The 170,627-nt window shown below is 50.7% G+C and carries 131 protein-coding genes, 1 tRNA gene and 1 other RNA gene (1 of these 133 running past the window's edge); 74 read left to right on the top strand and 59 right to left on the bottom strand.

Going from position 1 to position 170,627, the window contains the following annotated elements:
* Window positions 1-110: 110 nt before the first annotated feature.
* Entirely contained in the window at window positions 111-638 is a 528-nt protein-coding gene (locus DXV75_RS08950; RefSeq protein WP_147291816.1) for a replication endonuclease, read from the bottom strand.
* A gap of 269 nt (window positions 639-907) precedes the next feature.
* Window positions 908-1,263: a transfer-messenger RNA gene (ssrA, locus tag DXV75_RS08945) on the bottom strand.
* Between the two features lie 382 nt (window positions 1,264-1,645).
* Between ssrA and DXV75_RS08940 the strand changes: the two genes are divergently transcribed.
* Together DXV75_RS08940 and DXV75_RS08935 are read left to right on the top strand one after the other, a co-directional pair.
* Window positions 1,646-2,860 (top strand): right-handed parallel beta-helix repeat-containing protein, encoded by a 1,215-nt coding sequence (locus DXV75_RS08940; protein WP_115593055.1) that lies wholly within the window; start codon window positions 1,646-1,648, stop codon window positions 2,858-2,860.
* A gap of 170 nt (window positions 2,861-3,030) precedes the next feature.
* Window positions 3,031-4,275 (top strand): NADH:flavin oxidoreductase/NADH oxidase family protein, encoded by a 1,245-nt coding sequence (locus DXV75_RS08935; protein ID WP_115593054.1) that lies wholly within the window; start codon window positions 3,031-3,033, stop codon window positions 4,273-4,275.
* Between the two features lie 52 nt (window positions 4,276-4,327).
* On the opposite strand, the gene smpB is transcribed toward DXV75_RS08935, so the two are convergent.
* Entirely contained in the window at window positions 4,328-4,807 is a 480-nt protein-coding gene (gene smpB / locus DXV75_RS08930; RefSeq protein WP_115593079.1) for an SsrA-binding protein SmpB, read from the bottom strand.
* A 157-nt stretch (window positions 4,808-4,964) separates the two neighbouring features.
* Here smpB and DXV75_RS08925 point away from each other — a divergent pair, with 157 nt between their 5' ends.
* Window positions 4,965-5,393, top strand: a complete 429-nt coding sequence (locus DXV75_RS08925) for a type II toxin-antitoxin system RatA family toxin (protein WP_115593053.1) — start codon at window positions 4,965-4,967, stop codon at window positions 5,391-5,393.
* Window positions 5,393-5,740: an RnfH family protein gene (locus DXV75_RS08920; protein WP_115593052.1), complete on the top strand. Its 348-nt coding sequence runs from the start codon at window positions 5,393-5,395 to the stop codon at window positions 5,738-5,740. Before DXV75_RS08925 ends, DXV75_RS08920 begins: the two co-directional genes overlap by 1 nt.
* 15 nt (window positions 5,741-5,755) lie before the next feature.
* Here the strand turns inward: DXV75_RS08920 and DXV75_RS08915 are convergent, their stop codons facing one another.
* From DXV75_RS08915 to ppsR, 3 genes are all read right to left on the bottom strand, one after another.
* Window positions 5,756-6,229: a MarR family winged helix-turn-helix transcriptional regulator gene (locus DXV75_RS08915; protein WP_115593051.1), complete on the bottom strand. Its 474-nt coding sequence runs from the start codon at window positions 6,227-6,229 to the stop codon at window positions 5,756-5,758.
* A gap of 34 nt (window positions 6,230-6,263) precedes the next feature.
* The gene (locus DXV75_RS08910) at window positions 6,264-8,240 is read right to left on the bottom strand and encodes a BCCT family transporter (protein ID WP_181898391.1); all 1,977 of its coding nucleotides are present in this window, start codon (window positions 8,238-8,240) and stop codon (window positions 6,264-6,266) included.
* Window positions 8,241-8,516: 276 nt separating this feature from the next.
* Window positions 8,517-9,329: a posphoenolpyruvate synthetase regulatory kinase/phosphorylase PpsR gene (gene ppsR / locus DXV75_RS08905; RefSeq protein WP_115593049.1), complete on the bottom strand. Its 813-nt coding sequence runs from the start codon at window positions 9,327-9,329 to the stop codon at window positions 8,517-8,519.
* Between the two features lie 191 nt (window positions 9,330-9,520).
* On the opposite strand from ppsR, the gene ppsA reads away from it, so the two are divergent.
* Window positions 9,521-11,893, top strand: a complete 2,373-nt coding sequence (ppsA, locus tag DXV75_RS08900; protein WP_115593048.1) for a phosphoenolpyruvate synthase — start codon at window positions 9,521-9,523, stop codon at window positions 11,891-11,893.
* Between the two features lie 79 nt (window positions 11,894-11,972).
* Here ppsA and DXV75_RS08895 read toward each other — a convergent pair whose 3' ends face one another.
* Window positions 11,973-12,194: a PGPGW domain-containing protein gene (locus DXV75_RS08895; RefSeq protein WP_115593047.1), complete on the bottom strand. Its 222-nt coding sequence runs from the start codon at window positions 12,192-12,194 to the stop codon at window positions 11,973-11,975.
* A 170-nt stretch (window positions 12,195-12,364) separates the two neighbouring features.
* Between DXV75_RS08895 and ydiJ the strand changes: the two genes are divergently transcribed.
* A complete protein-coding gene (gene ydiJ, locus DXV75_RS08890; protein WP_115593078.1) occupies window positions 12,365-15,409 on the top strand; it encodes a D-2-hydroxyglutarate dehydrogenase YdiJ in 3,045 nt (1,014 codons plus the stop codon).
* A gap of 82 nt (window positions 15,410-15,491) precedes the next feature.
* On the opposite strand, the gene DXV75_RS08885 is transcribed toward ydiJ, so the two are convergent.
* The 7 genes from DXV75_RS08885 to DXV75_RS08855 all read right to left on the bottom strand — a co-directional run bounded on the left by DXV75_RS08885 (window position 15,492) and on the right by DXV75_RS08855 (window position 22,362).
* Window positions 15,492-15,950: a GNAT family N-acetyltransferase gene (locus DXV75_RS08885; protein WP_115593046.1), complete on the bottom strand. Its 459-nt coding sequence runs from the start codon at window positions 15,948-15,950 to the stop codon at window positions 15,492-15,494.
* A gap of 65 nt (window positions 15,951-16,015) precedes the next feature.
* Window positions 16,016-17,164, bottom strand: coding sequence for a cupin domain-containing protein (locus tag DXV75_RS08880; protein ID WP_115593045.1), 1,149 nt, complete (start codon window positions 17,162-17,164; stop codon window positions 16,016-16,018).
* Between the two features lie 17 nt (window positions 17,165-17,181).
* The gene (locus DXV75_RS08875) at window positions 17,182-18,399 is read right to left on the bottom strand and encodes an adenylate/guanylate cyclase domain-containing protein (protein ID WP_115593044.1); all 1,218 of its coding nucleotides are present in this window, start codon (window positions 18,397-18,399) and stop codon (window positions 17,182-17,184) included.
* 61 nt (window positions 18,400-18,460) lie between these two features.
* Window positions 18,461-19,837: an adenylosuccinate lyase gene (purB, locus tag DXV75_RS08870; RefSeq protein WP_115593043.1), complete on the bottom strand. Its 1,377-nt coding sequence runs from the start codon at window positions 19,835-19,837 to the stop codon at window positions 18,461-18,463.
* A 14-nt stretch (window positions 19,838-19,851) separates the two neighbouring features.
* The gene (gene hflD / locus DXV75_RS08865; RefSeq protein WP_115593042.1) at window positions 19,852-20,478 is read right to left on the bottom strand and encodes a high frequency lysogenization protein HflD; all 627 of its coding nucleotides are present in this window, start codon (window positions 20,476-20,478) and stop codon (window positions 19,852-19,854) included.
* Window positions 20,478-21,599, bottom strand: a complete 1,122-nt coding sequence (gene mnmA, locus DXV75_RS08860) for a tRNA 2-thiouridine(34) synthase MnmA (protein ID WP_281268911.1) — start codon at window positions 21,597-21,599, stop codon at window positions 20,478-20,480. The genes hflD and mnmA overlap by 1 nt, the downstream gene beginning before the upstream one ends.
* Window positions 21,600-21,810: 211 nt before the next feature.
* Window positions 21,811-22,362 (bottom strand): pseudouridine synthase, encoded by a 552-nt coding sequence (locus DXV75_RS08855; RefSeq protein ID WP_115593040.1) that lies wholly within the window; start codon window positions 22,360-22,362, stop codon window positions 21,811-21,813.
* A 443-nt stretch (window positions 22,363-22,805) separates the two neighbouring features.
* On the opposite strand from DXV75_RS08855, the gene DXV75_RS08850 reads away from it, so the two are divergent.
* Window positions 22,806-25,031 carry an NADP-dependent isocitrate dehydrogenase gene (locus DXV75_RS08850; protein WP_115593039.1) on the top strand — a complete coding sequence of 742 codons (2,226 nt, stop codon included), beginning with the start codon at window positions 22,806-22,808 and terminating at the stop codon, window positions 25,029-25,031.
* Between the two features lie 190 nt (window positions 25,032-25,221).
* Here the strand turns inward: DXV75_RS08850 and cspD are convergent, their stop codons facing one another.
* Window positions 25,222-25,440, bottom strand: a complete 219-nt coding sequence (gene cspD, locus DXV75_RS08845; protein WP_115593038.1) for a cold shock domain-containing protein CspD — start codon at window positions 25,438-25,440, stop codon at window positions 25,222-25,224.
* A gap of 211 nt (window positions 25,441-25,651) precedes the next feature.
* Here cspD and clpS point away from each other — a divergent pair, with 211 nt between their 5' ends.
* Window positions 25,652-25,972 carry an ATP-dependent Clp protease adapter ClpS gene (gene clpS / locus DXV75_RS08840; RefSeq protein ID WP_115593037.1) on the top strand — a complete coding sequence of 107 codons (321 nt, stop codon included), beginning with the start codon at window positions 25,652-25,654 and terminating at the stop codon, window positions 25,970-25,972.
* 26 nt (window positions 25,973-25,998) lie between these two features.
* Window positions 25,999-28,275 carry an ATP-dependent Clp protease ATP-binding subunit ClpA gene (gene clpA / locus DXV75_RS08835; RefSeq protein ID WP_115593036.1) on the top strand — a complete coding sequence of 759 codons (2,277 nt, stop codon included), beginning with the start codon at window positions 25,999-26,001 and terminating at the stop codon, window positions 28,273-28,275.
* 80 nt (window positions 28,276-28,355) lie between these two features.
* On the opposite strand, the gene infA is transcribed toward clpA, so the two are convergent.
* From infA to trxB, 4 genes are all read right to left on the bottom strand, one after another.
* Window positions 28,356-28,574 (bottom strand): translation initiation factor IF-1, encoded by a 219-nt coding sequence (infA, locus tag DXV75_RS08830; RefSeq protein WP_008844395.1) that lies wholly within the window; start codon window positions 28,572-28,574, stop codon window positions 28,356-28,358.
* A 75-nt stretch (window positions 28,575-28,649) separates the two neighbouring features.
* A complete protein-coding gene (locus tag DXV75_RS08825) occupies window positions 28,650-29,363 on the bottom strand; it encodes an arginyltransferase (RefSeq protein WP_115593035.1) in 714 nt (237 codons plus the stop codon).
* Window positions 29,360-30,106, bottom strand: a complete 747-nt coding sequence (gene aat / locus DXV75_RS08820) for a leucyl/phenylalanyl-tRNA--protein transferase (RefSeq protein ID WP_115593034.1) — start codon at window positions 30,104-30,106, stop codon at window positions 29,360-29,362. Before aat ends, DXV75_RS08825 begins: the two co-directional genes overlap by 4 nt.
* A gap of 65 nt (window positions 30,107-30,171) precedes the next feature.
* Entirely contained in the window at window positions 30,172-31,128 is a 957-nt protein-coding gene (gene trxB / locus DXV75_RS08815; RefSeq protein WP_115593033.1) for a thioredoxin-disulfide reductase, read from the bottom strand.
* 396 nt (window positions 31,129-31,524) lie between these two features.
* Between trxB and yfbV the strand changes: the two genes are divergently transcribed.
* Window positions 31,525-31,974 carry a terminus macrodomain insulation protein YfbV gene (gene yfbV / locus DXV75_RS08810; protein WP_115593032.1) on the top strand — a complete coding sequence of 150 codons (450 nt, stop codon included), beginning with the start codon at window positions 31,525-31,527 and terminating at the stop codon, window positions 31,972-31,974.
* Between the two features lie 60 nt (window positions 31,975-32,034).
* Here yfbV and DXV75_RS08805 read toward each other — a convergent pair whose 3' ends face one another.
* Both DXV75_RS08805 and sppA read right to left on the bottom strand, forming a co-directional pair.
* Window positions 32,035-32,520, bottom strand: a complete 486-nt coding sequence (locus DXV75_RS08805; RefSeq protein WP_115593077.1) for a SprT family zinc-dependent metalloprotease — start codon at window positions 32,518-32,520, stop codon at window positions 32,035-32,037.
* 3 nt (window positions 32,521-32,523) lie between these two features.
* Window positions 32,524-34,386 (bottom strand): signal peptide peptidase SppA, encoded by a 1,863-nt coding sequence (sppA, locus tag DXV75_RS08800; RefSeq protein ID WP_115593031.1) that lies wholly within the window; start codon window positions 34,384-34,386, stop codon window positions 32,524-32,526.
* Between the two features lie 228 nt (window positions 34,387-34,614).
* On the opposite strand from sppA, the gene DXV75_RS08795 reads away from it, so the two are divergent.
* On the top strand, window positions 34,615-35,226 hold the full coding sequence (locus DXV75_RS08795) for an HvfX family Cu-binding RiPP maturation protein (RefSeq protein ID WP_115593030.1): 612 nt from the start codon (window positions 34,615-34,617) through the stop codon (window positions 35,224-35,226).
* A gap of 69 nt (window positions 35,227-35,295) precedes the next feature.
* On the top strand, window positions 35,296-35,862 hold the full coding sequence (locus tag DXV75_RS08790; protein WP_115593029.1) for an NAD(P)H nitroreductase: 567 nt from the start codon (window positions 35,296-35,298) through the stop codon (window positions 35,860-35,862).
* Window positions 35,863-35,934: 72 nt separating this feature from the next.
* Here the strand turns inward: DXV75_RS08790 and pyk are convergent, their stop codons facing one another.
* Together pyk and DXV75_RS08780 are read right to left on the bottom strand one after the other, a co-directional pair.
* Complete coding sequence (gene pyk / locus DXV75_RS08785) at window positions 35,935-37,371, bottom strand: pyruvate kinase (RefSeq protein ID WP_115593028.1); 1,437 nt, start codon at window positions 37,369-37,371, stop codon at window positions 35,935-35,937.
* Between the two features lie 248 nt (window positions 37,372-37,619).
* Window positions 37,620-38,471, bottom strand: coding sequence for a MurR/RpiR family transcriptional regulator (locus DXV75_RS08780; protein ID WP_115593027.1), 852 nt, complete (start codon window positions 38,469-38,471; stop codon window positions 37,620-37,622).
* Between the two features lie 278 nt (window positions 38,472-38,749).
* Here DXV75_RS08780 and zwf point away from each other — a divergent pair, with 278 nt between their 5' ends.
* From zwf to DXV75_RS08750, 6 genes are all read left to right on the top strand, one after another.
* Window positions 38,750-40,249, top strand: coding sequence for a glucose-6-phosphate dehydrogenase (gene zwf, locus DXV75_RS08775; RefSeq protein ID WP_115593026.1), 1,500 nt, complete (start codon window positions 38,750-38,752; stop codon window positions 40,247-40,249).
* A gap of 1 nt (window position 40,250) precedes the next feature.
* Window positions 40,251-40,943, top strand: coding sequence for a 6-phosphogluconolactonase (gene pgl / locus DXV75_RS08770; RefSeq protein WP_115593025.1), 693 nt, complete (start codon window positions 40,251-40,253; stop codon window positions 40,941-40,943).
* 9 nt (window positions 40,944-40,952) lie between these two features.
* Window positions 40,953-42,782, top strand: coding sequence for a phosphogluconate dehydratase (gene edd / locus DXV75_RS08765; protein ID WP_115593024.1), 1,830 nt, complete (start codon window positions 40,953-40,955; stop codon window positions 42,780-42,782).
* Window positions 42,779-43,732: a glucokinase gene (locus tag DXV75_RS08760; protein ID WP_115593023.1), complete on the top strand. Its 954-nt coding sequence runs from the start codon at window positions 42,779-42,781 to the stop codon at window positions 43,730-43,732. The genes edd and DXV75_RS08760 overlap by 4 nt, the downstream gene beginning before the upstream one ends.
* A 4-nt stretch (window positions 43,733-43,736) precedes the next feature.
* Window positions 43,737-44,381, top strand: a complete 645-nt coding sequence (locus tag DXV75_RS08755; protein ID WP_115593076.1) for a bifunctional 4-hydroxy-2-oxoglutarate aldolase/2-dehydro-3-deoxy-phosphogluconate aldolase — start codon at window positions 43,737-43,739, stop codon at window positions 44,379-44,381.
* A gap of 206 nt (window positions 44,382-44,587) precedes the next feature.
* Complete coding sequence (locus DXV75_RS08750; RefSeq protein ID WP_245953154.1) at window positions 44,588-46,153, top strand: arylsulfatase; 1,566 nt, start codon at window positions 44,588-44,590, stop codon at window positions 46,151-46,153.
* Window positions 46,154-46,220: 67 nt separating this feature from the next.
* Here the strand turns inward: DXV75_RS08750 and DXV75_RS08745 are convergent, their stop codons facing one another.
* Together DXV75_RS08745 and gap are read right to left on the bottom strand one after the other, a co-directional pair.
* Window positions 46,221-47,066, bottom strand: coding sequence for a D-hexose-6-phosphate mutarotase (locus DXV75_RS08745; protein ID WP_115593022.1), 846 nt, complete (start codon window positions 47,064-47,066; stop codon window positions 46,221-46,223).
* Window positions 47,067-47,425: 359 nt separating this feature from the next.
* Entirely contained in the window at window positions 47,426-48,421 is a 996-nt protein-coding gene (gene gap / locus DXV75_RS08740) for a type I glyceraldehyde-3-phosphate dehydrogenase (RefSeq protein WP_115593021.1), read from the bottom strand.
* Window positions 48,422-48,707: 286 nt separating this feature from the next.
* Here gap and malQ point away from each other — a divergent pair, with 286 nt between their 5' ends.
* The 5 genes from malQ to msrB all read left to right on the top strand — a co-directional run bounded on the left by malQ (window position 48,708) and on the right by msrB (window position 57,377).
* Window positions 48,708-50,918 carry a 4-alpha-glucanotransferase gene (gene malQ / locus DXV75_RS08735; protein ID WP_115593020.1) on the top strand — a complete coding sequence of 737 codons (2,211 nt, stop codon included), beginning with the start codon at window positions 48,708-48,710 and terminating at the stop codon, window positions 50,916-50,918.
* 72 nt (window positions 50,919-50,990) lie between these two features.
* Complete coding sequence (gene glgB / locus DXV75_RS08730; protein ID WP_115593019.1) at window positions 50,991-53,171, top strand: 1,4-alpha-glucan branching protein GlgB; 2,181 nt, start codon at window positions 50,991-50,993, stop codon at window positions 53,169-53,171.
* Window positions 53,172-53,179: 8 nt separating this feature from the next.
* Window positions 53,180-55,267 (top strand): glycogen debranching protein GlgX, encoded by a 2,088-nt coding sequence (gene glgX / locus DXV75_RS08725; protein ID WP_115593018.1) that lies wholly within the window; start codon window positions 53,180-53,182, stop codon window positions 55,265-55,267.
* Between the two features lie 136 nt (window positions 55,268-55,403).
* The gene (gene gndA / locus DXV75_RS08720) at window positions 55,404-56,954 is read left to right on the top strand and encodes an NADP-dependent phosphogluconate dehydrogenase (protein ID WP_115593017.1); all 1,551 of its coding nucleotides are present in this window, start codon (window positions 55,404-55,406) and stop codon (window positions 56,952-56,954) included.
* 21 nt (window positions 56,955-56,975) lie between these two features.
* Window positions 56,976-57,377, top strand: coding sequence for a peptide-methionine (R)-S-oxide reductase MsrB (gene msrB / locus DXV75_RS08715; protein WP_181898390.1), 402 nt, complete (start codon window positions 56,976-56,978; stop codon window positions 57,375-57,377).
* Between the two features lie 149 nt (window positions 57,378-57,526).
* Here the strand turns inward: msrB and DXV75_RS08710 are convergent, their stop codons facing one another.
* Entirely contained in the window at window positions 57,527-58,393 is an 867-nt protein-coding gene (locus DXV75_RS08710) for a DUF2989 domain-containing protein (RefSeq protein ID WP_245953153.1), read from the bottom strand.
* Between the two features lie 155 nt (window positions 58,394-58,548).
* Here DXV75_RS08710 and DXV75_RS08705 point away from each other — a divergent pair, with 155 nt between their 5' ends.
* From DXV75_RS08705 to DXV75_RS08670, 8 genes are all read left to right on the top strand, one after another.
* On the top strand, window positions 58,549-59,994 hold the full coding sequence (locus DXV75_RS08705) for a glyceraldehyde-3-phosphate dehydrogenase (protein ID WP_115593015.1): 1,446 nt from the start codon (window positions 58,549-58,551) through the stop codon (window positions 59,992-59,994).
* Between the two features lie 162 nt (window positions 59,995-60,156).
* Window positions 60,157-60,702: a TlpA family protein disulfide reductase gene (locus DXV75_RS08700; RefSeq protein ID WP_147291815.1), complete on the top strand. Its 546-nt coding sequence runs from the start codon at window positions 60,157-60,159 to the stop codon at window positions 60,700-60,702.
* Between the two features lie 76 nt (window positions 60,703-60,778).
* On the top strand, window positions 60,779-61,906 hold the full coding sequence (locus DXV75_RS08695) for a M14 family metallopeptidase (RefSeq protein WP_115593013.1): 1,128 nt from the start codon (window positions 60,779-60,781) through the stop codon (window positions 61,904-61,906).
* Between the two features lie 42 nt (window positions 61,907-61,948).
* The gene (locus DXV75_RS08690) at window positions 61,949-63,607 is read left to right on the top strand and encodes an alanine/glycine:cation symporter family protein (protein WP_115593012.1); all 1,659 of its coding nucleotides are present in this window, start codon (window positions 61,949-61,951) and stop codon (window positions 63,605-63,607) included.
* A 215-nt stretch (window positions 63,608-63,822) separates the two neighbouring features.
* Window positions 63,823-64,152 carry a zinc ribbon domain-containing protein gene (locus DXV75_RS08685; protein WP_115593011.1) on the top strand — a complete coding sequence of 110 codons (330 nt, stop codon included), beginning with the start codon at window positions 63,823-63,825 and terminating at the stop codon, window positions 64,150-64,152.
* Window positions 64,149-64,439, top strand: coding sequence for a YeaC family protein (locus tag DXV75_RS08680; RefSeq protein WP_115593010.1), 291 nt, complete (start codon window positions 64,149-64,151; stop codon window positions 64,437-64,439). Before DXV75_RS08685 ends, DXV75_RS08680 begins: the two co-directional genes overlap by 4 nt.
* Window positions 64,429-67,221: a DUF349 domain-containing protein gene (locus DXV75_RS08675; RefSeq protein WP_115593009.1), complete on the top strand. Its 2,793-nt coding sequence runs from the start codon at window positions 64,429-64,431 to the stop codon at window positions 67,219-67,221. Before DXV75_RS08680 ends, DXV75_RS08675 begins: the two co-directional genes overlap by 11 nt.
* A gap of 6 nt (window positions 67,222-67,227) precedes the next feature.
* Window positions 67,228-67,446 carry a hypothetical protein gene (locus tag DXV75_RS08670; protein WP_115593008.1) on the top strand — a complete coding sequence of 73 codons (219 nt, stop codon included), beginning with the start codon at window positions 67,228-67,230 and terminating at the stop codon, window positions 67,444-67,446.
* Between the two features lie 70 nt (window positions 67,447-67,516).
* Here the strand turns inward: DXV75_RS08670 and DXV75_RS08665 are convergent, their stop codons facing one another.
* Window positions 67,517-68,353 carry a DUF2797 domain-containing protein gene (locus tag DXV75_RS08665; protein ID WP_115593007.1) on the bottom strand — a complete coding sequence of 279 codons (837 nt, stop codon included), beginning with the start codon at window positions 68,351-68,353 and terminating at the stop codon, window positions 67,517-67,519.
* Between the two features lie 9 nt (window positions 68,354-68,362).
* Window positions 68,363-69,370: an asparaginase gene (gene ansA, locus DXV75_RS08660; RefSeq protein ID WP_115593073.1), complete on the bottom strand. Its 1,008-nt coding sequence runs from the start codon at window positions 69,368-69,370 to the stop codon at window positions 68,363-68,365.
* Window positions 69,371-69,502: 132 nt separating this feature from the next.
* On the opposite strand from ansA, the gene DXV75_RS08655 reads away from it, so the two are divergent.
* From DXV75_RS08655 to DXV75_RS08640, 4 genes are all read left to right on the top strand, one after another.
* Complete coding sequence (locus DXV75_RS08655; RefSeq protein ID WP_115593006.1) at window positions 69,503-70,831, top strand: M24 family metallopeptidase; 1,329 nt, start codon at window positions 69,503-69,505, stop codon at window positions 70,829-70,831.
* Between the two features lie 127 nt (window positions 70,832-70,958).
* Window positions 70,959-71,744, top strand: a complete 786-nt coding sequence (locus DXV75_RS08650) for an SAM-dependent methyltransferase (RefSeq protein WP_115593005.1) — start codon at window positions 70,959-70,961, stop codon at window positions 71,742-71,744.
* A 21-nt stretch (window positions 71,745-71,765) separates the two neighbouring features.
* Window positions 71,766-71,957 (top strand): hypothetical protein, encoded by a 192-nt coding sequence (locus DXV75_RS08645; RefSeq protein ID WP_115593004.1) that lies wholly within the window; start codon window positions 71,766-71,768, stop codon window positions 71,955-71,957.
* 29 nt (window positions 71,958-71,986) lie between these two features.
* Complete coding sequence (locus tag DXV75_RS08640; protein ID WP_147291814.1) at window positions 71,987-73,702, top strand: GGDEF domain-containing protein; 1,716 nt, start codon at window positions 71,987-71,989, stop codon at window positions 73,700-73,702.
* Between the two features lie 64 nt (window positions 73,703-73,766).
* Here the strand turns inward: DXV75_RS08640 and lipA are convergent, their stop codons facing one another.
* The 14 genes from lipA to DXV75_RS08570 all read right to left on the bottom strand — a co-directional run bounded on the left by lipA (window position 73,767) and on the right by DXV75_RS08570 (window position 87,497).
* Window positions 73,767-74,729 carry a lipoyl synthase gene (gene lipA, locus DXV75_RS08635; protein ID WP_115593002.1) on the bottom strand — a complete coding sequence of 321 codons (963 nt, stop codon included), beginning with the start codon at window positions 74,727-74,729 and terminating at the stop codon, window positions 73,767-73,769.
* Window positions 74,722-75,384: a lipoyl(octanoyl) transferase LipB gene (gene lipB / locus DXV75_RS08630; RefSeq protein ID WP_115593001.1), complete on the bottom strand. Its 663-nt coding sequence runs from the start codon at window positions 75,382-75,384 to the stop codon at window positions 74,722-74,724. The genes lipA and lipB overlap by 8 nt, the downstream gene beginning before the upstream one ends.
* A complete protein-coding gene (ybeD, locus tag DXV75_RS08625) occupies window positions 75,385-75,648 on the bottom strand; it encodes a DUF493 family protein YbeD (RefSeq protein WP_115593000.1) in 264 nt (87 codons plus the stop codon).
* 90 nt (window positions 75,649-75,738) lie between these two features.
* Window positions 75,739-76,935: a D-alanyl-D-alanine carboxypeptidase family protein gene (locus tag DXV75_RS08620; protein ID WP_115592999.1), complete on the bottom strand. Its 1,197-nt coding sequence runs from the start codon at window positions 76,933-76,935 to the stop codon at window positions 75,739-75,741.
* A 260-nt stretch (window positions 76,936-77,195) separates the two neighbouring features.
* Window positions 77,196-78,044 (bottom strand): septal ring lytic transglycosylase RlpA family protein, encoded by an 849-nt coding sequence (locus DXV75_RS08615; protein ID WP_115592998.1) that lies wholly within the window; start codon window positions 78,042-78,044, stop codon window positions 77,196-77,198.
* The gene (gene rodA / locus DXV75_RS08610; RefSeq protein ID WP_115592997.1) at window positions 78,044-79,159 is read right to left on the bottom strand and encodes a rod shape-determining protein RodA; all 1,116 of its coding nucleotides are present in this window, start codon (window positions 79,157-79,159) and stop codon (window positions 78,044-78,046) included. Before rodA ends, DXV75_RS08615 begins: the two co-directional genes overlap by 1 nt.
* Window positions 79,156-81,063, bottom strand: coding sequence for a penicillin-binding protein 2 (gene mrdA / locus DXV75_RS08605; protein ID WP_115592996.1), 1,908 nt, complete (start codon window positions 81,061-81,063; stop codon window positions 79,156-79,158). Before mrdA ends, rodA begins: the two co-directional genes overlap by 4 nt.
* A 5-nt stretch (window positions 81,064-81,068) precedes the next feature.
* The gene (rlmH, locus tag DXV75_RS08600; RefSeq protein ID WP_115592995.1) at window positions 81,069-81,539 is read right to left on the bottom strand and encodes a 23S rRNA (pseudouridine(1915)-N(3))-methyltransferase RlmH; all 471 of its coding nucleotides are present in this window, start codon (window positions 81,537-81,539) and stop codon (window positions 81,069-81,071) included.
* A 135-nt stretch (window positions 81,540-81,674) separates the two neighbouring features.
* Window positions 81,675-81,992: a ribosome silencing factor gene (rsfS, locus tag DXV75_RS08595; protein ID WP_115592994.1), complete on the bottom strand. Its 318-nt coding sequence runs from the start codon at window positions 81,990-81,992 to the stop codon at window positions 81,675-81,677.
* Window positions 81,993-82,018: 26 nt separating this feature from the next.
* A complete protein-coding gene (gene nadD, locus DXV75_RS08590; RefSeq protein ID WP_115592993.1) occupies window positions 82,019-82,672 on the bottom strand; it encodes a nicotinate-nucleotide adenylyltransferase in 654 nt (217 codons plus the stop codon).
* On the bottom strand, window positions 82,669-83,703 hold the full coding sequence (gene holA, locus DXV75_RS08585) for a DNA polymerase III subunit delta (protein WP_115592992.1): 1,035 nt from the start codon (window positions 83,701-83,703) through the stop codon (window positions 82,669-82,671). Before holA ends, nadD begins: the two co-directional genes overlap by 4 nt.
* Window positions 83,704-83,709: 6 nt before the next feature.
* Complete coding sequence (locus DXV75_RS08580) at window positions 83,710-84,231, bottom strand: LPS-assembly lipoprotein LptE (RefSeq protein ID WP_115592991.1); 522 nt, start codon at window positions 84,229-84,231, stop codon at window positions 83,710-83,712.
* Window positions 84,231-86,834 carry a leucine--tRNA ligase gene (gene leuS, locus DXV75_RS08575; protein WP_115592990.1) on the bottom strand — a complete coding sequence of 868 codons (2,604 nt, stop codon included), beginning with the start codon at window positions 86,832-86,834 and terminating at the stop codon, window positions 84,231-84,233. Before leuS ends, DXV75_RS08580 begins: the two co-directional genes overlap by 1 nt.
* Before the next feature lie 126 nt (window positions 86,835-86,960).
* Window positions 86,961-87,497: an SRPBCC domain-containing protein gene (locus tag DXV75_RS08570; RefSeq protein WP_115592989.1), complete on the bottom strand. Its 537-nt coding sequence runs from the start codon at window positions 87,495-87,497 to the stop codon at window positions 86,961-86,963.
* 123 nt (window positions 87,498-87,620) lie between these two features.
* Between DXV75_RS08570 and DXV75_RS08565 the strand changes: the two genes are divergently transcribed.
* The gene (locus tag DXV75_RS08565) at window positions 87,621-90,020 is read left to right on the top strand and encodes a Lon protease family protein (RefSeq protein WP_115592988.1); all 2,400 of its coding nucleotides are present in this window, start codon (window positions 87,621-87,623) and stop codon (window positions 90,018-90,020) included.
* A 28-nt stretch (window positions 90,021-90,048) separates the two neighbouring features.
* On the opposite strand, the gene DXV75_RS08560 is transcribed toward DXV75_RS08565, so the two are convergent.
* Both DXV75_RS08560 and yhbY read right to left on the bottom strand, forming a co-directional pair.
* Window positions 90,049-90,825 carry an SDR family NAD(P)-dependent oxidoreductase gene (locus DXV75_RS08560; RefSeq protein WP_115592987.1) on the bottom strand — a complete coding sequence of 259 codons (777 nt, stop codon included), beginning with the start codon at window positions 90,823-90,825 and terminating at the stop codon, window positions 90,049-90,051.
* Between the two features lie 98 nt (window positions 90,826-90,923).
* Entirely contained in the window at window positions 90,924-91,217 is a 294-nt protein-coding gene (gene yhbY, locus DXV75_RS08555; RefSeq protein ID WP_115592986.1) for a ribosome assembly RNA-binding protein YhbY, read from the bottom strand.
* A 578-nt stretch (window positions 91,218-91,795) separates the two neighbouring features.
* On the opposite strand from yhbY, the gene ftsH reads away from it, so the two are divergent.
* From ftsH to DXV75_RS08515, 8 genes are all read left to right on the top strand, one after another.
* Entirely contained in the window at window positions 91,796-93,745 is a 1,950-nt protein-coding gene (ftsH, locus tag DXV75_RS08550; protein WP_115592985.1) for an ATP-dependent zinc metalloprotease FtsH, read from the top strand.
* A gap of 125 nt (window positions 93,746-93,870) precedes the next feature.
* A complete protein-coding gene (gene folP, locus DXV75_RS08545) occupies window positions 93,871-94,695 on the top strand; it encodes a dihydropteroate synthase (RefSeq protein WP_115593072.1) in 825 nt (274 codons plus the stop codon).
* Window positions 94,696-94,716: 21 nt separating this feature from the next.
* The gene (gene glmM, locus DXV75_RS08540) at window positions 94,717-96,060 is read left to right on the top strand and encodes a phosphoglucosamine mutase (protein WP_115592984.1); all 1,344 of its coding nucleotides are present in this window, start codon (window positions 94,717-94,719) and stop codon (window positions 96,058-96,060) included.
* Window positions 96,061-96,157: 97 nt separating this feature from the next.
* Window positions 96,158-96,898 carry a triose-phosphate isomerase gene (gene tpiA / locus DXV75_RS08535; RefSeq protein WP_115592983.1) on the top strand — a complete coding sequence of 247 codons (741 nt, stop codon included), beginning with the start codon at window positions 96,158-96,160 and terminating at the stop codon, window positions 96,896-96,898.
* 10 nt (window positions 96,899-96,908) lie between these two features.
* Entirely contained in the window at window positions 96,909-97,316 is a 408-nt protein-coding gene (secG, locus tag DXV75_RS08530; protein WP_115592982.1) for a preprotein translocase subunit SecG, read from the top strand.
* Window positions 97,317-97,327: 11 nt separating this feature from the next.
* A tRNA-Leu gene (locus DXV75_RS08525) sits at window positions 97,328-97,413 on the top strand.
* 185 nt (window positions 97,414-97,598) lie between these two features.
* Entirely contained in the window at window positions 97,599-98,351 is a 753-nt protein-coding gene (locus DXV75_RS08520) for a hypothetical protein (RefSeq protein ID WP_115592981.1), read from the top strand.
* A gap of 93 nt (window positions 98,352-98,444) precedes the next feature.
* Entirely contained in the window at window positions 98,445-98,603 is a 159-nt protein-coding gene (locus tag DXV75_RS08515) for a YqaE/Pmp3 family membrane protein (protein ID WP_115592980.1), read from the top strand.
* A gap of 6 nt (window positions 98,604-98,609) precedes the next feature.
* Here DXV75_RS08515 and DXV75_RS08510 read toward each other — a convergent pair whose 3' ends face one another.
* Both DXV75_RS08510 and DXV75_RS08505 read right to left on the bottom strand, forming a co-directional pair.
* The gene (locus DXV75_RS08510; protein WP_115592979.1) at window positions 98,610-99,950 is read right to left on the bottom strand and encodes a DUF2254 domain-containing protein; all 1,341 of its coding nucleotides are present in this window, start codon (window positions 99,948-99,950) and stop codon (window positions 98,610-98,612) included.
* Between the two features lie 180 nt (window positions 99,951-100,130).
* Entirely contained in the window at window positions 100,131-101,753 is a 1,623-nt protein-coding gene (locus tag DXV75_RS08505) for a diacylglycerol kinase family protein (protein WP_115592978.1), read from the bottom strand.
* Window positions 101,754-101,892: 139 nt separating this feature from the next.
* Between DXV75_RS08505 and DXV75_RS08500 the strand changes: the two genes are divergently transcribed.
* The 5 genes from DXV75_RS08500 to DXV75_RS08480 all read left to right on the top strand — a co-directional run bounded on the left by DXV75_RS08500 (window position 101,893) and on the right by DXV75_RS08480 (window position 108,008).
* Window positions 101,893-102,453, top strand: coding sequence for a DUF2878 domain-containing protein (locus DXV75_RS08500; protein ID WP_115592977.1), 561 nt, complete (start codon window positions 101,893-101,895; stop codon window positions 102,451-102,453).
* 650 nt (window positions 102,454-103,103) lie between these two features.
* Window positions 103,104-104,603, top strand: a complete 1,500-nt coding sequence (gene putP / locus DXV75_RS08495; protein ID WP_115592976.1) for a sodium/proline symporter PutP — start codon at window positions 103,104-103,106, stop codon at window positions 104,601-104,603.
* 13 nt (window positions 104,604-104,616) lie between these two features.
* Window positions 104,617-105,726 carry a glutamate 5-kinase gene (gene proB, locus DXV75_RS08490; protein WP_115593071.1) on the top strand — a complete coding sequence of 370 codons (1,110 nt, stop codon included), beginning with the start codon at window positions 104,617-104,619 and terminating at the stop codon, window positions 105,724-105,726.
* A complete protein-coding gene (locus tag DXV75_RS08485; RefSeq protein ID WP_115592975.1) occupies window positions 105,723-106,970 on the top strand; it encodes a glutamate-5-semialdehyde dehydrogenase in 1,248 nt (415 codons plus the stop codon). Before proB ends, DXV75_RS08485 begins: the two co-directional genes overlap by 4 nt.
* A gap of 135 nt (window positions 106,971-107,105) precedes the next feature.
* Window positions 107,106-108,008, top strand: coding sequence for a mechanosensitive ion channel family protein (locus tag DXV75_RS08480; RefSeq protein ID WP_425451691.1), 903 nt, complete (start codon window positions 107,106-107,108; stop codon window positions 108,006-108,008).
* Window positions 108,009-108,016: 8 nt separating this feature from the next.
* Here DXV75_RS08480 and DXV75_RS08475 read toward each other — a convergent pair whose 3' ends face one another.
* Window positions 108,017-108,562 carry an HNH endonuclease gene (locus DXV75_RS08475; protein WP_115592974.1) on the bottom strand — a complete coding sequence of 182 codons (546 nt, stop codon included), beginning with the start codon at window positions 108,560-108,562 and terminating at the stop codon, window positions 108,017-108,019.
* A 286-nt stretch (window positions 108,563-108,848) separates the two neighbouring features.
* On the opposite strand from DXV75_RS08475, the gene pnp reads away from it, so the two are divergent.
* From pnp to DXV75_RS08455, 4 genes are all read left to right on the top strand, one after another.
* Window positions 108,849-110,960 carry a polyribonucleotide nucleotidyltransferase gene (gene pnp / locus DXV75_RS08470; RefSeq protein WP_115592973.1) on the top strand — a complete coding sequence of 704 codons (2,112 nt, stop codon included), beginning with the start codon at window positions 108,849-108,851 and terminating at the stop codon, window positions 110,958-110,960.
* A gap of 96 nt (window positions 110,961-111,056) precedes the next feature.
* Complete coding sequence (locus tag DXV75_RS08465; protein WP_115593069.1) at window positions 111,057-111,350, top strand: DUF1244 domain-containing protein; 294 nt, start codon at window positions 111,057-111,059, stop codon at window positions 111,348-111,350.
* 252 nt (window positions 111,351-111,602) lie between these two features.
* Entirely contained in the window at window positions 111,603-112,493 is an 891-nt protein-coding gene (gene nlpI, locus DXV75_RS08460) for a lipoprotein NlpI (RefSeq protein ID WP_115592972.1), read from the top strand.
* Window positions 112,494-112,505: 12 nt separating this feature from the next.
* Complete coding sequence (locus tag DXV75_RS08455) at window positions 112,506-113,975, top strand: SEL1-like repeat protein (protein WP_147291813.1); 1,470 nt, start codon at window positions 112,506-112,508, stop codon at window positions 113,973-113,975.
* Here DXV75_RS08455 and DXV75_RS08450 read toward each other — a convergent pair.
* Window positions 113,969-116,464: a putative bifunctional diguanylate cyclase/phosphodiesterase gene (locus tag DXV75_RS08450; RefSeq protein WP_181898389.1), complete on the bottom strand. Its 2,496-nt coding sequence runs from the start codon at window positions 116,462-116,464 to the stop codon at window positions 113,969-113,971. The genes DXV75_RS08455 and DXV75_RS08450 overlap by 7 nt on opposite strands.
* Before the next feature lie 133 nt (window positions 116,465-116,597).
* Window positions 116,598-117,359: a sulfate transporter CysZ gene (gene cysZ / locus DXV75_RS08445; protein WP_115592969.1), complete on the bottom strand. Its 762-nt coding sequence runs from the start codon at window positions 117,357-117,359 to the stop codon at window positions 116,598-116,600.
* A 228-nt stretch (window positions 117,360-117,587) separates the two neighbouring features.
* Between cysZ and smc the strand changes: the two genes are divergently transcribed.
* From smc to ligA, 3 genes are read left to right on the top strand one after another with little or no spacing between them, the layout of a single operon-like run.
* Window positions 117,588-121,055 carry a chromosome segregation protein SMC gene (gene smc / locus DXV75_RS08440; protein ID WP_115592968.1) on the top strand — a complete coding sequence of 1,156 codons (3,468 nt, stop codon included), beginning with the start codon at window positions 117,588-117,590 and terminating at the stop codon, window positions 121,053-121,055.
* Window positions 121,056-121,075: 20 nt separating this feature from the next.
* Window positions 121,076-122,398: a cell division protein ZipA gene (gene zipA / locus DXV75_RS08435; RefSeq protein WP_115592967.1), complete on the top strand. Its 1,323-nt coding sequence runs from the start codon at window positions 121,076-121,078 to the stop codon at window positions 122,396-122,398.
* Between the two features lie 50 nt (window positions 122,399-122,448).
* On the top strand, window positions 122,449-124,491 hold the full coding sequence (gene ligA / locus DXV75_RS08430; RefSeq protein WP_115592966.1) for an NAD-dependent DNA ligase LigA: 2,043 nt from the start codon (window positions 122,449-122,451) through the stop codon (window positions 124,489-124,491).
* A gap of 84 nt (window positions 124,492-124,575) precedes the next feature.
* Here ligA and DXV75_RS08425 read toward each other — a convergent pair whose 3' ends face one another.
* Window positions 124,576-125,109: a DUF2062 domain-containing protein gene (locus DXV75_RS08425; protein WP_115592965.1), complete on the bottom strand. Its 534-nt coding sequence runs from the start codon at window positions 125,107-125,109 to the stop codon at window positions 124,576-124,578.
* Between the two features lie 39 nt (window positions 125,110-125,148).
* Between DXV75_RS08425 and DXV75_RS08420 the strand changes: the two genes are divergently transcribed.
* The 7 genes from DXV75_RS08420 to DXV75_RS08390 all read left to right on the top strand — a co-directional run bounded on the left by DXV75_RS08420 (window position 125,149) and on the right by DXV75_RS08390 (window position 132,297).
* Window positions 125,149-127,521, top strand: coding sequence for a DNA internalization-related competence protein ComEC/Rec2 (locus DXV75_RS08420; RefSeq protein ID WP_115592964.1), 2,373 nt, complete (start codon window positions 125,149-125,151; stop codon window positions 127,519-127,521).
* A gap of 108 nt (window positions 127,522-127,629) precedes the next feature.
* The gene (msbA, locus tag DXV75_RS08415; RefSeq protein WP_115592963.1) at window positions 127,630-129,378 is read left to right on the top strand and encodes a lipid A export permease/ATP-binding protein MsbA; all 1,749 of its coding nucleotides are present in this window, start codon (window positions 127,630-127,632) and stop codon (window positions 129,376-129,378) included.
* On the top strand, window positions 129,375-130,406 hold the full coding sequence (gene lpxK / locus DXV75_RS08410) for a tetraacyldisaccharide 4'-kinase (protein WP_115592962.1): 1,032 nt from the start codon (window positions 129,375-129,377) through the stop codon (window positions 130,404-130,406). The genes msbA and lpxK overlap by 4 nt, the downstream gene beginning before the upstream one ends.
* A complete protein-coding gene (locus DXV75_RS08405) occupies window positions 130,396-130,590 on the top strand; it encodes a Trm112 family protein (protein ID WP_115592961.1) in 195 nt (64 codons plus the stop codon). The genes lpxK and DXV75_RS08405 overlap by 11 nt, the downstream gene beginning before the upstream one ends.
* A gap of 8 nt (window positions 130,591-130,598) precedes the next feature.
* Entirely contained in the window at window positions 130,599-131,363 is a 765-nt protein-coding gene (kdsB, locus tag DXV75_RS08400; protein WP_115592960.1) for a 3-deoxy-manno-octulosonate cytidylyltransferase, read from the top strand.
* 5 nt (window positions 131,364-131,368) lie between these two features.
* Window positions 131,369-132,028, top strand: a complete 660-nt coding sequence (locus DXV75_RS08395; RefSeq protein WP_115592959.1) for an SDR family oxidoreductase — start codon at window positions 131,369-131,371, stop codon at window positions 132,026-132,028.
* Complete coding sequence (locus DXV75_RS08390; protein WP_115592958.1) at window positions 132,022-132,297, top strand: hypothetical protein; 276 nt, start codon at window positions 132,022-132,024, stop codon at window positions 132,295-132,297. The genes DXV75_RS08395 and DXV75_RS08390 overlap by 7 nt, the downstream gene beginning before the upstream one ends.
* A gap of 77 nt (window positions 132,298-132,374) precedes the next feature.
* Here DXV75_RS08390 and rimO read toward each other — a convergent pair whose 3' ends face one another.
* The 3 genes from rimO to DXV75_RS08375 all read right to left on the bottom strand — a co-directional run bounded on the left by rimO (window position 132,375) and on the right by DXV75_RS08375 (window position 142,425).
* Window positions 132,375-133,805 (bottom strand): 30S ribosomal protein S12 methylthiotransferase RimO, encoded by a 1,431-nt coding sequence (gene rimO, locus DXV75_RS08385; RefSeq protein WP_115592957.1) that lies wholly within the window; start codon window positions 133,803-133,805, stop codon window positions 132,375-132,377.
* 241 nt (window positions 133,806-134,046) lie between these two features.
* A complete protein-coding gene (locus DXV75_RS08380; protein WP_181898388.1) occupies window positions 134,047-138,057 on the bottom strand; it encodes a carbohydrate-binding protein in 4,011 nt (1,336 codons plus the stop codon).
* A gap of 378 nt (window positions 138,058-138,435) precedes the next feature.
* Entirely contained in the window at window positions 138,436-142,425 is a 3,990-nt protein-coding gene (locus DXV75_RS08375; RefSeq protein WP_181898387.1) for a helix-turn-helix domain-containing protein, read from the bottom strand.
* A 569-nt stretch (window positions 142,426-142,994) separates the two neighbouring features.
* Between DXV75_RS08375 and DXV75_RS08370 the strand changes: the two genes are divergently transcribed.
* The 4 genes from DXV75_RS08370 to DXV75_RS08355 are packed head-to-tail and all read left to right on the top strand — an operon-like array spanning window position 142,995 to window position 156,973.
* Complete coding sequence (locus tag DXV75_RS08370) at window positions 142,995-146,282, top strand: TonB-dependent receptor (protein ID WP_115592954.1); 3,288 nt, start codon at window positions 142,995-142,997, stop codon at window positions 146,280-146,282.
* A gap of 35 nt (window positions 146,283-146,317) precedes the next feature.
* The gene (locus DXV75_RS08365; RefSeq protein ID WP_147291811.1) at window positions 146,318-149,110 is read left to right on the top strand and encodes a hypothetical protein; all 2,793 of its coding nucleotides are present in this window, start codon (window positions 146,318-146,320) and stop codon (window positions 149,108-149,110) included.
* A gap of 50 nt (window positions 149,111-149,160) precedes the next feature.
* Window positions 149,161-152,049 carry a hypothetical protein gene (locus DXV75_RS08360; protein ID WP_115592952.1) on the top strand — a complete coding sequence of 963 codons (2,889 nt, stop codon included), beginning with the start codon at window positions 149,161-149,163 and terminating at the stop codon, window positions 152,047-152,049.
* A 43-nt stretch (window positions 152,050-152,092) separates the two neighbouring features.
* Window positions 152,093-156,973 carry an Ig-like domain-containing protein gene (locus DXV75_RS08355; protein WP_115592951.1) on the top strand — a complete coding sequence of 1,627 codons (4,881 nt, stop codon included), beginning with the start codon at window positions 152,093-152,095 and terminating at the stop codon, window positions 156,971-156,973.
* Between the two features lie 217 nt (window positions 156,974-157,190).
* Here DXV75_RS08355 and DXV75_RS08350 read toward each other — a convergent pair whose 3' ends face one another.
* Window positions 157,191-158,675 (bottom strand): family 43 glycosylhydrolase, encoded by a 1,485-nt coding sequence (locus DXV75_RS08350; protein ID WP_115592950.1) that lies wholly within the window; start codon window positions 158,673-158,675, stop codon window positions 157,191-157,193.
* Between the two features lie 236 nt (window positions 158,676-158,911).
* Window positions 158,912-159,547, bottom strand: coding sequence for a PEP-CTERM sorting domain-containing protein (locus DXV75_RS08345; protein ID WP_115592949.1), 636 nt, complete (start codon window positions 159,545-159,547; stop codon window positions 158,912-158,914).
* A gap of 245 nt (window positions 159,548-159,792) precedes the next feature.
* Here DXV75_RS08345 and DXV75_RS08340 point away from each other — a divergent pair, with 245 nt between their 5' ends.
* Entirely contained in the window at window positions 159,793-160,266 is a 474-nt protein-coding gene (locus tag DXV75_RS08340) for a DUF2919 family protein (protein ID WP_181898386.1), read from the top strand.
* Window positions 160,267-160,301: 35 nt separating this feature from the next.
* Here the strand turns inward: DXV75_RS08340 and DXV75_RS08335 are convergent, their stop codons facing one another.
* Both DXV75_RS08335 and tcdA read right to left on the bottom strand, forming a co-directional pair.
* A complete protein-coding gene (locus DXV75_RS08335) occupies window positions 160,302-160,709 on the bottom strand; it encodes a hypothetical protein (protein ID WP_115592947.1) in 408 nt (135 codons plus the stop codon).
* Window positions 160,710-160,755: 46 nt separating this feature from the next.
* Window positions 160,756-161,532 (bottom strand): tRNA cyclic N6-threonylcarbamoyladenosine(37) synthase TcdA, encoded by a 777-nt coding sequence (gene tcdA / locus DXV75_RS08330; protein ID WP_115592946.1) that lies wholly within the window; start codon window positions 161,530-161,532, stop codon window positions 160,756-160,758.
* A 105-nt stretch (window positions 161,533-161,637) separates the two neighbouring features.
* Between tcdA and lhgO the strand changes: the two genes are divergently transcribed.
* From lhgO to DXV75_RS08305, 5 genes are all read left to right on the top strand, one after another.
* On the top strand, window positions 161,638-162,885 hold the full coding sequence (gene lhgO, locus DXV75_RS08325; protein WP_115592945.1) for an L-2-hydroxyglutarate oxidase: 1,248 nt from the start codon (window positions 161,638-161,640) through the stop codon (window positions 162,883-162,885).
* Window positions 162,886-162,973: 88 nt separating this feature from the next.
* Window positions 162,974-163,936 carry a glutathione S-transferase family protein gene (locus DXV75_RS08320; RefSeq protein ID WP_115592944.1) on the top strand — a complete coding sequence of 321 codons (963 nt, stop codon included), beginning with the start codon at window positions 162,974-162,976 and terminating at the stop codon, window positions 163,934-163,936.
* Complete coding sequence (locus DXV75_RS08315) at window positions 163,929-164,768, top strand: pirin family protein (RefSeq protein WP_115592943.1); 840 nt, start codon at window positions 163,929-163,931, stop codon at window positions 164,766-164,768. The genes DXV75_RS08320 and DXV75_RS08315 overlap by 8 nt, the downstream gene beginning before the upstream one ends.
* Window positions 164,769-164,937: 169 nt before the next feature.
* Complete coding sequence (locus DXV75_RS08310) at window positions 164,938-166,362, top strand: mannose-1-phosphate guanylyltransferase/mannose-6-phosphate isomerase (RefSeq protein ID WP_115592942.1); 1,425 nt, start codon at window positions 164,938-164,940, stop codon at window positions 166,360-166,362.
* On the top strand, window positions 166,359-167,819 hold the full coding sequence (locus DXV75_RS08305; protein WP_115592941.1) for a phosphohexomutase domain-containing protein: 1,461 nt from the start codon (window positions 166,359-166,361) through the stop codon (window positions 167,817-167,819). The genes DXV75_RS08310 and DXV75_RS08305 overlap by 4 nt, the downstream gene beginning before the upstream one ends.
* 35 nt (window positions 167,820-167,854) lie before the next feature.
* Here the strand turns inward: DXV75_RS08305 and DXV75_RS08300 are convergent, their stop codons facing one another.
* Both DXV75_RS08300 and DXV75_RS08295 read right to left on the bottom strand, forming a co-directional pair.
* Complete coding sequence (locus DXV75_RS08300; protein ID WP_115592940.1) at window positions 167,855-168,277, bottom strand: DUF3429 domain-containing protein; 423 nt, start codon at window positions 168,275-168,277, stop codon at window positions 167,855-167,857.
* 62 nt (window positions 168,278-168,339) lie between these two features.
* Complete coding sequence (locus DXV75_RS08295; protein ID WP_115592939.1) at window positions 168,340-169,620, bottom strand: citrate synthase; 1,281 nt, start codon at window positions 169,618-169,620, stop codon at window positions 168,340-168,342.
* A 679-nt stretch (window positions 169,621-170,299) separates the two neighbouring features.
* On the opposite strand from DXV75_RS08295, the gene sdhC reads away from it, so the two are divergent.
* On the top strand, window positions 170,300-170,627 hold the 5' portion of the coding sequence (sdhC, locus tag DXV75_RS08290) for a succinate dehydrogenase, cytochrome b556 subunit (RefSeq protein ID WP_115592938.1). The gene runs 47 nt beyond the window's last position; 328 of the gene's 375 nt are visible here — the first part of the coding sequence; it begins with the start codon at window positions 170,300-170,302; the stop codon falls past the right edge of the window.

The following is a 170,627-nucleotide window of genomic DNA, read 5'->3' as shown; positions in this document are numbered from 1 at the left end:
TTATATTCATGGCTATTACAGCCGACTGAGACCGCATTCATACAACGGTGGTTTAACACCGAATGAATCGGAGAAACGTTACTGGAATAGCTACAACGATGTGGCCAAAATTACTTGACCACTACACTGCGAACTCTTGGGTTAGAGACATTAGAGTTGTAGGCATCGAGCATTGAAATGTATTCACCATCGGCACTGCAGAACCATTTATTTTCCATGTAGCTCAGTGACTGCTCTTTTTCCCACTGGTGCTGTGACAATCTTTCGCTACTGCAATATGTGCTTTTCTCTTGGTGAACCAGGTCTAGTTGGCGCCGAACTTCTTCCATCTGTTGTGCTGCTAACTGCTTTAACCTTTTAAACCAAAACTTTTCAGAGCGAAGTTGAGTTAATGCTTCGGCGATTGAATGGTCATCGGGCAATACAAAGCCGTATCGTGAGAACTTACTTTTGCAAAAGGAGAGGGCTTGCTCTTTAGCCATGTGGGCGGTGTCACGCATACATTCATTGGCTTTTGTTTTGGCAAAACGCTTGAGTTCTGGTAGGTCAGTAGTCAGGTTTAGATCGGCAACCTGGAGTTGCTTATCTAAATTAGATAGGAATCGGTTGGCGGTTACGTAATCACTGAGGCGCGTCAATTTTATATATTTATGAGCAACGTCATAAGCGATGGGGCTTAACTTATCGAATATCCGAGAACGAAACTTGTGGCATTCACGAGTACCAATACCCTCAGTAAGTGCTAAGGGGGAGGTGACAGATTCGCGACATCCGAGTACAGATTCAGGACATTCTGAGGCCCTTTGTAGACCGTCCGAGACCTGTTGAGTATTTCGGTGAGCTTCGCTGGAGTCAGCGTTTTTAGTGGGATAAAGCGGTCTAGAGTGGTCTAGACCGCTTTGGCATTTGGTGGAGCTGGCGGGATTTGAACCCGCGTCCAGAAAATGTCTACTTTTGGTACTACATGCTTAGTTTGTCTTTTATTTAACTACTTTGGACTCCGGCAAACAGGATTCCTGGTAGCTGTCCTGATACTGTTTCGCGGTTCAACCTCAGGAGAGTTTCCCTCGCTAGTTTGCTTATATGACCTTCCGAACCCACGCTAGCAAACAAAGCTGTGGTGGAAGGGCCTATGCCGGGTATTAAGCGGCTAGTGCGTAAGTTTCGTCGTTTGCGACTATTTAATGCGGCTTTTTAAGAGGCAAACCGCTCCTCTGCATGCACCTCCAGCTTCCTAGATCCTGTCGAATCCTAATCAGCCCCGGAGATCTCCTGTTACCAGGATTTTCACACCCTTGAAACAAACAGTTTCGACGGTGGAACTTATTCGGAGTTTACCTACTTTCGTACGCCAGTACAACCTGCATTTAATACGCTACATAAGCCCTCAAACCCCATTCAGAGCCCTTAGTTAGATGAGGAGCGCGTCTGGTGACGCTCGATTTACAAAACTATGCAACGTTGCTCAATGTGACAAGTGTAAATATTTTGTTGAAATTGGTTTAATTTGATCAATAATGTGTTTGTTTTGTGTTTATTTTTGGTTGAAGTTGACCTTTTTTGGCCTATATGGAAACCAGTAACCGGAAGACGCATGTGTCTCCACTCAAATAACGCTCGATACAAACACCCGGGTACCCTAAATATGATTAAGAATATCAAAAAAAAGATTTGTCTATCTACGCTGGGCTTTTTGGCAATACCTGTCGTTAATGCTGCAAATTGTACCAGTACGCCTGTAAACCCCAATGGCAACGTCAGTCAGCTGAAGGATGCGTTACAGCAGGCTACCAACACGGGTTTGCCGCTAACCATTACCGGTACTTACTACATAAGTTCAGACATAAAAGTGACGTTGCGAAAAGATCTGGTTGTCGATGCAACCGGGGCCAATTTTATTGCTACCTCAAGTCTTGATGGCGATATGTTCAGTTTCGATACTGTGAATGGCGACAACGTTTGCAACAATGAAAACGCACTTGCCGATTTTCATTGGGACGGTGGCAGTTTCAATATGGCCAACGCCTATGTGTCGAAGGTTGTACCCTATACCCAGTTGACTCCTTCAGGTCGCGAAGGTACACAGAATACTGGTGACGCATTGTCTATTCGCGGTGTGGTAAACAGCACCAATTATCACAAGCTCGATGAACTAATTATTGAAAACATCACCTACACTGGCACAGCATCCAGCAGTGATCCTTTCTATTTAGCCGGTGGTGACAGTGCAATTTTAATGACCGGAGCGTTAAAAGCGACAATTCGTTACAACAACTTCTATGGTGTGCGTGATGCTGCGGTCTATCTGAGTGCGGGCGGTGATTCCGGCCAGTTTGGCGACCACTTTACTATTCACAACAACTATGTAGAACGCGCATTTGACGGGTTTACCTCAAAGCGTGGCGCAGACAATATTGTCATGCGGGACAATGATCTGGTTGATGTTGCAGTGGGTTTGAGTGTCAAGAGCGTTAATCAGGGCTGGCAGGCCACTAATATCACGATAAAACGCAACACTATAGACAAAGCCATGCGGGCCATCAGTCTTGAAACTGCAAACAACGTTACAGTTGATGACAATACAATTGATAACCTGGGCGATGTGGTGGCAAACCAAAGTAGCACGGTGGCAAATTTCAATTCGTTCAGTGATGCCTTCGAAGGCATCTCGCTTATTGGTGTTCAGGGAACCAATGTCGTGAGTAACAATTCGATTAACGGCATTACTGGTTCAAGCCGTGAGGGGGCTACCACAACCTGGGGTATAGTCACCCGTTCATATGAAGGGCGTTCGACTACAGGAGTGACCAAAACAACGAACTCCTTTTACAAACTGGATAAGTGGTCAATGGATTTGTGATTAGAGGCCAATAAAGCGCGTTCAGGGCACACTGCTTTGAATTGCGCTTTGCACGTTGAAGGTAAAGTTGCTAATTCTTTGGGTGAAAAGGCAGTAAAACAGGTTCTAAAGGGTGCAATCTGCTGCGATCTTGATTAAAGTACCCCAGCTTTTAATATCAGATTAGCAGTATGAAAACTGATTCCATTGTCAATACCCCGTTCTCCCTGCCATGTGGGCAAGTTGTTCCAAACCGGATAGTGAAAGCCGCAATGGAAGAAAATATGGCTGGGCCGGGAAGGCTGCCCGGTTATGCTCTGTTAGCTTTGTATCGCTATTGGGCTCACGGTGGTGCAGGTATGATCATTACCGGAAATGTTATGGTTGACAGTGCTGCCATGACCGGGCCGGGTGGGGTAGTGCTCGAAAGTTCCTCTCCGTCAGACCCCTTCGAGCGCTGGGCGTCAGTTATCAAATCGGGTGGTGCGCTGGCGATAATGCAAATCAACCACCCAGGCAGGCAATCTTTTGTCAAACTCAAAGGCAAGGCTCTGGCACCCTCGGCGGTCCCGCTGAATATGGGACGCTTTTCCAAACAGTTTGTTCAGCCAAAAGCTATGAGCTGTGAAGAGATCAGAGATGTTTGCCAGCGTTTCGTGAGTACCGCAAAATGTGCTCAGAATGCCGGTTTTGACGGTGTGGAAGTACACGCTGCGCATGGGTATTTGTTGAGTCAGTTTTTGTCCCCGTTAACCAACCATCGCCAGGATGAGTATGGCGGGTGTCTGGAAAATCGCGCTCGTTTATTGCTGAATATTGTCAGCCAGATCCGGGCTACCTGCGGAAAACACTTTGCCATTCTTATAAAGCTTAATTCTGCGGATTTTCAAAGGGGCGGCTTTACCATAAAAGATGCCCGGCGTGTCATTGCCATGTTGGAGCGGCTGGATGTGGATGTGATCGAGCTAAGTGGCGGCAGCTATGAAGTGCCAGCGATGCAGGGGCAATCACGGGATCATAATACCCTTGCCAGAGAAGCGTATTTTCTGAAATTTGCCCGGGAAATACTGGTTGATACCCGTGTCCCAATAATGACCACGGGTGGGGTGAAGCAACTTGCCGTGGCAGAACAGGTTATTGAACATGGGTGTGCTTTTGTGGGCATGGCCAGCGCGTTCGCAGTTACTCCTGATTTACCCTTAAAATGGCAAAGTAAACCGGACTATCAGGGAGTACTCCCCTATTGTAGCTGGCAGAACAAAGTTTTGGTAAGCCTGGCTAAAATGGCCATGGTGCGGCGGAATTTACGCCGCTTGGGTAACAATCTCTCAACTGTGCGGGACCCGTCACCTTTATGGAGCCTGGTCCAGGACATGTGGCACAAAAGACGGGCCACCCAACGTTACCTCAGAGAAAGGGCCAGAATACCAGGGTAAAAGCAGTTTCCAGCCAGTTACAACGAGAAATTTCAGGAGCTGGTAAACACTGCTATGAGCTGTGCTTCATCACCCGTTCTTTCTGACGTTGCCAGTCACGATCTTTAACCGCATCCCTCTTATCGTGGGTGTGTTTACCTTTGGCCAAGTAGATTTCCAGTTTTACCCAGCATTTTTTCCAGTACATTGCGGTGGCAACAATAGAGTAGCCCTGCCTGTCCCGGGCACCCATGAGACGGTCGAGTTCACGCTTTTTTAGCAACAGTTTTCTGGCCCGCTCGGGTTCGCATACCACGTGAGTTGAAGCCTGGTTGAGCGGGGAAATACGGGCACCTACCAGATAGGCCTCGCCGTTCTGGATGATGACGTAATTGTCAGTAATGTTCACCTTGCCGGCCCGGATGCTCTTGATTTCCCAACCCTGTAAAGCCAAGCCGGCTTCAAATTTGTCTTCAAGGTGGTAGTCGTGGCGCGCCTTTTTATTCAGGGCGATGGTACCGGAAGTGGATTTATTGGCTTTATTCTTTTTCATGGCGGCTATTATACTGATTGCGGGTTTAATGTCTTGTATTTCAGTGGCTGGCATCACATTTTGTTCATCGGCTGGTTTGCCTTGTTTTCAGCGCTAGTTGGGGCCCCCAACTCATGCTAGACTGGCCGCTTTTGTTAGCGATGTAAGTTTTAATTTTATGCCGAGTATTCAACGCAGTGCATTGGTGGCATACAGTGCTCAAGCCATGTTTGATTTGGTGAATGATGTGGAATCTTATCCGGAATTTCTTCCTGGTTGCGCAGACAGCAAAGTCATCGACCATCAGGATAGCGTAATGAAGGCGTCTCTGCTGGTTACCAAAGCTGGTATGCAGCAGTGGTTTACTACCAGCAATGTGCTTGAGCCAGCCCGACGAATTGAAATGACCCTTGTTGAGGGGCCATTTAAACACCTGCGTGGCGGATGGACGTTTTCCGCCCTGTCTGAGTCTGCGTGTAAAATTGAATTTAGTCTGGAGTTTGAATTCAGCAACAAACTGGCTGAACTGGCGTTCGGAAAGATTTTTAATGGCCTCGCCGCCAATATGGTGAACGCTTTTACGCAACGGGCGAGGGCGGTGTACTGATGGCCGCTGTGGTTAATGTTGAGGTGGTTTATGGTTTGCCCGACAGGCAGACGCTGGTGGAACTTGCTATTCGGGAAGGGGCCACCGTTGAAGAGGTGATCCAGGCATCCCGTTTGTCTGAACTTTATCCGGAGATAGACCTTGCCAGCAATAAGGTTGGTATATGGAGCCGGGTTGTAAAACTGACCGATACGGTGCGGGAAGGCGACAGGGTGGAAATCTACCGGCCGCTGATTGCAGACCCCAAAGAGGTCAGAAAACGCCGCGCTGAAAAAGCCATTCAGGAAGGGCGGGCCGACAAAGTTACCGGTGGGCGCCCGAATCCGTTGAAAGCGAAATCAGACTGAGATTTCGGTCTGGTTTCAGGTATCGGAAAGCTCGCCCACTTCCAGTAAGGGCGACGCATCCAAATCCTCGGCGTCCATCATGGTGGCGATGCGTTGCATTGTGGCTACCATCTGGCTTTGTTCCCATTCTTTTAGCTGATGGAACCTCTCAATAAAGTGTTCCTGCAATGGGCGGGGGGCATCTTTTATCGCTTCCTGACCTAACTCCGTAAGATAAACGCCAACTTTGCGCTTGTCCGTGGTGCTGCGAATTCGATTGGCCAGATTGCGGGCTTCAAGCCTGTCGAGTATGTTGGTAATAGTGGCGGGGCTCAGGTTAATGTTTTCTGCAATTTCCCTGACCATGATCCCAGGGCTGAGCTGAATGTTCTGCATCACCATAAGCTGCGGGCCGGTTAGCCCAACCGATTTACTGAGGTGTTTGCTGCGTAAATCCACAGCCCGCATTACCCGCCTCAGCGCGACAAGCAATTCTTCTTCTTTCCGCATTCAATTCCTTCCTGCAACAACAGGGTAATTATTATTATTCAGTGAGCAGGTGCAAAAAATGCTGGTGTTTGTAAAACTGCTCAATAACATCGTTAATAATGCCCAGCCGGGACCAGCCCATAATATCGTAGTTTTGGCCACCTTCTGAAAGGTGGACTTCCGCGCGATAGTACGTTTGGTTTTCACTACTGTCTACAGTTTCTTGTTCAGTTGGCAGAATTTCAGGATGGCTGGATTCTGTCAGGTACACCCCGTAAACAAAATTCAGCTCTACCCCCAGAATCACTTTCAGTTCAATGTGCTGGTGTGATTCGTCAATAACAGTATCAAAGTTCTGATTTTCAAACTCTTTTGTAACTTCTTTTAGCGCTGGTTTGATGGTGTTTTCGAGGTGATTGCTGACCGCCGGTTTGTGTGGGCGGTGCAGGATGGCGTGCAGGCGTTCCTGCCAGTCTTCCTTATGACGGGAAGCGGGCAAAGGTACAATTGTGGTCTGCAAACTTTCCCGTTTATAGGTCTCCACTTTTAGTGCTTTAAACAGCCCGTACATGGATATCAGCAGGATGATCCCGAAAGGCAATGCAGCCGCAATCGTCATGGTTTGCAAAGCTTGTAACCCACCGGCATACAGCAGTACCGAGGCGACAATCCCTACGCCCAGTGCCCAGTAAATTCGTTGCCAGACCGGAGTGTTGTTGTTTCCGTGGGAACACAGCATATCTACTACCATGGCACCGGAATCGCAGGAGGTAACAAAAAATACCATCACCATCAGCAATGCAAGCACAATCAGAACACTGGAGAACGGAAAGTGTTGCAAAAACACAAATAACGCCACCGACGTATCCTGTTCAACCATGGTGGCAAGTTCAGTAAAGCCCTGGTTGAACACCATATCAATAGCACTATTGCCGAATACGGTCATCCAGAGCAGCGTGAACGCCGTGGGAATGCACAATACACCCACCACAAACTCCCGGATAGTGCGACCATAGGATATCCGTGCGATAAACAGGCCGACAAACGGCGCCCAGGCCAGCCACCAACCCCAGTAAAAAATGGTCCACCCTCCAATCCATTCCGTGCGCTCATAGGCAAACAAATACAGGGTTTTTCTAACGATTTCAGAAAGATATGCACCGGTATTTTGCAGGTAGGCCTGCACCAAAAACACGGTCGGTCCTAGGGCGATAATAAACACAAGCAGTGCGATAGCCAGCACCATATTGGTTTCGGACAGTCGGCGAATGCCTTTGTCCAGCCCTGTGACCACGGAAATTATGGCGAGACCGACGACTACAGCCATTATGACGATCTGAACCCCGGTGGTGCTTGGTACACCCATCAGGTAGTTAAGCCCGGCATTGATTTGAGAAGCACCGAACCCCAACGAGGTAGACACGCCGAATATCGTCGAGGTTACCGCAAAGATGTCTACTACGTGGCCAGGCCACCCGTGTATACGTTCTCCTATCATTGGGTACAGGGCCGAACGCAGGGTTAATGGCAACTGATAGCGAAATGAAAAGTAGGCCAGAATCAGAGCGACAATGGCATATATTGCCCAGGCGTGGACGCCCCAGTGAAAAAAAGTGGTTGCCATTGCTTCGCGCACCGCTTCCACGGTTTGGGGTGAGGCGGTTGGTGGTGCGACAAAATGCATGATGGGCTCGGCAACGCCGAAAAACATCAGGCCAATCCCCATGCCGGCGGCGAAAAGCATCGAGATCCAGCTTGGCATTGAGAATTCCGGTCTGGCATGTTCCGGGCCAAGGCGAATATCACCGTACCTGGAGACTCCGAGAAAAACCACTGCAAACAGGATCAGCGCTACGGTCAGAACGTAGAACCAGCCGCCATTATCAATGATTGAGTCCTGTATTTGCTGAAACAGGCTTTCCGCTAATTCGGGTGCTGTAACGGCGAACAGCATCAAAACCACGATGAGCACTGAAGAGGTGGCAAACACCACTTTATTCAAACTCTGGGATTTTGCTTTGGAATTTACCAAGGGGCCTGGTCCTCCTAATTTCATTCAAAAGGCGATAGCTGCATTCAAACAGGCCAGTACCTGAGTGAGCTGGAACACACAACAGCTTCTATTGCACAGTGTCCGAAGCCCGTAACAAATAACTGAACCTAACAATTAATAACTTTAGCACTAATTATTTGATTTCGATTTATTGGTTGGGGTTGGTACGCGTGAGGCGGGCGATAGGCTCAAAGCTTTGCCAGATTCTGTTGGAATACGCTAACCCGCTATCGGTGGCCGAGGCCGGGTAAAGAGTTAGTACTTGCGCCGCTGCAATCCGGTTTCTGCCAGAATTTTTGCTGAGATTTCCTCAATCGAATAGCGGGTTGAGTTCAAAAAAGGGATTTTTTCTTTTCTGTACAAATTTTCTACTTCCCGCAGTTCCATGCGGCATTGCTGCAATGAAGCATAGCGACTGTTGGCCCTGCGCTCGGACCGGATTTGATGCAGCCTTTGTGCTTCAATGGTAAGCCCGAACAATTTGTCCTTAAAGCGGCGTAATCCTGGCGGTAATCGGAGCATGTCGCCCATGTCTTCTTCGGTAAACGGGTAATTGGCAGCCTTAATACCATACTGAAGTGCAAGATAAAGGCTGGTGGGGGTTTTACCCGAGCGGGATACACCCACCAGAATGATGTCGGCCTCTGCGTAGTCTTTGAGATTGGCACCATCGTCGTTGGCCAGGGCGTAGTTCACCGCTTCAATGCGTATGTCATAAGTGGTTTCATGAATACTGTGGGTTCGATGCTTTTCAGGTTTGGAAGGTATACCGAGTACTTTTTCCAGCGGAGCCACAAATTGATCAAGAAAATTGTAATTGATACCTACTGAGCGGGCGATGATTTTACGGATTTCAACATTCACAATTGTATAAAAAACGAGCGGGCGCTCTCCACTGTCTTGAAAACTTTCAGAAATTTGCTCGAGTACTTTGTAAGCGTGCTCTTCAGTTTCAACAAACGGAATGGTCTTGTGATTGAACTGAACGGGGAACAGGGAAAGCAGGGCGTGGCCAAACACTTCTGAGGTGATGGCCGTACCGTCGGATATGTAAAAAGCTGTGCGCACAACATTTCCTTAACGTTGTTGTAAATTAATTACAAAATTAAAAAAATTTTTACTTTCAAAATTTCCCCATTCTAAGATGGTTTTGTCGAAAAGCCAGTCAGGTGGGAAAACTATGCTGATGAGAAGTTCGGCACCAGCCAGCTCAAACAGTTTGGGCAACACAGATAAAGTTAAGCGGGAGGCTTAGGGCAGTGCAAGAATACGTACTTTGGTATCAAGAATTGGGCATGCAGGATGTCGGACGCGTGGGAGGCAAAAACGCATCACTCGGAGAAATGATCTCGAATCTGGCAAACGCCGGGGTTCAGGTTCCCGGTGGTTTTGCTACCACCGCCGATGCGTTTAACGAATTTCTGGAGCAAAGCGGCTTGGAGGCCAGGATACACGAAGTACTGGATTCCCTCGATGTGGATGATGTCAGCGCTTTGGCGCAGGCGGGTAAGGACATTCGAAGCTGGATTGTCGAAACGCCGTTTCAGCCTGCACTGGAAGACGCTATAAAAGAGGCGTTTGAAACCCTGCAGGGGGATCTGGGTGAGACCGCCTCATTTGCGGTACGTTCTTCGGCTACGGCAGAAGACATGCCAGATGCTTCGTTCGCCGGGCAGCAGGAAACCTTTCTTAATGTGAAAGGTTACGATGCGGTGATGGTTGCGATTAAACACGTTTTTGCATCTCTGTTTAACGATCGGGCCATTTCCTACCGTGTCCATCAGGGCTACGACCACAAGGGCGTGGCATTATCGGCCGGTGTGCAGAGAATGGTGCGCAGCGACATAGCTTCTTCCGGGGTCATGTTCTCGATTGACACCGAATCCGGGTTTGAGGATGTGGTATTCATTACCAGCTCACTGGGTTTGGGCGAAATGGTGGTTCAGGGGGCGGTGAATCCGGACGAATTCTACGTCCACAAGCCGACGCTGAACAAAGGCCTGCCCGCTATTGTGCGACGTAATCTGGGCAGCAAACTGACCAAAATGGTGTATTCAGAAGACAGTGCTCACGGCAAGCAGGTTGCAATAGTTGATGTCGAGCCAGAGCAATCCAAACGGTTTTCACTCAGCGATGATGAGGTGATGGAGCTGGCCAAACAGGCTTTGATCATAGAGCAGCATTACAACCGCCCGATGGACATCGAGTGGGCGAAAGACGGCACAGACGGCAAACTCTATATTGTTCAGGCCCGCCCGGAGACCGTGCGCAGCCGCGAAGACAGCCAGAGTATCGAGCGTTTTCATCTAAAGGGTGAGGGCAGTGTGATATGTGAAGGGCGTGCTATCGGGCACAAAATAGGGGCCGGTACTGCCAAGGTGCTCGCTTCCATTGAGGAAATGGACAAGATCCAGGTTGGTGATGTTCTGGTTACCGACATGACCGATCCTGACTGGGAACCCATCATGAAAAAGGCCTCAGCGATTGTAACCAACCGCGGCGGGCGAACCTGCCACGCGGCCATTATCGCCCGGGAACTGGGGATCCCGGCCGTGGTTGGCTGTGGAAACGCCACTGACAGCCTGAAAACCGGCGACCAGGTCACAGTTTCCTGTGCCGAAGGTGACACCGGGTACATCTATTCCAAACAGCTTGAATTTGATGTGGTGACGTCACGCATCGATGCAATGCCGGATTTACCGCTTAAGGTCATGATGAATGTGGGTAACCCGGATCGGGCGTTTGACTTTGCACGTTTACCCCACAAAGGCGTGGGGCTGGCCAGGCTGGAATTTATCATCAACCGCATGATTGGGGTTCACCCCAAAGCGCTGCTCAATTTTGACAGCCAGCCAGAAGAATTGCAGGAAGAAATCCGCGACATGATGGCCGGTTATGCTTCCCCAACCGAATATTACATTGAGAAACTGGTTGAAGGGATCTCTACCATCGGGGCGGCCTTTGCACCGGAAAAGGTCATTGTGCGCATGTCCGACTTCAAATCCAACGAGTATTTCAATCTGGTTGGCGGTTATCAGTACGAGCCTGATGAGGAAAACCCCATGCTGGGCTTCCGCGGAGCGAGCCGCTACGTTTCGGAGGATTTCCGGGATTGTTTTGCGCTTGAATGCGAAGCGATAAAGCGTGTGCGCAATAAAATGGGCCTTGCCAATGTGGAAATTATGATCCCGTTTGTACGCACCGTTGAAGAAGGCAAAAAGGTTATTGAACTGCTGGCTGAGCAGGGGCTGATTAAAGGCGAAAACGGGTTGCGCATTATCATGATGTGCGAATTACCGTCTAATGCGTTATTGGCTGACCAGTTTCTGGATATATTTGACGGGTTTTCAATTGGCTCGAATGATCTCACCCAGTTAACCCTCGGCCTGGATCGGGATTCTGGCCTTATTGCCCATTTGTTTGATGAACGAAATGATGCCGTGAAAGCCTTGCTGTCGATGGCCATTCAGGCAGCGAAAAAGCGCGGCAAATACGTTGGCATATGTGGTCAGGGGCCCTCCGATCACGAAGACTTCGCTGCCTGGCTGGTTGATGAGGGAATAGACTCTGTTTCGCTAAATCCGGATACCGTGGTTGAAACCTGGTTGTATCTTGCAGAGAAACATGGTTAATATAATGTTAATGATGAGGCCGAACCCAACCTGGCCTCACCATCACCGGAAGCCGCGTAAAGCGGCTTTTTTTTGCCCGTTAACCGCGCAGCTTGCGTGCCAGTAACCAACGGTCTGCCTGCTGTGCACCCCGGCTCATGGTTTTCTGTACCTTCTTCAACCAGCCTCGTGCCTTGGGCCAGTCGTAGCTCAGCAGAACCAGACCTGCCAGCACTAACAGTATGGATCCGGGCAGAAGGGTGAGAACAATGCCTGCAATCAACAGCAAGCTTCCGGCAGATAGGCGTAAGATTTTCTTCATGTCTGTGGTTCATTTAAATTAGTAAGCCTAGCTTAAACGAAGTGACAAACTAATTTCCAACCGCGAAATGTAAACAGGTTTTTCTGTACTGGAAGTGGTCAAAAAACCGTAGAGACCCGGCGTTGGGATGGGTATACTTGGCGGCACATTATTCCTGGGAGGAAGTATTGTTGAGTTTACCCCGCGTAGCACCACAGAGTAGTCCATCGGAACACTATCAAGCCTATTTAACTGCACTCGCCGCATCTGCCTTTGCGGGGGATATCGAATACAGTTATGGCAGCCGACTGGCCGTGGCAACCGATAATTCGGTGTATCAAAAACTTCCCCAGGCAGTACTATTCCCTAAATCAGTGAGTGATTTACGGTGCCTTGGTGAACTGGCAAATCAGCATCCGCTGGTGAAATTCTCGGCCAGGGGCGGTGGTACCGGGACCAACGGGCAAAGTCTGACCGACGGAATTGTGGTAGACCTATCCCGGCACATGAACCAAATCCTTGAAATCAATGTTGAAGAACAATGGGTCCGTGTCCAGGCGGGTGTGGTCAAAGATGCACTCAATGATTTTCTTCGTCCCTACGGATTCTTTTTCTCTCCCGATCTTTCGACCAGTAACCGAGCCACCATAGGCGGCATGATTAACACAGATGCGTCCGGGCAGGGCTCGCTGGTGTATGGGAAAACCAGCGACCATGTGTTGGAACTGACCTCGGTTCTGGCCAACGGAGAATGCCTTGTGACCGCTCCTATGACGCTGGCCGATGCGCAGAACAGCGCCCGGCAGAGCGATACACTGGGGCGGATTACCCGTCAGGTATTGGCAACCTGTGTCGACAAACGCGCTGCAATTCTGGCTAAGTTTCCTCGCCTGAACCGTTTCCTGACCGGCTACGATTTGGAGCATGCGTACAACGCCGACGAGCAGCTTATCGATATCAGCAGGCTGATAACCGGTTCTGAAGGCTCCCTGGTGATGGTTGCAGAGGCTAAGTTATCGTTAACACCGATTGCCCGTCACAAGGCGCTGGTTAACGTGAAGTACGACAGTTTCGAATCTGCCCTGCGTCATGCGCCACGCATGATTGCCGCCAACGCGACCTCTGTGGAAACCGTAGACAGTAAAGTTCTTAACCTCGCCAGGACCGACATTATCTGGCATTCCATTGAACACTTGATCACCAGCGTGCCGGACAAAGACATGCTTGGTCTGAACATGGTTGAGTACAACAGTAATGACGAAGTGGAAATCCAGTCCCGTATAGCGGCGCTGGAAGCCGAATTGACCGCGGCTGCGAAAGACGGAGATCACGGTGTCATCGGTTATCAGGTTACCTATGACAAAGCGGACATCAGCAAAATATATGCGATGCGAAAAAAAGCCGTTGGGCTTTTGGGTAAAACCGAGGGCAGCCAGAAGCCGCTTGCGTTTGCTGAAGATACGGCGGTACCGCCAGAGAATCTGGCTGATTTTATTCTGGAATTCAGAGCCCTGCTCGATAGCCATGGGTTACAGTACGGCATGTTCGGGCATGTGGATGCCGGCGTGTTGCACGTTCGCCCGGCACTGGACCTGTGCGATCCTGAACAGGAAAAGCTGATGCATCTGATCTCCGATCAGGTGGTCGCGCTGGTGGCAAAATACGGTGGCTTGATGTGGGGTGAGCACGGAAAAGGCTACAGAAGCGAGTATGGCCCGGCATTTTTTGGTGAAGAACTGTTTACCGAATTGCGGCGCATTAAAGCGGCCTTTGATCCCCATAATAAAATGAATCCGGGTAAAATCTGTACACCAGTGAACAGCAGTGATGAACTGGTCAGAGTGAGTGACACCAAACGTGCCACGTATGACAGAACCATTCCAGCGGTATTTAAAGAGGCGTTTGCTCCGGCTATGGAATGTAACGGCAACGGCTTGTGTTTCAACTACGACGTTACATCGCCCATGTGCCCTTCGAGCAAAATCACCCGTGATCGCCGTCACTCTCCCAAAGGCCGGGCCGGGTTGATTCGGGAGTGGTTGCGCCTGATGGCAAAGGAAGGGCTGGATTTGGCCAAGCTGGAATCAGGTAAACTCAAAGCCAACTGGTGGCTGCGCTGGCAGAATTCACGGTCAGGCGAGGAAGATTTTTCTCATGAAGTGCTGGACGCCATGAACGGCTGTCTTGCGTGTAAATCGTGCTCCAGCCAGTGCCCTGTGAAAGTGGATGTACCCGAGTTTCGTGCCAGATTTTTAGCCATTTATTACCAGCGTTATATGCGCCCGTTTAAGGATTACATGGTAGCCAACATTGAAAGAATGGCGCCTTTGATGGCCAAAATGCCCCTTCTGGTTAACAGTATTCTTAAACTCGGACTGGTGCAAAAAGGTATCGAAAAAGGCTTGGGCTACGTAGATACCCCTCTGTTGTCGGTTCCGACTCTTGAAAAGCGTATTGCAGGGGAGGCCGTTCCATTTGACCTGGATACTCTGGAGCAGCTTGAGCCTGACCAGCGTTGTCAATATGTGCTGGTTGTACAGGATCCGTTTACCAGTTTTTATGATGCGCAGGTTGTTGCTGATCTCATTTCGTTGATCCGTCGCCTGGGGTTGAAGCCGGTTTTGTTACCGTTCAAACCCAATGGTAAGCCGGAACATGTAAAAGGCTTTTTGCAGCGTTTCGCCAATACTGCGCGCTCTTCCGCTGATTTTCTGAATCAGCTTCATGAACTGGGAATGCCGATGGTGGGCGTCGATGCTTCGCTGGTGTTGTGCTACCGCGATGAATACTCCAAGGTGCTGGGGGACAAGCGTGGCAATTTCCATGTTCAGATGGTTCACGAATGGCTGCTGTCACTGCCCGATAGCGCGTGGGCACCATTTGAGCACGTTACGCCGGTAGAGCAACGAAAACCGTTCGCCTTGTTCAGCCATTGTACGGAAAAAACCGCCTTACCTAAATCAGAACAGCAGTGGCAGTCATTGTTTGCTCGTTTGAACCAACCTGTGGAGATAGTTGCTGTGGGCTGCTGCGGGATGGCCGGAACTTACGGCCATGAAGCGGACCAGAAGGAAAAATCGCTGGGTATTTATGGCTTGAGCTGGCAACAGGCGGTAAACCGGTTTGAACCGCAACAGATACTCGCCAGTGGCTATTCGTGCCGCAGCCAGGTGAAGCGGCAGGAAAATTTTCAGCCGCAGCACCCACTGCAGGGACTACTCAGCTTGCTGGATTGATTTCATATTCTGGATAAGTGAATGTTTTGGGAAAAAGTCGGGCCGGGCAAATCCGCCCGGCCGGCTTTTAATTCAAATGCATCTAATGCATGTGTAACACATCAGGAACGATAAACTGAGTCACCGGACACGCCATTCGTTGTCTGGGAATTCCGGCTTCCATAAAAACTGGCCCTGCCGGTGTAAAGCCAAGTTTGGAATGGTAATCTACGCTATCAAGATCACAATTCACCTGAACTACGGCAATTCCTTTGAACTTCGCAATTCCGACCAGAGCACTGAACAGCATTTGATACAAATGTGAGCTCCGGTAGGCCCTTCGAACAGCTATCCGACCTATTTCTCCGTCCTGAGTTAAACGACCCGTTGCGATGGGTTCGTTGTGTTCATTACTGATGAGAACGTGAAATGCGCTGACATCGTGTTCGTCGAATTCCGCTTCCCTTGGAAGTCGCCACTCCAGCACAAAGACCCGCTCTCTAAGCTGAGTCAGTCGATTTTTACCTCTCATCCAATCGACGTTTTCTACCTGAAACGCCATGATGATAATGCCACCTGTTTGATTCTTCCTGCCGGTGTTATCCGGCAATCAAAGTTACAGTTCTGCTATTCATCCGTAAAAAACCACAATCCCTTGTTTGTTAGTTTACACAATAGCTGCAAAAAATCTAACTTATCCACAGTTTGTTCAAGGGTGTGAGTCGACACTGGAGCCCCTTCCAGTACAGGGATGGCGGTAGATTTCAGTATGGCAGGTATCGAAAAAGACTCTCCGTCAACGTAGAAGGTAAAACGCTCCGTATCCTCCAGCTTGCTTTCAGCATACAGTGGTCGGCAGCCTGGCAAACGCTGCAAATGAGCGCCGTCTTCCAAAAGTTGAAGAATCTGTTGTTCAGTATAAAGACGCTCTGGAACATCAATGGTGAGGTTTTGCTCACTGAGGCAACGAAGTAATTCATTGGGCCAGTTCCGACTTTCCATACTGCTTTTGAGCAGGGCGGTCAGGGCGCTGAGATGCTGACTGGTTACCGCGCCTGGGGAGGCCGCCACACAGAGATCCGGGTCCGTGTAACGAAGATTATGACTCGGACTGGCAAGAACATGATCGAGCAGGTACTGCAACAGTTGGCTTTGGTCCGGTGCTCTGAAGCCTACTGAGTAGGTCATGCAATCCGAAACAGCGGTGCCGTTGTGAGGCCATCCGGGGGGAACATAGAGTACGTCGCCGGGGTGAAGTTCAACATCTATGATGGGCTCGAAAGGAGCAATCTGGCACAAATCCGGGTGTGGTTGCAGGCTTGGGTAATTTCCCGGAGCCCCCACTTGCCAGCGGCGTGAGCCTTTGCCCTGGACAAGAAATACGTCGTACTGATCAGTATGGGGGCCAACACCTGCACCGGCCACAGCAAAACTGACCATTAAGTCGTCCATCCGCCAGTAGGGAATAAAGCCAAAGCAATCCATAAGCGAGCTGCCTTCCTCCAAGAAGTGGTCGACGGCCTGAACCAGCAACGTCCATTTGCCCTGGCAGGGTTCTGAAAAGTCGTCAAACGGACCGTGGTGAACGCTCCATTGGCCGTTGTGGTGCTGAATAATACGGCTGTCTGCGTCGGGATCCTGCGCGAGGCCTGCCAAGTCATTTTCATCAAGAGGGTCTTCAAATCCGGGGAATACCTGGCGGAATACCGCAGGTTTCTTTTGCCAATAGGACTTGAGAAATTGTTGCGGGCTGAAATTGGCCAATCGGTAGCTCATAACAGGTAACTTGTGCTTCAGGTTTGTTGAACAGTATACGAAGCATTGGCTCTGCACTCAAAAATAGCCGCATTTTTACCGGATTCGACACAAACAAATGTCATATGAGCGGCAGCTTTATCGCGTAATACCGCAGCGTGGGTGCGGGCACAGCACCGGATATTACCCGGCCCGGAAGATTGCTCAAGCCGTGCAGCCAGGTTGACCGTTTTACCCCAGATGTCGTAGCTGGGTTTGTGCTTGCCTATAATGCCTGCGGTTACTGAGCCACTGGCGATACCAATCCGCAATTGGCAGGGCAGGGTAAACGTGAGGCAGAAGGCATTGAAGGATTGTTGCATGCGCAGGGCGAATCGACACATTTGGGTAGCGGGATGGCTGTGATGCTGGACGTGGATGGTATGCTTGCTTGCCACCGCCATGTATTCATCGCCATTGGTTTTTATTTTCTCTATGCCCAGTTGGGTAGCAAGGCTGTCGAATTCCCGGTATAGCGCATCCAGCATTTCGACTATCTGGTCGTCATCAAAGTAGTCACTCAGGCTGGTGTATCCGACAAAATCTGCGAACAGCACGGTCGCAAAGTCAATGCGCTGGGTTTCGCCGGGTTGCCACAGTTGGCCGGGGCGCGCTGGATGACTGGGGATTATTTTGGTGAGCAGTTCGCGGGATTGTTGATTTACCATTTTCAGGTAATGCCAGCGACGCTGGGTGTTATGGATAATGGAGCCTGATAATATAGTTGCCCCGGCCGCCAGTGTAAGCGCGTTGCAGAATCTGACAATCTGGTGCCAGTTGTTAAGAGGCCAGCACATGTATGCTTCAACTAAAACAAATCCAGTGGCAAAACTGATGGAAAGTGTGATTTGCTGCCTGATTTCACGGGAGGAATACAGCATTGCACAGGTAACCACACCCAGTAACAAAAAGTGCTGAACAAAAAGTTCTCCACCCCAAATTGATACCGCTATGAGAATGTAAGACCCAAAACTCAGATTCAGACAGATTCTTGCCTGTAGCAGCTTACCCCTGTTACACAGAAGTAGCACAAGCAGTAACGCAATAGTGTGTAATGCCAGGTTTAACAGTGCCAGCCCTGAGACATATGGAGCTAGCCAGATTGCAAAAGGCAGTTGCCCAAGCAGGCAGAACATCAGCAGTTTCGCTGAATGTCTTACCAGGTATAAACAGTGAGCCTGGTTGGAATTTTCTGAGAAGGGGGAAGTGGTATTCACTTTGCGGCTCTTTTTGTATGAGGGGGCGGTTGCCCCCTCTCAGAGCCAGAGTAGCGATTGCTTAGTTTGAAAGTAACTGATCTACCATACGGATTGCCTGGCCGATGTACGAAGCCGGGCTCAGGGATTTGAGTTCGGATTTCGCATTTTCGGGCAATTCGAGATTATCAATAAATTCGGCAATTACCTGGGCATTGACTTTCTTGCCGCGGGTCAGCTCTTTGAGTTTTTCGTAGGGTTTTTCAATCCCGTAACGGCGCATTACAGTTTGAATTGGCTCTGCAAGCAATTCCCAGTTGTTGTCGAGTTCGGCCAACAGGCTGGATTCATTGACTTCCAGCTTACTGATCCCCTTAAGCGTAGCCTGATAGGCGATAACGGCATACCCGACACCAACGCCCAGGTTCCTCAGCACTGTCGAATCGGTCAGGTCACGCTGCCAGCGGGAAACTGGTAGCTTTGCTGCCAGGTGGTCGAAGATGGCGTTAGCCAGCCCTAAATTCCCTTCCGAATTTTCAAAGTCAATTGGATTGACTTTATGAGGCATGGTTGAAGAGCCAATTTCACCCGCTATGGTTTTCTGCTTAAAGTGACCCAGGGCAATATAACCCCAGACATCCCGGTCAAAATCAAGCAGGATGGTGTTGAATCGCGCTACCGCATCAAACAGTTCAGCAATGTAGTCGTGCGGTTCGATTTGGGTGGTAAATGCATTCCAGCTCAATCCCAGGCTGGTCACAAATTTTTCAGAGGCAGCGTGCCAGTCAACATCCGGATATGCTGAAAGGTGCGCGTTGTAGTTCCCTACTGCACCATTGATTTTACCCAGCAGGCTGACTGCGGCGATCTGTTCGCGCTGGCGCTTGAGGCGTACCGCAACGTTTGCCATTTCCTTACCCATTGTTGTAGGGGAGGCTGGCTGTCCGTGGGTCCGCGCCATCATGGGTACACTGCGGTATTCTTTGGCAAGACGGGTCAGTTCAGAAATTAACTTGTCACAGTATGGCAGCAACACTTCTTCGCGAGCCGCTTTGAGCATCAACCCATGGGAAAGATTGTTGATGTCTTCTGAGGTGCAGGCAAAGTGAATGAATTCGCTGATAGCGTTGAGTTCACTGTTGTGCGAGACTTTTTCTTTTAAAAAGTATTCAACCGCTTTAACATCGTGGTTGGTGGTGCGCTCTATTTCCTTGATACGCAGGGCATCGTCAACGCTGAACTCTTTTACGATGCTGTCCAGCAACTGGTTGGATGGGGCGCTGAATGCAGGCACTTCTGTAATTTGCGGGTGAGCTGACAGCATTTGCAGCCAGCGAACTTCCACTTCTACCCGATACTTGAGTAACCCGTACTCACTAAAAATGCTGCGTAACTCGGTGCTTTTGCCCGCATAGCGGCCATCGACAGGGGAAATAGCCGTTAACTGAGTCAGTTCCACCTTTTGCTCCTCAATCAGTTTATAAATCTGAGTGCCTGTTTGGCACTGTGTAAAATTTGTTTGCGACGAAACAGAATATGACGGCGTTTGCCTCCCATTTGGCGCCACATCACCGCAGCACGCACCCCAGCCAGCAACAGGGCCCGAACTTTGTGCTGGTTGAGCGGCTGGCCAAGGTAGTCCGGATTGCCGGCCACCTGGATACGAGGGGCAAGAGGGCTGACGATATCGCTGTAAATGCTTGCCAACGCCGCGACAATCTGAGCGTTATCAAAATCCACATGAGCCAGTTGGCGTTGAACATGGGAAATGCGTTCAGCAAGTTCATTCAAAGCGGCAGGCTTGCTGGAAAGCTTGCGTTCAAGGCCCAGAATGCTGGCAATATAGCGAGTCAGTTCCGTATCTTTTGTTTTGCTTTTGTCAGACAGCTGGCCTACCAGGGTTTGGTAACCCACTTCCAGATTACTCAGTTTGCCAAACACGTGCTGTGGCGTTTCCGGGTCGGTTACCAGGATGCTTGACAGGCTCGCCTCAAACGCCTGTTTGTCTGTCTGGCCGCGGCGGGCAAGCTGCTGCACCAGTGCGGCAGCCTGACATACTCCGGCCAGAGCCAGATGTTGTTCGATTTCAGGTTCTAACATTAACGAATGTAGCTCTCTATAATGCCGCCACCAAGGCAGACTTCCTGTTGATAGAAAACCGCCGACTGGCCGGGCGTGACAGCTTTTTGCGGCTCGTCAAACTTAACTTCTACGCTGTCTGTGCCCATAGGGATGAGAGTGCAGGGAATGTCTGCCTGCCGGTAGCGCGTTTTCACAACTGCTCGCATCGGTTGCGAGAGTGGTTGGCGGCTTACCCAGTGTAATTGCTCGGCGACAAGGCCTTTCGAGTACAGGCGGGGGTGATCGGCACCCTGTCCAACAATCAAAACGTTGCGCTGAACATCTTTGTCGACTACGTACCAAGGGTCATCGCCGTGGTCTTTCAGGCCTCCAATATGGAGCCCTTTGCGCTGCCCGAGGGTGTGATACATCAAACCCTCATGCTCACCGATGGTTTCACCTTCGGCGGTTTCAATCACGCCTGGCTGGGCAGGAAGATAACGTGCCAGAAAGTCTTTGAACTTGCGTTCACCAATAAAGCAGATGCCGGTAGAGTCTTTTTTGTCGTGGGTGATAAGGCCCTGTTGCTCAGCAATTTCGCGAACTTTAGGCTTCTCCAGGTGGCCTACTGGGAACAGGGTTTTGGCAATGTGCTGCTCTCCCAGTGTATACAGGAAGTAGCTTTGATCCTTGTTGTGATCCAGACCACGCAGCATTTGCCAGTGTCCGTTCTCATAGCGTCGCTGAACATAGTGACCGGTTGCAATGTAATCTGCGCTCAGATCTTCGGCGGCGAATTCCAGAAAGGCTTTGAACTTGATTTCCTTGTTGCACATGATGTCCGGATTGGGCGTGCGGCCTGCCTTGTATTCAGCGAGGAAATATTCAAATACGTTGTCCCAGTATTCGGCAGCAAAGTTTATGGTGTGCAGTTCTATACCCAGTTTGTCGGCAACCGCCTGGGCGTCGGCCAGATCATCTGCAGCGGCACAGTATTCGTCGTTGTCGTCTTCTTCCCAGTTTTTCATAAACAGGCCTTCGACCTGGTATCCCTGTTGTTGCAACAAATAGGCGGATACAGACGAATCCACGCCGCCGGACATTCCTACGATGACTTTTTTCTCGGATGGTGATTCAGGGAAATGGGTTGAATTGGACACCTTGGTTTAAACACTCACTCTGGCACAAAAATAAAGGTGGCGGATTTTACCAGAATAATTCACCAAAGGCACGATTCAGGGCGGGTTAAATGCCGCGCAAAGGGTTATAAATTATTGCCTTTTGTTGCAGGCAGGAACCGATGTGCAACAACCGGTTATTATTTTGGTGTGCAGGTACCAGGCTCGCGGCAGACCACAAAACCTGCCTTTTTCAGGACATGGGAAGGATCAGGTACTCACCATTGGGTATTCCGTCCAGTGTCCAGCTTCCCACCCGGTAACGAACCAGTCTGAGGGTAGGGTAACCCACGTTCGCTGTCATGCGTCGTACCTGGCGATTCCTTCCTTCGCTGATGGTGATGGCCAGCCAGCTGGTAGGGATGTCGCGGCGGTAACGCACCGGTGGTGTGCGGGGCCAGAGGTTAGGTTCTTCTATGGCCTGTATTTTGGCAGGTCGGGTCAGACCGTCTTTTAGCTCTACACCCTTGCGCAGAGCCTCTATAGCTGCGTTGTCCGGAATTCCTTCAACCTGCACCCAATAGGTTTTGCTGGTTTTGGCTCTGGGATGGGCAAGTTTGTGTTGCAGCTTGCCCTGATTGGTTAGTACCAGAAGACCTTCCGAGTCTCTGTCGAGTCGGCCGGCGGGATAAACATCCGGCACCGGAATGTAATCTTTCAGGGTACGGCGCCCCTCCTGATCCGTAAATTGGGATAACACGTCGTAGGGTTTATTGAACAGAACTACGCAGGGGGGATGAGCCATGGAATACCTTTGATGAGTGAAAGACCAGTGAGCATCTTTCGGAACCGGAAGTGCCGTTTCAGCTGGAATAAAATAACCAAAAAGAAAGAATTGTATCAATATTTTAGCTGACTTTGCGCAGATTTGAATCGTTAAGACAAAGGTATGACTTGTAACTGGCATAATCGTCCCTATACTAGTGGACGCGGCAGTTCAAGTGCCAGTCAACACTGATAAAAATGAACTGACCCGAATCTTCAGTGGTTTATCCGCTTTTCACACCATGTAAATTTATTACAACTGGTGTACGGATTCATGAAGCTGTTTCGTATCTACACAATGTCCCGCCCCAAGCCTGCAGAGGACGCAGAGTGGTTTGGCAATGAGGCGTGATGGGTTGTACGGAACAGAGCTGGAATGGACTAACATACGGTACACGGTTACCGACAACTTTGAGGTATATAATGACCAAAGCCAAGTCGACTATCATCTATACCAAAACAGATGAAGCGCCTATGTTGGCGACGTATTCGTTGCTTCCTATCATCCAACGTTTTGCCAGTGCTGCAGACATTGAAATTGAACTGAGCGACATATCTCTGGCGGGGCGTATCCTGGCGAGCTTCCCTGATTATCTGACGGAAGAGCAAAAGGTACCGGATGCGTTAGCGGAACTTGGTGCAATGACCCAGGACGCGAACGCGAATATCATCAAGTTGCCGAATATCAGTGCGTCCATTCCCCAGCTTCGCGCCGCCATCAAAGAGTTGAATGCAAAAGGTTTTGGCGTTCCGGCGTTCCCGGAGTCGCCAAAAACGGAAGAAGAAAAGAACATTCGTGAACGTTACGGCAAGATTCTCGGCAGTGCCGTTAACCCTGTGTTGCGCGAAGGTAACTCAGATCGTCGTGCTCCTACGGCAGTAAAAAATTATGCCCGCAAGCATCCGCATTCAATGGGAGCATGGAGCCAGGCTTCGCGTTCCCACGTGGCACATATGCGTGGTGGTGATTTTTACTCCAGCGAGAAGTCTACAACCGTCACAAAAGACGGGCATGTCAGCATTGAATTCACCGATAAGCAGGGCAACAGGAAAACCCTGAAGCCACGAGTAGACTTGTTGGCCGGCGAAGTGATTGACGGCATGTTCATGAGCAAAAAATCTCTGTGCAAATTTTTTGAAGAGCAAATCGAAGACGCCAAAAATACCGGCGTGTTGTTCTCATTGCACGTAAAAGCGACCATGATGAAGGTGTCTCACCCTATCGTGTTTGGTCACTGCGTCAAAGTATTCTATAAGGCGCTGTTTGATAAGTACGCCGACCTGTTCAAAGAGCTGGGTGTCAACCCTAACAACGGTCTGGGCAGTGTTTATGACAAAATAGCCAGCCTGCCGGAGTCCCAGCGCTCTGAAATTCAGCGTGACATTAATGCGTGTTATGAAGACCGCCCACCGATTGCAATGGTGAACTCCGACAAGGGGATCTCTAACCTGCACGTACCCAGTGACGTGATTGTCGACGCCTCCATGCCGGCCATGATCCGTAACTCAGGCCAGATGTGGGGACCGGACGGCAAGGCCCATGACACCAAAGCAGTGATCCCTGAAAGTACTTACGCAACCATCTATCAGGAAGTGATCAACTTCTGTAAAACCCACGGTGCATTTGACCCGACTACAATGGGTACCGTGCCTAACGTAGGTTTGATGGCACAGAAAGCGGAAGAGTACGGTTCACACGACAAAACCTTTGAAATCGAAGCCGATGGTAAGGTTCAGATCATTGACCAGGATGGTACGGTTCTGATTGAGCATGAAGTTGAAGAAGGCGATATCTGGCGTATGTGTCAGACCAAAGATGCGCCTATTCAGGACTGGGTGAAACTGGCAGTAACCCGTGCACGCCAATCCGGCATGCCAGCCATTTTCTGGTTGGACGACGAACGTGCCCATGATGCCCAGTTGATCAATAAAGTAAATCTGTACCTGCAAGAGCATGATCTTGAAGGGCTGCACATTGAGATCATGTCACCTGTCCGTGCCATACGTTACAGCATGGAACGTGCAATCCGTGGTCTGGATACCATTTCCGTTACCGGTAACGTACTGCGCGACTACCTGACTGACCTGTTCCCAATTTTGGAGTTGGGTACCAGTGCCAAGATGCTGTCTATCGTACCTCTGATGGCTGGTGGTGGCCTTTATGAGACTGGTGCTGGTGGTTCTGCACCCAAGCACGTGCAACAGTTCGTTGAAGAAGGCCACCTGCGTTGGGATTCCCTAGGTGAATTCCTGGCACTGGCGGTTTCCTTGGAAGATGTAGCCATCAAGCATGACAACACCAAAGCGAAAATTTTGGCCGCAACGCTGGACAAGGCTACTGAGTCGTTGCTGAACAACGGTAAGTCACCACTGCGCAAAGCTGGGCAACTGGATAACCGTGGCAGCCACGTATATCTTGGATTGTACTGGGCGCAGGAACTGGCCAATCAAAGCGAAGATGCTGAACTGGCACAGCAATTCAAGCCGGTTTATGAGCAACTGTCGGCCAATCTGGACAAAATCATCGCTGAGATAGATGAAACCCAAGCAAAACCGCAGGATATTGGTGGTTACTACTATCCTGAAGAGGCTAAAGTGTCAAAAGCTATGTCACCCAGCGAAACCTTACTGAGTGCTTTGCAAGCCTGATTCAGGTTTAAATCAGAAAAGCCCGGCTAGCTAGCCGGGCTTTTTTTTACACATCAGCAATAACCATCAGTTTGCGCTGAGTCTTCGACCAAGCGGCTTAACGCTTGATTGACAGACATAAAAAAGGCCCTCTACTGACCGCTAAAACAGCAGAGGGCCCTTCGCTTATTCGACTCGCTGTGAGCTTAAATTACCGCTCAGGTTCGTCTACAAGGCCAATGTTTTCAGCGTGCAGCCCTTTAGGACCCTGCTGAATGTCAAAAGTTACCTCCTGACCAGCCTTAAGTGAACGATAACCTTCCATTTGGATGGTAGAGTAGTGGGCAAAAATGTCCTCACCACCATCTTCCGGAACGATAAACCCAAAACCCTTAGCGTTGTTAAACCATTTAACTTTACCAACCGCCATACTTCAACTTCCTCTTATCCTGATCCTTGAACTAACACACGGAAGCCCCCACAATAGATAACACCTAGGGGCTTATGGCTATGCGCGTCACTACACATAACCATATCGAAACTGTAGATATTTTGACCGTCATATGTCAAGCCTTTAATGGATATTTAATTAAATTCAAAATTTACTGCGATTTTGACCGCACAAGCACTATGATTATTTTATGAGTAAAGACAACATATTCGGGATAGAAAAGGAAAAGCAAATAGAGGCCGTGCGCAGGAAAACGCAGCCGCCTCCTATGTATAAAGTGTTGTTAAACAACGACGACTATACCCCTATGGATTTTGTTGTCGAAGTGCTGATGCAGTTTTTTAATATGGATGCAGACAAAGCCAACCAGTTAATGCTCACTGTGCACTATCAGGGCAAGGCTGTGTGTGGCATATTTACAGCAGAGATTGCAGAAACCAAAGTGATGCAGGTCAACCAATACGCGCGAAAGCATCAGCATCCGCTTATGTGCACCATGGAGCAGGCGTAAGTCAACGAATAAAGAGGGCGAGCCATATGTTGAATAAAGAGTTAGAGCAGACGCTTAACGAAGCTTTTGTGTTTGCCAGAGAGCATCGTCATGAATTTATGACGGTGGAGCATTTGTTGTTGGCATTGCTGGACAATTCGGCTGCTCGCGAAGCTCTTAAAGCTTGCGGTGCAAACATTGATTCCATTAAGTCCGAACTGATTGAATTTGTAAAAGACACCACCCCCCTGATTCTTGAAGAGCAAGCCAACGAGCGGGAAACGCAGCCTACATTAGGGTTCCAGCGTGTACTTCAACGTGCCGTATTTCATGTTCAGTCTTCCGGCAAGGACGAAGTGACCGGCGCCAATGTTCTGGTAGCTATATTCAGTGAACAGGAATCCCAGGCAGTTTACATTCTCAAAAAATCCGATGTAACCCGGCTCGATGTGGTGAATTTTATCAGCCACGGAGTCAGCAAAATGGACGAAGACGCGCCAGGCACTCCCGAGAGCCAGGAAGAAGCATCGGATTCGGATGAAAACGGATCTGCGCTGAGTAAATATGCCACAGACTTGAACAAACAGGCCAAAGACGGAAAAATCGACCCCTTAATCGGTCGCGATCTGGAATTGGAACGAACCATACAGATACTTTGTCGTCGGCGAAAAAACAACCCGCTTCTGGTCGGTGAAGCCGGTGTCGGTAAAACCGCCATCGCTGAAGGCCTTGCGTATCGAATTGTTAACGACGAAGTTCCTGAAGTTATAGCTGAAAGTACAGTGTACTCCCTTGATTTGGGAGGGTTGCTGGCTGGAACCAAATATCGTGGTGATTTTGAGAAACGGCTAAAAGCCATTCTGCGTGAGCTCGGTAAAGATCCGAATGCCATCCTGTTTATTGATGAAATTCACACCATTATTGGAGCCGGAGCCGCATCGGGTGGGGTAATGGATGCGTCAAACTTGCTCAAGCCCAAACTGAGCAGTGGTGAATTGCGCTGCATTGGTTCAACCACCTATCAGGAGTATCAGGGCATATTCGAGAAAGACAGAGCCTTGGCAAGACGATTCCAAAAGGTGGATGTAATCGAGCCCAGTGTCAGCGATACCACCAAGATCCTGCAGGGATTAAAGTCACGCTATGAAGAACACCACAGCGTGCGATTCACGCAAAAGGCGTTGCAGGCTGCTGCAGAGTTGTCGGCCAAATACATTAATGAACGTCATTTGCCGGATAAAGCTATAGACGTTATGGACGAAGCCGGAGCGAGTCAGCGTTTGTTACCGGTATCAAAGCGTAAGAAAACCATTAATGTATCGGATATCGAACACATTATTTCCAAGATGGCACGCATACCGGAGAAATCAGTATCGGCTTCTGATAAGGAAGTACTCAAAAACCTTGGTCGGGATCTGAAAATGGTGGTATTTGGCCAGGACAAGGCAATTGAGACCCTGACTGATGCCATTCATCTTTCCCGAGCCGGTCTGGGTAACGAGAAGAAGCCCATTGGCAGTTTCCTGTTTGCCGGCCCAACAGGGGTAGGGAAAACCGAAGTTACTCAGCAACTGGCTAAAATCATGGGTGTAGAGCTGATCCGGTTTGATATGTCTGAGTACATGGAACGGCATGCGGTTAGCCGGCTAATTGGTGCACCTCCAGGCTATGTGGGTTTCGACCAGGGTGGCCTGCTGACGGATGCGGTGATTAAAAACCCTTACTCAGTGGTACTGCTGGATGAGATAGAAAAGGCACACAGTGACATTTACAACATTCTTCTGCAGGTAATGGACCACGGTACATTAACCGACAATAATGGCCGTAAGGTCGATTTCCGGAATGTCGTGGTAGTGATGACGACCAATGCTGGTGTGCAGGAAACCGTGCGCAAGTCCATCGGGTTCAAGCAACAGGATCACAGCCACGATGCCCTGACGGAAATAAATAAAGTCTTCTCGCCTGAATTTCGCAACCGACTGGACGGCATCATCTGGTTTAATCATCTTGATAGCGAGATTATTCTTCAGGTTGTTGATAAATTTATCATCGAATTGCAGGCACAGTTGGACACCAAAGGAGTGTCACTTGAGGTAACTGCTGCAGCCCGGGCTTACCTGGCTGAAAAAGGTTATGACAAGTCTATGGGCGCAAGACCGATGGCCCGACTTATTAAGGAAGAAATTAAAAAGGAACTGGCTAACGAACTGTTGTTTGGTGAGTTGAGCAAGGGCGGGAATGTCAGGGTTGACCTTGGAGAAGATAAACTGGTATTCGAGTTCACCGGCATTAAAGCACAAAATGCCGAAGAGGAATCCAGTTAACGCCTGAAATAATCTTCATACGCGAAAAAGCCCGGCATTGTCCGGGCTTTTTTGAACGAAGATTACCGCTTGATGATGTATTATCTGGCGCGATAGATGATACGACCTTTTGTGAGATCGTACGGAGTCATTTCCACGGTGACTTTGTCGCCAGTTAATATACGAATATAGTTTTTACGCATCTTTCCGGAAATATGCGCTGTGACCACGTGGCCATTTTCAAGTTCAACGCGGAACATGGTGTTGGGCAGGGTGTCCAGAACCGTGCCTTCCATTTCAATACAATCTTCTTTTGCCATTTAAAGCAGCTACCTCAGTAAGTCAAAATTTTTGCCGCGCAGACATTAACCAATTAGTGCCGTGCTGTAAAGGGATCACGGGACTTTTTTGGCGTTTCTCTGCCATTTGTTGTCGCTGAATCGTTCGTGGGGGATGAAGTTCTGTTTATAATCCATTTTTCGGCATCCTGCCACATGATATCCCAAATACAGGTATTTGCGTCCCAGCTGGCGGGCAAAACTGATTTGCTGCAAAATCATCCAGGTACCAATGGAATCTTTTTCCCGGTTGGGGTCGAAAAAGGTGTAAAGCGCTGAAAGTGCCTGTTGGTCTGATCCGGCGTTGATGTCATCGGTTACGGCTACTGCAATCAGGTCATTTTGGTCATAGGCTTCGATAAAAACAGGCGGCTTCCAGCGACATTGAATAAAACTGTCGAATTGCTCCCGGCTGGGTGGGAACATTGTTCCGTCTGCGTGGCGGCAATTTATGTACTTTTCATATAAGCGATAATACTGTTCAGCAGGTGTCCTGCTGAAGCGAGATTCAAAAGATTTATTTTTTTTCAGAATGCGTCGCTGGCTGCGTGAAGGAAGAAAATCATCTACTGGGATACGAATCGACTCACAGGCCTGACAGCGGGGGCAGTGCGGTCGGTAAATTTGGTCACCGCTGCGGCGAAAGCCAACCTGAATTAACTGACCATAGCGCCATGCCTGATTCATGTCTTCGTCAGCATACACCAGCAACTGTTCGTGCTGTTGGGGTAAATAGCTACAGGAAAATGCCTGGGTTATGCCAAATTTCATGGCGTAATTTCCTGGGGACACCAGCAGTGTCGATATTCTGAGAGGATATGGCCACCGCTGTCCAAGGTCAGGTTATTGGCTTTCAGCCGAACAATAAATTCTTCTCTCGGGATAGGCGTTGCCCCCATGCTGGCAAGATGATCGGTAGGCAACTGACAGTCGATGAAAGCCAGGTTATGGGCTTTCATATGGGTAACCAGTGCATACATTGCCAGTTTCGAAGCGTTAGTCCGATGGTGAAACATGGACTCACCACAAAACACTTTCCCTACCGCGACGCCATATAAACCACCTACCAGGGTGCTTTCGTCCCAAACCTCTACCGAATGAGCCAATCCTGCCTGGTGAAGCTCAAAATATGCATGTTGCATGTCTTTGGTGATCCAGGTCTCCTGACTTACCTGCTGAGTGTGAGGGTTGAGCCGGGAAATCGTTGCACATGCACGGATTACTGCGCCGAAGTTCTGATTAAGTGTGACCTGATAGCGCTTTTGGCGGCTTAGCTTTGCCAGACTGCGGGACAGATGAAAACAATCCAAGTCTATTATGGCTCTGGGATCCGGGGACCACCACAAAATAGGCTCCTGCTCGCTGAACCAGGGAAAAATACCGTTGCTGTAGGCATTGAACAGACGATTGATATCCAGTGTGCCACCAAACGCAAGCAGTCCATTTGGCTCGCTTAGCGCCTCGGATACGCTGGGAAAAGGAGCGTGTTCGGTAAGGTAGGGCAGTTCGATCATCAGTTGCCGTCTGCGGTAGTCGATGAGGGGATTTAAACTTAAATCCCCTCTGTTTTGGATTGCTATTACGCTTTTAAGCCATCGAGGTATTTTTCAGCGTCCAGGGCTGCCATACAACCGGTACCTGCGGAGGTAATAGCCTGGCGATATACGTGATCACTGACATCACCTGCAGCAAATACACCTTCTACACTGGTTTGTGTTGCATTGCCATTCAGGCCACTGTTGACGACCAGATAGCCGTCTTTCATCTCAAGCTGACCTTCAAAAATGCCGGTGTTGGGCTGGTGACCAATCGCAATAAACAGACCCATGATATCCAGTTCTTCAGTAAGGTCGGACTGGGCATCTTTGATACGAATTTTGGTTACACCCATCTCGTCCCCAATCACTTCATCCAAAGTGCGATTGAGGTGCAAAACAACATTGCCGTTTTCGGCTTTGTCACGCAATCTTTGCTCAAGAATCTTCTCGCTGCGGAATTCTTCTCGACGATGAATAACATGTACTTCCGAAGCAATGTTCGAGAGATACAGGGCTTCTTCAACCGCTGTGTTTCCACCACCTACTACGGCTACTTTCTGGTTGCGATAGAAGAAGCCATCACAGGTTGCACAGGCCGATACACCTTTGCCCATGAAGGCTTGTTCACTTTCAAGGCCCAGATATTTAGCCGATGCGCCGGTAGCAATGATCAGAGCGTCACAAGTGTACACCCCATTATCACCATACAGGGTAAACGGACGTTTGCTCAGGTCGGTTTTATTAATGTGGTCGAAAATAATTTCAGTATTAAACTTTTCTGCATGCTTTTGCATTCTGACCATCAGATCCGGACCGGTCAGTCCTTCCGGATCGCCTGGCCAGTTTTCGACTTCGGTGGTGGTGGTCAGTTGTCCGCCTTGCTGAATACCGGTTAGTAACACCGGTTCAAGGTTGGCTCGGGCTGCGTAAACCGCAGCTGAATAGCCCGCCGGGCCGGAGCCAAGAATAAGTAGACGAACGTGTCTGCTTTCTGCCATTTTACTCTCCAATAGGTTCCCTCAACGGGAAAAATTTATTTGCTAGTTTGATTATATCAACCCACTAAAAATATGTGATCGCCTGAATGATAATATTCGCCAGTATTGCCCTATAGCGGGCGCCAATTTACATCCAGCGGCATCTAACTGCCTGATTTCGTTCGAATGGCGTTGATTTCTGCCAGTATTGATTTCTATAAGTTGGGGCGTTTTTACCGCATTCAATGGTTCTGTCTGTGTGCAGCGGCAGATATTATTACAATATTGTCACTTATCATGCCTTCTGCGCTATAATCAAAAAACTTATCAGTTATGGGTAATCGTTATTATCCATTCAGCGCCATTAATTGATACGGTTAACGGTGGTTTTACTAACGCGCTGCTGCGAGGTGAACAATGGCACATTCTGTGGTTTCCATGTTCAAAGATGGCCAGGACTACCTGAATACCTGGCCGGTCAAAAAAGAGTTGTATCCTTATTTCCCGGAATGTCGTGTTATCGCTGCGACCAAGCTGGCGCTGACGGTAATGCCTCCTTTGGCCATCCTGGTCTGCGCCGTGATGGTTAACATTCAGGGGTTAGCTTATCTGCCTCAGGCGCTGGCGATTGGTGCCTTTTTCCTCAGTCTGCCGTTACAGGGGTTGTTATGGCTTGGGCATCGTTCAAACCAGGTATTGCCACCTCAGCTTAAACACTGGTATCAGGATATTCATCGCAAGATGCAAGCAGAGGGCTGTGAAATCAGTTCAATGAAAACTCGCCCGCAGTTTAAAGAGCTGGCCAGTTTGCTCAAGGTTGCATTTGACGAGCTCGATCGCATCTTTACCCAAAAGTGGTTTCAGTAAATTCCTTCTAATCACAGCATATCCGCTGACTTCGGGTGGTTATCCTTACTGCCTGAAGTGTTAAACTTGTGTCAGAACGGCCTGACAACGGCGACATTTGTATTGCTGCCCGCGTAATATGTTGTTGTGGCGCCGGACGCCCAGGCTCAACACGCCGCAGTTACAGGAGTAATGAAAGCTTTTAAGTTCCAGGCTGGAAAGATCAAAATTGTGTGTCGTCTGGGGCGGTACATTAAACACATTCAGCATCAGATATTTCCATTCAGCCCCATGGGGTTTTACCCGTCCATACAATTGATAGGCCAGAAGGTGGCTGACCTCATGCGGGATCACTTCGTTGAAGTACGCTTGCAGATTTTCCTGGAGTAAAGTGGGATGAAAATTAATCCGGTTTTGCTGCAGAAACGCGGTCCCCGCATTTTTACCGGAGCGTCTGAAAGTTACGGCTGGGCGGGGAAATTCACGATTAAAATACTGTCGGGCGAGGTGATACAAGTCATCAATTGCTTGTATCACCCTGTTTTTGTCAGCTGTGGTGAGTGACACCAATTATCCGGCCTGACACTGCAGGCACAACACATAAACCCCTCTTGGATCATTGAGTTGCTGATACCAGTCAAATTTCGAAATTACCTGTTTGACCATGTCCATGAGTGCGCTGTTTGAGTCAGAGAACTGCATTTTAGCTGCCTGCACGAAGGCCTGGCCGAAAAACTCTTTCCAGAACAGTTCCTGTGGAGATAAAGTACGCTCAACATAGAAGGTTTCGTAATGCTCCAACCCGGCAAATTCAGCTGCCGAGGCGATGGCATCATCCAATTCCCCCAACTCATCTACCAGGCCCAATTGCTTGGCCGTTTCTCCTATCCAAACCCGGCCTTGTGCAATTTTGTCGACGTCTTCAACACTCAACCCCCGATTGCTGGACACCAGGTCAAGGAATTGCTGGTAACTGTGTTCGACGCTGGTTTGCAGTATTTGACCTACTCTTGGGTCCAGCGGACGTAAAGGAGACAAACCAGCGAGTTCTGTTGATCCTACACCGTCGGTATTAACGCCGATGTAATCAAGAGATTTTTCGTAGGTCATAAACAGCCCGAACACTCCTATTGAACCTGTAATAGTGCTGGGAGATGCATAAATCCTGTCGGCGCTGGCGGAAATCCAGTAACCACCGGACGCGGCGTAAGTGCTCATTGAGACAACCACCGGTTTGCCGACAGCCTTAAGTTCCAGAATTTCCTGACGGATCACCTCGGAAGCAAACGCGCTTCCTCCCGGCGAATCAACCTGAAGAACAACCGCTTTCACCTTGTCGTCCAAACGGGCCTTGCGCAGTAACCTTGCCGTGCTGTCGCCACCAATGGCACCTGCTTTTTGCTCACCATTCAGAATTGTTCCTTTGGCGACTACAATAGCAACTTTGTCAGCATTGGTCTCAATGTGTGGCAAGGGCGGGTTAATGACTTTCAGATAGGTGTCCAGCGTGGTGTAATTGATGCCGGTACCTTTTTCGTCTGTACCGACCAATGCGACCAGTTCAGTGCGCACTTCTTCACGGGTTTTCAGTGCATCTACCCAATTGTTCTTGAGCGCATACTGGGCAAAGTCACCGCCCACGGCGCCAAATTTTTCAACCAGTACGTCGAGTTTTTCGTCAAAATTGGTGGGGTCGAGATTTCTCGCGCTGGCGACATCCGCTTTGTACTGGGACCAGTAGGTGTCAAGCCACTCGCGATTTGCCTCTCGCGCTGCGTCGGACATGTCGTTGCGCATAAAAGGTTCGACGGCAGATTTGTATGTCCCGACCCTGAATATGTGGGTCGAAATTTTAAGCTTTTCCAGCAGATTTTTAAAATAGAGCCCGTACCGTCCGTAGCCTTCCAAAAGCAGGGCTCCCATTGGATTGAGGTACAGATGATCGGCGTGGGCAGCGAGGTAGTACTGATTCTGGCTGTAAAAATCGCCCAGTGCATAGACTGGCTTTTCCGAGGTTTTGAAATCATCTATCGCCCGGGCAATTTCACGCAGTTTGTCGAGACCGCCGCCGGTTAACCCTTGCAAGTCAAGAACGAGTGCCTTAATGCGTTTGTCCTGCTTAGCATTTTCCAGTGCTTTTACCACGTCTCTGACTAATACTTCCGGGTTATCCGGCTCTTCCCCCAGGGCTTCCTGCATAAACTGCTCAAAAGGATCCACCGATTCCTTTTCTATGACCAGATTACCTTTGAGGTTGAGATACAGAGCGCTGTCAGGATTGACAGAATGGGGTTCCTCACCACCGCTAACTGCTATGATGATCACCACTACCAGGAAGATGAAAATCAGATTGAAAAACAGTTTTCTACAAAAATTCAAGACCGTCCATAGGCCCACAAAAAGTGATTTGGTCCAGCTTCCGTTGACTGCCATATTTGCTAGATACCTCGTTGTTGTTTACTCCGTTATGTTATCGAAATTACCCAGGATCGCGAGTGAAAATTGTAAACTTTTGTAATCGTTAACTGCGGTGTGGGGCCGGCGTCGTGCGTTGCAGGTGGCAAAGCAGGAAAACGTAACTCTGAATGAAAGATTTTTGATGCCAAGCGGTTCTTTATACTTACAACTTCTACTTACAACATTGTTGACAGGAATTAACTCATGAGTGGCCCAATATTACCCGCATTACAGCAACGATTGCAGAAACTGGATGGCGTGCCGTTATTGATGCTAAGGCTGTATCTGGCTCCTGTTATGCTGCAGGCAGGTTGGAACAAGGTTGTAAATTTTGAGCAGGTGGTTACCTGGTTCGGCAATGTGGAGTGGGGGCTTGGATTGCCGATGCCCGCCCTGCAGGTAACCTTGGCAATTGGCGCGGAACTGTTGGGAGGTATCTTTCTCTTGTTGGGGTTATTCACCCGCCTGAGCAGCATTCCTCTAATTTTCACGATGCTGGTAGCGGCTGTGATGGTGCATTGGGAGAATGGCTGGCTTGCGATTGCTGACCCCCAAAGTTGGCTGGCAAACGGAGTGTTGCTTTACGATGAGTCCGTCGTCACGTCGGCCGAGAAACTTCAACGGGCTAATTCTTTACTGCAGGAATATGGGCACTATGACTGGTTAACCTCCAGCGGAAAGTTGGTGATCCTTAACAATGGGATGGAATTTGCTATCACCTATCTTGTCATGCTATTGGTTTTATTGGCCTACGGAGGCGGCCGATATGTCAGTGCAGATTACTGGCTACGTAGGGCCAGCAGTAATCTGCATTGAGAAGCTATACGATGTTTTCCGTATCTGGCATGCTAGTGGAGTCTATTGCCTGAGTGTAAGGAGTTTTAAGTGGACGCACTGACATTACTTTTAAATCGGCATTCCCAGCCGCGGTTGACCGAGCCGGCTCCCTCAGGTAGTTGTTTGGAAAACATTATGCAGGCAGCTCTGAGAGTACCGGATCATGCCGGTTTGAAGCCATGGCGATTCGTCGTATGTGAAGGGATGGGGCGGCACAGGCTAGGCAGCCTTTTTGAGCAATCTGCGGTTGCTAATGATAAATCGGCAAAGGAAGTTGAGCGGGCAGCCCAACTCCCGATGCGCGCCCCCATGGTTATTGTAGCGATTGCACGCTATACAGAGCATGCGAAGGTGCCATGGGTGGAACAGGTCGCGTCGGCTTCCTGCGCGGTTATGGCTATGCAGATGGCCGCATTTGCGCAGGGTTTCCAAGGTATTTGGAGAACCGGAGATTACGCGCATTGCGATACAGTAAAAACTGGATTGGGATTACAGCCTCAGGACGAAATAGTCGGATACCTTTATCTCGGAACTGCGGTAACAGAGGCGCCTGCAAAACCTCCCGTTGACGCAGGGATGTATTTTGCAAACTGGCGCTCGGTTTTCGAAGATTAACAATAAAAAAGCCGGAGTATCACTCCGGCTGATTTCTTAAAACCTTGTCAGGCCAAAGCAGCCCAGGCTTAGTTAGTCTACTTTCACAATTTTCATTGCGTTGGTCGAGCCGACTTTTTCCATTTCATCACCATAGGTGAGGATGACGCAGTCGCCCGGTTTGACCAGTCCATGCTCTTTTAAAACGTCCATTACGTCAGTTTTAAGCTGGCCTGGTTCACTGTTACGGGAATCAAAAAAGACCGGTTTAACACCGCGAAATAAGGCCATGCTATTGAGCGTTTCTTCGTGTCTGGACATGGCAATAATTGGCAGCGAAGTGGTAATGCGAGACATAAGTTTGGGGGTGTTACCACTTTCCGTCAGCCCAACAATCGCGCGGATACTGGGTAAATGGTTTGCAGCATAAACTGCTGACAGCGCAATAGACTCACTGACAGATGAAAAAATGTCGTCCATGCGGTGCTTGGATATCTTTATGCTAGGGTGGGTCTCGGCACCTTCACAAACCCTGGCCATTGCTTTTACGGTTTCAACCGGATAATCACCTGCTGCGGTTTCTGCAGACAGCATTACTGCATCGGTACCATCCAGCACGGCGTTGGCAACATCCATAACTTCTGCGCGGGTAGGCATGGGGCTGGTGATCATGGATTCCATCATTTGGGTCGCTGTAATCACCACACGGTTAAGCTGGCGGGAGCGAGAAATAAGCTTCTTCTGAACACCTACCAGTTCTGCGTCGCCAATCTCAACACCTAAATCGCCACGGGCTACCATTACGGCGTCAGAGGCGCTGATGATGTCGTCGATCGCTTCCGGGGTGGCAACTGCTTCTGCACGTTCAACCTTGGCGCAAATTTTTGCATGACAACCGGCTGCCTGGGCTAACTCGCGAGCGTAGTTCAGATCAGCACCGCACCGTGGGAACGAAACAGCAAGGTAGTCTACACCTATTTTGGCCGCAGTCTTGATGTCTTCCTTGTCCTTTTCGGTCAGTGCTTCTGCCGACAACCCGCCGCCCTGGCGATTGATGCCCTTGTTATTAGAAAGTTTGCCACCCACAGTTACAGTGGTGTGAACTTTACGGCCTTCAACTGAAGTAACCTGCAGCTGAATACGGCCGTCATCCAACAGCAGAATATCACCACTACTAACGTCGTCGGGCAGGGCCTTGTAGTCAATACCAACCGCCGTTTCCGTGCCGTCGTCCCTGGCCATTTCGGCGTCAAGGGTGAACGCGGCACCCACCTTAAGCTTCACCGAACCTTCCTTGAATCGTGCAACACGAATTTTAGGGCCTTGCAAATCACCCAGAATGGCTACGTACTTACCCAGATTTTTGGCCGCCTGGCGCACTCGTTGGGCACGCTCAATATGGTCTTCAGCCTGGCCGTGAGAGAAATTCATACGAACCACGTTGGCACCGGCCTCAATAATGGCCTGAATCATTTCAAGGGAATCGGTGGCGGGGCCTAAAGTGGCGAGGATTTTGGTTCTTCTAGTCATAGGATTGAGTCGCTATCTCGGTGTCGTTAGTACAGGTTCCGGGTATACACCCCTGGAATCGCCGGCTGAGAAATACAGCTGCTGAAATTGCGTTACGTAATTTAATTACAGAATTGTAGTCGAATTTATTAGAAATGTGAATGCCAGCCAACAATTAGTTAACTCACCATACCAGTATAGACTCAAAACAAAGGCTGGGCAGGCGTAAAAAAGCCGCTTCAACGCGGCTATGGGTTTTAAATCTGATTTTAATCAGATTTCTTTTCGTAACGGGATCCACGCAGCGTATCTTTAACGCGCTTGAGGTTCTCGCGAAATTTGTTGCCCCGTCTTAGCGTGAAGCCTGTCGCCAGTACGTCAATCATGGTCAACTGAGCAATACGGGAAGCCATTGGCATGTACATGTCAGTGTCTTCAGGTACTTCAAGCGACAATACATAGGTACATTCCTGAGCCAGCGGGCTGTCGCCTGAGGTAATTCCTACCACGGTCGCGTCGTTCATTCGGGCTATCTGAGCAATTTCGACCAGGCTCTTGGTGCGGCCAGTGTGAGAAAACAGCACAACCACATCGCCTTCGTCACAGTTCATGCAACTCATGCGCTGCATGAGAATGTCTTCGAAATAAACGACAGGAACATTAAACCGAAAAAATTTATTCAGGGCATCGTGTGCCACAGATGCTGATGCCCCGAGGCCAAAAAAGGAAATTTTCTGTGCCTGGGTGAGCAAATCGACAACCCGGTTTACTGTGTTTACGTCTACCGATTGCCTGGCGACTTCCAGTGAGGCCATGGTGGATTCAAATATTTTGTTGGTGTATTCCTGCGGGCCGTCATTTTCATCTACGTGACGGTTCACATAGGGTGTACCATTGGCCAGACTTTGCGCAAGGTGCAATTTGAAATCAGGGAATCCCTTGGTATCCAGACGCCGGCAGAAGCGATTAACGGTGGGCTCACTGACGTCAGACATTTTAGCCAGGGTTGCTATACTCGAATGAATAGCAGTCTGAGGATTGGCCAGAATGATTTCTGCTACTTTGCGCTCAGACTTACTGAAGGCCGCTTTGTTTTGAGTGATCTTTTCAAGAATATTCATACAGATATAGCGCTTGGTTGAATAATGTTTGAGCCTCTTTCTCTCACTATAGTACTCAAAGTGACCTAAGTAACAAGAAAAATGTAATTTTTTGACAAATGGACCTGAAAATGCCCTCAAGAAGGGCATGAATTATCGCTGAAAATGGCATTTCATGGTTAAGTTGTAATTTTACTACAATTAGTGTTAACTTAATGCTAATAACAGACACGTTCCCTGAAACAAAAATTGGGATGTCGTCTGCTGTTACCGGTTTTATTATTTAAAAGGTCAACAATATGGTAATGGATAATTCCTTTGAACCCTGTGATTTTGTGCTGTTTGGCGCACTGGGGGATCTCTCTCGGCGCAAGTTGCTGCCGTCTCTTTACCAGCTGGAAAAAGCTGAGCTTATCCATCCGGACACCAAAATCATCGGTGTAGCCCGGCAGGAAATGTCGGTTGAAGCATTTGTTGAAGAAGCAAAGGTTAATATCAAGAAATTCAGCTCAGAGTCGCTTTGCGAAGAAACCTGGGCACGCATGCAGGCCCGCCTTGACTACGCCTGCGTTGATATGAAGGAAATGGACAGCTACAAGTCGCTGGAAGAGCACGTCGATGCGGAAAGAACAATGGTGTGCTATCTGGCAACGCCACCGGCCATTTACGGTGACATCTGTCGTGGCCTGCACAGTTGTAACATCATTGACAGCAGTGTACGCCTTGTTCTGGAAAAACCGATTGGTCACGATCTCGAATCTTCCATGGTCATCAACGATCAGGTTGCTGAATTCTTTAAGGAATCGCAGATTTACCGTATCGATCATTACCTGGGTAAGGAAACGGTACTTAACCTGATTGCACTGCGTTTTGCCAATTCAATTTTCACTACCAACTGGGACCACAACTGTATCGATCACGTACAGATCAGTGTTGCGGAGTCCGTAGGGATTGAAGGGCGGTGGGGCTACTTTGATGATGCCGGCCAGATGCGGGATATGGTTCAAAATCACCTGTTGCAGATTTTGTCTCTGGTGGCTATGGAACCGCCTGCAACGCTGGAAGCAAGCAATATTCGTAACGAAAAACTGAAAGTGCTCAAGGCGTTGCGTCCGATAAATTCAACCAATGTAAACGAGAGTACGGTCCGCGGGCAGTACACAGCCGGCTTTGTCAAAGGTGAGGAAGTACCCGGGTACCTCGAAGAAGATGGTGCCAATACGCAAAGCCAGACTGAAACTTTTGTAGCGATAAAAGCGGAAATTGACAACTGGCGCTGGGCCGGGGTTCCGTTTTACTTGCGCACCGGTAAGCGCATGCCCACCAAGGTCAGTGAGGTTGTTATTTACTTCAAGCGCCAACCGCACAACCTGTTCGGCGAAAGCTTCAAAAATCTGCCACCGAACAAATTGGTTATCCGTCTGCAGCCCGATGAAGGGGTAGAGATCACGGTAATGAACAAGGTGCCAGGGCTGACCAGTTCCGGTTCAATGGATTTGCAGAAATCCAAGCTTAACCTGAGCTTCTCGGAAGCGTTTTCGGATGAACGCATTCCTGATGCGTATGAAAAACTGTTGTTGGAAGTAATGTTAGGCAATCAGGCGCTGTTTGTGCGTCGTGATGAAATCGAGCAGGCCTGGACCTGGGTAGACTCCATTCTGGAGGCCTGGAAAAATACCAATGAGCCACCCGAGCCATATCAGGCCGGAACCTGGGGCCCGGTTGAATCGATCGGTCTGCTGGCCAGAGAAAATCGCAGCTGGTATGAAAGTAAACTGACAAAATCAGGTAAAAAGTAACATGGCACTGACAACACAGTCTTTTGAAAGCCCTCAGGCACTTACTGAAGCATTTGCCGCGCAGTTGGTCTCCATTTTGTCTGATGGTATCGCCAAACGCGGTCGCGCCAGTTTGGTAGTGAGTGGGGGCCGAACGCCCCTCGCGTTGTTTCAGACTTTGAGTAACGCAGACCTGGAGTGGGATAAGGTAGATGTAACGCTGGCAGATGAGCGTTGGGTCGATGAGGCCGATGATGCCAGCAACACCCGTTTGGTTAGAGAAAACCTGATTCAGAATAAGGCGTCAGTTGCCAATTTTGTTACCCTGAAAACCGACCACAGCGATGCCAAAGACGGCATTGGTGAGGCTGAATCGCGGGTTGCGAATTTGGCTCAGCCTTTTGATGCCCTGATTCTCGGAATGGGTGAAGATGGCCACACTGCATCTTTGTTTCCCTGCTCAGAACAGGTCGAAGCCGGTCTGGATATGGACAGTGGCCGGGTCTGCATTGCTGTACAGCCAACAACGGCTCCCCATCAGCGCATCTCTTTGACCTTGCCGGCTTTGCTGAACAGCCGAAATATTTTTCTGCACCTGACCGGCGAGAGTAAAAAGGACGTGTTAACCGATGCGCTGTCTGGTGCAACCGAAGTGCAAAAGCCCATTACTGCGGTGGTAAACCGCGCACCTGTTACCTTAATGTGGGCGCCTTAGGAGTTAATTATGAATTCACAGATTGCTGAGGTTACTCAGCGGATTATCGAGCGTAGCCGGGCTACCCGCCAGGCGTACCTGGACAAAATTGAGCAGGCCAGGGAACAAGGGCCACACCGGGGAGTGCTGTCGTGTGGAAACCTTGCTCACGGTTTTGCCGCCTGTGGAGCGAGTGAGAAAGCCGACTTACGCAGTATGACCAAGGCCAACGTGGCGATAGTGTCCTCATACAACGATATGCTTTCTGCCCACCAGCCTTATGAAAGCTATCCGGCAATAATCAAGGAAGCCATTAATTCGGTTGGCAGTGTGGCACAGTTTGCCGGCGGCGTTCCGGCAATGTGTGACGGTGTTACTCAGGGTAACCCGGGGATGGAACTCAGCCTGATGAGCCGCGACATCATCGCCCAGTCAGCGGCGGTTTCGCTTTCACACAATATGTTCGATGCCACTCTGATGCTTGGGATCTGTGACAAGATTGTCCCAGGCCTTTTGATGGGCGCGCTTGCGTTCGGGCACCTGCCAACAGTATTTGTCCCCGCTGGGCCAATGCCGTCAGGCTTGCCGAATAAAGAAAAGGCACGGGTACGTCAGGCTTACGCTGAGGGGAAAGCCGGGCGTGAGGAACTGCTTGAGGCTGAATCCCAGTCTTATCATTCCGCCGGTACCTGTACATTTTACGGTACTGCCAACTCAAATCAGCTGATAGTTGAGATGATGGGCTTGCATTTGCCGGGGTCGTCGTTCGTTAATCCGGGCACGCCATTACGTGACGCCCTCACCAAAGCGGCCGCTGTTCAGGCTACTCGCCTGACGGACCTTGGTGACAACTATACGCCCATCGGGCACATTGTGGATGCCAAGGCGCTGGTGAATGGGCTGGTTGCACTGCTGGCAACCGGTGGTTCAACCAACCATACCATGCACCTGATTGCAGTGGCCCGTGCAGCTGGTTACATCATTAACTGGGATGATTTCTCGGATATTTCCAATGCTGTGCCACTGCTCACCCGAATTTATCCAAACGGTTCTGCAGATATAAACCATTTTACCGCTGCCGGGGGGATGGCTCTGCTCTTCAGGGAACTGTTGGATGCTGGCCTGCTGCATAACGATGTTAAAACCATTTGTGGTGAAGGATTGGAGCAGTACACCAAAGAGCCTGTTTTGCAGGATGGCGAACTGATTTGGCGGGATGGCCCCACTGAATCGTTCGACAAGGAAGTGGTAGCGTCTGTCAAAGCGCCCTTTAAGCCAGACGGTGGTCTGACCGTTCTGACCGGAAATCTGGGGCGTTCAGTAATAAAAACCTCCGCATTGCGCAATCCTCATTTTCATATCAAGGCACCTGCTGTGGTATTTGAAGACCAGTATGAGCTTGATGCAGCTTTCAAAGCCGGCGATCTGGACAAGGACTGTGTGGTAGTGGTGCGTTATCAGGGCCCATCAGCCATCGGCATGCCGGAACTGCACCGTTTAACCCCACCTCTTGGTGTACTGCAGGATCGTGGCTATAAGGTGGCACTGGTAACCGACGGGCGAATGTCCGGCGCCTCCGGTAAGGTTCCGGCAGCAATCCACGTAACCCCCGAGGCTTACCATGGTGGTCTGCTCAGCAAGGTTGAGAGCGGTGACATTATCGAATTGAACACTGCTACCGGTGAACTTACGCTGTGTGTTGATGAAGAAACACTGGCAGGGCGGGAAATCAGGCCGGGAAATGTTGATAAACATCAACAGGGAATGGGCCGTGAACTGTTTGCAGGTGTACGTTCAACACTGAGTGGTGCAGAAGAAGGTGCTTGCTCGCTGTTTGTATCGCAGGAGCAACCGTTATGAGCGCTCGGTTTGTAGCAGATGTTGGCGGCACGAACATTCGTGTTGCCCGGGTTACCGAGTCTGGGGTGACGGACATTCAAAAATACCTCTGTCAGGAATTTGCCAGCATCGACCTGGCAATTTCGCAGTATTTTTCAGAACATCCGGAGCACAAGTTTACCCAGGGGTGTATCGCAATAGCCTGTCCGGTATTGGGTGATCAGGTTGCTATGACCAACCACAGCTGGGCGTTTTCGCAAACCGCGTTAAAACAGCAACTCAAACTGGATGCGTTGTTTGTGATCAACGACTTTACCGCAGTTGCCCATTCTTTGCCGGTGTTGTCCGGTGACCAGGTCATTCAGATTGGTGAAGGCACTGCAGTCAGCGGTGGCAATATTGCAGTGTTTGGCCCCGGGACTGGCCTTGGGGTAGAACATATCACAATGACGTCAACCGGATGGCAAACGCTGGACGGTGAAGGTGGTCATGTGGACTTTGCTCCCGTCGACGAAACCGACGTGGTTATCTGGCGTCATTTATACAAGACGTTCGGCAGGGCCTCAGCTGAAGAGGTTATGTCCGGGCGCGGTATCGTGAACATTTACACGGCGCTGGCGGGGCACCATGAACAGCCTGCGCGTTTCACTGAGCCAGCACAGATTACTGAAAAAGCGCTGGATGGCAGTTGTGACATTTGCGCTGCTGCCCTGACCCAGTTTTGTCGGATTATGGGCAGCTTTGCAGGTAATCTGGCACTTAATATGGCCACTACCGGTGGCGTATTTATTGGTGGTGGCATTGCCACCCGGTTTACCGATTATATCCGCGAAAGTGATTTCAGAGCCCGCTTTGAGGCGAAAGGGCAGATGAAGCACTACGTCAAAGATATACCCACATACCTGATCGCAGAGCCAGATCACGGCTTACTTGGTGCGTCAGCGTATTTACAACAACATACTGCGAGTTGAAACCATGACTACGAATTGGAAAATATCTCCGGCTGAAGTATTTGCTGCCGGACCCGTCGTTCCAGTACTGGTTATCCACGATTTGGATAAAGCAGTGCCTTTGGCGAAAGCATTGATGGCAGGAGGCATTAAAGTACTGGAAGTGACTTTGCGTACGCCAGTGGCCCTCGATGTCATTAAAACTATCGCAGAACAATTGCCTGATGCCCTGATTGGCGCAGGTACTGTGACAAACGCACAGCAACTCAAGGAAGTGGCCGAGGCCGGAGCAAAGTTTGCTATCAGCCCGGGTATGACCAAAGAATTGCTGGAAGCGGGTATTGAGTGTGATATTCCTTTGATCCCGGGAATTTCTTCTATTTCCGACCTGATGAAAGGTAAAGATGCCGGTTATCAATACATGAAATTTTTCCCGGCCGAGGCTTCCGGCGGGATCAAAGCGCTTAAATCTATCGGCGGTCCTTTCCCGGATGTGGTTTTTTGCCCAACTGGCGGCATTGGCCCGGCAAACTACAAAGATTACCTCGCGTTGCCAAACGTGAAATGCGTGGGTGGTTCGTGGGTAGCTCCGGATGACGCCATCGCAGCTGGCGACTGGGACAAAATTACTCAGCTGGCGAAAGAAGCGGTTGCAGGAGCGAGCAGCTAAACTCATCCTTTTGTGACTCCAGAGCCATTCCTGCAAAAGCCAGTCAGACAATTCTGACTGGCTTTTTTGTTGCTGCGCCGGGTAATCTATTGATCAAATTGTGGTGTTAAACGGGTTCGTTGCCAATTCTTTCAAGCCATTTAGTAAGTTGCATATCGGTGTTTTTGGACTAAGGTAATTCTAGGTTCCCGCCACAGCGCTTCCTTATGCAAACCCACCAGTCACAAATAACCCTGATGCAGTTAATTGTTCGCCTTTCCTTCCTGCTGTTGTGCAGTTGGTGGTTGACCGCAACGGCACATGCCGCAGACAAACCCAATATTCTGGTCATCTGGGGAGACGATGTAGGGATGTGGAACATCAGCGCCTATCATCGCGGCATGATGGGAGGAAGTACGCCGAACATCGACCGCATTGCTAATGAGGGCATGATCTTTATGGACCACTATGCGCAAGCATCCTGTACTGCTGGTCGCGCGGCATTCATAACTGGTCAGTACCCGATTCGTATTGGTCTGAGTACGGTGGGGTTGCCCGGTGCCGAACAGGGCTTGCAGGAAAACGTGCCGACGCTGGCGGAGATGCTCAAGGATCATGGCTATGCCACTGGTCAGTTCGGTAAGAATCACCTCGGTGACCGGGACGAGCACCTGCCAACCAACCATGGGTTTGATGAGTTTTACGGTATTCTGTATCACCTCAATGCTGGTGAGTATGCGGAACAATATGATTACCCGAAGGATGAAGAAACTCAGCAAAGCTTCAATCTAACGATGCGGGGCGTCATTCATTCCAAAGCGTTATCCGATGGAAAGCAGGAAATAAAGGATCTCGGCAGCTGGGGAAGGGAGCGCCAGCGCACACTTGACCAGGATGTGCTGCAACAATCTAAACGCTTTATTGCCGAGGCAGCCCAGGCGGATGAGCCATTCTTCGTTTGGCACAATACTACCCGAATGCATTATCGCACTAATCTGACCAAAGAATATGAGGGTAAGAGCGGCTACGGTTTATACGCTGACGGTATGATGGAACTGGATGACGATGTTGGTGAGCTGCTTAACCTGTTAGACGAATTGGGTGTGGCAGACAATACCATTGTGATGTTTTCAACCGATAACGGCGCGGCTTCCAATTCTTGGCCCGACGGTGGCAATCAGCCATTTCACGGTGAAAAAGGCGTAGGGGGCTGGGAAGGGGGCTTCAGAGTACCTATGCTGGTGAAATGGCCTGGCAAAATTGCGCCCGGTACCCACACAGGCGAATTCATGACTATGGAAGACTGGGTGCCCACCCTCATGTCATGGGTAGGGGACAAAACCATTAAGCAAGATTTGCTGGATGGCAAAAAAATCGCGGGCAAAAACCAGAAAGCCCACCTGGACGGCTATGACCAAAGTGAGCTGTTATTGAATCAGGGCGCATCCAGTCGCAAAGAGTTCTACTATTTTACTGAGACTACCTTTCACGGTATGCGTTACGGCGACTGGAAGTTCCTGTTTATTGATCAGCATGAGTGGTTTCGGGCAACCCAGCAACCTATGACAACTCCGTTCATCATCAATTTAAAGCTGGACCCGTTTGAGCGATTTATCCATGCCCGTGGCTATGATGAATGGGCCGAGAATCGTTCCTGGACACTTGGCCCAGCGGGAGCCCAAATTGCTCAGTTCGTAAAAAGTTTCGAGCAGTTTCCGCCTACGCAAGCGAGTTTTTCAGCGCAGGTATCAGACGTGAGCAAGATGATCAATTCTCAGGCGATAAATCGGTAAGCGGCACAGTACGACTGCAAAACAGCGGGTGGGCATTATCAATGAGCTGCCCCCTGTTTTGCACGCCTTAGCCAATGATTTGGGTCAGGCTGTGAGTTTCGCCTGGCTGCAGTTCCTTACCCCCGGTATACGCCGTTTCCACGCAGACCATATGCTTGTATCCAAAGGCATCCATATCGCCAATACTGGCAGCGCCATGCCACGGGTTCCAGACTACAATGGAGTCATGGCCCCTGGATTCAACATCAGTCAGGAACTCGTCGTTATCCAGAATGGAAACCCGCGGGCACGGGCTTAGGTGAATACGGTCCGTTTCACCAGAGAATCGATACGGGGACGGTGTGGGTTTTACTGCCCAGTTGTCGGTTTTATCTTTGTAATCACCGGTCAGGCCCAGAAGTGAAGCCTTATCAATGTTTGGAACATTGAAATAGGTGTGCAGCGCACAATTAAACGTAAACGCCACAACTCCGGTGTTTGAAGTACGCAAAGTAATCGAACAAACGTCCCCCAATACAAATTCAAGTTGCACTGAGCAGTCGTACTCAAAGCCGGTGCCGCGGGTGAATGTTGGAGACAAAACCACGCGCGTACCTTTTTCCGATTCATCAGATTCGGTTACTTTCCAGGTTTGGGTGCGCAAATAGCCGTGAGAGGGTAGTTCTCCCTTTTGCTTGCCGTGGTTATCACTGAACCAGGGCCAGCACACCGGAACGCCTCCACGGATCGGGCGTTCACCATTTAAGTAGGCCATAGGGCTCAGCCAGAGTCGCTCGCGGCCATCGCTTTTGGGAACGTATGACAGCAAGTGGCCACCGTACAGGCTGATTTTTGCGCTGCACAGCGGGTTGTCGATCAGTAAAAAGCTGACCCCGCCGGATTCTTCAATGCTGATAGTATTGGCGATAGGCATGGTTTCTCCAGATATGAACAAGATTGAATTTTGTCATTACACTTACGCATGTAAGCACTGGGCAAGTTGCGTAGCATGTGCAACCAACTCTTTGATGATATTGATTTAATCTATAACATTTGGGCGTGATGCGTCATCATTTGATGCAATAATTTTTATGTTAACTGTTTGAATTGCGGTACAGGGAGCAAACCTCAGCCCATGAACCTGTCATCCAACGGACTATAAAAACTGAATTTCAAATCTCATGAACCAGAATCAAACAAATTAGCGGGCAACAAAAAAGGTGTGATTATGCAATCACACCTTTTTTTTGGCCGGTCAGGTCTGACAGCGGAAATTTTTCCGCGTATACAAGCTTACTGGCTGATGTGTTTAACCAGATCCAGTACCTTGTTGGAGTAGCCCCACTCATTGTCGTACCAGGAAACCACTTTTACAAAGGTATCGGTCAACGCAATACCGGCAGTAGCATCGAAAATTGAGGTATTTGAGTCGCCGAGGAAGTCGTTGGAAACCACCGCGTCTTCGGTGTAGCTCAGAATGCCTTTTAGTTCACCTTCGGCCGCTTCTTTCATAGCAGCGCAAATTGCGTCGTAGCTGGTTGGGGTTGCCAGGTTTACAGTCAGGTCAACCACGGAAACGTTCGGAGTAGGAACACGGAAGGCCATACCGGTCAGTTTTCCGTTCAATGCAGGAATTACCTTACCTACTGCTTTTGCAGCACCGGTCGATGATGGAATGATGTTCTGGCCTGCACCACGGCCACCGCGCCAGTCTTTCTTGGAAGGACCGTCTACGGTTTTCTGGGTTGCAGTGGTGGCGTGAACAGTGGTCATCAGACCGTCCACAATGCCAAATTTGTCGTTCAGAACTTTGGCCAGAGGCGCAAGACAGTTGGTGGTACAGGAAGCGTTGGAGACAATGGCTTCTCCGGCATAACTGTCGTGATTCACACCCATAACAAACATCGGGGTGTCGTCTTTTGAAGGCGCAGACATAACCACTTTTTTGGCTCCTGCCTGAATGTGTTTGGCGGCAGTTTCCTTGGTCAGGAACAAACCGGTGGATTCAACCACCACGTCAACGTCAACTGCATCCCATGCCAGGTTGGCCGGGTCCATTTCGGAAGTGACGCGAATAACAGAACCGTTTACGATAAGCTGGTCGTTTTCGATTTTTACATCGCCATCGAAAATACCGTGGGTAGAATCGTATTTTAACAAATAAGCAATATAATCTGTGTCGAGCAGGTCGTTGATAGCGACGACTTCAATGTCATTTCGAGCTGCTGCAGCGCGCATTACCAGCCGTCCGATGCGTCCAAAACCGTTGATACCGATGCGAATTGTCATGACGTACCTCTAATGTTCGTTCTAAATGAAAAAAAATTACGTAAAGTATGGATCAAAATGTCAAATTTGGCAAAAGAAAAAGCAATACTTGTTACAAAATTACAATTTGCTTTCTTTGCAATCGTATTCAGTTTCGTTGCACTGCGAGTTCTACAATAATGTTAAAATTATGTACGTTGGATAGGGTGTATTTATCTGCGTTCATTATTTAAGAACGCAGATAAATACACCTTACGTGGGCCGAGGGTGGTATCACGCGCAACGATCTATATAGGAATAGCACAAAATGACAAATCACGTTCTGCAAAAGCTCGTTGAGATGCGGGGCATCGAAACCAACTATGTCGATGCGTGGGGGAATCCCGCCACCATTGCTGAGGCCAGTAAAGAAAAATTATTACAGGTTTTGGGGTACGACACCCAGAATGAATCGGTAATGTCCGAGCAGTTCGAAGATGAAATTCGCGCTCTGTGGCTAGCCCCCCTTAATCCGGTACAGGTATGCCGTGAAACCGAGTCGGTACAGATTGAAGTGCGCCTGCCCATCGAACTGGTGAACGACGCGTATACGATCGAAGTCACTACCGAGGAAGGTAAGGTGATTGCTCATCCGTTCACACCGGTTGAAGCCAATCTGGTTAATGCAACGGAACTGGAAGATATAGAATATCAGGCGTATCTGGTTGAGTTTCCTGAGATCTTACCTTTGGGCTATCACAGTCTGGTACTCAGGCCTTCGAAAGATGCAGACAGCGTCGCGCAAATGCGCCTGATTATCGCACCCGCTGCCTGTTACATTCCTGAAACCATTGAAAAGGGCAAGAAAATCTGGGGCCTGAGCGTTCAGTTGTATTGTGTGCGAAGTGAAAATAACTGGGGGATAGGGGATTTTTCTGATCTCGCCAGGCTGGTTTGTCAGTCAGCTGAAGTTGGGGCCGATTTTATTGGTCTCAACCCCATTCATGCATTGTATCCGGCGAATCCGGATGCCTGCAGTCCCTACGGCCCGTCCTCCCGCAAGTGGCTAAATTATCTTTACCTGGACGTAACGGCGCTGGAAGGGTACGAGGATGATTCTGTCCAGCAACTGGTGCAATCCAACGATTTTCAGGCTCGTCTGCAGCAGGCAAGAGCGGCGGAATACGTGGATTATGCCGCCGTATCTGATCTGAAGTTGTCTGCTTTGTCGGCGGTGTTTGATGTTTATTACGACAAATACCTGACCAAAAACACCCGCCAGAACCGCAGTTTCAAAGCGTTTGTAAAAGAAGGTGGCGAGAGCCTGGATATGCTGGCGGTGTATGACGCCCTGCAGGAATCGCTTAAAAATGACGGTAAAGAGTTTTGGGGCTGGCCGGTATTTCCTGAAAAATTCAAGGAGTATCACAAGGCGGATGTGGCCAAGTTCAAAAAGGCCAATCTTAAACGCGTACGTTTCTATCAGTTCCTGCAATGGCAGGCGGCCGAACAACTGGAGCAGGCCAGCCAGGCCGCGCAGAATGCCGGCATGGAAATCGGTTTGTACCGGGATCTTGCGGTAGGTGTCAGTGAGGGCAGTGCAGAAATTTGGGGGAACAAAGATTTGTATTGTGTGGGTGCCAGTGTTGGTGCTCCGCCAGATATTCTTGGCCCATTGGGGCAGAATTGGGGCTTGCCACCCATGGATCCCAAAATACTTTATCAGCAACAGTATCAGCCTATTATCGATTTGTTTTCGTCCAATATGGCTTCCTCCGGTGCGCTGCGTATCGACCACGTAATGGCATTGCTGCGTTTGTGGTGGGTTACCAAAGGGGATCATGCCCGCGATGGCGGATACGTCTACTACCCAGTCGACGATTTACTTGGGATTCTGGCGCTGGAAAGTCATCGCCATCAGAGCCTGGTAATCGGTGAAGACCTGGGCACCGTTCCCGAAGAAATTCGAAGTAAGCTGGCGGACAACGGGGTACATTCCTATCGGGTATTTTTCTTTGAACAGGCTGAAGACGGTGGTTTTTATTCACCGGCGCATTACCCCATTCAGTCTATGTCTACTCTGACCACTCATGATATGCCGACTTTAATTGGTTTTTGGCATTGTCTTGATTTGGAATTGGGTAAAGAATTAGGCTTGTACCCAACAGAGGAAATTCTGTCGACCCTGTACGCTGATCGTCATACCAACAAACAGGCCATTCTGGACACACTGCATGGGCATCTGTCTGTTGACGGTTCCGTCGGCAGGGACGTCAATTCCACCGGCATGAGCCGGGCTTTGAATTATGGCATGCAAACGCATATGGCGGGCGGGTCCAGTTCTCTGCTAAGTTTGCAGTTGGAAGATTGGCTGGAAATGGACAAACCGGTCAATATACCGGGGACGTTCAATGAGTATCCGAACTGGCGGCGTAAGCTGAGTGCGGATCTTGAGAGCATTTTTGCCACTTCCCACATTCGGGAGTTGGCAGGCCGTCTCACTGACGCTCGAAAAAGAGCCAGTAATAACAATGAGTAACCAAAGCGGTACCAAGCAGTAGCGGAATGTTCGCAGTCCGAAGGTCACTGCGAACATTTAAAGGAGTAGAGCATGCAAGTAGAGCAGCAGATGGCATGGAACAAATGTGCCCATCCGTTCGAGGTCCTGGGGCCCAAGAAGTCAGCCGGGGGCACAGCCATCACCGCCTGGATACCTGGTGCGACCAAGGTCGGGGTCACAGTTCTCGGGCAGGAAAAAGCCCTGATGGAACTCACAGCAGCAAAGGGGTCCAGTCTTTTTACCGGCCAGACGTCGGCTCTTTCAGACGGCCAGATCTACCAGCTCGATGTAGAAAATGCTGACGGGAAATACAGTTATGTTGATCCCTATCAGTTCCAGCAACAGGCTTATCATGCGGTGCATTTCATCGACCACGCGCCGCAAAATCTATATCGTCAGGGCGGGGCGCAGTTAATAGAGCTTGATGGCCCCAGTGGTGGCATTGCTGCCACCCGTTTTGCTGTATATGCACCTAACGCCAGTGCAGTTTCATTAATCGGCGACTTTAATCGCTGGGACAGTCGTCTTCACCCAATGCAGAAGACCGATTTGGGGTTCTGGGTACTGGTTGTGCCTGGCATCGTTGCCGGTGAACGATACAAATACCACATTAAAGACGCTCACGGGCACGATCTGCCGCACAAGGCAGACCCGCTGGGTTTTCACGCTGAACAGTTTCCTTCACATGCATCAAGGGTGTTCGACCACAGCCAGTATCAGTGGCAGGACGAAGTGTGGATGGAATCGCGCAAGCAGGACAAGTACCGCAGTCCGATGAGCATTTATGAAGTGCATCTGGGCTCCTGGAAACGGCCGCAATCAAAATCGAAGAAGCGTTACCTCAGCTACCGTGAACTGGCGGAAGATTTAATCCCCTACGTAAAGGAAATGGGCTATACCCATCTTGAACTTTTGCCGGTGTCGGAATACCCGTTTGACGGGTCCTGGGGCTATCAGCCGGTTGGTATGTTCGCGCCGACCAGCCGATTTGGTGATCCGGATGACTTTAAGTTTTTTGTTGATCAGTGCCATCAACAGCAGATTGGTGTGATCATCGACTGGGTACCTGCTCACTTCCCGGAAGACGGCCATGGGCTTGCACGCTTCGACGGTAGCCATGTATACGAATACGAAGACCCTCGCCGAGGATGGCATCCGGACTGGAACTCCTGCATTTACGATTTCGGCAAAGATACCGTTCGTCAGTTTCTTGTAGCCAATGCCCTGTTCTGGCTGGATAAATTTCACGTTGACGGCTTGCGCGTTGATGCCGTTGCTTCCATGTTGTATCTGGACTATTCCCGTAATGAAGGGGAATGGGTACCCAATGTGGACGGTGGCAATGAGAATTACGAGGCCATCAGCCTGTTGCGCTGGATGAATGAAGAAGTTTACCGCCACTTCCCTGATGCGGTAACCATTGCCGAGGAGTCAACGTCATTTCCCAAGGTCTCACGACCGGTGTTTGACGGTGGGCTGGGGTTCGGTTTTAAGTGGAATATGGGCTGGATGCACGATTCCTTGCATTACATCAGTAAAGATCCGGCCTATCGCTGTTACCATCATGGCGACATTACCTTCAGCATGGTTTACGCGTACCACGAAAACTTCATATTGCCCATATCGCATGATGAAGTGGTGCATGGCAAGGGCAGCATGCTAGGGAAAATGCCTGGGGATGAGTGGCAGCAGGCTGCAAATCTGCGCAGCTACGCGGCCTTTATGTTTGGTCACCCGGGTAAAAAACTCAATTTTATGGGTAATGAGATTGGCCAGGCCAGGGAGTGGAATCATGACGGTGAGCTTCAATGGGATTTGCTGGCATTCGACAAACACCAAGGCCTGCAAACACTCTACAAAACCCTTAATCGTCTTTACACCAGCGAACCGGCGTTGTACGAATGCGATCATCAGCCGGAAGGTTTTGCCTGGATTGATCATGAAAACGGTGAACAAAGTGTTCTGTCATTTGTGCGCAAGGATGCCAGCGACAGCCAGCATCTTTATGTGGTGAGTAACTTCACGCCCGTACCGCGCCCCAGTTTCCGCATCGGCGTCATGCGCCCAGGTAAATATAAGCTTGTACTGAATACCGATAGTCAGGTATTTTGGGGGAGCGAATACCCGGTCAGTGAGGTTGTGGAGGCAGTAGCAAAGCCTTGGAATCATCAGCCTTACTCGATTGAAATATCCATTCCCCCGCTGGCAACTTTGTATTTAATTCATGACTAGGAGATGGCGTGGACGCCCAAGCCCGTACCTCACAGCAATTGTTGGTGGAAGAGGGCAGCCCTTTTCCGCTTGGCGCTTGCCTGACTGAGACCGGATGCAATTTTTCAGTTTACTGCCCGGATGCGCGGGCGGTTATTCTGTGCTTGTATCATTCAGACACGGAAGAACCCAGTAATGAGATTCTGATGCCAGCCAAGACAGGTGACTACTGGCATTGTCACCTGTCGTCAATTCGTGAGAATCAGCATTATGCGTATCGGGTTGACCGCGGTGACGGAGAGCTGCACAGTGCTCCGGCAGACAAGTTGCTGATTGATCCGTATGCGAAAAAGCTTAATCGTCCGATACACTGGAATGCGCGGCATTATCAGCACGATTCCCAGTTTATGATCCCCAAAGGGGTTGTGGTTGACCTTCATCCCTATGAGCAAAAACCGGTAGAGCGCCCTGAGTACGATGCCCATCAGCGCATTGTTTACGAAGCGCATGTTAAAGGTATGACCCAGCGTCACCCTGATGTGCCAAAGCCTATGCGTGGAAAGTATCTTGGGGCTTGTCATCCTTCGGTGCTGGCACATCTGAAAAATCTTGGCGTTACCACCGTACAGTTTATGCCGCTGGCGTCGTTCATGCCGGAACCCTATATCACTGAAAAAGGGCTGACCAACTACTGGGGGTATAACCCGGTAAACTTTTTTGCGCCTGAACCGCGCTATGCGCAAAAAGATGCGCTGGCGGAAGTGCGCAAAATGGTTGATGCCTATCATGAAGCCGGACTGGAAGTGATTGTGGATGTGGTGTTTAACCATACAGCAGAAGGTGGCCATGGTGGCCCCATATTGTCATTTAAAGGTTTCTGCCCGTATAAGGCCTATCTGCTTGAGCAATCCCAGGGCGGCGATTTGGTGTTCAGTAACCATTCCGGTTGTGGCAATACAGTACACACTTCCCAGCCGGTGATGATGACGCTAATCATGGACGCCATGCGTTTCTGGTATGAAATTATCGGCGTTGATGGCTTTCGTTTTGACCTTGCTGTGTGCCTGGGGCGCGACCCTCAGCACTTCACACCCTACTCGGGTTTACTGAGAGCCATTGGGCAGGACCCGGTATTAAAACGGGCAGTGCTGTTGGCTGAACCCTGGGACATTGGGCCAGGCGGTTATCAGGTCGGCGCCTTTCCTCCGGCCTGGCTGGAGGTGAACGATAAGTTTCGCGATACCGTCAGAGCATACTGGCGCGGAGATAAAGGCCTTACGGCCGATTTTGCTACCCGTCTGATGGGGTCCCGTGACATATTTGTCAAAGGCCGGCGCCACATCAACACTTCGGTAAATAACGTAACTTACCACGACGGATTCACATTGCAGGATCTCGTCAGTTATGAACAAAGGCATAATTTAGCCAATGGTGAAGAGAACCGTGATGGCCACGGCCACAACCTTTCTGCCAATTATGGTGTTGAAGGTGAAACCACGGAGCCTCGAATTCTGGCGCTGCGGGAACGTCAGAAGCGCAACCTGTTTGCCAGTCTGATCCTGTCGCAGGGCACTCCCCACATTCTGGGGGGAGATGAGTTGAGCCGCACCCAGCAGGGGAACAACAATGCCTACTGCCAGGACAATGAACTTAACTGGTATGACTGGGAACTCAATAAGCGAAAGCAGGATTTTCTGGAGTTCTGTCAGTATGTGATTGAGTTGCGGCAATCCAGTCGATTGCTCTCGCAATTGCTGCTTGAAGACGACCATTTTCATCTGGCCACCAATGTCGCAAGCATTCACTGGTATAAGCCGGACGGTTCCGATAAATTGTCGGCAGACTGGCAGGCACCACATAACCAGGCGTTCGGAGTCGAAATCCGGGGTGTAGCGGGAGACGCAGGTCAGACTGAACACTGGTTTTTGGGTTTTAACGCCAGCGACAATGACGTGCGTTTTAATTTGCCTCATTTGTCACCCATAGGGGGGTGGACACTGGAGCTCGACACCCGTTACTGTTCGCTTTCTGAGCAACCCAGGATCTGCATCCAGCGGGTTTTCCTGCAGGCTGGCCGAAGCCTGGCAGTGTTCCGCTATTCTGAAGCATTACGCTAAACAGTGTGCAGGCCCGAAAATGGCCTGCATACATTCTGTTTGTCTCTGTCAGATAACAAAAAAGCTGTAATTATTACTGTTCAACTGTTTAACAGATGGTAATATTCGCAGCCATCTGAATTGTGAGGTGAGATCAATGCAAAAAGAGGGTGGCAGTTCGCAACCTGCGGGCGAGTGTGATATTGGCTTTATTGGTTTAGGCGTAATGGGCAGTAACCTGACCCTGAATCTGGCCGACCATGGCTATCGTATTGCCTGTTTTGATTTGGACCCGTCTAAAGTGGATGCCATTATCGCTCAGGACGCTAACGAGCGCGGCGACAGGGAAGCCCGGGTTGTAGGGTGTAATTCCTTTACTGAATTGCTCAAAAATCTCAAGTCCCCTCATATGATTATTCTGTCCGTTCCCGCCGGGGAGCCGGTTGATCATGTCTGTAATCACCTTATTGACGCTGGTATTGAAGCCGACGATATCGTTGTCGACACCGGAAACAGTCTGTGGACTGATTCGGTAGAACGTGAAGCACGGTTCAAAGGTAAATTTCTGTTTTTCTCAACTGCCGTATCGGGTGGTGAGGTTGGGGCAAGATTCGGCCCTTCACTGATGCCTTCAGGTGATCGTTACGCCTGGACCCGGCTTGAGCCGGTGCTTAAAGCCATCGCTGCGAAAGTTGATGCCAAAACCGGTAAACCCATTGAGTCCTTTACTCCGGGTAAGCCGGTTACCGAAGGCGAGCCTTGTGCTACCTATATAGGCCCTCAGGGCGCAGGGCATTACGTGAAAATGGTGCACAATGGCATTGAATACGCCGATATGCAGCTGATTTGCGAAACCTACCACATTATGCGTGATGCTTTGGATATGACTCCGGCTGAGATTGCTGCGGTTTTTCGCCGCTGGAATGAAGGCAAACTCAACAGTTATCTGATGGAAATCAGTGCGGAAGTGCTGGAACAACTTGATCCGGAAACCCAGCAGCCATTGGTAGATGTGATCCTCGATAAGGCGGGTCAAAAAGGCACCGGTTTGTGGACAGCGGTCAGTGCTCTGCAACTGGGAAGCCCGGCACAAACGATTACCTCTGCGGTATTCGCCCGCAGTATTTCGGCCCTCAAAGATGAACGTTTGCTGGCCAGCAAAAAACTTCAGGGGCCTGCTCCGCTTAATCTTGAGAGTAGCCAGAAGCTTGCCATGATCGAGCAACTTGAGCAGGCTCTCTACTGCTCTAAAATCTGTGCCTATGCACAGGGGTTCCAACTGATGGCAACCGCAGCCAAAGAGCATGGCTGGGAACTGGAATTTGGTGAAATTGCCAAAATCTGGCGGGCCGGTTGTATTATCCGGGCCGTGTTTCTGCAATCCATCGCCCAGGCTTACGAACAGGATGAACATCTCGATAACCTCTTGATGGCCCCATATTTTGCTGAACAAATCACCGAATTCCAGTCTGACTGGCGCTCAGCGATTGCCCAGGCCACACTCGCGGGTATTCCCTGCCCAGGTATGATGTCTGCCCTCAGCTACTACGATGCGTATCGCTCGGCAGTGCTGCCTGCCAATTTGTTGCAGGGGCAGCGTGACTACTTCGGCGCGCATACCTATCAGCGTACCGATAAACCTGCCGGCAAGAAGTTTCACATTGCCTGGAGTGATCCACAGCGCCCACAAATTGCTATTAAACGGTAATTTATAACGAGCGAGAAAATTATGGCCACCGACGACCACTGGAAATCTCAACTCTCCGACGAAGAGTACCGTGTGTGTCGTCAGGCCGGTACAGAAAGACCTTTTACCGGCGTATTGCTTGACGAGTCGCGCCCCGGCAGTTACGTGTGCAAGTGCTGTGGTGCAGAACTGTTCACAGGGCAGACCAAATTTGATTCCGGATGCGGTTGGCCTTCTTTCTATGCACAGTCTGAACAGGGGAATGTGGGATACCGTGACGATAACAGCCACGGTATGCGGCGAACCGAAATCTATTGCACCCAATGTCAGGCCCACCTGGGCCATGTGTTTCCGGATGGGCCAAATCCTACAGGCCAGCGCTATTGCGTTAATTCCGTCTCACTGACGTTTTGCTCCGAAGACAATCAGCAGATAAAGGGCTGACCCTGGCCCATTGTCAAACCCCAATGCAGTCTTTACTGCTGGCCAAATTTCAATCTTTCTGGCGCAGAAAACCGGTCAATTCCATTAAAATGGCCGGTTTTTAACTGGAGTAAGATTTTTTGTGATGAAAGTTTATTTCAGCCAGCCCATTAAAGTCGATCCAGTCCCAACTGATGGGCATCGAAATCGCGGCCTTCTATGGCATTTGTGATTTCGTCTGCCACATCGTCCAGGGAATCTGCGGACAGCTGGTGCTTGTTCGCCAACATGGCCAGCTGTTCATCGTTCACCCGTTTGCTGAAATGACTGGCGACCCGCGACCACACATATGCCATATGGTACCTTTCCTGATCCAGGGCAATGGTTACCAGGGTGTCAAAGATTTCGTCGTCAATCACCTGATCGTCGCTGTACAGACTCAGCGCCCGGTAAAGGGACCCCTTGGTCTTATCCAGGTCGGTTTTAACCTGTATGGATGCCAGCGCGATTTGCAGGTCAGGGGTGGTTAGCTGGTCTTTTTCGGCGTAATCGAGGAACAGTTTCAAGGCGTCCTCATGGCCGTAACGGGACCATTGGTAATACACCAGATGGGGTTCCTGGGAATGACGGGTTTCGCGGGACAGACGCTTGATTTCCCGTTGCGCTGTCAACAGGCCTTTCATCCGGCCGGTTTCTTTTTCGCGGTATTTGATGTGCTGAATTTGAGCCGCCTTTCCGATACAGACTTTGTAATCTTCAAAAATCATAAGCAGCTGATATTTATCAAATTCGGTTTCATCCTCCCGGTGGCGGTAGCGATGGCGAATGATTTCTGCTTTTTCGGCCCGACACCAGCCATCCGGATTGAGATCATCGCAAAAACCACTGTCCTGACGACAGATTTCCGCAATCGATGGTTCGAACATGCCCTCGCAACCACTGATGAGGGCAACGCCGAGCATCGGTACGATAAACCGGTGTTTTTTGTAAGTTGTGGGAAATTTACTAAACAAATTGCTAAAAAACGGCTTTTTCATTGAATACTTGAAACTTATCAACAATTTGGCGTTCCTTGTCGGTTTACTTAAAATACTGCCCGTAAGCACCAGACGACATAAATCACCTCAGTGTACCCTAAAAATTCGGTCTGTCGTGCAAACCCACCATAAATTTTACTTTATAAGGCAAATGCATGAATCAACAGTTTGAACAGGAGTTACAGACCAGCTGGCAGGAACGGCAGGAATTCGCCGAACGGATGTTGCCGCTGATTGGCAAACTATATCGTAACCATGCGGTTGAAATTTCGGTGTATGGGCGTTCTTTGTTAAATGCCAGTGCCATCGATATCATAAAAGCACACCGAACTGTGCGGCTGCACGAAGGCATAAAGCTGCGTTTGCGGGAAAGCTGGCCAATCCTTGAGGCGTTGAGCACCATGAAGCTGGCTCCGGCGGAAATTGACATCGGTAAACTGGCGTTTGACTTTCACTATGGCACCGGTGTGGAACAGAATGATTTGCATCGTTATCTGGAAGGTCAGCTTTCCGGTGTTTACAACACCGACGACAATCAGGCACCCCGCGATGTGGTCTTGTACGGGTTTGGCCGCATTGGCAGGCTTTTGGCCCGATTGCTCATAGAGCGTCAGGGTAAAAACAACAAACTACGGCTTCGCGCAATCGTGGTTCGCGGCGGCAAAGAGGGCGATCTTGAAAAACGCGCCAGCCTGTTACGTCGTGATTCTGTTCACGGGCCATTTAACGGCAGCATCACGGTAGATACTGAAAGGAACGCCATTAAGGCGAACGGTTCTTTCATTCAGGTAATTTACGCCAACAGCCCGGCAGAAGTGGATTACACCCGTTATGGAATTGACAACGCCATTGTGGTCGATAACACCGGGATGTGGCGGGATCGTGACGGGCTCGGCCTGCACCTTAAAGCCAAAGGTGCCGCCAAGGTGTTGCTGACTGCACCGGGCAAGGGTGACATTAAAAATATTGTGCACGGTGTCAACCACGGCGACATTGCCGAAAACGACACCATTATGTCCGCCGCCAGTTGTACTACCAATGCGATCACGCCAGTGCTGAAGGCATTGGATGAGGAATTTGGTATTGTCAGTGGCCATGTTGAAACTGTGCATTCGTACACCAACGACCAGAATCTTATCGACAATTTCCATAAAGCGGATCGCAGGGGGCGCAGCGCACCGCTGAATATGGTGCTGACGGAAACCGGTGCAGCAAAAGCTGTGGCCAAGGCGTACCCAAAACTGGAAGGAAAGCTTACCGGGAATGCCATACGTGTGCCCACCCCGAATGTTTCGCTGGCGATCCTGAATCTGAATCTTGCGGCTGAAACCGATAAGCTGAGTGTGAATGAATTTTTGCGCAATACGTCGCTGTTTTCGTCTCTTCAGCACCAGATTGATTACACCGCCAGCACTGAAATTGTGTCCACCGATCTGGTGGGGACCCAGGCAGCATCCGTGGTAGATTCACAGGCAACTATCGTGGCCGGAAACCGGGTCACCCTGTACCTCTGGTACGATAATGAGTTTGGTTACAGTTGCCAGGTTATGCGTGTAATCCGTGATATGGCGCAATTAACGGTGCCAACCATTCCGATTTAAAAAAATACTCATAATATGTTGCCGGTGCTGTAGATCCTGCGCCGGTTTTTTTGTACCTTGTGTGTACAAAATGCAATGTCATGATGTGTTAGAAAATCATAATTAAGCCAAAACACTCGAATTCGACAGTTCTTATAATCCAATTAGTAGATAGGCAAGACCGTGACTGAAAAATCAGCATGGCCGTGGTTCCGTCAACGCTGGATGCGCTGGGTCCGAGATGGGGTATTTTTGTGTCTGGTTTTGTACACCGTTCAATGGTGGCAAACCAAAGGCATGCTCCCAACCAATGGCGAAACGAACATTGTACCCATAACATTACCAACATTATCGGGTAACACACATACCATCGCACCGGTCGCCAGCAAGCGAACCCTGGTGTACTTTTTTGCGCCCTGGTGTCAGATATGCCGTGTCAGCATTGGCAATCTCGACTACGTTGACCGGGGTGAGTACCGGGTAGTGCGTATTGCGCTGGACTATAACAATCCGGCTGAGGTCGAGGAGTTTATGGAACGCGCCGATGTGAAAGGGCGGGTGTACCTTGGGACGGAACAGACCCGGGAAATTTTTCAGGTCACCGGTTACCCGACCTACTATTTGCTGGATGAGAACTTTACCGTAATAGACAAGTCTCTCGGTTACAGTTCGGCGATTGGTCTAAAATTGCGCACATGGCTTGCCACGCCGCCTTCGGACACGGAATAGGCCGAGTAAAGCGTGGTATTTGGGTGGTTGAGTATGCTAAATTAGCCGGCAAAATTATAAGGGCCACGACAGAAAAATGCATATATCCAGTCAGTTTGATTCCGGCAACATCCAGGTGGTGAGTGCGGAGTCAGCGGGCGATATCGTCCTGCGTATTCAAAAAGACAATCAATCTGAATTCTACCAATGGTTCCATTTTCGCTTGTTCGGCGAGCCGTTTGAATTGCATCGCATTCGCTTGTGCGACCTGGCGAAGTCCGCTTACCCAAAGGGGTGGGAAGATTACCGGGTGCTGGCTTCCTACGACAGACAAACCTGGTTTCGGGTTGATACCGAATTTGACGGTGACAACCTCACCTTCGCTTTCACACCCGAGCAACCCAGCGTTTACTTCGCGTACTTTATTCCCTACAGCTATGAGCGCCACCTGGACTTGATCCATGACGCGCAAATGTCGCTCCATTGTGAACACCGTCTGCTGGGGCAAACCCTGGACGGTCGGGATATGTCGGTACTGGTGATTGGTGATGAAGAGCCGGGCAAAAAGAAAATCTGGGTCACCGCCCGCCAGCATCCTGGAGAAACCATGGCTGAATGGTGCGCAGAGGGCTTGATTTACCGCCTTCTGGACGAGCAGGATGGATTAGCCAGAAGCCTGCTGGATCAGGCGGTTTTCTATGTGGTACCGAATATGAACCCGGACGGCGCAGTGCGCGGGCATCTGCGTACCAATGCGGCAGGGGTGAATCTGAACCGCGAGTGGGCCACTCCTTCTTTGGAAAAGAGCCCGGAAGTGTATTACGTACTTCAGGCCATGCAGCACAGTGGGGTAGACCTGTATCTTGACCTGCACGGTGATGAAGCGCTGCCTTACAATTTTGTCGCCGGCAGTGAGGGGATCCCGAATTATTCCGAGCGTCTCAAGCAACTGGAAGACAATTTCAAAGCTGCACTTTTGAATACCACGCCTGAGTTCCAGGATGAATATGGCTATCCGAAGGATGAACCGGGTAAGGCCAATCTTACCGTTGCGTCGAATGCCGTCGGGCATCAGTTTGATTGCCTGTCCTACACATTTGAAATGCCGTTTAAGGACAATATTAACCTTCCGGACAGCGAATTCGGCTGGTCGGTTCAACGCTGCCGACAGCTGGGTGAAGATTTGCTCGTTGCGGTGCGTGCAGTGGTTTCACAATTACGATAATAATAATCAGGCACTAAAAACAATTACAACAAGGGGAAGAAGTTGGAAGCTTTATATAATTTTCTCGTGTCTTTGGATGGCATGCTCGGAGGGGCCCCGTGGTTTCCTTTCGTTTTGCTCGGTGTGGGCTTGTTTTTCACTATTTACCTTAAATTTCCGCAAATCCGGTATTTCAAGCATGCGTGGCAGGTGGTTACCGGTAAATTTGATCACAAGGGCGACCCTGGCGATACCACCCATTTCCGTGCACTGACCACCGCGTTGTCCGGCACTGTGGGTACGGGTAATATCAGTGGTGTGGCATTTGCGATTTTCCTCGGCGGCCCGGCAGCGCTATTCTGGATGTGGGCAACGGCTTTTTTGGGTATGACCACCAAGTTTGTGGAAGTAACCCTGTCGCATAAATACCGGGTGCAAACCGAGGATGGCACAATGGCGGGTGGCCCCATGTATTACATGGATCGTCGCCTGAACATGAAATGGCTGGCCGTAGCCTTTGCCGTTGCCACTGTTATCAGTTCGTTTGGTACCGGAAACCTGCCGCAGAGTAATGGCATTGCTACCAGTATCGAAGCCACCTTCGGCTTTGACCCGCTGATTGTCGGCAGCGTACTGGGTATTCTGCTGGCCCTGGTTATTTTGGGTGGCATTCAGCGTATTGCAGCCTTTACGGCGAAGGTAGTGCCTTTGATGGCGGTGATTTACCTGATAGGCGCGTTGGGCGTTATCTTTGCCAACCTAGAAAATATCGGCCCGTCTTTCGCCGCGGTGATTGGCGATGCGTTCAGTGGTTCAGCGGCAGCCGGAGGCTTCCTTGGTGCGTCACTGGCGTATGCGTTCAACCGTGGGGTAAACCGTGGTCTGTTTTCCAACGAAGCCGGGCAAGGGTCTGCTCCCATCGCCCACGCGGCAGCGAAAACCAAAGAGCCGGCATCAGAAGGTATGGTTTCTCTGCTTGAGCCGTTTATCGACACCATTTTGATTTGTACCGTAACCGGGTTGGTGATCCTGTCTTCCGGCGTCTGGAAAGAGAAGCACCAGAACGTCTTTGACCGTTCCGATATGCTGTTTGTCAGCGGCCATTACGATGACAGCAAACAGCAGGACGTAGAAAACCTGTACAAGTACATCAATGATATTGACGATTCGGGCATTACCCCCTTCAGCGGCACAATCCAGGTGGTCAACGGCACTGCTGTGAGCGATGGATTCACCCTGATCAATGCCCGTTCAGTAGCCGAAGACGTAACGTATTCTTTAGGCAACGAAGACCCCTTTACTGGAACACTGAAGATAGAAAAGGGCAAGCCGGTTAAAGAAAACCTGGAAATCAGTGGAAAATCGCTGGTTCATTCGGCAGCACTGACCACCATCGCCTTCACCCGCGGGTTCTTTGGTGATTTTGGCCAGTACATTGTATCTATTGGCCTGATGCTGTTTGCGTTTTCCACAGCCATTGCCTGGTCCTATTACGGTGACCGTGCCATGACCTATCTGCTCGGCCCCCGTTCGGTAATGCCTTACCGGGTAATTTACGTAGCCGGATTCGTGTGGGCATCGTTTTCAGACACCACTCTGGTGTGGGCTTTGTCTGCAGTGGCCATTGTGGTTATGACTCTGCCGAACCTGTTTGGTATAGTGTTGCTGAGCAAGGAAATGAAGCAGACGGTCAATGATTACTGGGCAAAAGTGAACAAATAAGTTTATTACTGTCAAAAAGCGTGAAGGTGTAAACAAGGTAGCCTTGGTGTTTATGCTTTCGCGCTTTTGGTTTTTTAGGCGGAGCCTATGGGTTACGCCAGCAGGCCAAGCCAGCAGGCCCAGCCGGCAGGCAAGGCCCAATTTCTAATCTTTCGAATTGCTTTTACTGACCATTGCTGCCCTGGTTGTGAACGTAAACTAAACAGGAGCATTGTATGGCACTGACAGAATGTCCTTCATGTGGCAAAAAAATTTCCGACAAAGCGGCAGAATGTCACCATTGCGAGTTTAAAGTGGGCGATGCGTCTGCCGACGATTTGCTGCGCAAACAGAACCTGACCCGATTCAAAAAGCTGCACAGCCTGCAAAATCAGTCGATGCTGGCCATGCTGATGTTTATTGCCGGCTTTGGCTTTATGTACTGGGGCGGTACCAAGCCCGGTGATTTGCAGCACAACCTTGCCATTCTTGCCTCAGTAGTGGGCTTTGTGTGGTATATCGTCAACCGGGTCCGCATTGTGATCATCAAACGGTTTTCATCATGAACATTGAACAACTTCTCGCGGCCATGACACCTGAGGTGTACGAGCGACTCAAACTCGCAGTAGAAACCGGTAAATGGCTGGACGGTTCACCACTGTCCGAAGAACAAAAGGCCCACTGCCTGCAGGCGGTGTTTTTGTATCAGTCAAAAATAGCCAAGTCGACAGAACACATGACGGTGGGTGAAGACGGCCAGATAGTACATAAAAGTAAACGTGAACTGAAAGCTGAACTCAACCCTACGGGATCCCAATCCACTATTGCACGGTTTAAGCAGGATGATTTTTAATCGCTTTTTTGTTCCATCCTATCGTAATGACGACCCGCAGGTCCGCAAGGGCTCAGTAGCCAAACTGTCGGTTGAAAAGCCGGCGGAAAAATCGATTTTGCATGAACTGGCGTTCAATGATGACAGCGCACAAGTGGTGCTGGCCGCGTTGAAAAAGCTCAATGACTTTGCGCTGTGGCAAAAGGCCGCCCAAACCAGCCATAACGAAGTGGTTGCGCGCAATGCGGCGCGGTGGGTTGAAGAAGCGGTGTTCAAAAACAATGCATTGCCGCTGAGTGAATCAGAGCGCAAAGCCTATCTGCTGGAATCGGCACCGACCGACCTGATCATCAAAGTCCTGATGGAAGACGATGACATTGCCGCCAACCATGGTTTGGCAAAGCGTTTACTCGCTCGGGTTGATAGACCTTCGGTGTTGCAGGCGTTCTTCCTTAAACGAGCAGGTAAAGCACTGCAACTGGAAATGCTGGAAGGCATGCAGGACGCTGATTTGCTGCAGAAATTGCAGCGCAAAGTCTCAGATCCCGACGTTAAGGCTCGCCTGAGCGAGCTAATTGATTCCCGGCTTGCAGCTCAACAACGCCCTATTCAACTGGAGCGTGACACCACGCTGGTGCTGTCCAAACTGCAGGCGTTGATGGATAAGAGCGATTATGAGACGGTCTGCAGCAAAATGGTGAAGTTGCAGCAGGAGTATCAGCTACTGTGTGCGGATTTCGCGTGTTTAAGCCCGGAAATCCGGCAACAGCTTGAGCACAAACACACCCGGATAACGGAACAACTGGCCCGGCATTCTGAACGCCTGAAAACCCATTGGCTGGCGAAGCAGGCTGAGCGGGAAGCACAGGCCAGCCTGCAGGCGATGCAGCAGGTAGCCGCAGAGGTTGAGCAGGCCCTGGCCGAAAGTTACCGGCAGCCGGGTAAGATTGATGCGGTTCGTCAGACAGAGCTGACCGCGCAGGTACAGAAGCTTGCTGAGTTGGTGTCAGCCCAGACGGCACTGGACAAGGCTGGCCTTGAAAAGTGGCACAAACAGCTTGCCAGACTGGAGCAGGAAGTGCAGGCACTGCCAGAACTGCAGGCGCTGGCGCAACAGGCCATTGCTGCACTTGACCGTGCGCAGGCGCTTGAGCCTGGAACCGAAGACAATGCGCAAAGCTGGCAGCAGGTGCGCACTGAGTGGCAAAGCCTGAAAGGGCAGTTTCCGCGCATTCCGGCAGACTGGGCCGAGCGCTGGTCAAAGTACAGCAAACGTTGGCAGGCTCATTTCAAACAGCAAAAAGCCGCCAGTGAAGAAGGGCTGAAACAGTGCCGTAAGCACATCAGCAGTATTTCAGGCTTAATCGACGCAGGTCGATTCCGGGCGGCGATGTCCCGTTTCGGTAAATTGAGCTGCGATTACCACTCGCTATCAGGGGATGCGAAAGCCCGGATTGAGCGGCGTTTCGAGCAACTGCAGCAACAGATTGAGCGGCTGGAAGGCTGGCAAAGCTATCTGGCCAAACCGCGCAAGCCGGCATTACTCGAACAGGCGAAGGGCCTGTTGAATGAAAATATCGATGACGTTCATCATCGTGTCAGCACCATCCGAACCCTGCGCAATCAATGGAACAGCCTGGGCAGCACTGGTGAGCAGGAAGACGATGAGCTAAACACCAGGTTTGATGCGATTCTGGAGCAGGCATTTTTACCCTGCCGGGAATATTTCGAGCAGCTTGAACAGCAGCGTAAGCAGGCACTGGGCGTGCGTCAGGATCTGATTAATGCCGTATCCGCACTCGATCCCGAGTTATCTGCAGATGCTCTGGCGTCTGAGCTGGAAGGGTTAAAAGCCCGCTGGCGTGAAGCCGGGCCGGTGAGCAAAGAAGAATACGGCTCACTAAAGCAGGGCTGGGAGGCGGCGCTTCAACCGTTGGCAGAAAAGGTAGCCCAGTGGCATCAGCAAAATCGCCAGCAGAAGCAGGCTTTGGTGGAGCAGACCCTGCTACTGGTGGAAGACGAAGATGTGGGTGCGGCATGCCAAAAAGCGCAACAGCTGCAACAGCAATGGAAGCAGATTGGCCCGTCTGGCCGTCGCTTTGATAACCGCCTTTGGCAGGCGTTTCGCCGCGCCAACGATGAGCTGTTTGGCAACGCCAAAAAACTGCGCCAGCAAACTGAAAAGCAGAACCAGACCCAGGTTGAGGCACTTAAGCAGCAGTTGTCTGCGCTGGCAGCGGGCGTGACGCTGGACAGCATTGATGCAACCCGTTCAGCACTGGCTGAGGCTGAAGCTGCCATTGCCGGCTTGCCTGCAAAGGCGGCAGGGCAGTTACGCCGTGAAATCAGCGCCGTGCACGAGCAAATTGCCACTGTTAGCCTGCAGCGTCAGCAGCAGGCTTTACATAAGCAGCACCAGGATTTGGTTAGGGCGTTGGGGCAGTGGCGCACAGCCGAGTCCGTTCCAGAGGAGCAGATTGATTCAACAATCTGGCAGGCGCTGGACAAACGCTGGCAATCCCGTTTCAGTCAAAGCAGCAAACCGCACTTTTCGCGCCTGTGGCTGACCATCATGCTGGAGGTTACTTTTGGTATGAGCACACCCGACGACAGCGACAATGTTCGCCAGGATGTGCAGCTTGCCATGATGACTGCCAAGCTGGAGCAGGGCAGCTTTCTGTCGGTAGAGGAACTGATTGAGGCGTGGATATCCCACGGGCCACTGAGCGAGGAGGAAATTCCTTTGTTAGCTCGCCTGAAGACCTGCCTGGACAACTATCGACAAACTCTGGCAGAGGCGTGAGCAGCAATGGAAAACCAGATTGAATATCAGTTTCCCAGCGAGCCGCAGGCCTATCGGTTTCTCAATACCGTAAGCCATTTCGACTGTGAAGGGCTGGTGGTCAAATACGGCCAGTCCAGTCGGCATGTAAAGGTAAAGTACCGTTACGCGGTAGGCGAGTTTGACGGTACCCTGTCGAAACTCGACGATTTGGCCCGGGAACTGGCAGGCGAAGAGGTCAGCTGACTTCTAAAGCCGCAGTTTCGCGCGCACTAGTTTGTCATCAGGCTGAGGGGCCGTGGGCCCCTTTTACGTTCTATACTGATAAGGTCACTTTATAACCCGCGTATTTACGGATGTTGATGACCCGGTCGCCATCCAGAAGCCAGTACTGGCCCTTGATGCCCACCAGTTCCCCTTCAAACGCCGGCGTTTTGTCCAGGTTGATGGATTTGATTTTGTCCGGGTAGTGCTGCACAGGGTAGTGAATGGCATGGCCACTGTGCTCTACCGGCTGAATTGCCTGCAGGCCCTGCTGTGCTGAGAGCTGTTCAAGCTGCGGCGCAATTTCCTTCAGTAAAGCCTGCATGCTGGCGTGTAAATCCTGTTCGGCCGGAGCACCCTTTAACATGGTGCGCCAATTCGTTTTGTCGGCAATGTGCTGTTTGAATGCGGTTTCCACCAGGCCACTGGTGAGGCGGTCTTTCACTCTGAGCATAACCAGCGCCTGAGTCGCGCCCTGATCCATCCAGCGGCTGGAAATGCCGTCGGTCACGTGGCGGGTAATGCCTACTTTTAATGTACCTGTATTGGCCAGGTACACAAAGTGGTCAGTAAGGCAGTGGGCCTCGCCCCATTGAGGTTCCCGGCAAGTGCCCTGATGATAATGGCACAGCTCCGGCTTTATGATGCAGGTGTCGCACTGGGCAAGGCTTATAAGGCAACGATAACAGTAGCCTTGGTTAAAACTTTTTTTGGTTTTGCTGCCGCAGTGTACGCATGCGATCTGGCCTTCGAAACTGAGGACAATTTTCTGGCCTATCAGCGGGTTCATGGCTACCAGTTCGTCACCTACCGGCAGGGTATAGTGAACCAGGTTGTCTTCATCGGCTGCCGTGTGCATTTTGCGCAGTGTGCCTTGATGTTGTGTCATCGCTATTCCTTATTCACTCAGTTCACCACGCAGATTCAGTTTTAGCTGTGCTTTGAGCTGTTCAAAAGTCAGTGATTTGCTGAGCAGGTAATGCAATTTGGCCAGTGCGGCTTCGGGGGTCATGTCGCTGCCGGAAATTACCCCTGCGTCACGCAGGCTCTGGCCGGTGGCGTAGCCTTCCATATTCACCCGCCCGCGCAGGCACTGGGTACAGTTGAGTACCACAATCTCACTTTCTTCGGCGTATTGCAGTTGCTCAAGCAACGCCGGGTTTTGCGGCGCATTGCCCACCCCGTAGCTCAAAAGTATCAGGGCGTTTACCGGCTGTTGCAGGGTATTTTTGATTACTTCTGCCGAAATGCCGGGGTACAGGCTCACCAGGCCAATTGGCTGGGCTTTTACAGCGCTGATGGTCAGGGAAGTAGAGGGTTTAGCCGCCAGCGTGCCGGCGTTCAGGCGAATATTGATGCCCGCTTCCAGTAGTGGCGGAAAGTTGGGCGAGTCAAAGGCGTTAAAACCATCGGCGTCGACCTTTCGGCTGCGGTTTCCACGCAGCAACCGGTTATTGAAAAACAGACTGACTTCGGCAATGGGGTAGTTGGCGGCTATGTACAGGGCGTTGAGCAGGTTTACCTGGCCGTCGGAGCGCAGCTCTGCCAGCGGAATTTGCGAGCCGGTCACAATAACGGGTTTGCTCAGGTCTTCAAGCATGAAACTCAGTGCCGAAGCGGTGTAGGCCATGGTGTCGGTGCCGTGAAGAATAATGAAGCCGTCGTACTCGTGGTAATGGGCGGCAATGTCGTCGGCGATGCGTTGCCAGTCTGCCGGGTTCATGTCGGAGGAATCGATGAGGTGTGTGTATTCCTTAAGCGTGAATCTGGGCATTTCCTGGCGGTGAAATTCCGGCATGGCTTCCAGTGTGCGGCCGAGAAATCCTGCAGCCGGCACATAGCCGTGAGAAGAGGGTTTCATACCGATGGTGCCACCGGTATAGGCGATGTAAATGTGTTTACGCATGCGGGCTCCGGTTTTTGCGCGCCATTGTAGCAGGCTGCTGCCGCTTGTCATCCCAGCGCGGGTTATCGGTTGGCTTGATTCGAGGCTAAATTCGCGCAATAGTGCGCTAAAAACCAATAATGAGAATAGCTTATGAAATTTGCCTCGTCGTTAGCGACCTTGGCCGTGCTGATGTTTTCCGGTGCCACCAATGCCGAGACTGGCTTGCTTTCCATGCAGGAGCGCGCGGCATGGGTCGACAGTAACACAGAGTTTCGCTTTAGCCATGTGTTACCGGACATCATGCGCCGAGAGGGCATTGATATGTGGGTGCTCATTTCCCGCGAATACAACGAAGACCCGGTACTGGAAACCATGTTACCGGCGGATTGGCTGTCGGCCCGACGCCGCACCATACTGGTGATTTTTGACCCCGGCGCAGGTAAGCCGCTTGAGCGCTGGGCCATTGCCCGCTACGACGTAGGGAATCTGTTCAAAAAGGCCTGGGACCCACAAAAGCAGCCACATCAGTTCGCGGCGCTGGCACAACTTATTGCCACTAAACAACCGAACAGGATAGGCATCAACAAGTCGGTGTATTTCAACCATGCCGATGGGCTTGCCGCCACGGATCATGAGTTGCTGGTGCAGGCTCTGTCAGATCCATATCGTAACCGCCTGGTGAGTGCCGAATACCTGGCCGTGGGCTGGCTGGAAACCCGCTCGGAAGCGGAAATGGCAGTTTATCCTGCTCTGGTGGCGCTGGGCCACCAACTGATTGCCCGCGCGTTTTCCCGCGAGGTGATCACACCGGGTGTAACCACCACCGAGCAGGTAGAGTGGTGGCTGCGGGAACAAACCCGTGCCCACAAGCTCACCAACTGGTTTCACCCCAGTGTTTCCATTCAGCGCAGTAGCCAAACCAAAAATAATGATTTCAGTAGCCACGCGGCCGCCGGTGTAATCCAGCCAGGCGACCTGTTGCACGTGGATTTTGGTATGACGTACTTGCGGTTAAATTCAGATCAGCAGCAGCACGCCTACGTACTCAGGCCCGGCGAAACCCAGGCCCCTGATTATTTGCAGCAGGCACTGGCTAACGCCAACCGCCTGCAGGACATTTTTACCAGCCAGTTTTTACTGGGGCGCAGTGGCAACCAGGTGTTAAAGGCCTCCCGTGAGCAGGCCATCAGTGAAGGAATCACCCCGAGCATTTACACTCACCCGATAGGTTTTCACGGCCATGCGGCGGGTACCACGCTGGGTATGTGGGATGCCCAGGGTGGGGTACCGGTAGAGGGCGACTACCCGCTGCACGCCAACACCGCCTATTCGATAGAACTGAATGCCGCTACCGACGCTCCCCAGTGGGGTGGGGCGGTGCGCATTATGCTGGAAGAGCAGGCCTGGTTTGACGGTAAAAGCGTGCACTATTTAAACGGCCGGCAAACTCAACTTTTATTGATAGAGTACAGCCAATAAGCGCTGCAGAGCGGGTGTTACATTAGCGTTAATTTTTGCTTGCCTGACGGACATCGTTTGGCATAATGGTTTTGAATAACAACAGGGTATGTTGAGCAATACGCAGAGCAGTACGCGGAGCAGTAGTATGAATAATAACAAGGGCAGTTTGGTGTGTGTAGGCCCGGGAATGACATTAGGCGCACACATTTCCCAGCGGTGCCGCCATCATATTGAAAGTGCCGATGTGGTTTTCACCAGTTGCCACCCGATAATGGAAGACTGGATAGCCACCATGAACCCGGATGTGCGTTCGTTGCAGGGTATGTACGGTGAAAACAAGGACCGCCGCATTACCTACCAGGAAATGCACGAAGCCATAATGGCGGAAATTCGCGCCGGCAAGCGTGTGGTGGGGGCGTTTTACGGCCACCCCGGAGTGTTTGCCAAAGTACCTCACCAGGCCATAGCCCAGGCCAGAAAAGAAGGCTTTAACGCCCACATGGAGCCGGGCATATCCGCCGAAGACTGCCTGTATGCCGATATGGGCATAGACCCGGGCACCTACGGCTGCCAGCATTTTGAAGCCAGCCAGTACATGTTTTACAACCACATTATTAACCCTTATTCCTATGTGATCCTTTGGCAAATTGCGCTGGCCGGCGATTTGAGCATTTCCAAACGGGTCAGCAGCGCCGCCGAGCGCCAGGTGCTGGTAGACATGCTATTGGAGCACTATACCCCTGAGCACAAGGTTGGCCTGTACGAGTGCCCTTCGCTGATCACCGACGCCGTGCGCATGGACTGGATTGAATTGAAAGACCTGGCCACCGCCGAGTTAAACCCGGTTACAACTATGGTGATACCGCCGGGCAAGAAATTGCTAAAGAACGAACAGATTGTTGCCCAGCTAGCGGCAATCAACCAGATTTAACCACCCACAAGGAAAGAGAGTATGTCTGCAGTAGAAACGTTAGAAAAACTCGCCATTGATGTGAATGCCACCTGGGAAGATTTGACTGAAAAGCAACGACAAGAAATTGAAATGTTGAAAGCCAGTGCTAAAGTCATGAACCTATTTATGACCGTAACGGATCCCGACAGTCCAGAAGAAGAGCCAGTTGACGCGCCAGATAAGGAATCTTGAGGGGTATAATAGTTCGCGGTATTAAATTTTTGAAAAAGCAATCAATAGCAATATTTTTTTTAGCAATATTTGTTGCCTGCCCATGCTGGGCGGGCAACGCTCTACTAAAAAAAATTGATTCCATAAGGCTTACGGATACTGAAAAAGCTGCTGCTTTGATGGAACAAGTTGAGATAAGTAGCCTGTCGGAACAAGAGCGTTTTTTCTTTGAATATCTTCAGGCTTACTTTTCTACGTTCTCAGGAGATTTAGCCCATACATTGAATCTATACAGTGATTTGTTGCCCAATTTGGCTCCAGGTGAGCTCAAAATTCGTACTCTCGGATCAATGTTAAACATTGCTACATCTATGAGTAAATGGCAGCAAAGTTTTGAATTAGGTAGTATTTTAGAGAGTGAGCTGCAGGGGCCCTACAGTCTAGAATCTAAATTCAATGCTTATCATAATTTGGCTAAAGCAAAATTATTTGCAGAGCAATATTCTTTAGCAAAATATTATGTAGAAAGAATGCTTGATGGAGTATTTGACAAAGCTAGTCACCGGTGTATCGCTTACACTACTCAAAACGAATTTTTAGATCGGATTGATGAATATCCATTAGATTTTGAAAGCAGAGCAAATCATGCAATTTCTGAGTGTAGGGCTGCGTCACAATCATTTTACGAAATCCTAAATCAGCATTTGCTTTTTCGATATTACATAAGTAACAGCCAGTTGAATATTGCGGACTCTTTAATTGTTAAAATCAAGCATGGTATTGAACAATTTGGTTTCGTCTACGCCGATTCCGCTATCCGCAGCGCCTTTGCCGAATATTATCTGTTGAAGCAGGATTTACCCACCGCCCGTGAGCAGGCGTTAAAAGTTATCGATGCCGACCCTAATGAGCAGTATGCCGAGACCTTAATTACTGCCTACACAACCCTTGCGGAAGTGGCGAAACGGGAGGGCAATTTTGAGCAGGCCTACCAGTATCTGAACAAAAAAACAGAGCTTCGGGATTCGTTTCACAAGCAAAGTGTGGCCAAATCCCTGGCCATCCAGCAGGCCAAATTCAATCTGGCCGAAAAAGAAAGCGAGCTGGCCCTGATGAGCGAGCGCTACAAGCTGGCCAAGGCTGAATCGGAACTGTCGGTGGTGCAACTAAGAAACAACCGTTTGTTACTGGGGCTGGTGTGTGTGTTGCTGGCAGGGCTGTGTTTGTGGTCGTTCCGCAACCGTACCGTACAGCAGCGTTTGCGCGTGTTAGCCACCACCGACCCCCTAACCGGCCTATACAACCGTGCTCACTTTACCGACATTGCCGATGGCTTTTTGCAGTCGGCGAAACTCAATAATCAAACGGTTTCTTTGATGCTGTTGGATTTAGATCATTTTAAACGGGTGAATGACGATTTCGGCCATAAGGTGGGAGACTGGGTGCTTCGCGAAGTGGTGCGTTACCTGCACGAACTGGCACCAAAATCCGCCACGCTGGCCCGCATGGGCGGCGAAGAGTTTGCAGTGCTGCTGAGGGAAACGTGTTCCGATGAAGCGATGAAACTGGCCGAAGTGTGCCGCACCGCAGTGGAAACCCTGGAAACCCATATGACCGGAAAAAAATTCAATCTGTCTGCCAGCTTCGGGGTGTGCGATACCAATCAAACCGGCTACAAGCTGGATACCTTACTGTCTGCCGCTGATCTGGCGTTGCATCAGTCTAAAAAATACGGCCGCAACCACGTTTATCAGCACGCCAGTTAATTCGGCGCATGATTTCTGGGTACAAAAAAACCACCGGCGCCGGTGGTTTTTTTGTATTGAAGGCTTACTTTACTTCTTTTCCCGCCGCCTGCTGGTCGGCGTGGTAGCTGGAACGCACCATGGGGCCACAGGCCGCATGGGTAAAGCCAATTGACTTGGCGTAGTCGCCCAGCTGATCAAACTCGGTAGGGTGCACGTAGCGCTTCACCGGGTAATGGTGGCGGCTGGGTTGCAGGTACTGGCCCAGAGTCAGCATGTCGACATTGTGGGCGCGCAAATCGTCCAGTACGCCTTGAATTTCTTCGTTGGTTTCACCCATACCCATCATCAGGCCGGATTTGGTCAGAATTTCAGGGTGCTGCTGTTTGAACTTTTTGAGTAAGTCGAGTGACCACTGATAGTTAGCCCCCGGACGGCATTCACGGTACAGGCGAGGAATGGTTTCCAGATTGTGGTTGAACACATCGGGAACGCCGCTCTTGAATATCTCCAGCGCCCGGTCCATACGGCCACGAAAATCCGGTACGAGCACTTCAATGGTGGTAGAAGGGCTGTGTTCTCGAATGGCGTTAATGCAGTCAACAAAATGCTGGGCACCACCGTCACGCAAATCGTCGCGGTCTACCGAGGTGATCACCACATAACGCAGTTTCATTTCTGCAATGGTTCTGGCCAGCTTTTCCGGCTCCTCGGCACTGGGGGGCAGGGGCTTGCCGTGGGCAACGTCGCAGAACGGGCAACGGCGGGTACAGATGTCACCCAAAATCATAAAGGTGGCGGTACCATGGTTGAAACATTCCGCCAGGTTCGGGCAGCTGGCCTCTTCACACACCGAATGCAGATTATTCTTGCGCAGGGTTTGCTTAATGTGATCAATGCGGTCTGTGGTGCGGGGCAGCTTGATTTTGATCCACTCTGGCTTACGCAACATCTCTTCTTTCTCGGTGGGGATGATGGTCACCGGGATGTGTTTGACTTTTTGATCATCGCGGAGCTTAACTCCGGCCTTGGGACGTGCGTTACTCATCAAAACCTTCTTTGTGTTGGGTGTGGCTTATGTTCAGTTCTGCCAGCAAATGTTTTACCAGTGCCGGGCCGGCTTCAGAAAGGGCCTTCGGGCCTCCCAGGCGGCTGGTGTCGATCATTTCCATACCCGCATACCCGCAAGGGTTAATGCGGTTAAACGGAGCCAGATCCATATTTACGTTCAGTGCCAGGCCGTGAAACGAACAGCCCTTGCGAATTCTTAAGCCCAGCGAGCAAACCTTGCGCTCGTCAACGTACACGCCGGGCGCTTCCTTTTTGGCGTACGCTTCTACCTGATAATCGGCAAGCAGGGCAACCACCGCATTTTCCATCGCCGTAACCAAGTGGCGCACACCCAGTTTACGGCGTTTGATATCCAGCATCAAATACAGTACCTGCTGGCCCGGGCCGTGGTAGGTAACCTGGCCGCCTCTGTCTACCTGGACCACCGGAATGTCACCGGGCATCAGAATGTGCTCAGCTTTACCGGCCTGGCCCTGGGTAAATACCGGCGGGTGTTCTACCAGCCAGATTTCGTCCTGTGTGCTGGTGTCACGGGTGTCAGTAAGTTGCTGCATGGCCTGCCACACAGGCTGGTAGGGCTGGCAACCGAGCTGGCGTATCACCAGAGCCGGTGGTAATTCCTGTGTGGTCACTTACAGAACAACCCTCACCAGTTCGATTTTCGCCAGTTCAGTGTAAATCAGTTCCATGTGTTCCTTGCTGGTGACGCGTACGCTCACCGATACCGAATGGTAATTCCCTTTACTGCTGGGTTTTACGGTGGGGGAATAATCGCCCGGTGCGTGCTGTTGCAGGCACGCAATCACCTGGGTGGGTAAATCTTCGTGTGCCACGCCCATGACTTTGAAAGTTTGATGGGTGGGGAACTCGAGCAGTTCATCGAAACGGGTATCCATGAGATATCCTTGACTTCAAGCAGTAAAAACAAAAACGGCCGGATTGTATCAAATCAGGCCGCTCTAGAATAGCTGGATTCGCTGATGATGTTATTCGTCGTCCCAGCCAATTTGCAGCATGATGTAGTCTTTCATGCGGCTGAAAAAGCCCCCTTCATTTACTTCCTGAAGGGTAACCAGCGGGTATTGGGCCACATCTTCGCCATCCAGCTGAATGTAGAGCGTACCGACAACCTGGCCTTTGGCGAGCGGCGCTTCGAGCTTGTCGTTAAGCTCAAAGTTGGCCTGCAGGTTTTCGGTTTGTCCTCGGGGGATGGTTATGGGGGTAGATTGGTTAATTCCAAGGTCTACGGTTTCACGATCGCCCATGTAAATGCGGTGCGCTACAAAGCTTTCACCGGCTTTGTAGGGGGTTACGGTTTCATAGAAACGGAAGCCGTAGCGCAGCAGCTTTTTGTTTTCTACCTTGCGGGCGCGTTCGCTGTCGGTGCCCATTACCACAGAAATCAAACGCATACCGCCTTGTTCAGCCGACGTGATCAGGCTGTAACCGGCATCGGAGGTGTGGCCGGTTTTAATGCCATCTACGTTCATGCTTTGGTCCCACAGCAGGCTGTTGCGGTTGTACTGCTTAATGCCGTTGTAGGTAAATTCCTTTTCACTGTAGATTTTGTACATTTGTGGCGTTTCGTTGATCAGTGCCTTGGACAAAATCGCCATATCACGAGGGCTGGTGTAATGGTCCGGGTCGTGCAGGCCGTGGCTGTTAACGAAGTTGGAAGCGTTCATGCCAAGCTCTGCCGCGTGAGCGTTCATCATGCTGGCAAAGGCGCTTTCCGAACCGGCAATGTGTTCGGCCATGGCCACACAGGCGTCGTTACCCGATTGCACAACAATACCGCGCAATAAATCGTGTACAGAAACCTTGGTGCCCACTTCAATGAACATTTTTGACGAGTCAGGGAATTTTTTCGCCCAGGCATTTTCCGATACAGTCACTTCGTCATCCATGCTGATGTTGCCTGCCAGCAGTTCCTTGCCAATTACGTACACTGTCATGATTTTGGTCAGGCTGGCCGGAGCAAGTTGCATATCGGCGTTCTGTTCGGCAATAACGTGCCCGGTCTGATGGTCCATCAGTACAAAGCCTTTGGCCGCCACGCTGGGGGCGGGTGGGATCACCACGGCGCTGACGGCCTGAACACTGGTCAGGGTCAGCAACAAACCGAGCAGGCTCAGGAAAGCGAAAACAGGATAGGATCGAGCGCGATTTATTTTTTGGTGCATGATTCAACTATTACTTTTTAAAAAATTTATACGATTATCACGGTGCGGGCACAATAGAATTTGATCAGGTTCGGGTTAGCGAACAAACATTCTCATGGTAATCAGTACCCCTGGTCAGGGAATTCTAACGTAAGCCCTGAACTAGGACTAGGCTTTGGCGGAAAAGTTTAGCGAATTATCGCAAATACTTGTAATTTAAGCCGGATTGCCAGATTGTTGGCCGTTTTACGCCAGTTTTGGTACAGCTGTGGCGCTGAACATTACAGCCTGGCTTCGACTGTGTAGGCCTCGGGGTAGCCGTTACGTTTGAGTTCTTCAAGTAACATTTTTACCTGAAAGCGGTCGGAAAGCGGGCCAAGCAGCAATTTGTACATGTTGTCGACCTGGGCCATTTGTGCCGGAACCTGATACAGTGATGACAACACCGATGATACCGATTCTGCCCGCTTAACATCGCTCAAAGCCGCCACCTGAATGTACCATTCCGGTGCGCCGGTCAATTCGGCCTCGGCGGGCTTTTTGGGTTCGACCAGACCGGCGTATTCGGCGTACGTCACCGTGGGCTGGCTGCCAACCGTCACGTTGTCGTTTTCATCAAAATAAATCACTTCCAGTTTAACTTTTGCCGTGCCTTTGGCCTGGTAGCCGAGCTTTTTGGCGGCCGCGTAAGAGAGGTCGATGATTCGGTCAGAGTGGAATGGGCCGCGATCATTTACGCGAACAATTGCCTGGGTGCCGTTTTCCAGGTTGGTTACCCGCACATACGAAGGAAGGGGCAGGGTTTTGTGGGCGGCGGTCATGGCGAACATGTTGTAGGTTTCGCCGTTGGATGTCAGATGGCCATGAAACTTCTGCCCGTACCAGGAAGCGAAGCCGGTCTGCTCAAACCCTTTGCCGGATTGCATGGGCTCGTAGCGCTTGCCCAGCACTTCATAGGGACGGCTGTTGAACTGGCGGTAAGGCTCATATTTGGGAATGGCATCCTGAAACGAAGGTTCTTCGTAGGCAAAAGTTGGTGCGGAATCCTGCTGCTGGTGGTAACGCCCGGCAGACTGACACCCGGCCAGAGCCAGCAATCCCAACACAGAAAGATAGCGTAACGTGCGCATCAGCGTGACAAAAACCGTTTTTGAGTGCCAATGGCCATCAGAATGCCAAATCCTGCCATCAATGTCACCATGGATGTGCCGCCATAACTCACCAGCGGCAGGGGAACACCTACTACCGGCAGCAGGCCGGATACCATGCCCATATTCACAAATACGTACACAAAGAAGGTCAGGGTGATGCTGCCCGCCAGCAGTTTGCTGTAAGCGTCCTGTGCACGGTTGGCAATGATCAGCCCGCGAACAATGATGAACACGTAAATAGCCAGCAAGCCCAGCACACCTAAAAAGCCAAATTCTTCACTGAAGACGGAAAAGATAAAATCGGTGTGGCGTTCAGGCAAAAATTCCAGCTGCGACTGGGTGCCCTGCAGCCAGCCTTTGCCCTCAAACCCGCCTGAACCGATGGCAATTTTGGACTGGATGATGTGGTACCCCGAACCTAAGGGGTCGCTTTCGGGGTTCAGAAAGGTGAGTACCCGTTGTTTTTGGTATTCTTTCATGAGGAAGAACCACAAAATGGGCAGGAACGCACTGCCAAGCAGGGTAACAAAGCCGATAAGCCGCCAGCTCATACCGGCCAGAAAAATGGCGAAAATACCTGAACTGGCAATCAGCAATGAGGTGCCCAAATCCGGCTGTTTGGCAATCAGAATGGTAGGGGCCACCACCAGAACAAAACCAAAAAATACCGGCAGGGTTTTTGGTGGCAGGGTAAATTTGCTGATGTACCAGGCCACCATCATGGGTACCGCAAGCTTCATAAGCTCAGAAGGCTGAAAGCGGATCACGCCCAAATCCAGCCAGCGCTGGGCGCCTTTACCCATATCACCAAACAGCAAAACGGCCAGCAACATCAGTAACCCGGCGGCATACGCGTAAACTGAAAGCCTGCGATAGGCCATGGGGGGGATTTGTGCCATAACCAGCATAACCAGCAAAGCCAGCCCCAGGCGGGCTATCTGGCGTTTTATCTGGCCAAAATCCTGTCCGGATGCCGAGTAGAGCACGAACATACCCACGCCCATCAGGGTGAGCAGACCCAGCAACAACACAGCGTCGATGTGGATACGCTGCAGAAAGTTGCTCTGGTTGGCTTTCAGGGTTGATTTTTTCATTCGGCGCCCTCCGATCTTGTCGCAGAGATGGCTTGCCGGTTTGGAAATTCGTGGTGACGGAAATAGAAATCCATGATTTCCCTGGCTATTGGTGCGGCATTGGAGCTGCCGCCGCCGGCGTTTTCCACCACCAGCGATACGGTGACCTGAGGGTCTGAGTATGGCGCGAATCCAACGTACATGGCATTGTCACGCAGCCTTTCCGACACATCCTCGGCTTCGTATTCTTCATCCTGACCAACGGTGAACAACTGGGCGGTGCCGGTTTTTCCTGCCGATATATAAGGCGTATCGGAGAAGGCATGCCTGGCGGTACCGTCTTTGCCGTTAACCACTTCATACATTGCCTTCAGCACCAAATCCCAGTTTTTGTGTTCGGAAACCATGATGGGGCGCAGGGTTTTGAGTGGCTCCAGACTGATCTCACCGTTGTCGTGCATAAAGCCGCGCAGAATTTGGGGTACAAAGCGTTCGCCATGGTTGATTAAGGCATTAATCGACTGGTTCAGCTGAATTGGGGTGGCGGTCCAGTAACTTTGGCCAATGCCTACCGGAATGGTATCACCAATGTACCAGGGCTGGTTAAAGCGGGCACGCTTCCAGCCCCGGCTGGGCATATTCGCGTCTGATTCCTCGTACAGGTCGATGCCGGTGTAGTCTCCAAAGCCGAATTCAGACATGGCTTCGCTAATTCGGTCAATACCAAGCTGGTAGGCCAGATCGTAGTAGAAGGTGTCGCAGGAAACCTCAATGGCTTTGGTAACATCCACTTTGCCGTGGCCCCATTTTTTCCAGTCCCGCCACACGTGATCAACATTGGGTAACTGGTAGCGCCCGCGATCATTGATGGTGGTTTTGGCATCTATCACTTTCTGTTCCAGCCCTAACACCGCCAGATGGGGCTTAATGGTGGAGGCCGGAGGATACTGGCCCTGGGTAGCACGGTTTATGAGCGGGCGGTCAGGCGAATTCAGCAGGGCAGAGTAATTGGTTCGGCTGATTCCATGAACAAACAGGTTGGGGTCGTAGCTTGGGCTGGAATACATGGCCAGAACGCCGCCGGTTTTCGGTGACGTTACCACAATGGTGCCACGCTTTCCTTCCAGTGCCTGTTGTGCCGCCAGTTGCAGTTCGATATCGATATTCAGCACAATATCCCGGCCCGGGACTGGCGGGTCTACGTTCAGCGTGCGGATTATCCGGCCCTGATTGTTCACTTCCACCTGCTGATAGCCCACAGTACCGTGCAGGACTTCTTCGTGAAATTTTTCTATCCCCAGTTTGCCGATGTCGTAAGTGGCGGCGTAATTGGCTTCCTGGCCGGCCTCAACGATTTTCTGCAGGTCTTTTTTGTTGATTTTGGCCACATAGCCCAGTACATGAGTCAGGGCATCGCCATAGGGGTAAAAACGTGACAGGCGGGCTTCAATTCCAACACCGGGAAACTGGTGCTGATGGGCAGAAAAACGTGCCACTTCCAGCTCGGTAAGCTGGGTTCGCAATGCCACTGGCTTAAACCGGCGCTGGCCTCTCAGGTTACTGAAAAAGTTTTCTTTCTCTTCTTCGGTTATACCCATGAGCTCGGTGAGCTGGGTGATGGTTCCTTCGAGATCATCGATTTGTTCCGGTATCAGCTCAAGGCTGAAAACCGGCCGGTTCTCAGCCAGCAAAACGCCGTTGCGGTCGTAGATCAGACCGCGATTGGGAGCGATAGGCAGTACTTTTATGCGGTTGCCGTTTGAACGGGTCTGGTAATCCTCGTGCTGGCGGATTTGAAGTACATAAAGGTTGCTGATCACGATGCTTATCAGCAGTAGCACTATCAGCATGGCAATCATTGCCCGGCGGGCAAACAAATTGGCTTCAGCGGTGTGGTCGCGAATGGTCTGGCGTTTGCGCGGCACTGCGATTACTCCCGGTGGTACGGGTGATTTTGGGTGACAGACCAGGCCCGGTAAAGACTCTCTGTGATCAGAATGCGTACCAGCGGATGGGGCAGAGTAAGTGGCGACAGCGACCAGCGCTGTTCCGAAATTTCGGTGCATTGCGGGGCCAGGCCTTCCGGCCCGCCTATGAGCAAACTGACGTCGCGGCCGTCCATTTTCCAGCTGTCCAGTTGGCGGGCCAACTGAGGGGTATCCCAGGGTTTACCGGTTACCTCAAGTGTGACAATGCGGTTGCCTTTCGGGATTGCGGCGAGCATGGCGTCGCCCTCTTTACTCAGGATGCGGGGAATGTCGGCGTTTTTGCCCCGCTTGCCGGCTGGAATTTCGGTGAACGAGACCGGCATGTCAGCCGGGAATCGGCGCAGAAATTCATCCACGCCCGCATTCACCCAGTTTGGCATTTTTGTTCCAACAGCAACTATCTGAATACGCACTGCTTCAGTACTTCCTTACAGTAATTAAAGATAACGACACCGACCTGAGGAATGGTTTCACACGCTACTATGCCACGCACCCACTAAAAAAGCAGCCCGGTTTGAATTCGAGGGCTGTACCGACCTGTTCCTGTGCTAGGACCAGAGCTTTTCCAGCTGGTAGAAGTCGCGGGTTTCGTCCTGCATCACGTGGACAATGATTTCACCCAAATCCACCAGTACCCATTCGCCAGTGTCTTTGCCTTCTACATTCAGCGGTGCCAGGCCTGCGTGCTTTGCTTCCAGCATCAGGTTTTCAGCTATGGCAATCACATGTCGCTTCGAATTACCGGAACACACAATCATGGTATCGGTAATACTCGACTTGCCTTTGACATCCAGTTCAATAACGTCGCGGGCTTTCATGTCGTCAATCTTGTCGATTACGAATTGTTTGAGTTGTTGACTCTCCAAAAGTACTCCTCGCTTACTGACCTGCTTTAACGATACAGGCCGTGTTGTTTAATATAGTTTAATACAGGCGGATATAACCACTTCTGCCATTCCTGTGTCAGGCACTCGGTTGCCCGGTTTCGCAACCAGCTTGAAGAAACCGGAACATCGTCAGTCTGGGCAATGTATATTTTGCCCGCGGGTGATTTCATCAGGCTCTGCGGCTCACTGGTGCCGTGCTCTGCCAGAAGGTTGCTGACGGCGCTTTCTGGCTGGGAATGAAACGATTTCCTTTGCAAGATCACCAGATGGCACAACTGCGTAAGTTGCTGCCATTCATACCAGCTCGGAAGGCTGATGAACGAATCCCAGCCCATAAAAAAGCATACGGGCTGTTCGCTGTCCAGGCGGTCTCTGAGTGCGCGGAGCGTTTTAACCGAATAGGACGGTTCTGGCAAGGTTAATTCAATCAGTTCCGGGTACAATCTGGGGTCGGCCTGGCAAGCCAGCTTTACCATGCTGACTCTGTGTTCCTCACTGATACCATTGGTACTCTTGTGCGGAGGCAGCTTGCAGGGCATCAGGCCGAGCTTGCCCAGACCAATGGATTGCAGTGCCTGCAACGCAGGCTGAATATGACCGAGGTGGGGGGGGTTAAACGTCCCTCCGAGCAATGCTACGGGTGTTACGGGTGACGTCATTGCTCAGTCTCGAGTACCGGGAAATGGTCCAGCGGAATACCCATAAACAGCATGCACAGGTGGCAAAGTTTGATATAGGGCCGTTCGATAACGCTTTGTTTAAAAGCCAGGTCAGCGGCCTGCAAATGTTGCTGCAGGCGTTTGAGTTTAGCCAGCGGCAAGCGGGACAGGGCGGACTCGTAGGCCGCCTGGCGGTTGCGCCAGATCCCGAATTTTTGCCATTGAACCGGCTGCCCCGATTGTCGTACAACCTGCAGCGACCAGAGGGTTTGCCATTCACGGACCAGCGCCCATATCAGTATATTGGGCTCGATGCCTTCGCTCTCCAGCCGGTATAACATCTTGACGCAACGTTGTTGCTCGCCACTGAGCATGACATCCACAAGCTGAAATACGTTAAACCGTGACTGGTCGACCATGGCCTGCTCCAGGTCTTTTTCCGATATGGCGCGGTTTTCAAACAGCAGCGAAAGCTTGTCGATTTCCTGTTTGGCTGCCATCAGGTTACCTTCGCAGTAATCGGCGATGAACTTGATGCCGGGCGGCGTCAGATTAAGGCCCGCTTCTGCAACCTTTTGCTGCAGCCAGCCATGCAGTGATTTTCCCTCTAACGGATAGCACAGGGAGTGTACGCCAATGTCGTCGAGCACCTTGAACCATTTGGCTTTCTGTACGTCCTTGCCAATGCGGGGGCCATGCACAATGAGCAGGGTATCCGGCCCGAGCATAGGAGCCACTTCCTGCAATATTTTTGAGCCCTCGGTCCCCGGTTTTCCGCTGGGCAGTTCCAGTTCAATTAATTGTTGCGAAGCGAACAGCGACAGGGTCTGGGTAGCTTCAATCAGAGCGCCCCAGTTGAAATCCTTGTCGGCCACCAGTACGGTACGTTCGGTAAAACCGGCGTTACGGGCTTGTTCCCGCAACTGCTGGATGATTTCAAATTTTTGCTGGGGTTCGTCGCCGAATATCAGATAGCAGGGTTTTAGGCCCTGTTTGAGTTCATTGGCGAAACGGTTAGGGTAGACCTGCATGCGGAATTACTGAACCGGCACGGTTTGAGTTGCCTGGCTGGGCAGGCGGCGAATGATGCGGTCGGCGGCTTCGCGACGCATTTCATCGAGGACCAGATCCAGTTCCCGGCTTTTGGCCAGCACCTGATCCGGATCATCCTGATAATCCCTCAGTATTTCAAAATAGGCAGGTATTGGCTGCTGGCCCGGGAAGGTTACTTTGTAGCGCACACCGAAAATCAGTTCGTATTCCGCTACCTGCCCGGTGGAAAACACGGAAAGCAGCCGGCGTTCCAGTTGTTCAGGTAAGAGTTCAATAACCACAAACGACTGCTGTGCCTCAGTAGGGTAGTTACTGCCACCTTCAATGTCGTAGACCTCCAGCCGCTTGTCCAGGCTGCGGGCAAGCGGTGCATGGGGTTCCACCGAACGGATGACCACATAGTTGGCGTCTTCCGGCAGCGACTGAGTCCCGCGCAGATGAAAGCCGCACCCGGCCAGGAGAATGCTGACCAGTAACGCTGTCATTAACAGGCGGGCAGCACTCATCAGTTTGCCACAATGTTGACCAGCTTACCGGGCACCACAATCACTTTGCGGATGGTTTTGCCTTCGGTGAACTGCTGTACGTTGGGGTGTGCTTCAGCCTGTGCCTGAACCTGTTCTTTGCTGGCATCGGCGGCAACAGTGATCTTGGCTCGCACTTTACCGTTTACCTGCACAATGATCAGCTTCTCGTCTTCAACCAGAGCATCTTTGTCGGCAACTGGCCAGGGCTGGGTTTCAACGTCATTGGTATGCCCCAGTGCTTTCCACAGGGTGTGGCTCAGGTGCGGCGTAATGGGGTTGAGCAGCAGCAAGACAGATTCGATGGCCTCACGCATGACAGCGCGATCCTGATCGCTGTCCTGAGGCGCTTTCTGCAAGTGGTTCAGCAACTCCATAACCGCAGCAACGGCGGTGTTGAAAGTCTGGCGGCGGCCAAGGTCGTCAGTGACTTTTTCGATGGTGCGATGCACTTCACGGCGCAGTGCCTGCTGATCTTTGTTGAGCTGCGATTTGTCCAGTGCTGCCGGTGCTTCAAGCTCCAGATGTTCGCTGACCAGTTTCCAGATGCGGCGCAGGAACCGGTGTGCACCTTCCACACCCGAGTCGACCCATTCCAGAGTCTGTTCTGGCGGCGCGGCAAACATGGTAAACAGGCGAACGGTGTCGGCGCCGTACTGGTCGATAACCTGTTGCGGGTCGATGCCGTTGTTCTTCGACTTGGACATCTTGGTCATACCGCCGTGTTGTACCGGCGTACCGTCTGCAGTCAGCCAGGCTTTGGTGATGCGACCTTTGTCGTCTTTCTCGGTGCTTACCTCGGTAGGCGAATACCAGGTTTTCTTGCCATTGCTGTCTTCACAGTAGTAGGAATCGGCCAGCACCATGCCCTGGCACAGCAGGCGTTTGTATGGCTCATCCGATTTTACCAGGCCTTCGTCACGCAGCAGTTTGTGGTAAAAGCGTGAATAAAGCAGGTGCAGGATGGCGTGTTCGATACCACCAATGTACTGGTCTACCGGTAGCCAGTAATTGGCCTGGCTTGGATCGAGCATGCCGGTGTCATTTTGCGCGCACGCATAACGGGCGTAATACCAGGAAGACTCCATAAAGGTGTCGAAGGTATCGGTTTCACGCAGGGCAGGCTGGCCGTTGTATTCGGTTTTGGCCCACTCCGGGTCGGCCTTAATGGGCGAAGTAACACCGTCCATTTCCACATCTTCGGGCAGGACTACGGGTAGCGACTGAGCTGGTACCGGAACCGATTCACCGTTTTCAAGGTTCAGCATCGGGATGGGGGCACCCCAGTAGCGCTGACGGCTTACACCCCAGTCGCGCAGGCGGAAATTGACTTTGCGTTTGCCGTGGCCGAGTTGCTCCAGCTTGGTGGCGATGGCATCGAACGCGGATTGGAAATCCAAACCATCAAATTCACCGGAATGCACCAGACTGCCTTTTTCAGTATAAGCGGCAGTGGTTAAATCGCAGTTTTCCTGCGCGCTGCTGCCCGGTTCAATAACCTGCCTGATGGCCAGCTTGTATTTGGTGGCAAATTCCCAGTCGCGCTGGTCGTGGCCCGGTACGGCCATCACAGCGCCAGAGCCGTAATCCATCAGCACAAAGTTGGCGACCCACACCGGCACCTGTTCGCCGGTAAGCGGGTGAATGGCATAGATTCCGGTAGCACAGCCCTTTTTCTCCATGGTAGCCAGCTCAGCCTCGGCAACCTTGGTGTTTTTGCATTCATCGATAAAAGCCGCCAGTTCAGGGTTGCTCTGCGCGGCGAATTCGGCAATCGGGTGCTGGGCAGCAACAGCCACATAAGTTACGCCATATACCGTATCCGGGCGTGTGGTGTAGACCGTTAAGTCGCTGACCTCACCAACCGATTCGGCCAAATCAAAGGTGATTTCGACCCCTTCAGAGCGGCCAATCCAGTTGGCCTGCATGGCTTTAACCTGATCCGGCCATTCTTCCAGCTGGTCCAAATCACTGAGCAACTCTTCGGCGTAGTCAGTAATTTTGATAAACCACTGAGGAATTTCTTTTTGTTCCACCAGTGCACCGGAACGCCAGCCGCGGCCGTCGATGACCTGTTCATTGGCCAGTACGGTCTGGTCTACCGGGTCCCAGTTAACGGTTGAGTTTTTCTTGTACACCAGGCCTTTTTCATACAGGCGGGTGAAGAACCACTGTTCCCAGCGGTAGTAATCGGATTTACAGGTGGTGACTTCGCGATCCCAGTCGTAGCCAAAGCCCAGTGACTTAAGCTGGCCTTTCATGTAGTCGATGTTGGCGTAAGTCCACTTGGCCGGGGCGGTGTTGTTATTGATTGCTGCGTTTTCAGCAGGCAGGCCGAATGCGTCCCAGCCCATGGGCTGCAGAACGTTTTTGCCCTGCATGCGCTGGAAACGGCTGATTACGTCGCCGATGGTGTAGTTGCGTACGTGACCCATGTGCAGGCGCCCACTGGGGTAGGGGAACATGGACAGGCAGTAAAATTTTTCTTTACCTTCCTGTTCTGTCGCTTTGAATGACTGATTTTCTTCCCAGTATTGCTGGACGGCTTGTTCGATGTGTTTCGGGTTGTACTGTTTATCGGCCATGAAACTTAGGCTTCCGCATATAAATAAGTGACTTCTTGATAAGCGGCATAGAATACCCCAGCGGCTAGGGGGGGAACAATACCATGGGCCGGTTTGCAGGCAATAAATTGTTCAGGTGGTGAGTTTTTATTCAGGTGCGGCAGGTGTTGAACTTTGCAGAAAGTGTTTGAGTGCTGATAACTGCTGATGCTGAACTTTATCGACGACCGGAGCCAGTTGCTCAAAACCCTGAGGAGAATAGCCGTGCACCTGATAGGTCAGAGTAACTTCTGACCCTTCCACCAAGGGAATGATTTGCCAGTTCAGAGCACCGTATATGCCCATGCCCTGCAACGGTCCCAGTCCTCCGGTCATTAACAGGCGCTGGTGGGGCTCTACAAAGCTGATGCGCATGTGTTCGGCACTTCTGTTGTCGCTCAGCTCGCAAAAGCAGCCACCGGCAACGGCATCAATGGAAAATGTACCCTGCCACCAGCTGTGATCTTTTGGCCACCACTGATCAATGTCATTAACCAGCGCTGCCCAGATTGCTTCGGCAGAGTGGGTGGTCTCAAAACGATTTTTGATAATGAACCCCGACGGGGATACCGCAACCAGTTCGGACCATGCCGGGCCTGCCAGCAACATCATACAGGACAATACAAAGGGCTTGATTTTGTTCATTTTGCAGCAGTAGTGGCGGGATTTTGCACAGATTAGCCCTGTGTTTGGCCAAACTCAAGGATAAGCGTTTGACAGCGGGGGTGAATCACGTTTCACTTAACAAAAAATCAGAATGTGTAGACTATGCCCGGTGTAGAGTTCGTACCGCCGCTATCCCCCAAAAGCTTAACTCCAAGCCTGAATCGGCGGATCATCAATAAGGCGCTCAATGATGAAGAAGCGCTCAATACCACCTTTATTGGCCAGGAACGCGCCCGCGAAGCCCTGATGTTCGGTTTGGGTATCGATGCCAAAGGCTACAACCTGTACGTTATGGGCGAACAGGCCACCGGCCGCTTTACCCTGGTTAAAGACTACATTGAACGCCATGTCAGTGCTTTGAGCACGCCGGACGACTGGATTTACATCAATAATCTGGAAGAAGAGCGTGAGCCTGTGGTGCTGAGAATGGCGCCCGGCGGCGGGCGACAACTGGCGAAAGACATCAGTGCCTTGATAGACGATTTGCTCGATACCTTTCCGGCGGCGTTCGATAACCCGGGCTATCAGCGCCGTAAAGCGGCCATCGGGCGCGAGTTCGACCAGAAGTACGACAAAGCCATTGATGCGGTGGAGCGTTACGCCCAGGCCAATCAGGTTGCGCTGTATGAAGAGGGCGGCACCATCAGCTTTTCGCCGATAGTGGATGGCAAGCCCATCAGCGATACGGAATTTGCCAATTTGTCCGACGATCAGCGCCAGTATTTTTATGATCTTATTGACGAACTGGAAAACCGCTTAAGTGAAAGTCTGCTGAGCCTGCCGATCTGGAAACGGGAAAACTCCGAGCGTATTCGTGAACTGAACCGGAATACTGTTGAGCAGGGCATCAAGCCTTTGCTCAAAGCCCTGGAGCACAAGTATGCTTCCGATCTCGGTGTTCTCAAGTATCTGCGCCAGTTGCGTTCGAGCCTGATTGACGCCATTGTTGAATTGCTGGCGGAAGACAGCAAGGAAGACAAACTGGATGAAATGGACCGGCGTTTGCACCTGGAGGAATCGTTTTTGCCCAATGTGCTGATTGGGCATAAAATTGATGATGGTGCTCCGGTGGTGTACGAACCCAACCCGACCTACCAGAATCTGTTTGGCAAAATAGAATACACCAACATCCACGGCAGTGTGTTTACCAACTACCGTATGATTCGCCCCGGCGCTTTGCACAAGGCGAATGGGGGTTACCTTCTACTTGATGTTGATCAGCTCATTGAGCAGCCCTACGTTTGGGATACCCTCAAGCTGGCGATAAAATCGGGTTTCATAAAGATGGACCTGCCCCAGCAGGATGTGGGCATGGTCAACGCCATTACTCTTAATCCCCAGCCTATCGAACTCAATATCAAAGTTATTTTGATGGGATCCCGCGAGCTTTACTATACGCTGCAGGATTATGATGATGAGTTTGACGAGCTGTTTCGGGTGCTGGTGGACTTCGACCTTGAAATTCCAGTTAATCGTCAGTCGCTGTTTGATTTTGTCGGGCGGGTGCGCATGCATCTGATTTCCTCTGGCCTGCAGGGCGTCAGCGCAGAAGCCATGCATCGGCTGGTGGAATTTTCCCTGCGTATGGCCGAGCATCAGTCCAAGCTGTCGGCCCATTTTGCCGAAGTCATCGAGCTTATCAATGAAGCGCATTACTACTGTCGAAAGGCTGGCGACACTCAACTTCAGCTGCAGCATCTCAATACCGCACTTAGGGGCAAGAAACACCGTACAGGCAGGGTGAGCCAGACATTACTTAACGATATTAAGGAAGGCCATGTTCTGATTGCCACTGAAGGAACTGCAGTAGGTAAAGTGAACGGGCTCACGGTGCTGGAAATTGGTGATACGGCGTTTGGCACGCCGGCGAGAATTACCTCTACCGTGTACGCCGGGGCCAGTGGCGTAGTGGATATTGAACGGGAAGTGGAACTGGGTCAGCCCATTCATTCCAAAGGGGTTATGTTGCTCACCGGCTACCTGGGCCACAAGTACGCGCAGCATTTCCCGCTCACTTTGTCGGCCAACATTGCTCTTGAACAGTCCTACGGGCATATCGATGGTGACAGTGCGTCACTGGGTGAACTGATTGCCCTGATATCAGCGTTAACTGAAATACCTGCTACCCAGGCTCTGGCAGTTACCGGCTCCATAAACCAGTACGGAGAAGTTCAGGCTGTGGGCGGAGTAAACGAAAAAATCGAAGGCTTTTTTGACCTTTGCCAGCATCGTGGATTAACCGGAAACCAGGGGGTAGTGATCCCCAAATCCAATGCCGTGAATCTGGTGCTCGACAAAGTGGTGATCGATGCGGTTAAAAAAGGGCTGTTTCATGTTTACGCGGTGGAAACCGTGGATGAAGCGCTGGCACTGCTAATGGGGCGTGAAGCGGGCACTCTTTCCGGTCGCGGCCGCTATCCAAAAAACACCATCAACTACCATGCGGTTAACCGTTTGTATAACATTTCACTTATTGTAAACGGCGGCGAAGAAGACCACTGACAAATCGCAGCGGTCTTTGCAGGGATTGTTATTTCGGGCCCATCCGAAGGGCTCCGTCGAGGCGAATGGTTTCACCGTTCAGATAGGCATTTTCGGTCAGGTGGATGACCAGACGGGCGAATTCTTCAGGCAGCCCCAGCCGTTTGGGGAAGGGTATGCTCGCTGTCAGCGCATCCTGAACAGTTTCTGGCATTGCCAGCAACATTGGGGTGCCCATTACGCCGGGCGCGATGGTATTCACTCTTATTCCCAGGCCAGCCAGGTCACGGGCCATTGGCAGGGTCATACCAATAATGCCGGCTTTACTGGCAGCGTAAGCAGTCTGGCCGATTTGGCCTTCATAGCCCGCAATGGAAGCGGTGTTGATAAGAATACCGCGCTCACCATGTTCATTGCATGGGTGTTGTGAAGCCATGGCCGCCGCGACCAGACGATTGACGTTGAAGGTTCCGACCAGATTAATATCCAGCGTGGACTGAAATTGTGCCAGCGGAGCAGGATGATTGTCTCTGTTGAGTGTACGCTGTGCAGGAGCGACTCCGGCGCAGTTGACACACACCCGTATCTCTCCAAATCGGGATTGAACTTCAGCAATGGCCTGTGAGACAGACGCCTCATCCCGAACATCGGTGGCACAGAATAAGGTATCCGTTTTGCCCAGTTCATCGGTGCGCTGAGCGCCCAGTTCTGTATTGACGTCGAACAGCGCGACCTGCATGCCTGCGTTACGCAGGGCAATGGCAGTGGCCAGGCCCAAGCCAGAACAGCCACCGGTGACGATGGCAGTAGATTGGGATAATTGCATGATTATTCCTGTTATTTTTATGTAGGGTCAACGCCAGTGTACTGATGGCTTGAGTGGAAAACCATGTTGGCAAACAGGAATCAGAGAAATAACGGGTGTTACTTTGGCAACTGAATTTTACGCTCTTCGCTGGGGCGGAACAGCACCAGTGTGTGGCCAATTACCTGGACTTTTTCAGCACTGGTTTCACGTGCGATGGCATCCATAATCAGCGCTTTTTCCTCACGATCATCAGAAGGCACCTTTACCTTAATCAGTTCGTGATGACCCAGTGCCAGATCTATTTCTGCCACAACCCCTTCTGTCAGGCCATTGGCGCCCAGTTGAACTACGGGCTTCAGAGAATGGGCCAACCCCTTCAGGTACTGCTTTTGTTTGGTTGATAATTTCATTAATGATGAATTCTTACAATTAAACGGTCGGTTAAGAGTTGAAAAACCGTATTCTAACGCCATCTTGCTAACAATCCTATCGGCAATACGATGGAATGATAAAAATAAACCAGTACGGGTGGTAATTAGAAGTTACGTTTTACCGTGTCGCCCCGGGTTGGATGCACCAGCATTTTTATTTTTCAGGATGAACAGTTTTAGCTGATGTGGCGTATTTTAAGGGAACACAGGCAAAGGTGTGTTGTCAGAAACGAAAGTGTTTCTGGTTTTACCTCCGGGTTGAGGCAGGTGGAACCCAAGCTAACGTGAACTCTGCAAAACGGAAGGTGGCCTGACCGTTTTTTTACGTTGTAACGTGGCTGCATTTCGTGTTGGCTCAAACTGGAAGGAAACACCGCCCAGGTGGGCTTGTAGTGAGGCAGGTATTGGGTGGCTAGCGGGTACAAAGTGTAGTACCCTTCAGATAGACAGCGAATTTCGTGACGGGATGCGTTAAGTTCGGAAAATTAACATATTTTTGGTAAGAATATTGCTTAGTTTTCGCTTGAGGTTTCCGGTTTTTATTGAGGTTAGTAGCATTGAGCGATATGGCAAAAAATTTAATCTTATGGTTGGTCATCGCCGTTGTGTTGATGTCCGTTTTCCAGAGCTTTTCACCCAGTGAATCGTCCCGGGCGCAAACCGACTACACAACATTCCTGAAAGAAGCGAGTCAGGGCAACATTCGGGAAGTCCGAATAGACAGTGACGCCCGCGAGATTCGTGGTACCAAGCGTTCTGGTGAGTCCTTCGTTACCTACATTCCTTATTTCGACGATCAATTGATTTCAGACCTGGTCAAAAAGGATGTACGAATTCTGGGTGAACCACCGGAAAAGCCTTCTATATTAACTTCCATTTTCATCAGTTGGTTCCCCATGCTGCTCTTGATTGCAGTGTGGATTTTCTTCATGCGCCAAATGCAGGGTGGCGGTGGCCGTGGGGCTATGTCCTTCGGCAAAAGCAAAGCCCGGTTGTTGGGTGAAGATCAAATCAAGACCACGTTTGCCGATGTGGCAGGCTGTGATGAAGCCAAGGAAGACGTTGCCGAATTGGTTGATTTCCTGCGCGACCCTTCCAAGTTCCAGAAACTGGGCGGTAAAATTCCAAAAGGCGTACTGATGGTTGGCCCTCCGGGTACCGGTAAAACCCTCCTGGCCAAAGCCATTGCCGGGGAAGCAAAGGTACCGTTTTTCACCATCTCAGGTTCTGATTTCGTTGAAATGTTTGTTGGTGTCGGTGCCAGCAGGGTACGCGATATGTTTGAGCAGGCCAAAAAGGCTGCGCCCTGCATTATCTTCATTGATGAGATTGATGCAGTCGGTCGTCAGCGTGGCGCTGGTTTGGGCGGTGGTCACGACGAACGCGAACAAACTCTCAACCAGATGCTGGTGGAAATGGATGGTTTTGAAGGGCATGAAGGTATAATTGTAATTGCCGCTACCAACCGTCCGGATGTTCTGGACCCTGCGCTTTTGCGTCCGGGTCGTTTTGACCGCCAGGTAGTGGTTGGGCTGCCGGACATCCGCGGGCGTGAACAAATTCTTAAAGTTCACATCCGCAAGGTACCGGTTGCTGACAACGTTGAACCTTCCGTTATTGCCCGAGGTACACCCGGATTTTCGGGTGCCGATTTGGCTAACCTGGTAAATGAGGCTGCTTTGTTTGCTGCACGAGCCAACAAGCGCCTGGTAAGCATGGAAGAGTTTGACAAGGCGAAAGACAAAATCATGATGGGTGCCGAGCGTAAGTCCATGGTGATGTCGGAACAGGAAAAGGCCATGACGGCTTATCACGAAGCGGGTCACGCTATCGTAGGGCGTCTGGTTCCGGAACACGATCCGGTCTACAAGGTTTCTATTATCCCTCGTGGTCGGGCGTTGGGTGTAACCATGTATCTGCCTGAGCAGGACAGGGTGAGCCATTCCAAACAGCATTTGGAAAGCATGATTTCTAGTCTGTTTGGTGGCCGGATTGCGGAACAAATCATCTATGGTGATGATAAGGTCACTACCGGGGCTTCTAACGATATCGAGCGAGCTACGGAAATTGCCCGCAAGATGGTGACCCAGTGGGGCTTGTCCAGCAAAATGGGGCCAATGCTTTATGCTGAGGAAGAAGGCGAGGTATTCCTCGGTCGCTCTATGTCTAAGGCGTCTCACATGTCTGACGATACCGCCAGAGCCATCGATGCTGAAATCAAAGCCATCATTGACAGCAATTACGACCGCGCGAAGCGGATCCTGCAGGAAAATATCGACATTCTGCACACGATGAAAGATGCGTTGATGAAGTATGAAACCATTGATGCCAAGCAGATTGATGACCTTATGGCTCGCAGGGATGTTCGTCCTCCTGCTGACTGGGATGACCGCGCACCATCGGGTGATGATAAACCTACTGGAGGTAAACCTGCCCGTGAAGGTGAAATTACCGATGACGGTGTAGACAAGCCCTCTGTAGGCAAACCCGGTGATTTACCCGGTTAATTGTTCAAAGCGCCAGTTGCACAACTGGCGCTGTTTTATTCCCTTCTCTAAATACCAGCGTGATCTTCTTCTGAATTTAAGTTTGTTCACTGGCAGGTTGGTTTTTCGTAAGCAATAAGATGATTATGTTGTTCCAGTCCCAACGCGCAGATTTTAGCACTCCCCAGGTAATGGGTATCCTGAATGTCACACCAGACTCATTCTCTGACGGTGGCAGGCATAACCGCTTTTCAACCGCTATAGAGCATGTACATCGTATGGTGGAAGCCGGTGCCCGGTTTATTGATGTTGGTGGGGAGTCAACCCGCCCGGGAGCGCCGGATGTAAGCGAGGATGAAGAGCTGGAGCGGGTGATTCCGGTTGTTGAAGCCCTTGCGGGGCAGATTGATGCAATAATTTCGGTTGATACCAGTAAAGCGCGAGTAATGCATGAAGCGGTAAAGGCGGGTGCCGGACTGATTAATGATGTACGGGCTCTGCAGGAAGACGGTGCGTTAGATGTAGCTGCGAGTACTGGTGTACCAGTGTGCCTGATGCACATGCAAGGGCAGCCCAGAACCATGCAGGCTGCACCGCTTTACAATGATGTAGTCAGCGAAGTCCAGGCCTTTTTGCTGCAGCGTGTGGACGCCTGTATTGCGGCTGGCATACCAAAACAAAACATAATACTTGATCCCGGTTACGGATTTGGCAAATCCCTGGACCACAATTACCAGTTGGTGAATGGGTTGCCCGCTATAATCAGCATGGGGTTTCCGGTGCTGGTTGGAATGTCGCGAAAATCCATGATCGGGAATTTATTGAACCGTGGCGTGGAACAGCGCTTGGCGGGAAGTGTCGCACTGGCTACAATTGCCGCCTCAATGGGTGCCCATATCATTCGGGTTCATGATGTTAAGGAAACGGTGGACGCCGTCACCATTGTAAACAAGCTAAATACATTAAAATAGATAATAACAACGGAGTTGATCATGGGGCAGCGCAAGTATTTTGGTACAGATGGAATTCGCGGTAAAGTTGGTGAGAGTGCCATTAACCCGGAATTTGTTACCAAGCTGGGTTGGGCCGCCGGTAAAGTACTGGCCGGGCAGGGGACCAATAAAGTCCTTATCGGCAAGGATACCCGCATATCCGGCTATATGCTTGAGTCGGCGCTGGAAGCCGGGTTGTCTGCAGCCGGAATTAACATTGGCCTGCTGGGCCCCATGCCAACGCCTGCCATTGCCTATCTGACCAAAACATTCCGCTCTGAAGCAGGTATTGTGATTAGCGCATCGCATAATCCCTACTACGACAATGGCATCAAGTTCTTCTCTTCCAAAGGTTTTAAACTCGCGGATGACATCGAACTGGCCATCGAGGCGATGATGGAAAAACCCATGGAGTGTGTGGCGTCCAACCAATTGGGCAAGGCCAGCCGTGTTACCGATGCCTCCGGCCGTTATATTGAATTCTGTAAAGCCACTTTTTCTTCCGAGCTGTCTTTGCGCGGGTTAAAGATCGTAGTGGATTGTGCCCACGGTGCGACCTATCATATTGCGCCAAACGTGCTGCGTGAGCTGGGAGCCCAGGTTATTGAAATTGGCACTTCGCCCAATGGCCTGAATATTAATGACGGCGTTGGGGCAACCTCCATGCAGGCAACTATCGACAAGGTCAGGGAAACCGGTGCCGATTTAGGCTTTGGCCTTGATGGGGACGGTGACCGGATTATGATGGTTGATCATCTGGGCAACCTCATTGATGGCGATCAAATCCTGTATATGGTTGCCCGCGATGCACTGAAAAATGGTCGTATGCAAGGCGGGGTTGTTGGTACTCAAATGAGTAATCTGGGGCTGGAAAACGCCCTGAGCAAACTCGGAGTGCCTTTCGCGCGCAGTAAGGTTGGCGATCGTTACGTGATGGAATTACTGCAGCAAAAGGGGTGGGCTATTGGTGGAGAAAGCTCTGGCCATATACTTAACCTGAATATTGCGTCTACTGGTGACGGTATTGTAGCGGGCTTGCAGGTACTTGCTGCGATGTTGCGCTCCAGTATGGACCTGCATGAGCTAAGCAGCGGGTTTGAGATGTACCCCCAACAGCTGATCAATATTCGTTATCAGGAATCGACTGAAAACCCTGTCAACGGCAAAGCCGTTCAGGATGCGGTGAAAGAAGCAGAAAATTCGCTGGGGAAACGTGGGCGGGTTCTGCTACGGAAAAGCGGCACAGAACCGCTTATTCGTGTGATGGTCGAGTCGGATGACGAGCAGGCTTCACTGCAATGGGCTGAGTTTATTGCCGATGCTGTACGCAAAGTGGCCAATTAATTGATAGAGTGGCAGATTTCGATATTTCTGCTTGTATATTTTTTTGGGAATCGTTAATATCACGCCCGCTCTCGGACAGGGCTAAGGTAAAAAGAAGATGAATAAGGAACTAAGAAAGCCGCTTGTGGCAGGTAACTGGAAAATGAACGGAAATCGTTCATTAGTTCAGGATTTCTGTAAATCACTAGCCGGTTCAGAGCAGGTTGATATTGTAGTATGTCCTCCTTGCGGTTATTTGTCTTATTTTGACCAGGCATCGTTTGCTTTGGGTGCCCAGGACGTAAGCCATCTGAATAACGGTGCGCATACGGGTGATCATTCTGTTGAAATGATCAAAGAACTGGGTTGCAGGTATGTTATCGTTGGCCATTCGGAGCGACGTGAAGATCACCAGGAAAGCAGCGAACTGGTCGCCGAAAAAGCTTTGGCTGTCCTGACTGGTGGGCTGACACCTATTGTGTGTGTCGGTGAACCTTTGGACATCCGCGAAGACAATAAAGAGCAGGAATTTATTGGTAAGCAGCTGACTGCGCTGTTTGATAAAATTCCAGCGGAGCTGCTGAGCCAGTGTGTTATTGCCTATGAGCCAATATGGGCCATTGGGACCGGTAAAACCGCTTCCCCTGAGCAGGCTCAGGAAGTGCATAAGTTTATTCGTGATGAGCTGGCAAAAGTCGGCAGCTCTGTGGCGGAAAAAGTCAGAATTTTATATGGTGGCAGCGTGAAGCCATCCAATGCATCCGAATTGTTCAATCAGCCCGATGTGGACGGTGGATTGATTGGTGGAGCAAGCCTGACTACCGAAGATTTTACAGCAATTTGCCAGTCGGCAAACTGATGAGGTTGATATGATTTACGAAGTGCTACTGGTCGGATACTTGATTGTTGCACTGTTGCTGATCGGTTTTGTGCTGATCCAGCAAGGCAAGGGTGCCGATATGGGCGCGTCATTTGGTTCAGGCGGTTCAAATACCGTATTCGGTTCAACCGGTTCTGGTAACTTCATGACCAAGACAACCGGTATTCTGGCAACACTGTTCTTCCTGATCAGCCTGGTATTGGGTAATCTTTCTTCCAACCGCGAAAAAGGCGGTGACGAGTGGGAAAATCTTGAAGTGCCAGTAGAGCAGCAACAGCCGGTGAATATTGATGTTCCTGTGACTGAAGAACCAGCGTCAGACGTTCCGGCGGCAGAATCAAGCGTTTCTGATGTGCCTGAAGCGGCTGAAGATTCAGCGACTGACGTACCAAATTAAGTAAAAGTTTCGCGGAAGTGGTGGAATTGGTAGACACGCCATCTTGAGGGGGTGGTGAGCCTAGCTCGTGCGGGTTCAAGTCCCGCCTTCCGCACCAAACCAAAAAGGGCTTGTGGCAACGCAAGCCCTTTTTTTTGTATTCATCCAGCTACCTATTTTCGAGCCGGGTTACCACAATAGGCCTACAAAGTTGGTCTTCCTGGTGGCGCAGTCTACACTTTCTCTGAGTCGCCATTTCCTGTCGTTGGCCTGTCATTTATTCCTGTAACAGGGGCTCCTTCCATGACAAAGGTTCCGTTAATTCTTTTTGTTGTTTCCTGGTCACTTTCCTCGATTTCCCAAGCCAAAGACTGGACGTTTGAAATTCAGCCCTATCTCATGGGAGTAATGATTGATGGGGAGAATACTCTGGGTGCATTGCCAACCGCCGATCTGGATATTGAGACATCAACCATTCTTGAAAATCTTGAAAGTACCTTGATGCTTCGCTTCGAAGCACATCATGTGTCTGGTTGGGGAGGCTGGATTGATTACTCCTATATGGATCTGGAAGCGGAAGCCACTTTTCCCGGCGACAATGAGGTAGTTGCCAATGTGCGCCAGGGGGTTCTGGAAGGGGCGTTGCTGTATCGCAATCTCCTGGCCCTGGGAACTCTCGAAACTACCGTTGGGTTACGTTGGTGGAATAACAATCTTGGTCTTGATGTAGAGAGTCCGGTGGTTCCTGAACCGGCACATTTAAGACGGGATATTGACTGGGTCGATCTTTTTCTCGGCTTCAGATGGCGCCAACCCCTATCGGAAAACTGGCAGTTAGAAGCTCAGGCTGATTTAGGCGGGATGGGGATTGAGGCAGACTTCACCTCTCAGCTCGTTGTCGGTGTACTTTATGAAATCAAGTCATCCATGCAATTGAGCGTAAAATACAAAGCAACCTGGGTGGAATATGATGAAGGCACAAAAGGCGAGGATAGCTACTACCGCTATGACACTGTCACTCACGGCCCGGTTTTGGGGCTGACCCTGCAATTTTAGAATTTCAGGCGGGCTGCTTGTATTGGCCCGTATATGCGTTATACCTGTATTCAGGTGGTTTTGCCTGACTTGAATCGTTAACAGGGGTAGCTTATGGACTTCATTCGTATTTTGCTTTCAATCCTGCTTCCGCCACTTGGAGTTTTCCTGCAGGTGGGTATCGGTGCACAATTCTGGATCAACATTCTCTTGACCCTGCTGGGATATTTCCCCGGGGTTATCCATGCGGTTTACATCATCGCCAAACGATGACCGGTGTTAAGAGTCGTGCAGGTTATATTGTTCGCGAGCATTCTGGAACTGGTCGTAGGCAACCCGAAGTATTTGCCTGTCGTGCCTGCATAAATCGCCCATTAAAGTGAGCTCCAGTGTTGCACTCGCTTGTTCCTCCAGAAGCTCCATATACTTAGGCTCTACGTAGCTGCACAGCTTGGTCAGGTTTTCCAGCAGGCATAAGGTCACAGAGAGGTGGCCGGCGCCTGCCTGGCGTATCTGGTCAAACGCCTTATTGATTATACTCGCCATCGTAAAGGTTCGGCGTTGTAACCAGACGTTACTTTGTAAGTCGATGATGCAGGGAGTGGGGAAGTGGCGTTCTGCCATTTGCCCGCATGCTGCACTAAGGCGGTTAACGCAGGTAATTGCGGTGTGAGGATCGTTGATCCCCGGTGATAAGGCACGCAAAGCTATTTCAACAATCTGGCTGATGGCGAATTCAGGATCCTGGACGGGTGTTCTCTTTGAGCCTATCAACACGCATTGCCTGTATGGTTTAAGCATATCATCTGATATCGGATGTGTGCTGTGTATTACAAACAGGGGTTCAGACAACAGAACATGGTCACCGCTGCGAACCTTGATTTCGACGCCGAAAACGCCGTTAAAGTGTTTTTTGGTCAGGTGGGAATAGGTGATGGTTTGGATGAATCCACTGCGCATAGCCCGGACTGTATGACGAAAGCGGCCGATTTTTGGAAGCTCTTCAGTTATGGTTTTATGTTCCGTTTGTATCTGTGGATCAGGCAACAGGTTATCCAGGTTTCCCAAGCATTCATGAAAGCACTGATGAATTACTGAGTCAGCCTGTATGGCTCTGGAAAGGTGATGAATGAAATAGATAATGACAAATACATCAATGAGGCCCAGCAGTACTGAAATACCTGCCAGTAGCGATAGGGCTTCCAGATTGGACTGAATGGAACTAAGGTGGTGCAGTGCCAGCAGGCAAAACAGAAAAGTCGCTACCAGGGTACCAAGGACTACCTGGGTACCTTTGTCCAGCATAAAGGTTCGCAGAAGGCGCGAGCCGAATTGTGAAGACGCCAGGGTCAGCGCAACTATGGTCATTGAAAATGCGATACTGGTCGCGGATATCATAGAGGTGGCAATGGTTGAGAGAAGTTGCTGAGCTCCTTCCTGGGTGATGTCCGGGAACAGGTTCTGGACACCGTCGGGAAGGTTTGCACGGTGAATGTACCTCAGACTAAGGAAGCACAACAGTATCGAAAGCGCCATCATGCAGGTCGGTATAAACCAGTAACTGGTTGAGATAGACTCCATGTAGGCATTCAGCCGGGTTTTTAGCGTGTTTGGTAACATCGTTAAGTTCACATCATGAGTACTCGGTAGCCACAAAGCTGCGGCCAAAGCTTTGGCCTACAATTCATCTCTCGGAACGGATTTTTGCCTGGTTCAATGAACGGGAACCGATGGTTGTTCTTGGTAACCGGCAAAACCCGATCTGCTGTTTTAAAACTTAAGCCGAAGATGTACGTAAACTCAGTGCTTCGGCCGAGAAAATATGCGTAAACTGGCGGGCCTGGCTTGTATCAGTATAGTTTTGGCGGATTGAATTTCGCCATCCAGAGCGTAATTTTGTTGCTCAGGCAGAGTAAGCCGAACGCTTTTTGCCTGTGTGTGGCAAATACGATCAGAATCCTTTTTGCCGTCAGTATCCCGAAAAACCAGCTCCGCCAGCGACAATACCTGCTGGTCCGGGCTCTCCTGGGGTTTGAGCCAGGTTATGTCAAGCTTTCCATCCGTTAAATCAGGCTCACCACCTCCCTGAGCCAGGGCTGTGGTAACAGGGGCCGCATTGGCAATCACCAAGCTGGGAGTTTCAATGGTGTGTTGCTGGTTGTCGTCGAATTCAACCTCCAGTGAGAGTGACTGGTTACTGGTGATAGCCTCCCACAACCCTTTAAGGTAGGCCAATTGCCCGCCCTCATTTTTCTGTTCACGATCAGCACTGGCAATCATTTCTTCTTCGAACCCTACTGCAGCAACCATAAGCATCAGCCGGTCATTGCACAAAGCGGTATCCATGTTGATCTCCGTACCACCCACTATCGTTTCGCAGGCAGTGCTGACGGGCACCAGCTTGCTGCGCAATCCATGCAACACCTGGCTCAACGCATTGGCAGTTCCCAATGGAATGACGCCCAACGTGATCTGGTTGTCAACACAGGCGCTGGCTACTTCGGTGATGGTTCCGTCACCTCCACACGCCACCGCAATTTCAGCGCCCTGTTCAATTGCTTTACGGGCAAGGACTGTTGCATCCTTATCTTTGGTTGTTTCAAAAACGCTGACTTCAAAGTGGGGGTTTAGCAGTGACAGGATAAGCCCTTTTTCCTGAGGCCATTTTCCACCGCCTGCAACCGGGTTGGCAATCAGGGCCAGTCGACGGCTGAATTTCAGGTGCCCGCCATCCTTAACCCTGGCGAGCGATTTTAACTGATGTTTGTTAAGCCGGGCGGTGGTGCGAACCGATTGTATTCGCTCCAGTGCGTTTTCAATGCTCAGGCCAGGGTCGCATGCCAGCAGGTAGGCAGCAACCACCAGCACCGAGCGGCCCCTACCCAGCGCACAGTGCACGACAACACATTTTTGCTTTTGGTGCTGCTGACGTATCCAGTTAATCGCAGTTAACAACTGTTCGTCACTTGGGCTGGAATGATCGAGAACCGGGATGTTGAGGTATTCAAAATCCGACTGGTACGCAGACCAGTCCAAACCATCAAATTCTGCCGTCACATCAAGGATGGCATCTACTCCTAGTTTGTTCAGCTCCTCAACATCTTTGCCAAACAATCGGCAGGCCAAATAGAGATTTTCATCAATGCGCTGGACGGGGGGAACCTTGTCATGCTTACGGGCCCAGCTGTTATAAGCTCCGGTGCCAAGCAGAAAAGGAATAAATAACCATCTGATATAAAAAGGAATGCTGCCATCTTCCCGTTTTCGAAACAATGAAGGGTAACGAAACAGGTAAGCGCTGCTGACTACCAGAAGTGACAAAGCTGCCCAGGCTGCTACTATCTTTAGGGGCCAGAAAGAAATCCACCAGGCCATGCCAGACAGTATCAGTGCACCGAGCAGGTAGTATTTGATCATTTTCATTGCATGCCCTCCGGGAAAATTCGAATATTCCGTTATAAATGAACCAGCCGGCGCATCGTGCGTACCCAACATAACACGATAAAACAATGATCGCTAAAAGCCCGGTACATCAGTAGTGGGCTGAGTGGAGTGCAACACAATGTTCAACAAGTGTAACAGTACATTAGGTAACCTGATTAATTTTATGTGGTTTCAGTTGATCTGGGTGTTAGCGCTGTTTACCCAGTACGAGTATTTGTGGGGCATAGTGGTGTTGCTGCTGGCTTTTTTTGGGGTTGCACGCAGGCCGCTACTGGACTTGTCCGTTGCCTTCTGCGTCGCATTTACGGGCGTCAGTATTGATATTGTTCTGGCCTTAACCGGTGTGTTTGAATTTGCCGGGCACGACGGCATGCTTCCCGTACCTCTGTGGTTGGTGACACTCTGGATTGCGTTCGCTCTTACCCTGCGCCACAGTATGCGTTACTTGCGGTCCCGGTGGTTTCTGAGTGCCGGTCTGGCCGCCATTTCCGGGCCCGCCAGTTATTATGCGGGATTGCGCATAGGTGCAGTGGATTTTGGAATGACGGTTCCGGTTACGCTGGCGTTACTGGCATTGATATGGGTATGGTTACTGCCTGCATTTTTTATGATGGTTTCGCTGCTGGAGCGAGGCTTTGAGAGCCACCTGATGACCGTTCAGAATCAGGAGCTGGGCTGAGTTTCGATGTGCCGAGTTTAAGCCTATCGGGTTTCTTACCACAAATACATTCCCCGTTGATTTCGGTTACACTTACCAACACCATGGTCCGTTTAACTCTGCTCCTTTAGCCTGACCAAAAAATTACCTCGTCTACGAATTATTTCCTCCCAATTACTGTTAGTGCAGCATCATTCCGGGAACGAGAGAAAATGTCACAGCTTACTACCACTAAAGCTCCATGCTGAGCCGGGTGGAGTAACATAATCTCTTCTGAAATGAATATTATAAATATTAGTAGTGAAATGAATAAAAATGTTTATCTTCATTATAGATATCGGCTTTTGAAACCAAATTTCAACTAATTAAAATGTAATTTCCATACAATAAATATGAAATAAATCCATGATTTTAAAGTATTTAAATATGTTTGATTGTAGAAATTTTTATCTTGGATAAAAATTCAACCCGTTTGTCGTATTTTTGGTGTTTACTATTTGCCCGATTTGCATTTCACTGTCCGATCGGAATATAATTTGAGTTCAAATTAATTTTAACTGTCGTAAATTCCTGTTCTTCTGAAACAGGATTCAGTTTACGTAGCCCTGTCTGTGCGTTTGAGTCAGGGGCACGATACGACGTTGTGAAATTCGCAGAGGTAAAAGTATTCCATGCAATTTGAAAGCTACCTTTCACTGGCGATATATTTTTTGGCCATGCTGGGGATTGGATTGTTTGCATACCGTCAATCTACCAGTGACATCTCCGGTTATATTCTGGGAGGGCGTCAGGTAAGCCCTCAGGTCACGGCGTTGTCTGCCGGTGCGTCCGACATGAGCGGCTGGATGCTCATGGGGTTGCCCGGGGCAATGTACGTTTCAGGGTTTGACGCTATGTATATCGCTATTGGTCTGGTCGCCGGTGCACTTGCGAATTACCTGTTGGTGGCGCCAAAACTGCGGGTGTATACCGAAGTTGCCGAGGACTCGCTTACCATTCCAGAGTTTTTTGCCAAACGCTTCGGGCAGTCCAGTGCCAGCGTGCGTATGGTTTCGGCAGCCATAATTGTGTTGTTCTTTACACTCTACACCTCAGCGGGCCTCGTGGCCGGTGGCAAGCTGTTTGAAAGCGCGTTTTCGCTGGACTACCAGCTCGGGCTTGTGATCACTCTGGGTGTCGTAGTGTCTTATACGTTGCTGGGCGGGTTTCTGGCGGTCAGCATGACCGATTTTGTCCAGGGCTGCATTATGTTTGTTGCCCTGATCATGGTTCCGGTCGTGGCATTCGGCGATTTTGACGGGTGGCAGCAAATGAGCCAGGCTGCTTTTCAATCTGTGCCTGGCTTTTCAGAATCCTGGCATAACCTCACCCTGGTTGCTCTGGTGTCTTCGTTGGGTTGGGGGCTGGGTTACTTTGGCCAGCCACATATAATTGTCCGCTTCATGGCCATACGCTCCGTGCAGGATATCAGCACAGCAAGAAACATTGGAATGTCCTGGATGATTGTGACCATCATTGGAGCTCTGGCTACCGGATTGGTCGGTGTGGCCTACGCGAACCAGTTTGGTTTGGAAGTAAGTGATCCGGAAACCATCTTTATCCTGTTTTCGCAATTGCTGTTTCATCCGTTGATCAGCGGTTTTCTTATGGCGGCGATACTTGCTGCCATCATGAGTACCATCTCATCGCAGTTACTGGTTTCTGCCAGTTCATTGACAGAAGATATCTATCGTGTGGTATCAGGTAAGGAAATTGACAACAAGAAAACCGTAACTATAGGCCGTTTTGGTGTGGGTGGTGTTGCCATTGTTGCGTTGCTGCTGGCACTGGATCAGTCAAACACCATTCTGTCACTGGTCAGTAACGCCTGGGCCGGTTTTGGTGCAGCCTTTGGGCCATTGGTTCTGTTTTGTCTGTATAAAAAGAATCTTACGCATACGGCTGCACTGGCCGGGATCATCAGTGGTGCTGTAACCGTACTGTTTTGGATCTATGTACCGGTGCTTGCCGACGGAAAGACCCTCAGCAGTGTGATTTATGAAATTATTCCCGGCTTCGCTGTGAGCACCGCAGCGCTGTGGCTGGTCTCGACGTTTGGTGATGAGCCTTCAAGCGACGTTAAGGCTATGTACAACCAGGCCAGTCAGCAATTAGCCAAACAACAATCTTAAGGTGATTGATAACATGAGTCGTTCAAATTGGAATCGCATTGTAGTCAAAGTGGGTAGTGCACTTATCGCACCCAATAAACAGGGCTGCAGCAGTCATTATTTGCTTAGCATTGCTCAGTTTATCGTTAAATGCCGTGCCATGGGTACCCAGGTAGTGCTGGTTTCTTCCGGTTCCGTTGCAGCGGGTTCCCACTTGTTTCCCAAGCAGGAAAAAAGTGATATTGCAGTAAAAAAAGCCATGGCATCTGCCGGGCAGACAGAAATGATCGCCACCTGGGACAGGTTGTTCGATTTTTCCTGTGCGCAAATTTTGTTGACCCACGGTGACTTGCGCGATCGCGAGCGTTATGTGAGCATTCGCGAAACCATTTTCAGCTTGCTCGAACACGGCATTCTGCCAATCATCAACGAAAATGATACGGTTACAACCGATAAACTCAAAGTGGGTGACAACGACAATCTGTCAGCGATGGTCGCCGCGGCGGCCGATGCAGATGCATTGATCATCTGTTCCGATGTGGATGGGTTGTATGACAAAAACCCTCACGAGCATGATGACGCCCAGTTGCTGTCCTGGGTAGACAACATTGATGAGAACATTTATCAGATGGCAGGTGGTGCGGTTAAGGGCGGAGTTGGCACCGGTGGCATGCGCACCAAGATTGAGGCTGCAGAAAAAGCAGTATCACATGGAATAGATACGTTTATTGTTAACGGATTTACCGAGTTGTCGTTTAACATGTTGTTGGAAGGCAAAAATCCGGGCACCCATTTTCAGGCCCACGAGCAACCCATGCAGGAAAATGTTCACTGGATGCGACACACCTCAAATGCTCAGGGTGAAGTAATAGTGGAAAATGATTTTGATGCCGAGTTGGAATTCGATACAGAACAATTGACCAGTAGTGAAATTGTTGCGGTAAAAGGCGAGTTTTCAGTGGGAGACACCATTTTGGTACGCAAGAATGACGGTACCAAACTGGTAAAAGCTCGCTCTAATTACAGCAGTTGTCTGTTGAATTTTATCGCCAAGCAGGACAATGAGAAATTTGCTTCAGAATTTGAACAGAAAACAGGTCCGATCATTTCCAATCAGCATATAGCAAATTTGGAGGACGAATGAGTTTAATCACCGATTTAGCACAACAGGCCAAAGAAGCGTCAAAGGTTTTGGCGGTATTACCAGAAGCCAAAAAAAATGCCGTTCTGAAGGATATGGCGGCGGCCATTAGAGTCAATAAAGCCAGCATCATAGAGGTTAACGAGAAGGAAGTGGCCCGGGCCAAAGAGAACCAGCTCGACGCCGCAATGGTGGACCGGCTGGTGCTCAACGATGCTCGCATTGAAGACATGGCGGCGGGTATTGAAACCATCATAGAGCTTAGCGACCCGGTTGGTCAGGAGCGTGTAATTGGCACCCGTCCGAACGGCCTGGAAATCAGGAAAATGCGCATTCCCCTTGGTGTGGTGTGTATGATTTACGAGGCCCGGCCCAATGTAACAGCGGATGCTGGGGCTTTGTGCTTTAAGTCCGGTAATGGGGTTATTTTGCGTGGTGGTAAAGAGGCGCTGGATACCAGCCTGGCAATTGCAGGCCTGATGCAGAATGTGTTGGAACAGCATGGTTTGCCCAAGGCCCTGATCACAGTGGTTCCCAACCCTGATCGGGAATTAATGCAGGAGTTAATGGAACAGCGTGGCCTGATTGATGTGATCATTCCTCGCGGTGGCGAAGGTTTAATTAACTACGTCACAGATAATGCCAAAGTTCCTGTTATTCAGCACTTTAAAGGGGTTTGCCACCTGTATGTTGATAAGGAAGCCGACCTTGAAAAAGCAATGGCGCTGCTGCTTAACGGCAAGACTCAGCGTACCGGAGTCTGTAATGCGCTGGAAGGTTTGCTGGTGCATCAGGCTATTGCCGGAGATTTTCTTCCCCTGGCGGCCAAAGCGCTGGCCGAACATAATGTAAAAATACATGTAAATGCGCGTGGGGCAGAGTATTTTGATGCTGCCGACGTGATTGGTGAAGATGCCTATGGCGAAGAATATCTAGGGCTGGAGATAGCCGTTCGCGTGGTGGATGATCTGGATGCGGCAATGGCGCACATTTCCCGTTTTGGCAGTAATCACACTGAAGTGATTTGCACCGAGGACTCGCAGGCAGCACAGCGTTTCCAGCTTGCCGTGGATGCTTCTGTCGTTATGGTAAACGCATCCTCGCGTTTCTCTGATGGCAGCCAGTTAGGGTTGGGTGCAGAAATTGGCATTGCTACCACAAAGTTGCATGCCTACGGCCCAATGGGGCTGGAATCACTGACCACGGAAAAATATCTGGTCAATGGAGTGGGGCAGGTCAGAGACTAGCCCGCACAGGGTGTGTCAGCCCACATTATTGGTTATACTTTCAGGCACCGGGTTTAAGCCCGGTGTTTTTTGTTTCGCCGGGCATATCAGGATGCACCGGCACCGGAGTTACAAAGGGGTGAGGAGGTACTCAGCGTGACAGACGACTTGGTGACAATCTGGCAGCAGGCTTTGCTGCTCGCCCAGCAATACAAATTCATCACCTCGCTACTCATTTTCGCCTTGTTTATGGTCACCAAGCAGTTTTTGCTCAAGCTGATCCGCAAGCGCAGTAAACGCAGAGGCGAAGACCGCCGCCACCAAATCACCTTGCTCAATCAACTCGGCAATGCCGTGTTGCTGCTGTTACTGATGGCATTGTGGGCCACCGAGATCCAGAGTCTGGCCATTTCGATAGCGGCGTTTATGGTTGCCATCGTTTTTGCTACCCGGGAATTCATTCAGTGTTTTATGGGCTTTATCTATTACCTTAGCGCGCGGCCGTTCAGAGTCGGTGACTGGATCCAGATGAACGACATTGTCGGCGAAGTGGTAGAAATGGACTGGGCCAAAACCACCTTGCTGGAAGTGGATAAGCAGGCATTTACCTACACTGGAAAACACGTTTACCTTCCTAACAGCCAACTGATTACGCAAACGGTTCGTAATCTGAACTTCCTGCGTCGTTACACTCTGCACAGTTTTTCCATCACCAATGAACCCACGGTGAATGCGTATTCACTGTTACCGGCATTTGTGGCGCGGGCCAAATCCCACTGTGATTTTTTTCGTGATGTGGCAGAGCGCTATAAAAGCGTAATTGAGCGGCACATGGATGTTGAGTTCATTGATATTGATCCTGATGTAGTGATTGAAACCAATCAATTCGCCAAACTGGTGGTAACAGTGTCTTTGTTCTGCCCCACTGACGAGGCGCACAGCCTTCAGCAGAAGATAAGCGCAGACTGGATGAACCTGTGGTACAAGGCGCTCAACGAGCAGGACTCATCTGCACCGTCGCCGGTACCCAGTGTGTCACTGGTTGAATCCACGAGCTGAAAAACCGGTTAGCCCCAATGGCGTCGCCGGGTAAAATGACTGCTTAAAAAATTCATCTGATCGGCCAGAATACGCCTGTTCATAAGGTAGAAACGCTCGTAAAGATTCGGGCTGAAAGGCACGGCAAGCAGAGGCATGTTGGCCTCTTCAGGCGTGCGTGCCCCTTTTGCGTGATTGCAGCGCTGGCAGGCAGTGGCCACATTGGTCCAGCAATCCTTGCCGCCGCGTGAACGGGGTAAAATGTGATCGCGGGTTAACACTGACGGTGTAAAGGTGTTTCCGCAGTAAAGACAAAGGCAGTTATCGCGACGAAAAAGGTAGGTATTCGTCAGCGTAATCTTGCCACTAACGTCCGTAATTTTGCCGTCACAGGCAATGATTGAAGCCAGGTTCAGTGTACTTTGCTGGCCCAAGCGGTTCCAGCCCCCGTACATTGTGTAGTGGTCTTCTCCCAGTTCGAACAATACCTTGTTCTGACTGTATAGCCTGGCGGCCTGCTCCCGGTCTATCCATTCCTGCGGCATGCCCGCTTTATTGAGTCTGAGTACCAGCATTGTCTGCCCCGCTTTGACGGATGCTGACAAGCATACCTGTTTTTCACTGCGAATTGATGAAGAATTAACCGTTATTCGCTATTGTGCGCCGCAAAGTGTTGTGGCACTGCGCTAAAACCCGGTTCCGCGCAGGCGAGGGTAAGCCACCGATTTCTTTTGTACGGGCTGTATATCGCAGGTTTCGGTGATTGTGTCATTTGGTCATGGTATTGGCGGATATTCATAGCTATACTATGCGCCGCGTTGAAAAGCGAAAATATACAGATAGAAATTTAAAGGACAAATAGTGACTCCTATTACACATTCTTTTCAGTATGGTCAGCATACTGTTACTCTGGAGACAGGCGTTATCGCCCGTCAGGCGACCGCTGCAGTTATGGCGAGCATGGACGATACCGCCGTGCTGGTTACTGTGGTGGGTAAGAAAGAAGCCAAAGATGATCAGGACTTCTTTCCGCTGACAGTAAATTATCAGGAAAAATCTTACGCCGCCGGTAAAATCCCCGGCGGTTTCTTCAAGCGTGAAGGTCGCCCCTCAGAAGGTGAAACCCTGATCGCCCGATTGATTGACCGCCCAATTCGCCCTCTGTTCCCTGAAGGGTTCAAGAACGAAGTTCAGGTTGTCGTCACCGTCATGTCGGCCAACCCGGAAATTCCGACCGATATCATTTCCATGATTGGTACTTCAGCGGCGCTGGCCATTTCAGGTATCCCTTTCAATGGCCCTATTGGTGCAGCCCGAGTGGGTTACGCCAACGGCGAATACCTGCTGAATACCCGCAGTTCCGAACAGGAAAGCAGTGATCTGGACCTGGTTGTAGCCGGTACCGAAAGTGCAGTGCTGATGGTGGAATCTGAAGCTAACATCCTGTCTGAAGACGTGATGCTGGGTGCGGTTATGTTTGGCCATGAGCAAATGCAAACCGTGGTGAGTGCGGTAAATACCTTTGCCGGTATGGTTGGCACCGAAAAATGGGATTGGGCGCCAAAAGCCGAAAACACCGAGCTGAAAGACAAAATCAAAGCGCTGGCAGAAAGCGGCATGGTTGAAGCCTATCAGATCTCTGACAAGCTGGTGCGCAAAGACGCCGTCACTGCCGTAACTCAAAAAGCGGCTGCTGAAATTCTCGCGGCAGATGAAAGCCTGAGCGAGAAGGAAGTTCTGGACCTGCTTCACGACCTGGAGAGTGACGTAGTACGTTCACGCATCCTGTCTGGCGCTCCACGTATTGATGGCCGTGACCCTGCCATGATCCGTGCGCTGAACGTTGCGACCGGTATCTTGCCTCGTACTCACGGTTCTGCGCTGTTCACCCGTGGTGAAACCCAGGCGCTGGTTGCTGCTACTCTGGGTACCGAGCGTGACGCCCAGATGATTGACGAACTGCAGGGCAAGCGTGACAGCCGTTTTATGCTGCACTACAACTTCCCTCCATACTGTGTGGGTGAAACCGGTATGATTGGTTCGCCCAAGCGCCGTGAAATTGGTCACGGACGTTTGGCTAAACGTGGTATTCAGGCGGTTATGCCAAGTGAAGCAGAATTCCCGTACGTGGTACGTGTGGTTTCTGAAATCACCGAGTCTAACGGTTCTTCCTCCATGGCATCTGTTTGTGGTACCTCTCTGGCTCTGATGGATGCGGGTGTACCTATTAAAGCGTCTGTTGCCGGTATTGCCATGGGTCTGGTGAAAAGTGACGACAAATTTGTGGTTCTGTCTGACATTCTGGGTGACGAAGATCACCTGGGTGACATGGACTTTAAAGTGGCTGGTACCACCAACGGTATCACTGCGCTGCAAATGGACATCAAGATTGAAGGCATCACCAAAGAAATCATGCAGATCGCGCTTAAGCAGGCTAAAGAAGCCCGCTTGCACATTCTGGGTGTGATGGATGAAGCCATTGCCGGTCACCGTGATGAACTGAGTGAATTTGCTCCGCGCATCTACACCCTGAAAATTGACCAGGACAAGATCCGCGATGTTATCGGTAAAGGTGGCGCCATGATTCGCCAGATCACCGAAGCGTCTGACACCAACATTGAAATTGAAGACGACGGCACCATCAAAATTTTCGCCACCGAGCGTGCAAAAGCGGAAATCGCTATCAGCATGATCGAGCAGGTGACTGCAGAAATCGAAGTGGGCAAAACTTACCACGGTAAGGTAACCCGTATCGTTGACTTTGGTGCGTTTGTCGAAGTGCTGCCGGGCAAAGAAGGTTTGGTGCACATTTCACAAATCGCTCACGAGCGCGTGAACAAAGTTGCGGACTACCTGTCTGAAGGCCAGATGGTTGACGTAAAAGTGATGGAAATTGATCGCCAGAACCGTGTACGTCTGAGCATCAAGGAACTGTTGGAAAAGCCGGCGGCTCCTGAATCCAACGACCAGTAAACACACTGGCAGGCCAGCACTGGAGGTTTGTTCCAGCTGGCTTAATGAACACCATTAAGGGAGCTTTTGCTCCCTTTTTTAATGATGAGAATGGTTATGGACAAACAAACACAAACAGAAATAGAAGCGGCCGTATTTCGTCGTCTGCTGGCGCACCTGGATGCCCACAAAGAGGTGCAGAACATAGACTTGATGATCCTGGCGGATTTTTGCCGCAACTGTCTGGCCAAGTGGTATTCTGCAGAAGCCGCAGAGCGTGGTAATGAAGTGGACTATGAAGATGCCAGGGAGCGTATTTACGGCATGCCATACAGTGAATGGAAATCAAAGCACCAGCTTCCTGCCAGCCAGGAACAGCTCGACAAGCTCGCAGCGCGTAACCGTGGTTGACAGGCGTTACAGTTAACCCGAACGCAGCTGTTAAAGATGGCACAGATGTAATACGCCATCTGCCTGAATTTTACTGAGATATGCTTTACATTTTGAGGTAAATGCGAGATGGTTGCGGCTATCAGGCTGCAGCCCATTCTTCATTGTGTTTAAGATGTTTGTGTATTCTGTACCCAGGTCCATCGGCGGGGCACCGTTCATTGTTTGCGACGGGCAGCGGCACCATCTAGTAGGAAGCGATTTTATATAATCATGCGGAATCTCGTTTGTCTCTGGCTTGTTTCCTTTCTGCCCGTAATCTTATTCGGCTGCGCTCAAACGCCCGAACCCACAGGGCGCGAAGAAATGGGCAATCTGTTGCTTGCCGAACCTGCTCCGGTAAACCCTCGCTCGCAAATGGCCATCGCCCGGTACAACCAAATACTGGCCAGTACCCAGATTGCAGAGAAAGACCGTGCTGAGTTGTATTATCAACGAGGCATGCTCTATGACAGTGTGGGGCTGTCCGGGCTGGCACAATACGATTACAGTCAGGCACTGGCGTTAAAGCCCGATATGGCGGAAGCGTATAATTCCATGGGTATACATTACATCCAGCAGATGGATTTTATCCAGGCTTATGAAGCCTTTGATTCAACGCTGGATATTGATCCCACCTACGACTTCGCTTTTTTAAATCGGGGTATCGCCCTGTATTATGGTGGCAGGGCGGATTTGGCGGTCGAAGATTTAGTCACCTTTCAGACCAAAGATAGGCGGGACCCATTTCGGGCGTTATGGGCATATTTTGCCCACTATGATATCGATCCTGTCAAGGCTCAGCAGTATCTCTCCAGTGCCCGGTTACAGCTAGAAGACAGGCATTGGGCCACCCGGCTGGTGGACTTGTTTCTGGAACAGGTCAGCGAACGGGAACTGCTTAATTCCCTGATAGATGGGGTGAGCAGCCAGAAGCAGCTTACCGATCGTTTGTGTGAGGCCTATTTCTATCTTGGGAAATATCACAGTGCCAAGGGCCAGCGCGGAGTGGCATCCAATTATTTCAAACTGGCGCTGAGCACCAACGTCTATGATTATGTCGAGCACCGTTATGCACGACTCGAACTCAATCGACTTCGCGATTCTGTCGAAGATCCCAACTGATACTGAATTTTTATGCGTGGACTCGTTTTAGCGCTGCTGGCGATGTTGCTGCTGGCAGGCGATTTGGCCAGGGACACCGCACAGTTGGTGCGCAATGCAACATCGGCAAAGTTTCCCCAGAGTCTGTTGTGGCAGGCATCCCAGCAGGGCAGCGAACTGGCGCAGAGCAGACTGGTTGAGCTTGCTGTAGCACAGGGGCAGCAATACTGGCTGGAAAGGCTGGTTTCGCTTGGCAATGCAGATGCCGCCTGGCAGCTCTATCAACTGGTGGGAGACGATGAAACCACGGAGCGTCTGATGCGGCTGGCGGCAAAGGGTAACGTACCGGAAGCCCAACTGGAGTTTGCCCTGTCTACTGACGATCCTGCCAAACGGGAAACGTGGTTACTGCGTTCCGCACGCCAGGGGTACCTGCCTGCCCAAGCGGCGCTGGCAGACTGGTACATCTTGCATCAGAAACCCGATCTGGCCCGGCCCTGGCTGGAAAAAACCGCTACCGTCTATACTCAGAGCACCTTCCAGCTTGGGCGGATGCTGTGGGAACAGGGCGACACCAAAAGCGGCCGTCAGTATATTGAGCAGGCTGCGCAGCAGGGGCATGAACTGGCCACCAGGTTTTCCCGCATGTTCGATCGTTATCCGATACAAAGATTGTCCGCATTGTCTGCAGTTAAGTGGCCGTCTGCGGCGCAGTGTCAGCAGCGTCTGCAGTTCTTTGCCACCTCGCTGTCGGCCATTGAACGGGCTCACAGCCTGTATCAGGAACTTATAAATGACCCAAGGCTGGCAAATTTGCCGTTGTGTGCACAAGCTCCGGTTTGGCTGAAGTCTGATGCACTTAACTGTTCGGCGAGCTGGTTAGGTTCGGGCCGGCTGGGCTGCGATGTCAGGCCGCTGGCAGCTGCGGTGTCGCAGCGTGAGTTTACCCACGCAATAGTGGTGTTGGATCAGGGTAAAGCCAACATAGAGAACGGTGTGATGTATCTGGACATAACCGATACCTATTCGGTACTGGTGCATGAACTCGCGCATTTCTCCGGTTTTGTCGATGAATATCCATTGAGTCAGCGTCTGGCGGCTCGTTATTGTGAGCGCCGCGATGCTCCGAATCTGGTGTTCGAAGGCCCAGCAGGGCTTGAACCGCAGGAAACGGCGCAAAACTGGCAGGAATTGCAACCTGGCGTGGAAATACACCCAGCGAAGTCCTGTGACAACGCTGCGATACAGGCCTACAAGCCAAGCAGCGGAATCACGTTTTTGGAACATCATGACAGCGGTGAAATTCCGCCTGTTTACCTGAAGCTGTGGCGACAGCGTTTGGTTGAACCATCAACCCATACGCCGATCTACATGAATTTGTTTCAGGCCTTTCACAAGCAGTCTCAGACTGCGGAGGCGGGGGTTTGGCTGGATATCTTTGAGAAGTATCGGGCCGGGGGCCTTGAAGCGCTGGCAGACGGGCAGGGTTCGTCTGTTCAGTGAACGGCGTTGGTACGTTGGTACCAGTTGGCAAATTCCTCGGCGGGCATAGGGCGGCCAAAATGGTAGCCCTGAAACAGCGAACATTTCATGTTGGCCAGCGCGGTAACCTGGCTTTCGGTTTCAGTGCCTTCCGCTACGACCTGCAGGTCCATATTCAGGCCGATGGCAATGATGGAACTAATCAGTTCGCTGGCACTCTGGTTGGTCAGCTTTTCAACAAATGACTTGTCGATTTTCAAAACGTCCAGCGGTAATTCCTGCAAGTAAGACAATGAGGAGTACCCGGTTCCAAAATCATCCAGCGCTATGGTAAATCCTTCCTGCTGAAGCGCCTTGAGTTTGGCCACCGTCCCTTGAATGTCGTGCAACAGGCTGCTTTCTGTTACTTCGAGTTCAATCTGGTTGGGGTGAATCTGGTACTGGTTTAGTGTAGCCAGCAGTTTTGGCTTGAATTCATCATCCGCCAGCTGTTGGCTGGCAATGTTGATAGCAATTTTGCATTCGCCCAGCCAGCCCTGGTTCAGCCAGTTACGAATTTGCTTGCACACTTCCTCAATCACTCGTTCACCCAGCAGCACAATCAGGCCACTGGACTCTGCCACCGGTATAAATTCCTCTGGGGATATGCTGCCGTCGTTGGGATGCTCCCAGCGCAAAAGGGCTTCGGCGCCTTTGCATTGGCCCTCAATGTCAACTTTGGGTTGGTAGACCAATGAAAGCTGCTGGTTTTTCTGGATGGCAGTGCGCAACATTCGCTCAAGTTTGCGCTGGCTGTCGAGCGCTTTGAGCAGGGTTGGGTCGAAGACCTGCAACCGGCCCCGACCTTCGGTTTTGGATTGACGCAGTGCGATTTCTGCACCCCGGATCACATCCAGGTTGGTGTGGGTTTGTTGGGGGAATATCACCGCCCCGGCACTGAAATCCAGCCTGATTTCACGATCTTTAAAACAAATGGGGTGTTTGACTACCGCTCGAATGGCTTCCCAGTGCAAGTCGAGAGTTTCTTCCGGAGGGGTATCATTCGACTGGATCACCACCGCGAATTCGTCTCCTGCCTTGCGGGCAAAAAACACATTTTCACTGGCATAAAGACGAAAACGCTTGCCCAGTTCCTGCAATACATATTCGCCAGCGTCATACCCGATTTGACGGTTGATTTCGGTAAACCTGTCCAGATCAATCAATAGCAAAATGGTGTTACTGTGGCTTTGCACGTCAAACTGGTAGCTTTGGTGTATGGTTTCGATCAGTTTGGCCTGATTGGGCAGTTGGGTGGTGTAATCCAGATAGGCCAAATCCCGCAGGCGATGCTCAATCTGGAACCTGTGCATCTCTGCACTGGCTCTGGTCGCAAAGATTTCCAGCGCTTCCACCAGCTTGTTGCTGAAGGGTAACGGGGTACGGCTGGCCAGCACAAACAGCCCTGTTACCTTGCCACCCAGTTTTATTGGGGTGCCGATATAGGCAGTGAACTGGCTTAATGAGGTATTGGCAGAGGGAAAATCCTGCTGGATTGACTGGGTGTATATGGTTGAGGCTTCTTCCAGGATCCGTTCGCAGGGAGTATTGTCGATGGTGTACTCAAAATTGTCGGTCGGCACGCCCTGGCTGAGTGCAACCCGCGTCTGCACCAACGGTGGCGAATCGTCAGAAACCGTGGCCAGAAAAATCAAATCGGCCTTACTGATAGAATAAAGACTGGCCAGCATTTCGAAATAAAAACTGTCTTCGTCTTCAGAGCGAAAACCTTTGGCAAGCTGGTTTATTACATTGGTAAGCTGCTTTTTGTCTTCAGAGCGTTGCTCAAAGCGCTGCTTGAAAATCCCGAGACTGTAGGCCACGTGGACGCATACCACCACATTCAGTGCCGTAAATACAAAACCTGCCAGATAGAGCCCGTCCACCGAACCTGCGTCAATCGCACTGGCCCATCCGATAGACAGTAACTGTATGAGCAGGATAACAGTCAGTGCCAGGGCAAGAGCCATTTTGTTTTTCTGATACATTCGGTAATTGCACAACAGCAGACTTGCGACCATGAACAGGCCAAACAGGTGCAACCCCAACCCGGCAACAGACTGTTTGGCTACCAGATGGGCGTAGGCAAACTGTTCGCTGACGACAACGCTGACAAGTTGTTCCACAGAATCAAATCGAAGGGTGTTGGGTAGCAGGGCGTTGGTAAGAATGGCCAACGCCGCAGTTCCCAGCAGTATGAAAAATATTCTGCGGGTTCCGGGCCAGTCACTCCAGCTGGCCAGCGTCAGAAAGTAAAAGGGGATTATCGCGACGGCAAAACTGGTTTGCAGGCTGACCCAATACAGTGCGTCTGCAACAGAGGCGCTACTGTGATAGGCCCAGGTTGTATATTGATAGCCACAACTTAATAATCCAAAAACGGCTGCCGCAGCAAAATAGGTGCGGTAAAACTTGAGTGAAACGACAACAAAAATGCCCACTGCCAAAGCATTGATTGACAATGAAGACATAAAAAGTGCCGCCAGGAGTCCGTTTTCAAACAGCATTGGGCAAGGTAAATTTCCTTTTTGTCGTTGGTTTAATAGTTAATCAAGATGGCGCATGTGTCACGAAAATAATCTGACTCAAACGCCTGTTGTTGCCTCAGATGTCATCCGGCAGCAGTTCCGGTTTCAGTTCACGTACCCAAAACGCGGTTGCGCCGCAGATGGCTACGGGCATGACAATAAAATTCACCACTGGGATCAGCGAGAAAATATTAACCATAATGCCAAACCCAAAAGCTTTGGATTTGTGCCTGCCCAGATGGGCACGCATGACATCAAAAGGTACTTTATGATTGTCATACGGATAATCGCAGTACTGGATCGCCATCATCCAGGCATTAAACAAAAACCAGATAACCTGACCGAAAACCGGAAGAAACAGGAATATCAGCAAAAAGCCTATTGCCCTGGGTAAATACCAGAGCAACTTTGACAATTCCCGGCTCAGGGTACGTGGAATGTCCTTAAGCAGACTGAAAAGTCCGTCATCGCCCATGGGGCGGCCAGTGAGATGACGTTCGACCTTTTCAGCCAGGACGCCGTTAAATGGCGCTGCAATCCAGTTGGCCAGGGTGCCGAAGACAAGTGCGAACACTAGCAGAACGGTTACGATGGCGAGTGGCCAGAGCACGAAACCCAGCGCGGACTTTAGCCAGCCCAGCCATTGTGGAACGAGGTCAATCAGGTAGGTGATACCCCATTCAATCTGGCCGAACAGGAAATAGAATGCGGTGGCAAACAGTATCAGGTTGACCGCCAGAGGAATAAAAACAAATCGCTTAATGCCTTTGGTTCTGATAAGTGTAAAGCCTAAGGCAAAATATCCGAAACCGCTGGGATGACGTGTTGCTGTAGTCATAAGGCTCCTTTATGACGCTAATTGACAGAACGGGTTTTTAGGATTGTACCCATTACGATCCTGGTCATTGAATTCTGAATTGTTACAGCGTGTGAGTTTTGGTAGAGTCAAAGCATAACAATAATATCCAGATGCGCTAAACATTTCGGTGAACGCTACAAACAACATCAGTGCTAATTGTAGAGCTGCCCTCTCTGCGCCGAAGGTATCGGCAGGCGGAGTTTCCCTGTGCGCCTGAAGAAGATTAAGCTCGCCGGATTCAAATCGTTTGTCGACCCCACCAGTATTCCTTTTCCCGGAGAAATGACGGCCATTGTTGGTCCGAATGGATGTGGTAAGTCCAATGTGATTGATGCGGTGCGCTGGGTGCTGGGGGAAAGCTCAGCCAAAAATTTGCGCGGTGACGCCATGACCGACGTTATTTTTAACGGGTCTTCTGCGCGTAAACCTGTGGGCCAGTGCAGTGTAGAGCTGGTATTTGATAATAGCTCCGGACGCATTGGTGGTGAATACGCCAAATACAACGAATTGTCGGTCAAGCGTCTGGTTACCCGTGACGCCCAGTCCCATTATTTTCTGAATGGCGCCAAATGCCGTCGCCGGGACGTGACCGATCTCTTTCTTGGTACCGGTCTGGGGCCCCGCAGCTACGCCATTATTGAACAGGGCATGATTTCCAGGCTCATAGAGTCCAAGCCTCAGGAACTGAGGGTATTTATTGAAGAAGCTGCGGGTATTTCCAAATACAAGGAGCGTCGGCGCGAAACCGAAAACCGTATCCGGCATACGCAGGACAATCTGGAACGGCTTGAAGACGTGCGCGGTGAGCTTGGTCAACAACTTGAAAAACTGCAACGCCAGGCGGCAGCGGCCCGGCGCTACAAGGCGCTTAAAGCTACTGAACGGCAACTCAAGGCAGATCTGGCCGCTATCCGATGGCTGAAACACAGTGAGCAAATAGAAAAACTGCAGCATCAAATTCAGTTGCAGCAAAGCGAACTTGAAGCCCTGGTTGCCAGGCAGAGGGGTGACGAAGCTGGAATTCTCGGTTACCAGCAACAGGCAGAAGAGCGCAAAGCGCAACTGGACGACATTCAGCAACAATTGTTTACCATCAGCACAGCCATCACCCGCATTGAACAGAACCAGTTACACAGTCAGCAACGCAGCAACCAAATTGGCCGGGAGTTACATGAACTAGCAGACAGGCGCAGCCTGTTGAAAGCTTCGTTGGAGGAAGCAAACCAGGCTCTGCAACTCTCACTCAACCGCCTGGAAGACATGGAGCCGCGCCTGGAACTGCTGGATGCGTCCTATGTTCAGGCGCAGGAAAATCGGGACCAGGCTGAGGCGGAACAACGTGAATTTCACGCCCGAACCAGGGTCTACGAACAAAAATACAACGAGCTTAAGCAACAGGCACAGACCTGCCACAGCCAGATCCAGTCGACTATGAGCATGCAGTTGCGCACTGCGCAGCGCATTGCTGAGTTAGAGCAGGAACAAGGTGAGCTGGCCCATGGAGAGCTGGAGCTACAGCTGGAGAAGCTGTCTCAGGACAGTGAACTGGCCCAGCTGACCCGACAGCAGGCGGAAGAAAATTTTAGCGCCAGTAAAGCCCGGGTTGCGGAGCAGCGCACAGCCCTGTCGGAAGCTTTGCTAAAGCATGATGAGCAAAAGGAACGTGTACAAACCATCCGTTCTCAACTGCATGCCCTGGAACAACTTCAGAAGTCGCAGAGCCAGCCTCAATCTGAATTGGAGGGCATCAGACCTCTTTGGCAATCGCTGACAGTGGCTCCCGGATGGGAGCTTGCGGTGGAGCAGGTTCTGGCTGGGCTAAATGAGCCTATGTTGGCGGAAAAGACGTTGCTCACCGACCTGGTGGCCAACTGGAAAAATTTGCCACAGGGCCATCGTATTATGGCGCTGGAGGGTTACAGTGATCAGAAACGTGCAGGTTCACTTGCCGCTTTGCTCGACGATACACTGGTTCCGGCAGGGTTCAATCATATTCATGCACTCGATTCGGCAGAAGAGGCGCTGGTGCGTCTGCCCCGGCTTGCTGACCACGAGAGCGTGGTGGTGAAATCCGGCCTGTGGATGGGGCGGGGCTGGGTGATGTCAGGCCAGGCCGACAGGGAACAGGGCGCATTGCAGCGGGCTGCACACATTCAGGGCTTGCAGGAACAACTTACCGTTGAGCAGGCGTTGCTTGATGAACTGGCTGACGAAGTGGAGATGTGCCGTCAGACCCTGCATGGGCTTGAGCAGCAGGAAGAGCAGCATCAGTCTGCGTTGCAACGAGCCAGTAATCAGGCAGAACAGCTGCAAAACCAGCTGTCATTGGTGGAGTTTCAGCTTAACCAGAGCCGCGGCCGGGCGGACAAAATCGCCCAGGACCTGGACAACCAGCGTGGGTTACTGGTGCAGGAAGAGCAACAGCTTGAAATTTTCTCTGAGCAACTCGAAATGCTGGAAGCCGAGATCCTGGAACATGAAACAGACCAGGCCGATGTGGCTACGGAACGTGAGCAGCTGGAGCAAAAGATTGCTCACGCCAGACGCACAGTAGAGCAGCAAACTGCAGAAAGACATCAGCTTGAACTGAGTATTCAGCAGCACAGTAATCAGCGCGATTTGTATCGGCAGCAGGTGAGCCGCAACGAAACTCAGCTCGAAGAGTACCGCAGCCGTGAAACGGCGCTTGAGCAGGAGAAGCTGGAGCTGGCACAGCCTCTGGAGCAACAGCGGGAACAACTGGAAGAGCTTCTGCTACAGCGTGAAGGCGCAGAAGAGCAGCGGGTTATGGCCCAGGAAGCGCTGAGCGATTTGCACAAGCTGATTCAGGAAGCTCAACAGGATCAGCAGGGTATCCAGCATCAGATCCAACAGCGCCAGACTGCCATCGACAGCATTAAACTGGAAATGGAAGGTTACCGGGTACGGGCCAATACCGTACTGGAACAGTTGCAGGAAACTGGCCAGTCACTCAAGCCCATTCTGGAACAGCTGACCGATGATGCGGATGAAAAGAGCTGGCAGGCTGAACTGGACAAAACGTTGGCTGCCATAGGCCGGTTGGGGGCCGTTAACCTGGCGGCGGTTGAGGAATACGACATTCAGGCCGAACGCAAGGCACATTTGGATACCCAGCACGAGGACCTGGTAACCGCACTTGAAACTCTGCAAAGTGCCATTCGTAAAATTGATAAGGAAACCCGCAGCCGCTTCTCAGACACCTTCGAGCGGGTGAATGAGGATCTCAAACAGCTGTTTCCAAAGGTCTTCGGTGGTGGTTCGGCGTACCTTGCGCTGACCGATGACGATTTGCTGGAAACCGGGGTGACCATTATGGCGCGGCCTCCCGGCAAGAAAAACAGTACAATTCATCTGTTAAGCGGTGGAGAAAAAGCGTTAACCGCTTTATCATTGGTGTTTGCAATATTCCGGCTCAATCCGGCGCCATTTTGCCTGCTTGATGAAGTGGATGCGCCGCTGGATGATGCCAACGTAGGGCGTTTTTGTGCACTGGTGTCGGAAATGTCCCGTACGGTACAATTTATTTATATCACCCACAACAAGATTGCGATGGAAATGGCCAGTCATCTTACCGGGGTGACCATGGCGGAACCTGGCGTATCCAGAATGGTCGCGGTTGACGTTGAAGAGGCTATGGCGTTCGCAGAACCATAAAAAAGGGCGACTGAATTAAAATGGAAGATGAATTACGTCTGTCATTACTGGTGCTAGGATCCTGCTTTATCGTAGCCATATTGGCTCACGGTATCTGGAAGATCCGAAAAGGTAACCATTCGACCGGGAAATCAACCCGGATGGAACCACGTGAATGGCAGAATCAGGATGACGATGAACCCCTGGACAATGACGACATTACCTGGGATGAACAAAAGCTTTCTGACAGCCAGCAAAAGCATTTCCAGGAGGAGATGCAAGAGCCGGATTACGACGATCTGGGCCTTGGAAAAGTGCGCGTGGTCAGCAGCCATCATTCTGTTGAAACGAATCAGCCTGATTCAGACGAGAATTCCCCGGCCATTGATGAACCCGAAGAGCCCGAAACGCAGCCTGGGACTTTTCAGCCGGAAAATGAACCCGTTACTGAAGCACAGCCACAACCAGCGCAGAAGCTTTATGGTTCAGTGATAACCAACCCCAAACCTCATATGCAAACCACGGCCAGAAACATGGCTGATAAATCCGAACAGTCGGATTTTCCCGAGCCGCCTGGATTTTTACTTAAAACCGGCCAGTCTGGTGATGAAGCGGAGACCCCTGAGAAAGCTTCGGTCGCAGACCCGGAACTGGATAATTTCAGTCTCGACAGCCAGCCAGCAGGCCCTGCTGAAACGGCCCGCTGGGATATCGCAGAAAGTGAAGCTTCACAAGCCGGTGGTCTGGGTGAGCAGGCCAGACGGTTTGTGTCCCGTAAGCGAAAACAGGCCCCGCACAGGAAACGTCAGGAACCCAGCTTTGGTGATGACCAGATGCGGATTGATTTTGAGCCTGATCAAAGCGATGACTTGTCTCAGCAAACCGGGGCAGTCGACGCCGAGGCGCAAGACGGGCAACAGACACCGCTGGCGGAGCAGGAAGTGCTGGTGTTGAACGTGCGGGCGGCACAGGATGAACCTATCTCTGGCGCTGCTTTACTGCCTTTGTTGCTTACCCTGGGATTCAAATTTGGCGACCAGAATATTTTCCACCGACATGTGAATTCAAACGGGAAAGGACCTGTCCTGTTCAGTCTGGCAAACATGTTCAAACCGGGTGTTTTTGATATCGACAATCTTGAAACCTTTATGACCCAAGGGGTTTCCCTGTTCATGATCCTGCCCATCGAGGGCGATGCCCATCAGGTGTTCAATATGATGCACAATGCGGCCCGTAAAATAGCCGAGGAGTTTAATGCCCAGGTTCTGGATGGCCGGCGCAGTGTGCTGACAAAACAGGGATTGCAACAATATATGGAAAAAATCCGAGAGTTTGAACGCCAGCGCTTCATTTCCCGTCAGTAATTCCCCGTCGGACCGGGTGCTGACCCGGCCCGTTTTACACAGAGAAAGTTATGTCTGACCTATCTACCCCTTTGGGGCAACAGATCACGCAGTTGCGCGCTGCCCTGGAAGAATACAATTACCAGTATTACGTGCTGGACACACCGACGGTTCCGGATTCGGAGTACGACCGTGTGTTTCAGCAGTTGTTAAAGCTGGAGCAGCAACACCCCGAATATCAGTCACCTGACTCTCCGACTCAGAAGGTTGGTGGTCAGCCGCTGGATGCGTTTGAGCAGGTTCGACACGAAGTGCCTATGTTATCGCTGGACAATGCATTTGATGAGGCGTCGCTGCTGGCATTTGAAAAGCGTTTGACGGACAGGCTCAAGGATACCCGTGTTCTGGCATTCAGTTGCGAACCCAAGCTCGACGGACTGGCCGTGAGTATTCTGTATGAACAGGGGCGAATGGTTCAGGCGGCAACCCGCGGCGATGGCCAGGTAGGTGAAAACATCACCGCGAACGTTCGTACTATAGCCAATGTGCCGTTACGTCTGCGGGGCACTGGCTGGCCCGAGCGACTGGAAGTACGCGGCGAAGTGTTTATGCCTAAAGCTGGGTTTGATCGCCTGAATGAAACTCAGAAAGCCCAGGGCAACAAGCTGTTTGCCAACCCGCGTAATGCTGCAGCAGGTAGCCTGAGGCAATTGGACTCACGTATTACTGCTAAACGACCACTGATGTTTTACGCTTATTCTCTGGGTGTGGTTGCGCCGCAGGATTTCATCCTGCCGGACAATCACAGCCAGCGTCTCAAGCAACTGGAGCAGTGGGGGCTACCCCTGTGCCCAGAGGTTGATGTGGCAAGCGGCTCTGCCGGGTGCCTGGCGTATTATGAACGCATTCTCTCAGCCCGGGCTCAGTTACCTTACGACATCGATGGTGTGGTGTTTAAGGTTGATGACATTGCGCTGCAGCAACAATTGGGATTTGTTGCACGGGCTCCCCGCTGGGCCATAGCGCAGAAATTCCCGGCCCAGGAAGAAGTGACTCGCCTGCTGGACGTTGAGTTTCAGGTCGGGCGCACCGGCGCTATCACACCGGTGGCGAGGCTTGAACCCGTTTTTGTTGGCGGGGTGACGGTCTCCAACGCCACTTTGCATAATCAGGACGAGATTCAGCGGCTGGGAGTACGCATCGGCGATTACGTGGTTATTCGCCGGGCAGGCGATGTGATCCCCCAGGTGGTGTCGGTTGTGGAAGCAAAACGCTCTGACGATACCCGGGAAATTGAGTTTCCGGCCCATTGCCCGGTGTGCGATTCGCTGGTTGAGAAACTCGAGAACGAGGCTGTAGCGCGTTGTAGCGGTGGCCTGTATTGTGCTGCGCAGCGTAAGCAGGCGCTCAAGCATTTTGCATCTCGCAAGGCGCTGGATATTGACGGGCTGGGTGACAAACTGGTGGAGCAACTGGTTGATGCAGAACTGGTAAAAAGTCCGGCAGATTTTTTCCATTTGTCAGTATCCGATTTGGTCGGGCTGGAACGCATGGCGGAAAAGTCTGCTGCCAATTTACTGAGTTCTCTGGAAAGGTCCCGACACACGACATTGGCCAAATTTTTGTACGCTCTGGGCATACGGGAAGTGGGTGAAGCTACCGCAGCCAACCTTGCGCAACATTTCGGTACACTGGAAGCGATCAGAACAGCGGATCTTGAAGCATTAAAGGCGGTGGCCGATGTTGGGGAAGTGGTGGCGCAGCACATTGCCCATTTTTTTGCCGAGCCGCACAATCTTGAAATCATTGATGCACTGGTTGATGCCGGCTTAAACTGGCCGGACGTTCAGACAGTGGAAGCCGGGGAGCAGCCATTGGCGGGTAAAACCTGTGTGCTTACCGGTACACTCAATGAGATGGGAAGAAACGACGCCAAAGCGCTGCTACAGTCACTAGGGGCAAAGGTTGCAGGCTCTGTCTCTGCGAATACCGATTTCCTGGTTGCGGGCGACAAGGCAGGCTCTAAACTGACTAAGGCCCAAAGCCTTGACGTGGAAGTGTGGGACGAAGCCACCATGCTGGAGTTGTTCCGCGAGTATGACGTATACCCCTGATTTGTGCGTTCTCCCGGCTTGTGTCTTGCAGGCCGGAATGCCGCTTTATCCTCTTTAGTTAAAGTCCTTGTGGAAACGGCGTTATCATTCCTGCGTGGTTTTTTGTGATCGTGCCATGCGGCGGTTTTCCCAGGCTTTTCGCACCGAAAATCGCCATAACCAATCCAGTCCAAAATAGCCTGCAATACCAAATACCACCGAACAAATCCCGCAACCGACCAGAAATGCCGGCCCGATGGTATAGATACTGTCCATTACCCATTGCCAGGTAAACTGAAAATTGAATGGCTGCGCTTTAGTCCCAAGTACAGTGGTGCCTACTTTGTACGCACCATAAAATATGGGCGGCATGGTGAACGGATTTGTGATCCACACGGTGGCTACGGAAAGCGGCAGGTTGGCGCGCATCGGGATGGCAGTCGCCGCGGATAACCACATCTGAAAAGGGACTGGCCAAAAAGCGAAAAACAACCCGATCCCAAACGCTCCTGATGCGGAACGGCGGTTCAGATGCCACAAATTTGGCTCGTGCAATATCGAGCCAAACACTTTAAGTGCTCTTTGATTTTTGATGGTCTGATGGTTGGGCAACAACCGCTGTATAAATTTTCTTGGCATAACTCTGTTTAGACCGCTCTCGCGGGCCAGGGCAACGAGATGCGTTATAATACCATGATTTGGCTGTCAGGCTTCATCCTGAGTGCCGTATCTTCCGTCCTTTGGGTCTCTTTACCTGCAATGGAATGGCTGTGCGTGGCGCTGGTCATTCTGTTGCTTTTGTCGGTGTCGAAGATCGCCCTCCGTTTCATAGGGTGTCTGCCAGCCAACAGGTTATTTAAGTATGGTAAGTGCTCGTCACGTTGGCCGCTCTGGCTGAGCGTTGGTCACGGCGTTCTCGCAGGCATACTTTGGATGGCGAGTGTAGGGCATCTGTACCTGACTTGGCAACTGCCTGAACACAAAATACGTCAGGATGTCGTTGTGAAGGGCCAGATTGACGAACTGGAACTGAAAAATGACAAGCTGCACTTTACGCTTTCCGCAAATGAAATAGACGGCCAGAGTTTGTGGTTCGCAAAAAAAATAAGGCTCGTCTGGCAGGCAGGAGAAAGGCAGCTGTTCCGACATCAGCAGGTGCGTTTGACTGCCAGGCTTCGACCTCCGCAGGGGACGGCAAATCCAGCCGGTTCACTGGCCCAGCAGGTGCTACTGAGCCGGGCAATTGTGGCCGTCGGGGAAGTGCAATCCGACGCTGAATTCAGGTTGGTTGAGCCCACAGATTGCATTCACTTTACAGTAGCAGCGGTGATTGAGCAGGCCGCACTGGATAACCAGCGCTGGCTAAAAGCATTGCTGGTGGGCGACCGCTCCGAACTGACCGCTGCCGACTGGCAAACACTCAAGGTAACCGGTACCGCACATCTGTTTAGCATTTCCGGCCTGCATCTGGGCATGGTAGCCTCAAGTGTTTTGCTGATGATGGTGACAGTTCTGGTAGCGCTTCAGCGACTGACAGGCCATTTTTCGCCTCAACACAATCTCGACCGCATGCTGTGCTTACCTCTGGTAATAGTGACCGCTGCCTATGCGCACCTGGCAGGCTGGCAACTGCCAGTAACCCGGGCATGGGTACTGCTTGTTGCGTGGTTGATAACGTCGCGTTACCTGGGTCACTGGTCGTTACGTCACATAGCGCTGTTTATGACAAGCCTCTGTATCCTCCTGTTTCCGCTCAGTTTATTTTCGGCCAGTTTTTACCTGAGTGTTGGCGCTGTGCTGTTGATATGGTTCTGTATCTGGCGATTCGGGCTGAGAGCGAACAGCTTCAGGCAGAAATGCCGTGCTTTGCTGATTTTGCAGTTAAGTCTGAGTATCGGGCTGATGCCGGTTACCCTGTTGTGGTTTGATCACCTCTCGTGGTTGGCATTACCGGTGAATCTGATGCTTGTGCCTGTGGTCAGCATTTTTTTGCCGCTAGCGCTTCTGGTGCTGTTATCAGGTTGGCTTGGATTCCCAATACCTTGGCTGTGGCGGGGCGTGGATGTCTTCATGGGGGCAATTATCAGGGGCCTGCAATGGGCTGAACAATGGGTCGGGAATGGGGCAGCGCCGTTAGATAAAGGCGCTGCCCTGGCAGCTTTATTGGCATTGGGAATGATTTGCGCACCGCGCCTACCATTTCAGCGGCTGGGCATAACCCTGGCTTTTTTACCTTTGCTCTCCCAGTGGTTGCCGGCCAATCCTGAGCGATGGTTGTTGCATGTTGCTGATGTTGGGCAGGGCAGCGCGCTGTTAATAAGCAGAGGTAGCCGAAGTATCATGGTCGATACCGGGCGAGGTTTTTACCCCCAGGGCAGTTATGCGCAATCAACGCTCATTCCGTTAATGGCGAAGCTAAACATTGCCCGTCTGGATTTGCTGATGCTGAGTCATGGCGACGATGACCATAGCGGCGGAAAACAGGCAATTGCTGATTATGTCAAAAGACAGGGCTTCTCGGATTTTCGCGTCATAACGAATCTCGACAGTTGCCAGCGGGGGCTGAACTTTGAGTGGCAGGGGCTGTTGGTGCGGGCGATATGGCCGCTGGCGGGGAATCCTGTCAACGACAATCATCATTCCTGCGTGATCCTGATAGAGGACGGTGAGCACAGGGTTTTGGTGCCGGGCGACATTGACCGAAGTGCGGAATACGCCCTGCTGGCCATGAAAGAGGAGTTAAAAGCCGATGTTATTGTTGCCCCACACCATGGCAGTGCCAGCTCATCAGGCAATGCATTTGTTCGTGCTGTGTCACCCAAGTACGTAGTATTCACTCAGGGTTATCTTAATCAGTGGGGCTTTCCTGGCAGGGAGGTTGTGCGCAGGTATAGGGAAACGGGAGCCCGCGTTTTAACAACCAGCCATGACGGATACATGCGGTTTCAGTTTCATCCCACTGAAGGAATAAAGTTACAAACCTATCGAAGGGATATCGGGCCAAAATGGTATTTGCACCGATCTAATTTCCCCGTATGGATTGAAAAATAACGGTTAGTTACTATCTTCAAGCTTCTGTAGGCGTAAGTCTGCCAAATTAGGGAATTTTTCCCGGAGCAGGTACAATATCTAAGACTAATAAGGTGATGTAGGCATTACATGCAACAAAGCGACCCTTCGGCAACCCAGATGCGCCGGTTTCTTCAATATCTCCGCCCGTACAAATTTCCATTCTTCGCGGCCATACTGGGTATGGTCGGCTATTCGGCGGTGGATACTTTCGTATTTGCACAGTTGCAACCGATGATAGATGAATCGCTGGGCAACAATGACCATGAATACCTGCGCCTGGCAGCCTATGCCATCGTTCCTCTGTTTGTCATTCGGGGTGTGTTCAATTTTCTGGGCACCTACACGCTGACCTGGATTGGCTCCCAGGTGGTTATGAACATGCGTCAGCAACTGTTCGCCAAATACATTCATTTACCGGTAACCTTCCACGACACCCACTCTGTGGGCAATTTGATCAGTAAAGTGACCTTTGATACCGAGCAGGTGGCCAATGCCTCCGGGCGTGCACTGCTGACCCTGGTCAGGGAAGGGGCGCTGGTTATCGGATTGCTGGCAGTAATGTTCTATTATTCCTGGCAGCTTTCATTAATCTTTCTGATTATCGGGCCGGTCGTGGCCGTAATTGTCTCTGTGGTCAGCAAACGCTTTCGCAAAGTCAGCCGTAATATCCAACACGCCATGGGTAACCTTACCACCGCGGTCGAGCAGGCGGTAAAAGGGCACAAGGTGGTACTTATGTTTGGTGGCCAGGAGATGGAGCAGCAGCGTTTCGCTGAGAAAAACAACGCCAATCGCCAGCAGACTATGAAGCTGGCGGTAACCCAGATTCTCAGTGTCTCTTCAATCCAGGTCATCGCCTCGATTGCGCTGGCGGTGGTGCTGTATATCGCCAGCTCACCCAAAATGCTCGAAACCCTCACCGCCGGCGTATTCATCAATGTGGTGTTCTGCATGGTGATGTTGCTGAAACCGCTTAAGCAACTGACAACGGTGAACAATGAGTTCCAGAAAGGCATGGCGGCCTGCAGCAGTATTTTTGCGGTGCTGGATGAGGCGGATGAGAATGACAGCGGTAGTATTGTTGTTGAACGCGCCAAAGGTAAAATCCGATTTGATGATGTGACCTTTACCTACCCTGGCAAGAACAGCCCCGCATTGAACCACATCGGTTTTACCGCTGAGCCGGGACAGACAATCGCGCTGGTTGGTCGCTCCGGGAGTGGTAAATCAACCATATCGTCATTGCTGACACGCTTTTATTCACCCCAGCAAGGTGTTATTACGCTGGATGATCTCAATCTCGAATCGATAGATTTAAAATCGCTGCGCAAGCAGTTCGCCCTGGTATCGCAACATGTGATCCTGTTTAACGATTCCATTGCCAATAATATAGCTTATGGTATTCAGCACAGTGTTACTCGCGAACAAATCGAACGGGCGGCCTCCATTGCTCATGTTGACGAATTTCTTCACCAGCTACCAGACGGCCTGGATACTGTGATTGGTGAAAACGGCCTGATGTTGTCTGGTGGCCAGCGCCAGCGGATTGCCATAGCACGTGCCATTCTGACCGACGCCCCCATACTCATACTTGATGAAGCAACATCGGCTCTGGATACGGAGTCAGAGCGGCTGATTCAGGATGCTCTGGAGCAACTGCAGAAAAATCGCACCAGCGTGGTGGTAGCCCACAGGTTGTCTACCATCGAGAATGCTGACTGCATTCTTGTCATCGATAATGGGCGGATCATCGAGCAGGGCAAACACCAGACTCTGCTCGAACAAAAAGGCCATTATGCTCAACTGCATGCTCTGCAGTTCGGTGAAGCTTCGTGACCAAAATAGAACAGGCATGGCACAGTAATGCCTCATGGCTGTGGTTTCTGTGGCCGCTTTCAATCCTTTTTGCGTTGATCAGTGCCTGCAGGCGGGCCCTTTATCGCAGCGGCCTGCTGAACAGCAGCAAGCCAAAGGCCTTTGTTCTGGTAGTGGGCAACATCAGCGTGGGCGGAAACGGTAAAACACCACTTGTGATTGCGCTGGTGGAATTTTTTCTCAGCCGAAATGTGAAAGTGGGGGTGCTGAGTCGAGGCTATGGCGGCGCACAAAGCGCCTTTCCTCACCAGGTTACGGATGCCGACAGCGCAAAGCTGGTCGGTGATGAACCTAAGTTGATTGCCGCGCGTACCGGTGTGCCTGTAGTCATCGATCCGGTTCGCAAGCGCGGTGCCGATTACCTTGCCGGTAAACTCCAGTGTCAGGTGATCATCTGTGATGATGGACTGCAGCACTATGCTCTTAGTCGTGATATGGAAATTGTGGTAATGGATGAGCGCCGTTACGGTAATGGACGCCTGTTACCAATGGGGCCGCTGCGCGAAGGCGTCTGGCGGCTGAATACTGTCCATAGCATTGTGCACAATGTGAGCGGTTCCACGCAGCCAGCGTTGCCGGGTGTCGTGGTGCCTCAATATGCTATGCAGTTGATATCCAGTGAGTTGGTGAACGTCCGGAATCCGGCTGTCAAACTCTCTGTCGCGGAATTTCTGGATCGTTATTCCGAATGTTCTGCCATTGCGGGAATTGGCAATCCCGAGCGTTTTTTTCATCATCTGAACGCTCTGGGGCTGACGGTTGAACACCCCACGGCGTTTGCGGATCATCATTCATTTACTGCCCAGGACCTGCCGGGAAGCGCGGTGATCATGACAGAGAAGGACGCAGTAAAAATTCAGCTGTTCGCGCACCAGGATTGCTGGTATCTGCCGGTGACAGCCCAGTTAAATCCATCGTTTTACCGGCAGGTATTTACGGCATACGAACACTACAATAATCAACAAGAAGGACAGCCTCATGGCGTTTGATAAAAAATTACTGGATGTGGTTGCCTGTCCGGTTTGTAAAGGAAAGCTACTGTTTAACCCGCAGCAACAGGCTCTGATCTGTCGCTTTGACCGTCTGAGCTACCCGGTCCGGGAAGGTATCCCTGTTCTGATCGAAGAAAAGGCTACCCAGTTGACACTAGACGAAATTGAAGCATTGAAATAGGTTAGCGTATGTCTTTTACCGTAGTCATACCGGCGCGTTTTGCGTCTACCCGTTTTCCGGGCAAGCCCCTGGCTGACATCCAGGGTAAGCCCATGGTCCAGCATGTTGTTGAGCGGGCTAACGAGGCCGGAGCAGGGCGGATTATCGTGGCCACGGACGATGAACGCATCGCCCGTGTTGCTGAGGGTTTCACTGAGGTTTGCATGACTGACAGTACCCATACGTCCGGAACGGAGCGGATTGCACAAGTGCTGGATATTACCGGCCTTGATGATGACAGCGTGGTGGTCAACGTGCAGGGAGACGAACCCTTTGTACCGGCAGACAATATTCGCCAGGTTGCCCATAACCTGATGTTACGCCCTTCTGTATCGATGACAACTCTGGCAACTCCCATTCACCATCCGGAGGAAGTGAGCAACCCCAACGTGGTTAAAGTGGTGATGAACGAAAAGGGTCATGCATTGTATTTTTCCCGGTCTGTCATACCCTTTGAACGGGATCGTCTGATGAATCAAAGCCGGGCCCCGGATCCCCGGCATTACCTGCGCCATATTGGTCTTTACGGCTACCGGGCGGGCTATGTGCGCCGTTACGTCAGCTACCCTGCGTCGCAACTGGAACAGCTCGAATCACTCGAGCAGTTACGCGCACTTTGGTACGGCGATACCATTCATGTCGAAGTGGCCAATGCGCCGCCGCCGGTGGGTATTGATACGCCTGAAGATCTGGTTGCGCTGCTTGAGCATCTGAATCATACCAACCAGGAGTAATTGTTATGAATGTGGTTATTACCGGAGCAAATCGAGGTATCGGGCTGGCGCTGGTCAAAGCCTATCTTGCCCGTGGTGACAAGGTTTTCGCTACCTGCCGTAACAGCAGTGATGAACTCAACGCCAGTGGAGCCAGGGTTATATCCGGTGTGGACGTTTCCCAGCCCGACACACTCAAAGACGCGCTTTCACCCCTCAAGGATGTCAAAATTGACATCCTGATCAACAATGCCGGTGTGCTGGCAGCGGAGTCTTTAGACGACTGGCAGCCCAATACTATCGATTATCAGTTCAGGGTTAACGCCATGGGCCCCTTGCTGGTAACGCAGGCGTTGTTGGGGCAACTGAAAAGTGGTGCCAAAATTGGCCTTATCACTAGCCGAATGGGGTCAATGGCGGATAACGGTTCCGGTGGTTATTACGGTTACCGTATGTCGAAGGCCGCGCTGAATGCAGCTGGCGTTTCCATGGCCAACGATTTGCGCAGCCAGGGAATTGCGGTGGCCTTGTTGCATCCTGGTTTTGTACAAACCGAAATGGTTAACGGCAACGGCGATATTGACGCTGATACCGCTGCACAGCGTCTTGTTCAAAGGGTAGATGAACTGGATTTGGGCAGCAGTGGCCAGTTTGTGCATTCCAACGGTGACGTCCTTCCATGGTAAGAGCGTTCTGCCTTTTGCTGACCTGGGTTATCTCTGCCAGCTTTGCGGCAGACATTTTTGAACGCTATCACTGGGTATTGGGGCCAGCGTTGCCCCAACCGGTACAGGAAATCTATCCTGCATTGCTGGGCGGTAGCATTGTGGTGGCCGGTGGCCTGAAGTCGACGGAAGACGGCGGTATCCAGGTTCTGGATTCAGTATTGACACTCGCACCAGGGGCCGGGCAGTGGGAGCAGATGGCGGCGCCAATAATACCCGAAGTACCGTGAGCCGGTTTGAGATAAAGGAGCCTGAATAAGGCCCGAAGGCCTTATTCGTCGAGGAGACTTGGTAAGTCTCAGGCGGTTTAGTCGTCCTGATCTTCCGACAGTACAGCCCAGACATCGTGCTGGTCAGCGTGGATCACTTCTGCCCACACTCTGTCGCCGGGCTTAACATCATAGACACCGTTAAGGTGCACAACGCCATCCACTTCCGGTGCGTCTGCGTAGGTTCGGCCTACCGCGCCTTCACTGTCTACCGAGTCAATCACCACCTGATATTCCTGGCCGATGCGCTGTTGCAGTCGGGCTGCACTGATTTCACTCTGTACAGCCATAAAGCGTTCCAGGCGTGCCTGCTTGATTTCTTCCGGCACCGGATCTGGCAACGCATTGGCCGCGGCGCCTTCAACCGGGGAATAGGCAAAACAGCCCACTCTGTCCAGTTGCGCTTCTTTCAGGAAGTCGAGCAGTTCTTCAAATTCCTCCTCGGTCTCGCCCGGGAAGCCAACAATGAACGTAGAGCGGATGATCAGTTCAGGGCACTGTTCACGCCATTTGCGTATGCGCTCAATGGTGCGATCAGCACTGCCCGGGCGTTTCATCAGTTTCAGAATACGTTTGCTGGCATGCTGGAACGGAATATCAAGGTAAGGAAGAATTTTGCCTTCCACCATCAGTTCAATCAGATCATCAACGTGGGGGTAGGGGTAGACATAGTGCAGGCGCACCCACATGCCCATCTCACCCAGTTTGTCGCACAGTTGCTGCATATGGGTTTTTACCGGCATGCCGTTCCAGAATCCGGTACGGTGTTTTACGTCAACACCGTAGGCACTGGTGTCCTGCGAAATCACCAGCAATTCATTAACCCCGGCTGCCTGCAAGCGCTTAGCTTCATCCAGAATTTCACCAACCGACCGGCTGACCAAATCGCCGCGCATGGACGGGATAATGCAAAAGGTACAGCGGTGATTGCAGCCTTCTGAAATTTTCAGGTAGGCATAGTGGCGGGGCGTTAGCTTTATGCCGTGGTTTGGTACCAGGTGCTCAAACGGGTTGTGTTCGGGTTTGGGCAGATGGTTATGAACCTGCTCTACCACTGCTTCATAGGCATGGGGGCCTGTGATAGCGAGCACATTGGGGTGCACCTCTCGGATTTCGTCTTCCTTGATACCCAGACAGCCGGTTACCAGTACCCGGCCGTTCTCTTTCAATGCTTCGCCGATGGTGTCCAGCGATTCCTGTACCGCCGAGTCGATAAAGCCACAGGTGTTGACGATGACCAGATCGGCATCGTCGTAGGTTGGTACTACATCGTAGCCTTCAGTGCGTAGCTGGGTCAGAATGCGCTCAGAGTCAACCAGGTTTTTGGGGCAGCCCAACGAGACAAATCCGATCCGACTTCCGGCACCGCTTTTTGCATCCTGGGTTCTTACCTCAGCCTGTTCAGCCAGAGTTTTGGCCGGGGCGTTCAGGGTAGTGGTTTGATTGGGTACGAAAGTCTTAACGGTCATGGTGTCTCACTGCGGTTTAACTGGCCTTGGCGGCTATTTTGGGCCGAGGCGAAAAGAGGGCGGATTATACATGAATGCCGCGCGGATGGTAGATGGTGAGGTTAAAAAACGACCACCTGAATGGCTTCCAGTGGCAAGTTATTGTTGCGTCAGTCAGAAGCTGCCAACTGGTTCGAAGAATAAAAATGCGCAACCTCCATACCGCTAAATTGAAGGTTGCGCAGACGGGTAAAGATTCACATCAGGCGCTTGGAATACCGATAAATTGCAGTTCAAACCAGTCGATGTTGAACAGAAAACCAGTGTGTTGTGCTACAAACTCCAGTTGCAGGGTTTCAATTTGCTCCGGCGGAAAAGACAGCACAGCGCTGAATGTTTGATACTGACTCCAGCCTCCGGTGTTGGTTATGTCCACACTGCCGATGAGCACCCCGCCGGCAATGAAGTTGATGGTGCCACCCAAACCTGCAGCAGAGGCGTTTACGTTTACGCTAATGTCGTAGCGGGGCTGAATGTTCAACAGATATTCCGCCCAGTCTCCGCCTTTAATACTCTCAACAGTGGTGTCTTTCACCGCTACACCTTGCTGGCTGATAAGATGCTCCGCTTCGACCAGCAGGCTGATGAACTCGGGCTCACGCTCGGCAGTGATATTCAGTTCAAACCAGTCGATATTGAACAGAAATCCGGTGTGATCCGAGTCAAACTCAAGACGCAGTTCTGACACCGTCTGAAAGGGAATATCCAGTGTTGTCTCAAACGTCTGGTAGGTACCCCAGCCACCTGTGTTGCTGACGTTAACGGTGCCGACCAAGGTGCCGTCGGCAAGCACATTTATCCGGCCACCCTGGCCAGCCGCGGAAGCACTCACCCTGAGCGTCACCTCGGAACCGGTCTCAAAATCCACCAGATAGCTGGCCCATTCGCCGTTTTTAATTCCTTCAATGGTACTTGGTTTTATTGTCAGACCGAACTGTTCAGTAAAATCTTCCGCTTCAACCTTAATCAACGGGTCTGTGGCTGGCTCATCGGGGATTAGGGTAAGTTCAAACCAGTCTATGTTAAACAGGAATCCGGTGCCCGGGGATACAAATTCCAATCGCAGGGTGCCGATATCCAAGTTGTCGATGTTCAGGGTGGTAGTAAATTCACTGTAGTTGTTCCATCCACCGGTATTGCTGATATCGACACTGCCCACAAGAATGTTGTCAGCGTAAACCTCTATGGTGCCGCCGGTGCCCGCTGCCGCAGCGCTAATTGCGAATGTCATTTCGTGTGTGGCTTGGGCGTTGAGCTGATATTCAGCCCACTCGCCGTCTTTAATCCCTTCAATGTTGTCAGGTTTAACGGTAAGGCCAAACTGATCGCTGTAGTCTTCAGCTTCAACGCGGATGGTTGTGGGCTCGTCAGGCGTCTCCAGTTCGATGGTGCCGGTGACAGTAAATGTTTCGGCTGCGCCCACAGAGTCGCTGGCGGCATAGAGTGGGGCATTCGGGCCGGTATTCTGTTCGGCGCGAACGTACAGTCCCATGGCTTTGGAGTACAGGGCGAAGGAGTCCTCCCCAACATCCACCCACACGAATTTGGCGTTTTCTGTGATTTCTGTGGTGTCTGCATCCCCACGGCTGGTATCCGGTAAGGTATAGAGATAACCGTAGCGTGCTGGGTCAGCTTTGAGGTAGTAGCCGTTGGACGATTTGAGTGCTACGTAGCCATTGCCGGCATCCACAACGGTGAAACCGTCCAGCGCTTCTGTTGTATTGGCGGTAATGGGGCCAAAACTGGCGGGCAGGCTGGTATCCTGTTGCAGGTGTAATCCGTTGATTTCAGACATTACTGTGACCGATTGACCCATTGGGGCATTACCGGCTTCAGGATTTGCCACGGCATCAGGCAAACTGAAAAAGGTAATGGTGTGCAGCAATGCACCTTCGTTGTAGTCAAAGTAGTTACCGTCATCGATGTGGGAAACCGGATAGCCCTCTATGACCAGGTTGTCAAAATGCAGGAAGCGCAAGTAGGCCTGTTTATTCAGCCCGTAGTTGCTGTCTGCGTACAAGATTTCAGGGTTGTAGGAACGCTCACGAATAGTGAAATTTTTAAACGTCATATCGCCCAGTATACTGGTGGTATCCGGTGTTGCGGCATTCTCATTCCATATGCGAATTTGGAAAATGATGGTTTCCTTACCCCAGAATTCGAAATCTTCAAACAGTCCACCACTGTGGTTTTTCAGCTGTTCCACGTTCAGACGGCTGTCGAAGACACCGTGGTTTTTTCCGTAGTTCAACTCCCGACGGTCGGATGACAGTACGGTATGGTTGCGCACATGGGTGTTGATGTTGGGGGAGTTGAAGGCCCCCCAGCCAATCTGGAAACTCGGCCCGTTGTGCATTACATAAGTGGTGGAGTTTTCCATAAGGTAGTCGTGATGCACATAGGTGATGTCATCATCATTGATAAGCAGACAACCGTTGTAATAGGTTTTGCTGTTGACACCTGACTGGTACGTTCCGCCACCATAGCCAACGTCTTTGTGGTTGATAAGGGCGCCATTGCCATCGAGGAACATTACGCCCATACGGGCACCGATGTTGGTCAGCCCTTCAATGGTAGTTGGCTCTGCCTGATACTTGCCACGGAGCCATGCATGGGTGTCCCAGCTTTGTGTGATCCCCCAAACGTTACCTTCAATGGCGGTCATATCCGCCCAGGGCGTGCGTGTGGGTGTGGACCATTCATATTGTGTAACATTGCGGTAAATGTCGAACATCTCATCACTGTAGATACCACGCCCCCAGAGCCGGATGGCGTAATCGTCGTTTTTCATCAGAAAACCGTAATGCAGATAGGCGTCGCCGGGGACATAGAGCTCCCGTGCAGATTGGTTTTCACCCGGGCCAAAGAATTGGTAGTGGGGGTTGGGCAGGTGGATGCCGGATCCGAATGCCACCAGACTGCCATTATCAAATTCAACGATTTCATTTTCAGGTGCGCTGGCGGGAGCTAAATGGACTGGATTTATGAAAATAAACAGAGGCGATTCTATTACGGTGTCTTCGCTACCGTTACCTCTGGGGATACGGTCTGACCAGGCATTGCGGTTCATTGCAACCCGGTAATGGCGGGCAAATTCCGGTGCTCCGGGCAGGGTTATGTCTACCGTGCGTTCGTCCACCTGAATCACGTCAAGTGGCGCAGGCTGTATTTCCAGATCGGCCAGGTTGATGTTTCCCGGCAGGCTTGCACTTTCAAGCAGGGTAACCCGGACAACCACATCCTGATTGGCATCGATATTGGTCCAGTGCTTATTGTGCAGGGTGCGTTCGGGTTTATCGCTGTTAGGGCCATAGTTGGCATAGCCATAGGGGTGATGTCCGCCAGTGTGGGCCGGATCATCGTGGCCGAGATAGTTTCGCAATTGGGGGCGGGTTTCATACACAGGGGTATTGAGCAGTGGGGTTGTACCCTGTTCCAGTCTGACTTCCGCCCTGAAAAAAGTCGACAAGCGGGTTGCTTTACCCAGACTGGGATCAGAAGGGGTCTGATCCTGCAATTCTGAAAACGTGATGCCGTTAACCGTAAGTGTTTTTGGTGTGCGAATACCGGGTACTTCCGGATAAACTTCGAGGTTATCCTCACTGCCGACAATCCGCACCACATTGCTGTACTCTGATTCCCGGTTAATGTTGGTCGCACGGATGCGGAATTCACGGGTCTGGGTGCGATCGTATGCGTTAACTTCAAAGTTTTCGGTGTCGGCCGCAGTGGTGGCGAGTACCACCCAGTCGGAATCCTCAAAACGCTGTTCTATCTGATAGCCTATTTCGTTGACATTGGTGTCACGCCAATACAACAGCAATGAGTCATAGGGTGCAGGATTGTAGAAGTACAGATCGCCGGGCACGTTAAGCTCACCAACTCTTGGGGTTGATGCTGCAGTACTTACTTCAGAGGTTGCCCCCAGATTATCGGTGGCGACAAGCCGGACACTTGCGCTTCCTTCAGGCAACCCGGTGACTGATGCGCTGTAAGGGTTGCTGTCATCGCTGCCAACCCATTGGTCATTGACATAAAAGTCAACCCTGACAACGCTACCATCAGGATCGCTGGCCAGGGCTGTGATGTGCAGATTGCCACCACGACCGATAACGGCATTAGAGGCGGGGGACTTCAGTGTGATTTCCGGCGGCTGGTTGGCCGCGGCGATAAAACTGGCCAGGGCCAGCAAGGTACAAAGTGATTTTCGCATATCCGTATTCCTGCACATTGATGTGTTTGATGTTTGCTGCTCACGCCACCCTGGCACAGCATTCCTGACTGACTGAGCGTAATTTGATCCGCCGGTTCAGAGTTAGGGATAGGGTTGGTGTCGGCTTTAATTTCAGGCTCGACAGCCTTTAAAAATCTTTCAGCAGGTTTCTACGGTGATTTAAAAAAGGCATTCAGGGGCGATGGGAAGGAGGTTATCACTGTCACGTCGGTGAGTTTTTTACGAATATTCACATTCTGTTTTCATTTATTTAATATTATATTACTAAATGCCAGCAGCTCGGTATTGAGTGTTCGTCTAAAGGCCCGGACGAACCCCGGACACCGCCTGCAAGAGTTCGGCAGTGTCCGGGTTAGATTAAGCGCTTTCCGTCTGGAGGTGAGTTTTACGATATTCGGCTGGAGTACAACCGTATTTTTTCTTGAATGCCCGGTAGAACGGGCTGAGTTCGGTGTAACCAATTTTTTCAGCAATATGGTTGATAACACAGTCCGGCTCACTAAGAAGTACAATCGCCTTCTGTAGGCGGAAATTTTTGATGTATTCTGCAGGTGACTGGTCCGCTATGGCTTTGAATTTACGGTAAAACGCACTTCGGCTCATGCCGATTTCGTTGGCGATGCTTTCAGCAGTAAAGTAGGCATCTTGATATTTTTCTTCAACCAGATACTGGAATTTATCAATGAATTTCTGTTCAGAAGGTTCAAGATGAGACTTGGTCTGAGGCAGTTTTTCAATCACCTTTTTCTTTGGTTGGGGATGAGCAAGCCCGCCTGAAACCACGCTGGCGAGCTTTCGCCGGTGGTCGAGATAGTTGTTGATCTTGTTAATCAGCAAGGGTATCGAGACGGGTTTGGTTAGGTAGTCAATCGCTCCCATTGCGAGCCCTTCCTGCTGATTTTCCCTGGACGCCAGCGACGTCTGGAGGATAACGGGGATGTGGCTGGTGGCCGGGTTGTCTTTGAGCCGTGAGCACAGTTCCAGGCCATCAATTCCGCCCGGCATCAACACATCGGAAATCACCACATCGGGTACATGCTGAACAGCCAACTGGTATCCCTCATCGCCGTTGAAGGCGGTAATGACGTTAAAGTACCCGGCCAGTTCAGCAGCAATAAAGTCGTTCAACTCGGGCTGGTCGTCAACCAGCAATACCAGGGTTTCATCGGTGCTGTCACTTTCGCCATTCTCAGTTTCAGCATGATCCGGATTCTGTATGGCAGTAAGATCAAAAACATCCATTTTACTCTCTGAGTCCGCCGGCATTAGCCCGGAAAAAACAAGTTCGAATCGGGTACCAATGGGTTTGTTATTTTTCTTACCGGTTGGGCTGATAACGCTGATTTTACCCTCATGCAGTTCTACCAGCTCTTTTACCAGAGCCAGCCCAACACCAAAACTGGAAAGGTTGGTCGACAGCTTTTTATTGCCGCTGTAGAAAGGGTCAAAAATCTGTTCCAGATTTTCTGCCGGGATGCCCATGCCCTGATCTTCCACCACTATCCTGGGCGGATTTAGCTGGGACATACTCTGTGTGACTACGGGTAGATAGGTAATGACTTTAACTTCAGTTCCTTCATCGGAATATTTCAGGGCATTGATCAGCAGATTGTCCAGGATCTTGCTGAACGTATCGGGATCAAAAAAGCAATAATACTGGTCCAGATTGCAGACCAGCCGAATGCGCTGGTGGCGGCTTGCCGCCAGATGCTCGAAGTGAGCAATGAGCATTTTCAGAAATGCCACCAGGTCTTTACGTTGGGGTTTGATGAGGTGTTTTCCGTGCCGGACCCGACGGTAATCCAGTAGCTGCTCAACCAGTTCGTAAAGCCGATTGGCATTATTGAGTGCGAGGGTAAGATCTTTGTGCGTAGTGGAATTTTCCGCTGCCAGTTTCACCTGTTTTTCAAGCGGCCCCATGATAAGCGTCAGGGGAGTACGAATTTCATGGGAAATATTGGTAAGAAAGCGCATCCTAGCTTTGGCAATCTTACGACTGGTTTGCAGTCGCTGCATTAATAGCAACGAGAACAGGCAGGCAATCAGAAGCGGTGTCAATATCATCAGCAGGGTAAACCAGCGTGTTTGATAAAATGGCGGAACTACCTCAAAATTTGCACTTGCTGGCGTGCTGTCAATATTTCCGTGGCCGTCCCGTGCCCGCACTTCAAGAAGGTATTCTCCTTCCTGCAGTCCGCGTAAAATCGTGGAATTGTCGGTGGAAAAAGGTGACCAGGGCTCCCGGTTTAAACGATAGGAGAATTCAAGCTGGTTGCTTAACGTCTGGGACCAGAGATCCATACCTTTCCATTCGACCAGTAATGGCCCGGCAGCATCGTTTTTATTCTCGATAGGCATCAGTCTGGTTTGAGGTGCGTCGTTGTCCGGCCATATCCGGGTAGTATGAAAATCATCCCCAGTGTCAAGCTGGCCACCAATTGCCCACCACTTACGGTCAAAGTGACCAACCCATATAGAGCCATCGCTGCTGTGATGCAGTGAGGTTGCCCGGCTTTCACCGTGCACATTGAGCGCAGTAAGATTTTGCCATTCATTGTGCCGGTACTGGGCGAGACCCTTGTCGGTCAACGCCAGTATTTCACCACTGTTTAAGCTGATCAAGTTGGCAATTTTTTTGGTGCCAAGCAGATTGTAGGTATCAATTTCGCGCCAGTTACCCTGGTCATAAATGTTGATACCGCCCCCCCAGCGTGCTACCCAGAAATGATCATCCCCCACTTTGAGCACATCGTCAGTCCAGGTGGTATTTTGGGTGGAGGGAATAGGAAAATCTTTGATTCCCAGAGCTGATAAATGCCTTAGCTGCAATCCACCAAGCACAAGGCTGCCGTCGTGCAGTGGAATTATCCGGGAAACTTTTGGATAGGAAATGGGCAGGTATTCATGAACGTAGCGGCCATTTATGCGGGTAAACCGAATGAGGTTTCTGGCATCAGGGAAAGTCTGGCTGGAGTAGTAGTTATTGCCAAAATAAAACCTTCCCTGATGGTCTTCCCTGGGGGACTGGTAATGGATGGATTCACCGAAATCCGGGAAGCTATGCGGGTGCCATTCGCCATTTTCGCGATAGCTGATTGCCGCAGTGTTGTTTGTAGAGCCGCTTACCCACAGAGTTCCGTTGGTGGCGCACATTACATTCAGAGGGCGCTCAATACCGCTTTCCTTGGGAAGGATCCTGTTCCATTGTTCAGAGGCTGGAGTGTTAACCCATACACTGTTGTCCCGCCCGATGAAGTGTAATCGGCCTTTTGCGTCTTCACACTGAAAGAGTTTGTTTGCATAGTGAACCGGCTGGTCGACCGGCAACGAGTACATTTGCACACCGATGGTTGGTTCTATGATAAGCAGGCGGTTATCCGCAGAGAGTCTCAACAGGTTTCCGTACATACTGTAACTTGTTGTGTGCAAGCTGGGATCGACCCGGTCCCACGTATCGCCACCATCAGTGCTGTATAAAATTTCACTGCCGGAAGTCATCAGCAATTCCTGCTCGCTTAATGCCAGCAGGCTGAAATTTATATTTCTTCCAACAACCTGGGGCAAGGTTATGGCTTGCCATTCTTTGCTGGTGGCAGAGAGCCTCAATGGAGCGGAATTGCTCAGGCTGTTGATCAGCCAGATATCACCACCCGGTGTTGTAACGAATTGGGAAATCCCCGGGATGGATTTGGTATGATCTGTAGGAAACAGCTCAGGCCACTGTTTTGTCTCCTGAAGCACACCGTTTTGATACCGATAGCGGATAACCGAGCCCGTTTGTTCTTCGGCCAACCAGATACGGTCGCTATTATCAACCAGCAGGTTTGTCAGTCGGCTATGGTTAATCGCAAAACGTTGAATCTGACGGCCGGACAATCTGACCACCTCCCGTTCAGCGGAAAACCACACTGAGCCGTCCGAGGCCTGCTGAGGGTGCAGAATCTGGTGCGTATATTTTGACGGGAACAGAGTGAGATCATCTGAAATGGGTTGCCACTTGCCATCGCTGAAATACCAAATGCCTCTAAGACCAATGGCGTATCCTGCATCACTGTTTACCCAGTGAATGGCCCGGATTTCACCCATTGGGGCGTTGCCATCAGACTGCGAAATCGGGGTAAGGGTTAATCCATCGAAGGTGGCTAAACCATTGGTAGTGGCAATCCACAAGGTTCCCCATTCATCAAATACTGCATTTCGGATATTTTGATTGTTCATACCTTCAACGTCATGCCAGCGATACCCGCTGCTAAACAGGCTGGGTAACAGCGAGGAACTGCTGGCACCCGCGCTGGAAGAAATGTAAAGCAGGCAGGCTAGCAGGAGAAATAAGGTATTTTTTGGCACAACAGGTACAACATATTTTTTAAGCCATTCTAACAAATTGTTCACCGATGAAAAGGGAAGTGTTTGCTTATTTGTGTCATAAGACTGGCAATGTCGGACCCGTATTCGATTGTCATGCATTGTTCATCACCCTTTAGACGCTTGCAATAATTGGGGCTGAATGAGGATTTCGCTGTGGTAAAAAAGGCTTCCAACCGCAGATTTCCGCACTGTCTTTTTGTCCCCACGGTACTGACAAAGCATCTTTTTTTGTCCCGGCATGAGCCTTTTTGTTAACTGTCGGTTAAGAATTGCTCACTGATCAACCCTTTAAGGTAATAAAATAATACAATTATTAGCGGAATATTAATACTATCTTGTTTGGTGACGATGGTGTTGGTTTAAGTGTTTGTTAATTATAGTAAAAAATTTAATCTGAGAAGGGAGTAGGCAACATTTTTAAGGCTTTAGCGACGAGGAAATCTTGTGCGGCGGGAAAAAATGTTAGTAATTTAAAGATATTTGGTCAGTGAATGTTTACATAATGTAACTAGGATGGCGGTTGACTCAAAAGTAAATGGGAAAACCGAATGTTCAAGATAAAATCCCTTACGAAGCAGATTCGACATCACTTGTTTTTGTCTGCAGCGCTGGTTCCCTTGTGTGGAATTGCCAGTGCGCAGGAAGCTGAGAAAAAAGCCGACGAAGAAGAAGACGTCGTTGAGGTGATCAGTGTACGGGGTGTGCGAAGCTCATTACGCGATGCGGCTTTTTTAAAGAAGAACGCCGACCAGATCCTTGACGCCATTTCTGCCGAAGATATTGGCCAACTGCCAGACAACAACATCGCCGAAGCGTTGCAACGGGTTACCGGCGTTCAAATCAACCGCGATGAAACCGGGCAGGGCTCCGGCTTTCAGGTTCGTGGCCTCACTCAAAACCGGGTGGAAATCAATGGCCAAGATATGGGCAGCAGCTCCGATTCCCGTTCTAATAGCTTTAATGCGGTGGATTCGTCACTGTTTTCCCGAATTGAAGTTATCAAGTCTCCCACCGCAGATATGGTAGAAGGTGCCTCAGGCGCTACGGTACGGTTGCATACTTTCAAGCCCCTCGATTTCAAGAAAACTACGGTGAACCTGTCTGGTCAGGGCACCCGTGACGACCTGGCTGAGGACAACGGGCACAAGTTTTCCCTGATGGGTACCAGCAAATTTGACCTGGACAGTTGGGGTGAGATTGGATTTTTGATCAACACTTCGGCTGAAACCAGCTACCGGGACTCCCACAGCTATTTCAGCAACTGGGCTCCAATGATCGAAAACCAAATTGCGCACAGCCCGCAAGCTGCCGGAAAGACTATTTTTCGGCCGGACAATATTTTTATCGATCAGAAGCCTTTTCAGGACGATCGGATGTCGTTCGACAGCGCCATTCAGTGGCGACCCAATTCCGATCTGGAATTCAGTGTCAGTGCTATACGCATGGAACTGGACAGAGCTAACACCAAGCAGGGCATAAATTTCAGAACCAACTCTGACAAGAATTATTTTCTGGACCGTGATCTGGACGGCACTGTTATCGATGAGAGCCCCAGCATTCTGACTGGCTGGTCACGTAACCCTGTGGATAATGAGCTGATTGTGATCAACCCGGATGAGGTGGCTGCAGGAGCGGCGCCAGAATATGCACCTTACAACGGAATGTTGGATCGCTATTTTGTCCAGACCGGTACCGTCACGCCGGTGGGCAACCTTTATAACCCTCCGGTTTCGGTCGGTTTTGACAGCAATGAAGACAGCGAAGTGCAGGAATCCTTCCAGTTTGGTATGGAATATCAGATCACCGACAACCTGCTTATGAACGCCGTGTATGCGTTTGCCAGTTCGGAGAGGGAAGCTGAGCGCTATTCCATGAATATGGGGGCGGGCGTCATACAGCAAAGGGTTGATGAGGAAATCCTCAATCAGGAAGAAGCCAGCGTAAACCTGTCCAGTGTTAATGTGTACTATGATTACGCCAGCCCGGGCGATTTGCCTACTGTTGGTGTGGTCGTCGACGACGGTAGCGTTGAAGCGATGAAAAACGCTTTGCTCAATCCGGATATCTATACTGTCACTGGATTAGGCGGCAACCGTGAATACCATCAGAACAAGAAAGACTCTCTGGCTTTGGATTTTGATTACTTTGTCGATGGTGATTTTCTTACCAAAGTAGAGTTCGGCGCCCGATTGGCGAACAACAATGTCAACCGCAGACGCAATGAACTGGAATACAACTCCCCCAATAGCTTTTCAATTACCTCCGACAACTGGCGTGCATATGACCAGGACCTGACAACCGAAACCATGCTTGGGGGCAATATTGGCTGGAGCAATCCAACCATAGCCTGGACTGACCAGGTGTTTGAGGAACATTACGGCGTTAACAACTACCTGTCCAGATTCCTTAACCCGGTAACCAACACGTTTGCAGGAAACGGTGGTGAAACACTGCCAGGCTGGCTTGGCAGCACCATGAGCCACAATGATTTGGCCCAGTTTATTGGTGATATGTTTCCGGGGCGCTCAGGTGGCAACTGTACTTTGTATGACAAAGATAACCAGCGCATCTGTACAGATAGAATGGAATATCCTGTTGGTGATGAAACACCTGAAAACTGGCGGGAATATAACTACCTACTGGATATTCCTGCGGCTACCTACCTGGCTGATCAGGATTACCCTTATCTAATCGAAGAAACGACCAAGGCCATTTACTTCAAAGCCAATTTCGAGAACGTTATTTTTGATCTGCCGTTTTCAGGCAACATTGGTGTGCGTTACGTCGAAACTGAGGTGTCGTCATTGGGTATGAATAAAACCCGCATAGTGGATGAGGACACTTGGCGCCCTCTGGATGATTTCGATACCCGAAATGCCACCAACTATACGCCGGTAAGTTACGAGGGGTCTTACGCAAACGTATTGCCATCATTCAACTTCAACCTGTTACTGACTGAGAACATGTTCCTGCGTTTTGCTTATTCCAAAACCATGACCCGGCCCAACCCGGTTGATTTGAGCCCCACATTCAGTGTTCCCACTTTCGGTTTCAGTGGCAACCGCGGTAATCCGCAGCTTAAGCCTGAAAAGGCGTCGAACTATGATCTCTCCTGGGAGTGGTATCAAAGCGACGTAAACCAGTTCAGTGCAGCGATTTACTACAAGGAGCTGAAAGATTTCCTGACCGACTCCTTTACCAACTACATCTCACCAACTGACCGAAATCTAAACGGGTTGTTCGATGATCCGGTTACCATCCGCCAGCCGGTGAACGGTGATGAGGGGAGCGTTCAGGGGGTTGAACTGGCAGCGACACATACGTTTGAGTACCTGCCGGGCTTCCTGAGTGGTTTCGGTGTGCAAACCAACTATACCTTTACCGACAGCAGCCAGGCTGCAGGTTACAACGAGTTGGATGGCAGTGTTTTGCCAATCAAGGACTTATCAGAAAACAGTGCCAACCTGATCCTGTTCTACGACAAATACGGCTTTAACTTCCGCGCCGCGTATAACTATAGGGACGAGTCCTTCGTATCCCTGAGTTCTGCCGGCCCCGAACCCATTCTTTATGAGTCGTTTACCGACGTTACCGGTGCGACCGATTATCGCCAGAAAAGCGTGTCGGTACCGGTATGGAATGATGAATTTGCCACTCTCGACCTTTCAATGAGTTATCGCTTTAACGGCGTAACCGTGTTTCTGCAGGCAACGAATGTGTTGGACGAACCCCGACGTTCTTACGTGGGTGATGTAGACAACACCAAACACTTGTTGCGTCAGCTCAATCAAACCGGACCTTATTACACTCTGGGCATCAGAGCCCGTTTCGATTAATCAGGTCGCGCTACAGAATATCGGGAATGCATAAAATGAAAATAAACGAACACAAAACACTGCTGGCTTTTACCTCCATGGGTATCTTTTGCTCCATGTTGATGGGCTGTGATACGGAATTAGATCAAGCTGGTATTGTGACCGGCACCAACACCAATATTCAGCCAATCATCTATCAGGACGGTTACGGCTTTATACGAAAAGCCCGTGAGGGTGAAAACGGTATTGAGTACTACTATCAGCGTTCCGACGTTGACGCGGATTTTCAGACCAAAATGCGCAGTGGTGGTATCTACGGGATGAGTGAAGATGCCAAAGTCCCTGTATCGATTGTCAGTGTAATGGATATCTCCGGTACCGTGTATGACCCAAGGGTTGCAAAGAGTATTGAACAGACACTGGATAGCTGTGACGCCAGAAATGACAATACCGCCGCGGCCAATTTGACGGCCCAGAATAACTGGCAGGCCGAGAAAGAAGACGCCGAGAAAAATGGTCGCCCGGTACCAGCCCAGCCGGAAGATGCGCCGCTGGAACCCTGTGATGACGAAGCCTACATTTATGAGCTGATGAGTTTTACGCCGGTACCACTGGAAGACGCCATCGATGTGACCAGTGAAGGTCTGTTCAAGTATGAACTGGACAAGACCCTCGACGTGGATTTGCAGCAGTACTTCGGTATGGAAGCTGCGCTGACAGCCGAACCGGGCACGCTGACTTATTTTACCAACATTACCCCTACCTTTGATTTGACCGATGACCACTGGGAGAAGGCCTATCAGGCGGTGCTGCAGGTTGGTAACCATACCGATGAATTTATTGTTAATACTGGCGTGAGAGACGGCCAGCTGGATCTGAAAACCAATTTTTTGACCAGCAAACGTAATCTGAAGCCGGGCCGCTATTTCGATATGGCACCTATTACATTTGGTGGCTACAACACCAATGCGCCGGTGGTGATCACCAAAGGCGATTACCAGGACTTTGACATTCTGTACGCCATCAATACCACCGACGATGAGGACTACCAGTCTTACATCCCAGGCGAGACATCGTTGACGGTTCGTGAAGGGCAGAAACTCTACCTGAGAATTCAAAGCAAAGACGGTGAAGATACAGCTCTTTATTATGATAAAGAGCTGGAAATACACGTAACAGTAGGTGAGCAGGGTACTGAACAACTGTTTGACAGTGCTGTGGTTCACACCCAGCCAATCGATTATCTTCCCGGTCCTGAGCTGGCCTGGGACTACCCGGTATCCAACTCTGCAACGCTGAAAAATACGGTGCTGCTGCGCGGTTCGGTAGAAATTACTCAGGATCAACTCGATTTCAGCAACAACGGAAAGGTGGATGACGCGACCATTCCCGATGAGTACCAGGTAGAGAAAATTGAAGTGTATTCGATTGATCCGATTACCGGTAATGAGGTGCTTGTTGCGGTTCTTGACCAAACGCAGTTTGAACTTGATGCCGAAGCATCGGAAATGGTGACTTCTGCGATCAGCGAAGAACTGGTTAAGCGCAATGTTTATCAATGGCAGTTCGAAGCACCATTGAACGCCGGCGAGAACGAGTTTCTGGTCAAAGCTTATTCCAACCTCAAGCGCGGTGAAACCCAGGTGGCCGAAAGTGAGCCATCGGTTACCGAAATTTTGCGTGTTGAAGACAACATTGATGTGTTCCCGTCACACATGACTACATCGGTGCTGGAGCACATTGCGGATTTGACCTGGGACCCCCGTGACAATGCACTGTTCCTGTTGGATCGCAGTAGCAATAACGATGACATAACGGGCAATCAGGCGCCCGGTATCATCTGGCGTTACCCACTGTCCGGAAAAGACAAGCCGGTGTGTCTAACGCTGCCCTGGTCCTGGCAGGATGCCGGTGTGAACGGTATCCAGTTCAACCATGCAATACCAGAAATTGGCGGGGTAGTGGTGAGCAGTTCGCCGGGTAACCTGGCCTACTATTCTGACGATGACTTGGATGGCGACGTTAGCTATTCCAACAAAGGCCAGTTCCAGACCAACTGGGAAGGCACCAAGCAGCCTGGTCACATGGCGTATACCGCTAATGGTCAGACGTTCTTTATGAGTTCGAAATCCAACTTCAACCAGCAGAAAGAGTATCAGGCGATTGTGGGCATGAAGACGCCCAAAATTGAAGACTTTGTTTTCAAGGGGTTTGGTAGCGGCATTGGTGTGGTTGCTAAAGAAACCTCTGCCGCAGAAGATGCTCAGAACCTGAATAATAATGCCGTCAGTCTTGATATCCTGAGTGTCCCCAACACCGATCCGGCTTCCGAAGCTCAGTATGAAGAGTACGTACTGGTTCTGGACGGAAAGGATAACACTACGATGGGCAACAACGGGCTGACCAACCTGCGGAAGATGCCGGTCTCAGAAAGTTATTCTCCTGAAACATCCCATTCCATCGTCAATCTGGTTGATGAGTTTGGTGATGCAGTGAAGCTCTACCAGGCAGATGCCATTGCCGTCTCCAGCGAACGCAGAAAGGCATACGTCGCGGATAACCAAAATAAGCTTATCTATGAGATTGATCTCAGCGAAATCGCGACGTCCGATACCTTGGTTGCCAAAGTCGTGGCTAGCCCGGCACAGGAAAATCAACCGCCAATCGGAGACGTTAAGTCGATGGTGATAGAGGGCGGGATGGATTACATGATCATCTCCGATATTGCCAATAAACCCGGATATAGCGCGCTACTGGCGTTCGATTTAGAGACCTATGACATGGCCTATATCATCAAGACCAACAATCAGATAGTGGGCGACCCTGAACTGAGTCATTGCGACCAGTAATCAGCGTTCAGGTCTCACTTTATTAGAAGAATAAATCACTGGAGTCGATCATGATTTCGAAGCATCCAAGATTAAGCCCAATCGCCACAGCATTGTCTGCATTACTTCTTACTGCGTGCGGTGGGGGCGATACTGACACCCCCAGTAACGATCGCAGTGGCGAACCAAACCCGTTAACTTTTACCGAAGCGGGCACAAGCGTTGAACTGAGCTACACCACCGCAGCCCAACTGATTGCGGAAAATAACGAATTTAACGGCGAAGCACTGACGGTTGCGTTTAAGCCGGACAACCCGGTAATAAGCGGGCTGGATGATTTCCAGACCCATCACTTTACGCTGACGGCACCGCAATCCATTCAGGCTCCGGACCCGGATAAATGTCCGGCCGATCCGGATTACCTGATAGACACTCCGTACAAAAACAGTCTGGTGTACGCCAACGTGAATCCTACGGCGCCCAATTCCGGGCATGCGAGCGGCGATCCGGTCACTTCCGTTCTGAATGGCGATGAGTTTTCCCTGAACTTTGCTATTCCCGGCGGTTTTTATGATATGACCTTTGAAGCCGGTCTTACCTTTGCAGGCCAAACGTACAATTTCCAGGTGGTCACGCCACCTGCAGGTGATACCTTGCGTGACGATACACTGGAATTCGACCGCAGTGAAATTCTCTCCAAAGACGGCAGTGAAGTGATTGCGGTTGCAGACGGCCAAACCATCAGCTTTGTCTCTACCATGCCCATTCGCGGACTGAGTAATCAGTTTAAGTCCGACTTTGAGCTGGTTTCCGATCAGGACACTTACATCGTAGAAAATGATGATGGCAGCACGGAAGTTCGCCCGGTTGCCACCATCGAAGTGTTCAGTCACAGCAAGATGACCAAGAACGATCTTCAGCCCTATAGCCAGTGCGCTCAGAATGGTGACTACCTGCGGATTAACTTTAACTTGCCTGATTACGTGTTCGACCAAACTTACCGTGCGCAGATTGCCTGGCCGTACGAAGAAGTGGTTTATGACATGATTCAGCAACAGGATGATGACGGTAATCCGGTTTGGGATGAGCAGGGCAACGCGGTCATGATCCCAAGGCGTGATGAGCGCAACATTCCTGTTGTGCTAAGCCGCCAGACAAAAACGCAGATAATTCCATTTGAGGTCACAACCGAAGCGCGGGATACCGAGTTTGACGCCATCGATGGGGCAATCTTCAGCGAAGACCCGCGCAATTCAGGCGCCAAAATCAGTACTGAAGAAAAGGTCGAGGAGCTGGTTTACTCTGTTAATCTGCAGGGCTACAACGAAAAACTGCCAGTTTCGGTGGGTGCGAAGATGCTCGATCCGGAAACCGGCGAACAGGTTCCAGTCACAGGCCAGGTGCTCTATTCCATCGATGGACGCTTTTTTACCGACGAGCCCGAAGCGCTGATTGAGCCAGGTCAAACCCTGCAAATCAAGGTTCTGATGCCCTCTGATTATGTTACGTCAATATGGCCTTCTTTTACGGTAGGCGATCAGAGCTTTGAGTGGCAGGTAAAAACCAAGGCGGATCCCGAGCTGCCGGTGTTGGAAGCCAACATCGAATTCCCTGCGCCGGTTTCAGCTACCGCATCCAATACGCTTATTCTGAGGGGGCGGGCGAACCTGAATACAGGGAATGATGGTCTTAGCAATGATCAACTTCTGGTTAACGGTAACGCCGTAGACAGCTACGATCCCGAGACAGGGATTTGGACCTACGAAGCGGATATTGGTAATTATGGTGCAGGAGAACAGATCGAGTTTGTTCTGACGTCTGCTGTAGACAGCACCATTACTCCGTTTGACTTGATCAATCTGCGCCCGGTCAAAGTTCAGGTTGAGAAGCTGGAGTCGAAGAATACGTTGTTCCCGGATGATGCAGGCGCATTCAGTGACCTGGTTGACGTTGCCGTGGATGGACGTGGTGGTTTCCCAATTTTCTACCTGGCCGAATACACCGGTAAGCAGGTTACTGAATTGGTTATGGGCTCTTCCATTGACAAAATGGCGACACCTCTGGCGCTGTACGGCAGCACTGAGCTGCAAAAGAAAATAGGTGGGATCACCATAAACAACTATCGTCCGGTAACCGACGGTAATTATTTGATACGCCATGCCTGGGATGGCCCGCATTTGAGAGTATCCGATCTCAAGAACTATCCGAACCTGTCCGTTATGGCGACCCCGGATGCGTACTTGCAAGGCCTGGGAAATACCATTTGGAGTGCCCGACAAACGGCCATGTCAGAGGATGGCAATACAGTGTACGTTACCGGGAACGATGGCCTCGGCCGTATTACCATGAACTACAACCTTGCAGGAAGCCCAATTCAGAACAATGACTCCACTACCCATCGTAAGTGGATTTCACGCAAGACATTCGGTAACACCACCAACTTTGGCGGTACAGTCTCCGTTGACTTGCTATACGTCGGCGAAGGTGAGGCGCGGACCGAGTACATTGTCACTCTGGTACAAAGCAATGACGCCAGTAAAGCCCGTGTATACGCGACCACCAAAAAGGACGTTTACGACGAAAACGTTCCTATGACCCAACTGAACCTGGTGGACAGCTCCGGTAACCCTGTAGAACTGCCGGACAGCCTCTCGATTGCGATCGACGATGAAACACAGGCGGCGTTCATCAGCTTTGGTGCTCAGATAGCGAAATTGGATCTGTCCAACTTACCGTCAATTGTTGAAGCCAGCCCACAGGGGGGAATGGCGATTCAGACCACCGAAACCCAGGTAATGACCTTGTCTTCCTCTGAAAACACCATTGGCCGCCTGAGCGCAGTGGTAATGGAAGGCGGATTGCCCTATCTGGTGGCCACCGATATGACCGAGAGTGCGCTCTACGCGATAGACCATCTTACCGGTGAAGTGGTGTATCTACTGCAGGCTGCCAACAAGTAATGGCCGCCCTACGGACAAATATAAATAGAATTGAGGTCAGAACATGACTTTTACTAAAAAGACTTTAACTTTATGCACACTCCTTGCTTTGTCAGCCTGTGGCGGAAGTGATGATCCCAAAGAGCGTCAGCAGGACTGCAGTGGTGCTGACTGTCAGGCTGCTCCAAACGTTGCGCCAACGGTAAGTGTTACGGCGCCGCTGGCAGGTTCTGTGTTCGCTATAGGCGAGCCCATCCAAATCGATTCGGTGGTGGCCGACAGCGATGGTGATATTGCCAAAGTCAGTTATTACTGGAACGATTCACTGATTGGTGAAGAGACGTCGGCACCGTTTCAGACTGCGCCGGTTTATGTGCCGGTAAATGCGTCGTTGGGAACCAATACGATCACAGTGGTGGTTATGGACGATGAGGGCGCAGAAACCCAGACCAGCCTGCTGGTTGAGGTTACTGAACCGAACAAGCCGCCCACTATCGCGCTGGTGATGCCGGATGCCCAGACACCACTGGTACAGGGCGAAACGGTAGATTTTGCCGTGCATGCCATGGACAAGGATGGCCAGATTTCGTCGGTGGATTATTACTTTGACGGCCAAATGGCCGCTCAGTCCACAACAGGTCCTGATTTTAGTGTATCCATTGAACTGCCTGAAGCCGGTGAGCGACGCCTGAAAATCGTGGCCACCGACGATTTGGGCGAGACCCATGTCGTCGAAATGATGATGACCGTTGCCGAGGATCATGGTGCCTGGTTGTTCAGCCCGGACAAGCTGTACTTCAAGTCTACCGCTCCTTACGACCAGTTGACGGTTTACTGGCACGACAGAAGCGTCAATGAGGATGGGTTCATTGTAGAGTCGAGTCTTGATGGCAGTTCCGACTGGCAGCAAATCGGCCAGGCTGTTGCAGATGAAACCATGGCAGTGATTGCCGAGTTTGATCGTCAGCAAACCCAGTACATTCGTGTTCGTGCCACCCGCGGGGAGTTTGTTTCTGAGGACGCTGAAACACTGCGCATTGTGGGTACGGCCGATACGCTGGAAGTGTATCCTGAGGTGGCGGATATCAGTTCTGGCCGCACTATGACAGTAGCCAAAGACGTTTATGACGACGACGGTAATCTGGTCAACCGGAACATTACGTTCCCCATTATGCAATATCAAACGCCCATTGACCCGTCACAGGGGCAGGCGACCCGGGTTTCAACCTATTTCAAGGTGGAAGTTCTTTCTGATGAAGGGGAAGTGCTGAGTTCGCCGGTGTATGAAACACGGCCTCAGATTCGTAATTTCCTTGCTCAAAATGATGTGAGGCATACCAAGAAAGACAACGGCCTGCCCGGGCATCGTCCTTATCAGTATGCTTATTACGGGCCCCAGGAAGGGGTGAGCGGCAGTTCTTTGCACAGTAAACACTGGACCAACTTTGATGCCGCAGAAGACGTGACAGTCAGAGTAACTCTTGATCCGGCGCATGGCGTTGTCGACATGGGAGATCTGGAAATCCACCCGGCTCCTCTGGGCATTACGGCCGTGGACGAGCAAACGTTTGATGTCCGCTTGCCCGGAGCAACAGATTACACCCGTCACTACCGAATAGCCGTGAACCGTAAAGCCTGGTCTGAGTCTCCGCTAACCGAATACCGAGGCAGCACTACCATTGAAGCGCCACTGTTTGTATTCGTAAACCCAATGCATGTTGCTCCGGCTTCCGCACCTGAAGGCGAAATTCGCGAGTTTAACGACGGTGAGCTGGTGGTTTATGGCCCAGGCATTCATTTACCGGATCCGAACTATCAGTTCCTGGGTGACCAACCCGGGCTGATTCCAGAGGAAGATGGAGGGATACAGGGCAATGCGACTGCGCGCGAATTGTACGTTCCCGGCGATGCTTATTTGCATTACGGTTTTCTTTTTTACAATAACAGTTACCCGGTCAAAGTTTGGGGCCGTGGCATATACAGCGATGAAATGTTCAATCTGTATACTGACGACGAAGGTGACGAATACGGTTATGTATGGAGTGACCGTGCGCGAAGCCAGTGGTCTCACCTGGATTCCATCGAAGGTAACCCTTGGGGCTTAACCCATGCATGGGAAACCCACGTTTGGTTTAAAGGCAAGTACAGTGCCCAACCCAGTGTGTTCCAGGGGCTGACCAATATTGGTGGGCGCATGGGCATTGTGGTTGATGGGGCGAACTCGAAAATCGTTAACCACAAAGATGTGGGGTATGGCGGCAGTACCTATCAGACCTTTGGCTCCAGAGCCCATTATGTGGGTAACCTTCTGACCAACGATGATGACATCACGTATGCGCATGAAGACTACCTGATGGAATACAACACCAGTTACAACATGCATAACGGGCCGAGCTTCCAGTTTGGCTGGGGTTCGTTCAACATACCGGATATCACTGCAACGGTAACCAATCACACAGTGTGGTCATCCGACAGACGTAACGCAGCCGAGGGCAAGTACGGCGACAATCATGGTGTATTTAACTCACGGTTTGACGTTGAAGGCCTTACAAACCACTCGGGTGGTGTGTTTGAAGATTTTGATTTTTATGGTCGCGAGTCGCTGATTTTCAATATCAATATTGAACAAAGTGACAGTATTTCAACACCGGACAAAATCGCAGTATTTGGTGATAAAACCTTCCGCAACTTCACCATTCGGGAGGCATCTTATGTCAAGGAGCGTTTGTTAACCCAGCAGGGCATGTCTGATGGCCGGGCTGCATACATTCGTTTCATACATTTTGACAACCTTGTTATCGAAGATCAGGCCATTAATGACATTGACATGTTCGGGCAGTATTTCGATTACAACGAAGGTTTGGTCTTACCCACGCTAACATTGTTCTCCATGCCTGAGTCAGTGACAGCACCGGAATCCAGTTCAGCACCCATTGGCCAGTATATTGCCATGCAGGCATCGAACGGTGCCTACGTGCATTCCGATGAGAGTGTACCAGTAGGGCTGAGCCCGGCAATGGCCAATGGTACAGCTGAAGATCCGGGTTTTATTGTGACTGATGCGGGCGACGGTTTCATTGCATTGCGGGATGCCAGTGGTTATTACCTGAAAGTGGATGCCGGGCGCTACGGTTATCTTCATGCAGAACCCGACAGCCGTCGCGGTGACGAAGACGACAAGGACATTACCGAGAATGCCAAGTTTATCTGGGTGGACAACGGTGATGGCACAGTATCTCTTTACTCCAAGGCGACTGGCTTGTTTGTGCGCATTGAAATGTCAGCTACGGCAGAGGCTCCACTGTATGCCGCGAGCAGTCAGGTTTCCGATGCTGAGAAGTTTGTTGTGACGGAACATACGGGAGACGTCCCTGTGTTTGAGAGCCCGCTGTTAACTGAAGTGGATGTACAAATTGAAGCCGAAACCTTTGTGGATGCCAATATTGCGAAAGTTGCCGGTGGCGGCGCCCAGGTTGGTTTCATCAAGAGCGGTGCCTGGGTAACGTACGATGTGAATCTGCCAAATTCACTGTCTGATGCCGTACTGAAAATGTCTCTGGTTGGTGGCAGTGTCAAGCAGGGGACAATTGTAGATGTCTACGCCGATGGTATGTTTGTTGGAATGATTGAAGTGCCTTTGGCTGGCCCGCAGACGGTGACGACTGAATTGTTCACGCAAAATATCGGGGAAATTGCGCAATTGACATTCAACTTCTCGCACCCAACGGATACTGGCTTCCTGATGGATTTCGACTGGTTCACGCTGAATTACTCGGTGCCCAAGCTCACAATGTTCGATATGGAAGTGGAAGCCGAAAACTACGATGCCAACAGCGGTGCCCGTGTAGCCAGTGGAACCAAGGTGGGTTACATCAAACACAACACCTGGGTTTCTTACGACCTTAACCTGCCGGCTTCTGAGATTAATACTCAGATAGAACTGGATTTGGTTGCCAATGTGAAGGCGGACTCGGTGATTAATGTGTATGCCGATGACGTACTTGTGGGTGAACTTACGGTAGCCATGGCCGGTGAGCAGACATTATCAGGCTCTCTGATGACGGCAGGCATTGGGCCTGTCGGCACACTGACACTGGAATTTACCCATCCAACAGATACCGGTTTCCTGATGGATTTGGATAAATTCCGTCTCAGCTATGGTGTGCTGCCGGTTGAAATGGTGTCACTCAGTGTTGAAGCCGAGGAGTATGCAGCTAACTCTGGTGCCAGGGCAGCCGGTGATGGTCTGGGGTACGTTAAAAACGGAACCTGGGTCAGTTATGACCTCAATCTGTCGGCGCTGGCAACGAACGCGACTTTGAGTTTTAACCTAACTGGCAACGTTAAGGCCGATGCTGAAATTGAAGTGCTGGCAGACGGTGTGAGTGTAGGTAAGGCGAAAACTGCCATCACAGGGGCGCAAACGTTGTCAACCACACTAAGTACCTATGGTAAGCCTGTTGGAACTTTGACACTCGCATTTGCTCATGCCACTGATACCGGCTTCCTGCTTGATGTTGACAACTTTACACTGGAGTATGGTGTGACGCCCAGCATTGATGCAGGGTTAATAGTTGAAGCTGAGGATTATGTGGCGAATGACGGTGCAAGGGCATCAGGTGGAGGTACCAAGCTTGGGTACATCAAAGATTCAACCTCTGTAACCTACGATGTTAATCTGAATAACCTGGCCGGAGATCTGGAAGTTGTGCTGGCGCTGGTCAGTAACGTCAAGGCTGAGTCGGTGATTACCTTCTATGCAGATGGCGTTTACGTGGGCGAAGGTCAGGTGGTTACCGGAGGTGAACAACAGTTGGCGGTGACCTTAAGTACCGCAGCCCTGCAACAGATTGATCAGCTGACACTGGAATTCAGCCATCCGACGGATACCGGTTTTCTGATGGACATTGACTGGTTTGAGATCAAGTATCTGATAGGCTTGTAGCCGGGATTGGAAAAGCCTAAACATGAAGCCAGCGCACAAGCGCTGGCTTTTTTTTGCCCTCTGTTCCGGTGACGTATTCAGCCCCGCGAAGGATGCACAGAGCAGCCTGAGTGTTTGTTTCGGAGAGAGCTCTCCTGTGCCGGATACAAACCAGCAGGCACAAAAAAGCCGCGTTCACAGTTGTGTTGCGGCTTATTTTAGTGGGGGCTGGTGCTTGCTATAACGGTTTGGGGGCTCCAGCGAACAGGCGCACCTTGTTCAGCTTAAGGGGACTGGTGCTGGTTTCAGGTTTGTAAACCAGAAACACGTCCTGGGTTGCTTCTGCTTCTCGGAGGAAAGTATCAACCAATCCGTTTCTTTCTGTTACCCTTTTTTGCGTGAGGGTAATTGTGCCGGCGAGGTAGCCGTCGGGTTTACCAAGCCTGACTTCGAGTTTTCCGCTCACTTCCTCAGGGTTGGCGATGAGCGTGTCAAGGTAGTAATAACCGCTACCCATATTGACGTTTTCAAAACGGGCGATCCCATTTTCATCAAACTGAGCGTCACCCAGAATGATGTCATAAGGTTGAGTGACATTGACAGGTTCAGGGCCCGAAAGGGTTTGTTGCACCGGGATCACATTGCCGCTTTTGTCATAGGTTATCTCATCCACGCTAACTGAGCGTTGGGTCCAGTTTCCGCGTTCGCTGAACTGATCCTGGCGCCAGGAAGATAGTGCCGAAGTATGGTAGAAAAGGTAGTCTTTACCGTGAAATTCCACTACACCACCATGATTGGATTGGGTTAAACGCCATGGTACATAGGGTTTGCCTGGGTAGGTGATATCTGCCTGAACACCGAAGCCCAGTTCGTAGTTGAGGGTTCCGCCAAAAGCAAGTGGCCCCATTGGGCTGTTGCCGATTGAATAGGCGAGTTCTGATTTTTGGCGTGTAGGGTCATCCGGGTTGGTTTCAGAAACCTTCCCATCGTATTTGGTGTGGTAGTTGAAATAGTACTTTCCGTCTTTTTTGTGCATCCATGGGGCTTCCATGAATTTGCCCTGGAATCGGTTGTCATCACCAATTTCAATTTGCTGCCTTGGCTCGGCGAGTTCCATCATGTTGTCCTTTAATCGGGCAACCCATTTCTGGCCCCAGTACAGGTACACCTGATCGTCGTCATCAATAAAAATCGACGGATCAATGCCTGGCGTTCCCTCAATATGCTCATTCAAAACCTTAAAGGGTTTGTTGAGATCATCGGTTACTGCAACGCCGATGTAAGAGGTAACTTTAAGCCGCCCATTCACCTTCGGTTCGCCACGATGGCGTATGTGAATGGGGTAGTACAGGTAGTATTTACCGTCCCGGTAAATCATATCCGGTGCCCATAATGCCCAGTCGAGCTGGTCTGGATTTTCGTTTTCAACGACGTCGGTGATATTAAATTTCTTACCGTGATCTTGCCATTCAAGCATATTGGCAGAACTGAAGGTATGGTAACTGTGCATAGTGGAGTAACCGCCACCTGCATCCAGGTCCACCGACGTAACCATCCATACCCGGCCGTCGGGCATTACATGAGGGGACGCATCTGCAGTGTACATATGCTTTATAACCGGGTTGCCGAATGGATAAGGCTCCGAGTTGACGTTTGGTTTTGATATTGCAGTACCACAACCGGCTGCAAGAGCGATTGCTAGCGTCAGACGAGATACATTCATGGGATCCTCGTTTTGTTGTCTTTAGCGTGAATACCCAATATAAAATCAGCCTGAGTGGTGCAGTATGACTTCGTGTGCCGGTTAGACTGTCTATTTGGCTCTATTAAGAATATTTTACAAATTCAGTGGAGAATGAGACAAATTGCCAGTTGAAAAAGGCAATTTGTCAGCGTTTTGAGGGAGTAAAAATGACAAAGCCCGGAAATCTCCGGGCTTTGTGTAAAGCGATAAATGCGTTACTTGCGGAATCTGCGAATGGCCAGCAGGACCAATCCAAACGCTCCAAGCATACCTGGCTCAGGTACGGATACGGTGACGTCACCAAACTCAACGGAGTTATCACAGTTCTGTTTGTCACAGTCGTTGATAAACACCAGGTACTTGTATGCGCCGCTGACAAAGTCGTTTAGCGATATGGAAAAGGACTGCCAGGTACCCATTTCCGTAGTGTCATACTGAAAGGTTCTGTCTCCCCAGTCCTGGCTTCCACCGAGATTGAAGGCAAACCGGGCATCGTCACCATCAATGCTGACAATGTTACTGTCATTGGCGAGCATAAAACCTGCAATTTCAGGCAGTGCGTTCATGATTCTGACGGAAAAATTCAGAACGTAATCGGTTCCTGAGTCCAAATCGAGAATTTCCAGGCCAAACAGATCTTCGAAACTCACGTATGTCCAGGCATTTTGGTTGAGCAGCAGAATGCCGTTGCTCAAGTCCGTGTAAACTTCGTAGCTGCCGCCATTCTGGCCAGAAACAGGTACTATGCTGCCAGCATGATATAAATCATTCAAGTCTGATGTGTAAATGTAGTCTGCAACCGCATGCTGACTCAAAATCAAAAAGCTTAGCGCTACCAAAAAACGTTTCATTGATGTTACCCGCTTAGTCACTCTGATAAATTGGCTGGGAATCGTTCCATCCTGCCGGCTATCTCTTCTTTTGCATTTGCCGTGCCATTATGCATCATATTGAAGTGTAAGAAAATTTTTTTCTGTCTGCGCCGCTGGTGTAAATAAAGCTGACAGTTGAACCGCACCGGCATTGCCATTTCGCGCATCAGAGAATAAGGTGGCCTGTTATTGCTGTTACAGGAGCTTTCGTCATCGCGGCATTATTGTTACCTATTCACTGTTATGATGAGTCGGGCGTTATCAAACCACCTGGCTGGTTGTATGTTCTAATGCTGTTGTGCTGTATGGATTGGCTGATAGTGGTTTTTGCACTGGCGGTACCCCGGCAAACCGAACATTTGCTGAGTGTGTTTTTTGCGGGTAAGTGGCTGATGTTCTCAAAGCTGGCCGCAAGCCTGCCGTGTTTACTGGCAATGATACTCATCAGTCAGCGGCAGCGGTTATGGCATCACGGTTATTATGGATGGCGAATTGCCGTGCTTCCGCTACTGACGCTGGGCTGCGTCATTGCAACAGCAATGCTGGTCATACAGTTGTTGGCTTCCCACTGGCAGTTTGAATGGTTTCTTGCGCTTGGTCTGCTGATGTATCCGGTTTTTCTCGCGGTGTTGTGGCGTAGCTTTCATCTGAGACTGATGATAGCAGACTGGTCAAAAGAGAACTTTGACATTCGCTGATATTTCAGCCGCCAGCGGGCGGCTGACTTCAATACCTATTGCGCGTGCTGGGTCAGCGCATGATCAAAGTAGGCTTTAACACTGACCTGGCTGTCATTGACCAGCCTTTCGTAGCAGATACCCGCGAACGCATAGGAGCGGTCACCCACTTCGAGTAACACGTAGGGGGCCTTGGGATTGGATTGGTCATACCGCCAGTTTCCGCCTGCGAGCCTGCGAAAAGTTTCACCTATGTAGGCACCAAAGATATTGCAGAGGGTGAATACAGCCTGGTCTTCCAGTGCTTTGTCGTGGTACCTGTCCACAAAGCTCAGTAAGGCATCGTCCACCAGTTCGATACTTTGGGGTGAATAATCCAGTGTAAGCTGAAATTCTTCCTGGGCCGTTTTAATGGCATCCATCGCACATTCAGCCATTAGTTGTTCTAATTCTTGTTGTTGCATTGAATTCTCCTTCTTGGGCTATTGTGCTTGGTTTGAATGCTGATGTCTAATTCGTACCGGTCAGCCGGTTTATTATGCTGGCTGCGGCAAATAGCCCGAAGGTGGCCGTAACCGTCACCGAGGCGCCAAAGCCGCCCGCACAATCCAGCCTGGTGCCGCCTTCAAGGGCCGATTTATTAAAACATACCGAGCCATCCGGTTGAGGGTATCGGAGTTGTTCAGTGGAGTAGATACATTCGACACCGAAACGTCGCTTGGGATTTTTGCTGAAGCCGTAATTACGGCGAAGTTCGCTGCGCAGTTTGGCCGCCAGCGGGTCCTGAATGGTCCTGGACAGGTCCCCTTTGGTAATTTGCGAGGGGTCTATCTGCCCACCGGCTCCACCTACAGTTACAACGGGAATTTTGGCGCGCTTGCAATGGAAGATTATCGCAGCCTTGGCCCGGATGCTGTCGGTGGCTTCAATGACTGCATCAAAGTTCTGGTTGAGCAGTTCACTGACATTATCGGCAGTGACGAAATCTTCCGTTGCCACTACCTGGCAATCCGGATTGATTGCCAGAATCCGTTCACGCATCACGGCCACTTTGGCGTTGCCGATGGTGTGGGTGAGGGCATGGATCTGACGGTTGGTGTTAGACACACACACGTCGTCGAGGTCAAACAAAGTGATCGTGCCAACACCGGAACGGGCTAGTGCTTCTGCGCTCCAGGAGCCCACACCACCAATGCCAATCACCGCAACATGGGCTTTGCTGAGTATTTCCATAGCCGGCTGCCCGTAAAGGCGACGGGTGCCGTCAAATCGTTGTTTTTCGCTCATCAAGGTTAGCTCTGATTACTGCATAGCCCATTCAAGCCGGGCTGGAAAGCTGGCTTTGCAACCAGCAAAGCCAAATGTGCTATTGTAGCGAAACTTAAGGGCTGTATGAACGGAATTATTGTGCAGGCGGTAACTGAGTATGATTTCACCGTGGTGGGTGCCGGGATTGTGGGCGTGGCCGTGGTACGGGAGTTGGCCCGGCGTTTTCCAGCGGCCCATATTCTGCTGGTGGACAAGGAAGAGGCAGTTGCCCTGCATCAGTCCGGCCGAAACTCCGGCGTGATCCATGCCGGTGTCTACTATGAGCCCGATAGCCTCAAAGCCCGTTTATGCCGTCGGGGGCTCGAAGATACCCTTGAGCTTTGTCGAAGATATTCAATCCCTTATCAGCAGTGTGGAAAAATAGTGGTGGCCACTAACGCTTCCGAGAGCACCAGGCTCGATATTCTGGAGCAACGAAGTCAGCTAAATCGCCTGAGTCCTCAGCGACTCAGTAAACGCCGTTTAAATGAACTTGAACCCAATATCCGAGGTGAGGAGGGATTATGGATAAAGCAATCCGGGATCACCGATTATGCGGCAGTAACCCGATGTTTGCTTCAACTGGCCCGGGAAAACAATAAAACGGATACCAGGTTCACTCACAGGGTAACCGCAATTCAGGAGCAGGGTGATGGGATGGTGTTGAAGCTTCAAGGGCCGCAAGGTGAACACAAATGCAAAAGCGGATACCTGGTATCCTGTGCAGGAGCACACTCAGATGAACTGCTTCGCCTGCAGGGCCTGAACTCCGATATCCGTATAGTACCTTTTAAAGGGGAGTATTTTCGATTAAGCAGAGAATTTAACACTATCAGTGAGCGCCTGATTTACCCGGTGCCAGACCCGCAAATGCCATTTTTAGGTGTGCATCTGACCCGGATGGTAGGCGGTTACACCACCGTTGGCCCGAATGCAGCCCTGGCTTGGGGCAGGGAGGCTTACGAAGGTTTTCGTGTCGGGAATGGGGAATGGCTGGAGAATCTGTCATTTCGTGGATTATGGCGCTGCCTGTGGCACTACCGGGGGGCGATTTGCAGGGAGGCATTGTCGAGTCTGAGCAGGCACTATTATGCTTCTCTGGTCAGACAGTACTGCCCGGCTATCCGGGCACACCATTTCCGGCCTTATCGGCCGGGGATACGCGCCCAGGCCGTTAGCGGAAACGGTGAACTGGTACAGGATTTTAAATTTGTCGAAACCCGCTACAGTCTGCATGTGCTTAATGCTCCATCGCCGGCAGCGACATCTGCCATACCGATAGCCAGGGAAATCGTCGCACGAATTTCGGGCAAGCCAAAAAGCATGCAATGAAATCGAACGAAGGGTCCGATTTCTTGTTTTCCCGTCTGGCGCGTAATTGTGCTTCAATAAGAAATATTATTCAGTCAGGAGCAAAGTCATGGGATTATTGGTTGACGGAAAATGGCAGGACAAATGGTACGATACCCGTTCAAATGACGGTAAGTTCAAACGTGAGTCGGCGCGTTTTCGAAACTGGATTGAAGACAAACCACAGGCGCGTTTCACTCCGCAGTCGGGCCGTTATCATCTTTACGTATCACTGGCCTGCCCATGGGCCCACCGTACGCTGATATTCCGTAAACTCAAGCAGCTCGAACAACATATCCCTGTGTCCGTTGTAAGCCCAAAAATGCTTCATCATGGCTGGACGTTTGAACAATACCCGGAGGCCACCGGCGACAGGCTATACGGGGCTGACTTTATGCATGAGCTGTATACCAGGGTGGACCCGGATATTACCAGCCGGGTCACAGTGCCGGTACTTTGGGATACGCTCGAGCAAACCATTGTCAGCAATGAGTCGGCGGACATCATCCGCATGTTCAATAGCGCATTTAATATGCTCACCGGCGACGGTCAGGATTTTTATCCTGTAGAGCTGAGAACGGAAATTGATACCGTCAACGAGTTTGTGTATCACAACATCAATAATGGCGTTTACAAGGCAGGTTTTGCTACTACTCAGGAAGCCTACGAAGAAGCTGTTACCGCACTGTTTGATGCACTGGATAACGTTGAGCGGCGCCTCACCAACCAGCGTTATCTTGTTGGGGATACACTTACCGAAGCGGACTGGAGAATGTTCACAACCCTGATCCGTTTCGATGCCGTTTACCACGGGCATTTCAAATGCAATTTGCGTCGCATTGCAGACTATCCGGCAATTTGGGGTTATGTCAGAGAGTTATATCAGTACCCTGGCGTGGCATCGACGGTAAATTTTGATCACATCAAAGTGCATTACTACTACAGTCATACCATGATTAACCCTACCCAGGTTGTTCCGAAAGGGCCCCTGCTGGATTTGGATGCACCACACGGGAGAGAATCCTATGTCTGAGTACCGCATCATCCATTCTGTGCATCGGGGCCGAGCCACGCAGGATGGCGCTGGCGTATCCCTGACTCGTTTGATTGGCCAGCCTTCGCTGCCAAGGCTGGACCCTTTTCTGATGCTGGATTTTTTTGGTTCGGATAAGCCCAACGATTATCTGGCCGGATTTCCTTCCCATCCTCACAGGGGGTTCCAGACAGTTACCTACATGCTTGCGGGGAAAATGCGTCATCGTGATTCGGTGGGTAACGAGGGGGTAATTGAAGCTGGTGGGATACAGTGGATGAATGCCGGTCGTGGTATCATCCATGAGGAAATGCCAGAGCAGCAGGAAGGTTTGCTGCAAGGGTTTCAATTGTGGGTTAATCTTCCCGCGCAGCAGAAAATGTCAGCTCCCGGATATCAGGACATTCCGGCAAGCCGTGTGCCCGAGGTAAAAGTAGGGGAGCACATCCGCGTAAAAGTGCTGGCGGGAGAATTTCAGGGTACCAAAGGTCCTGTTGAGACCACTTCGGTTAAACCCTTGTTCTTTGATATTGCCGGTGAGCGGCCTCAATCTGAATTAAATATTCCTCTGAGCAGCCAGCATAATGCGTTTGTATATTGTTATGCCGGGGCAGTTGAAGTTGGAGGGCAGACATTGTCTGGCGGCCAGCTTGCAGTGCTGGGAGCGGGAAATGCAGTAAATTTGAACTTTACAGCCGCCGGGAAGCTGATCCTCGTTGCCGGTCAGCCCATTGGTGAGCCTGTGGTGCAATATGGCCCCTTTGTCATGAACACCGAACAGGAAATACACCAGGCTATTGTTGATTACCAGTCGGGAAAGCTGACTGGTTAACATAATTTCAACACTTAACCGGTAAAATTGGTTCTTTATCAAAGGCTTTTTAGATCATTATGCATCTTTTGGTATTAATCTTGGCATAAGGCATTGATTGCCCGCCAAGGCTTGATTACCATCGAACTAGGATTAATAAGGCTTTAGCTATAAATATATAGGACAGATAATGAAACCAGTTATTTTAGCCGGCGGATCCGGCAGCCGACTTTGGCCCAAATCCAGGGCTGCCCTCCCCAAACAGTTTCTGTCACTGACGTCTGAACAGACCATGCTGCAGGAAACGCTGGCTCGCCTTGAAGGTACGGATACCGAACATCCAATTGTCATCTGTAATGACGCCCACCGTTTTCTGGTAGCAGAACAGTTGCGGCAGTTGAATGTTGAGCATGGCGGTATTCTGCTCGAGCCTGTTGGCCGCAACACTGCGCCAGCCATTGCCCTTGCCGCATTGCAGGCGACCAGAAACGGTAATGATCCTGTTTTGTTGATATTGGCAGCGGATCACCTGATTAAAAAATTACCTGAATTTCATGCTGCAATTGCGAAGGCTGAAATGCTGGCACAGGCAGGAAAACTGGTAACCTTTGGTATTGTTCCGGACCAGCCACATACCGGGTATGGCTATATTCAGTCTGGCGACCAACTGGACTATGGTTTCACGGTAAAAGAATTTGTTGAAAAACCGGATCTGAAAACAGCGCAGGATTATGTTTCATCCGGTAAATACTACTGGAACAGCGGCATGTTCATGTTCAAGGCCAGCCGCTATCTTGAAGAGCTTAAAAAATTCAATCCGGAAATTCTGGATGTATGTCAGCAGGCAATTGATTCCGAGTGCAAGGATTTGGACTTCATTCGGGTTGACGCAGAAATTTTTGCCCGTTGTCCTGACGATTCCATTGATTACGCAGTGATGGAAAAAACCCAACTGGCAGCTGTGGTGCCGCTGGACGCTGACTGGTCTGATGTGGGCAGCTGGTCTTCATTGTGGGAAACAGCCGAAAACAAGGACGAGAATGGTAACGTCGTTGTGGGCGATGCCATCCTCGAAGGTGTTAACAACAGCTATATCAATTCGGAACAGCGCCTTATCTCTGTGATTGGGCTGGATGACGTCGTTGTGGTTGAAACCAAGGATGCTGTTATGGTTGCCCACAAAGACAAAGTTCAGGACATCAAAAACGTTGTTACCAAACTCAAGACAGAAAAACGCCCGGAATTTGAATTCCATCGTGAAGTATTCCGTCCCTGGGGTAGCTACGATTCCATTGATGCGGGAGCCCGTTTCCAGGTTAAGCGTATTACCGTTAAGCCGGGTGAAAAACTGTCTGTGCAGATGCATCATCATCGTGCAGAGCACTGGATTGTGGTGTCCGGTACGGCTAACGTTACTATCGGTGAAACTACTCAACTGGTTACCGAGAATGAATCAGTTTACATCCCCATCGGTGCCATTCACGCGCTGGAGAATCCGGGCAAAATTCCTCTGGAACTGATTGAAGTGCAATCCGGTGCCTATGTTGGGGAAGACGATATTGTGCGTTTCTCTGATCGTTACGGGCGCACCGAAAACAAAGAGGCAGGTAAATGAGTAAAGCATTAACCTGTTTCAAAGCGTATGACATTCGGGGCGAGTTAAATTCACAACTGGACGAGGAAGTTGCCTATCGTATTGGCTATGCATTCGCAACCGAATTGGCGGCAAAGACCGTAGTTGTAGGCGGTGATGTCCGCCTTACTTCTGCACCATTAAAGCTGGCTTTGACCGCGGGTTTGATTGACGGCGGTGCGAAGGTGACCGATATTGGTATGGCGGGTACCGAAGAAATCTATTTCGCCACCAAACACTTAGGCGTAGATGGTGGTATTGAAGTCACCGCCAGCCATAACCCAATCAATTACAACGGTATGAAGCTGGTAAAGGCGCAGTCGGTTCCCATCAGCGGTGATACCGGACTGAATGCGATTAAAGAAGCGGCTGAAAAGTTGAGTGATGCTTTTGTTGCCGAGCGAATGGCGTTTTATACTAACGACCAGACTCCTGATCCTGACGCCTTTTTCAATGGTAAAGCTCATATTGATTCGGCCAAACTCGTTGCCTCCGATCAATACGTGCAAAAAGACTGCATGGAAGCTTATGTAGAGCACATGTTGTCTTATGTGAATTTGGCCAATTTCACTCCGCTTAAAATTGTCGTCAATGCCGGCAATGGTGCAGCGGGTAAAGCGCTGGATGCCATCGAAGCGCGTTTACAGCAAAACGGCGTACCGCTTGAGTTCGTAAAAGTACATCACCAGCCTGATGGTACTTTCCCCAACGGTATACCAAACCCGTTATTGCCTGAAAATCGTGCTGATACTGCCGAGGCGGTTGTAAACAATAACGCCGATTTTGGGATTGCCTGGGACGGTGACTTTGACCGCTGCTTTTTGTTTGATGCCAAAGGGCAGTTTATCGAAGGTTACTATATTGTCGGCTTGTTGGCGCAGGCCTTTTTGGACAAAGAACCTGCGGCAAAGATCATCTATGATCCAAGACTGTGCTGGAATACTGAAGATATTGTCAGTAATGCTGGCGGTATTCCTATCAAGTGTAAGACCGGTCACGCATTTATCAAAGAACGTATGCGCAAGGAAGATGCGGTATACGGTGGTGAGATGAGTGCTCACCATTATTTCCGTGATTTTGCGTATTGCGATTCCGGAATGATCCCCTGGTTGCTGGTTGCTGAACTGGTATGTACCCGTCAGCAATCACTTGAGAAGATGGTGGAAGCCCGAATTGCCGCATTCCCTTCATCCGGAGAGATCAATTCGAAATTAAAAGATGCGGATGCCGCTCTGGCCAGGGTTACCGAAACCTATCTTCCGCTGGCAAAAGCGCACGAAGATATTGACGGTCTGGGTCTTGAGTTTGGAAACTGGCGTTTTAACCTGCGCAAATCCAATACGGAACCTGTGATTCGATTAAACGTTGAGTCCAAAGCCGACATTCCGTTAATGGAACAAAAAACAGCTGAATTACTCGCCATGATCCGTGACGAATAATCGCTAAATTTAAAAAGCGCCGAAAAGGCGCTTTTTTATTGCAGTAAATAAATCATAACCGCATGGCAGATCACAACCACGCTGGTTAACACAATGCGCAGGGCGGTGTAGCTTATGATCAGTGTTTTGGGTAATGCCAGCACGTATTTGTCGTATAGCAGAACCAGCACATAGGCCAATGAGAGTACTCCCAGGCTTCGCAGGTCGCCGCTGAACACCAGGCACAGCCACCCAATGATTGTGGGTAGCATAGCAACATAAAGCTGATGGTTTGTGCGTTGATTCTGCAGGGCATCCAGCCAGTGTACGCCACCAAAAAACGACAGTAACACTGCAGAATACTGGGTAAAATAGCGTGCTGCTTCGTACAGCGGCAAACTCCCAACCAGAGCCGCAACAATTAGCCCGACGAACGGCAGCAAGCCTGCAAAGCCAAGTGTGATTACAGGGTAGGGCATATGGGAACCTCCAATACAAAAATAGCGCCCTAAGGCGCTATTTCAAGATATCAGGATATCGTTTAACGGTTGATGGGCGTGTACTCACGCTTGCTGTGACCGGTATACAGCTGGCGTGGACGACCGATTTTCTGTTTCGGATCGCTCATCATTTCGTGCCAGTGTGAAATCCAGCCTACGGTTCTGGACAACGCAAAGATACAGGTGAACATATTAGTCGGAATTCCGATTGCCTTAAGAATGATACCTGAGTAGAAATCCACGTTCGGGAACAGCTTCTTCTCTGCAAAATAGGGGTCATTCAATGCAATGCGCTCAAGTTCCATTGCGACATCCAGTAATGGGTCGTCAATTTTAAGTTCCTGCAGCACTTCGTGGCAGCTTTCACGCATAACCGTTGCACGGGGGTCGTAATTTTTGTATACCCGGTGACCGAAGCCCATCAGACGGAACGGATCGCTCTTGTCTTTGGCGCGTTCAATGAATTCCGGGATACGGTCGACACTGCCAATTTCTTCCAGCATGGTCAAACAGGCTTCGTTGGCACCGCCGTGTGCGGGGCCCCACAGTGAAGCAACGCCAGCAGCAATGCAGGCGTAAGGGTTTGCACCGGAAGAGCCTGCCAGGCGCACGGTTGATGTAGATGCATTTTGCTCATGATCGGCATGGAGAGTAAAAATACGGTCCATGGCGCGTTCAACTGCAGGGCTGATCACATATTCTTCGGCAGGGACCGAGAACATCATGTTCAGGAAGTTTCCTGCGTAGCTCAAATCGTTACGCGGGTAAACAAAAGGCTGACCAACATTGTACTTGTAGCACATGGCGACCAGAGTCGGCATTTTGGCGATCAGGCGGTGGGCGCTACGGATGCGCTCTTCCGCGTTGGAAACGTCCAAATCGCTGTGATAGAACGAAGACATCGCACCAACCGTACCGCACAACATTGCCATTGGGTGAGCGTCATTACGGAAGCCGTGGAAGAACATGTTAATTTGTTCATGAACCATGGTGTGGCGGGTAATGGTGTCTTTGAACGCTTCGTATTCTTCCTTGTTGGGTGCTTCACCATGCAGCAGCATGTGACACACTTCAAGGTAGTCAGCGTCCCGTGCCAGTTCTTCAATGGGGTAGCCGCGGTGCAGCAATACACCTTTTGCACCGTCAATATAAGTGATCGCCGATTCGCAAGATCCTGTAGCCATAAAGCCAGGGTCAAAGGTGAAATAACCGTTCGCACCGAGCGAACGTACATCAATTACGTCCTGTCCTTCTGTGCCGGACAAAATAGGAAGTTCAATTTCCTTATCGCCCGCTTTAAGAATGGCTTTCTGATCTGCCATAAGTGCTCTCCTCAGAATGGTTCTGTTTTCAGCGAGTCTGAAGGCTAACAACCCGACCCGTTGGGAAAAGTGGCGTATTTTTACTTTATTGTGCAAGCGCAAGTCAATTTAAATGCATATTTGCACAATAAATATTCTAAATTATTCGTATTTATAAACCGGCTAAATTATACAGACTTTTAGCACGATAAAAATCGGCCTGTGGTTTTTTCTTGTAAATTTCCATCAAATTACCAGAGTGATCCGGCATCCTTGTCAAATAGTGCGGAATTTTTGTCCAAAGGTTGAGGGAATTAAAACCAGTTAAAGCAAAACGCTGATTTTATCGGTGGTTAACCGTAGTTATTCGCTGGTTCTACTGCTAAAATAGCACGCCCTTTGAGAGTTGCGAAGCATTGTTTTTCAACTGCGCCCGGCGGGATTGTCAACAATGGGGTTGACCAAATAAGAACTAAGGTCTTATGGGTGCACAAAAAATTGTAATTAGATTGGGCGCTGGATATACTCTCGCTACTTGAAATGATTGAATCTTTATTCTGTAAATCAAGTAGTAAAAAATTCACAAATTGTTAACAGCTCAGCGGATGAGACATTTAACAGGTAATAAACGAAATTACTCAATCAGGACACAAGAGAAACGAGTAATTGATTATCCTTACGGATCAAACAGGCATATATTGTGAAAAAGCAAAGACCAGTAAATTTAGACCTCAACACCATTAAATTTCCTCCTTCTGCTATTTCGTCAATTCTCCACCGTATCACCGGCGTTGCCATGTTCTTTGCACTCCTTTTCGTTATCTGGGCGTGGGCGGTTTCCGTTTCCTCACCAGAAGGGTTTGCGCAAGTACAGTCTTTGCTGGGCGGAATCGTTGGAAAATTGATTGCAATTGGCACAGCATCAGCATTGACCTACCACATATTGGGTGGCATCCGCCATGCCATTATGGATATGGGTCATTGGGAAGAATTGGAGTCAGGTAACCTCAGTGCCCAAATTATTATCG

This window comes from Alteromonas aestuariivivens (assembly GCF_003367475.1).
In the GTDB taxonomy this organism is placed as follows: domain Bacteria; phylum Pseudomonadota; class Gammaproteobacteria; order Enterobacterales; family Alteromonadaceae; genus Alteromonas; species Alteromonas aestuariivivens.
Note: the sequence above shows the minus strand (reverse complement) of the source record. Positions and strands in the feature narration are given on the sequence as shown.

Coding starts and splice junctions, on each gene's coding strand:
- DXV75_RS08940 (WP_115593055.1), top strand. CDS start 1,646: ATGATTAAGAATATCAAAAAAAAGATTTGTCTATCTACGCTGGGCTTT.
- DXV75_RS08935 (WP_115593054.1), top strand. CDS start 3,031: ATGAAAACTGATTCCATTGTCAATACCCCGTTCTCCCTGCCATGTGGG.
- smpB (WP_115593079.1), bottom strand. CDS start 4,807: ATGAAAAAGAATAAAGCCAATAAATCCACTTCCGGTACCATCGCCCTG.
- DXV75_RS08925 (WP_115593053.1), top strand. CDS start 4,965: ATGCCGAGTATTCAACGCAGTGCATTGGTGGCATACAGTGCTCAAGCC.
- DXV75_RS08920 (WP_115593052.1), top strand. CDS start 5,393: ATGGCCGCTGTGGTTAATGTTGAGGTGGTTTATGGTTTGCCCGACAGG.
- DXV75_RS08915 (WP_115593051.1), bottom strand. CDS start 6,229: ATGCGGAAAGAAGAAGAATTGCTTGTCGCGCTGAGGCGGGTAATGCGG.
- DXV75_RS08895 (WP_115593047.1), bottom strand. CDS start 12,194: ATGAAGAAAATCTTACGCCTATCTGCCGGAAGCTTGCTGTTGATTGCA.
- DXV75_RS08885 (WP_115593046.1), bottom strand. CDS start 15,950: ATGGCGTTTCAGGTAGAAAACGTCGATTGGATGAGAGGTAAAAATCGA.
- DXV75_RS08880 (WP_115593045.1), bottom strand. CDS start 17,164: ATGAGCTACCGATTGGCCAATTTCAGCCCGCAACAATTTCTCAAGTCC.
- hflD (WP_115593042.1), bottom strand. CDS start 20,478: ATGTTAGAACCTGAAATCGAACAACATCTGGCTCTGGCCGGAGTATGT.
- DXV75_RS08855 (WP_115593040.1), bottom strand. CDS start 22,362: ATGGCTCATCCCCCCTGCGTAGTTCTGTTCAATAAACCCTACGACGTG.
- DXV75_RS08850 (WP_115593039.1), top strand. CDS start 22,806: ATGACCAAAGCCAAGTCGACTATCATCTATACCAAAACAGATGAAGCG.
- cspD (WP_115593038.1), bottom strand. CDS start 25,440: ATGGCGGTTGGTAAAGTTAAATGGTTTAACAACGCTAAGGGTTTTGGG.
- clpS (WP_115593037.1), top strand. CDS start 25,652: ATGAGTAAAGACAACATATTCGGGATAGAAAAGGAAAAGCAAATAGAG.
- clpA (WP_115593036.1), top strand. CDS start 25,999: ATGTTGAATAAAGAGTTAGAGCAGACGCTTAACGAAGCTTTTGTGTTT.
- infA (WP_008844395.1), bottom strand. CDS start 28,574: ATGGCAAAAGAAGATTGTATTGAAATGGAAGGCACGGTTCTGGACACC.
- DXV75_RS08825 (WP_115593035.1), bottom strand. CDS start 29,363: ATGAAATTTGGCATAACCCAGGCATTTTCCTGTAGCTATTTACCCCAA.
- aat (WP_115593034.1), bottom strand. CDS start 30,106: ATGATCGAACTGCCCTACCTTACCGAACACGCTCCTTTTCCCAGCGTA.
- trxB (WP_115593033.1), bottom strand. CDS start 31,128: ATGGCAGAAAGCAGACACGTTCGTCTACTTATTCTTGGCTCCGGCCCG.
- yfbV (WP_115593032.1), top strand. CDS start 31,525: ATGGCACATTCTGTGGTTTCCATGTTCAAAGATGGCCAGGACTACCTG.
- sppA (WP_115593031.1), bottom strand. CDS start 34,386: ATGGCAGTCAACGGAAGCTGGACCAAATCACTTTTTGTGGGCCTATGG.
- DXV75_RS08795 (WP_115593030.1), top strand. CDS start 34,615: ATGAGTGGCCCAATATTACCCGCATTACAGCAACGATTGCAGAAACTG.
- pyk (WP_115593028.1), bottom strand. CDS start 37,371: ATGACTAGAAGAACCAAAATCCTCGCCACTTTAGGCCCCGCCACCGAT.
- DXV75_RS08780 (WP_115593027.1), bottom strand. CDS start 38,471: ATGAATATTCTTGAAAAGATCACTCAAAACAAAGCGGCCTTCAGTAAG.
- zwf (WP_115593026.1), top strand. CDS start 38,750: ATGGTAATGGATAATTCCTTTGAACCCTGTGATTTTGTGCTGTTTGGC.
- pgl (WP_115593025.1), top strand. CDS start 40,251: ATGGCACTGACAACACAGTCTTTTGAAAGCCCTCAGGCACTTACTGAA.
- edd (WP_115593024.1), top strand. CDS start 40,953: ATGAATTCACAGATTGCTGAGGTTACTCAGCGGATTATCGAGCGTAGC.
- DXV75_RS08760 (WP_115593023.1), top strand. CDS start 42,779: ATGAGCGCTCGGTTTGTAGCAGATGTTGGCGGCACGAACATTCGTGTT.
- DXV75_RS08755 (WP_115593076.1), top strand. CDS start 43,737: ATGACTACGAATTGGAAAATATCTCCGGCTGAAGTATTTGCTGCCGGA.
- DXV75_RS08750 (WP_245953154.1), top strand. CDS start 44,588: ATGCAAACCCACCAGTCACAAATAACCCTGATGCAGTTAATTGTTCGC.
- DXV75_RS08745 (WP_115593022.1), bottom strand. CDS start 47,066: ATGCCTATCGCCAATACTATCAGCATTGAAGAATCCGGCGGGGTCAGC.
- gap (WP_115593021.1), bottom strand. CDS start 48,421: ATGACAATTCGCATCGGTATCAACGGTTTTGGACGCATCGGACGGCTG.
- malQ (WP_115593020.1), top strand. CDS start 48,708: ATGACAAATCACGTTCTGCAAAAGCTCGTTGAGATGCGGGGCATCGAA.
- glgB (WP_115593019.1), top strand. CDS start 50,991: ATGCAAGTAGAGCAGCAGATGGCATGGAACAAATGTGCCCATCCGTTC.
- gndA (WP_115593017.1), top strand. CDS start 55,404: ATGCAAAAAGAGGGTGGCAGTTCGCAACCTGCGGGCGAGTGTGATATT.
- msrB (WP_181898390.1), top strand. CDS start 56,976: ATGGCCACCGACGACCACTGGAAATCTCAACTCTCCGACGAAGAGTAC.
- DXV75_RS08710 (WP_245953153.1), bottom strand. CDS start 58,393: ATGAAAAAGCCGTTTTTTAGCAATTTGTTTAGTAAATTTCCCACAACT.
- DXV75_RS08705 (WP_115593015.1), top strand. CDS start 58,549: ATGAATCAACAGTTTGAACAGGAGTTACAGACCAGCTGGCAGGAACGG.
- DXV75_RS08695 (WP_115593013.1), top strand. CDS start 60,779: ATGCATATATCCAGTCAGTTTGATTCCGGCAACATCCAGGTGGTGAGT.
- DXV75_RS08685 (WP_115593011.1), top strand. CDS start 63,823: ATGGCACTGACAGAATGTCCTTCATGTGGCAAAAAAATTTCCGACAAA.
- DXV75_RS08680 (WP_115593010.1), top strand. CDS start 64,149: ATGAACATTGAACAACTTCTCGCGGCCATGACACCTGAGGTGTACGAG.
- DXV75_RS08675 (WP_115593009.1), top strand. CDS start 64,429: ATGATTTTTAATCGCTTTTTTGTTCCATCCTATCGTAATGACGACCCG.
- DXV75_RS08670 (WP_115593008.1), top strand. CDS start 67,228: ATGGAAAACCAGATTGAATATCAGTTTCCCAGCGAGCCGCAGGCCTAT.
- DXV75_RS08665 (WP_115593007.1), bottom strand. CDS start 68,353: ATGACACAACATCAAGGCACACTGCGCAAAATGCACACGGCAGCCGAT.
- ansA (WP_115593073.1), bottom strand. CDS start 69,370: ATGCGTAAACACATTTACATCGCCTATACCGGTGGCACCATCGGTATG.
- DXV75_RS08655 (WP_115593006.1), top strand. CDS start 69,503: ATGAAATTTGCCTCGTCGTTAGCGACCTTGGCCGTGCTGATGTTTTCC.
- DXV75_RS08650 (WP_115593005.1), top strand. CDS start 70,959: ATGAATAATAACAAGGGCAGTTTGGTGTGTGTAGGCCCGGGAATGACA.
- DXV75_RS08645 (WP_115593004.1), top strand. CDS start 71,766: ATGTCTGCAGTAGAAACGTTAGAAAAACTCGCCATTGATGTGAATGCC.
- lipA (WP_115593002.1), bottom strand. CDS start 74,729: ATGAGTAACGCACGTCCCAAGGCCGGAGTTAAGCTCCGCGATGATCAA.
- ybeD (WP_115593000.1), bottom strand. CDS start 75,648: ATGGATACCCGTTTCGATGAACTGCTCGAGTTCCCCACCCATCAAACT.
- DXV75_RS08620 (WP_115592999.1), bottom strand. CDS start 76,935: ATGCACCAAAAAATAAATCGCGCTCGATCCTATCCTGTTTTCGCTTTC.
- DXV75_RS08615 (WP_115592998.1), bottom strand. CDS start 78,044: ATGCGCACGTTACGCTATCTTTCTGTGTTGGGATTGCTGGCTCTGGCC.
- rodA (WP_115592997.1), bottom strand. CDS start 79,159: ATGAAAAAATCAACCCTGAAAGCCAACCAGAGCAACTTTCTGCAGCGT.
- nadD (WP_115592993.1), bottom strand. CDS start 82,672: ATGACGTCACCCGTAACACCCGTAGCATTGCTCGGAGGGACGTTTAAC.
- holA (WP_115592992.1), bottom strand. CDS start 83,703: ATGCAGGTCTACCCTAACCGTTTCGCCAATGAACTCAAACAGGGCCTA.
- DXV75_RS08580 (WP_115592991.1), bottom strand. CDS start 84,231: ATGAGTGCTGCCCGCCTGTTAATGACAGCGTTACTGGTCAGCATTCTC.
- leuS (WP_115592990.1), bottom strand. CDS start 86,834: ATGGCCGATAAACAGTACAACCCGAAACACATCGAACAAGCCGTCCAG.
- DXV75_RS08570 (WP_115592989.1), bottom strand. CDS start 87,497: ATGAACAAAATCAAGCCCTTTGTATTGTCCTGTATGATGTTGCTGGCA.
- DXV75_RS08565 (WP_115592988.1), top strand. CDS start 87,621: ATGCCCGGTGTAGAGTTCGTACCGCCGCTATCCCCCAAAAGCTTAACT.
- DXV75_RS08560 (WP_115592987.1), bottom strand. CDS start 90,825: ATGCAATTATCCCAATCTACTGCCATCGTCACCGGTGGCTGTTCTGGC.
- yhbY (WP_115592986.1), bottom strand. CDS start 91,217: ATGAAATTATCAACCAAACAAAAGCAGTACCTGAAGGGGTTGGCCCAT.
- folP (WP_115593072.1), top strand. CDS start 93,871: ATGTTGTTCCAGTCCCAACGCGCAGATTTTAGCACTCCCCAGGTAATG.
- glmM (WP_115592984.1), top strand. CDS start 94,717: ATGGGGCAGCGCAAGTATTTTGGTACAGATGGAATTCGCGGTAAAGTT.
- tpiA (WP_115592983.1), top strand. CDS start 96,158: ATGAATAAGGAACTAAGAAAGCCGCTTGTGGCAGGTAACTGGAAAATG.
- secG (WP_115592982.1), top strand. CDS start 96,909: ATGATTTACGAAGTGCTACTGGTCGGATACTTGATTGTTGCACTGTTG.
- DXV75_RS08520 (WP_115592981.1), top strand. CDS start 97,599: ATGACAAAGGTTCCGTTAATTCTTTTTGTTGTTTCCTGGTCACTTTCC.
- DXV75_RS08515 (WP_115592980.1), top strand. CDS start 98,445: ATGGACTTCATTCGTATTTTGCTTTCAATCCTGCTTCCGCCACTTGGA.
- DXV75_RS08510 (WP_115592979.1), bottom strand. CDS start 99,950: ATGTTACCAAACACGCTAAAAACCCGGCTGAATGCCTACATGGAGTCT.
- DXV75_RS08505 (WP_115592978.1), bottom strand. CDS start 101,753: ATGAAAATGATCAAATACTACCTGCTCGGTGCACTGATACTGTCTGGC.
- DXV75_RS08500 (WP_115592977.1), top strand. CDS start 101,893: ATGTTCAACAAGTGTAACAGTACATTAGGTAACCTGATTAATTTTATG.
- putP (WP_115592976.1), top strand. CDS start 103,104: ATGCAATTTGAAAGCTACCTTTCACTGGCGATATATTTTTTGGCCATG.
- proB (WP_115593071.1), top strand. CDS start 104,617: ATGAGTCGTTCAAATTGGAATCGCATTGTAGTCAAAGTGGGTAGTGCA.
- DXV75_RS08485 (WP_115592975.1), top strand. CDS start 105,723: ATGAGTTTAATCACCGATTTAGCACAACAGGCCAAAGAAGCGTCAAAG.
- DXV75_RS08475 (WP_115592974.1), bottom strand. CDS start 108,562: ATGCTGGTACTCAGACTCAATAAAGCGGGCATGCCGCAGGAATGGATA.
- DXV75_RS08465 (WP_115593069.1), top strand. CDS start 111,057: ATGGACAAACAAACACAAACAGAAATAGAAGCGGCCGTATTTCGTCGT.
- nlpI (WP_115592972.1), top strand. CDS start 111,603: ATGCGGAATCTCGTTTGTCTCTGGCTTGTTTCCTTTCTGCCCGTAATC.
- DXV75_RS08455 (WP_147291813.1), top strand. CDS start 112,506: ATGCGTGGACTCGTTTTAGCGCTGCTGGCGATGTTGCTGCTGGCAGGC.
- DXV75_RS08450 (WP_181898389.1), bottom strand. CDS start 116,464: ATGTCTTCATTGTCAATCAATGCTTTGGCAGTGGGCATTTTTGTTGTC.
- cysZ (WP_115592969.1), bottom strand. CDS start 117,359: ATGACTACAGCAACACGTCATCCCAGCGGTTTCGGATATTTTGCCTTA.
- zipA (WP_115592967.1), top strand. CDS start 121,076: ATGGAAGATGAATTACGTCTGTCATTACTGGTGCTAGGATCCTGCTTT.
- ligA (WP_115592966.1), top strand. CDS start 122,449: ATGTCTGACCTATCTACCCCTTTGGGGCAACAGATCACGCAGTTGCGC.
- DXV75_RS08425 (WP_115592965.1), bottom strand. CDS start 125,109: ATGCCAAGAAAATTTATACAGCGGTTGTTGCCCAACCATCAGACCATC.
- DXV75_RS08420 (WP_115592964.1), top strand. CDS start 125,149: ATGCGTTATAATACCATGATTTGGCTGTCAGGCTTCATCCTGAGTGCC.
- msbA (WP_115592963.1), top strand. CDS start 127,630: ATGCAACAAAGCGACCCTTCGGCAACCCAGATGCGCCGGTTTCTTCAA.
- DXV75_RS08405 (WP_115592961.1), top strand. CDS start 130,396: ATGGCGTTTGATAAAAAATTACTGGATGTGGTTGCCTGTCCGGTTTGT.
- kdsB (WP_115592960.1), top strand. CDS start 130,599: ATGTCTTTTACCGTAGTCATACCGGCGCGTTTTGCGTCTACCCGTTTT.
- DXV75_RS08395 (WP_115592959.1), top strand. CDS start 131,369: ATGAATGTGGTTATTACCGGAGCAAATCGAGGTATCGGGCTGGCGCTG.
- DXV75_RS08390 (WP_115592958.1), top strand. CDS start 132,022: ATGGTAAGAGCGTTCTGCCTTTTGCTGACCTGGGTTATCTCTGCCAGC.
- rimO (WP_115592957.1), bottom strand. CDS start 133,805: ATGACCGTTAAGACTTTCGTACCCAATCAAACCACTACCCTGAACGCC.
- DXV75_RS08380 (WP_181898388.1), bottom strand. CDS start 138,057: ATGCGAAAATCACTTTGTACCTTGCTGGCCCTGGCCAGTTTTATCGCC.
- DXV75_RS08370 (WP_115592954.1), top strand. CDS start 142,995: ATGTTCAAGATAAAATCCCTTACGAAGCAGATTCGACATCACTTGTTT.
- DXV75_RS08365 (WP_147291811.1), top strand. CDS start 146,318: ATGAAAATAAACGAACACAAAACACTGCTGGCTTTTACCTCCATGGGT.
- DXV75_RS08360 (WP_115592952.1), top strand. CDS start 149,161: ATGATTTCGAAGCATCCAAGATTAAGCCCAATCGCCACAGCATTGTCT.
- DXV75_RS08355 (WP_115592951.1), top strand. CDS start 152,093: ATGACTTTTACTAAAAAGACTTTAACTTTATGCACACTCCTTGCTTTG.
- DXV75_RS08350 (WP_115592950.1), bottom strand. CDS start 158,675: ATGAATGTATCTCGTCTGACGCTAGCAATCGCTCTTGCAGCCGGTTGT.
- DXV75_RS08345 (WP_115592949.1), bottom strand. CDS start 159,547: ATGAAACGTTTTTTGGTAGCGCTAAGCTTTTTGATTTTGAGTCAGCAT.
- DXV75_RS08335 (WP_115592947.1), bottom strand. CDS start 160,709: ATGCAACAACAAGAATTAGAACAACTAATGGCTGAATGTGCGATGGAT.
- tcdA (WP_115592946.1), bottom strand. CDS start 161,532: ATGAGCGAAAAACAACGATTTGACGGCACCCGTCGCCTTTACGGGCAG.
- lhgO (WP_115592945.1), top strand. CDS start 161,638: ATGAACGGAATTATTGTGCAGGCGGTAACTGAGTATGATTTCACCGTG.
- DXV75_RS08320 (WP_115592944.1), top strand. CDS start 162,974: ATGGGATTATTGGTTGACGGAAAATGGCAGGACAAATGGTACGATACC.
- DXV75_RS08315 (WP_115592943.1), top strand. CDS start 163,929: ATGTCTGAGTACCGCATCATCCATTCTGTGCATCGGGGCCGAGCCACG.
- DXV75_RS08310 (WP_115592942.1), top strand. CDS start 164,938: ATGAAACCAGTTATTTTAGCCGGCGGATCCGGCAGCCGACTTTGGCCC.
- DXV75_RS08305 (WP_115592941.1), top strand. CDS start 166,359: ATGAGTAAAGCATTAACCTGTTTCAAAGCGTATGACATTCGGGGCGAG.
- DXV75_RS08300 (WP_115592940.1), bottom strand. CDS start 168,277: ATGCCCTACCCTGTAATCACACTTGGCTTTGCAGGCTTGCTGCCGTTC.
- DXV75_RS08295 (WP_115592939.1), bottom strand. CDS start 169,620: ATGGCAGATCAGAAAGCCATTCTTAAAGCGGGCGATAAGGAAATTGAA.